Below are 230,686 nucleotides of genomic sequence, written 5' to 3'. Positions count from 1 at the left end.
CTCGCGCTCCTCTACCTGACCCTGCATGACCGATACCGTGCATGGAAGGGCTTCGACTGGGATGTGCTGAACCGGCTCCATGAACGAGGCCTCATCGAAGACCCAGTCAACAAGACGAAGTCCGTGATCTTTACGGAAGAAGGACTGCGCGAGTCCGAGCGACTTTTTAATCAGCACTTTGTCATTCCGGAAAGAACAGAGAATTGATTCAACGAACTTCTAACTCAGGACACTAGTCGAGCTTCAGTGCCGCGCGCACTTCCACCTTCGCATCGGCAAAGTCGCGCTGAAAATCCGGATTGGCCATCAGCGCCGCCGCGACGAGCGTTCCGTCGATGCGACCCGCTTCGACATCGCCCGGATAGTGGACGCCGTCGACGACGCGGTTCATGCCGAATTCGCGCCCACGCGCGAATAGCGCATCGCGCTTCTCGGGGACCATCTGCGCGAGCAGGATCGCGCACAGATAGCCGAAGGTCGCATGACCGCTCGGGTACGAGTGGTAGTCGTCGCCGGGCCGCTTCGGCACGGTATGAATGCGCGGTGTCCACAAACTTACAAACCTGAGCGCATCGCGTAGCGTCAGTGCGGATCGCGCTGTTGTGGGGCATCCGTAATAGCAACTTTAGATTCGTAAGATACCGATCACTTCGCATTAACGGACGGTTGATAGCATCCCGCCTCGTTCGACTACCAGTTCATCGCCCCACTCGCGAAAGGATGCTGCACCATGCAACGGGTTAGTTTTCCCCTTAGAAAGAAGCCGCTGACGCAATTCGTTCTTGCCACACTGTGCGCGGCCGGCGCGCAGATCTCGCATGCCCAGACCTCGGGCGATCTCGGCTCCGTGCAAAGCACGGCCGTCTCGTCATCGAACAGCGGCACGGCCACCAGCACCAACGTGCAGTCGGCACCGGCACAGGCGCCGTCGCAAGGCTCGCTCACCGCAACCCAACCGCAGTCGGTGATCAGCCGGCACTACATCGAAAACAGTACCGCTCCGACCGCGAACTACAGCGAGATCGTGCAGATCGCGCCGAGCGTGTCGAATGTTTCTCCGAACGGCTCCGGCCTGATGGAATCGCAGAGCCTGTCCATTCGCGGCTTTCAGGACGGTCAGTACAACGTGACATTCGACGGCATCCCGTTTGGCGATACCAACGACTTCACCCATCATTCGACGTCGTTTTTCTCGAACCGGGTGCTCGGCAATATCGTCGTCGACCGCGGTCCCGGCGACGCTTCGCAGATCGGCTTCGCCACCTTCGGCGGAACGATCAGCCTGCAGTCGAGGGATCCGTCGGCATCGCCGGCATTCTCGGTGCTCGGCTCGTACGGCAGCTTCGACACATGGCAGGCCGGCGCCGAGTTCAATACCGGCTATCTGCAGCAATGGGGCGATGCGCGCGCAATGGTCGGCTATGCGCAGAGCAGCAGCGACGGTTATCTGACCAACGCGGACCAGCGCCGTCAGAACGTCTACTTCAAGCTCGACAAGCCGATCGGCGACAACACGCTGCTCACGCTGTTCGCGACTTACAACAACATCCACCAGAACGTGCCGCTCGGCGCGACGGCCGCGCAGATCCAGCAGTTCGGTCCCAACTTCGGTCTTGGCGCCGACCCGACGAGTCAGGCCTATGCCGGCTACAACTTCGACAAGATCAACACGGACTTCGAATACATCGGCGTGAAAACGAAGGTCGCCGAGTGGGTGATCGACAACAAGCTCTATACGTACGGTTACTACCACAACGGCTTCAACGGCCTCGACCCGAACGGTGAAACGCCAAACGGCACGATCTTCGGCCCGAACAACGTGCCGGGCCAGGAAATGAACAACAACTACCGCGCGTTTGGCGACGTCCTCGCGCTCGAGCGGCAGCTCGGTCCCGGCAAGCTGCAGACCGGCATGTGGATCGCGCACCAGTCCAACTTCCGCGACAACTTCAATGTCGATTCGTCGCTGAACTTCGCGTTCATCTCGCAGAACTTCACGATGAACGACACGATGCTGACGTTTCAGCCGTATCTGCAATACGCCTGGCAACTGCAGAACGGTTTGACGATTACGCCGGGACTCAAGTACGTGTCGTTCAACCGCAGCATCGATACGCCGATGAACCAGAAGACCGGTGAGCCGCTCGATTTCAGCCACACGTGGGACAAGGTGCTGCCGTCGTTGACGCTGCACCAGCAGATCACCCCGCAATGGAGCGCGTATGCGCAGTACGCGCAGGGCTTTCTCGCGCCGAACCTGAATGTGTTCTATGTCAACGATCCGACCGTCTCGGGACAACCCGATCCGGAACAGACCGACAACTACCAGATCGGCACGACGTACAAAACGGGGCGTCTGACCGTCGCCGCCGATCTGTACTACATCAACTTCCGCAACGCGGTGACGAGCCGCACGGTCGGCAACAACGTGATCTTCTCGAATGCGGGTGGTGCGACCTACAAGGGCGTCGAAACCGAAGCGACCTTGTCGGTCGGCGACGGCTTCAGCCTGTACGGCAATCTGACCTTCAATTCGGCCAAACAGAAGAGCACCAATACGTGGATGCCCAACGCGCCGCAATCGACGGCCGCCGCCGGCGTGCTCTACGAACGCGGGCCGCTCAACGGTTCGTTGCTGATGAAGTTCGTCGGCCATCAGTATGGCGATACCGGCAACACCCAGCCGATCGGCGGCTATGCGATCACCAACTTCGCCAGCTCGTACACGTTTGCCCGACTCGCACCGTGGACGCATGACACGCGCCTCGGCTTGCAGATCGACAACCTTTTCAACCGCACCAGCATCAATGCGCTGGCCGGCTACACCGCCGCGGACAACACACCGCTTTACTGGACCATCCCGGGCCGCGTGTTCGTCGCGACGCTGTCCACCGATTTCTGAACGGAGCTTCTTTCATGACTGTCGATAACCTGCTGCACCTCGCGAACAATTCCGGTGGCGTGTTGTATGTGATTGCCGCCATGCTGTTCGTTGCCCTGACGATCATCATCGAGCGCTCGTGGTTCCTGCAACGCGCATCGAGCGGCAGCCGCGCGGTGCTCGACCAGGTCGACCGCCTCGAACAACTGAACGCCGCCTCGCTGACGGCATGCGCCGAACCGTTTCAGGCGCTGCCGATGGCGAGCCTGCTGAAGGTCGCCGGCCGGCTTGCCGGTCAGACGTCGCGCGATGAGCTCGATGCGTGTCTCGACGAAGCGATCATGCGCGAAGCACCGAACATCGACCGCTTCCTGTGGGTGCTCGACACGATCGTCACGCTCGCGCCGTTGCTCGGTCTGTTCGGCACGATCGTCGGTATGTTCAACGCGTTCCAGGTGCTGTCGAATCCGGGCAACGCACCGACCCAGGTCACGGGCGGCGTGGCCGGGGCACTGATCGCGACGGCGTCGGGTCTGTTCGTCGCGATGATCGGCCTCGTGTTCTTCAACGGTCTGCACAACCGCGTAAGAGGCGTCGTCCATCAGCTCGAAACCCTGAAGGCGGCGCTCGTGAACCGGCTTGCGGCCAGAACGCATGAGTCGGTCAAGCCGATGCATGAAGTGCCGCGCCCGGTGGTCGGCAAATTCGCTTCGCAGGGAGTCTGACGATGAAGTATTTCGAGGCGCGAAAGGCGCGCATCGAGATCATCCCGATGATCGACATCATGTTCTTTCTACTGGTGTTCTTCATCATGATCACGCTGCACATGATCCCGAACGCGGGGCTGCGCTCGCAGCTGCCGTCGAGCGCCACGGCGCAAGCGCTGCCGCCGCCGCAGGTCACGGTAACGCTCGCGACCGACGGCAGTCTGTCGGTCGACGGCCGCACGCTGAGCCTTGCGCAATTGACCACCCTGCTCGCCGCCCGCACGGACGTCGCGCATACGGTCGTGACGATTGCCGGCTCGAAGCGGGCGCAGATCCAGCACCTCGTCTCGGTGATGGACGCGTGCCGCGCCGCGGGCGTATCGCAAATCGCGCTCGCCGCGCAGCCTGTGGCGAACTGATATGGCAACCGTACCCGCCTGCGGGATCGTGCAGCAACGAACGCGCCTATTGCCGGCCGCCGCCATCGCGCTCGTCGCGCAAGCGCTGGTGCTCGGCGCGACGATTGCGCTGCTCACGCATACGACCCGGGTGTCTTCCGTATCGTATGAAGCGCCGCCAACGCTGCTGACGCTGGCGGCACCGGCTCCCGCGCCGCAACCGCCGCAGCCGCCTGCGAAGCCCGTGCCGCCTCCCGCGCGGCCGGTCGTACCCGTGCGCCATGCTGCGCACACGCCCGCGAAGCCCGTGACGGCCGCGGTGCCGAAGCGCGTGCCGACTCCGGTGCCGGTGCAGCCCGCGGCGACACCGACCGAGCCGCCATCCGCGCCCGCGCCGCAACCGCCAGCCGAGCCCGCGCGGCAACCGCCCGCACCCGCTGCGGTGCCGGTTGCAGCCGCGCCTACGCCAAGCTTCGAGGGTGCGCTGCGCGCGGCGATTCAGGCCGCGCTGCGCTATCCCGAGTCGGCCCGCATGGCTGGCATGACGGGCCGCACACGCGTCGCGTTCCGGTATCGCGACGGCGTCGTGTCCGACCTCAGCGTCGTGGTGTCGAGCGGTATCGGACTGCTGGACCGCGCAGCGCTCGCAGCCGTGCGCGACGCCGCTTATCCGAAACCCGAGTCCGCATTCGTGGGCAAAACGCTCTCGGAGCAATTGTGGGTCGACTTCAAACTCGACGACCACGAATGATGATCCGCTAACGCCCAACCGCACGAGAGACGTCATCCGCCCACCGGAATGGCGTCCCTCTTCCCAATCCATCCGCAGTACTAATATGAATCTACTCAACGCGAAACTGAAAAATATCCTGTCCGCCCTGATCGCCGGCGGCGTCGCTTCCCTGCTCGCGCTGTCGAACGTCCATGCGGCGACGGGCGCCAACGCCGATCAATTCGAAATCGCGAAACGCTATGGCCTCGAAGGCGGCGAGCGTTGGGATTACGTGGCGTACGACGCTGTTCGCCAGCACCTCTTCATCAGCCGCGACACGCACGTGCAGGTGATCGATACGCGCACCGGCAAACCGGTCGGCGAGATCGCCAACACCGCCGGCGTGCACGGCTTCGCGTTCGTGGAGGACCTCAAGCTCGGCTTCGTCACCAACGGCCGCGCCAATACGGTGAGCGTCGTCGATCTCGACACACTCAAGGTCGTCGACAGCATCAAGGCCGCGGGCTCCGACCCGGACGGCATCCTCTACGTGCCGGCCTTGCGGCGCATCTTCGTGAGCAATGGCCACGACGGCAGCGTCAGCGCAATCGACGTCGCGACGCGCAAGGTGGTCGCCACGATGAGCGTGGGCGGCAAGCCGGAGGCGCTCGCGGCGGACAGCCACGGGCACGTGTTCGTCAATGTGGAAGATCGCGCCGAGATCGTCGAGATGGACGGTCGGTCCGCGACGGTGCTGGCGCATTGGCCACTCGCGCGGTGCGAGTCGCCGACCGGACTCGCGATCGATCCGGCGAGCGAGCGCCTGTTTTCGGTTTGCGCCAATCACCGCATGATGATCGTCGATGCGACGTCGGGCCGTCGCGTGGCCGAGGTGCTGATAGGGGGTCACCCCGACGCGGCGGCTTTCGATCCGGCCTTGAAGCTCGCGTTCAGTTCGAACGGCGCGGACGGCACGCTGACGATCGTGCATGAAGACGATGCGGACCATTACACGGTCGCGCAGAACATGCCAACGCTGGAAGGCGCGAAAACGATGGCGCTCGATGAACAGCAGCACCGGATCTATCTGGTGTCGTCGAAGTTCGGCGCGGCCGACCCGGCCACGGCTGCCAATTCTCATCCGCGCGCGACGGTCATCCCCGGTACGTTCGAAGTGCTCGAGGCGCAGCTCAAGGCACGCTGACGCGCGGCATCGACGCACGGCCGCCCGTTGATCGCGGCGGCGCGTCAAACATCGGTTCGCCTAGATGAGGCCGTGCGCGACGCCGCTCGGCGTCGCCCAGCGCTCGCTGTCGTTCGACACGCCGAAATCCACGGCCCGTAGTGAAACGGTGGCCGAGCAGGCCGTCGCACGCTTTGCGCTGGCGCGCGCGAGGATGCGTTGCTCGTGCACATAGAAGAATTCGAGTTGGCGCGCGTCGGACGCTTTTCGTTGGAGCTCGAACACATCCTCGAGCACGCGCCGCGACACATGAAAACGCTGAAGTCCGCGGCCAAGCCGGATCTGAAAGACAACACCGTCGCTGTTGTGCGGCACCGCTGCCCAGATAAGCGGAATGCTACTCATGGAGCCCCCGTAACTGGATCTTCATGTCAGGAACATTGACGATTTCATCGTCGCACGGATAAACGCACGGCGCGACTTGTCAAAATTAAACAAGGTTGATTTGGCGTTTTCACCACAGTGGCAGGTGTTGCGACGCAACGCCCCAGCGAATCCTTACTCGACAGCAGTCCGTCGCTTGCGCCGCGCGGTCGTTCGTCGGGTACGATGCAATGCGGCCCGATTTAATTTGCCACGCTTCTCGCTGATTTTTCGGTAGCCGGCATGCAGAAGAATCATTCGCTTTTGCGTCGGGAATCCACACGCAAGGAATATGCGTTGGCTCGTTTGCGTCTTGCCACGAGCCGCCTTATGCGCGCTGAGTCGGAAGCCGAAAAGACACTCGCCACCTGCTGGATGAAGGCGTGGGCAAGCGTCATCGGCGATGCGCAGTTCCCTAAGCTTCCTTACCGACCGGCCACTCCCAAAGCGAGGCGGCGCTCCTCGCCAAGGCTCCGCGATTGACATCTGCCGTCGCTCGAACTGAATGGCGACGCGGCGACATCGTCGCGCACTCCAACCCCATTCATTGACCGTATGGTTCGCCACCTCACAGACCGTCTACGCCCTCTGCTCGCATGATCGCTTCACGACGCCTTCGAGCGTTCGCGACAAACAGAGCAATAAAGAAGAGACGACAAAACGGCGAGCGCGTCCCGCAACGATCGGGCTGCCCCGCCGCTCGGGGGATACCCATGAAAGCTGGAAAGGTAATCTGGGTAGTGGCTTTGCCGTGTCTGATCGAAACGTCGCATGCGCAGGAGGTCTATCTGCAAGGCGGCACGCTGGGCATCGGGGTTGGCGCGGCGTGGAGCGTCACGTCGTGGTTCGGCGTGCACGCGGACTTCAACGCGATCAATTTGTCGCACAACTTCGAGGTTGGGGGCAATCGCTACGAAGACGGCATACGGCTGCGTCAGGGCGGTCTCTACGGCGATTTCTTTCCGTGGGCCGGCACCGGCTTTCGCGCGACAGCGGGCCTGCGTCTGACCGACAACGAAGTCAGCGGCAACTCGGTTCCGACCAACGGCATGTACGTATTCGAGGGCAAAGCCTCGCCGGCCTTTCCCGGCGAATACGCGACGGCGACCGCCCGATACCCGACCGCGATGCCCTACCTTGGCATCGGCTATGGCTTGCGCCCGAGAGCCAAAGGCTGGGGGCTCGTGGTGGATCTCGGTGTCGCCTACGGCATTCCGAAGACCTCGTACACACTGTCGCCGGCATTGTCGCAGGCCGCGGGACCGCAGATGAGTCAGCAGATCATCAACACCGGATTGCAGCAACTGCGCGATAAGGTCTCGCCTTATCGATGGTATCCGACGTTGCAGGTCGGCATTGCTTATCGCTTCTGAGGCGCAGCGCACGGAATCCGTCCCAGTACTATAAATTTGCAAAGGACTTTTCACATTCCGATTGCATAAAAAAACAAACGAAAGAAAGCGCGATACGACCTTCGCTTTTTCTGGTTATTTATCGAGATGAAAAGATATGCAATGATCGCCGCCGAATCAGCGGAGCATGTCTGAACCTTGCGCCAGCATACGTTCCGGCAACCCCACGGCCCATTGCTTTTTCATTGAACCGATAATGACCACCTTTCTGTTCGATCTGCTGTCGAACCTCGCCTTGTTCGCCATCGTATCGATGGCCTGTCGACTGTATAACCGGTTCGGGTCGGGTGCCGCGCTGAGCGGCCCTGCGATTTTCATCGTGATCGCGCTGGCCGCGTGCGTGCTCGACGGCTTGTTGACGTTTGTCGTGTTCGCCGACGCGCAGAACCGCTATGGACAATTCGCCCTGCCGACGTCGTTTCTTCAGCGTGCTGGCGCGTATGCGCTCGCGATCGTGATCGCGTTCTCGTGGCACCGGATGTCGAGGCGCCGGCGCCCCGTGAAAAGCGCCCCGGACGACGCGGTTGTCATCCAGACGTCACCGTACTCCGAATCGCGGCTGCGCATGTGAGCCCGGCACGCCCCGACCGGCTTTTCACGTACGCCCCGCCATGTTTCATCTCTGTATTGCCGCCGCGAGCAGGGCAGGAACGGTCCTTGCGCATGCGGGCGCCGTCGGCTATAACTCCCGAAGACCGCGCGTTGTGGGTCATGGCACCACCGTCGTTCAATCCGTTGATGGCAACCTATAACGAGGAAACATCTTGGATATCGAAACCGTACGTGCATTCGTCATGACCCGTGGCATCGACATCGGCACCAAGGTCATCGGCGCAATCGTGCTGTGGCTCGTCGGCCGCTGGATCATCGGGCTGATCTCCAACCTGTCGCGCAAGCTGCTCGCACGCAACGGCCGGGTCGACCCGACACTCGCCCACTACCTCGCGTCGATTCTCGCCGGGTTGCTGAACCTGCTGCTCGTCCTCGCGATCCTGGAAATCTTCGGTGTGCAGACGACGTCGTTCGCCGCGTTGCTCGCCGGCCTCGGCCTCGCGATCGGTACTGCGTGGGGCGGCCTGCTCGCGCATTTCGCGGCCGGCGTGTTCATGCAGGTGCTGCGGCCGTTCAAGGTCGGCGATTTCGTCATGGCCGCGGGCGTCACCGGCACCGTCACGGAGTTGGGCCTGTTCGGCACCACGATCGTGACGCCGGACAACGTGACGACCATCATCGGCAACAACAAGATCTTCTCCGACACGATCTCGAACTACAGCGTGCTGCCGTTCCGGCGCGTCGAGCTGACCGCGAAGATCGCCAATGGCGTCGATCCGACCGATGCGATCGCGCGTTTGAAAGCCGCCGTCGCGAAGATTCCGAACGTGGCCGAAAACCCCGCGCCGGATATCGAGGTCTTGAGCTTCACGCCAGAAGGACCGCTGCTGTGTGTGCGCCCTTACTCGTCCAACCAGAACTACTGGCAGGTCTACTTCGACACCAATCGCGCGATCGTTCAGACCTTCAAGGAAGCCGGCTATCCGACGCCGGAAACGCCACTCGCACCGCGCGCGATCACGCGCGATTGATCTGATCGAACCTCCGCGGGCACCCGACACGGGTCGTTGGCATGGCGGCATGAAAAAAGGCGTCGCGAGATTCGCGACGCCTTTCGTGTTTTTCAAGGCCCGAAATACAGCAAACAACTCGTCATCAACGCGTACTCGCGTTCGCGCCATTCTTGCGCAGCATCTTCCACAGCGCGCCGAGCACGATCGGTACGATCGCCGCGCCGATACCGACCAGCACGATCACGTTCAGATACTGACGGATGAACGGGATGTTGCCGAAGAAATAGCCGAGCAGTGTCAGCAGCAGCACCCACAACAGCGCGCCGACGACGTTGAACATCTGGAAGCGGCTCCACGTCATCGACGACGCGCCCGCGACGAACGGCGCAAACGTCCGCACGACAGGGATGAAACGCGCGAGCACGATCGTCTTGCCGCCGTGTTTCTCATAGAAGTTGTGAGTCTTCTGCAGCGCGGCGCGATCGAGAAAGCGCTCGAGCACCGGAATGTGCGTATTGAACACGCGCGGTCCGATCGCGCGGCCGATCAGATAGTTGGTCGTATTGCCCGAGACCGCCGCCACCAGCAGCAACAGGATCAGCAGTCCGAGATGCATCTGCCCGGTCGCGCAGAACGCGCCGCCGATGAACAGCAGCGAATCGCCCGGCAGAAACGGCAGCACCACGAGCCCCGTTTCAGCGAACACGATCGCGAACAGCACCGCGTAGACCCAGGCACCGTACACCTGAATGAAGTCTCCGAGAAACTTGTCGATGTGCAGGACAAGATTGGCGAAATGTAGCAGCGTATCCAAGGAACGTCCTTTTAAACCAGTGTATGCGTAGAGGGAAAACGGCCACCGCGCGACCCTGCAACAGGCGCAGCGAGCGGCGGGCCGACCGCTGCGAATTGACCGCGACATGATACCGAAAGTGCCTCGGGTCGAATGAAAATCTGCTGGTTGGGCGTCTGCGCGGGCGGCGTGCGCCAAGTCGCTATAATTTCGCCATGTCCGAATTCTCCGAAACGCCTGCGGGCACCGCGGCCGCGGCCGCACCTTCCGACGCCTCCCGCGCGGCGCCCGTGCCGCGTCCGTTGCGCGCCATCCAGCCGCTCCCCGATCAATTGATCAGCCAGATCGCCGCCGGCGAAGTGGTCGAGCGGCCGGCGTCGGTAGTCAAGGAGCTGCTCGAGAATGCGCTCGACGCGGGCGCGCAGACGCTGCGCATCCTGCTCGACGAAGGCGGCGTCAAACGCATCTCGATCACCGACGACGGCTGCGGCATCCCCGAGAACGAACTCGTGCTCGCCCTGACGCGCCATGCGACCAGCAAGATCCGCTCGCTTGCCGAGCTCGAAGCGGTCGCGACGCTCGGGTTCCGCGGCGAAGCGCTGGCGTCGATCGCGTCGGTCGCGCAGATGAGCATCACGAGCCGCACCGCAGATGTGCCGCACGCGGTGCGCATCGACGCGGAAACCGGCGTGCTGAGTCCCGCCGCTGGCACCCAGGGCACGACGATCGAAGTCCGCGAGCTGTACTTCAACACCCCGGCACGCCGCAAATTCCTGAAAAGCGAACAGACCGAACTCGGCCACTGTCTTGAACAGATCCGCCGCGCCGCGCTCGCGCGGCCGGACGTCGCGATCTCGGTGCTGCACAACGGCAAGGCCATCGAGCATTGGAACGCGAGCGAGCCGCCCGCGCGGGTTGCGAAGATTCTCGGCGAGACGTTCGCGACCGCCCATCTGCCGCTCGGCGAATCCGCCGGTCCGCTTGCGATCTACGGCTGCGCCGGTCTGCCGACCGCGAGCCGCGGTCGCGCCGATCAACAGTATTTCTTCGTCAACGGCCGCTTCGTGCGTGACAAGCTGCTCACGCACGCGGTGCGCGCCGCGTATGAAGACGTGCTGCACGGTGAGCGTTATCCGTCGTACGTGCTGTTCCTCGATTTGCCGCCCGAAGGCGTCGACGTGAACGTACATCCGTCGAAAATCGAGGTGCGTTTCCGCGATTCGCGCTCGATCCACCAGTTCGTGTTCCATGCGGTGCAGCGCGCGCTCGCGCGGCACGCGGGCGCGTCGCCTGAAACGACGGCGGGCGGGCATGCGGCGCACCTGGAACCGTCGGCCGGTGGACCGGCTTCATCTGGTTCGACGCCGCCGGGTGTCACAAGCGGCGTAGCCGACGGCATCGGCGCGGGCGCCGGTCTTTCGAGCGGCGCGGGCTTCGGCGCGGGAAGCCGCGGCGGCCTTGGCGGCGGCAGCAGCTTCGGCGCCCCGGGCGCCTCGCAGCCTGGCAATACGTGGATGCGCCAGGCACGCATGACGCAAGGCACGCTGCCGGTCGCGCAACCGCTCGCCGGTTACGACGCGCTGTTCGGCCGCAAGGATCCGCTTGCCGGCCGGGTCGAAGGCGCGTCGCTGTTCGAAGCGCGCGACTCCGCAACCGACGCGACGTCGCCATACGACGCAGCGCCGTTCGCGCCGCGCCCGGCTGCCCGCGCATTCGACGCCACCGACGACCAGCCGCTCGGCTTCGCGCTCGGCCAGGTCCACGGCATCTACGTGCTCGCGCAGAACCGCCATGGGCTCGTAATCGTCGACATGCATGCGGCACACGAGCGCATCCTGTACGAGCAGTTCAAGAGCGCGCTCGCCGACCGCGCGATCGCCGTGCAGCCGCTGCTGATCCCGCAGACGATGCAGGCCGATCCGGTCGAAATCGGCACGGTCGAGGAAGAGCGCGATACGCTCGATGCGCTCGGCTTCGACCTCGCGGTGCTGTCGCCGACCACGCTCGCGATCCGCGCGGTCCCCGCGTTGCTGAAGGACGCCGACCTGCAAGCGCTTGCGCGCGCGGTGCTGTCCGACCTGCATGCATTCGGCGGCTCGCGCGTGCTGACCGAGCGTCAGCACGAACTGCTCGGCACGCTCGCGTGCCATCACGCGGTGCGCGCGAACCGGCGTCTGACGCTCGACGAAATGAACGCGCTGTTGCGCCAGATGGAAGCGACCGAGCGCGCCGATCAGTGCAACCACGGGCGTCCGACCTGGTATCAGCTGACGCTGGCCGATCTCGATCGGCTGTTCATGCGCGGGCAGTAACGGCGCTGCGTTTCGATCACACCGTTGCGCCGCGCGCCCGCTTGCCCATGACGTCACACCCTACCCCCATCCCGTGCCTGCTCGGCCCGACCGCGTCCGGCAAGACCGCCGCCGCGCTCGCGCTCGCCGCGCGGCGGCCGGTCGAAATCATCAGCGTCGACTCGGCGCTCGTCTATCGCGAGATGGACATCGGCACCGCGAAGCCGACCGCGGAAGAACGCGCGGTCGCGCCGCATCATCTGATCGATATCGTCGATCCGGCCGACTCGTACTCGGCCGCGCAGTTTCGCGCCGATACGCTGCGGCTCGTCGGAGAAATTCATGCGCGCGGGCGGCTGCCGCTGCTGGTCGGCGGCACGATGCTGTACTACAAGGCGCTCACGCAGGGGCTCAACGACCTGCCCGCCGCCGACGCCGAAGTACGCGCGAGACTCGACGCCGACGCCGCCCGCGACGGCTGGCCGGCGCTTCACGCGCGGCTCGCCGCGCTCGATCCGGTCACGGCCGCGCGTCTCGCGCCGAACGATTCGCAGCGCATCCAGCGCGCGCTGGAAGTGTTCATGCTGACCGGCCAGCCGATGTCGACGCTGCTCGCCGCGCCCGCGCGCACCGACGACGCCGCATCGGCACGCTTCGTGCTTGTCGCGCTGGAGCCGTCCGAGCGTGGCGAGCTGCACGCGCGCATCGAGCAGCGCTTCGATTCGATGCTCGCGCACGGTTTCGTCGATGAAGTGGTGAAGCTGCGCGCGCGCGGCGACCTGCTGCCGGAGATGCCGTCGATGCGCTGCGTCGGGTATCGGCAGGTGTGGGAATACCTCGATGGCGCGGTCGACTATCGGACCATGCGCGACAAGGGCGTCTTCGCGACGCGGCAACTCTGCAAGCGGCAGCTCACGTGGCTGCGCAGCATGCCGGAAAGACAGGTGGTGGATTGCTGCGATCCGCACGCGACGGCGCGGGTGGTGGAGTTGATCGAAACGCTGGTTTGAGGCGCCGATCAGCGTGGGGGAATCGGAGGGACGTAAAGCGGGAATTTGAAGCGGGAAATGTGAAGCAAAGGATTCGAAGCCCGCGTGGCGCACCATTGCGGCACGCCACGCGAGCCCGCGTCAATCTTTAGACCACGACCGTCTGCACTTCACCCGCTGAGCTTTCACGGACCGTGCCGATCTTCCAGACCTGCTCGCCCGCCGCGGACAGCAGACCGATCGCCGCTTCGGCATCCGCGGCCGACACGATCACCGCCATACCGATACCGCAGTTGAACACGCGGTGCATTTCCGCATCGGCGACGCCGCCGTGCTTCTGCAGCCACGAGAACAGCGGCGGCAGCGGCCACGCGCGATGGTCGAGCTCGGCCGTCAGGCCTTCGCGCAGCACGCGCGGAATGTTCTCGACGAGGCCGCCGCCCGTGATGTGCGCCATACCCTTGACCTCGATCTGCTGCATCAGCGCGAGCAGCGGCTTCACGTAGATGCGCGTCGGCGCCATCAGCGCGTCGGCGAGCGTGCGGCCGTCGAAGTCCGCGTTCAGATCGGGATTGGCACGCTCGATGATCTTGCGCACGAGCGAAAAGCCGTTCGAATGGATGCCGCTCGACGCGAGCCCGAGCACCACGTCGCCCGACGCGATCTTGCTGCCGTCGATGATCTTGCTCTTTTCCACCGCGCCGACCGCGAAACCAGCCAGGTCGTATTCGCCGTCCGGGTACATGCCCGGCATTTCCGCGGTTTCGCCGCCGATCAACGCGCAACCCGACAGCTCGCAGCCGTGCGCAATGCCCTTCACGACGGTCGCCGCCGTGCCGACGTCGAGCTTGCCGCAGGCGAAATAGTCGAGGAAGAACAGCGGCTCGGCGCCCTGCACGAGGATGTCGTTGACGCTCATCGCGACCAGATCCTGGCCGACCGTGTCGTGCTTGTTCAGCTGGAACGCCAGACGCAGCTTGGTGCCGACGCCGTCGGTGCCGGACACGAGCACCGGCTCCTTGTACTTCTTCGGCACTTCGAACAACGCGCCGAATCCACCGATGCCGCCCAGCACGCCGTCGCGCAGGGTTTTCTTGGCAAAGGGCTTGATGGCGTCGACGAGGGCGTCACCCGCATCGATGTCCACGCCGGCGTCGCGATACGACAAACCTTGGGCCGAATCGGTTGAATGCTCGGCGGATTTCGGTTGATTCATGGGGAAAAGCTCGAAGGTCGGTAAAATGCGATTTTACCCGATGCTGGCCGCCTGGCTGGAATTCACGCGTTCCGACGATATCCTGGAAACGACATTGCAACACGACACCCCGATTCCGGCGCCGCCGACCCGCGCAATTGCGCCAGCCGTGCTTCGCGACGCGCGGCCTCACGACCCGGCGAGCACGCTTCACGACAACTGAGCGCCTGGCAACCTTCCAGGCCCCGAGGTCCGGGCCACTCGCGGCCTGAGCCTCATTTTCGGCATTAACCTACTGTGCTTCGTCAACTGACGCTCGATCTCGGCACCCCGCCGCCATCGACATTCGACAATTTCTTCGCCGGCGCGAACGCCGAGCTGGTCACGCGCCTGCGTGAGCTCGACGACGCGCTCGCCTCCGGACCGGTCGCCGATCGCACCTTCTACATCTGGGGCGAAGCCGGCAGCGGCCGCACGCACCTGCTGCAGGCGCTCGTGCACGAAGCGCCGCCGGGGCATGCGCGCTTCGCCGGGCCGCAAAGCAGCCTCGCCGCCTTCGGCTTCGATCCGCGCGTCGCGCTCTATGCGATCGACGACTGCGACGCGCTGTCGGCCGCGCAGCAGATCGCCGTGTTCAACCTGTTCAACGAAGTGCGCGCGCATCCGACCAGCGCGCTCGTCGCCGCGGGCAACGCGGCGCCGATCGGCATGACGGTGCGCGAAGATTTGCGCACGCGCCTCGGCTGGGGACTGGTGTTTCACCTTGCGCCGTTGCCCGACGACGCGAAGGCCGCGGTGTTGAAACGCGCGGCGCGCGAGCGCGGCATCATGCTCGCCGACGACGTGCCGGCCTACCTGCTCACGCACTTTCGCCGCGACATGCCGAGCCTGATGGCGCTGCTCGACGCGCTCGACCGCTTCTCGCTCGAACAGAAACGCGCGGTCACGCTGCCGCTGTTGCGCACGATGCTCGCGTCGCCCGACCCCGCCGCCGCACCGGGTTCACACGCCGCTCTTCCCGCTTCAAGTAAAATAGGCGCCCATGGCTAACCTTGCACTCTTCGATCTCGACCACACGCTCATTCCCACCGACAGCGACCACGAATGGGGCCGCTTCATGGTGAAAAAAGGCATGGTCGACGCCGAAAATTTCGCCCGTGAAAACGATCGCTTTTACGCCGACTACAAGGCCGGCAAGCTCGACATTCACGCTTATCTGATCGCCATGCTGACGCCGCTCGCGAAGTACACGCGCGCGCAGCTCGCTGACTTTCACGCGCAGTACATGCACGAGGTCATCTCGCCGGCCATCCAGCCGGCGGCGCTCGAACTCGTGAAACAGCATCGTGAAGCGGGCGACCTGTGCTGCGTCGTCACCGCGACCAACGAGTTCATCACGCGGCCGATCGCGCAGGCGTTCGGCGTCGACACGCTGATCGCGTGCGAGGCGGAGACCGTCGGCGGGGAGCCGCACGGCGCCTACACCGGTCGCCCCACCGGCACGCCGAGCTACAAGGAAGGCAAGATCGTGCGCACCGAAATGTGGCTCGCGTCGCTCGGCAAGAGCTGGAGCGACTTCGAGCACAGCTATTTCTATAGCGATTCGCACAACGACATCCCGCTGCTCGAAAAAGTCACCGATCCCATCGCGACCAATCCGGACGACACGTTGCGCGCCCATGCGCAAGCCAAAGGCTGGCGCATCCTCGAACTCTTCCAACCCTCGTGATCAAGAAACTCATCCGCAAGCTATTCGGCCAGGACACGGCGACCGCTGACGACACGCTCTCCGCCGCCGCCAGCGTCGACGGCAATGCCAATGGCAAGCCGCCGGCGCGCGGCAAGTCCGTATCCGGCACGACCGCTTCCGGCACGGCCGCGCGGCCGCGCCGCAAGTCCGCAAGTGCCGCTGCTGCCGCGCAAGCGCCGCGCGAGCCGGACGTACCCGTCATCATTCCGCACGACGTGCACGGCATCGACCCCACGCTGATCTCGCGCAATGCGATCCGCGTGACCGAGGGCCTGCAACAGGCGGGCTTCCGTGCGTTCATCGTCGGCGGCGCGGTGCGCGATCTGCTGCTCGGCGTGAAGCCGAAAGACTTCGACGTCGCGACCGACGCGACCCCCGAACAGGTGCAGAAGCTGTTCCGCCGCGCGCGCATCATCGGCCGGCGCTTCCAGATCGTGCACGTGCAGTTCGGCCAGGAAATCATCGAAACCTCGACGTTCCGCGCGCTGGTCGATCCGCCCGCGGCCGACGCGCCGCCGCCGAAGCGTCTGAAGCGCGACGAGCTCGACCGCCGCACCCACGCGGTCGATGCGAGCGGCCGCGTGCTGCGCGACAACGTGTGGGGCGAACAGCACGAGGACGCCACGCGCCGCGACTTCACGATCAACGCGATGTACTACGATCCGGCCACACAAACGGTGCTGGACTACCACAACGGCATGGCCGACATGCGCGCGCGCCTGTTGCGCATGATCGGCGACCCGGTCACGCGCTATCGCGAGGATCCGGTGCGCATGCTGCGCGTCGTGCGCTTCGCCGCCAAGCTCGACTTCGACATCGACGACGCCACGCGCGCGCCGATCGAGAAGATGGCCGATCTGATCAACAACGTGCCCGCCGCGCGTCTGTTCGACGAAATGCTGAAGCTGATGCTGTCGGGTCACTCGCTCGCATGCCTGAAGTGGCTGCGCCAGGAAGGCCTGCATCACGGGCTGTTGCCGCTGCTCGACGTCGTGCTCGAGCAACCGACCGGCGAAAAATTCATTTCTCTGGCACTCTCTAACACAGATGCACGCGTGCTCGCCGGCAAGCCGGTGTCGCCGGGCTTCCTGTTCGCGACGCTGTTGTGGCACGACGTTCAGCAGCGCTGGCAGAAGTTCGAGGCCGAAGGCGAGTATCCGGTGCCCGCGCTGCATCGCGCGATGGACGAAGTGCTCGACATGCAGACCGAAAAGCTCGCGATCCACAAGCGCTTCTCGGCCGACATGCGCGAGATCTGGGGCCTGCAGCTGCGCCTCGAAAAACGCTCGGGGCGCAGCGCGCTGAAGCTGCTCGAACACCAAAGATTTAGAGCGGGGTATGATTTCCTCCTGTTGCGCTGCGCATCGGGCGAACTCGACGAGTCGGTCGGTGCATGGTGGACGGAGTTCATCGAAGGAGACGTCGCCGCGCGCGAGACATTGCTCACGCAAGGCGGGAAGGACCGGAGCCCAAGAAAACGACGGCGGCGCGGTGGCGCCAGAAGCCGCAAATCAGGTGACGGAGTGGAGGGCGGCTCGTCCGCCGAACGCACGGACAACGACGCGGGCCTCGAAGGCTCGCACGAAGACTGACGCGGCGTTCGCGGAAAAGCCGTCAAAACGATAGTTGCAGGAAGATATGCCATGACGGTTGCTTATCTTGGCCTCGGCGCGAATCTCGGGGACGCGCGCCAGACCCTGAAAGACGCGGTGGTGTGCCTCGCACAACAGCACACCATCACCGTGCTCGCCAAATCGAGCCTGTATCGCACTGCCCCGATCGACGCGGGCGGCGACGACTTTTTCAACTGCGTCGTGAAGCTGGAAACGACGCTCCCCGTGCGGCATCTGCTCGCGCTGTGCCACAAGATCGAGCATCAGTTCGGCCGTGAGCGGCCGTTCCGCAATGCGCCGCGCACGCTCGATCTCGACATCCTGCTGTATGGCGATCAATCGATCGACGAAGCCGATCTGATCGTGCCGCACCCACGCCTCGTCGAGCGCGCGTTTGCGCTGGTGCCGCTCGTCGAGATCGACGCGGCGATCGTCATTCCGCTGCATGGCCGGGCCGCCGCGCTGCTCGACAGCGTGAGCGATCAGCGCATCGAGAAAGTAAATTCGCCCTGCCAGTGCCCGATGCTCAATGCGCTGACCGGCAATTCCGCCGAAAAAGGCCGTTGCGAATGAGTTCGCCGCCGCTCACGGTCACCGCGCCGCAACTGCGCCCGCCGTTCGGCTATATCGCGATCGAAGGGCCGATCGGCGTCGGCAAAACCTCACTCGCGCGGCGCCTCGCGCAACGCTGGTCGATGCACGAACTGTTCGAACGCTCGCAAGACAATCCGTTTCTTGAACGCTTCTATCGCGACACCACGCGCTATGCGCTACCGGTGCAGTTGCACTTCGCGCTGCAACGCGCGCAGCAGGCGCAGGAAGTCAGCGCCGCGCAGGCGAGCGGCACGCCGCTGATCGCCGACTTCATCACGCAGCGAAACGACATCTTCGCGCGTCTGACCTTGCAGGAAGACGAGTGGCAGTTGTACCGCGCGCTTGCCGTGCGGCTCGACGTCAGCGCGCCGGAGCCGGACTTCGTCGTTTATCTGCAGGCGAGCCCAGAGGTGCTGTTCGCGCGCATCCAGAAGCGCGCGGTGCCGATGGAGCTGCAGATTTCCGATGCCTATCTGCGCGCGCTGTGCGACGCGTACAACGAATTCTTCTACCACTACGACCGCACGCCCGTGCTGACGGTCAACGCCGAACACCTGAATCCGCTCGACTCCGACGCGGACCTTGCGCTGCTCGCCGAACGCATCGAGACGATGCGCGGCCGCAAGGAATTCTTTGTCAAAGCCACGTCGCTGTAAGCGGCGCGGCTAGTTCATTTTTTTCACTGGATTGACCATGACTTATTTGCAGGAAGCGAGCCGGAGCGCGATCACCGTGCCGAAACTGCAGGCAATGCGCGACGCTGGCGAAAAGATCGCCATGCTCACCTGCTACGACGCGAGCTTCGCCGCGCTGCTCGATCGCGCGGGCGTCGACGTGCTGCTGATCGGCGACTCGCTCGGCAACGTCCTGCAAGGCCAGGCGACCACGCTGCCGGTGTCGCTTGCCGACATCGCGTATCACACGGCGAGCGTCGCGCGCGCGCGGCCGTCGGCGCTGATCGTCGCGGACCTGCCGTTCGGCACCTACGGCACGCGCGAAGACGCATTCAGGAGCTCGGTCGAACTGATGCGCGCGGGCGCGCAGATGGTCAAGCTCGAAGGCGGCGAATGGCTCGCCGACACGGTGCGGTTTCTGGTCGAGCGCTCGATTCCGGTGTGCGCGCATGTGGGTCTCACGCCACAGTCGGTGCATGCGTTCGGCGGCTTCAAGGTGCAGGCCAAGACCGAAGCGGGCGCGAGCCAGCTGCTGCGCGATTCGCTCGCCGTGCAGGAAGCCGGCGCGCAATTGATCGTGATGGAAGCGATCCCGTCGCAACTCGCGGGCGAGGTCACGCAGCAGCTGCGCATTCCGACGATTGGTATCGGCGCGGGCCTCGGCTGCTCGGGTCAGGTGCTGGTGCTGCACGACATGCTCGGGATTTTTCCTGGCAAGCGACCGCGCTTCGTGAAGGATTTCATGCAGGGACAGCCGAATATTCAGGCGGCCGTCGAGGCGTATGTGCGGGCGGTAAAGGACGGCACGTTTCCCGGTGCCGAGCATACGTTCTGATGCTTCATTGCCGCGCGAGCGCGCGGCATTCCCGTATTTTTCAGTGCTCTAACCAACAAGCCGTGCCGGCACCGCGCCGCGCAACGCGTTGCACACGAGCAGCGCTTCGGCGTTCAGCACATCCGCCCGCGTCAGCACTTTTTCACCTGCCCGCAAGCCCGACGCGTCGTCGAGCAACACGCTTCGCATTACACCCGGCAGCACGCCTGACGCGAGCGGCGGCGTCCACCATTGTCCCGCGAGCTTCACGAACACGTTCGACCTGCCGCCTTCGGTCAGTTCGCCCCGTTCGTTGAAAAACAGCGTATCGAAGGCGCCCTTCGCTTCGGCTTCGCGCCAGCCGCGGTCGTAGTCTGCCCGGCGCGTAGTCTTGTGGCGCAGCAGCGGATCGGCGGCGTGGGTCGGCGCGAACTGCGCTTCGGGGCCGAGCAGAACACCAACGATCGCATCCGCCAACGGCGCAAGTATCGCGGCCGAGATCTGGGTCACCCCGCTCTTGCTCAAAGCAAGCCGCATTCGATGCGGCATCTGCGCCGGGAGCGTGGCGCACCGCGCTGAAATCTCCCCACGAATGCGCGCTTCGTCGAACCCGAAGCCAAGCGTCGCGGCGCTCGACGACAAGCGCCGCAGATGCCGCTCGACGTGCCGTACGCCGTCTTCCCGCGTCGCGAACATCGTTTCGAACAGTTCGAAACCCGGCTCGGCGCCCATCAGAAAACGTGCTTTCAATCGACACTCCTCGTGCTCGTCGGCGGCCACGCTATCGAGCACGATGCCCGCGCCGATGCCCATGCTGCCGCGCAGACCGTTCGTGCCACCGTCTGACGCCGATGACGCAGTCAACGTCAACGTGCGAATCGCGACCGACATGCAAAAGTCGCCGCAATCGTGATCATCGCCCGGCGCATCGAGCCAGCCGATCGCGCCGGTATAGAGCCCGCGCGGCGTGCTTTCCAGTTCGTCGATCAACTGCATCGTGCGATGCTTCGGCGCACCGGTAATCGAGCCGCAGGGAAACAGCGCGCGCAGGATCGTCGCGAACGAGGTGCCGTCGAGCAACGTCGCCTCGACAGTCGACGTCATCTGCCACACCGACGCATACGGCTCGACCGAAAACAACGCCGGCACGCTGACCGAGCCGATCCGCGCGACTCGCGACAGATCGTTGCGCAACAGATCGACGATCATGACGTTCTCGGCGCGGTTCTTCGGATCGGTCGCGAGGAACTCGGCGTTACCCCGGTCGACGGCAGGATCTTGCGAGCGCGGCGCCGTGCCCTTCATCGGCCGCGCGCGCAACGTCGGGCCGTGCTTTTCGACGAACAGTTCGGGCGAACACGACAGCACCCACGCATCGTCCGGCAACGCGATCAGCGCGCCGAACGACACGGGCTGGCGCGCGCGCAACCGCCGATAGAACGCGAGCGGCGAGCCGAACACGTCGAAGCCGAGGCGGTACGTGTAGTTGACCTGATAGGAATCGCCCGCGCGCAGGGCGGCGTGAATCGCGTCGATCGCCGCGTCGAACTCGGCGCGATCGACGCTCTCGCGCACGTTCGCGGTGCCCGCGACCGACGGCTCGAAAGCGCCGTTGTCCCGCGCCGTCAGCCACGCGTCGACCTCGTCGCGCGAAAGCTTCGCACAACGTTCGAACAATAAAAAACGCAGCGTGGCATTGCCACGCTGCGTTTCAGAAGACCGGCGCGCATCGAAACCCATCAGCGCGCGGCCAAATTCATAATCGGCGAGCACAACGGCGTGCAAACCGCTCCGGGTATCCGCCGCGACGCTGTCGCACACGGCTTCGAGCTGCGCCGCCTCCGTGCAGACCCGCTCGCGCACGAAACCCGTGTACAAGCGGCTCGACGGAAGCGCCGCCGTTGCACCGCAATCGTCGAGCAGCGCGAACGCCGCGCCGCGACTGTCCACCGTCATACTGACCGCCGAATCAAATCAATCGAAAAAGCTCTTTACGCGATCGAACCAGCTCTTGCTTTGCGGACTATGCCGCGAACCGCCTTCCACGAGCGCCTTTTCGAACTGCTTGAGCAGATCGCGCTGCGCTTCGGTGAGCTTGACCGGCGTTTCAACCTGCACGTGTACGTACAGATCGCCGGCGATGCTCGAACGCAGCCCCTTGATGCCCTTGCCGCGCAAACGGAACGTCTTGCCGGACTGCGTGCCTTCCGGCACCGTGAAGCTGGCGCGACCGGCGAGCGTCGGCACCTCGATATCGCCGCCGAGCGCCGCGGTAGTGAACGGGATCGGCATCTGGCAATGCAGATCGTCGCCGTCACGCTCGAACACCGAGTGCTGCTTGATATGAATCTCGACATACAGATCGCCCGACGGACCGCCGTTGATGCCCGGCTCGCCGTTGCCGGCCGAGCGGATGCGCATGCCGTCGTCGATACCGGCCGGGATCTTCACTTCGAGCGTCTTGGTTTCCTTCACCTTACCCGCGCCGTGGCAGTGATTGCACGGCTCGGGGATGTAGGTGCCGGTGCCGTGGCACTTCGGGCAAGTCTGCTGGATGCTGAAGAAGCCCTGCGACATGCGCACCGAACCCGAGCCGCTACAGGTCGGGCAGGTTTCCGGCTTGGTGCCCGGCTTCGCGCCCGAGCCATGGCAGACTTCGCACGAAACCCAGCTCGGCACGCGAATCTGCGTGTCGTAGCCGTGCGCGGCCTGCTCGAGCGTGATTTCCATGCTGTAGCGCAGATCGGCGCCGCGATACACCTGCGGGCCCGCGCGGCCGCCTCCGCGTGCGCCGCCGCCGGCCGCCTGGCCGAAGATGTCGCCGAAGATGTCGCCGAATGCATCGGCAAAGCCGCCGAAACCTTGCGCGCCGGCCCCACCCATGTTCGGATCGACGCCCGCGTGACCGTACTGATCGTACGCGGCGCGCTTTTGCGAATCCGACAGCATTTCATAGGCTTCCTTCACTTCCTTGAAATGCTCTTCCGCATCCTTGTGACCCGGATTGCGGTCGGGGTGGTGCTTCATCGCGAGCTTGCGATAAGCCTTCTTGATTTCGTCGTCGCTCGCGTTCTTTGCGACGCCCAGAACCTCGTAGTAATCCCGTTTCGCCATATCGGTTCAACGCCGCCGCGCAAAGCGACGCGGTAGCTCCTTGTGAATGCTGTGGAGTCTCGCGACTCGTCCGGCCGCTGTCTGCGCCGCGCCAGGGCACGGTTCAAAACAACGCCCTCCATAAAACGAACGTGCCCGGAGAGCCCCAAAAAGGCTCGCCAGGCGCGAAAACCGCTCTTGCACTTTGGGCGCCCCGGGGGCGCCGTTCTCGTGCAGCCGGGCCGCGCACATTGCTGTGCACGGCTTTACGGTCGGATGCCGACCTGGCTTTAGTCTTTCTTCACTTCCTTGAAGTCAGCGTCGACCACATCGTCGGCCTGCTGGCTCGCACCCGCCGATGCACCGGCACCGCCGCCCGCCGCGCCCGCCGCCGCTTCGGCACCTTGCGCAGCCTGCATGTCGGCGTACATCTTCTCGCCCATCTTCTGCGAGGCCGTGGCCACCGCTTCGATCTTCGCTTCGATCGCGGCTTTGTCGCTCGAGTTGCTCTTCAGCGTGTCTTCGAGGTCCTTCAACGCGGCTTCGACCTTGTCCTTCTCGCCAGCTTCGAGCTTGTCGCCGTACTCGGTCAGCGCCTTCTTCGTGCTGTGGACGAGGGCGTCACCCTGGTTGCGGGCATCGGCCAGTTCACGCAGCTTGTGATCTTCTTCCGCGTTCGCTTCGGCGTCCTTCACCATCTTCTCGATTTCAGCTTCGGACAGACCCGAGTTCGCCTTGATCGTGATGCGGTTCTCCTTGCCGGTCGCCTTGTCCTTCGCGCCGACGTGCAGAATGCCGTTCGCGTCGATGTCGAAGCTCACTTCGATCTGCGGCACGCCGCGCGGTGCTGGCGGAATGCCTTCGAGGTTGAACTCGCCGAGCAGCTTGTTGCCCGCTGCCATTTCGCGTTCGCCCTGGAACACCTTGATCGTCACGGCGCCTTGATTGTCATCAGCCGTCGAGTAGACCTGCGCGTGCTTGGTCGGGATCGTCGTGTTCTTGTTGATCATCTTCGTCATCACGCCGCCGAGCGTTTCGATGCCGAGCGACAACGGGGTCACGTCGAGCAGCAGCACGTCCTTGCGGTCGCCCGACAGAACCTGGCCCTGAATCGCGGCACCAACGGCCACGGCTTCGTCCGGGTTCACGTCACGGCGCGGGTCCTTGCCGAAGAACTCCTTCACCTTTTCCTGCACCTTCGGCATACGGGTCATACCGCCGACCAGGATCACGTCGTCGACTTCGCCGACCTTCACGCCCGCGTCCTTGATCGCGACGCGGCACGGCTCGATGGTGCGTTCGATCAGGTCTTCGACCAGCGCTTCCAGCTTGGCGCGCGTGATCTTCAGGTTCAGGTGCTTCGGACCCGATGCGTCCGCCGTGATGTACGGCAGGTTGATTTCGGTCTGCTGGCTCGACGACAGCTCGATCTTGGCCTTTTCAGCCGATTCCTTCAGGCGCTGCAGCGCGAGCACGTCTTTCGACAGATCGACGCCCTGCTCCTTCTTGAACTCGCCGATGATGTAGTCGATGATGCGCTGGTCGAAGTCTTCGCCGCCGAGGAACGTATCGCCGTTCGTGGATAGCACTTCGAACTGCATTTCACCGTCGACGTCCGCGATTTCGATGATCGACACGTCGAACGTACCGCCGCCCAGGTCGTACACCGCGATCTTGCGATCGCCCTTTTCAGCTTTGTCCAGACCGAACGCGAGAGCCGCGGCGGTCGGTTCGTTGATGATCCGCTTGACTTCCAGACCGGCGATGCGGCCGGCGTCCTTGGTTGCCTGACGCTGGCTGTCGTTGAAGTACGCCGGCACCGTGATCACGGCTTCCGTGACGGTCTCGCCAAGGTAGTCCTCAGCGGTCTTCTTCATCTTGCGCAGGACTTCGGCGGAGATTTGCGGCGGCGCGAGCTTCTGGTCGCGCACTTCGACCCACGCGTCACCGTTGTCGGCCTTGATGATCTTGTAGGGCATCAGGCCGATGTCCTTCTGCACTTCCTTCTCTTCGAAGCGGCGGCCGATCAGGCGCTTGACCGCGAACAGCGTGTTCTTCGGGTTCGTGACCGACTGACGCTTGGCCGGCGCGCCGACCAGGATCTCGCTGTCATCCATGTAAGCGATGATCGACGGCGTGGTGCGCGCGCCTTCCGAGTTCTCGATGACCTTGACCGAGTTGCCTTCCATGATCGCCACGCACGAGTTGGTCGTGCCGAGGTCGATACCGATGATTTTGCCCATTTTTACAAATCTCCTGACTTTGATCGCTGCGGAAAGCGCCCGGTTGACCCATTTGGCGGCGGGACGATCCGCTCTCAATTCATACCTGCACTCAAAATAAGTGCGGCCACATCGTTTTCAAGACCTCTTTTGCGATGCGGTCTTTAATTTTTTTCAATCACAGGGCGAGGCGCCTGAATCTTCGCTGCGAGCCCGCTCCGTCAGTCTGCGCGGCGCTCCCGGCGTGGTTCGCCGGAAGTGCCTGAATCGATGGGATCTTTGCGGCACGTAGCGAGGCGAAGCGACGCAGCAGACGCCACCGGCGCAAACGCCCGGAGCGATTGTCGACGTGATTACTTCGGCGCCGCGACGGTCACGAGCGCGGGACGCAGTACGCGATCCGCGATCACAAAGCCCTTTTGCAGCACCGCGACGACGGTGTTCGGCTCCTGGTCGGCCGGCACCATCGAAATGGCCTGATGGCGATGCGGATCGAACTTTTCGCCGACCGGATTGATCGCCATGACGCGCCCCTTCTCGAGCGCGCCGCTCAACTGCCGCAGCGTGAGTTCGACGCCTTCGCGGACCTTCTGCAAGTCGTCGGACGAATGGGCGACGGCCGCCTCGAGACTGTCGACCACCGGCAGCAGATGCTCGGCGAAGCTCTCGATCGCAAACTTGTGCGCCTTGGCGACGTCTTCCTGAGCGCGACGGCGCACGTTTTCGGTTTCGGCCTTCGCGCGCAGGAAGCTTTCCTGCAACTCGGCGATCTTCGCCTGAGCGTCGGCCAGCGCCTGCTCGGCGGCACCCTGGGCCGGTTCCGCGGGGGCGCCGGTGTCCGGCTGTTGAGCAGCGGCCCCAGCCGCCTCGGCGGCCTGGCGCGCGGCTTCGTCGGCGGGCGTGGGATTCTGGCTCGTCGGGTTCTCTTGCGTGTTTTCCATGTCGCTGAAAGTCGTTAAAAAGTAAAAGCCAAAGGCGGTGCAAGCCGTTCCGACACAGTACGATTCATGCTTTGCAAAATCGCGACACGCGTCTTCGCGCCGATCCGCCAGACCGGACCCCAGATGGGGCCTGAAAAAGCCGTTTCAAGCGGGTCGAGGGTTTTTTCGCACCACCGACGTGCAGGCGAAATGCGCCGTAACAAGCCTCACCGTGGCGCAATCAGATAGAGATTGAGTGCAGCCCGCAACTGACCTATTCTCCAGTCATGGAGCAGCAACGCCACGTTAACCCTAATCTGACGTAAGCGTTACCGACACCTGACAGTCGTTCCGATAGCCTGTTTCAGCCCATCAAGGGGAGTACCGTGAAACTGACCTTTGCAATCGGCGTGGTCGCACTGGTACTGATCGCGGGCACCACGACCATCTGCATGTCCGGTGCGGTCAACGACCACACCACCGAGTACGGCGGCGCACACGCCACCGTGGAGCAGTTTCTCAATCCCCACCTGAAAATCTGTCGATAGTGCGCCGGTCGCGTTTGGTCGGTCGGCCGTGCAGCGCGGCGGCCGGCTCGTGGTAGACCTTGCGCCGTTCCTGCTCGACCTGCCGCTTCGCCTTGCTCTGCGCGGTTTCCACATAAAGCGTCTGCGCGACGCTCGCCGGACCGCGTACGTCGCATACGCCCAGCACCTCCACCTGCCACACGTAGCGCTCGATCTCGATTTCGACCAGATCGCCGACACGCACGTCCTTCGCCGGCTTCACGGCGACGCCGCCGATACGCACCCGCCCCTTGTCGACCGCCTCCGCGGCCAGCGAACGCGTCTTGAAGAAGCGCGCGGCCCACAGCCATTTGTCGATGCGCAGTTTCGCGCCCGGTTCGGTTGAGATGCGGTAGTTCATCTGCGTATTCAAGCTCCTGTCGTGTGCGGCACCGGCACCGCCTGCACGGGCCAGCCCTGCAGATGCTGCGCGACGATTTCGCCAAGCGCGGCAACCCACGGCTGCGACGCGTTCAGACAGGCGATCCGGTGAAACTCCTTGCCACCCGCCTGCAGAAATTCGCCGCGCCCTTCCATGCCGATTTCCTCGATCGTTTCGAGGCAGTCGGCGGTGAAACCCGGGCAAAACACGTCAGCACGCCGCACGCCTGCCGCGCCGAGCTCCTTCAACGTCGGCGCCGTGTAGGGCTGCAGCCATTCGGCATTGCCGAAGCGCGACTGGAACGTGATGCGGCATTCGACCGACGTCAAATCGAGCGCCTGCATCAGCAGCGCGCCGGTCTGCTGGCATTGCTCGTGGTACGGGTCGCCGAGGTCGAGCGTGCGCTTGGGCACGCCGTGGAAACTGAGCACGAGCTTGTCGCCCGCCGCGAAATCGGGGCGGCCGTGCAGATGCCAGTAGTGGTGCACCTGTGCGGCGAGCGCCGCGATGTACGCCGGATGATCGGCGTACTGGCGCACGGTGCGGACTTCCGGCTGGTTGCGCATGCGCTTGAGCGCGGAAAAGGCTTCGTCGAACGCGGTCGCGGTGGTCGACGCCGAATACTGCGGATACATCGGCATCAGCAACACGCGCTCGGCGCCCGCGAGCTTCAGCTGGTTCAGCATTGCCGGAATGCCCGGCGTGCCGTAGCGCATCGCGTAGTCGACCAGCACCGTGTAGTCGTTCAGTTGCAGCAGATGGCGCAGGCCCTCGACCTGCTTTTCGGTGTGGACGCGTAGCGGTGAGCCCTCGGGCATCCACACCGCCGCATACTTCTTCGCAGAGCTGCGGCCGCGCAACGGCAGAATCAGCAGACGCAGAATGAGCTGCCACAGCAGCGCCGGAATTTCGACCACGCGAGGATCGGACAGGAACTGCGCGAGGTAGCGGCGCACCGCGCGCGGCGTCGGCGCGTCGGGCGTGCCGAGATTGATCAGCAACACGGCGACGCGATGCGACGTGGCGTTCTGTGAAGGCCGCTCGAGGTCGAAGCGCATAGGTAGCAGAAATCACCGCATTTTGCGGCGAGTCGATTCAATGGAGATTCATTATAGCGGCGCGAGTTCTGCCCGGCGCCGCCAGAGACCCCTGGCCATTCGGACGATTGGCAGACACCGCGCGTTCGCGCATCATGATCGCCACGGACTGCGATGACGCCAGTTCCGCGGAGCCCGAGGACTACTGCTGGCTGAGCGTCATGGACAACAGCCGCGCGGTTATGTCCACGATCGGAATCACGCGGTTGTAGGCCATGCGGGTCGGTCCGATCACACCGAGCGTGCCGACGATCTTGCCGTTCACCTCGTACGGCGCGGTGACGACGCTCATTTCCTCGATCGGTACCAGATTCGATTCGCCGCCAATGAATATTTGCACGCCCGCCGCGTGACTCGACACGTCGAGCAACTGAAGGAGGCTGGTCTTCTGGTCGAACACATCGAACAGCTTGCGCAGGCGCGCCATGTCCGACGAAAGATCGGCGACTTCGAGCAGATTGCGCTCGCCCGAGATCAACACGGTCTCGCCGGTGTCGGATTCGTCGGTGCTGGCGGTGACGGCCGCGTGCATCAGCGAGGTCATGTCGCCACGCAGCTCGTCGATTTCCTCGCGCAGGCGACGGCGCACCTCGTCGAACGAGAGGCCCGCGAAGTGCGCGTTGATGTAATTGGAGGCTTCCACCAGTTGCGAAGGCGAAAAGTCGCGCTGGGTGGCGAGGATGCGGTTTTGCACGTCGCCTTCGGGCGTCACGATGATCAGCAGAATGCGCTGGTCGGACAGGCGCATGAATTCGATCTGCTTGAACACGTGGCTGCGACGCGGCGTGAGCACGACGCCGGCGAACTGCGACAGATTTGACAGCACGCTCGCCGCCGCGGCGACGATCTTCTGCGGCTCGCCCACCTGCAGCGTGGTCTTGACGGTGCGCGTCACCGCCTCCTCGTCGGCGGCGGATTCGACGGTCAGCATCGTGTCGACGAACAGGCGGTAGCCGCGTGGCGTCGGAATGCGCCCTGCCGACGTATGCGGACTGATCACGAGCCCCAGATCCTCGAGGTCCGACATCACGTTGCGGATCGTGGCCGGACTCAGTTCGAGGCCCGAATAACGTGACAGCGTGCGCGAGCCGACCGGCTGACCTTCGGCGATGTAGCGCTCAATCAGCGTTTTGAGGAGGGTTTGTGCGCGAGGATCTAGCATGGCGAAAAATTTTAGCTCATTGGCATCGCAGCCGAGAGCGCCCGCGGCGCCCGCTCCCGGCGAATGCACCGCCGTCGGCGGGCTCGCATGTCATCGGGTCTTCACCATTCTAACGATAATCGCGACATACGCAGACGCCCTGCGTGCGCCGCCCCACAACCGGGTTGGTCTGCGGTTCTTTTCAGGCCCTACCTATGGTGTAATGCCGGCATGCAAGTGACCAGCCAGTTCAAGACCGTCGCGCTCGTCGGGCGCAGCAATACGCCAGGCATCGGCGAGCCGCTGACCGCGCTCGCCGCCTGCATCGCGAAGCTCGGCCTGGAAGTCGTGTTCGAAGCAGACACCGCCGCCGAAATCGGCGTGACCGACTATCCGGCGCTGCGTCTCGCCGAGATCGGCGCGCGCGCCGACGTCGCCGTGGTGCTCGGCGGCGACGGCACGATGCTCGGCATCGGCCGCCAGCTCGCGCCGTATCGCACGCCCTTGATCGGCATCAACCACGGGCGGCTCGGCTTCATCACGGACATTCCGATCTCCGACATGCGCGAGATCGTGCCGCAGATGCTGTCCGGCAATTTCGAGCGCGAGGAGCGCGTGCTGCTCGAAGCGCGCATCGTGCGCGACGGCACGCCGATCTACCACGCGCTCGCGTTCAACGACGTGGTGGTCAACCGCAGCGGCTTCTCGGGCATGGCGGAGTTGCGCGTGTCGGTCGACGGCCGCTTCATGTACAACCAGCGCTCGGACGGCCTGATCGTCGCGACGCCGACCGGCTCGACCGCGTACGCGCTGTCCTCGCAGGGGCCGATCCTGCATCCGCAACTACAGGGCATCGTGCTCGTGCCGATCGCGCCGCACGCGCTGTCGAACCGGCCGATCGTGCTGCCGGACGAATCGAAGGTCAGCATCCAGATCGTTTCCGGGCGCGAGGTGAACGTCAATTTCGACATGCAGTCGTTCACGTCGCTGGAGCTCGGCGACACGATCGAGGTGCGCCGTTCGCGCCACACGGTGCCGATGCTGCATCCGGTCGGCTACAGCTACTATGCGACGCTACGCAAGAAGCTGCACTGGCACGAGTACCCGTCGCACGAAGAAGACCCGAGGCCGTAAGCGGCACTTTGATTTCGCACGCCGCCGCGGCCGCCACCCGAATCCCAAGCTCACCCGACGACCTCCATGCTTCGCCACCTCTCGATACGCGACTTCGTCATCGTCGCCGCGCTCGACCTCGAATTCGACAGCGGCTTTACCGTTTTCTCGGGCGAAACCGGCGCCGGCAAATCGATCCTGATCGACGCGCTCGCGCTGGCACTAGGCGCGCGCGCCGAGGCGAGCGTCGTGCGCACCGGCGAGAGCCGCGCCGACATCACCGCGGAGTTCGAGACGCACGCACAGGTCGATCAATGGCTCGACACGCAGGCGCTCGGCGCGGCCGACGACGGCCAGCACGGCGGCACCGTGATGCTGCGGCGGGTGGTCGACGCGAACGGCCGCTCGCGCGCGTTCATCAACGGTACGGCGGCCACGCTCGCGCAGCTGCGCGAGGTCGGCGAGATGCTCGTCGATATTCACGGCCAGCACGCGCACCAGTTGCTGATGCGCCCGGACGCGCAGCGCGAGCTGTTCGACACGCACGCGGGCCTGTCCGACCTGGCCGCCGCCGTCACGCGCGCGTGGCGCACGTGGCGCGACAAGGCGCAGGCCGTCGAGCAAGCGCAAACGCGCGATCGCGAGCTGCAACTCGAACGCGAGCGACTCGCGTGGCAACTCACCGAACTCGACAAGCTCGCGCCACAGCCGGGCGAATGGGAAGAAGTCAACACCGAGCATCGGCGGCTGTCGCATTCCGCGAATCTGATCGACGGCGTGCAGGGAGCGCTCGGCGCGCTGTCCGAATCGGACGACGCGATGATCACGCATCTCGGCTCGATCGTGTCGAAGGTGCGCGACCTCGCGGAGATCGACCCCGCGCTGAACGACGTGCTCGCCGCGCTCGAACCGGCCGAAATCCAGTTGCAGGAAGCCGCGTATTCGCTGAGCCACTACGCGCAGAAGCTCGAGCTCGATCCGGAGCGGCTCGCGCAGGTCGAAAAGCGCCTCGACGCGCTGCACTCGGCTGCGCGCAAGTTCCGCCTGCGGCCTGAGACGCTGCCGGAAGAACACGCCGAGCGGCGCAAGCAATTGGCCGCGCTCGACGCCGCCGCCGACCTCGACGGCCTGCGCGCCGCCGAAGCGCAAGCGAAGGAAGTGTTCGTCGCCGAGGCGAAAAAGCTGTCGAAGGCACGCGCGAAAGCAGGCAAGGCGCTCGGCGAGGCGGTCACGACCGGCATGCAGGAACTGTCGATGAAAGGCGGCAGCTTCGAGGTCGCGCTGGTGCCGCTGCCCGAAGGCGGCGCGCACGGGCTCGAGCAGATCGAGTTCCGCGTCGCCGGTCATGCCGGCGTGCCGCTGCGGCCGCTTGCGAAGGTTGCGTCAGGCGGCGAACTCGCGCGTATCAGTCTCGCGCTCGCAGTGATCGCGAGCGCGGCCAGCCCGACACCGACCCTGATCTTCGACGAAGTGGATACGGGCATCGGCGGCGGCGTGGCCGAAGTGGTCGGACGGCTATTGCATCAGCTCGGCGAGGCGCGCCAGGTGCTGTGCGTGACCCATCTGCCGCAGGTCGCCGCGCGCGGCGATCATCATTTCCAGGTCGCAAAGACGAGCAACGGCACCGGCGGCACGCTCAGCAGCGTGAGCTCGCTCGACAAGGCGAGCCGCATCGAGGAAGTCGCGCGAATGCTCGGCGGCCTCGAAATCACGGCGACCACGCGCAAGCACGCGAAGGAAATGCTGGCCGCCTGAAATTGCGCCGCGCATAGGCGGCCGCACACGGCTGAGTCGGCTTGGCCGGGACGTCACACCGATCCCGGCGGCGCATGATGCGCTACGCGAAGTGCGTGAGCGCCCTTACCCAAACACCCTCTTCCACAACGCCAGCACCGCCTCGCGCTCGGCCGCGACCAGCGCCGGATCGACCCGCGCCTTCTCCATCCCATCGAGCCGCAGCGTGTGCTGCAGCTTGCGATAGCGCCGATAGGCGGCGCCGACCGTCTCCGCTTCCGCTTCGCTCATCAGCCCGAAACGCGACACCTCACGCAGCAGCGCGATATTGCCGGTATTGCGGATCAGCTCGGGATCGCGCGCCGCATGCAGCAGCACCCAGTACTGCACGGTGAACTCGATATCGACCATGCCGCCGCGGTCGTGCTTCAGGTCGAACAGCGCCGGCGTATGGTTCGGGTGTCCCGCCTCGACACGCGCGCGCATCTCGACGATCTCTTTCGCGAGCGGCGCCGCTTCGCGCGGCGTCGTCAGCACCTGTTCGCGGATCGCCTCGAACTTCGCGCCGATCTCCGGATCGCCCGCGCAGTAGCGCGCACGCGTCAGCGCCTGGTGCTCCCACACCCACGCGGTATTCGCCGCGTCGCCCTCGCGCAGCTGGTAGCGACGGAACGCATCGAGGTCGGTGATGAGCAGGCCCGACTCGCCGTTGGGTCGCAGCCGCAGGTCGATGTCGAACAATGTGCCGGCGCCGGTCGCGGTGGTCAGCCATGTGATCAGACGCCGTGTGTAGGTTGCGTAGACGTCGGCGGCGGCATCGCCGGGATCGTCGTACAGGAAGATCAGGTCGAGGTCCGACGCGTAGCCGAGCTCCTTGCCACCGAGCTTGCCGTAGGCGATCACCGCGAAGCGCGGCACGTCGCGATGACGTTTGGCCAACTGCTTCCACACGGCTTCGATCGTCACGTCGAGCACTGCGTCGGCGAGCTCGGACAGCCGGTCGCTGACGTGCTCGACGGACAGCTTGCCGGCAAGATCGATCAGCAGAATGCGGAACACCTCGGCCTGATGCGCGTGACGCAGCAGATCCATCTGCTGCTCGACGCCATCGGCGGCGGCGAGCCGCAAACGCAACGTACGCTTGAATTCAGCCCAGTCGAACGGACTGTTGATCGCCTCGACGTCGAGCAGCTCGTCGAGCAGCTGCGGATGGCGGATCAGATAGCCGGCCGCCCAGCGCGAGCCGCCCAGCACCGACAGCACCTGGTGCAGCGCCTGCGGATACTCGGTCAGAAGCGCCAGATACGCGCCGCGCCGGCTCACCGCTTCGAGCAGATCGAACAGGCGCGCGACCGTATCGCCGCGCCGCCCGGCCGGCTCCAGCGTGCGCGCGGCTTCGAGCGCGCGCTGCGCGACGATGTCGAACCGCTGCCGGCTGCGCTCGTTCAGGCCCGTGTAGCGCGACGAGCGCCACACCGCCTGCAGCCGGGCGAGCAGCTCACCGGGCTCGGCCACCCCCAGTTCGACGAGGCGCGCGCGCAGTGCGTCGTCGGCGCTATCGTCGGCGAGCGCGCTGCTCCACACCCACGCGGCCGCGCCGTCCTCGGGCGCGCCGCAACCGTCGCGGCCGCCCACCTTGTCGGCGAAAATCTGGTCGAACTGCTGTTCGACGAACTCGCGATGCGCGTCGAGCTTCGTCATCAATTGCGGGTAGTCGTCGCAGCCCATCACGCGCGCGAGCGCCATGCGCTCTTCGGCATCGACGGGCATCGCGTGGGTCTGCGCGTCGTTGCGATATTGCAAACGATGCTCGAGCTCCCGCAGAAAGCGATACGCCTGCGACAGCTTCACGCACACCGACGGATCCATCAACCCATTCGTGGCCGCGTGGCGCAGCACGGCGAGCGTCGGCCGCACGCGAAAGCCGGCGTCCTGGCCGCCGCGGATCAGCTGGAACACCTGCGCGCTGAATTCGATTTCACGGATGCCGCCACGGCCGAGCTTGATGTCGTCGGCCTTGTCGGGGCGCATCGACGCGCGGCGCTGCGCCTCCTGGCGGATCTGCAGATGCAGCGCGCGAATCGCGCTGATCACGCCGAAATCCAGATAGCGTCGATAGACGAACGGCGTGACGATCGCCCCGAGCTGCTTCTGCAGCCGCTGCGCCGAGGCGCTCGCGCCCTCGGACACGAGCCGGCCCTTGATCCACGCGTAGCGCTCCCACTCGCGGCCCTGCACATAGAAATACTCTTCGAGCATGCCGAGGCTGCATACGAGCGGCCCCGAATCGCCGTTCGGCCGCAGACGCATATCGACGCGAAACACGTAGCCGTCGGCGGTGACTTCGGCGAGCGCGCCGATCAGCCGCTTGCCGAGCCGCGTGAAGAACTCCTGGGTCGCGAGCGGCGAGCGCTGGCCGCCGGCGGTCTCGCCGTCGTCCTCATAGACGAAGATCAGGTCGATATCCGACGACACGTTCAGCTCGCGCCCGCCGAGCTTGCCCATACCGACCACGCCAAGCGTGAGCCGTTCGCCCTGCTGGTCGCGCGGCTCGCCATACAGCGCTTCGAGCTCGGCGCTCAGCACCGTCAGCGCGCGCTGGATCGTCGTTTCCGCGAGATCGGTCATCGCGCCGGTGACTTCGGCGATATCGGCCTCGCCGGCCAGGTCGCGCTCCATCACCGCGCAGAATACTTCGGTGCGCAGCTGGCGCAGCGCGCGCTTCAGCGCATCTTCGTCGACCGGCGCTCCGGCTGGGCCCGCCGCCTCGGCGCACAGTTCGTCGAGACGCGCGTCGATGCGCTCGCGCGTCAGCGGTTCGTCGGCCAGCGCGCCGACATGCGCGACCAGTTGCGGGCGGGCCGCGGCGGCGCGCGCGGCATAGTGCGAATAGCTGGAACTCAGGAGGGTGGCGTCAGTCATCAAAAATCTGGCTCGCTCGTTGCTTGATCGAATTTGTCCGGCGGTATTCTGACGGTGTCCGGGTGTCGTTCCGGGGTCGTTGTCGTGTCGTTCCGACGTGCCATCGGCATGCGGCGACAAGCGTGCCGGACTCCGTGCCGGACGGCCTCGCCAATCGCCGTCACGGGCCGTCGGACAGGGTTTGCAGGAGGTCCGCCGACGCTTTCCCATGTGATACATTTCGTCGTTAACACGCAAAACTACCATACGCCCAGCCGCCGCAGCATGTCCGAGCGAAACGAATCCGCCGACCCGCAAGCCCCACCGCAGGTCCGGCATGTGAGCGGAAGCGACCACATCGTGCTGCGTCGGACGTTGCGCGTGCTCGCCGCGCTCGCGCTCGTCCTCTATTTCATCGCGGGCGGACTGTTTCTGGGTTTGCGCTACGTGGTGCTGCCGCGCGCCGACATGTTCCGGCCGCGCATCGAAGCCGCGGTCTCCGACAAGCTGCGCACCCAATTCACGATCGGCCGGCTCGCGCCGCACTGGAGCGGCTTCCAGCCAGGGCTCGATGTCACGAATCTCGTCATCCGCGATCACGACGGCCAACCCGCGCTGACGATTCCGCACGCCACCGCGTCGTTGTCCTGGCGCTCGCTGTGGGAGTTTCATCTGGCGCTGTCGAGCCTGATCGTCGATCAGCCGGACGTGCTGGTGTCGCGCAGCGAGGACGGCGTGCTGTCGGTCGCGGGCGTGCCGGTGCCGACGCGCCACAGCGGCAACGACGCGCTGTCCACCTGGTTGTTGCGTCAGCAGGCGATCGTCGTGCGCGGCGGCGTGCTGCGCTGGCGCGACGCGACGCGCAACGAACCCGAACTGGCGCTGCGTGACATCCGCATCGCGATCCTCAATGACGGCCGCGACCACCGCATGGCGCTGCAGGCACCACCCGACGGCCAGGTGCTGAAAGGCCCGCTCGACTTCCGCACGCACTTCCGCCACGCGCCGCTCTCGGCGCTCGGCAAGCCGATCAACTGGAGCGGGCAGGTGTACATGTCGACGGGTCCGGTCGATCTGCCGACGCTCGCGCGCTACATCCAGTTCCCGATCGAGACGTTCGCCGGCCGCATCGACAATGCAATCTGGATCGACTTCAGCGAAGGCCGCATGACCCAGGCGACCGGCCAGTTGAGCGGTTACGACGTCGCGATGCGCGTGCGCCCGACCCAGCCAAGGCTGCTCGTGCCGATCACCCACTTTCTGTGGCGCGTCGAGGCAAACGAAGGCGAGTACCGGCTGCAGCTGTCGGACCTGCGTGCCGAGCTCGGCCAGCCGCCGCTCGAAGACGGCACGCCGCTCGCGCGCATCCTGCGCTTCCGGACCCTCGACAGCCGCTATCGGATGGCCTCGCAGCAGCATGGGCAGCTTTTGAGCGTCAGCGGCGATCGCGTCGATCTCGGCATCCTCGCCGAATTCAGCCGCGCGCTGCCGCTGCCGCGGCACTTTCTCAATGAACTCGTGCGCATCAATCCGCGCGGGCGCGTCGCGAACTACGTGATCGAGCTCGAGCGCGGCAAGCCGGAATCCGGAGAAGTGGGCAGCGACCATCGGCCGACGGGTGCTGAACCGATCGAGCGTTATCGCTTCAAGGGCGATTTGCAGGGCATCAGCTTTGCCGCCCAGGAGCCGGGGCCGGGCCTGACGCCGCGCGGCCACCCGCGCGCCGGCGTTCCCGGCATCGAAAACCTGTGGGGCAACGTCGACGCCGATGAAAAAGGCGGCCACGCGAACTTCGATACGACCAACGTGGCGATCACGCTGCCGGGCGTGTTCGACGATCCGCGTCTCACGCTTGCGCGTCTGCACGGCCGCGCCGACTGGACGATGGGCACGAAGGCACCGGGCGACACGCGTCCCGCGTTCGCGCTCAAGCTCAACGATTTCAGCGTATCGAACCCTGACGTCGAGGCGAGCGCGACTGCGAGCTACAGCAATCCCGGCCACGGCCGCGGCTCGCTCGACCTGAAAGCCGACTTCCAGCGCGCGCAGGTGACGCACATCGCCCGCTATCTGCCGACCGCGGTCAGCGAAAAGCTGCGCATTTACCTCGGCCACGGCTTGCAGGCTGGCGTGTCGCGTGGCGGCACGATCGAAGTGCATGGCGACCTGACCAAGTTCCCTTACGCGCGCGACCCCGACGCCGGCATCTTCCACATCGTCGCGCCGTTCACCGGCGGCAAGTTCGATCCGACGCCGTTCCCGCCGCGCAACATGCGCAACGGCACACCAAACGTTTGGCCGCCGCTCGACGGCATCGACGGCGTGTTCGAGCTCAAGCAGAACGTGCTGCGCTTCGACATCGACCGCGGCCGTTACAAGCGCGTCGCGCTGACCGGCGTGAACGGCCGCATCGACGACCTCGGCACCAAAGGTTCGAACCTAACCATCCAGGGCAACGGCCGCGGCCCGCTCGCCGATATGCTCGACTACGTGAACGGCAGCTCACTCGGCATCATGGCGCGGCACCAGACCGAAAAGATTCGCGCGCAAGGGCCCGCGTCGCTCGCGTTGAAGCTGACGATCCCGCGTACGCCGAAGCCGCATATCGGCGTGGAAGGCGCGCTCGGCTTCCAGAACAATCGCCTGAGCGTGAGCAATGCGCCGTCGCTGTCGCAGCTGAACGGCCGGGTGCGCTTCACCGAACGCACGGCCGAGGTCGAGCGGCTCTCCGGCCAGTTCCTCGGCGGTGACGTGCATGCGAACGGCGGCTTGCGGCAAGACGGCACGTACGCGCTCGCGCTCAACGGCCACATCGCCGTCGATGCCGCGCGCGAACTGCATCTGCATGGCCCGGCCGCACAGGTGCTCACGCATATGAGCGGCAGCGCGCCTTATGCATTGCGCGTCACCGGCGCGAAGGGCCGCCTGCCGGAGGTCAGCGCCAACTCTGATCTGAGCGGCCTCGGGCTCGATTTTCCAGCGCCGTTCAAAAAGACTGCCGGCACGCCGATGCCGCTGCACTTCTCGGTCAATCCCTCGACGCTGCCGGGCGAAGCCGGCCTCGAACGCGCCGACCTGACGTTGGGACCGGTCGCCGCCGCGTATCTGCTGCGCTATCGGCCGAACGCGCAGCCGCGTACGTCACCGACCGTCGTGCGCGGCGCGATCGGCGTGAACCGGCCGGTCGACCTGCCGTCCGAGGGCGTGGTCGCCGCGGCGGACATCAAGGAGCTCGATGCCGACGCCTGGCGCGCGCTCGCCGCGCAGCTGCGCGCGGGCGTGAGCGCGGGCGGGGCGAATGGCGTGAACGGCGCTGCGAACGGCGGCAATACCGCCAGCAGCGCGGCCACACCCGCGGCCGCGCCTACGGCCGTGCCGAATCCCATGCTCACGCAGTTCCTGCCGAACCGCTTCGCGCTGCACATCGACATGCTTACGCTGCTCAAGCGTCACTGGGACAACGTGATCGTCGGCGCGTCGCACGCGGACCGCACGTGGCAGGCGAACATCGCGTCGAATCAGGTGTCAGGCCACGTGTCGTGGCTGCCGGGAGCGACCCGCGAATCGCCGGGCGAACTGCAGGCGCGCTTCGCGCGCGTCGTGATTCCGTCGGTCGCGGACAAGGACCTGCTCGGTCCGGCGATGTCGGCGCCCGCGCTGAACATGCCGTCGATCGATCTGGTCGTCGACGAGCTGATCGTGCACGATCGCAACGTCGGCCGGCTCGAGGTCGACGCGCACAACTTCGAAGAAAACGGCGTGCCGGTCTGGCAGCTCGACAAGCTCGACGTGACGAACCCCACCGCGACGCTGACCGCGACCGCGAACTGGCGTACCTCGACCGAACTGCCCACCTCGGCCGACGAAGCCATGCCGCGCCGCACCGTGTTCGATTTCAAGCTCGACATCAAGGATGCCGGCGCAATGCTCGAGCGCTTCGGTCTGCCGAGGACGCTCCGGGGCGGCACCGGCTCGATTCAGGGCAAGGCCGTGTGGCAGGGCGGCCCGACCACGATCGACTATTCGACGCTGAACGGCAACCTCGCGCTGGATCTACACCACGGTCAGATCCTGAAGGTCGATCCGGGCGTCGCGACGCTGCTCGGCGTGCTGAGCCTGCAAAGCCTCGCGCGCATCGCCACACTCAATTTCCGCGATGTGATCGGCGAGGGCCTGCCGTTCTCGAGCGTGACGGGTACCGCGCAGATTCATGACGGCATCGCCCGCACCGACAACTTCAGGATGGTGACCGCGCCGGCCCGCGCCGAGATGGTGGGCTCGGTCGACATCGCGCAGAAGAGCCAGGACCTGCACCTGCACGTAGTGCCGACCGTCAGCGCCGGCTCCGCGGTGATCGCCGCGACGGTCATCAATCCGCTGATCGGCCTCGGCGCGCTGATCGCCGATATCGCGTTCACGCATGGGGTGTCGCACGTATTCGCGCGCGACTACGCGATCACCGGCTCGTGGTCGAAACCGCACGTCGAGCGGGTGACGGGCGAACGGGGTAAGATTGACGCTCCGGCTTCGACCGTGCAAGCGCACTGAGCTCCGGTTTCCCTGGCGCCGCCGTCTCGAACCACGCGGCCGCTCGTGCCGCTCTATCGACTCAATGCGCCAACGGGGCCGAGCCAGCCCAGAACCATGCATGCGGCGCCCGCGCTTCACCCCGCCGCCCGCCGGGAGTCTTTCGACACGCTCATGAGCGAAACACACGTCACTTCATCCGCATCCGCCGCAACCTCCAGCGGCCTTGTAGCCAGCCCCTTCCGGGTCGCCGCGCTGCAGATGGTCAGCTCGCCGGATCGCGATCGCAATCTCGCCGACGCAGAGCGCCTGATCGCCGAAGCCGCCGCCGACGGCGCGCAACTCGTGCTGCTCCCCGAGTATTTCTGTTTCATGGGCTTCAAGGACACCGACAAGCTCGCCGTGCGCGAGCCACATCAGGACGGCCCGATCCAACGCTTTCTCGCCGACGCCGCGCGCCGCCACCAGATCTGGGTGATCGGCGGCACCCTGCCGCTGAACGCACCGGAGCCGTCGCGCGTACTGAACACGACGCTGGTGTTCGACCCGAACGGCAACGAGGCCGCGCGCTACGACAAGATCCACCTGTTCAACTTCGAAAAGGGCGAAGAATCGTTCGACGAAGCGCGCACGATTCGACCCGGCACCTCGGTGCAAAGCTTCGAGGCGCCATTCGGCCGGGTCGGCCTGTCGGTCTGCTACGATCTGCGCTTTCCCGAGCTGTACCGGCGCATGGGCGACTGCGCGCTGATCGTGGTGCCGTCGGCGTTTACCTACACGACCGGCCGCGCGCATTGGGAGCTGCTGCTGCGCACTCGCGCGATCGAAAACCAGTGCTACGTGCTCGCCGCGGCGCAAGGCGGCAAACATGAAAACGGCCGCCGCACCTGGGGCCACAGCATGCTGATCGACCCGTGGGGCGAGATCGTCGCGGTGCGCGACGAGGGCGCCGGCGTGGTCGCGGGCAACCTCGAACGCGCGCGCATCGACGAAGTGCGGCAAAGCCTGCCGGCATGGCGTCATCGCGTGCTGACCTGAAACCGACATTGAAACTGCGGCGCCTGCCACGCATATAGCGACGCAGGCGCTCCCCGACCCCTTCGTATCGAGCAGAACATACTTCGCATGAACATCATCGAACCCGGTATCCGTAATCTCGCCGCCGCCAAGGACATCCTCCTCACGCCCTATGGTCTCGACGAATCGCTGCTCACGCGCACGCTCGCCGAAATCTTCACGCACCGCGTCGACTACGCGGATCTGTACTTCCAGACCACCCGCAGCGAAGCGTGGAGTCTCGAGGAAGGCATCGTGAAGTCGGGCAGCTTCAGCATCGATCAGGGCGTCGGCGTGCGCGCCGTGTCGGGCGAGCGCACCGCGTTCGCCTACTCGGACGACCTGTCGCCCGAAGCGATCCGCCAGGCGGCCATCGCCACGCGCGCGATCGCCAAGGCAGGCGGCGGCAAGCAGAAGATCCAGGTGGCGTCGTCGCTGACCGGCATCGCCGGGCGCGATCTGTACCTGCCGTCCGACCCGCTGCATTCGCTCGACGCCACCGCCAAGGTCAAACTGCTCGAGCGCATCGAGCAGATGGCGCGCGGCCGCGACCCGCGCATCCAGCAGGTGATGGCGGGCCTCGCCGGCGAATACGACGTGGTGCTGGTCGCGCGCAGCGACGGCGGCTTCGCGGCCGACATCCGGCCGCTCGTGCGTGTCTCGGTGACGGTGATCGCCGAGCAGAACGGCCGCCGCGAAATCGGCAGCGGCGGCGGCGGCGGGCGTTTCGACTACGGCTATTTCACCGATGAAGTGCTGTCGCGCTATGTCGACGATGCGGTGCACGCCGCTCTCGTCAATCTCGACGCGCGTCCGGCGCCGGCCGGCGCGATGACCGTCGTGCTCGGGCCGGGCTGGCCCGGCGTGCTGCTGCACGAGGCGATCGGCCACGGGCTCGAGGGCGACTTCAACCGCAAAGGGTCGTCGGCATTCGCGGGACGCATCGGCGAGCAGGTCGCCGCGAAGGGCGTCACCGTGGTCGACGACGGCACGCTGCCGAATCGTCGCGGCTCGCTCAATATCGACGACGAAGGTAATCCGACCCAGTGCACGACGCTGATCGAGGACGGCATCCTGAAGGGCTACATCCAGGACACGCTGAACGCGCGTCTGATGAAGATGCCGGTCACCGGCAACGCACGGCGCGAATCATACGCGGCGCTGCCGATGCCGCGCATGACCAACACGTACATGCTGAACGGCGACAAGGACCCGCAAGAAATCCTCGCGTCCGTGAAGAACGGCCTGTATGCGGTGAACTTCGGCGGCGGTCAGGTCGACATCACGAACGGCAAATTCGTATTCTCGGCCTCCGAGGCGTACATGATCGAGAACGGCAAGATCACGTATCCGGTCAAGGGCGCGACGCTGATCGGCAGCGGACCGGAATCGCTGAAGTACGTCACGATGATCGGCAACGACATGAAGCTCGATTCGGGCGTGGGCGTGTGCGGCAAGGAAGGCCAGAGCGTGCCGGTGGGCGTCGGTCAACCGACGCTGCGCATCGAGCGGATGACAGTCGGCGGCACGGCCTGATTTCGTCACGGATGCACGCTTCGCGCACGCAAGGCGCGAAGCGTGCGGGTTTTCCGCATTTTTCGACGCCCCAGCTTGTCACGCCGAGCCTGTACCGGGTTATAAACTCACTCACCCTTCTTGACCAGCGACGCATTCACTTCGCCATGTCCGCCAAGTTTTATTTTTACTTTTTTTGGTATCTCAGACCGCTGGCGGATCGAGAGGGGTGTTAGTGCACGCAGGACACCGAGAATTCCCGAAAAACCGCCAGCTAGCCTGGCGGTTTTTTTTCGTCTCACGCTTTTCGATACCTGACTGACATTTTGTCGTTGACCATTTTTTGATCGTCGTCCGCTCTGGCCTCGCTGTTTGATCACTGACTGATCGCCCCCGTTGCCCGCGCGAACACGCTACGAACCGATTCAGGAGAACAACATGCCCCCGCACAATACCGATGATGTCCGCATTCGCGAATTGAAGGAACTCACGCCGCCCGCTCACCTGATCCGCGAATTTGCCTGCGACGAGACGGTTTCCAACGTGATCTACGACTCGCGCACCGCGATGCATCGCATTCTGCACGGCATGGACGATCGTCTGATCGTCGTGATCGGCCCGTGCTCGATTCACGATCCGAAGGCCGCGATCGAATACGCGGGGCGTCTGATCGCGCAGCGCAAGCGCTTTGCCGGCGAACTCGAAGTCGTGATGCGCGTGTACTTCGAAAAGCCGCGTACGACGGTGGGCTGGAAGGGTCTCATCAACGACCCGCATATGGACAACAGCTTCAAGATCAACGAAGGTCTGCGCACCGCGCGCGAGCTGCTTCTGCGCATCAACGAACTCGGCCTGCCGGCCGGCACCGAGTACCTCGACATGATCAGCCCGCAGTACATCGCGGATCTGATCTCCTGGGGTGCCATCGGCGCGCGCACGACCGAATCGCAGGTGCACCGGGAGCTGGCTTCGGGACTGTCGTGCCCGGTCGGCTTCAAGAACGGCACGGACGGCAACGTGAAGATCGCCGTCGACGCGATCAAGGCCGCCTCGCAGCCGCACCATTTCCTGTCGGTCACGAAGGGCGGCCACTCGGCGATCGTATCGACCGCGGGCAACGAGGACTGCCACGTGATTCTGCGCGGCGGCAAAACGCCGAACTACGACGCCGACAACGTCAACGCGGCCTGCGCGGACATCGGCAAGGCGGGTCTCGCCGCGCGTCTGATGATCGATGCGAGCCACGCGAACAGTTCGAAGAAGCACGAAAACCAGATTCCGGTGTGCGCGGACATCGGCCGTCAGATCGCCGCGGGTGACGAGCGGATCGTCGGCGTGATGGTGGAGTCGCACCTCGTCGCGGGTCGCCAGGATCTGCAGGAAGGCTGCGAGCTCACGTACGGCCAGAGCATTACCGATGCGTGTATCGGCTGGGACGAAAGCGTCGCGGTGCTCGAAGGCCTTGCCGAAGCGGTCAGGCAGCGCCGCGTCGCGCGCGGCAGCGGCAACTGAACACCTGCCCCGCCGCCACTGCGGGGGCTTGTCGGCAGTCCGTAGAAGAAACCCGGTTCAATATCGAACCGGGTTTTTTTATTGGCCATTCGGACGAATGGTACTCAGCCTGCTGCCTCGATATCGTCATAGCTCGTTGCCTGGTCGATTACACGCTTGACCAGGCCGGAGAATGCGTATAAGATTTTATACATGAGGTGGCGACGGAGCAGGAAAAAGAAATTCGCTGGTTAGGCTCCAGCTACCGTGATTTGCTCGCTTTTCCCAACGAAGCGCGTCGTCTCGCAGGGTTTCAGCTTCACAAGATTCAGTCAGGACTCGACCCTGACGACTGGAAACCGTTCGAGTCTATCGGCGCGGGAACGCGCGAAATTCGCATCAGAGACGAGGACGGCATTTTTCGCGTGATGTACGTCACCAAATACGCCGAAGCGCTGTACGTGCTGCATTGCTTTCAGAAGAAAACGCAGAGGCTCGGACCGCACGACAGAAGAATTGCCGAAACGCGCTACCGCGCCATCACCTATTACAGGACCACCCAGCCATGACGATCGACACCAACATTCGTCACGTAACGCGAGCCGGCGCGAACGTGTTCCTCGAACTCGGTTTTTCCGCCGATGAAGCGAAGCGCCTTCACGCGGCGTCGCAAAAGCAGATCAACGACACGCGGCTGCTCAAGGAACAGCTGATGACCGAGCTGTCCACGTGGATCGAACAGCATCATCTGAAGCAGGCCGAGGCGGCCGAAATCCTGATGGTGTCGCGCCCGCGCGTGTCCGACGTCGTCAACAAGAAAACCACCAAGTTCACGATCGACACGCTCGTGGAAATGCTGAGCCGCATCGGCAAGCCGGTCACGCTCGCCGTCGGTTGAGCCTCGGCTCGTGCGACGCACCGTGCGTGTCCATGCGCACATGTGCGTCGCCATTCAAGGCGCGCCGCGATCGTGCTGCCACAGCACGTCGGTGCCACCGTCCGCGCGATTGAGCACGCGCGCCAGCACGAACAGCAGATCGGACAGCCGGTTCACGTACTGACGTGGCGCCGCGTTCAGCGCCTCGTGTTCGCCAAGCGCGACGATCGTCCGCTCCGCGCGGCGGCAAACGGTACGGCACACATGCGCGAGCGCGGCCGCGCGCGAACCGCCCGGCAGAATGAATTCCTTCAGCGGCGGCAGCGTGGCGTTGTAGTCGGCGAGCCAGCCGTCGAGCTGCGCGAGATGCTGTTCGGTAATCATCGTGTGACCGGGAATGCACAGCTCGCCGCCCAGATCGAACAGGTCGTGCTGGATTGCGACCAGCGCCGCGCGTACGTTCTCGGGCAGGTTCTCGCACAACAGCACGCCGAGATTCGAATTGAGTTCGTCGACGTCGCCAATCGCGGCGATTCGCGCGCTGTCCTTGCGCACGCGGCGGCCGTCGCCGAGACCGGTGGTGCCGTCGTCGCCGGTGCGAGTGGCGATCTTGCTGAGGCGATTGCCCATGACGTCTCCCATGTATTAGTGACGATGCTGCCAGCTGGTTTGTCCATATTGCACGCATCGCGAAATCGCCGCCATTATATGAGCGGAAGCCGACCCAGCGCTGCCTGGCGGGCGAACGGCGTAAAATGAAACACTTGCTGCAAACAGACCGTTATTTAAAGAAACTTTCATGGGACCGGAGCAAGCGTTGAAGCGCCAACTCCGATCGAGCTAAAGCATGGGACCGGAGTAAGCGCTGTAGCGCTAACTCCGGTCGACACAGGAGACATGCGTGAACCATCCCGTGCCGCCGGCGCCGCTACGCCGGCCGTTTCCCGCCGAATTGCTGAACCGGCTCAAAGCCGCTTTCGGCGATCGGGTTTCCGTTGCCGAAGCCGTGCGTGCGCACCACGGCCGCGACGAATCACCGTTCGATCCGCAACTGCCTGACGCCGTCGTGTTCGCGCGTACAAGCGAAGACGTGCAAACCGCCGTCAAGCTGTGCGGCCAGTACGACGTGCCGATCATTCCGTACGGCAATGGCTCGTCGCTCGAAGGACATCTGCTTGCCGTGCAAGGCGGCGTGTCGATCGATCTGTCGGAAATGAACCGGGTGTTGTCGATCAACGCCGAAGACCTGACCGTCACCGTCGAGCCCGGCATCTCGCGCAAGCAACTGAACGAAGCGCTGCGCGACACCGGCCTGTTCTTCCCGATCGACCCCGGCGCGGACGCGAGCATCGGCGGGATGTCGGCAACCCGCGCGTCGGGTACCAACGCCGTGCGCTACGGCACGATGCGCGAGAACGTGCTCGGCCTGACGGTCGTGCTCGCCGATGGCCGCGTGATCAAGACCGGCTCGCGCGCGCGCAAATCGTCGGCGGGGTACGACCTCACGCGCCTGTTCGTCGGCTCGGAAGGCACGCTCGGCGTGATTACCGAAATCACGCTGCGCCTCTATCCGCAGCCGGAGGCGGTGTCGGCCGCGGTGTGCACGTTCCCGTCGATGGGCGATGCGGTGCGCGCGGTCATCGAGACGATCCAGATCGGCGTGCCGATCGCGCGTGTCGAGTTCGTCGATTCACTTGCGATCCGCTCGATCAATCGCCATTCGAATCTGACACTGCGCGAAGCGCCCACATTGTTCTTCGAATTTCACGGCACCGAGGCCGGCGTCAAGGAACAGGCCGGACTCGTGCAGGAAATCGCCGCACAGAATGCCGGTGAAGGCTTCGAATGGGCGACGCGCCCCGAAGACCGCAGCCGTCTGTGGAACGCGCGTCACAACGCCTATTTCGCGATGCTGCAACTGAAGCCCGGCTCGCGCGCGGTCACCACCGACGTCTGCGTGCCGATCTCGCGTCTCGCGGAGTGTGTGGTCGAAACGGAGCAGGATCTGTTGGCGTCGCCGCTGCCATGCCCGATCGTCGGCCATGTCGGCGACGGAAACTTCCACGTCGCGATCCTGATCGATCCGGACAAGCCCGAAGAGCTCGAGGAAGCCGAGCGCCTGAACCATCGCATCGTGCAGCGCGCGCTGCGGATGGACGGCACCTGCACCGGCGAGCATGGCATCGGCCTGCACAAGATGGGCTTTCTGCTCGAGGAGCACGGCGACGTCGCGGTCGACACGATGCGCTCCATCAAGCACGCGCTAGACCCTCGCAATCTGATGAACCCGGGCAAGATTTTCGCCTGGGCGGCGGCCTGATCGACACTGCGCATGCCGGCCGCGGCAAACCGCTGACACGCCCGGCGGCGACCGCGCCAAGCTGAACACGCAAGTGATGCGAAGCAGGCAGCACGAAACAGGCAGCACGAAACGGCCGGCTCGAACCAGCAAGCCGGACCGGCGCAAGCCACGAGGAGACAACTCACATGAATGCACCCGCTGAACTGTCGGCCGAAGTCCTCGCGCAGCGTCAGCGCGAAGTCGTGCAGGCGCTGATGGCCGTGTTGCCGACCCACTGTCTGCTGTATCGCGAAGAAGACACCGTCGCGTACGAATGCGACGGACTCGCCGCGTACCGGCGTCTGCCGCTTGCGGTCGTGTTGCCGGAAACCGAATCGCAGGTGCAGCGCATCGTGCAGATCTGCCATCGCCTCGAGGTGCCCATCGTGCCGCGCGGCGCGGGCACCGGGCTGTCCGGCGGCGCGATGCCGATTCGGCACGGCGTGGTGGTATCGCTCGCGCGCTTTCGCAAGATCGTCGAAGTCGACTCGTACGCGCGCATCGCGACCGTGCAGCCGGGCGTGCGCAATCTGGCGATCTCCGAAGCCGCGGCGCCGTATGGTCTTTACTATGCGCCGGATCCGTCGTCGCAGATTGCCTGCACGATCGGTGGCAACGTGTCAGAGAATTCGGGCGGCGTGCATTGTCTGAAGTACGGCCTCACCGTGCACAACGTGCTGCGCGTGCGCGCGGTCACGATGGAAGGCGAGATCGTCGAATTCGGCTCGCTCGCGCCCGACGCGCCGGGGCTCGATCTGCTCGCGGTGCTGATTGGCAGCGAGGGCATGTTCGCGATCGTCACCGAGGTCACCGTCAAGCTGATCCCGAAGCCGCAAACGGCGCAGGTCATCATGGCCAGCTTCGACGACGTCGTCAAAGGCGGCGACGCCGTTGCGGGCATCATCGCGGCGGGCATCATTCCGGCCGGCCTCGAGATGATGGACAAGCCCGCCACGCGCGCGGTCGAGGAGTTCGTCAACGCCGGCTACGACCTCGACGCGGCGGCGATCCTGCTGTGCGAATCGGACGGCACGCCCGAGGAAGTCGCGGCCGAGATCGTGCGCATGACCGCGGTGCTGCGCGAGCACGGCGCGACCCGTATCCAGATTTCACGCACGGAAGCCGAGCGCCTGCGCTTCTGGTCCGGGCGCAAGAACGCGTTTCCGGCCGCCGGCCGCATTTCGCCGGACTACTACTGCATGGACGGTACCGTGCCGCGCCGCAGTATCGGGCCGCTGCTCGCGCGCATCGAGGAGATGGAGAAGACCTACCAGTTGCGCTGCATCAACGTATTCCATGCCGGCGACGGCAACATGCACCCGCTGATCCTGTTCAACGGCAACGACCAGGACGAGTGGCATCGCGCCGAGTTGTTCGGTTGCGACATCCTCGAAGCTTGCGTCGAGCTGGGCGGCACGGTGACGGGCGAGCATGGCGTCGGCATCGAGAAGATCAATTCGATGTGCGTGCAGTTCTCGCCCGAAGAGCGCGACACGTTCCACGCGGTCAAGCGAGCATTCGACGCGCCCGGCCTGTTGAACCCCGACAAGGGCATCCCGACGCGGGCGCGCTGTGCCGAATACGGCAAGATGCACGTGCGCGGCGGCCTGCTGCCTCATCCCGAGCTGCCGCGCTTCTAGCGGCTGGCGTTTGCAGCGCGCATCCACCGTTCGCCGCGCCCGCGCTGATGCTGGCGCGGCCTGCGCGGCGCTTTGCGCCCTCCCCTCCAGACCGATGTCGCGCCCCGTCATGCGGGTGCGCTCCGGCTTGCCAGCGAGCCGCCGCCCGGTACAATCAAACGAAACACAACGAGCAGGACACCATGGAAGAGGACGACATCGTCGCCGTATGGTCCGAACGCGTGCGTTCGGCCAGCGCCGAGGGACGCGCGCTGCGCATCCGCGGCGGCGGCACCAAAGACTGGTATGGCCAGACGCTGGAAGGTGAGATCCTCGACACGCGCGCTTATCGCGGCATCATCGCGTACGATCCGGCCGAGCTCGTGATCACCGCGCGCGCGGGAACACCGCTGCTGGAAATCGAAGCCGCGCTCGCCGAGCACAACCAGATGCTGCCGTTCGAGCCGCCGCACTTCGGGCCGCAGGCCACCTTCGGCGGCTGCATCGCCGCTGGCATTTCGGGGCCGCGCAGGCCGGCCGTCGGCGCCGCGCGCGACTTCGTGCTCGGCGCCGTCGTGATGAACGGCCAGGGACAGGTGCTGCACTTCGGCGGCCAGGTCGTCAAGAACGTCGCGGGTTACGACGTGTCGCGGCTGCTCGCGGGCTCGCTCGGCACGCTCGGGCTGATCCTCGAGCTGTCGGTCAAAGTGCTGCCGCGGCCACAGGTCGAAGCCACGCTGAAGTTCGACATGAACGGCACCGACGCGGTACGCAAGCTCAACGAATGGGGCGGCCGGCCCCTGCCGATCACCGCGAGCGCATGGCGCAACGGCACGCTCGCGGTGCGCCTGGGCGGCGCGGAAGCCGCGGTCAAGGCAGCGCGCACCGGGCTCGGCGGCGAAGTCGTCGATGCGGTCGAAGCTGAACGCTTCTGGGCCGGCCTGCGCGAACAGACCGATTCGTTTTTCGCGGGCATTCCACCGAAGGCCGCGCTGTGGCGTCTCGCGCTACCGTCGATCACCGAGCCGCTGCAGCTGCCCGGCGCGCAACTGATGGAATGGGGCGGCGGCCAGCGCTGGTGGATCACCGACACCGACGCGCAAACCGTGCGCATCAGCGCGAAACAGGCCGGCGGCCACGCGACCATCTTCCGCAGCGGCCACGGCTACGACCGCGGCGCCGGCGTATTCACACCGCTGCCCGCGCCGCTGATGAAAATCCATCGCGGCCTCAAACATGCATTCGACCCGGCCCGCATCTTCAACCGCGGCCGTCTCTACTCCGACTTCTGAGCGACGCGATGCAAACCAACCTCGCGGACTTCATTCGTAATACGCCCGATGGCAACGAAGCGGACGCCATCCTGCGCAAATGCGTGCATTGCGGTTTTTGCACCGCCACCTGCCCAACCTACCAACTGCTTGGCGACGAGCTCGACGGCCCGCGCGGGCGCATCTATCTGATCAAGCAGATGGTCGAAGGCGCGCCGGTCACGCGCAGCACGCAGGTTCACCTCGACCGCTGCCTGACCTGCCGCAATTGCGAATCGACCTGCCCGTCGGGCGTGCAATATGGGCGGCTCGTCGAAATCGGCCGCAAGCTCACCGAAGAGAAAGTCACGCGTCCGCTCAATCAGCGGCTGATGCGGCGCCTGCTCGCGAGCGTGCTGCCGAACAGCGCGATCTTCACGCCGGCGATGCGGCTGGGTCAGCACGTGCGCGGCCTGCTGCCGAAGAAGCTGCGCGACAAGGTGCCCGCGCGCCAGCACCCGCTCGAATGGCCGAGCGCAAAACACGAACGCAAGGTGCTGATGCTGGCGGGCTGCGTGCAACCGTCGATGATGCCGAACGTCAACATCGCGACCGCGCGCGTGTTCGATGCGCTCGGCATCGAAACGCTGATCGCGCCCGACGCCGGCTGCTGCGGCGCGATCCGCCTGCACCTCGGCTACCACGACGAAGCGCTCGACGACCTGCGCGCGAACATCGACGCATGGTGGCCCTACGTCGAACAGGGCGTTGAAGCGATCGTGATGAACGCGTCGGGCTGCGGCGCGACGGTCAAGGAATACGCGCACCTGCTGCGCCTCGATCCGAACTATGCCGAGAAGGCGCGCCGCATCGTCGAATTGACGCGCGACGTCTCCGAGATCCTGCCCGAGTTCGAAGAACGGCTCGTCGCCATCACGCGCCGCCGCTCGGTACACACGGTCGCGTTTCATCCACCCTGCACGCTGCAGCATGGCCAGCAGATCCGCGGCAAGGTCGAGCAACTGCTCAGCGCGCTCGGCGTCGAAGTGCGCCTGCCCGCCGACAGCCATCTGTGCTGCGGCTCGGCCGGCACCTACTCGCTGCTGCAGCCGCGCATGTCGTACGCGCTGCGCGACCAGAAGCTCGAGCGTTTGCAGGCGCAGGAGCCGCAGGTGATCGTGTCGGCGAACGTCGGTTGCATCGCGCATCTGCAAAGCGGCACGTCGACGCCGGTCGCGCACTGGATCGAATTGGTCGAGCACATGCTGTCCGTATAATCGGGGCATCGTCTTCGCTGAACACCGGTTCGTTCCATGTCCGATCTGCCTCACAATCTCGCCGACGTGCACGAGCGCATCGCCAGGGCCGCGCAAGCGGCCCACCGCGACACGCAGTCCGTGACGCTGCTCGCGGTCTCCAAAACGTTCCCCGCCGATGCCGTGCGCGCCGCTCATGCGGCCGGTCAGCGCGCATTCGGCGAGAACTACGTGCAGGAAGCGCTCGACAAGATCCAGACACTTGCCGATCTGCGCGCGTCGCTCGAATGGCATTTCATCGGGCCGCTGCAATCGAACAAAACGCGGCCCGTCGCCGAGCATTTCGACTGGGTACATTCGGTCGATCGGCTGAAGATCGCGCAGCGGCTGTCGGAGCAGCGCCCGGACAACCTGCCGCCGCTCAACGTGTGCCTGCAGGTCAACGTCAGCGGTGAGGCGTCGAAGACTGGCGTCGCCATCGCCGAGGCGGCGGCTATCGCGCAGCAGATCGCCGCGCTGCCGAAGCTGAAGCTGCGCGGACTGATGTCGATTCCCGAACCGGGCGGCGATCTCGCAGAACAACGCGCGCCGCATCGCCAATTGCGCGAGCTGTTCGAGCGCTTGCGTAACGACGGGCTCGCGCTCGATACGCTGTCGATGGGCATGTCGGCCGATCTCGAAGCAGCCGTGCTCGAAGGCGCGACGATCGTGCGCGTCGGCACCGCGATCTTCGGCGCACGCGATTACTCGCGCTGAGCATTTCCACGGGCCTTGCGCGAACCTGGCTGCGCGAAGCCCTCACCGCATCTCATCTGAACCTACCCGGACCATCATGAAAATTGCGTTTATCGGCGGCGGCAACATGGCCGCGGCGTTGATCGGCGGCCTCATCAAGCGGGGCGTCGCGCCCGCGGACCTGTACGCGGTCGATCCGAACGAAGACGCGCGCCAGCGCAACGAGCAGCAATTCGGCATCCGCACCGGCGCGGCCGCCGACGTCTCGCTCGCCGACTACGACGCGGTCGTGCTCGCGGTGAAGCCGCAGATCCTGAAGAGCGTCGCCGGGACGCTGGCGCCGCATCTGCGCGCGTCGCAACTCGTCGTCAGCATCGTCGCGGGCATTCGCATCGGCGACATGTCGCGCTGGCTCGCTGGCCACAACCGCGTCGTGCGCGTGATGCCGAACACGCCGGCGCTGATCGGCAGGGGCGTCACGGGTCTCGTCGCCAGCGGCAGCGTCGACGAAGCGGGCCGCGCGCTCGCGTCACAGGTGCTCGGCGCGGTCGGCGAAACCGTCTGGTTCGACGACGAAGCGAAGATCGACGCGGTCACCGCGATCTCGGGCAGCGGGCCGGCCTACGTGTTCTATTTCATCGAAGCGCTGCAGGAAGCCGCGCGCCAGCTCGGTATGGACGAAGCGCAGGGCCGCGCGCTGGCGATCGCGACCTTCACGGGCGCCGCGCAACTCGCGGCCAATTCCGACGAGCCGCCGAGCGTGCTGCGCGAGCGCGTGACATCCAAAGGCGGCACGACCGCGGCAGCACTCGCCTCGTTCGAAGCGAGCGGCATCAAGGACGCGATCGTGCGCGGCGCACTTGCCGCCGACGCGCGGGCGCGCGAGATGGGCGACGAATTCGGCAAGCAGTAACGCGAACCGGCGTCGAAAAGAAACAGCGGAAACAGACACGCCGTAGCGCGACTGTCCTTCTTCTCATCAGGGCAGGCGCCTACGGCGTGCAGAAACAGCAGCGGTCTGAAGCCAGAAAAGCGCTGACGCGAATTAAAACGAAGCCACCACGTAATGCGCGGCGATCCCCGCGAACAACGCGCCGCCGAGCCAGTTGTTGTGACGGAACGCGGCAAAGCACGGCATGCGCTCGCGATGGCGGATCAGCGTGTAGTGATAGATCGCGCAACCCACCGCGACCGCCCAGCCGAGCCAGTACAGCGGACCAAACCCGAGCGTCACGCCGATGCCGACGTAAATCCCGAGCGTCACCGCATAGCACAGCATGACCGCGGCCACGTCGAAACGGCCGAACGTCAGCGCCGACGTCCGGATGCCGATCTTGATGTCGTCGTCGCGATCGACCATCGCGTATTCGGTGTCGTACGCAACGGCCCAGAAGATATTCGCGACCAGCATCGCCCACGCGAGCAGCGGCACGTGATCCTGCACAGCGGCGAACGCCATCGGAATACCGAAGCCGAACGCGATGCCCAGATACGCCTGCGGAATCGCGAAGAAGCGCTTCACGAACGGATACGTGCCCGCGACGAACAGCGCGACCACCGACAACTCTTTGGTCAATGCATTGAGCGGCTGAATCAGTAGAAACGCGACCAGCGACAGCACGGTTGCCAACACGACCGCTTCCCACGCATTGATCTTGCCGGACGTGATCGGCCGGTTTTCGGTGCGCTTCACGTGACGGTCGAAATCGCGGTCCGCGTAGTCGTTGATCGCGCAGCCGGCCGAGCGCATCAGCACCGTGCCGAGCGTGAAGATCACCAGCAATTGCCACGACGGATGACCGCCGGACGCGATCCACAGTGCGTTGAGCGTCGGCCACAGCAGCAGCAGGCTGCCGATCGGCTTGTCCATGCGCACGAGGCGCAGATACAGGGGAAGTCGGGCGAACATGGGACGAATTCGGTGAAGTGCGAACACGGTGCGCCTATTTTACGGGAAGCGCACGGCGGCCCAGGATTCGCGCGACCGCGTATCGAAGTGCCACGCGCTCGAATCTGTGCGTCGTGCGGCAGCGGCGCAAAAAACAAAGCCTCCCGTGCAGGGAGGCTTGTGCGTTTTTAGCACGGCGCGCGCGATGCCGGCGCCGGCATCGGACTCGACTCGACCGGCTCAGCTGCGCCAAATCAGGCGAGCAGCGAGCGCAGCATCCATGCGGTCTTTTCGTGTGTCTGCATGCGTTGCGTGAGCAGGTCGGCGGTCGGCTCGTCGTTGGCGGCTTCCGTCGACGGGAAAATCGCGCGCGCGGTGCGCACCACGGCTTCCTGACCTTCGACCAGCTGACGGATCATGTCTTCCGCGGCCGGCACGCCGTCCGCTTCGGGGATCGACGACAGCTTCGCGAAATCCTTGTAGCTGCCCGGCGCATGCACGCCCAATGCACGGATGCGTTCGGCGATCGAGTCGACCGCGAGCGCGAGTTCGTTGTACTGCGTTTCGAACATCAGGTGCAGCGTATTGAACATCGGACCCGTGACGTTCCAGTGGAAGTTGTGGGTCTTCAGGTACAGCGTGTAGGTGTCGGCGAGCAGACGCGACAGCCCTTCGGCGATCTTCTTGCGATCCTTGTCGCTGATCCCGATGTTGACGTGCTGTACTGCTGCGGCCGCTTCTTTCTTGGCCATGATGACTCCTTTGAAGAGTGATACGAACCGGTCGGCAGATGACGGTCAGCGAAAACACGAATAAAACGTTCGACAGTGTAGCGTGAATGCCGCAAGGTTTGCGCAACGCGTGCCCGAGAGCCTTGCTGCGCAGCCATTCTGGCGGTACTGCGCTCAGCCGCCCAGCGCGTGTTGCAACGCCTGCGCGGCGATTACCGCAAAGCCGCTCGCGACGATCGCAAAGCCCAGCGCCTTGCGAAACATCAACGCCTGCCATTGCGCCTGCATGCTCGGCGCGGCGGCCCGACCGCCAATGCTCGCCATCATCATCCTTATCATGATCGTACTCCGGGTTCGTCTCGTGACGGACCGCAGCAATGCGCCGCGCCGTCGATGACTTTGCCAATGCTTTGCCACTGCTTTACCATCCGCCGCGTATATGACGCCTAGCGGTTCCCGCCTTCCCGCAACGCGGCGAGCGCTGCGATCACACCTTCCGCGTAAGCCGGATCGGCGCGGCGGAAATGCTCGATTTGACGCGCGACGATCTCCTGCGGCACGCCGTCGATATGTCGCGCGATATTGCCGAACAGACGCTCACGTTGCGCGTCGTCGAACAGCGCGAACAGCATGCGCGGCTGCGTGTAGTAGTCGTCGTCCTCGCGATGCTCGTAACGCGCGACCGCGCCCGCCGCGAGCGGCGGCTCGGACGCGTTCGCGTCCTGCACGAAGTCGCCGAAGCGATTCGGCTCGTAATTCACGTTGCCGCCGCGATTGCCGTCGGTGCGCAGCGCGCCATCACGATGAAACGAATGCGGGTTCGGCACGCGAGGCGCATTCACCGGAATCTGGTGATGATTGATGCCGAGCCGGTAACGCTGCGTATCGCCGTACGAGAACAGCCGCCCCTGCAACAGACGGTCCGGCGAAAATCCGATGCCCGGCACCACGTTCGCCGGCGTGAACGCCGCCTGCTCGACGTCCGCGAAATAGTTCGCCGCGTTGCGATTCAGTTCGAGCGTGCCGACGTCGATCAACGGATAGTCCTTCTGCGACCACACCTTCGTGATGTCGAACGGATTGAAGCGGTAGTTCGCCGCATCCGCTTCCGGCATCACCTGAATTGCGAAGCGCCACTTCGGAAAGTTGCCCGCGTCGATGCTGTTCACCAGATCGCGCTGCGCGCTTTCGCGGTCATTGGCGATTACCTGCGCGGCATCGGCGTCGGTGAAGTTCTCGATGCCTTGCAGCGACTTGAAATGGAACTTGACCCAAAAACGCTCGTTGCTCGCGTTGATGAACGAGTACGTGTGCGAGCCGAAGCCGTGCATCTGCCGGTAGTTCTTCGGAATGCCGCGATCGCTCATCAGAATCGTCACCTGATGCAGCGACTCCGGATGACTCGACCAGAAATCCCACGCGGCGACGTTGCTGCGCAGATTCGTGTACGGATCACGCTTCTGCGTATGAATGAAGTCCGGAAACTTGAGCGGATCGCGAATGAAGAACACTGGCGTGTTGTTGCCGACCACGTCCCAGTTGCCTTCCTCGGTGTAGAACTTGATCGAGAAGCCGCGCACGTCGCGCTCGGCGTCGGCCGCGCCACGCTCGCCGGCCACCGTCGAAAAGCGCATGAAAAGCGGCGTTTCCTGGCCGACCTGCGCAAATACCTTCGCCTTCGTGTAGCGCGAAATGTCGTGCGTCACCGTCAGCGTGCCAAACGCGCCCGAACCCTTCGCGTGAACGCGCCTCTCGGGAATCACTTCGCGATCGAAGTGCGCGAGCTTTTCGAGCAGCCAGACGTCCTGCAGCACCACGGGGCCACGCGGGCCGGCGGTCATCGAGTTCTGGTTATCGGCGACGGGCGCGCCGGCGGCATTGGTGAGCTTACGTTCGGACATGGGCACTCCTGCGTGGTTTCTATCGAATCGGGGGAAAAGCATGCGGCATCCGTGCGCGACGGACGCCGTCACGGGTAGGCACGTCAGGCGGCCAGCACCCGATCGGCCAGCAACGACACGGCGACCGTACGGATACTCGGCGCGGCGGCCGTCGTGGCCGGTTGCGCGGGAAAAGGGTGGATGGGCTGTGAAGGCGCTTGCATGGTGTTTTCCTCCTGGCTTGTCTCGCGCCCCGACTCGGAGTCCGGGCGCTGAGCCTTATCGAATAAAGGGATCGGGCGATCCGTGGAGGAAACTATAGCAACATCTATCGAATAGTCGTATTTGATTAATTTAATCTATTCGATAGGGCTTGCGCCCTTTTTGCGGCAGGCCGCACCGGTGTCCGGCGCGGCTGCGGATGATGGCGAGTCAGTTGACGGCGGCGGGCAGATCGAGCTTTTTGACGCCCGGCAGGTCGCACGCGGCGATTGCGTCGCAGATCGCGTCGATCGCGGGCATGCGCGTGAAGCTCTTGCGCCATGCCAGTACGACGCGGCGATCGGGCACCGGCTCGTCGAACGCGACATAGCTGAGCAGGCCCGCGTCGATACCGCCCGCATGTGGCTTGACCTCGTGCACCGACATGCGCGGCAGCACGGTAATGCCGACGCCGCTTGCGACCATATGACGAATCGTTTCGAGCGACGAGCCCTCGAAGGTCTTCTGGATGCCGTCGGCGTTCTGCGAAAAGCGCATCAGCTCGGGACACACGCCGAGCACGTGATCGCGGAAGCAGTGCCCGCTGCCGAGCAGCAGCATGGTTTCCTGCTTCAGGTCGTCGGGGTCGATCTTCGGGCGGCTTTCCCATGCGTGGCCGGACGGCAGCGCGACGACGAACGGCTCGTCGTACAGCGGACGCAGCATCAGCCCGGTTTCGGGAAACGGCAGCGCCATGATCGCCACGTCGATTTCGCCCTGCTTGAGCAGCTCGATCAGCTTCAGCGTGTAGTTTTCCTGCAGCATCAGCGGCATTTGCGGCACGCGCCGGATCATCTGCTTGACGAGCGTCGGCAGCAGGTACGGCCCGATCGTATAGATCACGCCGAGGCGCAGCGGACCCAGCAGCGGGTCCTTGCCCTGCTTGGCGATTTCCTTGATCGCGAGCGTCTGCTCGAGCACGCGTTGCGCCTGCGTAACGATCTGTTCGCCGATCGGCGTCACGCTGACCTCGCTGGTTCCGCGCTCGAAAATCTGCACGTTCAGCTCGTCTTCGAGCTTCTTGATGGCGACGGACAGCGTGGGCTGGCTGACGAAACACGCTTCGGCGGCACGGCCGAAGTGCCGCTCGCGGGCCACCGCCACGATGTATTTCAATTCGGTGAGCGTCATTCGGGGATCAATCAGTCTGATGGATTCGATAGGTTCTAGTTATACACCTATAGGGTCGGTTCGCCAACTTTTTAGCCGTAGTGCTTGCGGCGGGGACGGCGCTCAGGCCTTCAGATACTGCTCGCGCGCGCCGAGCCAGCGCGCCAGATGCTGAATGACCACGTCCGGATATTGGTCGAGCAGCGTCGCGGCGGCTTCGCGCGCCGGCTCGATGAGGTGCTGATCGTTCTGCAGGTCGGCGAAACGCAGCATCGCGGCGCCTGACTGCCGCGCGCCGAGGAACTCGCCTGGCCCGCGGATTTCGAGGTCGCGGCGGGCGATCTCGAAGCCGTCGGTGGTTTCGCGCATCGTTTGCAAGCGCGCGCGGGCGGTCATCGACAGCGGTCCGGTGTAGAGCAGCACGCAGACCGACGCGGCGCTGCCGCGCCCCACGCGTCCGCGCAACTGATGCAGCTGCGCGAGACCGAAGCGCTCCGCATGCTCGATCACCATCAACGATGCGTTCGGCACGTCGACGCCGACTTCGATCACCGTGGTCGCGACCAGCAGCTGGATCTCGTTGCGCGAGAACGCGTCCATCACCGTGGCCTTTTCGGCGGCCGCGAGGCGCCCGTGCACCAGCCCGACCTTCAGCTCGGGCAGCGCGGCCACCAGCGTCTCGTAGGTCTCGACCGCGGTTTGCAACTGCAGGGTCTCGCTTTCCTCGATCAGCGGACACACCCAGTACACCTGGCGCCCCGTCAACGCCGCCTCGCGCACGCGGCCGATCACCTCTTCGCGGCGCGCGTCGGACACGAGCTTCGTGAGGATCGGGGTGCGGCCGGGCGGCAGTTCGTCGATCGTGGAGACGTCGAGGTCCGCGTAGTAGGTCATGGCGAGCGTGCGCGGAATCGGCGTCGCGGACATCATGAGTTGATGCGGCTGGAAGTCGGCCGCGCCGTCGGCGGCGCCCTGCGCCTTCGCGCGCAACGCGAGCCGTTGCGCGACGCCGAAGCGATGCTGCTCGTCGACGATCACGAGTCCGAGGCGCGCGAACTCGACCGCGTCCTGAATGATCGCGTGCGTGCCGATCACGAGCTGCGCGGTGCCGAGCGCGGCCGCTTCGATCGCGGCGCGCTTCTCCTTCGTCTTCAGACTGCCCGCGAGCCACGCGACATTCACGCCGAGCGGCTCGAGCCAGCCGCGCAATTTGCGCGCGTGCTGCTCGGTGAGAATTTCGGTCGGCGCCATCAGCGCGGCCTGGTAGCCGGCGTCGATCGCCTGCGCGGCGGCGAGCGCCGCGACGATCGTCTTGCCGCTGCCGACGTCGCCCTGCAACAGCCGCTGCATCGGATGCGGCTGCGTCAGATCGAGCGCGATCTCGCCGCCGACGCGCTGCTGCGCGGCCGTCAGCGAAAACGGCAGCGCCTTCAGCAGCCGCGCGACCAGCGCCGATTCGTCGCCGAGCTTGCGGCGCGGCATGGCCGGCGCGGCGCGCGTGCGCCGCTCGTCGTGCGCGCGCTTCAGCGACATCTGCTGCGCGAGCAGCTCCTCGAACTTGATGCGCACCCAGGCCGGATGCGTGCCGTCGATCAGCGCCGTTTCGTCCGACTGCGGGCCCGGATGATGCAGCGTGCGCACCGCGTCCATCAGCGCCGGCACGCCGAGCGGTTCGAGAAACGCGCGCGCGACCGGCGCGGGCAGCAACTCCGGCAGCGACGTGCGCGCGAGCGCGTTGTCGATCGCCTTGCGCAGATACGCCTGCGATACGCCCGCGGTGCTCGGATAGACCGGCGTCAGCGCCTGCGGCAGCGGCGTGTCTTCATCGACGACGCGCACGGTCGGATGCACCATCTCCATGCCGAAGAAGCCGCCCCGGACGTCGCCGCGCACGCGCAGGCGCGCGCCGGGCGCCATCTGCTTGACCTGCGAGCCGTAGAAATTCAGAAAGCGCAGCACGAGTTCGTCGCCGTCGGCGTCGCGCAGCTTCACGAGCAGCTGCCGGCGCGGGCGATAGGCGATCTCATTGTCGAACACCACGCCTTCGGTTTGCGCGATGCCGCCGGGCAGCAAGTGACCGATCGGCGTCAGCGTGGTTTCGTCTTCGTAGCGCATCGGCAGATGCAGCACGAGGTCGATGTCGCGTGTGAGGCCGAGTTTGGCGAGCTTGTCGGCGGTTTTGACCGGGGCTTTGGCGGCGGCTTTTGCCGCGCCTTTGGTTTTGGCGGCGGGTTTGTCGTCGCTCGCGTGGTCGGCGGCGAATTGATCCGGCGGGTCGCCCGCGTGGCCGCCGGGCTTGTCGCCGTCGCGCCCGAGATCGTGGCCAGCGGCCATCATGCCGCCTTGTGCGCCCGCTTGCGCCGCATCCCGCTCCCCCGCCTCCGCCCGCGCACCGCGGCGCCGCGGTTCGGCGCCCGCTTCGAGGGTGGCAACGGACGATCGGCGGTCGGACAAAGGCATAGGCTGCTTCGCAAGTACAATATCGGGTGCTGTCGAAAAGAAGTCGTGCCGCCCTTCGCGCGTCCAGCGTAGGCAGGATGCGGCACAAAGCGCGCGGGCCGCTTCGGCGTCCCGCCATCATAGCCGCCCGGCTCCGGCTTCGGCTCAATTCAGTCCCAAGTCAGTCCCAACCCGCTTCCAGTCGTTCGCATGTTTACGCTTTCCGATTTCGATTTCGATCTGCCGCCCGAGCTGATCGCGCAAGTCGCGCTGCCCGAGCGCAGCGCAAGCCGTCTGCTCGACGTGGACGCCGCAGGCGCCGCCGACGGCGCCGCGCGCCTGATCGACCGCCGCTTCACCGAACTGCCCGAGTGCCTCGCGCCGGGCGATCTGCTCGTCTTCAACGATACCAAAGTGCTGAAGGCGCGCTTCTTCGGCCAGAAGTCGAGCGGCGGCAAGATCGAAGTGCTGGTCGAGCGCCTGACTGGCGAGCGCAGCGCGCTCGCGCAGATCCGGGCGAGCAAGAGCCCGCAGGCGGGCACGACGATCCGTCTCGCGGATGCGTTCGACGTCACCGTCGGCGAGCGCGTCGATCAGTTCTACACGCTGCATTTCCCCGACGACTGCCTGACGATGATCGAGCAGTACGGCCGTCTGCCGCTGCCGCCGTACATCGAGCACGACCCCGACGCGACCGACGAAACCCGCTATCAGACCGTATTCGCGCAGAACCCGGGCGCGGTCGCCGCGCCGACCGCCGGCCTGCACTTCGACGACACGCTGCTCGCCCGCCTCGACGCCCTCGGCATCGACCGCGCGACGCTGACGCTGCACGTCGGCGCGGGCACGTTTCAGCCGGTGCGCGTCGAAAACATCGCCGAGCACAAGATGCACAGCGAGTGGTATCACCTGCCGCAAGCGCTCGCGGACAAGATCGCCGCGACCAAAGCGCGCGGCAACCGCGTGATCGCGGTCGGCACGACGTCGCTGCGCGCGCTCGAAGCCGCCGCGCGCGACGCCGAAGCCGCCGGCCATCCGCTCGGCGCGGCGAGCGCGGAAACCGACATCTTCATCACGCCGGGCTACCGGTTCCGCGTGGTCGACCGGCTGGTCACGAACTTCCATTTGCCGAAATCTACGCTGTTGATGCTGGTGTCGGCGTTCGCGGGCGTCGAGACGATTCGCGCCGCGTACCGTCATGCGATCGACGAGCGCTATCGTTTTTTCAGCTACGGTGACGCGATGCTGCTCACGCGGCGCGATGCATGAGCCGGTTCGAGCACTGCTTCAGCGTATTGGCAGTCTTCCTAGCCGCCGCGATCCCTCGTGGCGGTTTTCATTGATTGCGCCGGACTGTTTTCCGGTCGCCCAGGAGTGATCCCCATGACCCTTGGTCATCCCTCGCAACAGCCTGCCCACGAGCGCCCGGAGAATGGCCTCAAATTCGAACTGCTCGGCACCGACGGCCTTGCGCGCCGCGGCCGCGTCACGCTCAATCACGGCGTGGTGGAGACACCGATCTTCATGCCGGTCGGCACCTACGGCACCGTGAAGGCGGTCCAGCCGCGCGAGCTCGACGAAATGCACGCGCAGATCATCCTCGGCAATACGTTTCACCTGTGGCTGCGACCCGGCCTCGAAACCATCGAGGCGCACGGCGGCCTGCACGGCTTCATGGGCTGGAAGAAGCCGATCCTGACCGACTCGGGCGGCTTCCAGGTGTTCTCGCTCGGCGATCTGCGCAAGATCACCGAGGACGGCGTCACGTTCGCGTCGCCGATCAACGGCGACCGGCTGTTCCTGTCGCCGGAAGTGTCGATGCAGATCCAGAAGGTGCTGAACTCGGACATCGTGATGCAGTTCGACGAATGCACGCCGTACGCCACCAACAACATCCCGACCTCGCACAAGGAAGCCGCCGAATCGATGCGCATGTCGATGCGCTGGGCGCAACGCTCGATCGACGAATTCGAGCGCCTCGGCAATCCGAATGCGCTGTTCGGCATCGTGCAGGGCGGCATGTTCGAGGATCTGCGCGACGAGTCGCTCGCCGGCCTCGCGCAGAAGAACTTCCACGGCCTCGCGATCGGCGGTCTGTCGGTCGGCGAGCCGAAGGAAGACATGATGCGGATCCTGAACCACATCGGCCCCAAGCTGCCGGCCGACAAGCCGCACTACCTGATGGGCGTCGGCACGCCGGAAGACCTGGTGGCCGGCGTCGCGGCCGGCGTCGACATGTTCGACTGCGTGATGCCCACGCGCAACGCGCGCAACGGCTGGCTCTTCACGCGTTTCGGCGACATCAAGATCCGCAACGCGACGCACAGGAACTCGCTGCGCCCGCTCGACGAGCAATGCGGCTGCTACACCTGCCGCAACTTCACGCGCGGCTATCTGCACCACCTGCATCGCGTCGGCGAAATTCTCGGCGCGCAGCTGAACACGATCCACAACCTGCATTACTACCTGGAACTGATGCAGGAAATGCGCGATGCGATCGAGGCGAAACTGTTCGAGACATTCCGCAAGCGTTTCCACGAAGACCGCGCGCGCGGCGTCGAACCGTCGTCCTGACGGCCCGCCGCATGGATTGCGCATGCCGCACGCGGACAACTTACAATTTACTTTCGCCGGCCGCTGAATTTGCCCCGAATCGGACCTTTAAACGGTTGATCGCAAAGCCGATTCGCCGCGCCGGCGCGCGTGTGGCCGGTGGTAGAATAATCGGCTGATTTTTTTGATCGTTTGACTGATAACGGAGAGACCAACGTGTCGTTCATTTCCAATGCCTTCGCGCAAGGCGCAGCAGCAGGTGGTATCGAATCGAACCTGATGAGCTTCCTGCCGCTGATCCTGATGTTCGGCGTACTGTACTTCATCATGATTCGCCCGCAAATGAAGCGTCAGAAGGAACATCGCAACATGCTCGCAGCGATGGCCAGGGGCGATGAAGTCGTGACGAACGGCGGCATCGTCGGCAAGGTGACGAAGGTGGGCGAAGCCTACGTCGGCATCGAAATCTCGGAAGGCACGGAAGTCACCGTGCAAAAGGCGTCGGTCACGACAATTCTCCCGAAGGGCACGATCAAGTCGCTGTAAGGCCTGCACTCCCCGCGTCCGGTGCGGCCTCGCCGGCGGTTCAGGCAGTTCGCTGAACGGCCCGCGCTCATCGCCGGACGCATCGCATCCAAGCCAACCTTCCCGTTGGACCACTCATGAATCGCTACCCCCTCTGGAAATACGCCGTGATGCTGGTGGCTCTGGTCATCGGCCTCGTGTACACGCTGCCCAATCTGTACGGCGAAGCGCCGGCGGTGCAGGTGTCGAGCGGCAAGGCCACGGTCAGACTCGACGCCGCCACGCTAGCGTCGATCGAAGCCGCGCTCGCGGCCAATCTCATCAAGCCGACCGCAATCACGTTCGACAACTCGCAGAACAACGCGAACATCCGCGTGCGCCTGACGAACACGGACACGCAGTTGCGCGTGAAAGACCTGCTGCAGAAGTCGCTCAATAGCGACCCGAACGATCCGCAGTACGTCGTCGCACTGAACCTGCAAAGCGCGTCGCCGACCTGGATGACCGCGCTGCGCGCGCTGCCGATGTACCTCGGTCTCGACCTGCGCGGCGGTGTGCACTTCCTGCTGCAGGTCGACATGGCCGGCGCGCTGAACAAGAAGCTCGACTCGGACGCCTCGGACGTGCGCACGCTGCTGCGCGACAACAACGTGCGCGACGGCGGCGTGAATCGCGTGAACCAGTCGGTGGTGGTGAATCTGGCCGACCAGGCCACGGCGGACGCGGCACTCAAGCTGCTCGGCCGCAGCGTCAGCGAACTGCAGTGGGCGTCGCAGCCGAACACCGGCCCGGACGGCGGCGTGCAGCTCGTCGGCACCTTTACGCCGGCCGTGCAGCGCGAGGTGCAGGACGCCGCGCTCAAGCAGAACATCACGACGCTGCATAACCGCGTGAACGAACTCGGCGTGGCCGAGCCGGTGATCCAGCAACAGGGCACGGACCGCATCGTCGTCGAGCTGCCGGGCGTGCAGGACACCGCGAAGGCGAAGGACATCATCGGCCGTACGGCGACGCTCGAAGCGCGCCTCGCCGATCCGGTCAACACGCACCCGAACCCGAACGACCCGGTGCCGCCGGGCGATGAACTCTTCACGCAAGGCAACCAGACGCCGGTGCTGCTGCGCAAGCAGGTGATCTTCACCGGCGACCGCATCATCGACGCGTCGGCGGGCTTCGACGAGCATCAGCGTCCGTCGGTCAATATCCGTCTCGACTCGGCCGGCGGCCGCGCGGTGCGCGCGGTATCGCGCGACAACATCGGCAAGCCAATGGCGATGGTGCTGTTCGAGCACGGCAAGGGCGAAGTGCTGACCGTCGCGACGATTCAGTCGGAACTGGGCGACCGCTTCCAGATCACCGGCCAGCCGACCCCGCAAGCGGCCGCCGACCTCGCGCTGCTGCTGCGCGCCGGTTCGCTCGCCGCGCCGATGGAAATCATCGAGGAACGCACGATCGGCCCGAGCCTCGGCGCCGACAATATCAAGAAGGGCTTCCACTCGGTCGTGTGGGGCTTCGCGGCCATCGCCGTATTCATGAGCGCGTACTACATGCTGTTCGGCGTGATCTCGATGGTCGGCCTGTCCGTGAACCTGCTGCTGCTGGTCGCGGTGCTGTCGATGCTGCAGGCCACGCTCACGCTGCCGGGTATCGCCGCTATCGCGCTCGCGCTCGGTATGGCGATCGACGCGAACGTGCTGATCAACGAGCGCGTGCGCGAGGAACTGCGCCACGGCGCGCCGCCGCAACTGGCCATCCAGAACGGCTACGCGCATGCATGGGCGACGATTCTCGACTCGAACGTGACCACGCTGATCGCCGGCCTCGCGCTGCTCGCGTTCGGCTCCGGTCCGGTGCGCGGCTTCGCGATCGTCCACTGTATCGGCATTCTGACGTCGATGTTCTCGGCGGTGTTCTTCTCGCGCGGCCTGGTCAACTTCTGGTACGGCGGCAAGAAGAAGCTGAAGTCGCTGTCGATCGGCCAGGTGTGGCGTCCGCAAACGGCAGCGGCAGGCTCGGCCGCGTATGCCGGCAACACCCTCGGCGGCAGCGACGCCGCGACCGACACCGCGCAGGCCATCGCCACGGCGAAGGCGAGCGCGAAGGCAAGCTCGAAGGCACCGGCCGCGGCCGGCGCGAAGGGTCGCGCGAAGCCGACCGTGCGCCGCCGCAATGCGCCGGGCACGCCGACGTCGAATGACTCGACGCGGCAAAAACCGGGTTCATCCCGCTGAGTCCCGGAGAACAAGACCATGGAATTTTTCCGTTTCCGTAAAGACATTCCGTTCATGCAGCGCGCGTTGATCTTCAACGCGATCTCGCTGATCACCTTCCTCGCCGCCGTGTTCTTCCTCGTGCATCGCGGGCTGCATCTGTCGGTGGAATTCACCGGCGGTACCGTGATCGAGGTGCAGTATCCGGGCGCGGTGCCGCTCGACCCGGTGCGTAACACGCTCGGCAAGCTCGGCTATGCCGACGCGCAGGTGCAGAACTTCGGCACCTCGCGCGACGTACTGATCCGTCTGCCGCTGAAGACGGGCTACACGTCCGCGCAGCAGAGCGACCAGGTGATGGGCGCGCTGAAGGCCGACACGCCGGAAGTGCAGTTGCAGCGCGTCGAGTTCGTCGGTCCACAGGTCGGCAAGGAGCTCGCCACCGACGGTCTGCTCGCGCTCGCCTGCGTGGTGGCCGGCATCGTGATCTACCTGTCGTTCCGCTTCGAATGGAAGTACGCGATCGCCGGCGTGATCGCCAACCTGCACGACGTCGTCATCATTCTCGGCTTCTTCGCGTTCTTCCAGTGGGAGTTCTCGCTGTCGGTGCTGGCCGCGGTGCTCGCGGTGCTCGGCTATTCGGTCAACGAGTCGGTCGTTATCTTCGACCGGATTCGCGAAACCTTCCGCCGCGAACGCAAGATGACCGTGATCGAAGTGATCAACCACGCAATCACCAGCACGATGTCGCGAACCGTCATCACGCACGGCTGTACGCAGATGATGGTGCTGTCGATGTTCCTGTTCGGCGGCCCGACGCTGCACTACTTCGCGCTCGCGCTGACGGTCGGTATTCTGTTCGGTATCTACTCGTCGGTGTTCGTCGCCGCGGCTCTTGCCATGTGGTTCGGCGTCAAGCGCGAAGACCTGATCAAGGACAAGAAGGAACGCGTCGATCCGGACGATCCGAACGCGGGCGCCCAGGTTTGATGCGCGCGTAACCGCTGAGGATGCGCACAATAAAAAAGGCCGGTTCTGTCGAACCGGCCTTTTGCGTTTACGTACGCCGTCGTTACCGCCTCGTTCCTAGCGGAACCCCAGCTTGCGCCGTGCGCCGATCAGCGCCGCGATGCTCAGCAGCGCGGCAAACATCACGTAGTAGCTCGGCGCTGCCTTCGAACCGGTCGCGCTGATCAGCCACGCGATGATGAACGGCCCGAAGCCGCCGAAGATCGTCACCGCGATGTTATACGCGAGCGACATGCCGGTCGTGCGCGTCTGCACCGGGAATATCTCCGACAGCAGTCCCGGCGTCGCGCCGAAGTAGCCGCTGACGAGAAAACCGAACACGATCTGCCACACGATCAGCGTGCCGAAGCTCGGATGCGCGATCAGGAACGCGAACGCCGGATAGACGAGCACGAACAGCAGCACGGCCGCGCCCAGCATGATGCGCGTGCGTCCATGCAGGTCCGACCAATGCCCGGCCACCGGCGAGAACACCATCTGGATCAAACCCGTCACCGCGATCGCCGAGAACGCGACCGACGGCGCGAGCCCCAGTTGCCGCACGCCATAGGTCGGCATGAACAGCATCAGATACGCGGACACGGTCCCGAGGATCACCACGCCCATCGCGATCACGAGCCGCAGCTTCTGCGTCGCGAACGTATCGCGCAGCGGCGTCTGCGTCGTTTCGGCGGCGAGGAATTCGGGCGTCTCGTCGAGCCTGGTGCGGATGTAGAACGCAACGGGCCCGATCAGCAGACCGAAGAAGAACGGCACGCGCCAGCCCCACGATGCCATCTGTTGCGGCGACAGCTGGCCGGTCAGCAACGCGCCGAAACCGGCCGCGAGCAGCGTCGTCAGCCCCTGGCTCGCCATCTGCCAGCTCGCGTAGAAGCCGCGCCGGCCCGGCACGTGCTCGGCGAGAAACGCAGTCGCGCTGCCGAATTCGCCGCCGGCCGAGAAGCCTTGCATCAGCCGCGCGAGCACGAGGATCAGCGGCGCGGCGAGACCGATGCTCTGGTAGGTCGGCAAAATCGCGATGATCAGCGTGCCGCTCATCATCAGCAGGATGGAAAGCGTGAGCGCCCCCTTGCGCCCGGCGCGGTCCGAGTACGCGCCGATCACGATCGCGCCGAGCGGCCGCATGAAGAATGACACGCCGAACGTGCCGAGCGTGAGCAGCAGCGATACGGTCTCGTTGCCGGCCGGAAAAAACAGCTTCGAGATGGTCACGGCGAAAAAGCCGTACACCACGAGGTCGAACCATTCGAGCGCGTTGCCGATCGAGGCGGCCACCACCGCGCGCCACGAATTCTGCCGGCTTCCCGCGACGCTTGCTGCTGTCGTTGCATTCATCCAGATCTCCTGTACTGCGCGAAATATTTATCGACACGAACGCATAACGTCCGCCCAGGCCATCCCGGCAACGCGCAGCACCGGCATGACTGCTTGCGCTCTATTTAACTGAAAAAATAAAAGCGATGCGAGCGACAAATGGCCGAGGCGCGCCACCATGGCCGAGGCGTTCGCAACGGGCGACAAAAAACCGCTTCGTCGGTGAACGACCGAAGCGGTTTTCGTATTGCGGCGCAGCGCGGATCGAATCGCAACAGCGGCCCGCGCGCGGCGCCGGCCGCGAAGCTGCCGGCGCGCCTACTGCTGCTTGATACCTTCCGACTGGATATGCAGGCGCGTCTGCATGCTGAAGCCGTACTTCGCGCCGAACTCCATGCCGTAATCGGCGCGATTGAATTCGGTGCTCGCCTCGACGCCGCAGACTTCGCGCTTGAGGACCGGGTGCTGCATGCACTTGAACGAATCGATCTTCAGATTCACCGGCTTCGTGATGCCGCGAATCGTCAGCGTGCCGATCACCTCGACGGGCTTGTCGCCGTCGAACTTGATCTCGGTGCCCTTGTAGGTCACGGTCGGATACTTCTCGACGTCGAAGAACTCGGCGGCCCTCAGGTGATCGTCGAGCTTCGGGTTGCCGGTCTGCACCGAAGCGGGATCGACGGTGACGTCGACGGTGCCGGTTTTGGCCGCGCGATCGAGCGTCACCGTTCCCGTGGTCTTCGTGAATTTGCCGCGCCAGATCGACAGACCGCCAAAGTGGTCGGCCTCGAAGCTCGGAAACGTATGCATCGGATCAAGCAGATAGGTATCGGCGGCGAAGGCGCCGAGCGACAGCGACGAAGCCAGCGCGCCAACAGCGATCAACATGGACGTTTTCAATTCGTGCTCCTGTTTTGCGTTGAAAATCGCGGTGCAACCTGCGGTGGGAAAGCGGCCGCGCCCCACGTGGCGCGGCGGACCTCGCGAGCACCGTGCGCGTCACTTGCGCGCGGCGACGATATGAAACTTGATCACGACCTCGTCGGCGACGACCGATGTGTCCTTCCATTCGCCGGTGCCGATGTCGAACTGCGAGCGCTTGATCGGCAGCGCGCCGTCGAAGGTCTGCATCGCGCCCTGCTGGCCGACCGTGACCGGCACCACGACCGTCTCCGACTTGCCCTTGATAGTCAGCTTACCGGTCACCTTGAACTGGCTGCCGCCGGCCGGCGCGATCGCGCTCGACACGAACGTCGCGCTCGGAAAGGTCTTCGCGTCGAACCATTCCTTGCCGCGCACCTGCTCGTTGTAGCTCTCGTCGCCGAGATCGTAGCTGGCGACGTCGATGTTGAGCTGCGCGCTGCCGGCCGTCGGTTTGGCCGGATCGAAGCTGACCTGCGCCGTGAACTTGTTGAACTTGCCTTCGACCGGCACGTTCATCTGCTTCGAGGTAGCCGTCACCGAACTCTTCGCGACGTCGACCTGCGCGAGCGCCGCGCCTGCGGCGCTCAGCGACGCCGCTGCGAACGCGGCCAGCATGTAGCGATAAAACGAACCCTTCATGGTTGTCCTTATTTGAGGAAGGGGAGCATGCGCGACAGCAGGCCGTCGCGATCGAGCCATTGATGCTTGAGCGCCGCCGCGGTGTGTAGCGCGACCAGCACGAGCAACGTGTAATTCAACGCAATGTGCAGGTTCTTCAGCACTTCCTTCAGGTGCGGATCGGGCGCGATGATTCGCGGCAGCGGAATCAGCCCGAGGTAGACGACCGGCACGTTCGCCGCCGAGCTATACAGATAGCCGGACACGGGAATCACGATCATCAGCACGTACAGCAACAGATGTGTGAGATGCGCGGCGCCACGCTGCCAGGTGGGCATGCGGCGCGGCATCGGCGGCGAGGCGTGGGTCGCGCGCCACAGGATGCGCACGATCGCGAGCGCGAACACGGTCACGCCGATCCATTTGTGCCACGAGAAATAGCGCAGCTTGGTGGGCGTGAAGCCCGGGATGTCGGTCATCACCCAGCCGAGCGCAAAGCCGCAGACGATCAGCAGTGCGATCAGCCAGTGAAACGCGATGGCGGTCCGCGTGTACGACTCCCGGGTACCGAACGATGGATTGAGTGTCATGACAGATCAACGCAGACAGTTAGAAGTTAACGGCGCGCCGCGGCCAGCTATTCCGCGCACGCCGCCGCATCGGCGCGGCGTGCGCGGCCGATGCGGCGGACATCATCGCCACAAAAGGCCGCCGGGCATGCCACGGGCGCCATGCTACCCCAAGCGCGAAAAGCTGGCTGGAGCGCGTCGGCGGAACGGGCCCGAATTTTGCGCTGCAATGGCCCCAGGCGCCGCGTCACCGCCCTTGCGTTGACCGATTCGGGGACCGAAAGCCCCGAAGCGACGCCATCTCAGGCCCGGACCAGCGCGCGGCGGGGACGGCGCCACGCCCCGCGCCGCGCGCGGCTCGCCTCGGTCGCGAGGCCGCGTTTGGTACTATTGCTGCTCACCGCCGCCCGACCCCTCGTAACGAGCAGGCCTTACACCCCGCCACTACGTCGTTAGCCCATCTGCCGCATGGAACATGACAACCTGATCGCGTGCCATGAATGCGATACGCTGTTCCGCAAGCCACGGCTTGTCGGGCGCGTCGCCGCGCGTTGTCCGCGCTGCGGCGCGACGCTCTATCGCGGCGTCTCGCGCAAGCTCGACGCGATCTGCGCACTGACGCTCGCCGCGCTGATCACGTTCGTGATCGCGCAGGGCTTTCCGATCGTCGAACTCGAAACCAACGGCATCACATCACAGACTACGCTGTTCGGCGCGCTCGTCGCGCTGTGGGGCGAGAACATGCAGATCGTCGCCGTGATGGTGTTCTGCTCGACGATCCTCTTTCCGTTCACCGAACTCGTCGCGCTGCTGTACGTGCTGGTGCCGCTACGCGCCGGCTACGTGCCCGCGCACTTCAATCGCGTGCTGCGCGCGATCCAGTTCGTGCGACCGTGGGGCATGATCGAAGTGTTCATGCTCGGCGTGCTGATCACGATCGTGAAGATGGTGAGCCTCGCGCGCGTGATTCCCGAGGCGGCGCTGTTCGCGTTCGGCGCGCTGACGCTGATGTTCGCGGTCGTCGTCACATTCGATCCGCGCGTGCTGTGGGATGTCGCCGACGAGATCGACGCGAGCGGCGATCGGCCGTTGCCGCGCACGTCGGCCGACAGCGCGGCGGTCGCGGTCGGCTCGCTCGCCGGTCCGCCGGCGCCGTCCGCGCGCGTCGCGGGCTCGACCAGCGGCAGCGCTGGTGGCACAACCCACAGCACGGCGGACGGCACCCCGCCCGGCTTGCCGCCCACGCCGCGCGAAGGATGAGCCCGCGATGAAATACGTCACCGCGAAACGCGCGGGCCTGCTGTCCTGCCATTCGTGCGGGCGCGTCGAACCGCGCATCCGCTCGGTCACGCCGCAGCACTGCGGCCGCTGCGGCGCGCATCTGCACTCGCGCAACCCCGACAGCCTGATGCGCACATGGGCACTGCTGATCGCCGCGGCGCTGCTGTATATCCCGGCGAACCTGCTGCCGGTGATGCACACGTCGTCGCTGCTCGGCTCCGAGGACGACACCATCATGAGCGGCGTCGTCTATTTCTGGACTTCCGGCGACTGGCCGCTCGCGATGATCGTGTTCATCGCCAGCATCCTGGTGCCGATGCTGAAGCTCTCGGTGCTCGTGCTGCTCACCGTCACCGCGCAGCGCCGCTCGCGCTGGCGTCCGCAACAGCGCACGACGCTGTACCGGATGGTCGAGCGGATCGGCCGCTGGTCGATGCTCGACGTGTTCGTCGTCACGCTCACTGTGGCGCTCGTGCGTTTCAAATCGTTGGCCGAGATCACGGCCGGGCCGGGCGCGATCGCGTTCGGCTCGGTCGTGATCCTGACGATGCTGGCCTCCATGCAATTCGATCCACGCCTCATCTGGGACCCCGTGGAAAGCCGTACCCCAACACCTCAGGATCTCGACCATGACTAGCCCGCAAGGACCGACGCCCGCCTCCGATGATGCGCCGCGCAACGATTCGAACGGACCCAGACTGCCGCCCCAACTGCCCGACCCCGAGATCGAGCCACGCAGCCGCTGGCTGCCGTCGCTCGTCTGGGTGATTCCGCTGATCGCCGCGCTGATCGGCATCGCGCTCGTGATCAGGTCGGTGACCGAGCGCGGGCCCGTGATCACGATCAGCTTCGTCAGCGCGGAAGGGCTCGAGCCGGGCAAGACCAAGGTCAAGTACAAGGACGTCGACGTGGGCGCGGTGAAGACGATCACGCTGTCGCCGGATCTGTCGCACGTGCTCGTGCAGGTGCAGCTCACCAAGGAAGGCGGAAAGTTCGCGGTCAAGGACTCGCGCTTCTGGGTGGTGCGTCCGCGCGTCGGCGCGAGCGGCGTATCGGGTCTGACCACGCTGCTGTCGGGCTCGTACATCGGCGCCGACGCGGGCCGCTCGACCGAAAGCGAGAGCAACTTCGTCGGCCTCGAAACGCCGCCGCCCATCACCGGCGACCAGAAAGGCCACCAGTACACGCTGCACGGCGATTCGCTCGGCTCGATCGACATCGGCTCGCCGATCTTCTACCGGCGCGTGCAGGTCGGTCAGGTGGTCGGCTTCTCGCTCGACAGGGACGGCACCGGCGTGACGATGCGGGTGTTCGTGTCGGCGCCGTTCGACCAGTACGTCGGCACCAACACGCGCTGGTGGCATGCGAGCGGCGTCGATCTGCGGCTCGATTCGAGCGGCTTCAAGCTGAATACGCAGTCGCTTGCGACGGTGATCGTCGGCGGTCTGTCTTTCCAGTCGCCGCCCGGCCAGAACATGGGCCCGCAGGCGCCGAACAACCAGACCTTCCGCCTCGGCTCGGACGAAGCGGACGCGATGCGCGAACCGGACGGCGTGCCCTTGCGCGTCGTGATGAACTTCAACCAGTCGCTGCGCGGGCTGTCGATCGGCGCGCCGGTCGATTTCCGCGGCATCGTGCTCGGTCAGGTGACCAATATCGGCATCGACTACGATCCGAAGACGCAGAGCTTCACGATGCCGGTCACGATGAACGTGTACCCGGACCGCCTCGGCAAGCGCTTCCGCGAGAGCTCGCCGCAGCCGGGCACGCTCGCCGGCGAGAACCTGATGCAGGAACTCGTCAGGCACGGCCTGCGCGGCCAGTTGCGCACCGGGAACCTGATCACGAGCCAGCTGTACGTGGCGCTCGATATCTTCCCGAAAGCGCCGCCGGCCAAGGTCGACGTGACGACCGATCCGCTCGAGCTGCCGACCATTCCGAACACGCTCGACGAATTGCAGTTGCAGGTCGCCGACATCGCGAAGAAGCTCGACAAGGTGCCGTTCGACCAGATCGGCGCGAATCTGAACACCGCGCTGAAGAACGCCGACCAGCTGTTCTCGCGTCTCGACAACGAAGTCGTGCCGCAGGCGCGCGACACGCTGACGGCCGCGAAGCAGACCTTCAGTTCGGCCCAGGCAACCTTGCAGCAGGATTCGCCGATGCAGTCCGACGTTCATCAGGCGTTGCAGGAACTGACGCGCACGTTGCAGTCGCTGAACGCGCTGTCGGACTACCTCGAGCGTCATCCCGAATCGCTGTTGCGCGGTAAATCAGGAGATAAACCATGATGTTTGCCCGGCTCCCCCGTCCGCCGCGCGCGCTCGTGCGCGGTGCCGTACGCGGCGTCGCGTACGGCACCGCACTGGCTGCGGCTCTCGCCATCGCGGCGTGCTCGTCGCCGTCGAGCCGTTTCTATACGCTGGGTGGCGCGGATAGCGCAAGCACCGCCGCGAATGCCACCGCGCCGGCCGTCGCGCGCACGAGCGCCGCGCCTGCCTGGCTGATCGAAGTCGCGCCGGTCAACGTGCCGCCGCAGGTGGCGAGAAATCAGCTGGTCGTGCAGACCGGGCCGACTCAGGTGCAGTTGCTCGAACAGGAGCGTTGGGCGTCGCTGCCCGGCGATGAAATCCGCCGCGCGCTGTCGACGAATCTGACGCAGCAGCTCGGCACCATCGATACGTTCGGCACCGCGCACCCCGACGACGCGGCCGTCTACCGGATCGCCATGAACGTGCAGCGCTTCGAGTCGTGGCCCGGCTCGCATGCGTTGATCGATGCGGTGTGGAGCGTGCGGGCCGTGCGCAGCAATGCGGTGATGACCTGTCGCAGCGTGGTCAGCGAGACGGTTGGCGGCGGGTACGACGCGCTCGTCGATGGACATCGGCGCGCGCTGGCCGAAGTGTCGACGCAGATCGCGGCGGGGGTGCGGGCGATGGCCGCGACGGCCGTCGCTACTACGGCCACGACGGGCAAGACGTCGTCTTCGGCCCGATCGGCTGCCGCGGCAGTCGTGCCGCCCTGTCCTTCCGCGGAAACGGCCGCGGGAGCCGGCGCCTGACAGGCCCGGCTGGCGCGAGCCCGGTGCGCACGCGCGTGTCTATCCGGGCCGCGCCGACTTCAACGCACAGCTTCAGCAGACGCGCTTCCACAATGCCTAGCAGTCCATTCGACGCCACGCGCCTCTGCAGGACAAACCCATGTTCGACTCCATCAGACGGTTGATAAAAAAATGGCGCGCGTCGCGCGACGGCGGCCATCAACTTTATGCGCTGCTCGCGATCGCGGATAAGACCGCGCCTTATGCGGAGCGCAGCGAGTGGCTGATCGAACTCGCGCACTGGATTCGCCGCGGCCGCATCGTGCGACCCGGTGCAACTGACGCCGACGACACCGTCGCCCGCCAGTCCAACCACGCCCACACGCGCATCCGCTACCTGCTGCACGTGCTCGATCGCAACCCCGCGTGGAAGGCGAACGTCGCCGGCATCCTGCGCGCGCTGCTGCGCGAAAGCGATGGCCTCTCGCTGCTGTGCGACGCCGGCATGCCGGTGCATTCGGGCTTCTTCGGCGCGGTGTTCGAACGCCTCGAGGCGTCGCTGATTCCGCCCGCGCCGAACCGCCGCGACCTCACCGCGATCGTCACGCTGATGTTCGGCTCCGAGCGCGACGCCGAATGGATCGACACGCTGCCCACCGATCTGCTGGTGCGTATCCACGCGCTATTCGACTACGCGCCCGACGACGAAGAAGACGGACGCGACAGCACGCCCTTCTCGCTCGACCTGCTGGCCGCGCTGCACAACCTGACCTGCCAGATCAGCTCGACCGGACTGTCGCAAACGGTGCGCAGCCGGCTGGGCGGTGTGGCGCCACCTGGCGATCGCATCGACGACCGCGTCGACCGCGTAATCGACGCACGAACCACCGACGTCAACGGCGTGCGCGTCGCAATGGAAAGCCAACCGTTCTACCGCCTCACCCGCGCGATGCTCGCGGTCGAAGCCGCTCACGACGCGTACGCGGCGGGCGGCCCGCAGGAGCCGCTGCTACGCGAGGTCAACTATCTGCGGCTGCTGCTCGACGAATGCCGCGGCGCAACCGACAACGTGTTCGCGCATCTGTACCGCAACGGCGTGAGTGTCGACATCGTGTTCCAGGTCGAGCGGATGCGCATGCGCATCGAGCGCGCCGAGCATCTGCTCGATGCCTGGATGGCGCAGGACGATCTGCACGCGGCCGCGCGCCTGACCGCCGAACTCGTGCGCGCCAATCACGCGAGCCAGAGCGTCGCGCATCTCGCGCGCAGCAATTCATCGCTGCTCGCGCGCAAGATCGTCGAGTACAGCGCGGACACCGGCGAACACTACATCGCGCGCGATCGCGCCGAGTATCTGAAGATGATGCGCATGGCGGCCGGCGGCGGACTCGTGACCGTCGTCACCGTGTGCGTGAAGTTCGCGATCACCGGCGCCCATCTGCACGCGATGCTCGAAGGCGTGCTCGCCGGTATCAACTACGCGGCGAGCTTTCTGCTGATGCACTTCCTGCACTTCTCGCTCGCGACCAAACAGCCCGCGATGACCGCGCCGACGCTCGCGCGCGAACTCGACGGCGTCGGCACGCCGGCCGGCGTCGACAGTTTCGTGAGTTCGGTGACCGCGCTGATGCGCACGCAGGCCGCGGCGGTGCTCGGCAACGTGCTGCTGGTGTTTCCCGTCAGTCTGTGCGTGGATCTGCTGTACCACGCGCTGTTCAACACCGACCTCATTTCGGCCGACAAGGCGATCGCGACGCTGCAGTCGTTCTCGCTGATCGGGCCGACGCCGTTCTATGCGGCGTTGACGGGCGTGCTGCTGTGGTCGTCCAGCCTGCTCGCGGGCTGGGCGGACAACTGGTTCATCCTGCATCGCGTCGCCGACGCGCTCGCCTACAACCGGCGCCTGCGCATGACGCTCGGCGTGGCCGGCGCCGACCGTCTCGCGCGCTTGTGCCGCGCGAACGTCGCGGGCGTGGTCGGCAATATCACGCTCGGCCTGATGCTCGGGCTCGTGCCGGCGATCCTCACCGCCTTCGCGTTCAAGTTCGACGTGCGTCACGTGACGCTGTCTGCCGGCTCGATCGGCGTGGCGCTCGGCGCGCTCGGCGAAAGCGCGCTGAAGCTGCCGGCTCTGTGGTGGGCGGTGGCGGGCGTCGGCAGCATGGCGATTCTCAATGTCGCGGTGAGTTTTGCGCTGGCGTTCTACATGGCGGTGAAATCGCGCGATTTGCGGCGCAATGCGGTGCGCTCGCTGCGCGGGGCGATCTGGCAGCGGGTCAGGCGGCATCCGCTGGAACTCGTGTGGCCGGCCCAAGCGGGACGCGAGGCGAGATGACGCAACGACAGACGGCGGGCCGGCGCGCCGATCGCGCCGGCCCGCCGATCTCGACCGCGTACAATAGCGCCTTATCCAACGCCTTGCGGCAACCTCAATGTCCTTCGATTTCTTCCTTCCTTGCCCGCGCGGGCTCGAAGCTCCGCTCGCGGCCGAACTCGCCGAAATTGCCGCCAAACATCTGAACGGCACCGCCTTCACGGCCGGCGCCCAGGTACCGGGCGGCGTGCATTTTCGCGGCGGCTGGGCCGCCGGCATGGCCGCCAATCTGCACTCGCGTCTCGCGAGCCGCGTGCTGCTGAAAATCGCGGAGCGGCCCTACCGCGGCGAGCAGGACATCTACGCGCTCGCGCTCGAGCAGCGCTGGGAGCAGTGGTTCTCCGCGCACGAGACGCTGCGCGTCGACGTCACCGCGATCAAGTCGCCGCTGCGCAGTCTCGAGTTCACGACGCTGCGCGTGAAGGACGCGATCTGCGATCGTCTGCGCGAAAAAAGCGGCGCGCGGCCGAGCGTCGACACCGCGATGCCCGACGTGCGCGTGTTCGCGTTCCTGAGCGCGACCGACTGCACGCTGTACCTCGACACTTCCGGCGATCCGCTATTCAAGCGCGGCTGGCGTCTCGACAAGGGCGCGGCGCCGCTGCGCGAAAACCTCGCGGCTGGCATTTTGCGTCTGACTGGCTGGCAGGCCGGCACGCCGCTCTACGATCCGATGTGTGGCAGCGGCACGTTCCTCGCGGAAGCGGCGCAGGTCGCGTTGAACATCGCGCCGGGCGTCGAGCGGCGCTTCGGCTTCGAGAAGCTCAAACAGTTCGACGCGCGGAGCTGGCAAGCGCTGAAGGGCGCCGCGCTCGAGGCGAAAAATGCGGCGCGCGGCTCGCGCGGCGCGGATCTGGAGATTTTCGGCAGCGACATCTCCGGGGACATGCTCGAAAAAGCGCGCGCGAACTTCGAGCGCGCCGGCTTGCCGCCCATTTCGCTCAAGCAGCTCGATGCGCGCGACATGACGCCGCCTGGCTCGGCGCCGGGCATCCTCGTCGCGAATCCGCCGTATGGCGAGCGGATCGAAGTGCGCGGCCGCAATGCGCGCGGCGAGCTTCGCGAAGGCCGCGGCAATCGCGACGACGACGGCTTCCGCCGCATTCAGGAAGAAGCGCCGGACAGCGAGTTTTTCCAGTTGCTCGGCAATGCGTTGAAGCAGCGCTTTGCCGGATGGCATGCGTTCATCCTGACGTCGGATCGCAAGCTTCCGGGGCAACTGCGGCTGCGCGAATCGACGAAGACGCCGCTGTTCAACGGTGCGCTCGAATGCCGGCTGTTCCGCTTCGATCTGATCGCGGGCAGCGTGCGGCAGCGTCCGCAGGGCGATCCGCCGGCGGCTTGAGGCTGTTTCTAGCGGGGCGGCGCGCTGTCGTCGCCCTGTCGTCATCGCGTCGCTCGAAAAGCAGGCCACGCGCATGAGCGATGTGGTCGGCGTGTTTCAGTTGCTGGTGGGGTGAAGCGGTCGCGTCTTCGCACCCTACTGCCACCACGCTGTCAGCAGCACCCCCGCACACTCCTTCTCACGCCATCCGGCGCTTGAACGGCCTACTGCCAACCGAAGGAGAGTGTCATGTCCGCATTGCCCAAACTCGTTGCCTGGTTCGAAATCCCGTCGGTCGATTTCGATCGCGCGGTGCGCTTTTACGAAGCCGCGCTCGACGCCCCGTTGAATCGACAGGAGATCGGCGGCCAGCCGATCGCCGTGTTCAGCTACGAGGAGCCCGCAACTGGCGGCGCGATCGTCCACAATCCGTCGATGACACCCGGCGTCGACGGCGTCACCGTCTACCTGAACGCGCTGCCCACCGTCGACGCGGCGCTTGCGCGCATCGAACGGGCGGGCGGCAAGACCGACGGCCCGGTGATCAAGCTGCCACAGGACATCGGCTATATCGCGTTCTTCACCGATACCGAAGGCAATCGCGTCGGCCTGCATTCGCGCACCAACGGCTAAGCGCGCACCGGAAGCCGCCGCGCCCCGACCGAAGGCCGCCATGCGGCGCTATCATCGCGGGACCGTCCCCTTCCTCCTCTACCCGACGCCCACGATGACGCGCCGCGCCGACCGCCTGTTCCAGATCGCCGAGCTGCTGCGCGGCCGGCGCCTGACCACCGCGCAGCAACTGGCCGACTGGCTGAACATCTCGCCGCGCACGGTCTATCGCGACGTGCGCGATCTGCAATTGTCGGGGGTGCCGATCGAAGGCGAAGCGGGCATCGGTTATCGGCTGTCGCGCTCGGCAAGTCTGCCGCCGCTGACCTTCACCGCCGACGAACTCGCCGCGCTCGCCGCCGGCGCGCGCATGCTCGAATCATGGGGTGGCGCGGGCTTCGCGAGCGGCGCGCGGGGCGCGCTGGCCAAAATCGCATCGGCGATGCCCGCCGACAGGCGCGCGACGCTCGAACGGCTCGCGATCTTCGCGCCGTCGTTTCACATCAAGGGGGATTTTTCGACGCAGCTCGACACGCTGCATCGCGCGATCGATGCGCGGCAGGTGGTGCGCTTCGCGTACACCGACGCCAACGGCGCGGACACCGAGCGCCGCGTCTGGCCGCTCGCGCTCGCGTACTGGGGCGCGCGCTGGACGCTCGGCGCATGGTGCGAGCTGCGTGCTGATTTCCGCAATTTTGGACTGGAGAAAATGCGCGATCTCGAAGTGCTCGAGACGTATCCGGATCAGGAAGGCAGGCGGCTCGCGGATCTGCTGCGGCACGTAAACGCGAGGCCGAAAATATGAAAAGGATCGCGGCGCGACGCACCGCGATCTCAGGGTCTGTTTACCGCTAACGAGCTACTCGACCGACTTAACCATATCCTCGATCACCTTCTTCGCGTCGCCGAACACCATCATCGTCTTGTCCATGTAGATGCGTTGATGGTCATTGGGTCAAGCTCCTTATGAAAGCCCGCCGCATAAGGCTTACGGCCGGGGTGCCTGGCGATCCAGGCGGTTATCGCAGGTGAAACGCATGCCGGTAAGTCCAGTTACCGGCATTGACCCGACGCGAAATTTTTCGCGTCCGCGAAAAATCACGCGGCCTGCCAAGGGTTCACAAGGCAGACGCCCGTTGCTACGAAATCAGCGACATTTCGCGTCACCACGGTCATACCATGAACGATCGCCGTAGCGGCGATAAGCGCATCACGCTCCGAGCGCCGATCCGGTACATGCAAGCGCGCGCAGCGTAAGGCAACGCCCGTATCGACAGGCAGCACGCGATCCGCAAATTCAGTTAAGACGTGCTCCTCGAGCCATGCGCGCAGCAACGCGCCTTGGCTCGGGTCGCTGCGCTCCTTCAGCAAAACGCCCGTTGCCAGCTCCATGATCGTGATTGCAGAAACAAAGAGCGCCGAAGCATCGACGCTCTTTGCCCAGGCGACGAGGTTGGCATCCGCCCTGCGCCCCTTACGGAGTTCGGAAACGACATTCGTATCGATAACAAACATCAGAGTTCAGCCGGCCGGATAGATATATCCACGCGCGGCGGATCGAATTCAATGTCAGCAACCTCGGGCATGGCCAAGGCGTCCACGATGTTGCGACGCTGTCCGGCGAGAAGCCAGTATTCCTCGATGCTCAGCAAAACATGGGCGGGCCTGCCGCGATCGGTGATGAATACAGGGCCGTCCTTGGTCGCCTTTTTCGCCCGGGTCACGTCCTGATTGAGTTCCCTGCTGGATAAGGTCGTAATCGTCATATTCCCTCCCGCCACCTAACGTAGTAACGTTACTACATGTCAGGAATGTCGGCAAGTCACTACGTTGTGAGTTCCGAAAGAGAAATTTTCGCGTCCGCGAAAAATCCGCCGACGGGCGGCTCACTTATGCTCGCTCTCCTTATCGAGAGCGAGCAACGCAAGGTGGCCCTCCAGCTCGCGTCGCAAGAGCTGGAGCGTATCCAATTTCTTCACTTGCTCAGTGAAAAGCGTGTAAAGCGTCGTTCACCGCTAGCGATCTAGTCGACCGCCTTCACCATATCCTCGATCACCTTCTTCGCGTCGCCGAACACCATCATCGTCTTGTCCATGTAGAACAGGTCGTTGTCGAGCCCGGCGTAGCCCGCCGCCATCGAGCGCTTGTTGACGATCACGGTGCGCGCCTTGTACGCCTCGATGATCGGCATGCCCGCGATCGGCGACTTCGGATCGTTCTTCGCGGCCGGATTCACCACGTCGTTCGCGCCGAGCACGAGCACCACGTCGACCTGGCCGAACTCGCCGTTGATGTCCTCCATCTCGTACACCATGTCGTACGGCACTTCGGCCTCGGCGAGCAGCACGTTCATGTGACCCGGCATGCGGCCGGCCACCGGGTGAATGGCGTACTTCACCTCGATGCCCTTCTCGACCAGCTTGTCGGTCAACTCCTTCAACGCATGCTGCGCGCGCGCGACGGCCAGCCCGTAGCCCGGCACGATCACGACCGTTTCCGCGTTGCCCATCATGAACGACGCGTCATCGGCCGAACCCGATTTCACCGGACGCTGCTCCGCCGCGCCGCCCGCGGCCGCGCCCGGCTCGTTGCCGAAGCCACCGAGGATCACGTTGAAGAACGAGCGGTTCATCGCGCGGCACATGATGTACGACAGGATCGCACCCGACGACCCCACCAGCGAGCCGGCGATGATCAGCATCGGATTGTTCAGCGAAAAGCCGATGCCCGCCGCCGCCCAGCCCGAGTACGAGTTCAGCATCGACACGACCACCGGCATGTCCGCGCCGCCGATCGGAATGATGATCAGCACGCCGAGCACGAACGCGATGATCGTCATGATGATGAACGGCAGCCACGACTGCGTGAGGAAGAAGAGGACGCCGAAGCCGAGCATCGCGAGCGCGAGCATCAGGTTGATCAGATGCTGGCCGCCGTAGACGACCGGCGCACCCTGAAACAACCGGAACTTGTACTTGCCCGACAGCTTGCCGAACGCGATCACCGAGCCGCTAAAAGTAATCGCGCCGACGAACGTGCCGATGAACAGTTCGATGCGGTTGCCGTACGGCAGGAAGCCCTCGATCGGCACGTTGGGATCGACGAGGCCGAACGCGGCCGGCTCCGACACCACCCCATACGCGATGCACACGGCCGCGAGACCGATCAGCGAGTGCATCGCCGCGACCAGTTCAGGCATCTTGGTCATCTCGACGCGCGCGGCGACGAACGCGCCGATCGCGCCCCCGATCACGAGCCCGAACAGCAGCAGGCCGAGACCGAGACCGAGATTGGAGCCAAGTACTTCGGCCTGCCGCGAGATCAGCGCGATGGTCGTCAGAATCGCGATCGCCATGCCGACCATGCCGAAGGTATTGCCGACGCGCGCGGTCTTCGGATTCGACAGCCCCTTGAGCGCCTGGATGAAGCAGACCGACGCGACCAGATACAGCAGCGTGACGACGTTCAGGCTCATTTACGTACCCTCCTTGCCGCCAGCCGGTAGTTTCCTGGGTTCTTTCTTCTTGAACATCTCGAGCATTCGCCGCGTGACGAGGAATCCGCCGAACACGTTGACGGCCGCGAGCGCGACCGCGATCGTGCCGAAGAACTTCCCGGCGCTGCCGACGGTGAGACCCGCCGCGAGCATCGCGCCGACGATCACGATCGCCGAGATCGCATTGGTCACCGCCATCAGCGGTGTATGCAGCGCGGGCGTGACGTTCCAGACCACGTGATAGCCGACGTAGATCGCCAGCACGAAGATGATCAGGTTGATCACCGTGTGATTGATGACTTCCATCTTCGGCTTCCCCCTATGCGTTGCGCGTGACCTGGCCGTCGCGAGCCAGCAGCGTGGCCGCGACGATGTCGTCCGCGAGATCGATGTTCAGCGTGCCTTCCTTGGCGATAATCAGCTTCAGGAAGTCGAGCACGTTGCGCGCGTACAGCGACGACGCGTCGGCGGGCACCATCGCGGCGAGATTCGTATAGCCGACGATCTGCACGCCATAGCGCACCACCACCTGGTCCGCCTCGGTCAGCGGACAATTGCCGCCGCGCCGGCCGTCGACTTCGGGGCCGCGGCCGGCCGCGAGGTCGACGAGCACGGAGCCTGGTTTCATCGCCTGCACAGTGTCGACCGACAGCAGCGTCGGCGCCGGGCGGCCCGGAATCAGCGCGGTCGAGATGACGATGTCGGCCTGCTTTGCGCGCTCGTGCACCAGCGCCGACTGGCGCGCGAGCCACGACGGCGGCATCGGCCGCGCATAGCCGCCGACACCCTGCGCGGCGTCGCGTTCTTCGTCGGTTTCATAGGGCACGTCGAGAAACTTCGCGCCGAGCGACTCGATCTGCTCCTTGACGGCCGGGCGCACGTCGGACGCTTCCAGCACGGCGCCGAGGCGCTTCGCGGTGGCGATCGCCTGCAGGCCAGCCACGCCCGCGCCGAGAATCAGCACGCGCGCGGCCTTCACGGTGCCGGCCGCGGTCATCAGCATCGGCATGAAGCGCGGATAGAGCGTCGCCGCGAGCAGCACCGCCTTGTAGCCGGCGATGTTCGCCTGCGACGACAGCACGTCGAGGCTTTGCGCGCGCGTGGTGCGAGGCGCGGCTTCGAGCGCGAACGCGGTGACGCCGGCCGCGGCGAGCTTGCCCGCGTTGTCGGCGTTGAACGGATCGAGCATGCCGACCAGCGTCGCGCCGCGCTTGAGCAGCGGCAGTTCGGAATCGGTGGGGGATTGGACTTTGAGGACGAGATCTGCGCCGAATGCAGTGGCGGCATCGACGATTTCCGCGCCCACGGCCGTATAGGCGTCATCGGGAAAGCTCGCGCCGGCGCCGGCGCCGCTCTGGAGCGTGACCCGGTGGCCTTGCGCCACGTACTTCTTGACCGTCTCGGGCGTCGCGGCAACGCGGGTTTCATGCGCGCGCGTCTCGGCTGGCACTCCGATGTGCATCGTTGTTTCTCCTCGACTTCCTGTTTGACGACAGATCCGCCGACGAGGCTCGCCGGCTTGCACATGCAACGGCTAACGCAGGCCCCACTTTAACCGGAAACCGCCACATCACAAATATCGGGGTCGATGCGAATGCGCGACAGACCGCCAAACTGTTACGAATCGGTCGCGATGCCACCTCGAACACGCTGCGAACCGGCTGCCAGCGGTCACCAGGCAGCCGGCGCGCATAACCGGTAAAATGCGCAGCCATGAAACCGGAAACCTGGCGGCCGCACGTGACCGTCGCGGCGATCGTCGAGCGTGACGGGCGGTTCCTGCTAGTCGAGGAACACACTGCCGCCGGCCTGCGCCTGAACCAGCCCGCCGGCCACCTCGAGGCGGGCGAAACGCTGCTGGAAGCGGTGGTCCGCGAAACGTTCGAGGAAACCGCGCATCCGTTCGCGCCCGAGGCGCTCGTCGGCATGTACATGACCCACTTCGAGCGGCCGGACCGCGCGGGCACCACATACCTGCGCTTCACCTATTGCGGCGCGGGCGGCGAACCGGACCCGGCGAGTTCGCTCGATCCCGACATCGTCCGCACGCTGTGGATGAGCGCCGATGAGTTGCGCGCGTGCCCCGAGCGGCATCGCACGCCGCTCGTGATGCAGTGCATCGACGATTACCTGGCCGGCCGGCGTTTCCCGCTCGACTTCGTCCATACGCATTCGGTTGCGCCGAAGCAATGAGGCCGTCACGAGCGGCCCCATAGATCAATGCAGTCATGCAGCACCCAGTGAGTACCTTATGAGCAAGCGCAAAGTCGTAGTAGGCATGTCGGGCGGCGTCGATTCGTCGGTCACCGCGTGGCTGCTAAAGGAACAGGGCTACGACGTGGTCGGCCTGTTCATGAAGAACTGGGAAGACGACGACGACAGCGAATACTGCTCGACGCGCCAGGACTGGATCGACGTGGTGTCGGTGGCGGACCTGATCGGCATCGACGTCGAGGCGGTCAACTTCGCGGCCGAGTACAAGGACCGCGTGTTCGCCGAATTCCTGCGCGAATATTCGGCCGGCCGCACGCCGAACCCGGACGTGCTGTGCAACGCCGAGATCAAGTTCAAGGCCTTCCTCGATCACGCGATGTCGCTCGGCGCGGAAACGATCGCGACCGGCCACTACGCGCGCGTGCGCGAGAACGATGGCCGCTTCGAGCTGCTGAAGGCGCTCGACCATACCAAGGACCAGTCGTACTTCCTGCATCGGCTGAACCAGGCGCAGCTGTCGAAAACACTGTTCCCGCTCGGCGAAATTCCCAAGACGAAGGTCCGCGAGATCGCCGCGCAGATCGGCCTGCCGAACGCGAAGAAGAAGGATTCGACCGGCATCTGCTTCATCGGCGAGCGGCCTTTCCGCGACTTCCTGAACCGCTATCTGCCGACCAGGCCGGGCCCGATGAAGACCACCGACGGCAAGATCGTCGGCGAGCACATCGGCCTCGCGTTCTACACGTTCGGCCAGCGCAAGGGCATCGGTCTCGGCGGCAGCAAGGACGGCAGCGGCGAGCCCTGGTTCGCCGCCGGCAAGGATATTCCGACGAATACGCTGTACGTCGCGCAGGGACACGACCATCCGTGGCTGCTGTGCCATACGCTGTCGGCGGGCAACACGAGCTGGGTCGCGGGCGAGCCGCCGGCCGACGGCTTCGCGTGCGGCGCGAAGACGCGCTACCGGCAGGCCGACGCGGCGTGCACGTTCAACGCCCCGGCGGGAGGCGGTTCGGGCGAAGGCCTCTTCGAACTGAGCTTCGACGCCGCGCAATGGGCCGTCACGCCGGGCCAATCGGCGGTGCTGTATGACGGCGACGTGTGCCTCGGCGGCGGCATCATCGAACGCGCGGTGACCGGGCAACCGGCCGAGCTGCCGCAGGATCAGGCGCCGAAGCAAACCCGCGCGCAGCGTCGCAAGCAGGCGCACAAGCCAAAGCAGCCGCAAGGCCAGGCGCAGGACGAGCCGCAAAACCCGAGGCAAAAAGCGGCTCTGCTCGGCGCGCGTTGAGCGATGCATAACGGCGGGCGCGGCGGGTCGTACCATTCCGACAGGTTCGCGCCGTTCACCATGTTTCGCCCGCCTGGCGCATTCACACACACTTCACCTTCGCGTGCGACGCTTGGCTTCCATTCGCAGGCCTTATCTTCGGGCTTCGCCGGTCCGCGTCGCACCGTGACCCGCAACCGCCGGTTTTCCTTCGCGACCGATACCGCCCGCGCTCCCGTGCGGACGATGCCGCCGCAATGATCTTCACTGCACTGGAGTCCCCATGTTTTCTCGACGCTATCTGGCCATGTGGTGCGCAATCGCCCTCACCGCGGTATGTGCCGCGCTCGCCGCGACGCATCACCTGTCATGGTTCTGGATCCTCGTGCCGGCCGCGCTCGTCGCGCTCGGCGTGTTCGACCTGAGCCAACAGCGCCATGCGATCCTGCGCAATTACCCGCTGTGGGGCCACCTGCGTTTCATTTTCGAATCCATCCGCCCGGAGATCCGTCAGTATTTCGTCGAAGACGATACCGACGAGAAGCCGTTCTCGCGCGCGCAACGCAGCATCGTCTATCAGCGCTCGAAGAACGATGTCGACAGCCGCCCATACGGCACGCGGATCGACGTGAAGGCGGTCGCGCACGAATGGATCAGCCACTCGCTCGCGCCGACCACGCTCGACGGTCACGACTTTCGCATCGTCGTCGGCCCCGATCGCGGGCAGCCGTATTCGATGTCGATCTTCAACGTGTCGGCGATGAGCTTCGGCTCGCTATCGGCCAATGCGATCATGGCGCTGAACCTCGGCGCGAAGAAAGGCAACTTCGCGCACGACACCGGCGAAGGTTCGATGTCGAAATATCATCGCGAACATGGCGGCGACATCATCTGGGAAATCGCGTCCGGCTATTTTGGATGCCGTAACGACGACGGCACCTTCAACGCCGGGAAGTTCGCGAAGCAGGCCGCCGAACCGCAGGTGAAGATGATCGAGGTGAAGCTGTCGCAAGGCGCGAAGCCCGGTCACGGCGGCGTGCTGCCGGGCGCGAAGATCACGCCCGAAATCGCCGAGACGCGCGGCGTGCCGATGGGCCGCGACTGCATCTCGCCGGCGACGCACTCCGAGTTCTCGACGCCGCGCGAGCTGCTCGAATTCGTCGAGCGGCTGCGCACGCTGTCGGGCGGCAAGCCGACCGGCTTCAAGCTGTGCATCGGGCATCCGTGGGAATTCTTCGGTATCGCGAAGGCGATGCTGGAAACGGGCATTCTGCCGGACTTCATCGTCGTGGACGGCGCGGAAGGCGGCACCGGCGCGGCACCGCTCGAATTCACCGATCACGTCGGCGTGCCGTTGCAGGAGGGGCTGCTGCTCGTGCACAACACGCTGGTCGGCATCGGTCTGCGGCAACGCATCCGCATCGGCGCGAGCGGCAAGATGATCACCGCGTTCGATATCGCGAAGACGCTCGCGATCGGCGCGGACTGGGTCAACGCGGCGCGCGGCTTCATGTTCGCGGTCGGCTGCATCCAGGCGCAGACCTGCCATACCGGCCGCTGCCCGACCGGCGTCGCAACCCAGGATCCGGTGCGCCAGCGCGCGCTGGTGGTGCCGGACAAGGCCGATCGCGTGTTCAACTTCCACCACAACACGCTGCACGCGTTGCAGGAAATCATCCAGGCCGCCGGGCTCCGGCATCCGGCTGAGTTGCGCGCGCATCACATCGTGCGGCGCGTGTCCTCGCATGAGGTGCGGCTGATGTCGGATCTGCTCAAATATCTCGAACCGAACGACCTGCTCAACGGCAACTATCGCTATACCCTGTTCGAGACGTACTGGCCGATCGCGCAAAGCGATTCGTTCTCGCCGAAGGCGGAGCTGGCGGCGAGCTGAACGTGCGCGCGGCCCTTGCCGCGTCGCCTGTCGCCCAAAAACCGCATCGCGGCCCGTCCGACCCCGCAAAACGGGCCGCCCCCCTTCCTTTCCGTTAAAATCTCGGGTTTAGCACTTCGCTCCACGACCCCCTCGCGCGCTTCGGCGCGCGCGGCATGGCCCCATGCCCGAAAGGCACTTCATGCTCACGTTCCAGCAAATCATCCTGACCTTGCAGTCCTACTGGGACAAGCAGGGCTGCGCGTTGCTCCAGCCGATCGACATGGAAGTCGGCGCGGGCACGTCCCACGTCCATACGTTCCTGCGCGCGATCGGCCCCGAGCCGTGGCGCGCCGCCTACGTGCAGCCGTCGCGCCGCCCGAAAGATGGCCGCTACGGCGAGAACCCGAACCGTCTGCAGCACTACTACCAGTATCAGGTGGTGCTCAAGCCCGCGCCGGAAAACATTCTCGACCTGTACCTCGGCTCGCTCGAAGCGCTCGGCTTCGACCTGAAGCAGAACGACGTGCGTTTCGTCGAGGACGACTGGGAAAACCCGACGCTCGGCGCATGGGGGCTGGGCTGGGAAGTGTGGCTGAACGGCATGGAAGTGACGCAGTTCACGTACTTCCAGCAGGTCGGCGGTCTCGACTGCAAGCCGGTGCTCGGCGAAATCACCTACGGTCTCGAGCGCCTCGCGATGTATCTGCAGAAGGTCGAGAACGTCTACGACCTCGTCTGGACCGAGTGGGAAGAACAAGGCCCGAACGGCCCCGAACTGCGCCGCCTGACCTACGGCGACGTGTATCACCAGAACGAGGTCGAGCAGTCCACCTACAACTTCGAGCACGCGAACGTCGATCTGCTGTTCACTTTCTTCAACAGCTACGAAGCGGAAGCGAAGCGCATGATCGATGCACAGATCGCGCTGCCCGCCTATGAGCTCGTGCTGAAGGCCGGCCACACGTTCAACCTGCTCGACGCGCGCGGCGCAATTTCGGTCACGGAACGCGCGGCGTACATCGGCCGGATTCGCGCGCTGTCGCGTCTGGTCGCGCAGGCCTACTACGACTCGCGCGAAAAGCTCGGCTTCCCGATGCTCGGCAATCCGGTGCACGGCGTGCCCGGCCTCACCACCGACGAGCAGGAAGCCGCGATGCCCGCGTGGGCGCCGCCGCTGAAAGTCGAACGCAAGATCGACCAGGACTGACGAGAACTTCAACCAATGACTCAATCTCAACACGCTACCCTGCTCGTCGAGCTGCTGACCGAAGAACTGCCGCCGAAGGCGCTCGCCCGTCTCGGCGACGCCTTCGCCGAAGGTATTGCGCAGCGCCTCGCGGCGCGCGACCTGATCGAAGGCGAGCCGTCGTTCGAACGCTTTGCCACGCCGCGTCGTCTCGCGGTGACGATTCACAGCGTGCGCGCGCTCGCGCCGGAAAAACACGTGCGCGAAAAAGTGCTGCCGGTTTCCGTCGCGCTCGATAAAGATGGCCAGCCCACCGCGCCGCTCGCGAAGAAACTCGCCGCGCTCGGCTTCCCCGATTTCACGGTGAACGACCTCGAACGCGCCCAGGACGGTAAAGCCGAAGCGTTCTTCCTGCGCTACGCGGCGCCGGGCGCGACGCTCGCCGACGGCCTGCAAGGCGCGCTCGACGAAACGCTCGCGAAGCTGCCGATTCCGAATCCGATGACGTATCAGCGCCCCGACGGTTCGAGCGTGAAGTTCGTGCGCCCGGTGCATCGTCTGACCGCGCTGCACGGCGAGGAAATCGTGCCGGTCAGCGTGCTCGGCATCGACGCCGACGACACCACGCTCGGCCACCGCTTCCTGTCCGAAGGCTTCGTGCAGATCCAGCATGCGCAGTCGTATGCCGAAACGCTCGAACACAGAGGCCGCGTGATCGCGAGCTTCGCGAAGCGCAAGGCAGCGATCCGCTCGCAACTGCTCGCGCAAGCCGGTGACGACAAGGTCGTGATGCCCGAAGCGCTGCTCGACGAAGTGACGTCGCTGGTCGAATGGCCGGTTGTCTATGAGTGCCGCTTCGAGGACGAATTCCTGCAAGTGCCGCAGGAATGCCTGATCCTGACGATGCAGACGAACCAGAAGTACTTCGCGCTGACCGATGCGAACGGCAAGCTGCGCTCGCGCTTCCTGATCGTGTCGAACATCGAGACGGCGACGCCGGTCGAGATCGTCGAAGGCAATGAGCGCGTGGTGCGTCCGCGTCTCGCCGATGCGAAGTTCTTCTTCACGCAAGACAAGAAGAAGCCGCTCGCGGATCGCGTGCCACTGCTCGCGAACGTCGTTTATCACAACAAGCTCGGCTCGGCGCTGCAACGCGTGGAGCGGCTCGAAGGGCTGGCCGGCGCGATCGCCGCACTGACCGGCGCCAACGTCGCGCTCGCGACGCGCGCCGCGCGCCTCGCGAAAGCCGACCTGATCACCGACATGGTCGGCGAATTCCCCGAGCTGCAAGGCACGATGGGCACGTACTACGCGCGCCACGACGGCGAGCCGGAAGAAGTCGCGCTCGCATGCTCGGAACACTACCAGCCGCGCTTCTCGGGCGACGCCTTGCCCACCACTGCGACCGGCACCGTCGTCGCGCTCGCCGACAAGCTCGAAACGCTGGTCGGCATCTGGGGCATCGGCCTGCAGCCCACCGGCGAGAAAGACCCGTTCGCGCTGCGCCGTCATGCGCTCGGCGTGTTGCGCATTCTGGTCGAGAAACAGTTGAACGTCGACTTCGTCGAGCTGCTGCGCATCGCTTATGCGCAATTCGCCGGCGTGCCGAACGTCGCCGATTCGACCGACGCGATCTACGAGTTCAGCATGGACCGCCTGCGCGGCCTGCTGCGCGAACGCGGCTACGCGGCCGGCGAAATCGACGCGGTGCTCGCGCTGAACCCGACGCGGCTCGACGACCTCGTCGCGCGCCTCGACGCGGTGCGCGAGTTCGCGTCGCTCGCCGAAGCGGCGTCGCTCGCGGCGGCCAACAAGCGTATCTCGAACATCCTGAAGAAGTCGGAAGGCGTGACGAACGGCAGCGTGCAGCCCGGCTTGCTCACCGAGGCAGCGGAGAAGGCGCTCAACGCGCAGCTCGAACAGGTCACGCCGCGCGTGCAATCGCAACTGGCCGTGCGCGACTACACCGGCGCGCTGACGGCGCTGGCCGCGCTGCGCGAACCGGTGGACACGTTCTTCAACGACGTGATGGTCAACGCCGAAGACCCCGCGTTGCGCGCGAACCGTCTGGCTCTGCTCGGCGCGCTGCATCAGCAGATGAACTGCGTCGCCGATATTTCCCGACTCGCCGCCTGAGCACCGCGCCATGCCGATCAAGAAAGTGGTGATCCTCGACCGCGACGGTGTGATCAACGTCGACTCCGACGCATTCATCAAGTCGCCGGACGAATGGGTCGCGCTGCCCGGCTCGCTGGAAGCGATCGCACGCCTGAACCACGCCGGCTATCGCGTCGCAGTCGCGACGAACCAGTCGGGCATCGGCCGCGGTCTGTTCGACATGGATGCGTTGAACGCGATGCATCTGAAGATGCACCGGATGGCGGCAGCGGTCGGCGCGCGCATCGAAGCGGTGTTCTTCTGCCCACACACGGCGGAAGATCACTGCGAATGCCGCAAGCCGAAGCCCGGCATGCTGAAGATGATCACCGAGCGATTCGAGGTCGATCCGGCGCATACGCCGACGGTCGGCGATTCTCTGCGCGATCTGCAGGCGGGCGCTGCGCTCGGTCACCCGGTGCATCTGGTGCTGACCGGCAAGGGCCGCAAGACCCTCGCCGCCGGCGGCTTGCCCGAAGGCACGATCGTGCACGACGACCTGCGCGCGTTCGCGCTCGACTTTCTCGCCGACGCTCAGGAATAAACGCGCGCACCGCGCTCCCACCCCCCCACCGACCACGCCGATGCGCTTTATCCGTTCCCTGCTGCTGCTGATTTATTTCGTTGTGTTCACGGTACCGTACGCGACCGCGTGCTTCATCGCGTTTCCGTTCCTGCGCGCGGAAAACCGCTACTGGATGGCGGCCGGCTGGTGTCGTCTGACGCTGTGGACGGTGCGCTACCTGAACGGCATCCGCTACCGCATCGAAGGTTTCGAGAATCTGCCCAACGGCCCGGCCGTGCTGCTGTCGAAGCATCAGTCGGCGTGGGAAACGCTCGCGTTTCCGGCGATCATGCCGCGCCCGCTGTGCTACGTGTTCAAGCGCGAGCTCTTGTATGTGCCGTTCTTCGGCTGGGCGCTCGGCATGCTGAAGATGGTTCACATCAACCGCAAGGAAGGCAAATACGCGTTCGTATCGGTCACGAACCAGGGCAAGGCCCGCATGGCCGAAGGCGCATGGGTCATCATGTTTCCGGAAGGCACGCGTACGCCGACCGGCAAGCAGGGCAAGTACAAGACCGGCGGCGCGCGCTTCGCGATCGCGAGCGGTGCCCCCGTCGTGCCGATCGCGCACAACGCGGGCCGCGTGTGGCCGCGCAACTCGTTTCTTAAATATCCGGGTATAGTCACGGTGTCGATTGGCAAGCCGATCGACACGACGGGGCTCACGCCCGACGAAGTGAACACGCGCGTCGAGCAGTGGATCGAAGCAGAGATGCGCCGCATCGATCCGACTGCCTACAGCGCGGCGGCTAACGATTCCGCCGCCGCGCCCATCTGACGCGCCACGCCCTCGAACTCCGAAGGCGTATTGCGCGAAGCGAAGCCGATGCAGAAGTCTCCTACGCCGCAGCCCGCCGCGGCGCTCGAAAACCGGCAGCTCGATCTCCCGCTCTTCGCCGAGCCGGGGTCGACGTCGTCGTCTCCTTCACCTTCCGCGCCGGGTTCATTGGGCTCAGCACCGGCCCGGCCGCCCGTCGCGCCGCTCGCGCCGGACGGCAGCAAGCTGCGCAGTCTCGCCATCGGTTCACGCACGCTGCATTACGCGCTCAAGCGTTCCGCGCGCCGCTCGATCGGCTTTGCGATCGACAGCACCGGCCTCACGATCACCGCGCCGCGCTGGGTCACGCTCGCCGATATCGAAACCGCGATCACCGAAAAACAGCGTTGGATTTTTACGAAGCTGATCGAATGGCAAACGCGCGTCGAGCAGCGTGCATTGCCGAAGATCGACTGGCAAGACGGCGCCGAAGTGCCCTACCTCGGTCAGCCGGTGCGCGTGACGCTCGGCGCGCCGCAAGGCATACTCGCGTTCAGCGCCGAGCACGGCGCGCTGCAATTGCCGCTGCCGTTGCAAGCCGACCCGCAGCAGATCAAGGATCGCGTGCAGGGCTGGCTGCAAGGAGAAGCGAAGCGGCTGTTCGGCGAGCGTCTGGCGATCTACGCGCAGAAGCTGGGCGTCAACTATCGCGCGTATGCCTTGTCTTCGGCGGCGACGCGCTGGGGCAGTTGTTCGAGCGACGGCAAAATCCGCCTGAACTGGCGGCTCATCCACTTTCCGCTGTCGATCATCGACTACGTCGTCGCGCACGAGCTGTCGCATCTGCGCGAGATGAATCACAGTCCGCGCTTCTGGCAGACGGTCGAATCGATTTTTCCGGAGTTCCGCGAGGCGCGGCAGACACTGAAGTCGCATCCGCCGGAGCTGTTGCCGACGCTTTGAGGCCGGGCGCTATCTATGCGAGAGCGCTTTCGCGGACTGCAACAGATCGTCGAGCATCACGCCGCGCCTGTCCGGGCTCGTGTCGCGGCCGGTCATGAAACACAGCGCCGCAATCGGCAGTCCCGCACGGTCGCGAATCGGCGCTGCCATACAAAGCCTGAACGCATTCGAGAGTCCTTCGGTGCAGCAGTAGCCTCGTTCTTTTGCGGCCTGCACGTCGTTCAGGAATTCGCCGAATTCGATATTCACCCCGTTGTCGAGGATGAAATCTTCGGCCGGAATGAGCGCGCGAATCTCGTCGGCATTCAGGTGACCTAGCAGCAGACGTCCCGTGGCGGTCCACGGAATCGGCACTCTCACGCCGATGTCCGAACTGATGTTGAATGGCCGGGCACTGTTCTCGGATAACACGACCGTGTACTTGTTGCCTTCCAGCATGCACAGCTGCGTGGTCTCGTCGTACTTCCGTACCAATGCCAGAATGGATTGATGCGCGCGGCTAATCAGATCGTTGTGCGTTGCATAGTCGGACCCGTAGTAGTGCATCTCGCGCCCGAAGAACACGCTCCCATCCGCGGCCGTCTCGAGCCAGCCCACTTCCGCGAGAATCGCGACCAGCTCGTAAATGCTCGAACGCGGCGCGCCGGTCGCCTCGATTAATTCGCGCATGGTCAGCGGGCGTTGGGCGACGTGCAATTGCCGGAACATCGCGATGACGCGATCCACGCCTCTCGCCCGAGACGATTCGGTTACAGCCATGCGTTCACTCCGTAAAGCGTTCATCCGACCGGTTGTCTTTCAAGCGACGTGAGTTTATCGCGCGGCAGACCCGCGAAAGCGACTTACAGGCCGTGACAAATCAATGGTCGAGAACTCTGTGCAGAAATTGCCGCGTGCGTTCGTTCGCGGGATTGACGAAGATCTGTTCCGGATCGCCCTGCTCGGCGATGACGCCCTTGTCCATGAAGACCACGCGGTCGCCGGTCTTGCGGGCAAAGCCCATTTCATGCGTGACGACGACCATCGTCATGCCGTCGCGCGCGAGCCCACGCATCACCTCGGTGACCTCGCCGACCAGCTCCGGATCCAGCGCGGACGTCGCCTCGTCGAAGAACATGATGCCGGGCTCGACCGCGAGCGCTCGCGCAATTGCCACGCGTTGCTGCTGACCGCCCGACAACTGGCTTGGATAGTGTGCCGCGCGGTCCGCGAGCCCGACACGGTCGAGTGTGTCCATGGCGCGCTTGCGCGCGTCGTCCGGACTCATGCGGCGTGCCTTGATAAGCGCGAGCGTGACGTTGCCGAGCGCGGTCTTGTGAGGAAACAGATTGAACTGCTGGAAGACCATGCCGACATGGCCACGAATCTCTCGCGCTCGGCGCGGATCATGCATGGGCACATCGTTGACCCAGACCTCGCCGGAATCGGTGGTCTCCAATCCCGCCATGATTCGCAAGACCGTGCTCTTACCCGAGCCGGACGCGCCAATGAGCACCAGCACCTCGCCCGGGCGAACCTCGAGATTGATTTCGTTCAACACCCGAGTCGAACCGAATGCTTTGCTGACGCCTGTCAGTGAAATGATGGGTCTGGTTTGGCTTTGGTTACTCACGACAATCTCCTGCGGTCATGGTGGCGCACCCATTGCGAGAGCGGGAAGCACACGGCGAAGTAAATGAGGGCGACGAGTCCGTAGATTTCCACGGGCTTTCCGACCCGGTCGACGATGGCCTGGCCACCATGCATCAACTCGGACATTCCGATCATGCTGACGATCGACGTGTCCTTGATGAGCGACAGATACTGACCGACGAGAGGCGGCAACACGATCTTTCCCGTCTGAGGCAGCACGACGAACGAGAACGACTTGAGCCCGCGTGAGGCCGAGGATCTGAGATACCTCCCATTGACCTTTGGGTACCGCCTCGATCCCTGAGCGGAAGATTTCGGCGATGTAAGCGCCCTGATAGACGCTCAAGCCGATGACGCCGGCTGCGAAGACGTCGATCGCGTAACCGAAGTACGACACGCCGAAATAGATGAACATCAGCGTGATGAGTACCGGCGTGCCGCGAAACAGCTCCGTATAGAGTCTGGCAAGGCGGGCTGTGCCCCACGGTCCGAACGACCGCAAGACGGCGGCGAACAGGCCGATCAGCGTGCTGCCCACGATGGACGCAATGGAAAGCAACAGCGTCGTCACCAGACCCTGCAGCAGGATGGAGAAACTGGTTTTCAGCAATTCGACTGACATGATCCAACTCCAATCCGGGAATCAGGCCCGTTTCGTCCGGCGCATAAAGCCGGTCCCGAAACCGGTGCGCGCCGGCATGACGAGGGGAGGATGAAACATCCGCGCTCCGAGCTGGCCCGCAAGCCAGGAAAGTACGTTACTGAGCACGAGATACGCGACGAGCGTCACGCTGAACGTCTGAAGATAGAGAAGCGTCCGCGAGTTGATCACGGTCGCAGTGCCGGTCAACTCCGGCAACGCAATGGCGGACAGCAGCGACGTACCGAGCAGCAACTGGATCAGGTAGTTGACGATGGCCGGATAGACCGCGCGCGTCGCCTGCGGTAGCACGACCTCGACGAAGATCTGCGCGCGTTCGAGACCGAGAATGCCGGCGGCCTCGAGTTGGCCGCGCGGCACCGACTGTATGCCGGCGCGGAACACTTCCGATAGATAAGCACCGACGTTGACGCCGAGCGCAATGACGCCCGCCCAGTATGCGTCGAGCGAAATACCCGCCGACGGCAGACCGAAGAAAACGATGAAAATCTGCAGGAGAACAGGCGTGTTGCGGATGATTTCAACGTAGCCGCGAGCAATCAACCGAAATGGCGCGAGCGCAGAAACGCTGGCAAGCGCGGTCAACAAGCCGAGGACTAGCGCCAGTACGAATGCCAGCACGGTCACTTGCAAAGTCAGCCAGCTCGCGCTCAAAAACTCGGGCACGTAGCCCCACAGAGTGAGCCACTCGTAACTCATCTCACCCTCCGCATCGTTCGGGTTTCAATAGATATCGGCATCTCCCGCTCCTCAAAACTGCGGATTGAGCGGGTAGCGCGGATCGGTGCCGAACCACTTGTTGTAGAGCTGCGCGTTGAGCTTCGACGCATTGACGTTGAAGAGGAACAGATTCAGGTAGTTGAGCCATTCCTGATCGCCGGCCTTGACACCGAACGCGTTGTATTCGAGCGGGACCAGCGCTTCGTTCGTGACGGCAAGTTCAGGATCGAGCTTGGCCTGATACGCGAGAAAGTTGTTGTCCTCGATCATCGCGTCGGCCTGCCCCTGCTTGACAGCAAGAATCGCGGCCTGCGAGCTGTCGTATTCCTGGATCTTGATCGGGATATTCAGCGAGCGCACTTCGTCGCCATTGGTCGAGCCCTTGACCGTCGCAATCGTGCGACCGCCCATGTCCTTGATCGACTGAACGCCACTATTTTTTCTGACCAGCAGTGCTTCGCTGGCAACCACGTAGGGGGTCGTGAATTCGATTACCTTCGCGCGCTCCAGATTACGCGTGAAGTTGCAGAACACGACATCCACTTTGCTGGTCTGCAGATTCGGAATCCGGTTCGCGCTCGTCGTATTCACGACCTCGAGCTTCACGCCCATCTGCTTCGCGAGTTCCTTCGCGAGGTCCACGTCATAGCCGTCTGGTTGGCCGTCCTTGTTATAGAACCCGAACGGCGCGAACGTCAGGCAGTCGCCGACGCGCAGCGTGCCTCGCTGCAGCACGGCCTGAAGCGTCGAGGGGGATGCCGCTGCGCTCTGCCCTGGCGTGGCAACCTTGGTGCAGCCGGTGATGGCGAGCAATCCAGCAACAGCGAACAGAAAGGCGGCTTGGGCGCCTCGTTTGGCAAGCTTCATGGCAGGGTCCTAAGCGGAGAAGAGTGGTCCGGAGCGGACGAATCGGCTTCAGCGCCTGTCTGCACGCTCAACAAATCGCCCGGTCACGCATCGATTGTCCGATATATCAGACTGCTATCTGACGAACCGGATTGATGCTGAGTGTTGGACACTAATATCAAACCGGCAACCGCACACAAACCCTTATTGCCCATACTTTTTTGTTCAAATAGATCCGATCGAATTCCACGATGCGCATCGAGTCCGCAGTGCGCCGGGCGGGCGGCGCGGCTTCGGGCTCAAGCTATACGGCAATCATTTACAATTGCCGCAGGTCGACGCATTTATCCACAAACTATCAAAGGAGTCCTCATGCGAATCTTGCATACCATGCTTCGAGTCGGTGATCTGGACGCATCGATCCGGTTCTACACCGAAGTTCTAGGAATGCGCCTGCTTCGAAAGAACGACTACCCGGACGGGAAGTTCACCCTCGCATTCGTCGGTTACGAGGACGAATCCGAAGGCGCGGCGATCGAACTGACGTACAACTGGGACACGAGCAAGTACGACCTCGGAACCGGCTACGGTCACATCGCCCTCGAAGTCGACGACGCCTATGCGGCATGCGAAGAAGTGAAGAAACGCGGCGGTGTCGTTACACGCGAAGCTGGGCCCATGAAACACGGCACGACTGTCATCGCCTTCGTCGCCGATCCGGACGGGTACAAGATCGAGCTGATACAGAAGAAGGGGCGAGTCGACTGAACGTCCGGTGGCGAGCACGAGTCGCGCTGTCAGCCAGAACGATGAAAACACAGCCCGGCTTCACGTTGCACCCGGCGAATTGACGCCGGGCGAATTCGCCCGGCAATCTTGCCTCGTGCCGACGCCATCAAAAAACGCCGACTACTGACGCTCGGCGTTTTCGCCGCGCACCGGACCGACCGGCTCGCCGTGCACTCCCCACCTCTTCACCACACCGCCATGAGCACGACCACCGCCTTGCCGACCCCGCGCGCCGCACCCCGGATAGCTTCGCGATCCTGTTGATGATCGGCCTGTGCGCAATCTGGGGGCTGCAGCAAGTCGCGATCAAGACCACCAATGCGGCGGTGCCGCCGATCTTTCAGGCGGGGCTGCGCTCGACGATCGCGGCGCTGCTCGTGTGGGCATGGGCACGCTCGCGCGGCACGCCGCTCTTTCGCGATGACGGCACGCTCGGCGCGGGCCTGCTCGCGGGCGTGCTGTTCGCGGCCGAGTTCGTCTGCATCTTTCTCGGCCTGACGCTGACGAGCGCCTCGCGCATGGCGGTCTTTCTGTACACGGCGCCGTGTTTCACGGCACTCGGCCTGCACTGGTTCGTCGATGGCGAACGCATGCGGCGCATCCAGTGGCTCGGCATTGTCGTCGCGTTCGCGGGGATGGCGCTCGCGTTCGCGGACGGCTTCCTGCACACAGACGCGGGCACGGCTGCAAGCGCGGTCCACGGCTCGACGCTCGCGGGCGCGGCCGGCGATGCGCTCGGCGTGCTCGGCGGCATCGCGTGGGCCGCGACCACGGTGATCGTGCGCGGCTCGCGGCTCGCGCGGACGAGCGCGAGCAAGACGCTGTTCTATCAGCTGACTGTGTCGGCGGTGGTGCTGCTCGCGCTGGCGCTGGGGCTCGGCGAGGTGCGCGTGGAAAGCGTGACGCCGCTCGCGCTCGCGAGCCTCGCGTATCAAGCCGTGATCGTCGCGTTCGTCAGCTATCTGTTGTGGTTCTGGCTGTTGACGCGTTACATCGCGTCGAGGCTGTCGGTGTTTTCGTTTCTGACGCCGCTGTTCGGCGTCACCTTCGGCGTGCTGCTGCTCGGCGAGTCGTTCAGCGCGCGCTTTCTGATCGCCGCGCTGCTGGTGCTGACCGGCATCGCGCTCGTCAACGCGCCGGCGAAACGGTAAGCGGGCTCGACGGCGGCGCCCTGCCGCCGTCGAGCGTCGAGTCTATTCCGGCGCAGCGGCCGAGCGCGCCGCCACCGCCTGCGCCACACTCACGTATTCGGCGACCGGCACGTCCTCCGCGCGGCGTTGCAGATCGAAGCCGAGCGCGTCGAAATCGACGGTGTCGCGCAGCGCGGCAAGCGTGTTGCGCAACATCTTGCGACGCTGCGAAAACGCCGCCGTCACCACCCCGCCGAGCACGCTTTCGTCGACCACCGGCAGTTCGTGCCGCTCGTACGGAATCATCCGCACGATCGCCGAATCGACCTTCGGCGGCGGCTGGAACGACTCGGGCGGCACATCGAGTTGCTTGTCGATCACGTAGCGGTACTGCAGCATCACCGACAGGCGACTGAACGCCTTCGTGCCCGGCTCCGCCACCATCCGCTCGACCACCTCGTTCTGCAGCATGAAGTGCTGATCGATCACGCGCTCCGCGAACGTCGCCAGATGAAACAGCAGCGGGCTCGAAATGTTGTACGGCAGATTGCCGACGATGCGCAGCGACGCCTTGTCGCCCGGTGCCGCGAGCGAGCCGAAGTCGAATTCGAGCGCGTCGCCCGCGTGCAGTTCGAGCAGGTTGCCGAACTTCGTCTTCAGACGGCCGATCAGATCGCGGTCGAGTTCGACCGCGTGCAGCGGCGTCTCGGGCGTCGCGAGCCGCTCGATCAGCGGCTCGGTCAGGGCGCCGAGGCCCGGCCCGATCTCGACCATGCGCTCGCCGCGCTGCGGCCGGATCACGTCGACGATCGAATCGATCACGCCCATGTCGACCAGGAAGTTCTGACCGAAACGCTTGCGCGCGAGATGGCCCTGGTGCCGGCCTTGCTGTCTGCTGGTGGACATCGGAGAAACGCTAGAAAGAAAACTGCTTGAGAATGAAAGACGTCACGGTGGAAACACGACGCCACGCGGCGCGTCACGAGCACCGCGACCGCCCACGCTACCCGCGCCTCAGCCCGCGCGACGATGCTGCGCCATCGACACCGCCGTGTCGACGGCGGCCATCAGGCTACCCGCGTCGGCGCGGCCGGTGCCGGCCAGATCGAGCGCTGTGCCGTGATCGACCGACGTGCGGATGATCGGCAGGCCGAGCGTCACGTTGATCCCTTCGCCGAACGTCGCGAATTTCAGCACCGGCAGGCCCTGGTCGTGGAACATCGCGAGCACGCAGTCGGCTTCGTCGAGATAACGCGGCTGGAACAGCGTGTCGGCCGGATACGGACCGCGCGCGTCGACGCCCTCGCCGTTCACCTGCCGCAACGCCGGCGTGATCACGTCGATTTCCTCGCGGCCCAGATAGCCGTTTTCGCCCGCGTGCGGATTGAGCCCCGTCACGAGGATACGCGGCGCGGGCAAGCCGAAGTGGTGACGCAGGTCGTGATGGATGATGCGCAGCGTTGCAACGAGGCTTTCGATCGTCAAAGCCGCCGACACGTCCTTCAACGGCAGATGCGTGGTCGCAAGCGCGACGCGCAGCGGCCGCTTGCCGGTGCCCGCGAGCATCATCACGACGCGCGGCGTATGGGTGCGCTCGGCCAGATATTCGGTGTGGCCGGTAAACGGCACACCGGCGTCGTTGATCGTGCTTTTTTGCAGCGGCGCGGTGACGATCGCGTCGAACCTGCCGGCCACCGCGCCGTCGATCGCCGCATCGAGCAGATCGAGCACATAGCGGCCGTTCGCGGCGTCGAGCTTGCCTGCCTGCGCTGGTGCGCCAAGCGAGTGATGTTCGAGCCGCACGCGCGGGCCTGGCGCGAGCAGCGCCGCCCAATCGACGCCGACCGCGCGCGCGCGCTCAGCGAGCAATTGCGCGTCACCGAGCACGGTGAACTGCGCCTGAGGCCAGTGCGCCGCCGCGCCGGCCAGCGCCTGCGCGGTCAGCTCGGGACCGACGCCGGCGGGTTCGCCGGTCGTGATCGCGATCTGCAGCGGGCGGTGGGTGGGCTGGGCAGCGCTCGTCATCGCATTGGCTCTGTTATTGCACGTTCGCCGTGGCCGGCTTCACTTCGACGTACGCGGTATCGCGCAGCTCGCGCAGCCAGTCGGCATACGCCTGTTCCGCCTTGCGCTGGCCGATGGCCTGACGCGCGAGATCCATCTGCTGCGCAATCGAGCCTTGCGCATCGCGGCGGCCGAGCACCTGAATCAGGTGGTAGCCGTATTCGCTGCGCACCGGTTCGCTGATCTGACCGTCCTGCAGCGAGTTCATTGCGCGCTCGAACTCGGGCACCGTCTCGCCCGGGCTGACCCAGCCGAGGTCACCGCCTTGCGACGCCGAGCCGTCCTGCGAGTAGGTGCGCGCGAACTTCGCGAAGTCGCCGCCGGCGGCGATCTGGTTGCGGATGTCGAGCAGTTTCTGGCGTGCCTGCGGTTCGGACTGACCGTCGCCGACGCGCAGCAGAATATGGCGCACGTGCGTCTGCACGAGCTTCGGCGCGTCCGCGCTGGTGCCCTGGCCGGCACGGCGCTCGACCAGACGCACGATCTCGAAGCCGTCGTTGGTGCGGATCAGATCCGGATCGATCTCACCCGGACGCAGTGCCGACGCGGCCTTCACGAACTCGGGCGGCAGCTTCGACGGCGCGAGGAAGCCGAGATCGCCGCCGTTCTTCGACGCGTCCGGCGCCTGCGAATTGGCTTTCGCAAGCTTTTCGAAATCCGCGCCGCCCTTCGCTTCGGCGAGCAGAGCCGCGGCCTTCTTCTGCGCCGCCTCGATGTCGGTCTCGGACGCGTTCAGCGGCGCCTTCACGAAAATGTGCTGGACGTGCAGGTCGTTCGTCTGGCCGGCGCCCGGGCCGCGCTGGCTGGCGATATAGTTCGCGACCTCGGCGTCCGTCACCGTGATCTTGCTGTCCACTTCCTTCTCGCGCAGACGCGACAGCGTCAGCTCCGTGCGCGCGTCGCTCGTGAAAGTGGTCCAGGGCACGCCTTGCGCCTCGATGCGCGCGCGGTACATGGCGAGCGACATGTTGTTCGCCTGCGCGAGACGCTCGAGCGTGCGCTGCACGGCCGCGTCGTCGATGGTGATGCCGTCTTCCTTAGCCTTCTGCAGCTGGATGCGCTCGAGCACCATCTGCGTGAGCACCTGCTGGCGCAACTGGTCCGTCGGCGGCACCGGAGCGTTCTGCTGGTTCAGCCGGTGCGCGATCAGACCGACCCGCTCGTCGAGCTCGCGCTGCGTGATGACACCGTTGTTGACCACTGCGGCGATGGTGTCCACCGTCTGGCCGCTATTGCCGGCCAATGCCTGCGCCTGTACCGACGCGACTGGAAGGAAGGACGCCGCGGCGACGAGACCCGCCGCGAGTATTGCCAAGCGAAGCTGTTTCATGATTGCCACAGATACTCCAATGATGTCGGGCGCTTCGCCCGTCTTTTCGCAAGCCGTGAATGACCGGGCGACCGTCATTCGTAGTTGGTGAACCGCGACTCCGGCGGTGGCGGTGGCGGCAACGGCATGTAGCCGGCCACACTGCTGCGGAACGCGGTCATCAGCCCGTTGTCGACGCTCGACAAGCCCTTGAACGTCAACTGCGCCAGAAACCGTGTGCTCGACTGATTCTGTCCCGACGAGTTCAGGCCGTTCGCGTAGCGCTGGATGCCGGCGCCGAGCGTCCAGCAGTCCGCGTCGTATTGCAGGCCGACCAGGCCGTCGACGATACGGTGGCCACCCAGGTCGTAGTTGAACCGGCCGACACCGTACATCCGGTGCGTCAGCGGCCATTGGCCCGAAATCAACACCTGATTGATCGGCTGGTTGTCGAGCGTGGTGTTGGCGCGCGTGTAGCGGTACGCGACGTTGATGACCTTGCCGCTCGCCGGACTGAACCCGAAGCCGACACTCGTCTTCGTGAGCTGGTTATTGTCCGCATTATATTGGAACGCCGTTTCCGAAGCGAAACCGGCGCCCAGCTTGATCGACGCGCCCGCGATCAGGTCCGAGTGCGTGGCCTGGGTACTGGTCTGGGTCGGCGTCAGCGTAACGCGCTGATCCCGGAAGTAATACTGCTGCGCGATCACGAAGCGCGCGCGCTCGTCGCCGGTGGACGGGTTGATGAAGCGCGTGGTGAGACCGGCGGTCAGGCGGTTCGCGTCGGCGATCCGGTCGTTACCGACGAACGTATTCGGCGTGAAGATTTCCGCGAGACCGAAGTCGGATTCGGCGGTATCGAACAGCGGCGCGTTGTTCTGGTTGCGGTACGGCGTGTACACGTAGTACAGGCGCGGCTCCAGCGTCTGGATATAGTCCGCGCCGAAAATGCGCACCGAGCGCTCGAACGTCAGTCCCGTGTCGAACGTGAAGGTCGGAATCGACTCGGTGAAATTCTTCTGCGCCCCCGGCACGTTCGCCAGATCGGTGCCGATGTTGTTCAGGTTGTACGACGCAAAGTGCCACTGCACCTTCGGCGTGACGAAGTAGCCCGGCCCCACCACCGAATACGACAGGTACGGGTTGAACAGCACCCGCTGGCCTTCGCTCAGATCCGCGGTGGTGATGCGGAAGTTCGAGTAGTCGGCTTCAGCGCCGAAATCGAAGCCGCCGATGTTGTACTTCGCGTACTTGACGTTCAACTGCGGCTGGCGGCCGTACGGCGCGACCGACGGCTCCAGCGTCTGCCAGTGCTGCTCGCGCGCGAGCACGGACCACGGTCCGTTGTTGTAGGTCAACCCGGCTTCCTGCTGATACAGGAGCTGGGTGCCGTTCATGAACTGGTTGACCGACGACGACAGGTCTTCCGGATAGGTGTTGTCCGAAACCTTGTTGTAATAGATGTAGCCGCCGAAGCCGTTACCGAAATTCTGGTTGTGCTGGATGTACAGCGCGTAGCGGTTGGTCTTCGTCAGGCGATCGTCGGGCAGAAATTCACCGGTGATCGACCCGGAATACGTCGGCGACAGATAGCGGAACGTGCTCTGCAACTGCACACCGCGCTTCGAGATCAGACGCGGCGTGACCGTCAGATCGCGATTCGGCGCGATGTTGAAGTAATACGGCACCGACAGCTCGAAACCGTTCGTCGAGCTCAGCGAGAACGTGGGCGGCAACAGGCCGCTGCGCCGATCGCCCGACAGCGGGAACGACAGCCACGGCGACGCGAACACCGGCACGCCCTGGAAGAACAGCACGCTGTTGTAGGCGACGCCTTCGTCGGCGCCGGTGTCGAAATCGAATTCGCTGCCCTTGATGTACCAGGCCGGATTGTCCGTGCACGCGCATGCCGTGTAGGTGCCCTGCGTGAACACGGAGCGCTCGGCGTCGAGCAGGTCGACGCGCTGCGCGCTACCCGAGCCGCCCGTCAGCGTGAAGTGGTACTTCGGCGCGGTCATGAAGCCTTCGGTCGAATCGACGCGCAGATGCGCTTCGGGTCCGATGAAGGTATTGCCGGTATTGATCACGTGGACATTGCCGTACGCATCGGCCATGTCCGTGTCCTGATCGTAGTGCAGGGCGTCGGCCTTGATCACGGACGTGTTGTGCCGCACTTCCGCCGAGCCCTTGGCGGCCAGATCCTGGTCGATCGTGCCGCTCGCGTGGTCGCCGAGCACGAAGGTGGCCGGCCGCTGGCCCGTTTGCAACGGATGATCCTCGAGCTGCGGCGCAAGCTGCATGCCCCACGGCGGGTAGACCGCCTGCGGTTGCGCAGCTTCCCCCACCAGTTGGGCGTGCGCAAGCGCGGGCATCAGGCCCGGAACGGCGATCAGCGCCGCGACGAGCCGCCTTTTGCGCGGCACTACTGCACAGGAAGGAGTGGTATCGGAAAGCTGTCTGGGCGGCATGTATCGTTTGGCGAGTCGACCCGTGCGCAAGCCTTCGTCGTCACGATCCACCGCCTGCACACCGCGACCGTTAGAGTCGGCTGCACGTCTGGATTCCCAATTTGCCGAGTGATAAGGCGGGCGGTGAAACGGAGCACGCGAAAGCTGGCGTGTGAGTCGCGTCAAAAAAGTCGTGGGGTATTATATGGCAAGACGTTGTCCCCAAGAATTTGCCGCCGCTTTTCATGACGCTGCCTTCCACCCAAGATTTCACCGACACCCGTCTCTCCCTGCTCAAGGCCTGGCTGCAAGGCCACGCGGCGCGCCATGCGCTCGAGCCCGACACCCTCGTTCCGGCCTCGTCCGACGCCAGTTTCCGCCGTTATTTCCGGCTCGCCGGTAAGGCGGCGCAAGGCAACGGCGCGGCCACGCTGATCGCCGTCGACGCGCCGCCGCCCGAAAAATGCCGCGAATTCGCACAGATCGCGCAATTGCTCGCCGCCGCCGGCGTGCACGTGCCGCGCGTGCTCGAGGTCGACTTCGACGCGGGCTTCATGCTCGTCACCGATCTCGGCACCGCGTCGTATCTGGGCGCGCTGACCGACGCGCAGGCCGCGGGCGACACGCGCGCGGCTCGCGCGCTGATGCGCGACGCGCTCGACGCCCTGATCCGCTGGCAGCTCAGCTCGCGCGAAGACGTGCTGCCGCCGTTCGACGAAGCGTTCCTGCACCGCGAGATGGAACTGATGCCCGAGTGGTTCATCGGCCGGCACCTTGGCCGCGAGGTCGATGCCGCTACGCGCGCGCTGCTCGATCGCACGTTCGCGCTGCTGATCGCGAGCGCGCGCGCGCAGCCGCAAAGCTTCATGCTGCGCGATTTCATGCCGCGCAATCTGATGATCGCCGAGCCGAACCCAGGCGTGCTCGACTTCCAGGACGCGGTGTACGGGCCGATCACGTACGACGTCGTGTCGCTGCTGCGCGACGCGTTCCTCAGCTGGGACGAGGAGTTCGAGCTCGACTGCTTCGCGTACTACTGGGAGCGCGCCAAAAAAGCCGGCCTGCCGGTCGATGCCGATTTCGGCGAGTTCTACCGCCAGCTCGAATGGATGGGGCTGCAGCGGCACATCAAGGTGCTCGGCCTGTTCTGCCGCATCAACTACCGCGACGGCAAGGCGCATTACATGAACGACCTGCCGCGCTTCATCGGCTATGCACGCAAGGTGGCGGAGCGTTACGCGCCGCTGCGCGGGTTCGCGAAACTGCTCGACGACCTCGACGGCCGCGCGCAGGAAATCGGCTACACCTTCTGACCGATGACGATGTCCGTAAAGAAAGCGATGATTTTCGCCGCGGGCCGCGGCGAGCGCATGCGTCCGTTGACCGACGCGTGCCCGAAGCCCCTGCTCGAAGTGGGCGGCAAGCCGCTGATCGTATGGCAGATCGAACGGCTCGCGCGGGCCGGCATCCGTAGCATCGTGATCAATCATGCGTGGCTCGGCGCGCAGCTCGAAGCCGCGCTCGGCGACGGTTCGCGCTGGCAGGTCGAGCTGCGTTATTCGCCCGAGCACGAGGCGCTGGAGACCGCGGGCGGCATCGCGCAGGCGCTGCCGCTACTGACCGACGAGGGCGCGGATCAGTTGTTCGTCGCGGTGGCCGGAGACGTGTACAGCGATTACGACTACGCCGCGCTGCACGCGCACGCCGGCCGGCTGAAGGCGCTGCCCGAGCCCGGCATGCATCTGGTGATGGTGCCGAACCCGGCGTTTCACCCGAACGGCGACTTTGGTCTCGTCGACGGCGTGCTGTCGCTCGACGCGCAGCCGCGCCTCACGTTCGGCAGTTTCGGTCTGTACGACACGCGCATGTTCAGCGATCTGCCGCGCGGCACGCGGCGCGCGCTGAGCCCGTATTACCGCGCGACCATCGCGCGTGGGCTCGCGAGCGGCGAGCTGTACGAAGGCTCGTGGGAGAACATCGGCACCCAGGCGCAGCTGGAAGCGCTCGATCGGCTGCTGCGCGCGCGCTGAGCTTTACTTCGCCGGGCTCTCACCTGCCCCGACTGCTTCCGCTCTTTCCACCGCATCCGTGGTGTGCGCGGCGCGCTGCTGCAGCGCCCACATCTGCGCGAACAAACCGTTCGCGCGCAACAGCTCCGCGTGCGTGCCGCGCTCGACGATGCGCCCTTTGTCCATCACGATGATCTGCTGCGCGTGCACGACCGTCGACAGCCGGTGCGCGATGATCAGCGTCGTGCGTTCGCGCGCGATCAGGTCGAGCTCATGCTGGATCGCGCGCTCGGAGCGTGAATCGAGCGCGGACGTCGCTTCGTCGAACAACAGGATCGGCGGATTCTTGAGTATGGTCCGCGCGATCGCGACGCGCTGCTTTTCGCCGCCGGACAGCTTGAGCCCGCGCTCGCCGACCGGCGTGTCGTAGCCCTTCGGCAGACTCTCGATGAACTCGTGGATATGCGCGGCGCGCGCCGCCGCGATCACTTCGTCGCGCGTCGCCGACGGCCGACCGTACGCGATGTTGTAGTAGATCGAGTCGTTGAACAGCACCGTGTCCTGCGGCACGATGCCGATCGACGCGCGCAGCGAATCCTGCGTGACGTCGCGAATATCCTGCCCGTCGATGCGGATCGCGCCGCCCGTCGCGCGGTCGAGATCGTAGAAGCGGAACAGCAGCCGCGCGAGCGTCGACTTGCCCGAGCCGCTGTGGCCGACCACCGCCGTCGTCGTGCCGGCCGCGATCGTGAAGCTCACGCCGTGCAGAATCTGCCGCGAAGGCTCGTACGCGAAGCTCACGTCGTCGAAGCGCACCTGCGCGCCGCTCACTTGCAAAGCCACCGCATTGGGCGCGTCGGGTACTTCCCGCGGTGCGCCGAGCAGCGAGAACATGCGGTCCATGTCGGTCAGGCTCTGCTTCAGCTCGCGATAGACCACGCCGAGAAAATTCAACGGAATATACAGCTGCAGCATGAACGTGTTGATCAGCACCAGGTCGCCGAGCGTCAGACGCCCGGCCATCACGCCCTGGGTCGCGCGCCACAGGATGAACACGAGCCCCGTACCGATGATCGCCTGCTGCCCGAAGTTCAGCGCCGACAGCGAACGCTGCGACTTGATCGCCGCCGCGCGATAGCGCTTCAGGTTCTCGTCGTAGCGGCTCGCTTCCCACTCCTCGTTGCCGAAGTACTTGACGGTCTCGTAGTTGAGCAGCGAGTCGATCGCGCGCGAATTCGCCTTCGAATCGAGCTCGTTCATGGTGCGGCGAAAGTGCGTGCGCCACTCGGTGACCTTCACCGTGAACGCGATGTACACCGCGAGCGCGACGAACGTGACGATCGCGTAATAGGCCTCGTATTTGACGACGAAAAAGCCGAGCACGAGACCGACTTCGACGAGGGTCGGCAGGATGCTGTACAGCGAATAGGAAATCAGCTGCGTGATGCCGCGCGTGCCGCGCTCGATATCGCGCGACATGCCGCCCGTCTGCCGCTCCAGATGAAAGCGCAGCGACAGTCCGTGCAGATGGCGGAATACTTTCAGCGCGAGTTGGCGCACCGCGCTTTCCGTGACTTTCGAAAACAGGATTTCGCGCAGCTCGGTGAAAAACGAAGTGGACAGCCGCGCCACCGCATACGCGACCACCAGCAAGCCGACGCCGCCGAGCAGCACGATGCCGGGCGCGTCCTGCGCGCGGCCGAGCGCGGTCAGATGCCGGACCGACGCGAGACTGTCGACGATGCGCTTCATCACGATCGGCACGCCGAGGTTCGCGACCTTCGCGCCGATCAGGCAGCTGAGCGCGAAGCCGACTCGCCATTTGTAGGTGGCAAGGTATGGCAGCAGCGACAGGATCGTTTGCCAGTCGTTGCGGGGTGCGGTGGAAATCGGCGAGGGTTCGGACGAAGGAGCGCGGCGCATAAATCGTGGGGAGAGTGTGGAGCTGCCGGAGTTCGCAGCGGCGCGCGGCTCGCGCGCTTCGCTGGGTGCTTTCCCGTACAATTCCTGATCTTTCTATTGTCGCAGAAGCCGACTGGCGGCGCTTTGCATGGCCTACTGTCGAACTGGCCCAGCCATTGCGTCAATGCGCGTCAATACACTCGAACACGTTTCCCAAGGATGTCCCGATGACCGATCTTCTTCAACTTCCGTCCAAGCCGTGCGCGCTGCGCGTCATGCCGCAGCCATCGGACGCGAACATTCATGGCGACGTGTTCGGCGGCTGGATCATGGCGCAGGTCGACATCGCCGGCTCGATTCCGGCAAGCCGTCGCGCGAATGGGCGGGTCGCGACGATCGCGGTTAATTCTTTCCTGTTCAAGCAACCGGTGTTCGTCGGCGATCTGCTGAGCTTTTACGCGGATATCGTGAAGACCGGCAATACGTCGGTGACCGTGTCGGTCGAGGTCTACGCGCAGCGGTTGAGGCTCTCGCAGGAAGTCGTCAAGGTCACGGAAGCGATCCTCACCTACGTCGCCACCGACAGCGACCGCCGTCCGCGCGCGCTGCCCGCGCTGGACTGAGCCGGCGAGGATGCTTAAGCTAGCGATTCCACGCGTCACGCGCCGCGCCACCCGCTAGCCGTTCCAGCCGATCAGCGCACGAGGCCCGGGACGCCCCATAGTCGCTCTTCTCATGGAAACGAGATGAAACTGATCGGTATGCTCGACTCGCCCTACGTGCGGCGCGTCGCCATCTGCATGAAGCTGCTCGCGCTCGACTTCGAACACGAGTCGATTTCGGTTTTCCGCACCTACGACCAGTTCGCGAAGATCAACCCGGTCGTCAAGGCGCCGACGCTCGTCGCCGACAACGGCGCGATCCTGATGGACTCGACGGTGATCCTGCAGTATCTGGCAACGCTCGCCGGCCCCACCCCGCTGTTCCCGACGCAAGCCGACGCGGCGTTGCGCGCCGCGCGTCTGACGGGTCTCGCGCTCGCCGCGTGCGAAAAGAGCGTGCAGATCGTCTACGAGCGCAATCTGCGGCCTCAGGAGAAGCAGCATGAACCGTGGGTCGAGCGCGTGCGCGCGCAACTGCTCGCCGCCTATGCCGAACTCGAACGCGAGTTGGGCGAAGGGCCGCTACCCGACACGCAGCAGCAGTTCAGCGCGGCGGAGGTGGCCGTCGCCGTAGCCTGGCAGTTCACGCACATGATGCTGCCGGAGGCGGTCAGCAAGGCCGATCATCCGCGGCTCGAGAAGTTTTCCGCGTTCGCGGAAAGCCTGCCGGTATTCAAGGACACGCCGGCTCAGTGACCAGCGTTGGACGCGGCACGCGGCGACACCCGTCGCCGCGTCACGCTCCCCTCACGCCGGCTCCAGCTCCGGCACCAGCCCGCCGTGCAGCAGTTCGGCAATCGCTTCCGTCGATAACGGCTTCGCGAAATAGAAGCCCTGCATTTCGTCGCACGCGCGTTCCTTCAGGAAGTCGAGTTGCGCCGACGTTTCCACGCCCTCGGCGATCACCTGCAACTTCAGCGAATGGGCGAGCGCGATGATCGCCGACGTGATCGTCTCATCGTCGCCCGATACGCCGATATCCGACACGAACGAGCGGTCGATCTTCAAGCGGTCCACCGGGAAGCGCTTCAGATAGCTGAGGCTCGAATAGCCGGTGCCGAAGTCGTCGATCGCGAGACCGATGCCGAGCGCGTGCAGTTCGTTGAGCATCGACACCGCTTCTTCCGCGTTGCGCATGATCGTGCTTTCGGTCAGCTCGAGTTCGAGGTACTTCGGTTCGAGTCCGGTCTCGTCGAGCACCTGCATCACGAGCTTCGCGATGTCACGCTGCTGGAACACCCGCGCCGACAGATTCACCGACACGCGCGCCGGCGGCAAGCCCTGATCCTGCCACGCCTTGTTCTGCCGACACGCCTCGCGCAGCACCCACTCCGACAGCGGCCCGATCAGCCCGCTTTCCTCGGCGAGCGGAATGAACGACGACGGCGGCACGAGCCCGACCTCGGGATCGTGCCAGCGCACCAGCGCCTCGATGCCGACGATCTGTCCGCTGCCGATATCGACCTGCGGCTGATAGTGCAGCAGGAACTCGTTGTCGCGCAGCGCGCGGCGCAGGCGTCGTTCGAGATTCAGGCGCGCGCCCGCGCTCGCGTTCATCTCCGGCTGATAGAACTGGAACGTGTTGCGCCCCATGTCCTTCGCCCGATACATCGCGACGTCGGCCTTCTTCATCAGCGTTTCGGCATCCTCGCCGTCCTGCGGGAACAGGCTCGCGCCCATGCTGCAGCCGACGTACAGCTCGGTGCCGTCGAGCCACACCGGCTCGGCGATCGACGCGCGCACGCGCTCCATCCACGTGATCAGCGATTGCTCGTCGACGGTGTCGGTCATCACGATCACGAACTCGTCGCCGCCGTGACGCGCAACCGTGTCGCTGGTGCGCGAGCAGCGCGCGAGCCGTTCGGCGACTACGCCGAGCAGCCGGTCGCCGACGCTATGGCCGAGGCTGTCGTTGACGTTCTTGAAGCCGTCGAGATCGAGGAACACGACCGCGACGCCCGAATGATGCCGCTGCGCGACGACGAGCGCATGTTCGAGCCGGTCGCGCAGCAGGTTGCGGTTCGGCAGCCGCGTAAGGCCGTCGTAGTTGGCCTGGTATTCGAGCTGCTCCTGATAGCGGATCAGCTCGGTCACGTCGTTGATGACGCCGATATGATGGGTGATCACGCCTTCCGCGTTCGGCACCGGCGCAATGAACAGCTGATTCCAGAACAGCGCGCCGTCCTTGCGATAGTTGCGCACCACCGCGCTGACCTCGCGATTCGCCGCGAGCGCCTCGCGGATCAACGCGACGCCTTCCTGGTCACGGTCGTCGCGTTGCAGCACGCGGCAGTCGTGGCCGATCACCTCGGCGGGATCGTAGCCGGTGATGCGCATGAACGCCGGATTCACGTATTCGATCAGATTGCCCGACGGCGACGGCGCGGTGATCAGGATCGCGTTGACGCTCGCGTCGAGCGCCCGGCTTTGCAGACGCAGCGCGAGATCGGCGCGCTTGCGCTCGGTGATGTCGGTGTACGAGCCGAGCACGCCGATCACCTGACCGCCGCCGTCGGTGAACGGCAGCTTGCTCGTGACCGTCGTGCGGTGCAAGCCGTCGATCACGAAGTCGACCTCGAAGTTCATCTTGGGCACGCCGGTGCTCACGACTTCGCGATCGTGCTCGGTCAACAGGTCGGCGAACGCGCGCCACGCCAGGTCGGCGTCGCTCTTGCCGACCACCTGCTCGGGATACGCGAGCCCCGCATCGCGCGCGAATGCCATGTTGCAGCCGAGATAGCGCGAGTTCAGGTCCTTCCAGAAGATGCGCTGCGGAATGTTGTCGATCACCGCTTCGAGCATCTGATTCGAGCGCTGCGCTTCGGCTTCGGCGTTGATCTGGTCGGTCACGTCGTCCGCCAGCACGAACAAGGCGTCGCGGCCCATGAAGTTCAGTGCGTGATAGGACACGTTGACGCTGAGGATCGAGCCGTCCTTGCGCCGATGCCGCCAGATGCCCGCCATCGTGTGGCTCTGGCGGAGGTCGGCGCTACGCTGCAGATGCGTCTCCAGGCGGCCGATTTCCGAGTTCGGGCGGATCGCGCGGATCGTCATGCCGAGAAACTCGTCTTCCGTGTAGCCGTATTGCTGGATCGCGGCCTTGTTGACGGCGAGAAAGCACAGCGTGTCGCGATCGAAGATGTACATCGGCACGGTGTGATCGTCGAACAGGCTGCGAAAACGCTCGTCGTTGCGCACCAGCGCGCGGGCGCTGCGCAGTTTTTCGCGCGCGCTGTTCTCGCGCACGCCGAACGTGAGGAACAGCAGCACGCTGCCGGTGAGCATCGTCACGAGCAGCACGAACATCGCGCGCTCGCTGTCGCTCGCCGATGCCGCGAGCGAGATCTGCAACGAGCGGTTTTCCTCGCTGCGCAACGTGGCGAGCGCGGCTTCGACACGCTCTAGCGCGGGAGCAAGATGCGAGTTCGACGGCGCAGGGTCGAGGGATGCCTCGAATGGCGCGTCGAGGGGGGCCGCCCCTGGTGCTTCGGTCGATGCCGCGTGCGCCACGCCCGACGCCGCGCTTGCCGCTCCGGGCAGGTCACTCGCATGGTTGCGCAGCGTGTCCTCGAGATCGTGCTGCAACGCGTGCCGCGCCGCGCTCAGGCTGGCGAGCGCCCCCGACATGTACGACTCGCTCGCGAGCTCGTCGCGCAGTGATTGCTCGCGGCTCGCGAGTGTGTTCGTCATCGAAGCGGCCGCGTCGGGCGGCACCGGCTTGCCCGATTCTTTCAGGCGGTGCAGAGCGGCGAGCGCGTTATCGAGCGCGGCGTGATACGCATCGAGGTTCTGGCGCACGCTGGTCGAGCGCGCGAGGCGCGCATCGGCGTCGCGCTGCCCGCGAATCTGCGTGTACGCGACGAACGCGTTTGCACCGACCGCGACGACAACGACCACAATATTGATCAGCAGTCGCTTCGATAGAAAAGGATTCATGGATTCCGAACGTCAATCGTTCCGAGGGCGGGAGAGCGCGCTCGCTGCCGGTGCGTCGGGCCGCATCGATGCAAGTCTTTTACGCGCCATCCTTTGGATAACGGCCGCGATCGGAAGCGGGTTGAGGGTCGGCGTGAAAAAAATCTGATGATTTGGGGGAAGGCTGCGAGTTGGTGGGGGCGCCTGGCTGGGAGCGGCTGGCCGGCCGCACCTAGCCGGCCGCACCTAGCCGGCGGCTCCAAATTCCTTCATCGCCGGGACGAAATCGTGGCTCGCCTCGGGCTTGCGCGACAGCTTCGCGAGCACATAGCGCTTGAAAGGATCGAGCTCGGCCCAGCGCGCGACGCTCGGCGCGGCGAGACCGGCCAGCCCCGCCTGATGCGCGACACCGTCGGGCACGCTGTCGGTTTGACGCCAGGCCGGCGACTCCTCCGGCGTAAACCACTCCGGTTCGACGTTCGCGTGCGTGCGCAGCATCTCGAACAGCGCGTGATCGAAATTCGGTTCGATCTGCGTGTCGTCTTCGACCGGGAAACGCGCGAGCAGCTTACGATCTTCGAGCGGCAGTTGCTGCCACTGCGCGAGCGTGATGCGCAGCCCGAAACGGTCGAGATTGAAGCGCACCGACATCGGGATATAAGTGAAATTCTCCGAAGACGCGACCTCGAAGTCGAACAGAAGCGGTGCTTCGTTGAGTCCCATGTCAGTGCTCCTTGTCGGTGGCGGACAGCGTGCGGGCGTCGCTTGAGGTATTTTAGAACCTTATTCGCGTGACGGCGCCCCGCGCGGCGGCCGCCGCGAAGCACACGGCGAGCCCGGCGCACCCTTTGACGCGCGGCATGGTACAGGAGTGAAGCAGCTTGAACGGACAGCAAAACGGGCGCCAAACCGGGCGGGCGAACGGCCAGCCCCACGCCCTCGACAGCGACGAACAACCCGGCGCGGTGCAACTCGAAGTGCGCCGCCATCGCGGCGCGGCGGTTGAAACCGCCACCGATCACGTCGGCCAGGAGTGGCCGGTCGCGCTCGTGTTCAACGGCATCTCGCACGCGGTGATGATGTGCACGCCGCGCGATCTCGAAGCGTTCGCGGTCGGCTTCGCGATTTCGGAGGGGATCGTCGAGCGCGGCAGCGACATTCAGGACATCGAGGTCGAATTGCACGGGCACGGCGAGCTGCCGCATGCCGAGGTGCAATTGCAGGTCGTGCAGCAGGCGTTCGCCGGTTTGAAGGAAAAGCGCCGCGCGCTCGCCGGGCGCACCGGCTGCGGCGTGTGCGGCATCGAAAGCATCGATCTGCTGGATCTGAAACCGCAGCGTGTACCCGACACTGGCTTCTTGCAGCGGCTCGCGCCCGATGCGATCGCACGCGCCGCGCGCGCGCTGCCCGAGCACCAGGCGCTCACCCGTTTGACGGGCGGCCTCCACGCGGCCGCGTGGTGTGATGCGCAAGGCGCGATCCACTCTGCGTTCGAGGACGTCGGCCGCCACAACGCGCTCGACAAGCTGATCGGCCAGCTCGTGCTCGACCGCGCCGATACGCGCGACGGTTTCGTGTTTCTGTCGAGCCGCGCGAGCTACGAGCTGGTGCGCAAGGCCGCGCGCGTCGACGTGCCGATGGTCGCGACGATCTCGGCGCCGTCGTCGCTCGCGATTGCGATCGCGCGTGAGGCGGGCGTGCGGCTCGTGAGCTTCTGCCGCGAAGGCAGCTACGTCGATTACGACACATGGCAGCAGCAAGCTTGAGCGATTGAAGCGGCGCAGCGACGATTCACGGCTAACCCACTCGAAGCCCGCCTGCGTCGCACACCCCTCAGTCGAACCGCCGGAAATCCGGCTTGCGCTTCTCGAAGAACGCCTTGAACGCCTCGCGCGCTTCGGGCGCAAGCAGCATCTTGCCGAAATGCACGGCTTCCTCGGTCATCTGCGTCTGCAGTTCCTGCTGGCTCGCGCGCTTCATCAGGCTCTTCGTCACGCGCAACGACGACGCCGGCAGCGCCGCCAGCTTCGCGGCCTGCGCCGCCGCGAACGCGTCGACTTCGCCCGCCGGCAGCACGCGATTCACGAAGCCCATGCGGTGCGCTTCGGCCGCGTCGAACGCCTCGCCGAGCAGCAGTTTTTCCGCCGCCGCCTGGTAACCGGCCACGCGCTGCAGCAACAGGCTCGACGCTGCTTCCGGGCACAGCCCGAGCTGCGTGAACGGCAGCGAAAAGCTCGCGGTGTCGGCCGCGTAGACCAGATCGCAATGCAGCAGCAGCGTCGTGCCGACGCCGACCGCCGGCCCCGCGACCGCCGCCACCACCGGTTTTTCCGCCGAACCTAGCGCGCGCAGGAACTGGAACACCGGCGGGGTTTCGCCAACCGGCGGCGACTTCATGAAGTCCTCGAGATCGTTGCCCGCGCTGAATATGCCCGCGCTGCCGCGAATCAGGATCGCGCGCACCGACGCGTCGCCCTGCGCGTCTACGAGCGCGTCGGCCATCGTCTGATACATCGCGGCCGTGAACGCGTTTTTCCTGCCGGGCCGGTTGAAGCTGATGGTCAGCACCGCGTCGGCGCGCTCGACCAGAATATCCGTCGTCATCCCGTTCATCTCCTTGTGCTCCTGCTGAATGTAGAAACGGTTCGCAAGCCGCGCGGCCTGCGAACCGTTGCGCGGTCCCTGGTGGATCACAGAAGGATCCCCGGTTCGATCAGCGGCTCACAGACGCTCGATGATGCCCGCCGCGCCCATGCCGGTACCGACGCACATCGTCACCATGCCGTACTTGTAGTTGCGGCGGCGCAGGCCGTGCACCACGGTCGCCGCACGAATCGCGCCGGTCGCGCCGAGCGGATGGCCCAGTGCGATCGCGCCGCCGAGCGGGTTGATCTTCGACGTATCGAGGCCGAGGTCCTGGATCACCGCGAGCGACTGCGCGGCAAACGCCTCGTTCAGCTCGATCCAGTCGAGGTCGTCCTGTTTCAGGCCCGCGGCTTTCAGCGCGGCCGGAATCGCTTCCTTCGGGCCGATGCCCATGATTTCCGGCGGCACGCCGCGCACCGCGAAGCTGACGAAGCGCGCGAGCGGCGTCAGGGTGAACTGCTTGAGGATTTTTTCCGACACGACGATCAACGCACCCGCGCCGTCCGACGTCTGCGAGCTGTTGCCGGCCGTGACCGAGCCTTTGTTCGCGAACACCGCGCGCAGCTTCGCGAGGCCCTCCATCGACGTGTCCGCGCGCGGACCTTCGTCGAGCGACACCTCGCGCGTTTTCACGTTGATCTCGCCGGTCGCGAGATCGGGCACGCGATCGACGATCGTGTACGCGGCGATTTCGTCGTTGAATTCGCCGGCTTGCTGCGCGGCCATCGCGCGGCGGTGCGATTCGACCGAGAACGCGTCCTGCGCTTCGCGGCTGATCTTCCAGCGCTCGGCGACTTTCTCCGCGGTCAGGCCCATGCCGTACGCGATGCCGACGTCTTCGTTGCGATCGAAGATATGCGGCGACAGCGACGGCTTATTGCCCATCATCGGCACCATGCTCATCGATTCGCAGCCGCCCGCGATCATCGCATCCGCCTCGCCGACGCGGATGCGGTCCGCGGCCATCGCGAGCGCGGTCAGACCCGACGCGCAGAAGCGGTTCACCGTGACGCCGCCGACCGTGTTCGGCAGACCTGCCAGCAGCGCGCCGATCCGTGCGACGTTCAGGCCCTGCTCCGCTTCCGGAATCGCGCAACCGACGATCGCGTCTTCGATCACGCCGGTGTCGAGGCCGGGCACCTGAGCAACGGCCGACCTGATCGCGTGAACCAGCAGCTCATCCGGACGTGTGTTCCTGAACATGCCGCGCGGCGCCTTGCCGATCGGCGTACGGCTCGCGGCGACGATGTATGCGTCTTGCAATTGCTTTGCCATTTGGGAATCTCCTTTGTCGACCAGAGTTGGCCAAAGCTCTTACTCTGGTCCCATGCACGTTGTGCGGTCGCCGCTTAGTTGCGCACCGGCTTGCCGGTCTGCAGCATGCCCATGATCCGTTCCTGCGTCTTCTGCGTGCCGAGCAGCTCGACGAACGCGCGACGCTCGAGTTGCAGCAGCCATTCTTCGTCGACGAGGCTGCCCGCTTCGACGTCGCCGCCGCACACCGCTTCCGCGATGCGGCTCGCGATCAGGAAATCATGCTCGCTGATGAAGCGGCCGTCGCGCATGTTGACGAGCGACGCCTTGATCGTCGAGATCGCCGAGCGGCCCGCGACCGGCACCTGGGTCGCGCGCAGCGGCGCACGGTAGCCCGCCGCGGCGAGCGCGCGCGCTTCCTTCTTCGCGACGTCGAGCAGTTCGAACACATTGAAGACGATCGTGTCGGAAGGCTTCAGGTAGCCCATCGCGCGGGCGTCGAGCGCGGAAGCCGACACCTTCGCCATCGCCGCGTTCTCGAACGACTTCTGCAGGAATTTCAGCAGATCGCTCGTCGCGCCGACCTGGCTTGCCGCTTCGGCCGCGCGCAGCGCCGCTTCCTTCAGGCCGCCGCCCGCCGGCACGAGACCCACGCCGACTTCGACGAGACCCAGATAGCTCTCGATGTGCGCGACGCGCTTCGCGCTGTGCAGAGCGAGCTCGCAGCCGCCGCCGAGCGCGATGCCCGAGATCGCCGAGATCACCGGCACGTTCGCGTACTTGACGCGCAGCATGCCCTGCTGGAAATTCCTCACGAACGGCTCGATGCCCTTCGCGCCGCCCATCATGAACGCGGGCATCGCTTCTTCGAGGTTCGCGCCCGCCGAGAACGGACCGCCCGGCGTGCCGAGCTTCAGCGATGTGGGCTGCCACACGACGAGGCCCTTGTAGTCCTTCTCGGCCAGTTCGATCGCCTGCGTGAGCCCTTCGATCACCGCCGGTCCGATCGTGTTCATCTTGCTCTTGAACGACACGATCAGCACGTCGTCCTCGCCCGCGCGATCGTCGGCCCATGCGCGCACCGCATCGGTCTCGAACAGCGTCTTGCCGTAGGTCTTCGGATCGGCGCCGGTTTCGCCGACGAGCGGCGCGCGGAACACCTGCTTGCCGTACACGTCGAGCGACGAGCGCGGCACGAAGGTCTGCGTGGCCGGCGACCACGAGCCTTCGGCCGTGTGCACGCCGCCCTTCTCGTCAACCGCGCCTTCGAGCACCCACGACGGCAGCGGCACGTTGGCGAGCGCCTTGCCCGCCGCGATGTCTTCCTGCACCCATTCGGCGACCTGCTTCCAGCCGGCCGTCTGCCAGCCTTCGAACGGACCTTCGTTCCAGCCGAAGCCCCAGCGGATCGCGAGATCGACGTCGCGCGCATTGTCGGCGATCGATTCCAGATGCACGGCGATGTAGTGATAGACGTCGCGGAAGATCGACCACAGGAACTGCGCCTGCGGGTGCTGCGTTTCGCGCAGCAGCTTCAGACGCTCGGCAGCCGGACGCTTCAGAATGCGGCCGACGAGTTCGTCTGCCTTCCCGCCGCCGTCGATATATGCACCCGTGTTCGGATCGAGCACCTTGATCGCCTTGCCTTCCTTCCTGTAGAAGCCGGCGCCGGTCTTCTGGCCGAGCGCGCCCTTCTGCACCAGTTCGGCGAGCACGGCCGGCGTTTCGTAGACCGGCAGAAACGGATCGTCCGGCAGCGTGTCCTGCATCGTCTTGATCACGTGCGCCATCGTGTCGAGACCGACCACGTCGGCGGTGCGGAACGTCGCCGACTTCGCGCGGCCGAGGCGCGCGCCGGTCAGGTCGTCCACTTCATCGAAACGCAGGCCGAACTTCGCGGCTTCGGCAATGACCGCAAGGATCGAGAACACGCCGACGCGGTTCGCAATGAAGTTCGGCGTATCTTTCGCGCGCACGACGCCCTTGCCGACCACGCTGGTCAGGAAGGTCTCGAGCTGATCGAGAATTTCCGGACGCGTCGTCGCGGTCGGGATCAGTTCGACCAGATGCATGTAGCGCGGCGGATTGAAGAAGTGCACGCCGCAAAAGCGCGCCTTCAGCTCGTCCGCGAAACCTTCTGACAGTGCGGTGATCGACAGCCCCGACGTGTTGGTCGCGAAAATCGCGTTCGGGCCGATGTGCGGCGCGACCTTTTTGTACAGGTCGTGCTTCCAGTCCATACGTTCGGCGATCGCTTCGATCACGACGTCGCACTCGGCGAGCTTGTCGATGTCGTCGTCGTAGTTCGCGGGCTGGATGTATTGCGCGTCGTCCTTCACGCCGAACGGCGCCGGCGACAGCTTCTTCAGATTTTCGATCGCCTTCAGCGCGATCCCGTTCTTCGGGCCTTCCCTGGCTGGCAGGTCGAACAGCAGCACGGGCACCTTGGCGTTGATCAGGTGCGCGGCGATCTGCGCGCCCATCACGCCGGCGCCGAGCACGGCTACCTTGCGAATGATCAGATTGCTCACGTCGTTTCTCCGGAGAGTTGTGCGATGGCGCGAAGCGTCAGCCATGCTTCGCGCGATGTGTGTGGCCTCGCTCGATGTGCGAGCGTCAGAACAACGCTTCTTCGACGTCCATCATCGGCTTCGAACCGGCGCGCGCCTGGCGGATCGTCATCGCCGTTTCGGGCAGCAGCTTCGCGAAGTAGAAGCGCGCGGTCGCGAGCTTCGCCTTGTAGAACGGATCGCCCGACGCCTGTTTGTCGAGCGCGATACGAGCCATGCGCGCCCAGAAGTACGAGAACACCAGATGGCCGACCGTGCGCAGATACGGCACGGCCGCGGCGCCGACTTCGTCCGGGTTCTGCATCGCCTTCATGCCGATTTCCATCGTCAGTTTCTGCACCTTTTCGCCGATCTCGGCGAGCGGGTTCACGAACTCCTGCATCTCCGGCTTGATGCCTTCGGCTTCGACGAATTCGGCGACGAGCTTGCCGAACTTCTTCATCTTCGCGCCCATGTCGCCGAGCACCTTGCGGCCGAGCAGGTCGAGCGACTGGATGCCGTTGGTGCCTTCGTAGATCATGTTGATGCGCGCGTCGCGCACGTACTGCTCCATGCCCCATTCGGCGATGAAGCCGTGGCCGCCGTAGATCTGCATCGCGTGATTGGTGCCTTCGAACGCGTTGTCCGACAGGAACGCCTTCAGGATCGGCGTGAGCAGCGCGACGAGGTCGGCGGCTTCCTTGCGCTCGGCTTCGTCGGCGTGCGACAGCTCCTTGTCGATCTGCAGCGCCGACCAGTACGAGAACGCGCGGCCGGCTTCGGCGTAGGCCTTCTGCGTGAGCAGCATGCGGCGCACGTCCGGATGCACGATGATCGGATCGGCGGCCTTTTCCGGCGCCTTCGGGCCGGTCAGCGAACGCATCTGCAGCCGCTCTTTCGCGTACGTGAGCGAGTTCTGATATGCGACTTCCGTGAGACCGAGGCTCTGCATGCCGACGCCGAGACGCGCGGCGTTCATCATCACGAACATCGCGTTCAGACCTTTGTTCGGCTCGCCGACCATCCAGCCCTTCGCGTTGTCGAGATTGATCACACAGGTCGCGTTGCCGTGGATGCCCATCTTGTGCTCGATCGAACCGCACTTCACGCCGTTGCGCTCACCGGGCTCACCCGCTTCGTTCGGCACGAACTTCGGCACGATGAACAGCGAAATCCCCTTGGTGCCCTTCGGCGCATCCGGCAGACGCGCGAGCACGAGGTGAACGATGTTCTCCGCCATGTCATGCTCGCCGCTCGAAATAAAAATCTTCGTGCCGCTGATCGAGTACGAGCCGTCGCCGTTCGGCTCGGCCTTCGAGCGCAGAATGCCGAGGTCGGTGCCGCAATGCGGCTCGGTCAGACACATCGTGCCGGTCCAGACGCCTGCGACGAGCTTCGGCAGATAGCGCTGCTGCAGTTCCGGCGTGCCGTGCGCGTGCAGGCATTCGTACGCGCCGTGCGACAGGCCCGGATACATCGTCCACGCCTGATTCGCCGAGTTCAGCATTTCATAGAGCGCGTTGTTGACGAACGCGGGCAGTCCCTGGCCGCCGAATTCCGGGTCGCAACCGAGCGCCGGCCAGCCGGCTTCGACGTATTGCCGATAGGCTTCCTTGAAGCCCTTCGGCGTGGTCACGACGCCGTCGCCGGCATACGTGCAGCCTTCCTGGTCGCCGCTGTGGTTGAGCGGGAACAGCACTTCGGAGCAGAACTTGCCGGCTTCCTCGAGCACCGCGTTGATCGTGTTGGCGTCGAGTTCGGCGTGCTTCGGCATTTGCCGAAGTTCAGCCTCGACGTTGAGCAGTTCGTGCAACACGAATTGCATGTCGCGCAGCGGCGCGGCGTACTGTCCCATGACTCTCTCTCCCTGGTTTGACAAAAAGCCAGGCCGTTGGCCGGGCCCGTGGTCGGACCTTCTGCGCCGCGCGTTTCCGGTAGATTCCGGCGACGCCGCTAACGGCTTTCGCTTTGATACGAATTAATCAGTTTTTCCAGCGCGGCCCACGTGAGACGCACCGCATCCGGCAGATGCAGAAAGCGCGCGTCGTGATGCAGGCCGAGCGTGACGCTATACAGTTCGAACAGCATCAGCTGCGGGTCGGTATCGGCGCGCAGATGCCCTTCTTCCATCGCTTGCGAGATCGCACGCGTGAGTGCCGCACGCCACGTCGTCACGCTCGACACCAACTGCTCGCGCACCTGGCTGTCCGCGCGGTCGTCGTATTCGACGGCGCCGCTGATGTAGATGCAGCCGGTCGTGACTTCCTGAATGCGTTTCTCGATCCAGCGGGAAATCATCGCGCGCAAGCGCGGCAGACCACGCGGCTCGCGCAGGCTCGGGAAAAACACCTCTTCTTCGAAACGGCGGTGGTATTCGCGCACGACCTCGATCTGCAGATCCTCGCGCGACCCGAAATGCGCGAACACACCGCTCTTGCTCATCTGCATGCGCTCGGCCAGCAGACCAATCGTCAGACCTTCCAGTCCGTCTCGGCCTGCCAGATCGAGTGCTGCGTCGAGAATCGCGGCTCGGGTTTGTTCGCCTTTTCGCATAGCTGTTTTACCGTTCTAATGTGACCGAATTGAAAATCGAACGGCCGTACTATTATTGAGTGCTTGCCGTCCGCGAAACAAGGACTTTATTAGAAACCGGTTTCTAACCGGCTTCTAATTTTGCGGCTTTCGACCATCAGATCAATCAGATTTTTAGAGGCGTTTGCCTTGACTCGATGGTTGCCGATCGGCGCGCGCGTGTTCTCGCGCGTGTTCTATTTCTTTGCCCCGGCTCGCTGGCGCCGATTGATGGCCGACATGATGCGGCAAGCGCGGGCTCTCGTGCGAGCGGTATTAGTCGTAGCCGCCGACCGTCAGCAGCTTCATCGCGACGCGGTAGCTCGTGTACGCGATCCAGCTCAACGCGCGCACGCGCGCCGGTCGCGATTCGTAGTGCGCTTCATCGATTGGGCGCGCGTCCGTGAACGCGTCGAGAATCGCGTCGCGCAGTTTGGGGATCGACGGATCGTTCACGAGCACGACGTTCGCTTCATTGTTCAGCATCAGGCTGAGCGCATCGAGATTCGACGAACCGACCGTGCCCCAGTTCGAATCGACCACCGCGACCTTGCCGTGTAGCAGCGTCTTCTCGTATTCGGCGATCTGCACGCCTGCGCGCAACAGCGCGTGGTACAGGAACGGCACGGCGTAATCGAGCGCCTTGAACTCCTTGCGCCCGATGATCAGCTTCACGACCACGCCGCGCCGCGCCGCGAACACCAGCGCGCGACGCAGCTTGCGTCCCGGCATGAAGTACGGATTCGCGAGCAGGATTTCATGGCGCGCCTGGCCGATCGCGGCCAGATAAGCTTTTTCGATCGCGCGGCGGTTGATCAGGTTATCGCGCGCGACGAATGCGACGCACGGCTCGCCGCCGGCCCACAGTGCCTCGTTGCGGCGTCGCCGGCGTCTGCGCAGACTGCCAAGCGAGTTGGCGTCCTGCGACGACAGGTCGGGCTTCATCGAATCGAGCGGCCGATGGCCGACGCGAATCCGCCGCCACTGCACGTCGATCGCATCGCGCACGTCGGCGACCACCGGCCCGCGCAGCTCGACCGCGAAGTCCCAGCGCCGGTACGGCAGCTTCTCGCCGTTGTTCTCGTAATCGTCGACGATATTGATGCCGCCGCAATACGCGATCTGATCGTCGATCACCGCGAGCTTGCGGTGCGTGCGCGAAAAGCCGAAGCGGCCGAACAGATGCGGGTTGTAGATGCGATGCTCGATGCCGCCGGCCGGCCATTGCTCGAACATCTTCAGGCGCGCGGTGCCGACGCCATCGGTGATCACGCGCACTCTGACGCCGCGCGCGGCAGCGCGAAGCAGCGCCTCGCTGACCGCGTGGCCGGCTTCGTCGTCGCAGAAGATATAGGTTTCGAGCGCGACGTTGTGCTCGGCCGCGTCGATGCGCTCGATCAGCGCGTCGAAGAAATCGTCGCCGGAGCGCAGCAGCTCGACCTCGTTGTTACTGGTGAAGCGGTAGCGCTGCCAGTAACGACGGCCGAGCAACGTGTGCCGCAGACGCGCCAAACGGCCCGAGCCGCCTGCGCTCACTGGCCACGCTCCCCGGCCAGCGGGCCGGATTGCGGGTCGACCGGGCGTGCGGCGAGCCGGCGCGGCAACTGCAGGATCGCATCGGCATTCGACGACGAAAAGCAGCGCGATGCGGCCTCTTCATATGGCAGCCACATATACGCGGTGTGTTCGCGCGGCGCGAGCGTCACGTCGATGCACTCGGGGACCTGCAGGCTGAACCAGTGCTCGGTGTTGTAGAGCACGCCCGCTTCGTAGCGGTAACGAAATTCCGGGTAGATCTCGTAGTCGATCGAGTAGTGCCAGTCGAACAACCCGCTGCGCGGCACCAGTGCGCCGCCGATCATGATGCCGGTTTCCTCGCCGACTTCGCGCACCGCCGTGTCGGCGAGCGGTTCGTCGAGCCGGTCTTTCGAACCCGTCACCGACTGCCAGAACGCCGCATGATCGGCGCGCTCGAGCAGCAGCACGTCGAGCGCAGGCGTATGAATGATGACGAGGACGGACTGCGGAATTTTCGGCGGTTTCGGCATGGCTCAAACTGGGCGCGACGATACGCGCGATACATGTCGGATGACGGTCGAAAGGGTCTGGAAAGCGGTGGCTTCACTGTAACGCAAAAATTGAAAAAGGCGCTGAGGTGGAGATCACCTCAGCGCCTTTTCGTTTCGCTCGTGTGGTTTTTTTGCGGCCGCCGGCCCGCTGGCCGGCACACGCAAGACCGCTTGCCGGCCGCGTGCAGCGGCCGCGGTTTTATGCCTTCGGTTCCGGCGTACGCAGACGGATGTGCAGCTCGCGCAGCTGACGCTCGTCGACTTCGCTCGGCGCCTGCGTGAGCAGATCCTGCGCGCGTTGCGTCTTCGGGAACGCGATCACGTCGCGGATCGAGTCGGCGCCGGCCATCATCGTGACGATGCGGTCCAGACCGAACGCGATACCGCCGTGCGGCGGCGCGCCGTATTGCAGCGCGTCGAGCAGGAAGCCGAACTTCGCCTGCGCTTCTTCCGCGTTGATCTTCAGCGCGCGGAACACCTTGCTCTGCACTTCCTCACGGTAGATACGCACCGAGCCGCCGCCGATTTCCCAGCCGTTCAGCACCATGTCGTAGGCCTTCGCGAGGCAGCGCGCGGGGTCCGTTTCGAGGTACTCGAGGTGCTCGTCCTTCGGGCTCGTGAACGGGTGATGCGCGGCGACGTAGCGGTTGTCTTCCTCGTCGTATTCGAACATCGGAAAGTCGACGACCCACAGCGGCTTCCAGCCGGACTCGACGAGGCCGTTGGCCTTGCCGAATTCCGAATGACCGATCTTCAGACGCAGCGCGCCGAGGCTGTCGTTGACGACCTTCGCGCGATCCGACGCGAAGAAGATGATGTCGCCGTCTTGTGCGCCGGTGCGCTCGATGATCGCCTTCAGCGCTTCGTCGTGCAGGTTCTTCACGATCGGGCTTTGCAGGCCGTCACGGCCCTTCGCCGTTTCATTGACCTTGATCCATGCGAGGCCTTTCGCCCCGTAGATGCGCACGAATTCCGTATAGCTGTCGATGTCGCCGCGCGACAGCTCGCCGCCCTTCGGCACGCGCAGCGCCGCGACACGGCCGTCCTTCGTGTTGGCCGGGGTGCTGAACACCTTGAAGTCGACGTCGCGCATCGCATCGGTCAACTCGGTGAACTCGAGCTTCACGCGCAGGTCCGGCTTGTCCGAACCGAAGCGGCGCATCGCTTCCGCGTATTCCATGACCGGGAATTTCTGGTCGAGCTCGACGCCGATCGTCGTCCTGAACACGTGACGGATCATCGCCTCGAACAGATCGCGGATTTCCTGTTCCGACAGGAACGAGGTCTCGCAGTCGATCTGCGTGAATTCCGGCTGACGGTCGGCGCGCAGGTCTTCGTCGCGGAAGCACTTGGTGATCTGGTAGTAACGGTCGAAGTTCGCGACCATCAGCAGCTGCTTGAACAGCTGCGGCGACTGCGGCAGCGCGAAGAACTGGCCCGGGTTCGTGCGCGACGGCACGAGGTAGTCGCGCGCGCCTTCCGGCGTGCTCTTCGTGAGCATCGGCGTTTCGATGTCGATGAAGCCCTGCTCGTCGAGGTATTTGCGCACTTCGATCGCGACGCGGTAGCGCAGACGCAGGTTGTGCTGCATCTGCGGACGGCGCAGGTCGAGCACACGATGGGTGAGGCGCGTGGTTTCCGACAGGTTGTCATCGTCGAGCTGGAACGGCGGCGTGACCGACGCGTTCAGCACGATCAGCTCGTGGCACAGCACTTCGATCTTGCCGCTCTTCAGCGAGGCATTGGTCGTGCCTTCCGGACGGCCGCGCACGATGCCCTTGACCTGCACGCAGAACTCGTTGCGCACGCCTTCGGCGACCTTGAACATGTCAGCGCGATCCGGATCGCAGACGACCTGAACGAGCCCTTCGCGATCGCGCAAGTCGATGAAGATGACGCCGCCATGGTCGCGGCGGCGGCTTACCCAGCCGCACAGCGAGACGGATTGGCCCAGCAGTTCTTCGGTCACCAGACCGCAGTATTCAGATCTCATCGACATGATGTTTGTCTTTCGTTTTGCATTGGTTGAACGACGCGCCGCAGACGATCCTGCATGAAGCGTTGCGCGCCGGCATTAGAGCGGGGGCTCGACGGTGGCGCGGCGCACCGGCGCCGGCGGTGGCGCAGACGGCGCCACGACGCCCATCGAGACAATGTACTTGAGCGCGGCGTCGACCGTCATGTCGAGCTCGATCACTTCGCTTTTCGGCACCATCAGGAAGAAGCCGGACGTCGGGTTCGGCGTGGTCGGCACGTATACGCTGACGTAATCTTCCTTCAGATGGTTGGCCACGTCGCCGCCCGGGATGCCGGTCAGAAACGCAATCGTATAGGACCCGCGGCGCGGATACTCGATCAGCAGCGCCTTGCGGAATGCATTGCCACTGCTCGACAGCAGCGTGTCGGACACCTGCTTCACGCTGGTGTAGAGCGGGCCGACCACCGGAATGTGCGCGACCAGCAGTTCCCACCACTTCACGAGCTTCTGCCCAATGAAGTTCTGCGTCAACAGCCCGACGACGAAGATGAACGCGAGCGTGAGCACCGCGCCGAGGCCCGGCAAGCGATAGCCGATCGTGCGTTCCGGCTGCCACGAGGTAGGCAGCAGCAACAGCGTCTGGTCCATCGTGCCGATGATCAGGCCGAGCACCCACAGTGTGATGGCCAGAGGCACCAGCACCAGCAGGCCGGTCAGAAACACCGATTTGAGCGTGAATTTCTTCGTCGTCATGTGTACCGCCAGAAAGCTGCGCGGGCCGAAGCCCATGCGCGGTAGATACGCCGCCCGCGCGGGGCGGCAGTCCCACTAGGCGCTGCTGGAACCGCTCGGGCTCGTGGCGGCGGGCGCCGCGGGCACGGCAGCCGATGCAGCCGGGGCAGCGGCTGCGGCCGGCTCGGACTTCGCTTCCGACGCGGCCGGCGCGCTCGTGCCGCTGCGGAAATCGGTCACGTACCAGCCGGAGCCCTTCAACTGGAAGCCGGCGGCGGTGAGTTGTTTGCTAAAGGTGTCTTTTCCGCACTCGGGACACTGCGTCAACTGGGGGTCGCTCATCTTCTGGAGCACGTCCTTCCCGAAACCGCATGACCCGCAACGATAAGCGTAGATCGGCATGATCCTCTCTTACTCCAAATGCCTACTGAAATCTTGTAAACGCTTGCAAAGCCTTGAATTATAGCCGCAAACGATGTCCGTTCCCCGGATTTCGGGAAGCGGACGCACGACGCGCCCGCCACCGCGCCAGATGGGGACGACCCCCGGACCTCTCAAGAGCGGCGCGCGTGGCGTTAGCCGCGACGCCGCCAGGTGAGCCAGCGCTCGCGTCCGGCGAATACGGCGATCGAGTCGTCGACCGCTTCGTCTTCGACCAGCTCGAAGTGTGGCGTGAGCAGCGCATCGAGCTCGCCGCGTTCGACGCCGAACGGCGGCCCTTTCGGCGTCGCGCCGATGAAAAAGATGCCCGCCAGCAACCCGCCGGCCGGCAGCAGTTCGGCCATGCGCTGCGCGTAGTCGGCGCGGCGCGCCGGCGGCAGCGCGCAGAAGAATGCGCGCTCATAGATCCATGCCGGTGCGAACGGTGGCGCATAGGTGAAGAAATCCGCCTGTTCGACCAGCGATGCATGCGCGCCGAGCTGCTCGCGTGCCGCCGCCACGGCGGCACGCGAGAAGTCGATCGCGCGTACCGGGTTGCCCTTGCGCGCGAGCCATACCGCTTCGTGCGCGCTGCCGCAGCCTGGAATCAGCACGGCCACGTCGCGGTGCCGTTCGGCGAACGCGCGAAACGCGGACGGCACGCCCGCCTGATCCCACGGCGTGAAATGGCGCTCGAAGCGTTCGTCCCAGAACTCGGGCGAGTCGGGATCGCGGGTTGCGAAATCGGGCGCGGCGGGTTGGGTCGGATCGCTCATCGGAATCTAACCTCCATAAGCCAGTACCAGGAACGCACGCGCCAGCATCGCGCCGACGCCGACCGCCACGCCGAACAGCAGCAGGCCTTGCAGCAGACGGTTGGTGCGCTTTTGCTCGAGCAGGATCTGGCGGATCACGTCGTCGTTCGCGCCGCCCACCGGATGATGGCGCTCGGCCAGCATGTTATGGACGAGGCGCGGCAACTGCGGCAGCGTCTTGCTCCACTGCGGCGCCTCGATCTTCAGACGCTCGTACCAGCCGCGCAAGCCGATCTGCTCGTTCATCCAGCGCTCGAGATAGGGCTTCGCGGTCTTCCACAGATCCAGTTCGGGATCGAGCGAACGGCCTAAGCCTTCCACGTTCAGCATCGTCTTTTGCAGCAACACGAGCTGCGGCTGGATCTCGACGTTGAAGCGCCGCGACGTCGAGAACAGACGCATCAGCACCTGGCCGAGAGAAATGTCCTTCAGCGCGCGATCGAAATACGGTTCGCAGACCGCGCGGATCGCGCTTTCGAGCTCCTCGACGCGCGTGCTCGGCGGCACCCAGCCCGACTCCAGATGCAGCGTCGCGACGCGATGGTAGTCGCGCTTGAAGAACGCGAGGAAGTTCTGCGCGAGGTAGTTTTTGTCGAAGTCCGACAGCGCGCCGATGATGCCGAAGTCGAGCGCGATATAGCGGCCGAAGTGCGCGGGATCGAGGCTCACCTGGATGTTGCCGGGGTGCATGTCGGCGTGGAAAAAGCCGTCGCGGAACACCTGCGTGAAGAAAATTTCGACGCCCTCGCGCGCGAGCTTCGGGATGTCGACACCCGCCGCGCGCAACGTATCGACCTGGCTGATCGGCACGCCGACCATGCGCTCCATCACGAGCACCGTGGGCGTGCAGAACTCCCAGTACATCTCGGGCACGAGCAGCAGGTCGAGCCCCAGGAAGTTGCGCCGCAACTGGCTGCCGTTGGCGGCCTCGCGCATCAGGTCGAGTTCGTCGTGCAGGTATTTGTCGAATTCGGCGACCACCTCGCGCGGCTTCAGGCGCTTGCCGTCGGCCCACAGACGCTCGGCCCACACGGCGATGTCGCGCAACAGCGCGAGGTCGGAATCGATCACCGGCAGCATCTTGGGGCGCAGCACCTTCACCGCGACCGCCTTGCCCGCATGCTGGCCGGCCTTCACCTTCGCGAAGTGGACCTGGGCGATCGACGCGCTCGCGACCGGGACCCGCTCGAAATCGTCGAACAGCACGTCGACCGGCGCGCCGAGCGACTTCTCGACGAGCGCGATCGCGACCGCCGAATCGAACGGCGGCACCTGGTCTTGCAGCTTGGCAAGTTCGTTGGCGATATCGACCGGCAGCAGATCGCGACGGGTCGACAGCACCTGGCCGAACTTGACGAAGATCGGCCCGAGGCTTTCGAGCGCGAGCCGCAGACGCACCCCCGGCGGCGCATCGAACTTGCGACCAAGCGTCGTGATGCGCAGCAGCAGACGCACGCGCCGGTCGTTGATGCGGCTCAACATCATTTCGTCGAGGCCGAAGCGGATGACCGTGAAAAATATCTTGAGAAAACGCAGAAAACGCATGGCTGGGCCCGGTGACTAGCGCGTGCCGCGCGACGTGGCGGCGCCGCCCGGCGTTTGCGCGCCGCGGGCTTCGACCTTCTGTTCGATGCGCTCGATGCGCTTTTCGACGCGCGCGAGCGAATCGCGCGCGCGCGCCACCTCGACGTTGAAGTCAGCGAGCGCGGTGCGCCGCACCAGCTGCGGATTTTCGTCGAGCAGGTACTCGGCGGCGGTGTCGAGCAGATTGCGACCGGTGCGCTGCACATGCTCGCCGACTGAGCGGACTAGCGACGTGATGCGCCACGCGGGTCCATCACCGATCAGCTTCGCGAGATCTTCCTCCGGCTCCCAGCGCAGATGCTCGGCGAGCTTCGCGATCACGGTCGCGAACTCGGCGTCGCCCTCGATCTTCACGTGCTTCATCACCGCCGCCTGGCCACCTTGCAGGAAGGCCGGCAGTGCGTCGGACGGCACCGAGATCGTCACGTCGAACTGATGCGCATCGGCTTCGTCGAGCGTAGCGAGATAGCCATCAGGCTGCACGAGCAGCGCGAGCACAACCGGCGGACATGACAGGCGAGCGGTCTTGCCCGCGTACGGGGCGAGGCGCTCGCGGGCCCACGATTCGCGGGCGAGCAGATGATTGACAGCAGCAGCGAAGGGCTTGGCGGCGAGGGTCATCGAAGGTGGCAAGAAAAAACCCGCGCGAGCGAGGTGCTTGCGCGGGCTCCCATTGTAACGTCCGTTCGCTTCGCGGCCTGCTATGCCGAACGGCCTAAGCCATGCGCGAGGTGAGGCATCGCTATGCCCTGGCCGGCTCTTTTCGAGGCAAACGCGACTCGATGCGTCGGCATGTCAGTGTTGCTCGACCTGCTGGATGCCGGCAAGCAGCCAGCCTTCGCCAGTGCGGTTCGCCTTCGTCAGATTCCAGACTTCGACGAACGGCTCGGCCGCCGCGCCAGGCTCCTCGCGGATCAAACCGGAGAAGCGCACGCTCGCGAAGGATTCGTTCGCGCGCTCCTCGACGCCGAGCAGCTCGGCGTTCAACTGCACGACGTCGGTCTGGTTCGGCTGTGTGCTGCGCGACGCGAGATCGACGCGCACTTCGGCGAACATTTCCGGCGTCGTGAATTCGCGGATGTCCTCGACGTTGCCGACGTCCCACGCGGCCTGCAGGCGCACGAAGTACACCTTCGCGTTGCGCAGAAACGCTTCCGAATCGAAGCCGGCCGGCACCGACGGCGTCGCGCCGAGCGATGGCGTGGTCAACGGGTTGCCCTGCGGTTCGAGATACGAGCCGGTGGGCGGCGCCGTGTAACGCGGCTCCTGAATATAGTCGGTGCCTTTCGTGTTCAGCGACGGCGCCGTGCCCGCGTAGGCAGGCTGCGCCGCATCGCGCTTACGGCCGGTGAAGCGGCGGATGAGCCAGATCACCACAATCGCGATCAACGCGATCACGATCACGTTCGCGAACATGCCGGCGAACGCCTCGCCGAGCCCGAAATGCGACAGCAATGCGGCGATGCCGAGACCGGCCGCGAGACCGGCGATGGGCCCGAGCCAGCGATTGCGGTTCGGCGCGGCGGGCGGCGTGGGCTTAGTCGCAGCCGCCGCCTGCGCGCTCTGCTGCGTGGCCTGACTGTTCTGCGCCGGCTGGGACGGCGGCGGCGTCTGGCGCTGCTGCTGCAGACTGTTCGATTGACGGCCGAAGCTGCGGCCTCCGCCCATGCGGCGCGCTTCGGCTTCGAGAGAGGCAAGCGTGCCGGCCATCAGCAGACCGACCATCGCGATCAGTCCGATTCTTCTCGCCAGCGCCCCCTTAACCTTACGAGTAGATAACAAATTCGAATCGGACATTTCGCACTTTCCTTTAAAAATCGATGGGTTAGGGACTCTAGTATTTGGTCCCCACATGCAAAGCTACCACGCCAGCTGACAAATTGTAATATTTGATGCCGTCGAGACCAGCTTGTTCCATCATAGTTTTCAAAGTTTCCTGGTCCGGATGCATGCGGATCGATTCCGCCAGGTACTGGTAGCTTTCCGCGTCCTTGGCGAAGCGCTCGCCGAGCCACGGCAACACCTTGAACGAATACAGATCGTAGACCTTCTTCAGCGGATCCCATACCTTCGAGAACTCGAGCACGAGCAGCCGCCCGGCCGGTTTCAGCACACGACGCATCTCGGCAAGCGCGATGTCCTTATGTGTCATGTTGCGCAAGCCGAACGCGACCGTCACGACGTCGAAGTAGTTGTCCGGAAACGGGATTTTCTCGGCATCGCACAGCAGCGCCGGCGTGATGATGCCCTTGTCGAGCAGCCGGTCGCGGCCCACGCGCAGCATCGATTCATTGATGTCGGTATGCCAGACCTCGCCCGTTTCGCCCGCCTGTTTCGCGAATGCTTTCGACAGGTCGCCCGTGCCGCCCGCAATGTCGAGCACCTTGTAGCCCGGCCGCACGTTCGCCTGGGCGATCGTGAACACCTTCCACGCCCGGTGCAATCCGCCCGACATCAGGTCGTTCATCAGGTCGTAGTTGGCGGCCACCGAGTGGAACACCCCCGCCACCTTCTGCGCCTTGTCCTGTTCGTCGACCGATTGAAAGCCGAAGTGGGTTTTGCTCATCGCGCTCGTCCTTTCGCGTGTTCTTGAATGTTGCGCCGCTCGAGCGGCGTTCGGGGGCGAATCGTATCAGTGACAGTGCCCGTGCGCAGCCGCGGCGGGCACCATCGGCGTGTCGCGGTCGATGCCGGCCGCTGCCAGTTTGGCGAGATACGCGCGCCAGAGTTCATCCTGACGCACGGCCATGTCGTACAGCAGGTCCCACGAGTAGATACCGGTGGCGTGTCCATCGGAGAAGGTCGGTTGCAGCGCGTAGTTGCCGACGCCTTCGATCATCGTGATCGTCACGTCGCGCTTGCCGGTCTGCAGGGTTTCCTGACCGGGCCCGTGGCCCATCACTTCCGCCGACGGCGAATACACGCGCAGCAGTTCGAACGGTAGCCGATACGCTTCGCCGTTCGCGTACTGCAGTTCGAGCACGCGCGACTTCGAATGCAAGATCACGCCTGTCGGCACCGGCGTCTCGGGAGTCAATCCGCTCATGTTGGCCTCATCAGATAACGGCGGGTGATAACGTCGGATCGGCCGCCTCGCACGCCGACGGCAGTCCGGCGATGCGCGGCGACGGGTTCAGCGACGCTCAGCCCAGCGCCTGTTCAATTTCCTGCCGCACGGCTTCGCGCAGCAGCGTGGCGTGCGCGCGGCGCGACGACAACATCGCTTCGGACACCGTGCGCTGGCGCGGCGCCCAGATCGGCAGGGGGAAATGCGCGTCGTTCGAGAAACGCGGAATCACGTGCCAGTGCACGTGCGGCACCTGGTTGCCGAGGCTCGCGAGATTGACCTTCGCGGGCTGCATCACGCGCCGCTGCGCACGCTCGACCGCGTACACGGCCTTCATCACGTGATCGCGCTCGTCGGCAGAAAGATCCGAAAACTCGGCGACGTGAGCGTTCCAGATGACCCGGCAAAAACCCGGGTAGTCTTGTTCGTCGGCGAGGACGACTCGCAGCGCGTCGTCCTGCCACAGCACATGGCCGCCGTCTTCACGGCAAAAAACGCAGTCCATCGTCGTCCTCGGCAAAAATCATTGGTCGTGCCATTAAACCAGCACGCGCTCGATTCCGCCATTGTTCGCCCGTTGAACGTAGTCCGCCATCCAGTTTTCGCCGAGCACGTGACGTGCCATCTCGACCACGATGTAGTCCGCCTCGGTACCCGCGTCTTCGTTGTAGCGCGACAGCCCTTGCAGGCACGACGGGCAACTCGTGAGGATCTTGACGTCGGTCGAACCCGCGTTTCCGTGATTGGGCTGCGGACCGTCGCCGGCCTTCAGCACCGAACCGTTCGGCGCGCCCGCGGCGCCGGCCGATGCATTGGCCGGATTGATCGCGTTCGCGCCCGCTTCGGCGACGAGAGGGATGCCGCGCAGCTTCGCCGCGCCCTTGCGGATTTCTTCTTCCTTGCGGAAGCGCACCTGGGTCGAGATGTCGGGACGCGTGACCGCGAGCGTGCCCGATTCGCCGCAGCAGCGGTCGTTCTTCTCGATCTTGTAGCCGTCCTGCTCCGAACCCATCAGCTGATTGACGAGCTTGACCGGGTCCATCGTCTTGATCGGCGAATGGCACGGGTCGTGGTACATGTAGCGCACGCCGTTCACGCCATCGAGCTTGATGCCTTTTTCCAGCAGATACTCGTGGATGTCGATGATCCGGCAGCCCGGGAAGATCTTTTCGAATTCGTAACCGGCGAGCTGGTCGTAGCAGGTGCCGCACGACACCACCACCGTCTTGATGTCGAGGTAGTTCAGCGTATTGGCGACGCGGTGGAACAGCACGCGGTTGTCGGTGACGATCTGCTCGGCTTTGTCGTACTGGCCCGAACCGCGCTGCGGATAGCCACAGCACAGGTAGCCCGGCGGCAGCACGGTCTGCACGCCCGCCTCCCACAGCATTGCCTGGGTCGCGAGACCAACCTGCGAGAACAGCCGCTCGGAGCCGCAGCCCGGGAAGTAGAACACCGCTTCGGTGTCGGCGGTGGTCGTCTTCGGATTGCGGATGATCGGGACGATCTTGTTGTCCTCGATATCGAGCAAGGCGCGCGCGGTCTTCTTCGGCAGGTTGCCCGGCATCTTCTTGTTCATGAAGTGGATCACCTGCTGCGTGATCACCGGCTTGCCGACCGTGGCGGGCGGATGCGCGGTCTGCTTCTTCGCGAACTTCTTCAGCACTTCATTGCCGAGGCGCTGCGCCTTGTAGCCGATGCCCATCATCGCGGTGCGCGCGAGGTTGATGGTCTGCGGGTTGGTCGCGTTCAGGAAAAACATGCCCGCGGCGTTGCCCGGGTTGAACTTCTTCTTGCCCATCTTGCGCAACAGGTTGCGCATGTTCATCGTCACGTCGCCGAAGTCGATCTTCACCGGGCACGGCGTCACGCACTTGTGGCAGACAGTGCAGTGATCGGCGACGTCGTTGAACTCGTCCCAGTGCTTGATCGACACGCCGCGGCGCGTCTGCTCTTCGTACAGGAATGCCTCGACCAGCAAGGACGTGGCGAGAATCTTGTTGCGCGGGCTGTACAGCAGGTTCGCGCGCGGCACGTGGGTCGCGCAGACGGGCTTGCACTTGCCGCAGCGCAGGCAGTCCTTGATCGACTCGGAAATCGCGCCGATATCGGACTGCTGCATGATCAGCGATTCGTAGCCCATCAGGCCGAAGCTCGGCGTGTACGCGTTGCGCAGGTCCGCGCCTTCGAGCAGCTTGCCCGCGTTGAAGCGGCCATGCGGATCGACGCGCTGCTTGTACTTGCGGAATTCGCCGATCTCGTCGTCGGTCAGGAATTCGAGCTTCGTGATGCCGATGCCGTGCTCGCCGGAGATCACACCGTCGAGCGAACGCGCGAGCTTCATGATGCGCGCGACCGCCGTGTGCGCGTCCTGCAGCATCTCGTAGTTATCGGAGTTGACCGGCAGGTTCGTGTGGACGTTGCCGTCGCCCGCGTGCATGTGCAGCGCGACGAACACGCGCCCGCGCAGCACCTGCTTGTGGATCGCCTGGGCTTCGTCGAGGATCGGCTTGAACTCGCCGCCGTTGAAAATCTGCCGCAATTCGGCGCGGATTTCCTGCTTCCACGACACGCGAATCGTGCGGTCCTGCGCGAGGTGGAATACGGTTGCGTCGGGTTGCGCGTCGACGCGGTCGGCGAACTTTTCGGCGAGCGACTCGTAGCCGAGGCCGACCAGGTAGTGCTGCGCCTCGCGCAGCGACAGGTCGAGCTTGCCGCGCACGAATTCCCAGCGCGTGCGCACACGCGCGAGTAGATCGAGCGCCTGCTGCACGCGGTCTTCGAGCAGCTCGGCGCTGGGGATTTCGTTCGCGTCGTCGCTCTTGCCGAGCGGCAGCTTGCCGCCCTTGAAGAACGCTTCGAGCGCGTCGACCAGTTGCAGCTTGTTCTTCAGCGACAGCTCGATGTTGATGCGCTCGATGCCGTCCGTGTATTCGCCCATGCGGTCGAGCGGAATCACGACGTCTTCGTTGATCTTGAACGCGTTGGTGTGCTTTGCGATCGCGGCCGTACGGCTGCGGTCGAGCCAGAAGCGCTTGCGGGCCTCGGCGCTGACGGCGACGAAGCCTTCGCCGCTCTTGCCGTTGGCCATGCGCACGACTTCCGAGGTGGCCTGCGCGACCGCGTCCGCGTCGTTACCGACGATATCGCCGATCAGCACCATCTTCGGAAACGCGTTGCGTTTGCTCTTGGTCGCATAGCCGACCGCGCGCAGATAGCGCTCGTCAAGATGCTCGAGACCCGCGAGAATCGCGCCGCCCTGGCGCGACGTCTCGAACAGGTAGTCCTTGATTTCGACGATGCTCGGAATCGCCTCGCGCGCCTGGCCGAAGAACTCGAGACAGACGGTGCGCGTATGCGCAGGCATCTTGTGCAGCACCCAGCGCGCGGACGTGATGAGGCCGTCGCAGCCTTCCTTCTGCACGCCCGGCAGACCGGCGAGGAATTTGTCGGTGACGTCCTTGCCGAGGCCTTCCTTGCGGAACACGCGGCCCTTGATGTCCAGCGCTTCGGTGCGCAGCAGCTTCTCGCCCGGCGCGTAGTCGCCGTCGAACCATTTGAGCTCGAAACGCGCGACTTCGATGTCGTGGATCTTGCCCATGTTGTGCTCGAGACGCGTGACTTCGAGCCAGTTCCCTTCCGGGTCGACCATGCGCCACCACGCGAGGTTGTCGAGCGCCGTGCCCCACAGCACCGCCTTCTTGCCGCCCGCGTTCATCGCGACGTTGCCGCCGACGCAGGACGCGTCGAGCGAGGTCGGGTCGACCGCGAACACGAAGCCGGCCTGCTCGGCCGCTTCGGTCACGCGGCGCGTGACGACGCCCGCGCCCGAGAAAATCGTCGCGACCTTGCGATCGACGCCCGGCAGCTGGGTCATTTCGACCGGGCCGAGCTGTTCGAGCTTTTCGGTGTTGATGACGGCCGAGAACGGCGTGAGCGGCACCGCGCCGCCCGTGTAGCCGGTGCCGCCGCCGCGCGGAATCACCGTCAGTCCGAGTTCGAAGCAGGCCTTGATCATGCCGGCGATTTCGGCCTCGGAGTCCGGCGTCAGCACGACGAACGGGTATTCGACGCGCCAGTCGGTCGCGTCGGTCACGTGCGAGACGCGCGACAGGCCGTCGAACTTGATGTTGTCTTTCTGCGTGACCTTGCCGAGCACGCGCGTAGAACGGCGGCGCAGGTCGTAGGTCTGCTGGAATTCGCTGGCGAACTCGTCGATCGCGCGGCGCGCGGCCTGCACCAGCTTTTCGACGCGTGCGGCGCGCTCGACGCCGGCTTCGTCGCCGTGTTCGCGCAGATCGGCGCGGCGGCGCTTTTCGATTTCGGCGAGACGGTGATTGAGCGCCTCGATCAACAGCGCGCGGCGCTTCGGATTGTCGAGCAGGTCGTCCTGCAGATACGGATTGCGGCGCACGACCCAGATATCGCCGAGCACTTCGTACAGCATGCGCGCCGAGCGGCCGGTGCGGCGTTCGGCGCGCAGTTCGGCGAGCGCGTCCCAGGCGTCGTTGCCGAGCAGGCGGATGACGATTTCGCGGTCGGAGAACGACGTGTAGTTGTAGGGAATTTCGCGCAGACGCGCTTCGGGATCGGCGGCCACCGCGCCGGCGGCGCCGTGCGGATCGAAAACTTGAGGTGCGTTCATGGTTGGACGACTCGGTAGGTCAGCCTGGCGCACTCGTCACGAGGCGTCGGCGGACAATGCGCGTGGGGCGCAATGCTTGAAATCTTCTAGGGCTTCAAGGGGAGCGAGCACGACCGGCGGCCAACTCACGGCGGTCGCTTCGCGGCACTCAGAGACAGCTACACGATCGCGCGTGGCGGACATGCCGTTCCGCCGCGGGGCAGGATTCGCGCGGGACGGGCATTAAATGGGCGATCCGAGGCTGCCAGTGCATCTTCCGATCCTTATTCCAAAACGAAATTCTACCGCATCATTCCGCCACGCGTTGACGGCGGGAATCGGGCGGCGGCGGGGGTTCGGAGGTTTTGGCGATGAATCCGGCGGCGTTTTCGCATACCGTCCATTGACCGGCCGGACGGTTGGGTGAGCTTCGATCGCGCGATTCCGATACGGCCCGGTTCAGTGCACGGCACCCGTCCGCGGAGCACGCGGAACGGCCAGAGCGGGCACCGTTGGCGCTATCATTGACGTTTTCCCGTCTTACACAGCGCACCGCGCCACCCGCATGGCTTCCCACGACTACCTGAAAAAGACCCTGACCGCGCGCGTCTACGACGTGGCGCGCGAGACCGAACTCGAACGCGCGCCGAACCTGTCGGCGCGGCTGCGCAACCCGGTCTATCTGAAGCGCGAGGACAACCAGCCGGTGTTCTCGTTCAAGCTGCGCGGCGCATACAACAAGATGGCGCATATTCCGGCCGAGGCGCTCAGTCGCGGCGTGATCACCGCGTCGGCGGGCAATCATGCGCAGGGCGTGGCGTTATCGGCGGCACGCATGGGCGTGAAGGCGATCATCGTCGTGCCGGTGACGACGCCGCAACTCAAGGTCGACGCGATCCGCACGCATGGCGGGCCGACCGTCGAGATCGTGCAGTTCGGTGAGTCGTATAGCGACGCCTACGGTCACGCGGTCAAGCTGCAGGAAGAGCGCGGCCTGACCTTCGTGCATCCGTTCGACGATCCGTACGTGATCGCCGGCCAGGGCACCGTCGCGATGGAAATCCTCAGCCAGCACCAGGGGCCGATTCACGCGATCTTCGTGCCGATCGGCGGCGGCGGTCTCGCGGCCGGTGTCGCCGCATACGTGAAATCGGTACGCCCCGAGATCAAGGTGATCGGCGTGCAGACCGACGATTCGTGCGCGATGGCCGCGTCGTTGCAGGCGGGCGAGCGTGTGACGCTGAACGAAGTGGGCCTGTTCTCCGACGGCACCGCGGTGAAGCTCGTCGGCGAAGAAACCTTCCGTCTGTGCCGCGAATATCTCGACGAAGTGCTGCTCGTGAACACCGATGCGCTGTGCGCCGCGATCAAGGACGTGTTCCAGGACACGCGCAGCGTGCTCGAACCGGCGGGCTCGCTCGCGGTGGCCGGCGCCAAGCAGTATGCCGAACGGGAAGGCATCGAGAACCAGACGCTGATCGCGATCACGTCGGGCGCGAACATGAACTTCGACCGCATGCGCTTCGTCGCCGAACGCGCGGAAGTGGGCGAAGCGCGCGAAGCGGTCTTCGCGGTGACGATCCCCGAAGAGCGCGGCAGCTTCAGGCGCTTCTGCGAGCTGCTCGGCACGCGCAGCGTCACCGAGTTCAACTACCGGATCGCCGACGCGAACTCGGCGCATATTTTCGTCGGCGTGCAGATCCGCAATCGCAGCGAATCGGCGCAGATCGCCGGCGCCTTCGAAGCGCACGGTTTTGCCACCGTCGACCTGACCTTCGACGAACTGTCGAAGCAGCACATCCGCTACATGGTCGGCGGCCGCTCGCCGCTCGCGCGCGACGAACGACTGTTTCGCTTCGAGTTTCCGGAACGTCCGGGCGCGCTGATGAAATTCCTGTCGTCGATGGCGCCGAACTGGAACATCAGCCTGTTCCACTACCGCAACCAGGGCGCGGACTACAGCTCGATTCTGGTCGGCATTCAGGTGCCCGGGAGCGACCACGCGGCGTTCGAGCGCTTCATCGAAACGCTCGGCTATCCATGCTGGGAAGAGACGAAGAATCCGGTCTATCGTCTCTTCCTCGCCTGATCTCTTCGAACCGGAACGCAACGATGGCGCTTTCGCTCGTCGACAAACTGGTGGTCGCAATCTCGTCGCGCGCACTGTTCGACTTCGAGGAAGAGAACCGTGTCTACGAGGCCGGCGATTTGAAGGCTTACGAAGCGTTGCAGCGCGAGCGTCTGAACGTGCCCGCGAAACCGGGCGTGGCGTTTCCGCTGATCCGCAAGCTGCTTGCGCTGAACGCCGGCGGTCATCGCGTCGAAGTGGTGATCCTGTCGCGTAGCGATCCGATCAGCGGTCTGCGCGCGTTTCATTCCTGCCGCGAACACGGGCTCGCGATCGAGCGCGGCGTGTTCACGCGCGGCCGCGCGCCGTTCGGTTATCTGAAGCCGCTGAACGCTTCGCTGTTTTTGTCGGCGAATCAGCACGACGTGCGCGATGCGCTCGCCGCTGGCTTCCCAGCCGCACGCGTGTTGCCGGAATCGGCGAAAATGGCGAGCAAATACCCGGACGAAATCCGCATTGCGTTCGACGGCGACGCGGTCTTGTTTTCCGACGAAGCGGAACGCATCTTCCAGCAAGACGGCCTGCGCGCGTTCGTCGGTCACGAGATCGACAACAAGCATCTGCCGCTCGCGGACGGTCCGCTCAAGCCGCTGCTCGAAGCACTCCACCGGCTGCAAAAACTCGCGGACGCGGCCGCGCCGATGCGCATTCGCACGGCGCTGGTGACGGCGCGCTCGGCTCCCGCGCATGAGCGCGCGATCCGCACCCTGATGGCATGGAACATCGAAATCGACGAAGCGATGTTCCTCGGCGGCCTCGACAAAAGCGCATTTCTGCGCGAGTTCGAGCCCGACTTTTTCTTCGACGACCAGATCGGCCACTGCGAATCGGCCCGCGTCGTAACGGCGACCGGGCATGTGCTGAGTGGCATCGTGAACGCATCATGACACCCGAACAATCCCCGCTCGGCAAGTCCTCGACTTACACCGAACAATACGATCCGACGCTGCTATTTCCGATTGCGCGCAGCCATGCGCGCGAGGCGATCGGCATTACCGCGCGACTGCCGTTTTTCGGCACCGACATCTGGAACGCCTACGAGCTGTCGTGGCTGAACGCGCGCGGCAAGCCGCAGATCGCCGTCGCGACGTTCTTCGTGCCGGCCGACTCGCCGAACATCGTCGAGTCGAAATCGTTCAAGCTGTATCTCGGCTCGTTCGCGCAGACCGCGTTCGACTCGGCCGAGAGCGTGCGCGACACGATCAGGCGCGACGTGTCCGCGTCGTGCGGCGCGACCGTGTCGGTACATCTGAGCACACCGCACGAATTCGGCAAGCTGAAAATGGAAGAATTCGCCGGTCTGTCGCTCGACCGGCTCGAACTCGAGGCGAGCGTCTATCAGCCGGACGCGTCACTTTTGAGCGCGGCGCACGACGAAGCGCCGGTCGAGGAAACGCTGTTCTCGAACCTGCTGAAGTCGAACTGCCCGGTGACCGGTCAACCGGACTGGGGCAGCGTGCAGATCCACTACGCCGGCCCGCAGATCGATCACGCGGGCCTGTTGCGATACATCATCTCGTACCGCAATCACACCGGGTTTCATGAGCAATGCGTCGAGCGAATCTTCGTCGACATCATGAAGATGTGCAAACCGCTGAAGCTCGCCGTGTATGCGCGCTACACGCGTCGCGGCGGGCTCGACATCAACCCGTTCCGCACCAACTACAACCTGCCGATGCCGGACAACATGCGGCTCGCGCGGCAGTAACTCCAACACAAAAAAACAGCGGTAAACGCGACGAGGGCGCCGCAGGCCATCACGACCTGCGGCGCCCTCGTCACATGAAAGCCATCAAAGCGATCAGGCCGCCGGCTTCTTATACGCGACGCAATCCACCTCGACCTTGCAGTCGATCACCATCGACGACACCACGCACGCGCGCGCCGGCGGATTCTCGCCAAAATACTCGCGAAACACCTTGTTGAACGACGCGAAGTCGCGCGGATCGTCGAGCCACACGCCGCAACGCACGACGTGCTCGGCGCCATAGCCCGCTTCCTTCAGGATTGCGAACACGTTCTGGATCGCCTTGTGCGATTGCTCGACGATGCCGCCGTTGATCACTTCGCCGTTTTCCATCGGCGTCTGGCCCGACACGAACAGCCAGCCGTCCGCCTCGACCGCGCGCGCGAACGGCATCACCTGACCGCCCGTTCCCTTTCCGCCTTCCACGCCATATCGCTTCATCGTCACACTCCTTAAAAAGTCGGGCACGCGCGGCGCCCTCGCCGCGCGTGCCGCCATCAATCGATAAAAAATCAGAACGCGCCCTGCGCATCGCCCTTCGACGGCGCGCCGCGCGTGACGAACCGGCCAGCCCGCTCGCCCGTCACCGCGCCATCGCGATACGACAGCACGCCGTTGACCCACACCGCATCGATGCCGGCAGCGGGCTGCTGGGGCTTGTCGAACGTCGCCACGTCATGCACTTTCGCCGGATCGAACAGCACGAGGTCGGCGTGATAGCCGATATGCACTTCGCCGCGTTGCGCGAGTCCGAAGCGGCGCGCGGACAGGCTCGTCATCTTGCGCACCGCTTCCTCGAGCGGCAGCAAAGCGGCATCGCGCGCATAGTGACCGAGCACGCGCGGAAACGCGCCCCACAGCCGCGGATGCGGCAGCGGATCGTTCGGCAGGCCGTCGGAACCGACCATCGTCGCCGGATGCGACAGGATGCGCCGCACGTCGTCTTCGGACATGTTGTGATAGACCGCGCCGGCCGGCTGCAGGCGCTTGCCCGCCTCCTGCTGCGAGACGCCCCATTCGGCCGCGACTTCCTTGATCAGCTTGCCCGCCATTTCCGGATGCGGTTCGGACCACGTGATCGTGATGTCGATGTCGCCTGTCACCTGCTTCAGATCGAGCGTCGACGAGCTGCGGTTGTACGGATAGCAGTCGCAACCGACCGGCTGCCCGCCGCGCGCGCCTTCGAGCGACTTCAGCACCTCGACGCTGCGCCCCCAGTTTGACGGCCCCGCGCACTTCAGATGCGAGATCACGACCGGCACACGCGCATGACGACCGACGCGGTAGGCCTCGTCCATCGCGTCGAGAATCGCGTCGAACTCGGTGCGCATATGGGTCGTGTACAGCGCGCCCGCGGCCGCGAGCGGCTCGGCGAGCGCCATCACTTCCTCGGTCGGCGCGGCGAACGCCGAACCGTATGCGAGCCCCGAGCTGAGACCGAGCGCGCCGTGCGCGAGCGCTTCCTCGAGCTGCGCGCACATGCGCTCGATTTCCTCGGCAGTCGCCGCGCGATCGAGCCGGTCCATCTGGTTGTTGCGCAACGCCGTGTGGCCGATCAGCGCGCCGACGTTCACCGCCGGCCGCGCGGCGTTGACCGCGTTCACATAGTCGGCGAAGGTCGGGTACTGGAACGCGTCGCGCTCGCCGAGCAGGTTCATCGGATCGGGCGGATCGCCCTTCAGCGATACCGGCGACGCGCTGATCCCGCAATTGCCGACGATCACCGTCGTCACGCCCTGGGTGATCTTCGGCAGCATCTGCGGCGAGCGGATCACATGCGTGTCGTCGTGCGTGTGTACGTCGATAAAGCCCGGCGCGAGCGCGCGCCCCTCGGCCTCGATCACCTCTTCGGCGAGCCAGTTCGACAGATTGCCGATCGCGACGATGCGCCCGTCGCGGATCGCCACGTCGCGCTCGACGGGCGGCGCGCCCGTGCCGTCGTACAGTTGCGCGCCGACGATCAGCGTGTCGGCGGCTTCGGGATGCGAATGCATGGATCAGTCTCCTAACGGTTGTCGATCGCCGCCGCCGCGGTGCGCGTCGAGCGCGTGCTTCATGCGGCGCAGCAATTCGCGGCTTTCGTCGCCTTGACTGACGGCAAGTTCGGTGACGAGCACATCGAGCGCCATCATCATCGCGTAACGGGACGACGACGGCTTGTAAATGAAATCGGTTTCGAACGCGACGATCGGGATCAGCCAGTTGGCGAGCTTCGCCAGCGGCGACGCGGGCGCCGTCAGCGCGACCACCGTCGCACCGTAGCTGCGCGCGATCTTGCAGTTCTCGACCATCTCGGGCACGCGCCCCGTGGTGGACAGCGCGATCACGACGCACTCGCGCGACACCGTGCTCGCCACCATGCGCTGCAACAGCCCGTCCTGATAGGTCGCGACCGGGCGGCCGAGGCGCACGAGCCTGAAACGCATTTCGTCAGCGAGCGCGGTCGAGCCGCCGCCCATGCCGAACACGTAGATCATGCGCGCATCGCGCAGCGCGGCCGCCGCTTCGGCGAGCGGCGCCTGGCGCAGCAGTTGATGATTGTGCGCGAGCGCCGTTTGCAACTCGTCGAAGACGCGCGTGGCGATCGGCTCGGGTGCGTCGCTTGCGGTGTCGCGCTCGAGAAACCGCTGACCGACCGCCGCCGCCTGCGCGAGCCGCAGCTTGAGTTCGCGCACGTCGCGGCAGCCGACCGCCTTCGCGAAGCGCGTGACGGTCGCGATGCTGACCTCGGCCTGCTGTGCCAGCGCGCCGATGCTCGCGCGCGACGCGCCGGTCAGATCGTCGAGGATCAGCGCGGCGACCTTGCGTTCGGCCGAGCGCAACTGCGGCGCGCACTCGGCAATGCGCGCGACGATGTCGAAAGCGAGCGGTTCGGCGCTACGGTTCATGGCAGGCGATGGGGTTCGCGGCACGGCTTTCGCGGCCCTTTCCGGCGGCCTTCGAAACCCATGGTACTAAATAACATTCGTTCAGACATCGTACTTTCGATAACATGGTAAAGTCAAATCTGACTCAATTTACCCGGACGATGGAGCACGGAGACATGAAAGTTACAAACTATCAGGGCGCGACGATTGATCCTTATAGCAAGGGCTTGGGCATGGTTCCGGGCACGAGCGTCCAGCTGAAGGACGCCGCGCGCCTCGAGTGGAACCTGCTCGCCGAGGACGTCAGCCTGCCGGCTGCCGTACTGTACGAGGATCGCGTCGAGCACAACCTGAAGTGGATGCAGGCGTTCGTTGCCGAATACGGCGTCAAGCTCGCGCCTCACGGTAAGACCACGATGGCGCCACAACTGTTTCGCCGTCAGCTCGAAGCCGGTGCGTGGGGCATCACGCTCGCCACTGCTCATCAGGTGCGCGCGGCGTACCACGGCGGCGTCTCGCGCATCCTGATGGCGAATCAGCTGGTCGGCCGTCACAACATGATGATGATCGCCGAATTGCTCAGCGATCCGGATTTCGAATTCTTCTGCCTCGTCGATTCGGCTGAAGGCGTCGAGCAACTCGGCGAATTCTTCACCTCGGTGAAGAAGCCGCTGCAGGTGCTGCTCGAACTCGGCGTGCCGGGTGGACGCACCGGCGTGCGCGACGAAGCGCAGCGCAACGCGGTGCTCGACGCGATCGCGCGCTATCCGGACGTGCTGAAGCTCGCGGGGGTCGAACTGTACGAAGGCGTGCTGAAGGAAGAACCCGAAGTGCGCGCGTTCCTGCAAGGCGCGGTTGCGGTCACTCGCGAACTTGTCGAGCAGGGGCGTTTCGCGCGCTCGCCGGCGGTGCTATCGGGCGCGGGATCGGCGTGGTACGACGTGGTCGCCGAAGAGTTCGCGCAGGCGACGCAATCCGGCAAGGTCGAGGTCGTGCTGCGTCCCGGCTGCTACCTGACGCATGACGTCGGCATCTATCGCAAGGCGCAGACCGACATCTTCAAGCGCAATCCGGTCGCGAAGAAAATGGGCGAAGGGTTGCTGCCGGCGCTGCAATTGTGGGCGTACGTGCAGTCCATTCCCGAGCCGGATCGCGCGATCATCGGCCTCGGCAAACGCGACTCCGCGTTCGACGCAGGCATGCCGGAGCCGGCGCGCCACTATCGCCCGGGCCGGCAAGCGCCGCGCGACATCGCCGCGAGCGAGGGCTGGGAAATCTTCGGCCTGATGGATCAGCACGCGTATCTGCGGATTCCCGCCGGCGCCGATCTGAAAGTGGGCGACATGATCGCGTTCGACATCTCGCATCCGTGCCTGACGTTCGACAAGTGGAAGCAGGTGCTGGTCGTCGATCCGCAGTATCGCGTGAAGGAAGTGATCGAGACGTTCTTCTGATCGGACCACGCCGCGCTGACTCAAGCGCGATCTGTTCCGCTAAAGAAAAAGGCTGTGCGCCCCTGGGCTCACAGCCTTTTTTATCGCCACGCGCGGACTAAAAATCACATGCGCTGCGCCGCCTCGTCGCCGGCGCTCTCCTGCGGCGCGGCGGCCACGGTCGCGGCGCTGGCGTTGGCCGTCACCTCGCCGATGCGCGTCTCCAACATTTTCAGCGCGCTCGACAACGCCGCGAGCGCCTCATCCGGCAACCCGGCCATCGTGTCGTGCAAGAACGCGTTGCGACGCGGCAGGCTCGCTTCGGTCGCGGCGTGGCCCGCTTCGGTCAGGCGCACGTTGGTCACGCGGTTATCGCGCGTATCCATGCTGCGCGCGATCCAGCCCAACCCTTCGAGCGCCTTCAGCTGTCGCGTGAGCGCGCCAGGATCGACGCGCAACCGCTCGACGAGCCGCTTCTGCGACGACTCGCCGGCCTGCTCGCGCAGCGCGAGCAGAATGCGCCAGCGTGGCAACGGATGCCCCACCTGGGCCTCGAATGCCGACATGAACGCCCGATACGTGCGACCAAATTGCTGCATGACGGCGACGCGGTCCTGTTCTTCCATAATCTGCCTGTCCAACACCAAGTTCAAAAATCAGTCTGCGTGAATCACCGGCTCGAGCTTGCGCTGCAGCTTGATCGGCGGCACGCGGCGGGTTTGCCACACCGACACGACGGCGATCACCGCGGCCATCGCGAGACCCAGATGAATCGCCCCGACCAGCGCCTCGCGCGCACTTTCGAGCAACATCGCGCCGTTGTGGCCAGCGTGGGTCAACTGGTCGACGAGCGTGGTCTGCGCATTGCGGTTGATCAGGATCTGCGGATCGCCGAGATCGGCGAACCAGTGCGACGCGCCCGCGCCTTCGAGCGCATTGCGCACACCGCTCTTGTACATGTGGGTCACGAGCGTGCCGGTCAGCGCCGTGCCGATCATGCCACCGATCATCCGCAGCGACTGCAGCAGCGCGGTCGCGATGCCGAGGTGTTCGCGGCCCGCGGTCTGCTGCGCGAAGATCGTCAGGTTCGGCATCACGAAGCCGAGCCCGAGGCCGCCGACGACCATGAACGACATCAGCACCCATTGCTGCATCGAACGGGTCGCGACGACGATGCCAAGGCATGACAGCGCGACCATCGCAAAGCCGATGTACAGCATCAGGTTCGGATTCTTCACCCGCGACACGACGCGCCCGTTCGCGATACTGCCGATCGTGATGAACACGACGAGCGGCGTGATCACGAGGCCCGCCTCTTTCGGCGACATGCCGAAGCCGCCCTGGAACAGCAGCGGTGCGTAGAACAGCAGCGAGAACATCGTGAAGCCGCCGAGCACGGCCAGCGTGAACAGCGCGGCCAGACTGCGGTTGCGGAACATGTCGACGGGCAGGATCGCGGTCGGGCAGCGCTTTTCCCATTTCCACAGCGTGACGGCCGACGCGACGGCGAGCCCGAGCAGCGCGAACGCGCTCAGCGTGATGCCGTGCTTCGGCAGCAATTCGACGAACAGCTGCAGTGAGCCGAGCGCGATCGCGATCAGCAGCGCGCCGGGCCAGTCGAGCCGCATTTTGCCGGTATGTTCGACGTGCCGCAGATGCGGCAGGAAACGCCAGACGAAAAACAGCGACAGCAGCCCGACCGGCAAATTCACATAGAACACCGAGCGCCAGCCGTAGTACTGCGTGAGGAAACCGCCGAGCGACGGGCCGACCGCATTGGCGATGCCGAACGCCGAGCTCATCAGCACCTGCCAGCGCAGCCGCACGACGGAATCGGGGAACAGATCGGGAATGCATGCGAACGCGGTGCCGACGAGCATGCCGCCGCCAATGCCCTGCAACCCGCGCGCGAGCACGAGAAACAGCATGCTGTTGGCCGCGCCGCACAGCACCGAGGCGCCGGTAAACACGACGATCGACGCAATCACGAACGGCTTGCGCCCGTAATAATCGCCAAGCCGCCCGAAAATCGGCACGGTGATCACCGAGGTCAGCAGATACGACGTTGCGACCCATGCGTACAACTCGAAGCCTCGGAGTTCGGACACGATGGTGGGCAGCGCGGTGCCGACCACGGTCTGGTCGAGCGCGACCAGCATCGTGACGAACGAGATGCCGAGCATGGCCAGCAGGGATTCGCGGAACGGTAAGACTTGCCCACTCGAATGGTGAGCGGCGGTATGGACAGCCATTTTTGATGGAGCAAAAGTTGACGTGTCAAAAGATTGGGGATCATACCACGATGCGACGCTCCAACCGGGACCGGAACGCGTCTTGCAACGCGGTAGACTGACCTTGAAGTATCCAGGACACGACATGCCAGGGAGGCCCATGCAGCCGAGTTCGCTCGCAGCACCATCCTTATCGGAGCAGGATCTCGCCGCGCTGCGGCGCGCGAAACACCAGCTCGAAAGCCCCGCGCTCACGATGAAGCTCGCGAGCGTCGTCGGCGCGCCGATCGAGAAGCTGCTATCGCGCATCCCGGCGTTCGCCAACCAAAAAGTGTCCGATGCGACGCAGGCCGCGTTGCGCAAATGTCTGTCGATCGCGCTACGCACGCTCGGCCGGCGCGACGACGCCAAGCTTCTCGCGCTCGACAAGCCGAACAACCTGCTGCACAAGTTCGCGGTCGCGACCACCGGCGCGGCCGGCGGCGCGTTTGGATTGATCGCGCTGCCAGTCGAGCTGCCGGTCACGACTACGCTGATGTTCCGCTCGATCTGCGACATCGCGCGCAGCGAGGGCGAGGACCTGACCTCGGTCGACACGCAGCTGCAATGCCTGACCGTGCTCGGCATGGGCGGTACATCGAGCGAGGACGACGACGCCGACCTCGGCTACTTCTTCATGCGCGGCGCGCTAGCGCAGGCGGTGTCGAAGGCGTCGTCCGAGGTGGCCAGCAAGGGCTTCACGACCCACGGCTCGGCGGCGCTGCTCCGGCTGCTCAACGCAATCGCCGCGCGCTTTTCGGTGCAGGTCAGCGAACAGATCGCTGCCAAATCGATTCCCGCGATCGGCGCGGTGCTCGGCGCGATGGTCAACACCGTATTTATCGATCACTTTCAGCAGGTCGCGCACGGGCACTTCACCGTGCGGCGGCTCGAGCGGCAATACGGCCAGCAAACGATCGAAGCCGTCTATCGGACGCTCGACGTCACGCTCGACGCCTGAGCCCTGTTCGCGGCGCGGCTCGTCGCGCGTCGCACGAACGCGGCCGCGCGATCGAGCGCGCGGTTCGCCTCCGGCATGAACGGCGCGAACATCGGCCACACGTGCGGCAGGTTTTTCCACACCTCGCATTCGCAATCGACTCCTGCCGCGTGCGCGTTGTCGGCGACGCGGCGCGCGTCGTCGAGCAGCACCTCGGTGCTGCCCGCCTGCAAGAACAGCGGCGGCAGACCGCGCAGGTCCGCGTAGACCGGCGACGCGTACGGATGCGTGGCCGGCGCGTCGCCGAGATAGACCTTGGCCGCGCGCTCGATCGAGGCGCCACAGAACATCGGATCGACGCTGTCGTTGGTGCGCAGGCTCGCGCCGGTCGTCGCCAGATCGGTCCACGGCGAGAACAGCAGGCCGCCAGCGGGCATCGGTGCGCCGGCGTCGCGCAGCGCGACCAGCGTGGCGAGCGCGAGGCCGCCGCCGGCCGAGTCGCCGGCGACCACGATCGAGCTCGGTGCGATGCCCATCGCGAGCAGCTGTCGATAGGCGGCGGTGGCGTCCTCAAGCGCGGCCGGAAAGCGATGCTCGGGCGCGAGGCGGTAGTCGAGGGAGAAGAGCCGCGCGTCTGCGCGGGTAGCGAGAGCGAACGTTAGCGACCGATGCGTGCGCGGCGAGCAGAAGTAGTAGCCTCCGCCGTGGCAATACAGCACCGTCGGCTCCGCGCCGCCGGCCGTGCCGCCGTCCACGCGTTCCAGCCATTCGCCGACGAGCGGCGCCTCGCCCGCGCCATACGTTTCGCGAAGATGCCAGCCGCGCGGCACGCGTGGCGACCACACCCGCTTCGAGGTCAGCGCGCGCGCACGCTCGACGTTGATAGACGGTTTGAGGGTTTCGGGCCGGAACTGCTTGCGCAAATACCAGCAAGCGAGCGCGCTTTGCCAGCTCATCGGGACATGCTCCTTCGTTGAAGTCCCGTCATGGTACGGGCGGTCGCGGGGGCGCCGTTGGTTGGCGGGTTCTAACGGTGTGAAGCTGCTTTTGGCCGCGGCACGCGCGCTCGGCCCACGCGACGCCCACGCCTAGTTCGCCGGCAACACCTGCCCGCGAATTTCGCCCGTCGGATTCTGCGCGGTATGAACATTGAAGTACCACTGCCCCGCCATCAGATCCGTGACCTGCTGCTCGGTCAGCTTCGCCGTGCCTTTGATCGGACTCGCGAGGCCATTCTTCTCGATCGGCACCTGGACCTTCGCGTTCTGGCCAACCGGCGCGGGACCGTGGAAATGCGCGGCGGTAACCGGACTGCTCAAGCCTTCGTAAGTAACAGTCCACTGCAGCGATTGGGTGGACGTGTCGAAGGTCGCATTCAGCATGCCGTGCCCGTGACTCACGCGCGGCGGCACTTCGCTCGACGGCTGGAGATTCGCCTTCAGCGCAACCGTATCCGCGAACGCAGCGCCCGACGCAAGCGCCCACACCACCACGGCCAGATTCAATTTTCGAAGTGAAATCATGGTCTTCTCCGGACATTGACGCGCCGCCGCGGCACCCGTGTCGGCCGTGCAGAGCTTCCACATACTAGTGCAAATCATTTGGAGCCGGTGAGGTTGGGATGGTGGCTTGCGCGGGCCGCTTTGATTCGAACCGGACTGTGATTAAAACCGAAGGCCTGATGGGCAAGGTGCGCAATGCGCACAGGCGTTCGTCACGATATGCCTAAAATACCGGCAAAAACGTAGTGCGAAATCGTTTTAATCGATTTAATCGAAAAGTTAATTGCGCGATTTGTAATGAATAAATGACGCTGTTCCTGGTATGCTTCGATTTGCGAGAAGTGACTCCTTCATCGAAGGATGTCTCCAAATCTTTAACGCGGCTTCGGCCGCGTTTTTTTTCGTCCCGATTTTAGTCGCGGCCGTTTGAATCGGCCTCGTATTCGCGCGAGGTCACCGCCCGCCGCCCGCTAGGCGAGCAATGCGGCCTGCTGTTCGATGCCATCGAGCATCGCCTCGCATTGGCGGATTAGCGCATGCCCCTCGTTACGCAACTGCTCGGGCGACTTCGCGACAATGTCGCGACGATAGGCTTCGAGCGCGTGTACGAGTGGCTGATACTGCAGCACGCTGGCCGCCCCCATCACCCGATGCAGCCACTCGGGCACCCGCTCCGTGTCCGCGCGTTCGAGTAACGTCGCAAGCACGTTGAAGTCTTCGCGCATCGACGAGATGAATGAACCGAGCAACGCCTTGACCGTCGACTCGCTTCCCCATAAGTGCGTCATGTGTGCTAGTTCGATGGGCACGTACGGTTCGACACCGACGCGCTGCGTGATCTGCCGCTCGCCGGCCGGCGCAGACGATTCGCGACCGCATGTTTCTGCCGGCGCGGGGTGCCGAACGGTGTCGGTACCAAACCAGCGGCTCAGGTAGTCGCGCAACGTGGCGAGCCGAGTCGGCTTGATCAGACTGTCGTCCATGCCGGCTTCGCGGCACAGCCTCAGGTCGTCAGGCGCGGTGTTGGCCGTGATGCCGAGTATCGGCAGACGCTGCGCGCCGCCGCGCAGTGCCTCCGCTTCGCGGATACGGCGAGTCAGTTCGTAACCGGACAGGTTCGGCATGTGACAGTCCGTGATCAGGCAGCCATAGCTCGTGCGCTCGAGCGCGAGAAGCGCTTCGGCGCCGTCGTTCGCGACGTCGCACGCGAACCCCAGCAGGGCGAGTTGATGGCGGATCAACTCCTGATTGACTGGGTGATCTTCCGCGACAAGAGTCAGTCGCCCGCTCGCGATCGCGCGTTCACGATCAGGCGGCGGCGCGACGCCATCGGTCGAGAACGGCACGCCTGGCGCTCGCGGTACCATCGGGGACATCGACGACAGGCCCGTCATCGCGGCCGCGCATGCGGCGCCGAGGCCGCGCCACGAAAACGGATTGATGCTCACGCGCACCTTGTCGTCGAGGATGCGGTAACCCGTCGGCATCGGCTTTTCGGTCAGCGTGACGACACGCGCATTTGCGCCGATCTGTACGGGCAACGTGACGTCCTCGCCGACGAACAGCAGATCCGCGCGGCTCAGCAGGTCGCTTTTGCCCTGCGTCGCCGCAGCGGCCGAGAGGCTGCGCAGTTCGAGCCCGAGCGCCTCGCCGAAGTGTGCGAGAGCGCGGCCGATGCGCGGATCTCGCGTGATCACGACGGCGCGTTTGCCGCGTAGACCGTTGATCGAATAACGCTGCTCGACAATCGGCATCGTCAGCCGCACGGTCATCCTCGTGCCGTGGCCCGGTTCGCTGCGCAGCGCGAGCGTGCCGTTCATCAGGTCGATCAGCTTGCGGCAGATCGTCAGCCCAAGGCCCGTGCCGCCGAAGCGCCGCGTCGTGGACGACTCAGCCTGCACGAACGGCTCGAACAGGCCCGCCTGCACATCCGGCGCGATGCCGATGCCGGTGTCCTCAACGGTCAGCTCCAACGTCTGCGAGTCCGCGCGATCCTGGACGACCGCCACGCTAACACCCACCTCGCCCTTCGGCGTGAACTTGATCGCATTGCCAAGCAGATTGAACAGAATCTGGCGCAGACGCACGCTGTCGCCGCGGAGCGTCGCGGCGGCGTCGGTCGCGATGTCGACGCGCACTTTCAGCCCTTTTTCGTGGGCGCGCCCCGCGAGCAGGCCGACCGCGTTATCGACGAGTTCGCGCAGATCGATCGGCTCGGCTTCGAGCGTGAGCCGCCCCGCCTCGATCTTCGAATAATCGAGCAGATCATCGAGAATCTGCAGCAGCGCGCCCGCCGACTCATGGATCATGCCGAGCATTTCGCTCTGATCGGTACTGAGCGGCGTGCGCTCGAGCACTTCGACGAGACCGAGCACACCGTTCATCGGGGTGCGGATTTCGTGGCTCATCATCGCGAAGAAGTCGTCCTTCGCGCGCGAGGCCGCCTCGGCCACATCGCGTGCCCGCGCGAGTTCCTCCGAACGCGCGCGCTCGACGCTCGCGTCAACCCAATAGCCGCTCCAAACGACGCTGCCATCGGCTTCTCGCCGCGGCACCAGCTCGGCCCGCACCCACTTTAGTTGACCGGCGTTTTCGAGGCGGAACTCCATATGCACTGGGGAGGCGCAGCTCGCGGAACGCTCGAGCTCGGCGAGAACGCGCGGCCGATCCAGTTCCGACACTCGTTGGAAATCGACCCGTGCCCCCCCATGCCAATCACCCTCGCCGAGCAGATGCCGCGTGTCGCCGCCGATGTACGGGAAGGAATACGCGCCGGACGGCGAGCGCCGCAACTGGAACACGACGGCGGGCAACGAGCGCGTGACGTCGAACAGGCGCCGTTCGGTTTCGCTCGCGCGCATTTCAGCGCGCCGGATGTCGGTGATGTCGACCATCGTGCCAAGCACGTACGCCGGACGCCCATCGCTGGCCTCGCAGACGCTCGTCCAGAAAATCCCATGCCGCGTCTCGCCAGCGCCGTCCTCGAACTGGAGTTCGACTTTCGCGATGCCGCCGCCGCGCAGGATCTCGCCCGTGATGTCGTCGAGCACGCGGCTGTTTGCGTCGCCCCATGTGCCGACCTCGGTCGTCGTGCGCCCGAGCACGTCCTTCCGCTCCAGCCCGCACGCTTTCTCATAGGCCTCGTTGATCGCGATGTACCGTCCGTCCAGGCCTTTCGCGATGAGCGGATACGGCACCGTCTTCATCATCGTTTCCTGGAAGTTCAATTGCAGTGCGAGTTCGCGCTCGGTCTGCTTGCGTAGCCGGACTTCGCGTTGCAGCAGCACGTACGCGCGCAACGTGACCAGCAGCACGACGCCTATGCCGATCAGCACCGGCAGCAGCCGCACCGCAGTCACGCTCCATACGGCGTTGTCCGGCGCGGCGGGACTCACCCACTTGCGCCGGATGCGCTGCTTTTCGGCTGCCGGCATCGCCTGCAACGCGCGATCGATCAGCTTGACGAGCGGGCTCAGATCCTCGCGCACAGCAAAATACAACGAGTCGGATTCGCCGAGCGAGTCGAGCACCCTGAGCGCGCCGACGTAGTGCTGCCGCAGTTGCACGTTGATCGCGGCCGCGTTGCCGACCAGCACGTCGGCCTCGCCGCTCGCGACCATGCGCAGCGCCTCGCCCAGGCTCGCCGCGACGACGATGTGATCGACCGGCACCGCTTCCAACGCGAGCGGCACCGAGCCGGCCACGTGCGGCGACATCACGACGCGGCACGACGTGATGTCGTCGAACGAGCACGGGGGCGGCGCGCCACTGCGCCCGACGATCACCAGCGGATCGCTTTCGTACACCCGGCTATGGTCGGCGCCTACCAGAAGCGCGGCGCGACTCGATGTGGAGGACAGCATCGCGAGGTCGCCACGCTGGAACGCCTCGACGGCGGCGGCCCAGTCGGCCATGCGCGCGCGGTTGAACACGACACCGAGCGTGCTGCTCAGGTACGCGAGGTAATCGGCGGTCAGACCGACGGGGCGGCCTGCGGAATCAACATAGCTGAACGGCGCCCAGTCGTTGTCGAAGCCGACCTGCAACGGCGGCAGCGAACGCAGCCAGTTCTTCTCTTCCGGCGTCAACATGAAGCGTGGTGCATGCGGCGCGGGCGCCGCGTTGAAGTTGCCGGACAGCCAGCGCGCGCGTATCGCGGCGGCCTCGGCGGGATTCATCGACACGAGCGCGCGGTTCAGCTGATCGCGCAAAGCAGGCTGGCGAGGCGATACGGCAAAGCGCAGGTCGAGCGCTTTGCCGCCTTGCTCGAACGCTACGCGCAGCTTGCGATACGCGTCGGTCGCCAGTTCGTATTGCACGACCGGCGTGAAGCCGAAGTAGACGTCTGCATCGCCATGCAGTAGCGCGTTCAGCGCTTCGTGCGTGCTCGCGAACGAGACGATACTCGCGCGAGGAAAACCTGCGCGCAACAAACGCTCACGCGCAAAACCGCGCTCGATCGCGATACGCGCGCCAGCGAGGTCGGCGGGGTTCACATGCCGGGCGTCGTCGCGACGCACGACGGCCGAGGCGAACGAGTGGAAGTAAGGAGCCGTAAAGCTGAGGCAGCGCTCGCGCTCCGGCGTGCGCGCTATGCTCGTCAGCAGGTCGACCTCGCCGGCGCAAGCCGCGGCGACCAGCCTGGCCATGTCGGGAAAGCTCTTCGTCTCGATGACGACGTTCGGCCCCACGAGCGCGCGCAACAGGTCGCCGCTGACGCCGGCGAGCCGGCCGCCCAGCGGAATGTCGAACGGCGCCCAGCCTCCTTCGAGAATGCCGACCGTCAATCTGGCAGGAAATGCAATGGATGACGACGCGGAAGAACCCGCTCCCACTGCGGAAATTACGGGTGGCTGTGACGCAGCGCCGGCAGGTCCGGCCATGCAGACCGCATCCGTAACCGCCAGCAGAAAAAACGCGAGCCAATGCGTCATTGAGTGGCGCGGCGAGCGCGGCCAAAGACACCGCAACAAACGCCGCAGCCCCAATGTCAGCACCGCATCGACCGGAAGTGGTGAGTACCGCCCCTCGCTCACGAAACGTCACCCTGCCCATCCACCAACGACACCGAAGACGAATCGGCTCCGCCGTCCAGAAACGAAAACAGCACGCCAGCCGCGATTGCTCCGGCCAACGGCGCGGCCCAGAACAGCCACAACTGATCCAGCGCCCAGTTGCCGACGAACAGCGCCTGCGCGGTCGAGCGTGCGGGATTGACCGCTCCATTGGTGATCGGAATGGACACCAGGTAGACGAGCATCAGACATGCGCCGGTGATGAATGACGCAATCGTTGCCACCTCTTTTCGAACGACGACCAGCAGGCACGCTCCGACAAACACGAACGACAGCACGCATTCCACGACGAGCGCCGCATGCAATGGATAGTCGGCGGGCGAATGAGCGCCGAAGCCGTTCGCCGCGAATTCACTCGCGGAGAGTTCGAAACCTGGCCGGCCGCTGGCGAGGTAGGCGAGAAGCGCCGCGGCGACTATTGCGCCCCAGATTTGCGCAGCGATATAGGGCAAGACATCACGCACGGGAAAGCGCTGCGCGATCGTCAGGCCGATGGTGACGGCAGGATTGAAATGCGCGCCGGAAATCTTGCCGAAGGCATAGCTGCCGGTAGCAAGCGCAAGACCGAACGCCAACGACATTTGCAACGCGCCAGTGCCCTGCAGCACGCCTGTGGTGTCCAGCACCGTACTGCCGCAGCCGACGAACACGAGCCAAGCCGTACCCACACCCTCGCTGCACAATCGCTTGCCTAGCGCAAACATCTCTATCCCGTCCATCAAGTATGAGGCACAGACGCCAAACGATCGCGCGAAGAGGTCTGCACCGGATTCCCCTGATCCATTGGTAATCGGATCACGAACCAGCCGCTTGGCAGTTGCGGCGCAAGGCGCGCAATGACAGGCGGCCAAGATTATTGGGTGCCCCCCACGCCACGGCAATCAGATAAGTCTGATAAGGGCTACCTCAAATCCATCGAGAAAAGAATTTGTGACCGTTGCTGCGCCTCATATCAGCCCAATCTGAGTGGCGTAGTTGATCAGGTCGGCTTCTGTTTCCAGTCCGAGCTTGCGCATCGCGCTGCGTTTTTGCGTGCTGATGGTTTTGTCGCTACGTCGCAGACGTGTGGCGATCTCGTGCACCGCGAGGCCTCGCACATAGAGTTGAAACACCTCCCACTCGCGTGCGCTCATCACACCGCCGCGCCGGGGCGGCGCAGGCTCCGCGGTCGCAAGTGCGGCCCGAACCTGTTCCGATAGATGGGTGCCCCCGGCGGCAACGGCTTCGATTGCGTCGATCAATGCGTCCACGGCGTCGCGCTTGTCGACGATTCCAGTCACGCCGATATTGCGCAAGCCGGCCAACACATGCGCGCGCCCAATCATGGTCAGCACGACCACGTGGGGATGCGGCGTGCGCCGTAGCAGCCGGCGCAATAGCGGCACCGCGCTGGTGTCTCCGTCGAGTCCCGGCATGCCGATGTCCGACACGACGACGTCGCATGCGCAGGCATCGAGCAGCTTCGCGAGACCACGGGTGTCGGCAGCTTCGCCGACAATTTCGATATTTGGCTTGTCGCGCAGCAGAGATCGGACGCCCGCGCGAATGGAGTCGTGATCGTCCGCCACGACGACGTGAATCTTGTTTGGCATTCTTTTCCGTGACTTTTTTATGGTGTCGATCGGGCATACCGCACGAAATGTGTCCCCCGGTTATGCCGATATATTCGCTGCGCGCCTGCGCAGAATGTTGCCGCTCGCTTAACGGCTTTGACCAAGCCCTTCTGGCACTACGCCATACTCGACTGCGAAGCGAAACAGTTCGGCGTCGCTATTCAGCGACAGCTTGCGCATGGCCATGCACTTCTGCGCGCTGATCGTCTTCACACTACGTCCCAGCCGCGTGGCGATTTCCGTGACGCCGAGTCCTGACGCGTATTGCGTAAAAACCTCGAACTCTCGGCGAGACAGGGTGGCGCGCACGAAGTCGAGACGTTTCGTCAGCGTGACATCGGCCAGCATGGCGCGCACCGCCGGACCGACAAAACATTCGCGCGCCAGCGCCATGACCACCGCCACATGGATCAGATCGATACGATCACGTTTGCTCAGCAGCCCATCCACGCCGAGCGACATCACTTTGCGCAGCGTCGCCGCCTCCGTTTCCATTGTCAGAATGACGAGCGCCACGTTGGGATAGCGCGCCTTCAACTGCCTGACGACGTCGAACCGGTTGTCGTTGTGCCCTCCTGGCATGTAAAGGTCCATCAGCACGATATCGCAAGGACTGCGATCGACTTCGATGAACAGTTCGGCGACATCCGCCGCACGGCCAACCACCTTCAGGTCCGGATAGTTGCCAATCAGATTTTCTATAGCCAGCAGAACCAGCGGATGATCATCCGCAATGATCGTTCGAACAGGCGAGCCTGATGCAGCCATGAGGTTCATCGTCTGGCGCTCCTCGATACTTTCATTTCTCGACCTTGTTATGTGTGACCGGCGCTCACGCAATGGTCGAGCATTTCTATTGCGACAAACATCAGAGCGCTCTGAAATGGTACGAACAACCGTATGCCTGATGCTTAGTCTTCCGATTCGAGGAGGACCGTGCCGCAGGCGCGCACACAGGAAAAAAGCGCGGGGTCGTCGTTGACGCCAAGCCGCGCCATCGCTTCGCGCTTGTGCCGGCTCACCGTGCGGCGATGGCAGCCGAGCGCCGCCGCGATCTGCACGATGGACTCGCCGCTCACGAGCCTGCGCAGGATGTCGGTCTGCCGCTTCGACAGCAGCAGGGCCGACACGAACCGACCGTTGTCCGGCTGCAAACGGGCGAGCGTTTCGACTACCGAGCGGCCCAGGTAGCGCGCGCCGCGCGCACTGTCGCAGACCGCTTGCGGCAGTTCCTCGAGCGAATCGGCTTTGCCGATCACACTGACCGCGGCATCGGCGACGACGACACGCAACATCGCGGCATTCGTCTGCCCGGTCACGACGACGACGCGCAATGACGGCCACTCGCCACGAATGCGCCGGATCAGGCCGAGTCCGTCGCCAATCTCGCCGGCGGGCTCCGGCATGGAAAGATCGACGACGAGCACGTCGCACGGTGTGTGTTGCAGCAATGCGATCAACGCAGTGGGCATCTGCGCCTGACCGACGACGGACAGACCTTCGTGCGCCTCCAGTGTCGATTTCAGGCCAAGCAGGACGAACGGGTGATCGTCCGCCAGAATGATTCGAAGATTTGTCACGATTAGTCTCGCTCGTTATAAGAATGGTCGAAATGCGCGCGGCAGTGGCTGTGCAGGCGGCAGGCGTCGATCTGCGTCGCGGCACTCAAGCGACGTGCCGGAAAAGCCATCTGATCACCCTCGCAAATTCACGACAATCGGAGCGTTCCTAATCCAGATCAATAATCGGGATAATTTATAGTTCGACCAGGCAATATGCGCACCGTGATTCGAATCGAATCAAAATCAATTCGGCAACGCAAAGCGCGCGCTGTTCGCCCCATGTCTCACGCCGCATCGCAAGCACGCGTCGCGCGCATCGCACGCGTCGACGCGGCGCGCGGAAACACCGGCAATGCGAGCAATGCGCAAGCGCTCGCCACCGTCCACACCAGCGGCCATGCTCCGATAGACAGCAGCGCCGGAATCGCAAGCGGCGTCACGAACAGCGTGAGGAACACGCAGGTGTTGCCCATCGCGAGCGCGGTGCCCGCGCGGCGAGTACCGGCGAGCGTCGCGAGTTCGGTGAACGCGACGCCGTGCCACGCCGACGCGCTAACTCCGCCGAGTACGATCATCAGCGCGAACGGCGCGACCGCCCCGGCGCGACGCAGCCCGATGAGCCCGGTCGCGAGCGCGAGCAGCACGAACAGCACGGCGGTCAACAGACTGCATGCCCGCATATACGCGCGGCGGTTGCCGCGCCGGTCGGTCCACGCGCCGCTCCAGACCCGCGCGATCGCGGCACCAGTCTGCACCGCGGCCATCGTCGCGCTGATCGCGAACACGCCGGCACGCCCGAAGTCGTGCAGGAACACCGTGCCGAATGTGATCACGGCAATCTGAGGCATGCACAGCGCGCCCGCGCCGAGCGCGACGCGCCAGATCGCGATGTCGCGCAATGGGGAGATCATCGGCGGCGGTGCGCTGACGTTCGAGGAGTCCAACCTCCGACCGTTGGCCGCCGCAGCACGGGCCGTCGCAGCCGCGCGCACTCCTTTGGGCGCCGGCGTATCGTCCGCGTGTGCGGGCTCGTGCAGCCAGCGCCACGCGAACCATGCGGTGATCGCGCACGCCAACGCCAGCACCGCATAGGCGCTCGCAAAACCAAAGTGCGAGGCGAGCACCGGCAGGACCACTGCGCCGAGTCCACCGCCCGCCGGCACCGCGGTTTGGCGGATGCTCATCGCGAGGCCGCGCTCGCCTTCGCGAAACCACGCCATCACCGCCCGGCCGCTCGATCCGTTGACGCTGCCGCCCAGCAGTCCGACCAACAGCAGCCCGAGCGCGAGCGGGACGATGCCAGGCACATGCGCGCCGCCCGGCGACACGAACAGCGCGAGACCGGCTAGCGCGACCGCGGTCGACAGCAAGCCGAGCAGCAGTACCCTGCGATCGCCCCAGCGGTCGGTTAGCAGCCCCCACGGCAACTCGCTGACCGCAATGCCCAGGCCGAGCATGCCGAGCACGAGGCCGAGCCCGTGGTTGCCCAGGTGGTAGTCCGAGCGCAGGAACACCGCTGTCGTCGGAATCCCCGAAAATGCCGCCGAAAAGCTCGCATTCGCGGCAAAACCAACGCCCAGCACCTTCCAGCGATGCCGCGCGCCGCGCTCGCCGGTGCCGCCCGACGCTGTCAACGATCCGTTTTCCATCACACCCTCCGTGTCTCATTCGAGGGTATGCTACGGCTGGGCATTCCATCGGCAAAGCCGGAAATTTAGATCGCCACCATCGGAAAAACCGAATCATGAGCCAGCGTGGTTTCGACCTTGCGCAGTTGCGGACCTTCGTCGCCGTCGCCGAATCGGGCGGGGTGTCGGCAGGCGCGGAGCGCGTGTTCCTGTCGCAGTCGTCGGTAAGCGAGCAGTTGAAGAAGCTCGAGGAGCGCGCCGGCCAGCCCCTCCTCGTGCGCAGCCGGCAGGGTGTGAGTCCGACGTCCGCGGGCGAGCGCCTGCTCGAGCATGCGCGCCGCATCATCGCGATGAGCGAAGCGGCCTTCGACGACCTGCAAGGCCGCTCGCTCGACGGCGAACTGCGCATCGCGATCACCGATTACTACCGGCCGCACGACATCGCGCGCATCCTCAAGACGTTTTCGGAACAGCATCCGCGGCTGAAGCTGCACGTGACGGTGCTGCCGAGCGCGGTGATCGACAGCGGCGCGGACGATCACGCGTCGTTCGACATCGGTTTGTCGGCGCGGCTCGTCACAGGCCAGTTGCGTGCACGCGGCGCGGGTGCCGGTGCCGCGAGCATCGTCGTGCGGCGCGAAAGGTTGCTATGGGCCAGTTGCGCCGATGCCGCCAGCCGCCCCATCGCGCCGTATCAACTGGTGCTGCTGCCGTCGACGTGTCAGTTGCAGCGCTTCGTCGTCAAGCTGCTCGACCAACACAAGGTACCGTACGTGGTGTCGCATTCGGCGTCGGGCGTCGCGGGCCTGCAGCTCGCATTGAAGGCGGGGCTCGGGATTTCCTGTCTGAACGAGTCGTCGCTCGGCGGCGGCGTGGTGGCGTGTGGCGCGAACTTCGGCTTGCCACCGCTGCCCGCCATCGAGTTTCATCTGCTGCCGCGGCGTCCGGGCGAAAGCGAGTTGGTCAGCAATGCACGTGATGCGCTCGTGCGGCTCTTCGCATGACGCGCGACGATCGCGACGCAGCACTGCTCGATGTGCCACGGCGTACTCGGCACCGTGCAGGTCACCGCGCCGGCGCTCGCCGGGCAGTACGCCGACGTGACCTACAAGGAATTGCGCGACTTCCAGAGCGGCCAGCGGCAAAGCGCGGTCATGCAGGCAATCATCGCGGGACGCAGCGACCAGGATCTGCACGATCTGGCGGTGTACTACGCGTCGCTCCCGCTCCCCGCGGCGGCCGAGAAGACCCGAGCCGGCGAAGGACCCGATGCGACCGCAACCAGGCTCGTGATGCAGGGCGACCCGCAACGCAATATCGCAGCGTGCGCCGCGTGTCATGGCCAACTCGATCGCAAGGGCGCGGCGCCGTGGCTCGGCGGACAGTCGGCGGCCTATCTGGCCGCGCAGTTGCAGGCGTTCGCTTCGGGCGCGCGGCGCAACGACATCAACGAGCAGATGCGCAATGTCGCGCGGCAGATGACGCCCGAGGAAATCGATGCCGTGGCGAGGTATTACGCGGCCATGCAGTAGTGGGACGGTGAGAGGTCGCGGGTTGACGCAGCGCAACGGCTCGCGTTACGCCGCGACAAACTCGCTGTCCAGTCTTCGCTCGCCGGCAACACCGGCCAGCTTCGCGCCGGGCGCCGGAGCACGGCTGCGCGATTCGCTGCCGGTCCGGAACACCGCCACCGCCGTCGACAGGCGCCGCGCCTGATCTTCCAGCGAACTCGCCGCCGCGGCCGCCTGCTCGACGAGCGCCGCGTTCTGCTGCGTGACCTCGTCCATCTGACCGACCGCGCGATTGACCTGATCGATGCCGGTGCTCTGTTCGAGCGCCGCCGCCGCGATCTCGTTCATGATGGAACTGACGCGCGCGATCGCGCCGACGATGTCGTTCATCGTCGTGCCCGAGCGCTCGACGAGCTGCGAGCCCTGCTCCACGCGGGTGGTCGACGCGTCGATCAAGCCCTTGATCTCCTTGGCCGCCGCCGCGCTGCGCTGCGCGAGCGAGCGCACTTCGCTCGCGACGACCGCGAAGCCGCGTCCCTGCTCGCCCGCTCGCGCCGCCTCGACCGCGGCGTTCAGCGCGAGGATGTTGGTCTGGAACGCGATCCCCTCGATCACACCAACGATATCGGCAATCCGCCGCGAATCGTCGACGATGCCGTGCATCGTGCCGACCACCTGCTCGGTCAGCTCGCCGCCCTGCGCGGCCAGCGTCGAGGCGCCCTGCGCGAGCGAGCTCGCCTCTTTCGCGTTGTCGGCCGTCTGCTTGACCGTCGTGGTCAGCTCTTCGATGCTCGCGGCCGTTTCCTCGAGCGCCGCCGCCTGCTCCTCGGTGCGTTGCGACAGATCGGCGTTGCCGGCCGCGATCTCGCTGACGCCGGTATCGATCGAATCGGTACCTTGACGAACCGCGTTGACCGTCGCGATCAGCGACTCCTGCATCTTGCGCAGCGCGGCCGCGAGACGGCCCATCTCGTTGTCGCTGAGCACCTCGATGCGGCCGCTCAGGTCGCCGTTGGCGATGCGCTGGAACTGCGCGATCGTCGCATCGACCGGCGTGACGATCGCGCGCACGAGCACGAAGCGGGCGAGCAAGCCGCCGACCAGCGACAGCGCAATGCCGATCGCCACCGCCGTGCTGATCGCGTAGAACAGGTCCTGCGCATCCTTGTAGCGCTGTGCGCCGTGATCGAGCTGCAACTGCTCGAGCGCGAGCATGGCCTTCTCGTACGCGCTGTACAGCGACGGCAGTTTATGCGCCTGCAATTGCTGGAAGGCGTTGGTGTCGCTCGACTTCAGCGCGGCGAGCGTCGGGTCGACGCCGTCGTGCAGGAACGCGTCGCGATTCTGCTGCATGTCGGCGATCAGACGCAGCTCATCGGCATCCGTGCCCGCATGGCTCAAATAGTGGGCAAGCCGCTCGTCAGAGGCTTTGCGGTACTGATCGAAGCGCTTGAGCACGGCGTTCGCGCCGTCCTGATCGTTCAGCGCGACGAGCGACGCGTACGTCGCGAGCGCGAGCCGCAGGCGCAGCAGTTGGCCGGCGCTGCCTTCGAGGTCGGCGACGGCGGGCGTGTCGACCGTGTACATCTGTTGCAGCGACGCGTTCGACGAGCGCAGCGACAACAATCCCGCGGCCGCGCCGAGCAGCAGCACGATGCCGAAGAACACGATCATCAGGGTAAGGCTGGTGCGAATCGACAGCTTTTTCAACATCGGACTGGTCTCCTTGGGCTGCCCGGCCGATGATTCCGTATCGTTGACGATAGCTGCATGGCCACGCAGGCTGCGCCCACGCCGTTCGGCCCGGTCCGCAACTTATCTGAAAATTAAGCAAACAGCACATTCGGGACAACGGCGTATCGGCCGAAAACTTTATGGTTGATCGCTCGCCCGGCTTGCGTTACATCAATAGAGTCTCGAAGCCCGTTTGCTGAAGCCCTTCTGTCGAAGCCTCTTCCTGCCCGGAGCGCGCCCATGTCGGAAATCGGTTCGGCCGTACTCGTGTTCGCGCTGCTGCTGATCGCCACCGGCCTCGGCGTCGGGGTGCGGCCGCTGCTGCCGGAAGAGCACAAGGCACACGAGACCGTACAGCTCGTGCAGCTCGTGATCGGCATGCTGGTGACGTTCGCCGCGCTGGTGCTGGGTTTGATGACGGCATCGGCGAAAGCAAGCTTCGACACCGCGTCGAACGATATGCGCAGCTATGCGGCCGAACTGATCGAATTCGACTCGACGCTGCGCGAGCTCGGCAGCGCGGCCGACGAATCGCGGCGCCTGTTGCGCCAGTACACGGCGGCGGCGATCGCTTCGACATGGCCGCGCGAGCCCGCGCCGAGCGGCGACTATCCGCGCGATCTCGGACCGCCGGGCAATCCGCAGCAACTCGAAAACGTGCATCTGGGCGACATGCTGACCACGGTGGGGCGGCAATTGCGACAGTTGCGCACGCAGGATGCGTTGCAGCAACGTGCACTCGATGACGCGTTGACGCAGTACCGGCGCGTCATCGATGCGCGCTGGAAAATCATCGAGGAAGCGCACAGCTCGATTTCGCGGCCGTTCTTCAAGACGCTGACGTTCTGGCTAGGCGTGATCTTTCTGAGCTTCGGGTTGATCGCGCCGCGTAATGCGTTGGCGCTGGTGACGATATCGCTGGGAGCGGTGTCGATTGCTTCGGCGGTTTATGTGATCGTCGATCTCGACACGCCGTTCACCGGGCCGATCGTGATTTCGAGTCTGCCGTTGCGGGATACGTTGGAGCATTTGAGTCGGTGAGTTTCTGACGGAATGCCCCGTCCGCGCGCGTGACGTAAAAAATGCCGGCAAACAGAAGGCAGAAAGGCCCGCTTTCCTGGCAGAAAGCGGGCCTCTGTTTTTGTGTCGATCAGCGGGACGCTGGTCGGCTCGGCATCGAGCCGCAACGATCAGAACGGAATATCGTCGTCCATCTCGTCGAATCCGCCGCCAGCCGGCGCGCTCGGACGGCTCGCACCGCCACCGCCGCTACCGCCACGCGAACCGCCGCCCGACGACATCGCGCGACCACCGCCGCCGCCGCTGCGCTCCGACGGCTCGCCACGGCTATAACCGCCTTCATCGCCGCCACCCATCGACGCGCCGCCGCGGCCGCCGAGCATCTGCATCTGCTCCGCGACGATCTCGGTCGAATAGCGATCGGTGCCGTCCTGCGCCTGCCACTTGCGCGTGCGGATGCGCCCTTCGAGGTACACCGACGAGCCCTTCTTCAGATATTCCGCCACGATTTCCGCGAGGCGGCCGAAGAACGCGACGCGGTGCCACTCGGTGGCTTCCTTCATCTCGCCCGACGCCTTGTCCTTGTAGCGGTCCGTCGTCGCAAGGCGGATGTTCGCCACTGCGTCGCCGCTCGGAAGATAGCGGACTTCCGGATCGGCGCCGAGGTTGCCGACCAGAATGACCTTGTTCACGGATGCCATGAATTTCTCCTGTTGATTCCTGTTGCAGGCGGCGCGGCACTACGCGGTTCGCGTCTCACGGCCGGCAGGCCCGAGACCAGAAGAGCGCCTCTGCCCGCCGCCGGGTGAGTTCTGGATGATTCGGGAGGTGCCCCGAGTACGCTGTGTTATGCCTTGCGCGGCGGCTGTTTCATCTTTGCGGCGATTATAAGCCAGCAAAATACCAGCCCGGAGCAGGCGAAGAAAACCGCGCTCTGGCCGTTCACCTTCAGCAGCCAGCCGCCGACCATTCCGCCCAGCGCAAGACCGATCGACTGCGTGGTGTTGTACACGCCGGCCGCGGCTCCCTTGCGGGTACCGGGCGCGAGCTTCGACACCAGCGAAGGCTGCGAGGCCTCGAGAATATTGAAGCCGAGAAAGTACACGAACAGGATCGCCGCCACACTCAGAATCGTATGCGGAGCAACGCCCAATAACAACTGGCCGATCAGGATAAGAGCGATCGCCGACAGCAGCACGATCTTCATCTTGCCGCGCTTCTCGGCGGCGATGATCGCCGGCACCATCATCACGAACGACAGCCCCATCACCGGCAGATACACCTTCCAGTGTGAAGCGACCGGCAGCCCGCCCGCTTCGAGAATGCGCGGCACGACGAGGAACAGCGCGGTTTGCGTGGCGTGCAGCACGAGCACGCCGAAATTCAAACGCAGCAACTCGACGTTGTGCAGCACTTCGGCGAACGGCGCGCGCACATGCACCGGCTTCGGCGCATCGGGCACGACCCATATCACGACGCCGATAGCGAGAATCGAGAACACGCCGACCAGCGTGAAGAGCCCGCTCATGCCGAGCCAGTGGAACACGATCGGCGCGCCGACGATCGCGACCGCGAACGACACGCCGATGCTGCCGCCGACCATCGCCATCGCCTTCGTGCGATGTTCCTCCGAGGTCAGATCGGCGATGAACGCGATCACCGCCGACGACACCGCACCCATCCCCTGAATCACCCGGCCGACGATGATCCACGTCATGTCGTGCGCGGCCGCCGCGACGAAGCTGCCGATCGCGAAGATCAGCAGGCCCGTCGCGATCACCGGCTTGCGGCCGACCTTGTCGGAGATCCAGCCATAGAAGATGTAGAGCATCGACTGCGTGACGCCGTACGCGCCGAGCGCGATGCCGACGAGCAGCACGTTTTCGCCGCCGGGAATGGTCTTCGCGTAGATCGAGAACACCGGCATGATCATGAAGAGACCCAGCATGCGCAGCGCGAAGATGGCGGCAAGCGACACGGTCGCGCGCAATTCGGGCGCGCTCATGCGTGTGGAGATGGCGGACGGATTGGACATCGAAGCGTTGTTTGAATGAACCGGGCGGCGAGCCCGTGGGGACAGCCTTGGCCGCCGGCACAGTGGAGCAGAACGAACAGGCAGGCGGCTAGCCCCGGCATATCGGCGGGTCCGCGCCGACGAGACGCGCAAAGCCCGTGCCCCATCGCCCCCGCTCGTCCCTCGCGGCATCTTGTACTCACGGAAAACGGCCCCAGTTTCGCCTTTTTCCCGCTGTCAGCACACCGTAACGGCGGTCTGGAAAAGTCGTTATAGTAGCAGGTTTGGCCTCTTTCCCTTTCCGCAGTTCATGGAATAAATCCGTGGAACAAATCCGTATTCGTGGGGCTCGCACCCACAACCTGAAGAACGTCAATCTCGACCTACCGCGTCACAAGCTCGTCGTTATCACGGGGCTTTCGGGCTCCGGCAAATCGTCGCTGGCGTTCGATACGCTGTATGCGGAAGGACAGCGGCGCTACGTCGAAAGTCTGTCCGCCTATGCGCGGCAGTTCCTGCAACTGATGGAAAAGCCGGACGTCGACCTGATCGAAGGCTTGTCGCCGGCTATCTCGATCGAACAGAAGGCGACTTCGCACAATCCGCGCTCGACGGTCGGCACCGTCACCGAAATCCACGACTATCTGCGTCTGCTGTTCGCGCGCGTCGGCACGCCCTACTGCCCCGATCACGAGATTCCGCTCGAAGCGCAAAGCGTGTCGCAGATGGTCGACGCGGCGCTCGCGCTGCCCGAGGAAACGCGCGTGATGATCCTCGCGCCCGTCGTCAGCGATCGCAAGGGCGAGCACACGGATCTGTTCGAGGACATGCAGGCGCAAGGCTTCGTGCGCTTTCGCGTGCGCTCGGGCGGCGGCACCGCCAACGAAGGCACCGCGAAAATCTATGAAGTCGACTCTCTGCCGAAGCTGAAGAAAAACGACAAGCACACGATCGACGTCGTGATCGATCGTCTGCGCGTGCGCCCCGACGTGAAGCAGCGCCTTGCCGAATCGTTCGAAACGGCGCTGCGTCTCGCCGACGGCCGCGCGATCGCGCTCGAAATGGATACGGACAAGGAGCACCTGTTCAGCTCGAAGTTCGCCTGCCCGATCTGCTCCTATTCGCTGCAGGAACTCGAGCCGCGCCTGTTCTCGTTCAACAACCCGATGGGCGCGTGCCCCGAATGCGACGGCCTCGGCCAGATTACGTTCTTCGATCCGAAGCGGGTGGTCGCGCATCCGTCGCTGTCGCTCGCGGCGGGCGCGGTGAAGGGCTGGGACCGGCGCAACCAGTTCTACTTCCAGATGCTGCAGAGCCTCTCAGCGTTCTACGACTTCGACATCGACACCGCGCTCGAGGACCTGCCGGAGAAAGTCCGCAAGATCCTGCTGTACGGTTCGGGCAAGCAGGAAATTCCGTTCTCGTACATCAACGAGCGCGGCCGCACGTCGGTGCGCGAGCACGTGTTCGAAGGGATCATCCCGAATCTGGAGCGGCGCTACCGCGAAACCGATTCGTCCGCGGTGCGCGAAGAACTCGCCAAATACCAGAATAGCCAGCCATGCCCGGCGTGCGCGGGCACGCGGCTGCGTCGCGAGGCGCGCTTCGTGCGCATCGGCGCGGACAGCGACGCGCGCGGCATCTTCGAGATCAGCGGCTGGCCGTTGCGCGACGCGCTCGGCTACTTCCAGACCCTGCGTCTCGAAGGCTCGAAGCGCGAGATCGCCGACAAGGTCGTCAAGGAAATCGTCGCGCGTCTGATGTTCCTGAACAACGTCGGGCTCGATTACCTGTCGCTCGAACGCAGCGCCGAAACGCTGTCGGGCGGCGAAGCGCAGCGCATTCGCCTCGCTTCCCAGATCGGCTCGGGGCTGACCGGCGTGATGTACGTGCTCGACGAACCGTCGATCGGCCTGCATCAGCGCGACAACGACCGGCTGATCTCGACGCTCAAGCATCTGCGCGATCTCGGCAACTCGGTGATCGTCGTCGAGCACGACGAGGACATGATCCGCATGGCCGACTACGTGGTCGACATGGGCCCGGGCGCCGGCGAGCACGGCGGCATGGTGATCGCCGAGGGCACGCCGAAAGAGGTGCAGAAGAACGCGGCGTCGCTGACGGGCCAATACATGTCCGGCGCGCGCACGATCGAATACCCCGACGAGCGCAAGGATCCCGACGAGCGGCGCCTGCGCATCGTCGAGGCGTACGGCAACAATCTGCACAACGTCACGCTCGATCTGCCGGTGGGTCTTTTGACCTGCGTGACCGGCGTGTCCGGCTCGGGCAAGTCGACGCTGATCAACGACACGCTGTATCACGCGGTCGCGCATCATCTGTACGGCTCGGCCACGGAGCCGGCGCCGTACGAGTCGATCGAGGGCCTCGAGCACTTCGACAAGGTGATCAACGTCGACCAGTCGCCGATCGGCCGCACGCCGCGCTCGAATCCGGCCACCTACACGGGCCTTTTCACGCCGATTCGCGAGCTGTTCGCGGGCGTGCCGGCCGCCAAGGAGCGCGGCTACGATCCGGGCCGCTTCTCGTTCAACGTGAAGGGCGGGCGCTGCGAATCGTGCCAGGGCGACGGCGTGCTGAAGGTCGAAATGCACTTCCTGCCCGACGTGTACGTGCCGTGCGACGTGTGCCACGGCAAGCGCTACAACCGCGAAACGCTCGATATCCAGTACAAAGGCAGCAACATCAGCGAAGTGCTCGACATGACGGTCGAACACGCGTACGAGTTCTTCAAGGCCGTACCGGTCGTCGCGCGCAAGCTGAAAACCCTGCTGGACGTGGGTCTCGGCTATATTCGCCTGGGTCAGTCGGCCACCACGCTGTCGGGCGGCGAGGCGCAGCGTGTGAAACTGTCGCTGGAACTGAGCAAGCGTGATACCGGTCGCACGCTATACATCCTTGACGAACCGACTACCGGCCTGCACTTTCACGATATCGCGCAGTTGCTGGAAGTCATACACCGGTTGCGTGACCAGGGTAATACCGTCGTGATCATCGAACATAATCTCGATGTAATCAAAACTGCGGACTGGGTCATCGATCTCGGCCCCGAAGGCGGCGCCGGCGGCGGGCAGATCATCGCCCAGGGCACGCCCGAGCAGGTCTCGAAGTCGAAGGCCAGTTTTACCGGCAAATATCTGGCGCCGCTGCTCAAGCGCGCCGCCACCACAAAGTAACGCTGCACTACCGAGGTTGGAGACGGGATAAGCCATGACCAAGCGTAATCAGGCGCGCGAAGAAGATCGGGTGCAGGACCTGCGCCCGCGCCCGGTCAGGCTGACCAGCGACATGAGTCTGCCGAAGCTGTCGGCGGTCGAGATCGGCAGCTACGTGGTGATGCTGTTCGGCATGTGGGCGGTGATCGAACTGAAGCTGCTCGGCGCGCTGCTCGCCGGGCTGCTGGTGTTTCAGCTCGTGCATACGATCGCGCCGCGCATCGAGCGTCACATGTCGAGCAAGCGGGCGCGCTGGCTCGCGGTGGTGATTCTGTCGACGCTGATCGTCGGCGCGCTGACGGGACTCACGCTCGGCATCATCTCGCATTTCGAGAACGACGTGCCGAGCGTGCAGGCTCTGCTCGATCAGGCCATGCAACTGATCGACCAGGCGCGCGGCAGGATTCCCCAATTCGTCGCGAACTATCTGCCGGTCGACACCGAGCAGATGAAGACGAAGGCCGCCGAACTGATGCACACGCACGCGAACATGCTGCAGCAAAGCGGCACGACCGTGGCGCGCGCGTTCACGCACGTGCTGCTCGGCATGATCATCGGCGCGATCATCGCGGTCGGCGCGCAGAAGCATATCCAGCGGCTGCCGCTGTCCACCGCGTTCGTCACGCGCGTCACGCGTTTTGCCGACGCGTTTCGCCGCATCGTATTCGCGCAGGTGAAGATCTCCGCGCTGAACACGGTGTTCACCGCGATCTTCCTGCTCGTGATCCTGCCGGTTTTCCACGACCAGCTGCCGCTGTCGAAGACGCTCGTGCTCGTCACGTTTATCGTGGGTCTGCTGCCGGTGATCGGCAATCTGATCTCGAACACGATCATCGTCGCGGTCGCGCTGTCGGTGAGTTTTCCGGCGGCGATCATGTCACTTGTGTTCCTGATCCTGATTCACAAGCTCGAGTACTTCCTGAACGCGCGCATCGTCGGCGGGCAGATCGAGGCGCGCGCATGGGAGCTGCTGATCGCGATGCTGGTGATGGAAGCGGCGTTCGGTATCGCCGGGGTCATCGCGGCGCCGATTTTTTATGCGTACATCAAGCGGGAGCTCATTTATTTGCGGTTGGTGTGAGTTGGGCTGGGTCGAGTAGCAAAAGTCAGCACTCACTAGCGCTCTGCAGCACACGCGGCAGTCCATGCAGCCGACGAAAGCGCAAGCGGCACTTCGGTGCCGCTTTTTTTTGCTTCCCGTGACCCTGCATCGTCGCCTCTTGCTGACAGAAAACTTGCAGCCGACCGCGTCAACCCCTAAGATGCGAACAATTCCTATTTACACCCAGTCCGCATCGTGACGTTTCGCCTGATCTCCCACCCGCGTCTCCGTCTGGGTCCCTGTTGCGCGTTGCCGGCTCGCGCATGAGACGCCAGCTTGTCCGCCTGCACCGCTGGTTCGGCGTCGCGACCGCACTGTTTCTGTTGGTCGCGGGCCTTACGGGCGCGATCATCGCGTGGGACCACGAGTTCGATGCCGCGCTGAACCCGTCGTTTTACCAGGCTCGCACGGTCGGGCCGACGCTGTCCGGCCTCGAACTGGCGAATCGCGTCGAAGCCGCCGATCCGCGTCTTCGGGTGACCTATCTGCCGCTCGCGGTCGAACCGGGCCACACGCTGCAGATGATGGTGCTGCCGCGCACCGATCCGGCGACGAAGCAGCCCTATCCGCTCGATTTCAATCAGATCGCCGTCGATCCCGTCACCGGCGAGATCCAGTGACGCCGCGAGTGGGGCGCCGTGTCGCTCGCGCGACTCAACCTGATTCCGTTCATCTACAAGCTGCACTACACGCTGCAGTTGCCGTTTACCGGCGGTGTCGACCTTGGCACCTGGCTGATGGGGATCGTCGGCATCGTGTGGCTCTTTGACTGCGTGATTGCGCTGTGCCTGTCGTTTCCGAGCCTGAAGGCCTGGCGCAAGTCGTTCACGTTCCGCCTGAAACGCGGCGGCTATGCGTTGACGTTCGATCTGCACCGCTCCGGCGGCGTATGGATCTGGGGTCTGCTGGCGATCGTCGCGCTGACGTCGATTTCGATGAATCTGTCGTCCCAGGTGGTGCGGCCGATCGTGTCACGACTGTCGACGCTGACACCCGATCCGTTCAGCAACCCCGAAATCCTGCGCGCGCCGCAACCCGGCGATCAGGTGCTGAGCCGCGAGCGCATCGTCGAACTCGCCGGGCAGGCCGGCAAGGAAATGCATGTCGCCGCGCCGCCGGGCGGGCTCTACTACGCCGAATTCATGCACGCGTATGGCGTCGGCTTCTACACGTCCGGCAACGACCACGGCGACACCGGCCTCGGCAACCCGTGGATGTATTGGGACGCCGCCACCGGCAAGCGGCTCGCCGCGCGGATTCCCGGCAGAGGCACGGCCGGCGACATCTTCCTGCAGGTGCAGTTTCCGCTGCACTCGGGGCGCATCCTCGGTCTCGGGGGGCGGATTCTGATCAGCGCGGTGGGGGTGGCGGTGGCCGTGCTGAGCGTCACGGGCCTGCTGATCTGGCTGAAGAAGCTGAACGCGCGCCGTCGTTCCGCGCAAAACGCGAATCTCGCGAGAAGCACGGGCGGCGCGGCAGCGCGTTCGTAACGCGAGCAGGTAAAGGGACGCGCCGGCCTCGACCGGCGCAGTCTTACTGGCGCGGCTCCTAGCGGAACACCACCGTCTTGCTGCCGTTCAGCACGACGCGATGCTCCACGTGCCACTTCACCGCGCGCGCGAGCGTCACACACTCGACGTCGCGGCCGATCGCCGTCAGTTGTTCCGGCGTCATGCTGTGGTCCACGCGCTCGACTTCCTGCTCGATGATCGGACCTTCGTCGAGATCGGTCGTCACATAGTGGGCGGTTGCCCCGATCAGCTTCACGCCGCGGTCGAACGCCTGGTAGTACGGCTTCGCGCCCTTGAAGCTCGGCAGGAACGAGTGGTGGATGTTGATCGCGCGGCCGGCGAGCGCCTCGCACAGGTTCGGCGACAGGATCTGCATGTAGCGCGCGAGCACCACGAGGTCGGCCTGATGCTCGTTGATCACTTCGAGCACGCGCGCTTCCTGCGCGGTTTTCGCTTCGGGCGTGCCGCCGAGCAGCGGGAAATGATGGAACGGGATGTCGTAGCTCGCGGCGAGCTGGTAGAACTCCTTGTGGTTCGAGATGATCGCCGGGATGTCGATGTTCAACTGACCGGTGCGGTAGCGGAACAGCAGATCGTTCAGGCAGTGGCCGATCTTCGACACCATGATCACGACGCGCGGCTTCACGTTCGCGTCGTGCAATTCCCAGCTCATGCCGAACTGCTCGGCGAGTGTCACGAACGACGCGCGCAGCGCGTCAAGCCCCGGATCGCCGCCCACCTGCTGAAAATGCACGCGCATGAAGAACTCGCCGGTGCGGCTGTCGCCGAACTGCGCGGAGTCGAGAATATTGCTGCCCCGCTCGAACAGAAAGCCCGACACGGCGTGAACGATGCCGGGCCGGTCGGCGCACGACAGTTTGAGGATAAAGCTGTGATCGGTCGACATGACCTCGGTGACTCCCTTCTTCAATGCGTGGTTTGTTTCAGTGGGTACTGGCTGCACGGGTTGAGCTCGACTGATGAGCCTGAGCTAGGCGAGCGCCGGCGGCGCGAACAGCGCGTCGATGCCCTCGCACGCGTCCTCGTCGATCCAGCGGCGGCGCAGCAGGCAATCGAGCGTCGCGAGGCTGGCATCGACGGTCAGCGCGCCTTCCTCGATCCAGCGCGCGACTTCGTCGATGCGCGCGAGCCGGTGTTCGCCCACTTCGCCGTCCTGGTTGCGCGGCGCGAAGTCGGCGGGCAGCGCGAGGTCGTAGATGAAAATCTGCTCGGCCTGCGTGCCTTCCGGCAGCGATTGCAGCACGTGCGCGGTGCGGCCCGCGACCGCGCTCGCCGCGATCTGCGCCGGAATGCCCGCCTCTTCCCAGCACTCCTTGACGATCGTCTCGGCGATGCCGAAGCCCCAGCCGATCCCGCCTGCGACGACGTTGTCGAGCATGCCGGGGTCGGTCGCCTTGGTATCGCTGCGGCGCGCGATCCACAATTGCGGTGCGCCACGCGGCGCCCCGCCAAAGGGCGCTCCGCCAAAGGGCGCCCCGCCATCCGCATATTCTACGACGCCGTTCAGATGCACCGCGTAGGTCATCGTGCCGAAGAAGCGCGACGCCGCGCGCTCGATATACGCGAGCGGCGGCGCGTCGAACGCATTGCGGATCGCGTACGTCTCGTTGCGCCAGCCGGGGATGCGGCCATCGGCGGCGAGCGCGCCGATCACGGAAGCGAGCGCCGCGCTGCGCAGATCGACGGTATCGAACGTGGCGCAGAGCGTCACGCCGTCGTTCGCCATCTCGAACACGTCGGGCCAGCGCGCGAGCAGCGGCACGTCGCGCTCGCGAATCCACCCGACCGGTTCGGCGCCGATCAGAAACGGCCGATGCGCGTTCGCGTCGAAGCGGCGCGCGGCGGTGATGCAGGGCAAAGTCATCGGAAAACTCCAAACTGTCCGCCGTCGTGGCGAACCGGGGCAAAGCAGAAGCGGGAGGATGGCGTGACGACTGTCAGTCGCGCAAGGCGACGCGAATCCCGACCGCGATGAACGTCGCGCCGGCCACGCGATCGAGCCACAGGCCCACGCGCGGCCGCCGTCTGAGCCAGCCGCCGATGATCCCCGCGCACACGCCGAATAGCGAAAACACCACGACGGTCTGCAGCATGAACAGCGCGCCGAGCTCCAGCATCTGCACGGTGACGCTCTGCGCGCCGTCCGGCTGCACGAACTGCGGCAGAAACACGACGAAGAACAGCGTGACCTTCGGATTCATCAGATTGCCGAGCACGCTCTGGCGAAACACCGTCGAAAGCGGCTGCGGCGCACGCTCGTGCGCGGTCGCGAGGCCCTGGCTGCGCAGCGCCTTGATGCCGATCCACACCAGATACGCGGCGCCGGCGAGCTTGATCGCTTCGAACGCGAGCGGCGACGAGCGCAGCAGCGCGGCGACGCCGAGCGCCGCGAGTGTCGTATGAAACGTGATGCCGGCGGCAAAGCCGAGCGCGGCGACCAGGCCGGCCGCGCGGCCCTGCGAGATGCCGCGCGCGAGCACCTGCAGATTGTCCGGGCCGGGCGCCACGGTGATCGCGATCGAGGTGGCAAGAAACAGCAGGAAGTTGGGCATCGTGGTGGTCTTCTGGTTGGGCGACTGGTGAACCATGATGGGTGAGCCATATCGTTGAGCCCGGTTGGTTTTGCTCGGCCAACGGGGCTTGTGCGGCTCATGCGACTTTAGCCGCTGGTACGGCGGGAAACGCTACCGCGCGTCACGGCACGCGCCGTGACTACCTCCCCGGTTCAATGACCGTTGAAACTCGTCACGGTATAGAGCGCAAGACCGCCGTCGCCCAGCAGCTTCGAGCCGCCCAGCTCCGGCAGATCGACGATCGCCGCGCCTTCCACGACGACCGCGCCGAGCCGCTCGAGCAGCAGTTTGCCGGCCATCATCGTGCCGCCGGTCGCGATCAGATCGTCGATGATCACGACGCGGTCGCCCGGCTCGCACGCATCCTCGTGAATCTCGACGGTCGCGGTACCGTATTCCAGTTCATACGATTGCGAGATCCGCTTGTACGGCAGTTTGCCCGCCTTGCGAATCGGGATGAAGCCAACGCTCAACTCATGGGCGACGATCGGCCCGATGATGAAGCCGCGCGCATCGAGCCCGGCAATGTAGTCGAGCTTCGCGTCGATATAGCGCTGCACGAACAGGTCGATCAGCACACGCAGCGACTTCGGCTCGCGCAGCAGCGGCGTGATGTCGCGGAACTGCACGCCCGGCTGCGGCCAGTCGGGCACCGTGCGAATGTGACTTCTGATGTAGTCGGCCGCATCGAGCGGCGCGCTCGCGAGCGCCTTGGACATGATGTCTCCGGATGGACCTCGACAGGTCCGGTGAAAGGCTTGAATCAGGGTCGCCCGCCAGAACGGGCCAGGCTCACGGGTTCAGGCCGCAGCGGCGCGGCGATGCTTCGACAGCCGCTCCTCGGCTTGCGCCAGTTGTTCGGGCAGACCGCGCAGCACCACGATGTCGCTCGCGCGCAGTTTCGTCGACGGGTCCGGTTCGACGCCGCGGATGCCGTGCCGGCGGATCGCGGTCACTTCGACACCGAGTTCGTACAGGCCCACCTCGGCGAGCGTACGGCCCACCGCGTCGGCGCTCTCGTCGACCGGCACCGATTGTAGCCGCACCTGCTCGTGGCCGTCGTCGTCGTCGATGTCGTCGGCGCCGTGGAAATAGCCGCGCAGCAGCGAATAACGTTCGTCGCGCATCTCCTCGACGCGCCGCACCACGCGCCGCATCGGCACACCCATCACGACGAGCGTATGCGACGCGAGCATCAGGCTGCCCTCGACGATCTCCGGAATCACCTCCGTCGCGCCGGCGGCGAGCAGTTTCTCCAGATCGGCATCGTCGACGGTGCGCACGATGACCGGCAGCGTCGGCTCCATCTCGTGAATGTTGTGCAGCACGCGCAGTGCCGACGGCGTGTTCGCGTAGGTGATCGCGATCGCGGCCGCGCGATGCAGGCCGGCGGCCAGCAGCGACTCGCGCCGCCCCGCGTCGCCGAACACGACCGATTCGCCGGCTGCCGCGGCCGCCGCGACACGGTCGGGATCGAGATCGAGCGCGACATACGAGAGCCCTTCATGCTCGAGCATGCGTGCGAGGTTCTGCCCGGCGCGGCCGTAGCCGCAGATGATTACGTGGCCGCTCTGCTTCAGGCTTTGCGTGGCGATGCGCGTCATCTGCAACGACTGCATCATCCATTCGGTCGACGACAGCCGCAGCACGACACGGTCCGCGTTCTGGATCATGAACGGCGCGGCGAGCATCGACAGCAGCATCGCGGCGAGAATCGCCTGCAACAGCGTCGCGTCGACGAGATGTCGGTCGAGGATCAGGTTCAGCAGCACGAAGCCGAACTCGCCCGCCTGCGCGAGACCGATACCGGTACGCATCGCGACGCCCGGCGTCGCGCCGAAGAGCCGCGCAAGGCCGGTGATCATGACCAATTTCAGCAGCACCGGGCCGAGGAAAAAGGCCAGCACGACGAGCGGATGCTCCCAGATCACGCGCGGATTGAGCAGCATGCCGGTGGTCACGAAGAAGAGCCCGAGCAGCACGTCGCGAAACGGCTTGATGTCCTCTTCGACCTGATGCCGATACGGCGTCTCGGCGATCAGCATGCCGGCGATGAACGCGCCGAGCGCGAGCGACAGCCCGAATTTGTCGGTGATGAACGCGGCGCCGAGCGTCACCAGCAGCAGATTGAGGACGAACAGCTCCTGCGAGCGGCGCCGCGCGACCACGTTGAACCAGCGCGTCATGAAGCGCTGCCCGACGATCAGCAGCAGCGCGAGGGCCACGACGATCTTGATCGCCGCGACGCCGAGCGCGCTGACCAGATTCTCCGAGCGGCCGCCGAGCGCCGAAATGATGATCAACAGCGGCACCACCGCGAGATCCTGAAACAGCAGCACGCCGAAGATATTGCGGCCGTGCTCGGTTTCGATTTCGAGCCGCTCCGCGAGCATCTTGCTGACGATCGCCGTCGACGACATCGCCAGCGCGCCGCCCAGCGCGACGCTCGCCTGCCACGTGATATGCACCCAACGCTCGAGCACGAAGCCGAGCGACACGGCCACCGCGACCGTGCCGATCACCTGCAGCAAGCCGAGTCCGAACACGAGCCGGCGCATCGTGCGCAGCTTGGCGAGCGAAAACTCGAGCCCGATCGAGAACATCAGGAACACGACGCCGAATTCCGCGAGATTCTGCGCCCCCGCCGAATCGGGAATCAGCCCGAACGCATGCGGCCCGACGACGATGCCGACCGTCAGGTAGCCGAGCATCGGCGGCAGATTCAGGAAGCGAAAGATCACCACGCCCGCCACCGATGCCAGCAGCAGAAACAGCGTCATTTCGAGCGGGGAAATCATCGGCAAAAACGCATGGGTGAAGCGTCCTCGTTCGTCAGCGGAACCGCGCACGAGAACGCCGTGCGAGATGATTGATTGGGCCGGCAAAAAAGCTGCAAAAAGGCGGCAAAGCAGCTGAAAAAGGGATTGTCGACAGGCCGATGCAGACAGCGGCTCGGCACAGCAGGCCCGGCGCGGCGAACAGGCGCCTTTGCTATACTCCGCGAATGATAGCGAAAATCAATGGCGACAGGGCACTCACGCTTGCTCGCGACGTACTCGACATCGAAGCGGACGCCGTGCGCGCGCTTCGCGACCAGCTCGACGGCAGTTTCGTCGGCGCGGTCGATTTCATCCTGGGTTGCCGTGGACGCGTGGTCGTCTCCGGCATCGGTAAATCCGGCCACGTGGCCCGCAAACTCGCGGCCACGCTGGCAAGCACCGGCACACCCGCGTTCTTCGTGCATCCGGCGGAAGCAAGCCACGGCGACCTCGGCATGGTCACCGCCGACGACGTATTTCTCGCGCTGTCCAATTCGGGCGAAACCGAGGAGCTGATGGCGATCCTGCCGCTCATCAAGCGGATCGGCGCGAAGCTGATCGCGATGACGGGCCGTCCTGGCTCAAGCCTCGCGCAACTCGCGGATGTGCATCTGAATTCCGGCGTCGCGAAGGAAGCCTGTCCGATGAATCTCGCGCCCACCGCCAGCACCACCGCCGCGCTCGCGCTCGGCGATGCGCTCGCGGTCGCGGTGCTCGACGCGCGCGGCTTCGGCCGCGACGACTTCGCGCGCTCGCATCCGGGCGGCGCGCTCGGCCGACGCCTGCTCACCTACGTGCGCGACGTCATGCGCACCGGCGACCAGTTGCCGCAGGTCACCCCCGAGGCAACCGTCAGCGATGCCCTCTTCCAGCTGACCGCGAAGCGCATGGGCATGACCTCGGTCGTCGACCGCGAGGGCCGTGTGACGGGCATCTTCACCGACGGCGACCTGCGCCGCGTGCTCGAACGCGACGGCGATTTCCGCCACCTGCCGATCGCCTCGGTGATGACCGCGGGCCCGCGCACGATCGGGCCGGATCATCTCGCGGTCGAAGCCGTGGAACTGATGGAGCGCTATCGTATCAATCAGATGCTGGTCGTCGACGAAACGGGCAAGCTGATCGGCGCGCTCAACATGCACGACCTGTTTTCGAAGAAGGTGATCTGATGGCCGTTGCTCCCCCTACCGCTACCGAACGCGCAAGCCGCGTGAAGCTGATGATTTTCGACGTCGACGGCGTACTGACCGACGGCGGCCTGCTGTTCACGGCGGAAGGCGACACGATGAAAGGCTTCAACTCGATGGACGGCCACGGCATGATGCTGCTGCGCCAGGCCGGCATCGAAACGGCGCTCATCACCGGGCGCAAGTCCGGCATCGTGGCCGCGCGGGCGAAAGAAATGAACATCGCGCATGTCTACCAGGGCGTGCAGGACAAGCCACAGGCGTTCGCCGACCTGCTGCGGCAAACCGGCCTCACCGCCGAGGACTGTGGCTACATGGGCGACGACTGGGTCGATCTCGCGGTGATGCTGCGCGTCGGCTTCGCGGCCGCGCCGGCCAATTCGCATCCCGAAGTGATCGCGCGCGCCCACTGGGTCAGCGAGGCGCGCGGCGGTTACGGCGCGGCGCGCGAAGTGTGCGACACGCTGCTGCGTGCCCAGCACAAATATGAAGCACTGCTCGCGGCGGCGTGCAGCGGCGAGCAACGGGGCCTCGTGGGATGAACCAGTTTCGCCTGACTTCGCTGATCCCGCTCATCGCGATGGCGGCGCTCGCCGGCATCACGTGGTGGCTGCTGCAAGCCACGTTGCCGCGCAAGACCGACGACGAGGTGCGCCCGAAGGAACACACGCCGGACTACTTCGCCGACAACTTTTCGGTGTCCGAGCTCGACCAGTCAGGCGCGACGCAGTACCGGCTGACCGCGCAGTCGCTGGTCCATTACGAGGACGACGAAATGAGCGACCTCGTCAAGCCGGCGATGCGTGCGTTCCAGCCCGGCAAGCCGATCGTCACCGCGACCGGCGACACGGGCACGGTCAACGCGGATGCGTCGATCGTCAATCTGTACCAGAACGCGCGCATCCTGCGCGCGCCCGGCGGCGGCGATCCGCAGATGCAGGCCGATTCCGAGCATTTCAGGGTCCTCGTCAACGACGATGTGATCGAGACTGAAAAGCCAGTTAAACTTCAGCGCGGCATGTCCGTGATGACTGCCAGCGGCATGAAATACAACAATGTCACCCGGTTTATGCAACTGTTCGGCAATGTAAGAGGCGCAATCGCCGCGTCCGATTCCGGCCACTAAGCCAACGCATACCGGGTAATCCATTCCAGGCGTGACTGCATGAACGAATCGCACCCCCGTTTTGATACCGGCCGTTCGCGCGCGCTGTCCGCGTGCCGCGCCGCACTTGCTGCGCTCGTCGTCGCGCTGCCGCTCGTCGGCTTCGCGCCGCTTGCGCACGCGGACCGCGCCGACAAAGACAAGCCGCTGAACATCGAAGCGGACAACATGACTTACGACGACCTGCGGCAGGTCAGCATCTTCACCGGCCACGTGGTGGCCACCAAAGGGACGATCCTGATCAAGGCCGATCGCGTCGAAGTGTCGCAAGACCCGCAGGGCTACCAATTCGCGACCGGCACCTCGAGCGGCGGCAATCTGTCGTATTTCCGCCAGAAGCGCGAAGGGCTCGACGAATACATCGAGGGTACGGCGATCCGTATCGACTACGACGGCAAGCAGGATCTGACCACGCTGACCACCAACGCGACGGTGCGCCGCCTGCAGAGCATGACGACGCTGCTCGACCAGGTGCACGGTAGCGTGATCACCTACGACGGCCAGAACGACTTCTACACCGCGAAGTCAGGCAAGGACGTCGCAGGTCCGGGCAACCCGACCGGCCGCGTGCGCGCGATGCTGTCGCCGCGCAACGCCGGCGCCGCGCCGCTGACCGGCGCGTCGGCCACGCTCACGCCGTCCAACTCGATCCAGGGAGCGCCGAACCAGTGAGCACCATGAGCAGCACCATCGCGCCCCTCCCCCATCGGAAGCCGGCCGGCACCAGCAGTTCGCTGGTCGTGCGCAATCTGAAGAAGCGCTATGGCTCGCGCACGGTCGTCAAGGACGTGTCGCTCGACGTGAAGAGCGGCGAAGTGGTCGGCCTGCTCGGCCCGAACGGCGCCGGCAAGACCACGTCGTTCTACATGATCGTCGGCCTCGTGCCGCTCGATGCCGGCGAAATCGATCTGGACGGCAAGTCGATCAGCCTGCTGCCCATTCACAAACGCGCATCGCTCGGCCTGTCATATCTGCCGCAGGAAGCGTCGGTGTTCCGTAAGTTGAGCGTCGAGCAGAATATTCGCGCGGTGCTGGAATTGCAGCACGACGAAAACGGCAAGCGCCTCGGCAAAGACGTGATCACGTCACGCACCGAAGCGCTGCTCGACGAGCTTCAGATCGCGCATCTGCGTGAAAATCCGGCGCTGTCGCTGTCGGGCGGCGAGCGTCGTCGGGTTGAAATTGCGCGCGCGCTGGCAACCAATCCGAGCTTCATTCTGCTCGACGAACCGTTCGCCGGCGTCGACCCGATCGCGGTGCTGGAAATCCAGAAAATCGTCAAGTTCTTGAAGCAGCGCAATATCGGCGTCCTGATCACCGACCACAACGTGCGCGAAACGCTAGGTATCTGCGATCACGCGTACATCATCAGCGACGGCAGCGTGCTGGCCGCCGGCGCGCCTAGCGACATCATCGAAAACGAAAGCGTGCGGCGCGTCTATCTGGGCGAGCACTTCCGCATGTAAGCACGTACGGCGTCCCCGGCCACGCAAGCGCGCGCGGCCGGCCCGCGGCGCCATTTTTTGCGGCACCCGCACATTCGTTGTCTGGCGGCGCAGGGTGGCGCCGCGCGGCGCGCCAAATCGGGCGTACCCAAAAATTGCGAGTGCCGCAAGGTATCGCGGTCGTGGCAAACTCTCTACAATGAATCTCAACTTGCCATGAAAGCCAGCCTCCAACTCCGCCTATCGCAGCATCTTGCGCTCACGCCGCAACTGCAACAGTCCATCCGGCTGCTTCAGTTGTCGACGCTCGAACTGCAGCAGGAAGTCGCCATGGCGATCTCGCAGAATCCTCTCCTCGAAAACGAAGACGAGTGGATCGCGAGCCCGTTGCGGGTGGCATCCGACGGTTCCGTGATCGCCCAGACACCGGGCTCCTCGACGCCGGCCGATCCGATGGCCGGCAACGGTTCGGCATCGTCCGAGGGCAACGGCGAGCGAGCCGAAAGCGGCGAGCCGCAGGGTGTCGACGAATACAATGGCCTTTCGGGCGACGGCGGCGGCGATACTTCGCAGTGGAACCTGGACGACTACGGCCGCTCCGGCAACGCGTCGGACGACGACGACCTGCCCCCGCTGCAAATCCACGAATCGAGCACGTCGCTGCGCGACCACCTGATGACGCAACTGCGCGTCACCCAGGCGAGCCAGCGCGACCGCGCGCTCATCACGTTCCTGATCGAATCGCTGGACGACGACGGCTATCTCGCCGCCACGCTCGAAGAAGTGCTGGCTGACCTGCCCGAAGAACTCGAAGTCGACGTCGACGAACTGAACGCCGCGCTTGCGCTGCTGCATAGCTTCGACCCATCGGGTGTCGGCGCGCGCTCCGCGTCCGAATGTCTGAAGCTGCAGTTGCTGCGGCTCGAGCCATCGCCCACGCGCACGCTTGCGCTAGACATTGTCAGCCATTACCTGGAACTGCTCGCCGCGCGCGATTTCACGCGGCTACGCAAGCACCTTAAGGCCAGCGACGACGATCTGCGCGACGCGCATGTGCTGATCCGCTCGCTCGAACCATTTCCGGGCGCGGCCTACGGCAAGGCCGAAGCGGACTACGTGGTGCCCGACATCATGGTGCGCAAAACGGCACAGGGCTGGCTGGCGGAGCTGAATCCCGAGGTAGTGCCGAAGCTGCGGATTAACCATCTATACGCGAATATTCTGCGCAATAACCGCGGCGATCCGGGCAGTGGTTCGTTGCGCCAGCAACTGCAGGAAGCACGCTGGCTGATCAAAAATATCCAGCAGCGTTTCGAGACGATCCTGCGGGTTGCGCAGGCAATTGTCGAGCGTCAAAAGAGCTTTTTTGTGCACGGCGAAATTGCCATGCGCCCCTTGGTTTTGCGGGAAATAGCTGATACGCTGGGCCTACACGAGTCGACTGTCTCGCGTGTGACAACCGGCAAATACATGCTGACCCCATTCGGGACGCTGGAATTCAAGTACTTTTTCGGCTCACACGTTTCGACGGACACCGGCGGCGCGGCCTCCTCCACGGCCATTCGCGCGCTGATCAAACAACTGATAGGAGCGGAAAACCCGAAATCGCCACTTTCAGACAGTCGCATAGCCGAACTGCTGGCGGAACAGGGCTTCGTGGTCGCACGGCGTACCGTTGCGAAATACCGTGAGGCGCTCAAAATCCCGGCAGTCAACCTGCGCAAGTCTCTGTAGCCCGCCGCGTTTTGCAGCGGGCATTTACCGGCCGCTCCGCACCTGGCGGACAGGCCGGCCGCTGCGACCTGCCAGATGTCCGTCACCGGGGGGCGACACAGGCAAGCCGTCAGATCGACCGGACCTTTGTCATTGTGCGGACCAAGCGGCCATTAGCTTGGAGAAGCACTATGAATCTCAAGATCAGTGGACACCACCTCGAAGTAACGCCTGCGTTGCGCGAATACGTGATCACCAAACTGGACAGGGTGCTAAGACATTTCGATCAGGTCATCGACGGCAGTGTGGTCCTCTCGGTCGACAACCATAAGGAAAAGGACAAGCGTCAAAAGGTGGAAATCAACCTCCATCTGAAGGGTAAGGATATCTTCGTCGAGAGTTGTGACAGCGATTTGTACGCTGCAATCGATTTGATGATCGACAAGCTCGACAGGCAGGTGATACGCCACAAGGATCGTCTGCAAGGCCATCAGCACGAAGCGATCAAGTATCAGCCGGCGCCGCAACTGGACGTGCCGCCGCAATAGGAGAAATTAGAGGAAATTCCTCAATTCCCTTGAACTCGTCGAGCCGCCCGCGACCGGGCGGTTTTTCGTTTCAGCGCCCCGGTTCCCGCTCACCGCCGGTGCGTCTCGCCGAGGCCGACCCGAACCATTCCCGCAGAGGTTTGCGCAGCGCGACACGTGCCGCGGCGCAAGCGCTGAAAAACCTGATATGCATAGATGGCGCGCCGCACCATCGGCCGTCACCCTGTTCTATAATGTTCCAGTTACCATCGGGGTCAAGCCAGCTCTGATGAAGTACGGCCGATCGAAATCTAACGCTTTCGCGATCGACTCTGAGCGTCCGTCTTCGCCAGCATCGAACGAATGGAACGTCACTCAACCGCCCCGGTGGGGAGAACTCAGGCCACGTTTTCGCCTGTCAAAATGAATCGTTTAGCCAAATTTCTTCCCCTCGAGAACGTCGTCATCGGACTATCGGTCACCAGCAAGAAACGCGTGTTCGAGCAAGCGGGCCTGATCTTCGAGAACCAGAACGGCATCGCCCGCAGTACCGTCACAGACAATCTTTTTGCGCGAGAACGACTCGGCTCGACCGGGCTCGGCGAAGGCGTCGCGATCCCGCATGGGCGGATCAAGGGCCTCAAGCAGCCGCTCGCCGCATTCGTCAGACTCGCCGAACCGATCCCCTTTGAAGCGCCGGACGGCCAGCCGGTCTCGCTGCTGATCTTCCTGCTCGTCCCCGAACAGGCCACTCAACAGCACCTCGAAATTCTCTCCGAGATCGCGCAATTGCTGTCCGATCGCGACGCCCGCGAGCGGCTGCACACTGAAGAAGAACGCGAATCGTTGCATCGCCTGCTTACTCAGTGGCAACCTTGATGCAACGGCGGCGGTAGTTCATACGCGCCCGCACACGCAGCAAAGACCGGCAAGCGGCTCACACTGGAGTCACTGACTCATGGATACGTCCAGCATCAACGCCCAAAGCATTTTCGACGACAACGCCGCCATGCTGAAGCTCAGCTGGCTCACGGGGCATGAAGGCTGGGAGCGCGGCTTTTCTTCGGAATCGGTCGCCAATGCCACGTCGAGCGCCGACCTCGTCGGCCACCTGAACCTGATCCACCCCAACCGGATCCAGGTGCTCGGCGACGCTGAAATCGACTACTACAAACGTCAGACCGACGAAGACCGCTCGCGCCACATGGCCGAGTTGATCGCGCTGGAGCCGCCGTTTCTCGTCGTCGCGGGCGGAGTCGCGGCGCCGCCGGAGCTGGTGCTGCGCTGCACGCGCTCGTCGACGCCGCTGTTCACGACGCCGACCTCGGCGGCCGCGGTGATCGATAGTCTGCGTCTTTACATGTCGCGCATTCTCGCGCCGCGCGCGACGCTGCACGGCGTGTTTCTCGACATCCTCGGCATGGGCGTGTTGCTGACCGGCGACTCGGGCCTCGGCAAGAGCGAGCTCGGCCTCGAACTGATCAGCCGAGGCCACGGTCTCGTCGCCGACGACGCTGTCGATTTCGTGCGCCTCGGCCCGGACTTCGTCGAAGGACGCTGTCCGCCGCTGCTGCAGAACCTGCTCGAAGTTCGCGGCCTCGGTCTGCTCGACATCAAGACGATCTTCGGCGAAACGGCGGTGCGCCGCAAAATGAAACTGAAGCTGATCGTGCAACTGGTGCGCCGCCCCGACGGCGAATTCCAGCGGCTGCCGCTGGAAAGCCAGACCGTCGACGTGCTCGGCCTACCGATCAGCAAGGTGACGATTCAAGTGGCCGCCGGCCGCAACCTCGCGGTGCTGGTCGAAGCGGCCGTGCGCAACACGATTCTGCAACTGCGCGGTATCGACACGCTGCGCGATTTCATGGATCGGCAACGTCTCGCCATGCAGGATCCCGATAGCCAGTTTCCCGGCAAGCTGATCTGAAGCCCGCCACAGCGCCATGAAGCGCCCGCAGAAGGCAGGCCGCGGGCACGCGCATGGAGGCCAGATGCTATGATGAAATCTACGCTTTCGACGACTCCATGCGCATAATCCTGATCACCGGTATCTCCGGCTCCGGCAAATCCGTTGCCCTGAACGCGCTCGAAGACGCGGGTTATTACTGCGTCGATAATCTGCCGCCGCGTTTCCTGCAGCAACTCGCCACCTACCTCGCCGCGGACGGCCAGGATCGTCTCGCGGTCGCGATCGACGCGCGCTCCGGTTCGTCGCTCGACGAAATGCCCGCGATGATCCGCGACCTCAAGCGCTCGCACGACGTGCGCGTGCTGTTCCTGAGCGCGAGCACGCAGTCGCTGATTCAACGCTTTTCCGAAACGCGTCGCCGCCATCCGCTGTCCGGCTCGCCCGCGCACGACGCGGACGTTGGCCTGCTCACGTCGCTCGCCGAAGCGATCGAACGCGAGCGCGAACTGGTCGCGGGACTTGCCGAATTCGGCCATCAGATCGACACGAGCAATCTGCGCGCGAACGTGCTGCGCGCATGGGTCAAGCGCTTCATCGAACAGGAGGACGCGGGGCTCGTGCTGATGTTCGAGTCGTTCGGCTTCAAGCGCGGCGTACCGCTCGACGCGGATTTCGTATTCGACGTACGCACGCTGCCGAACCCATACTACGATCATGAATTGAGGCCGCTCACCGGCCTCGACAAACCGGTCATGGATTTTCTCGATGCGCAGCCGGTCGTCCACGAGATGATCGACGACATCGAGAAGTATCTGTCCAAGTGGCTGCCGCATTTCCGCGACGACAATCGCAGCTACCTGACCGTCGCAATCGGTTGCACGGGCGGCCAGCACCGCTCGGTATTCATCGCGGAGACGCTTGCCGCGCGTCTCGCAACATCGGCGAATGTGATTGTGCGGCACCGCGATGCGCCGGTCGACGTCGGCGAATCATCGAAGCTGGTGGCTTAACCGGCCGCATCGCGCGGCCTTAACCCGAAGCGTTGCGCCATGTCCTCTACGCCTACTGTGTACGCCGATTTGCCGCTGTTTCCGCTGCATACGGTGCTATTTCCCGATGGCTTGCTGCCGCTCAAAATCTTCGAAGCGCGCTACCTCGACATGGCGCGCGACTGTCTGCGCGAAAAAACACCGTTCGGCGTTTGCATGCTGAAAAGCGGCGCGGAAGTCGCGCGCGAGGAAGAACCTTCGGTACCCGAAACGATCGGCTGTCTCGCCGAAATCGACGAGTGCGACGTCGATGCATTCGGCATGCTGCTGATTCGCGCGCGCGGCACGACGCGCTTTCGTCTGTTATCGCATCGCGTCGAAGCGAGCGGTCTGCTGGTCGGCATGGCCGAGCCGCTCGCCGATGATCTCCCGCTCGAGGGCAATGAGCTATTGGCCAAATTCGGCGCGTGCGCGGAAGTGCTCGAGCGGATCATCGCAACGATCCGCGAACGCGATCCGGACAGCCTACCGTTCGCCGAGCCGTTCCGGCTCGACGATCCGTCGTGGGTGTCGAACCGTCTCGCCGAGGTGCTGCCAATCGCGTTGCGCGCACGGCAAAAGCTGATGGAATTAACCGATGCCGGCGCGCGCATCGACGTCGTGCATCACTACATGCAACAGCATCAGTTGCTGTGAAATCCTGAAGTCGTGAAGGCTGCCGCGCCGGACCCAAGTCGCCCGCACAGCACCTCCGATCCATTCCGCTAGAGCAACGAACCATGCAGACTGGCGAGCAGCTTGCGCACCGGCGCCGGCACGCCGAATGAATCCAGATCGCTGAGCGCAACCCATGCGGTGTCCGCATCGTTGAGCGCGGCCAGGGCGCCGACACCGCGATCGAACTCCGCAAGCCGCGGTTCGATATCGAGCTTGAAATGCGTGAATACGTGTGAGAACGACGCGAGCGGGGACACTTCGCCGTCGCCGCCGAACGCGCGCGCCCGCTCGGCCAGCGATGCTTCGTCGGCAGCTTCGGGCAGACTCCACAGACCACCCCAGATGCCCGACGGCGGACGCCGCTCGAGCATCACCGCATTGCCGTCGCGCAGCACCAGCATCCACGTACGGCGTGTCGGCACCGCTTTCTTCGGGCGCGCGGTCGGCAATTCACGTTGACGTCCGGTGACGTTGGCAACGCAGTCCGGCGCGAACGGACAGCGTGTGCAATCGGGTTTGCCGCGCACGCACAATGTCGCGCCGAGATCCATCAAGCCCTGCGTGTACCCGCTGACCTCCGCGTTCGACGCATTCGACGGCAGCAGTGATTCCGCGAGCGTCCACATTGCGTTCTCGACTTTCTTCTCGCCCGGAAAGCCTTCGACGCCGAATACGCGCGCGAGCACGCGCTTCACGTTGCCGTCGAGAATCGTCGCGCGCGCGCCGAACGCGAACGACGCGATCGCCGCGGCCGTCGAGCGGCCAATGCCGGGCAACTCGGCGAGCTCATCGACCGACGCGGGAAACGCGCCGCCATGCTGCTCGACGACGACCTGCGCGCAGCGATGCAGATTGCGCGCGCGCGTGTAGTAGCCGAGGCCGGCCCACAGCGCCATCACGTCATCGGACGGCGCGGCGGCGAGCGCGGCGACATCCGGGAAACGCGCGAGAAATTTCGCGTAGTACGGAATCACCGTCGACACCTGGGTCTGCTGCAGCATGATCTCGGACAGCCAGATGCGATACGGATCGCGCGTGTTCTGCCACGGCAGATCGTGGCGGCCGTGCTGGCGCTGCCACGCGATCAGCCGCGCGGAAAACTCGGGCATCGGCGCAAACGCGGGCGTGGTGTCGGACGCGCTGGAGCGCGCGCCGGTCGTTGGGGTCAGGCGGGAAGGCATCGAGAATCTAGCGCTGGCAAGTGGGACAGAAGTACGTGGAGCGTTGCCCCTGCACGATCTGTTTGATTGGCGTTCCACACACGCGGCATGGCAGGCCCGCGCGATCATAGACGAAGTAGTCGAGCTGAAAATAGCCGCTTTCGCCGTCGCTGCCGACGAAATCGCGCAGCGTGCTGCCGCCCTTGTCGATCGCGGCGGCGAGCGTCACGCGCACGGCATCGGCCAGCAGTTCATAACGCACGAGCGACACGCGGCCCGCCGCGGTGGTCGGCCGGATGCCCGCGCGAAACAGACTCTCCGACGCGTAGATATTGCCCACGCCGACCACGATGTCCCCCGCCAGCAGCGCCTGCTTCACCGACACCTTGCGCCCGCGCGTCAACCGATGCATCAGCGCGCCCGAAAAAGCCGGCGAGAAAGGCTCGACGCCAAGGCTCGCGAGCAGCGGATGTTCGAGGATGTCGCCTGCTTCGCGCGGATGCCATAGCACCGCGCCGAAGCGGCGGGGATCACGATAGCGCAGGATAAAGTCGTCGAAGATCCAGTCGACATGATCGTGCTTCGCCGCGGCAGGCGGATGCGGCACATGACGCAGAACGCGCAACGTGCCCGTCATGCCGAGGTGGACGATGAACCACCCAGCGTCGATTTCGAACAGCAAATACTTGCCACGTCGCTCGACTTTGCGCACCACGTGGCCGCGCAAGGTTTTCGCAAGGTCGGCCGGAATTGGCCAGCGCAGCGCGGCCGTCCGCACGTCGACGCGCTCAACCTTGCGCCCGGACACATACGGTTCGATCCCCCGTCGGGTAACCTCGACTTCTGGCAACTCTGGCATGGCTGATTGGTCTGCTACTTGCGTGAGTGGTTGTGCGCGTATTGTAGCGAGCGCGTTACAATCGACTGAAACATTGAACGGATTTCCATGAACGTGTCCTTCGTGAAGCTGCTATCAAAGCGCCGCGCGCGCGTGTCCAAGGTGCCGCTCGCCGTGTCCGCTCGCCGGATGCTCGGTGCGGCCGCGCTCGGATTGTGGGCGCTGGCCGCCGTGCCCGCGCATGCGCAGGACCCGTCGCCGGATTCCGACGACACGTCGGTCACGATGCCGGACCCGCTGGGTCCGGCATCACCTGAAGACGAAAAGTCGCTGCCCGGCGTACCGCTGTCGAGCCAGATCGTCTTCCAGGTGCTGGCCGCCGAGATCGCGCTGCAGCGCGACCAGCCGGCACCGGCCTATCAGACCTACCTCGCGCTCGCGCGCGACACTCACGACCCGCGCATGGCGCAACGCGCCACCGAAATAGCGCTGGCGGCGCAGAGCCCGTCGGACGCGCTCGCCGCCGCGCAACTGTGGCAACAGTACGCGCCGAGTTCGGAACGCGCCGCCCAGCTCGACGCGTCGCTGCTCGTGCTGTCTGGCAAGCCCGACGATGCGTCGCCGATCCTGTCGCAAGAACTGGCGAAGGTACCCGAGGAAAATCGCGGCAGCGCGATCCTCGCGCTGCAACTGCTGTTGTCGCGCGGCCCGAACCGCGTCGGTGGCCTGCACGTGTTGCAGGACCTGCTGAAGAACGACATGAACCGGCCGGAGGCGCAATTGGCCCTCGCGCGTCAGCAGCTGCTGGCCGACGACGCGCCGGGCGCGCACAAGTCGCTCGAGCAGGCGCTCACGATCAAGCCCGACTATCTGCCGGCGGCGTTGATGCTGTCGCAAATGGGTCCGGAGGAGCGCAAGGAAGGCATCGCGTCGCTCGAAAAGTACGTGCAGCAGAATCCGAAATCGCATGACGCACGGCTCGCGCTGGCGCAGATGTATCTTGCCAGTGACCGTCTCGACGACGCGCAGAAGCAGTTCGAGCTCATGCGCAAGGCAAACCCCAACGACTTGACACCGTTGATGGCGCTCGCGCTGATCAAGATCCAGCAGAAGAATCTCCCCGAAGCGCAGACGTATCTGGTGCAGTACGCGCAGCAGGCCGAGAAGATGCCGGGTGCCGATGCGGGCCAGGCCTACATCTACCTCGCGCAGCTAGCGCTCGAACAGAAGAATGAGGCGGCCGCGAGCGACTGGCTGAACAAGATCTCGCCAGCGAGTCAACAATACCTGGCCGCGCAGATTACCGGCGCGCAACTGCTCGCGAAACAGGGCAAGACCGAGGAGGCGCGCCAGTTGCTCTCCAACTTGCAGACCTCCGATCCGCGTGATGTGGCGCTGATCGCGCGCACCGATGCGGCGATCCTGTTCGACGCGAAGCGCTACCCGGAGGCCGAAGCGCGTCTGCAGCAAGCCACGGCGAACTTTCCCGACGACCCCGACCTCACCTACGACTACGCGATGGCCGCCGAGAAAACCGGCCATTACGACATCATGGAAGCGCAGCTGCGCAAGCTGATCCAGACGCAACCGGACAATCCGCAGGCGTATAACGCGCTCGGCTATTCGCTCGCAGATCGCAACCAGCGCCTGCCAGAGGCGGACAAGCTGGTCGAGAAGGCCTCGGCGCTCGCACCGAACGATGCGTTCATCATGGACAGCGTCGGCTGGGTCAAGTACCGGATGGGTGACACGGCCGATGCGATCAAGCTGCTGCGCAAGGCATACAGCCTCCAGCCGAACGCGGAAATCGGCGCGCACCTCGGCGAAGTGCTGTGGAAGGCCGGCGAGCAGGAACAGGCGCGCGCCGCGTTTCGCGAGGCTCGCAAGCTCGAACCCGACAACGAGACTCTCGTCAAAACGTTGCAACGTCTTCAGGTAAACAATCTTTGATGCGTCTTTCCCGTTTGATTTCTTTTTCCAAGGCGCCTCGCGGCAGCGCGGTTGGTTTCGCGGCGGCGGCGGTTGTCGCGCTGGCCGGCTGCGCGTCGGTGAAGCCGCAGGGGCCGTCCACGTCGAACGCCGCCACCGAAGTCACCGCGCAGACGAGCCGCTCGTATCAGGGCCGCTTCGCGATCCAATACAACGATCAGAACGGCCAGCAGCGCAACGCTTACGGCAATTTCTCGTGGCAGGAAACGGGCGACACCGTCACGCTGCAGTTGCGCAATCCGCTTGGCCAGACGCTGGCCATCGTGACTTCGTCGCCGGCTTCGGCCACGCTCGAATTGCCGAACCGCCAGCCGCTCACCGCCGATAACGTGTCGACGCTGATGCAGAACGCGCTCGGCTTCACGCTGCCGGTCGAAGGGTTGCGCTACTGGCTGCAACCGTCGCCGGCGCCGACTTCGCGCGCGAAGACCGAGAAGGATCCGGAGCAACCGTCGCGCCTGAAGCAGATCACCCAGGACGGCTGGACGATCGACTATGTGGCCTATGCCGATGCACCAGCCACCGGCGTGAAGCGCCTCAATCTGAGCCGCTCGGAGCCGCCACTCGACATCAAGCTCGTGCTGGATCAGTGAGTCGTTCTTGCTTGGCCTTTTGTCCCAGCATCCGCTCACGTAACCTTGCTACCCGTTTGGCGCCCCCGTGGCGCATGTAGCCTTCACTCATGATCGAAACAACCAATTCGCTGCGCGACTGTCTCGCGCCAGCGAAACTCAATCTCTTCCTGCACATCACTGGCCGTCGGCCGGATGGTTATCACACGCTGCAGACGGTCTTCCAGTTGCTTGACTGGGGCGACACGCTGCACTTCACGCGACGCGACGACGGTCTCATCACGCGCCGCACCGAAATCGCCGACGTGCCACCCGAGCATGACCTGACCGTACGCGCCGCGACGTTGCTGAAGGTACATACGGGCTCCCGCGAAGGCGTCGATATCGAAATCGACAAGCGCCTGCCGATGGGCGCGGGCCTCGGCGGCGGCAGTTCCGATGCGGCGACGACGCTGCTCGCGCTCAATCGCCTGTGGAAGCTCGATCTGCCACGTCAGGAGTTGCAGGATCTTGCGTTGAAACTCGGTGCGGACGTGCCTTTCTTCGTATTTGGAAAAAATGCGTTTGCAGAGGGTGTCGGAGAATCATTGGACGTTGTACAATTGCCGCCGCGTCACTTCCTGGTAGTGACGCCGAGGGTGCAGGTTCCGACTGCAGCGATTTTTTCCGAAAAAGCGTTGACAAGAGATACAAAGCCCCTCAAAATTACGGACTTTCCTGCAGAACACAGCTGCAACACTGAATGGCCAGAAAGCTTCGGCCGGAATGACATGCAGCAAGTTGTCGTAGGAAAGTACGCGGAAGTAGCGCAAGTGTTGCGGTGGTTTGAAAGCATCGCGCCAGCGCGGATGTCCGGATCGGGTGCCAGCGTTTTTGCAGCGTTCCGTAGCAAAGCTGAAGCAGAAGCGGCGCAAGCCAAACTGCCCGGCGAGTGGAACAGTGCAGTAGCAGCGGGCTTGGATCAGCATCCACTCTTTGCTTTCGCGTCATAAATTTTGCATCGTCGAACGAAACTCCACGTTCGGCGGAGCTCAAAGTTAGTGTAGGGGAGTCGCCAAGCTGGTTAAGGCACCGGATTTTGATTCCGGCATGCAAAGGTTCGAATCCTTTCTCCCCTGCCAAAAATTCTCGTAGTTCGCTGTAGTTCGCATTTCTCCCGCCCCCAGCCTGAAGTAGGTGCACGATGAGCAGCCATGACGGCCTGATGGTTTTTACTGGCAACGCAAATCCCGCGCTTGCACAGGAAGTCGTCAAAAACCTCGGTATTCCCCTCGGCAAAGCAATGGTTAGCCGTTTCTCGGACGGTGAAATCCAAGTCGAGATTCAGGAAAACGTGCGCGGCAAGGATGTCTTCGTCCTGCAATCCACGTGCGCACCGACTAACGACAATCTGATGGAACTGATGATCATGGTCGATGCGCTCAAGCGCGCATCCGCAGGCCGGATCACCGCAGCCATCCCCTACTTCGGTTATGCCCGTCAGGATCGTCGCCCGCGTTCGGCGCGCGTCGCCATCTCGGCTAAGGTCGTGGCGAACATGCTGGAAATCGCCGGCGTCGAGCGGATCATCACGATGGATCTGCACGCCGACCAGATTCAAGGCTTCTTCGACATCCCGGTCGACAACATCTATGCAACGCCCGTGCTGCTCGGGGATCTGCGCAAGCAGAACTACGACAACCTGATGGTAGTTTCGCCGGACGTCGGCGGTGTGGTCCGCGCCCGTGCATTGGCGAAGCAACTCAATTGCGATCTCGCGATCATCGACAAGCGTCGCCCGAAGGCGAACGTCGCTGAAGTGATGAACATCATCGGTGAAGTCGAAGGCCGCACCTGCGTGATCATGGACGACATGGTCGACACGGCTGGCACGCTGTGCAAGGCCGCGCAGGTTCTGAAGGAACGCGGCGCGAAGCAGGTATTCGCGTACGCCACCCACCCGGTTCTGTCGGGCGGCGCGGGTGAGCGTATCGCCGCTTCCGCACTCGACGAACTCGTTGTCACGGACACGATTCCGCTCGGCGAAGAAGCCCGTTCGTGCGCGAAGATCCGTTCGCTGACGAGCGCCGGTTTGCTCGCCGAAACGTTCTCGCGCATCCGCCGCGGCGATTCGGTGATGTCGCTGTTCGCTGAGAGTTAAGCATTTGCGAAGACACCGGGTACCGCTTCATGCGACACGCGGCGTTTTTGCACAATCGGCATGAACGAACGAAGGTTCTTGCCGCTATCCTGGGCCTCAGCCATTACGGCTTCGAGGCCCTGTTTTTACTGCCTGGTCGCGGGCAGTGCATTGGAGATTCAACATGAAAGTAGTCGCTTTCGAGCGTTCCCTGCAAGGTACGGGTGCGAGCCGCCGCCTGCGTAACTCGGGCAAGACCCCGGGTATCGTTTATGGCGCCGGTGCTGACACGCAACTGATCGAACTCGATCACAACGCCCTGTGGCACGCGCTGAAGAAAGAAAGTTTTCCACTCGTCGATCCTCGATCTGGAAGTGGCAGACAAGTCGCAACAGGTTCTGCTGCGCGACGTGCAATACCACCCGTTCCGTCAGCTCGTGCTGCACGTGGACTTCCAGCGCGTCGACGCGACGAAGAAGCTGCACACCAAGGTGCCGCTGCACTTCTTGAACCAGGAAACCAACCCGGCAGTGAAGCTGTCGAGCGCGGTGATTTCGCACATCCTCAACGAAATCGAAATCGAGTGCTTGCCATCGGCACTGCCGGAGTTCATCGAAGTCGACCTCGCGAAGATCGAAGCAGGTCAATCGGTTCACGCGAAGGACATCCCGTTGCCGGCAGGTGTGGCGCTCGTGGCCCACGTCGACGCGGAAAACCCGGTGGTCGCTGCTGCAACGATCCCGGCTGGCGCAATCGCTGAAGACGCTGCTGCTGCTGAAGGTGGCGAAACGCCGGCTGCTTAAGAGCCTTCCGGTTCGAAGCAAGCAATCCTCTCGATCCGTTTCCTATGAAACGGTCGATGTGACCCGCCGAGGTTCGCCCTGGCGGGTTTTTTTTCGGCTTTTCTAGTCCGGTACGTTTCACTTCCTGACTTGGTGGACTCACGCAATCATGATCAAGCTGATCGTCGGGCTCGGCAATCCGGGCGCCGAATACACCGCGACGCGTCACAACGCCGGCTGCTGGCTGGTCGATCAACTCGCGCGCGAGGCCGGCACCGCGCTGCGCGACGAGCGGCGCTTTCACGGCTTTTACGCGAAAGCGCGGTTGCATGGCGAGGAAGTGCATCTGCTCGAGCCGCAAACCTACATGAACCGCTCTGGTCAATCGGTCGTCGCGCTCGCGCAATTCTTCAAGATTCTTCCCGACGAGATCCTCGTCGCGCACGACGAGCTCGACATGCCACCCGGCAGCGTCAAGCTGAAGCTCGGCGGCGGCAGCGGCGGGCATAATGGGCTGAAGGACATCAGCGCGCATCTGTCGTCGCAGCAATACTGGCGGCTGCGGATCGGCATCGGCCATCCGCGCGATCTGATTCCCGAAAGCGCGCGCGCCGGCGCGAAGCCGGACGTCGCGAACTATGTGCTGAAGCCGCCGCGGCGAGAAGAGCAGGAGGTCATCGACGCGTCGATCGAACGCGCGCTCGCGGTGATGCCGCAGATCATCAAGGGCGAGCTCGAACGCGCAATGATGCAACTGCATCGCAACAACAGCTGACGCGCGCCACACTCATCGACACCCGCAATCGGCCCCGCAAGGAGAATCGCTTGAGCCGCTACTGGAGCGACATCGTTCACCGTCTGACGCCGTACGTGCCGGGCGAGCAGCCCGCGCTCGCGCATCCGGTGAAGCTGAATACCAACGAGAATCCGTATCCGCCGTCGCCGCGCGTGCTAGACGCGATCCGCCGCGAGCTCGGCGACACGGCCGACGCACTGCGCCGCTATCCCGATCCGAGCGCACGCAAGCTGCGCGAATCGGTCGCCGCGTATCACGGCATCCGCCGCCGAGCAGGTGTTCGCGGGCAACGGCTCGGACGAGGTACTCGCGCTAACGTTCCAGGCCTTGCTCAAGCACGACAAGCCGCTGCTGTTTCCCGACATCACTTACAGCTTCTATCCGACCTACGCGAAGCTGTTCGAGGTCGACTACCGGACCATCCCCCTCGACGACGGCTTCGCGATCAACGTCGACGACTACACGGTGCCCAACAGCGGCATCCTGTTTCCGAATCCGAACGCGCCGACCGGCCGGCCGCTGCCGCTCGCGGATATCGAACGCCTCGTCGCGAGCCATCCTGATTCGGTCGTGGTGATTGACGAAGCGTATGTCGACTTCGGCGCCGAGTCGGCGATTGCGCTGATCGCGCGCTATCCGAATCTGCTCGTCGTGCAGACCGTGTCGAAGTCGCGTTCGCTCGCCGGCATGCGCGTCGGCTTTGCGTTCGGCGATCCTGCGTTGATCGATGCGCTCAATCGCGTGAAGGACAGCTTCAATTCGTACCCGCTCGACCGCCTCGCGCAAGTCGCGGCCACCGCCGCCTACGAAGACGACGCGTGGTTTCGCGAATGCTGCGCGAAGGTGATCGCGAGCCGCGAACGGCTTGCGGCGGAATTGACCGCGCTCGGCTTCGAGGTGGTGCCATCGGCGGCGAATCTGCTGTTCGCGCGGCATGGGGGGTACGACGCGGCGACGCTCGCGTCGCGGCTGCGGCAAAAGGAAATCTTCGTGCGGCATTTCAACGCGCCGCGCATCGACCAGCATTTGCGGATCTCGGTCGGCACCGACGCCGAATGCGACATACTGCTCGACGCTTTGCGCGGCATTTTCAGCGCTTACGTCGGATAACGGAAACGCCGCCCCCAAAAGAAAACGGCGAAGGCCCGCAGGCCTTCGCCGTTTTCTTTTGCGCGTCTCCCGCGAACGTCAGGTGCCCTTGGCGGCCTGCAACGCGTGATATTTCGCCATCAAACCTTCGGGCGTTTCCAAGTGGTTCGGGTCACGCGGAATGCACTCGACCGGACACACCTGAATGCATTGCGGCTCGTCGAAATGACCGACGCACTCGGTGCACTTCTTCGGGTCGATCACATAGATTTCCGGGCCCATCGAAATCGCGTCGTTCGGGCACTCGGGCTCGCAGACGTCGCAATTGATGCACTCGTCGGTAATGATCAGGGCCATGCCGCCACCAACTTTGCTAGAGAAAACAATACATTATAGCTTTTTCGCCCCCGCACGGCCGTGCAATCCCACGCCAGGATCATGGACGGCTGCGCTTCTCGGCCAGGTAGCCTTCGTCGCAAACTGGTTGGCGTATGCGCTGTTCAACGCCAACTGGATGCTGAACATGCCATTCGACACGCGGGAATTGCCGGGCTGTTTCGGCAACAAGGCCAGCAGTGCCTTCATCACATACAGAATGATTAGCGCGCCGGCCAGATCACCCACAAACATCGTGAAGAAGCTTTCGAACCAGTTCTTCGTCGTACCGGCCAGCGCGAACCACAGGTGGTGAAACAGCGTATTTGCTCCCGAATAGGCGACAGCCAGAACAAGCAGCCGCTTCGGCGTCAGGTTCGTCAGCGATGCGCGCAGATCGAAATACTCGAGCGCAAACCTGTAGACCAGATACGGTGCCAGTGACCCAAGCAAAGCGCCTGCTATTGCACGCACCGGGTCATGCGGAAACCAGTACAGAAAGTCTGTAATCAGTCCGGCAAGCAGCAGGCCGAGTGCACCATCGAACCCAACCAGCAACGTGCTGAGAAGCCGAACACCAGACGGCAGGAAAATCCAGTTGACGCCTCGCACGAAAGACGTGTGCGTAAACACCTCCTGATTGATCCACAGCGACGCCAGGAACGCGATCAGGGTCCCAGCGATCGACCAAAAATGCAAACGTAAGCTAGACATTGCGGTGAGCCATCCTCGGTTGCTTTTGCCGAATGCATCATAGCGTGCCCGTATGGCGTTCCGCGAGCACAAGCAGCAGGCTTTCGGTCACAGATATCGTGACGCTCACGGAAAAAATTTCTCGAGGCCCTCAAGTTCTGCGCGACGCGACCGAAAACCCATGTATAGCTTTATGCCCGGCTCGACAAGCATGCAGAGCCGCGTCCATATTGATATGCTTTTTATAGCGATGCATCTGAGAGAACAGGCTGGAACGGAACGCGCTATCCGGACGAACCGGTGGCTATCGGCACGCCGACCAGTAGGCCGCCCGCCTGCTGCATGGCTCGCGTGCTATCCCGTCTTTCAAGATGCGTTGCTCGGCTGCGAAACAAGGTTGGGGGCGCTTCCTGACTTCGTCAGGCGCGCTGCTTTGGAAAGGCTGGGTGGCTCCAATTATTCGTGTGTGCCCACTTCAGTACTTGATGAAGTCCGCGCCTCTTACCTGGAACTTCGCAGCACATGCGTCGCAGAAGAAGTACGTCGATACCTGTCTGATACCGAGGACAGTCTGCTGGCGTCACACGAATCGTCGGACGCCCTTGAAACCCTGGCGGCGGGAATGCCGCGGATGCTGGTTCCGCCTGTCGCTCGCCCTCCGTGTCTGCTGAGTTCTGGCAACGGAATGTTTCTCGGGGGCTGGGCGCGGTTTGTTGCGTACTGGTGTCGGAAAGACCCAACGATTCCGCTACTCGCGGTAGATTGGCCGATCCTCTACGAGCACGTAGCGCCCTACAGCCTTCGCCACTTGATCGACGATCCTGGTTTTGCATCGACCGGTTGAATCCGCCTTCGGAAAGCAGCCAATCGTCCTCCAGCGACGGCTAGAGTTGATCACCCGCACGAACCTTAGCAACGCGCGACTTTATCGTTATAGTTTTTGTAACGGCCAAACCTGAGAGAAATGGTTCGCGTGGAACTCGATGTGCGTGAAGACTTCCTGGTCGATCCAGAGCGACAGCGCGAACGCGATGGCCGTGCCCGCGACCGGGAGCACACCCAAACGTAAGCTGGACATGGAGATAAAATAGAGAAGCCCGGTTGTCGCAGGGCATCAAGGTTCGCTTTCCGCGCTCGGGTGAGCGGCGTTTTCGTTGGAGCGATGGTCATGAGCCGCCCTGCTGATATCTATCTTCGATTTCTTCAATTGACCGAAGCACTGCGAGGTCTTCCCGCACTTCCCGCGCTCGATCCGCTCGAAGAAAAGATCCTGGAGTTCGTTGCTCGCATGAGGCAAAAGAACGAACGCCTGTCGGTTCGAGACATGATGGCCCAAAGTGCGCTGGGGTCGCCGGCTACCTTGCATGCCCGTATCACGTCAATGCGCGAAAAGGGCTGGCTCCTGCTCAACGACACCGAAGACGCTCGCCGCAAACAGGTCGAGCTGACGCCCGCGGCCCTCCGGCACTTCGACAAACTTGCCGAGGCGTTCACGAAAGCTGCGAAGGGAAGCTGACATTGTTCTGCTTCGGTTAAGCCGGCACTATCCGGTTAGGAAAAACTCCTCATTCCTCTTGCAATGCCCGTCTAGTTGCTCCGCTCCAGCAATTCCACGTATGCGGCACCTGTCACCCTGTTGAAATCCATCGTACCGTACTGGTGCGCTTCGTCAGTTCATACTCGGCGAATTGGACAAAGGTATATCGATTGCCCACGCCCGTGACGTTTTCCGGATAGGGTTCCGTAGGAACCTGACAAGCCGGCGTGACTATTGATGAACGCCCCGTTTGCGATGAAGAGACAATTCTTGTTCTTCGCATCATCATTGACATCGCAGCTTGCGCGAACCATCGAATACACCGATGCCCGTGCATAACGACAGGATTGACGTTCGCCGCCAATACGGCTCGCCAACATTACTTGGAACAGCCGACCGATGCACCTGGCGCCGATCACCGAGGCCTGGCCGGTCTTGATCCGTCAAAACCGGCATTCGCGCGACTCAGGCTCAGGTCCCCTGAGCGCCGTCCTGCGGATCCAGCGAAGCGACCTTCTCCTTCAGCCATTTTTCGACGGACGGGAACACGAACTTGCTGACGTCGCCGCCCAATTGCGCGATCTCGCGCACGATCGTGCCCGAGATGAACTGATACTGATCGGACGGCGTCATGAACATCGTCTCGACGTCGGGTAGCAGATAACGGTTCATGCCCGCCATCTGGAACTCGTACTCGAAGTCCGACACCGCGCGCAGCCCCCTGACGATCACCCGCGCGTTGTTGGTCCGCACGAAGTCCTTCAGCAGTCCCTTGAAGCTCATCACCTGGACGTTCGGATAGTGGCCAAGCACCTCATGCGCAATCGCGAGGCGCTCCTGGAGAGTGAAAAACGGCTTCTTGGCACGGCTGTCGGCCACACCCACCACCAGCGTGTCGAAAATGCTCGACGCGCGCCGAACGAGGTCTTCGTGACCGCGCGTCAGCGGGTCGAACGTGCCCGGGTACACGGCGACTACCATGAGACTTCTCCTCTCTTCAGACAAAAGGGCACGTCCGGGCGACGCATTTCGCACCGGCGCGGATGACGATAAACCGCCCGGCCCTTTTTTGGAACGCGCATTATTCCTTATTTTCGCGCTGCAGCAAATGAAAGTGCACAGCGCCCGCTTTGCCCTGCCGAACGAGTTCCCAGCCTGACAGCGGCTCGTGAGCGGCCGGTTCGAGCGCTTCGCCGGCCTCGACATAAAGATAGCCGTCGGCGCGCACGAGCGGCACGGCCACCGCGAGCGCCTTGCCGAGGTCGGCATCGAACGGCGGATCGAGGAACACTACGTCGAATGAGCCTGGCGCGAGACTCGCCGCAAGACGCAGGCCGTCCGCCTCGGCGATTTCGATCATGCGTGCATCGAGCCGCTGCTGGTTTGCGCGCAACTGGCCGGCAGCGCGCGCATGACGCTCCACCATCAGCACGCGAGCGGCGCCGCGCGACGCGGCCTCGAAGCCGAGCGCCCCACTACCAGCAAACAGATCGAGGCAGTGCTGGCCGTCCAGACGCTGGCCGAGCCAGTTGAACAGCGTTTCGCGGACGCGGTCGGGCGTCGGGCGCAAGCCGTCCAGATCGAGCACGGGCAGCGGCGTGCGTTTCCAGTCGCCGCCGATGATGCGAATGGCATGCGGTTTGCCACTTTTGGACGAAGCGCCAGCGGCGCGTGAAGGTGCTAAACGAGGCATGCAGTATCGTGCAGTTTCAGCTAGGTGATGAACACGCCCGCGGCGTCGATGCGCGCGGGCCGGAGCGCTCACGTTACCACAGGGGTGGCGCGCGTCCAGCCTGGCCGAGCGGCCAATACGACGCGCCGCAGCACGCCTGATAAAATGTGCGGCTGCCAGCGCCCCGCCTTTTCGCATCCCGGCGCTGCCCACCGCTTCGCCGGTCCCGTGCCGGCTGCGCGCATCGGCGCGCTCTCCCATACGTCAGATCATGTTCAGCTTTTTCAAACGATTCAAGGGCTCGAAAGAGTCCGATACCGCCGCAGACGAATCGCTGGCGGCGCAAGACGGCGCGGCACCCGAGGCCGAGGCCGAGGCCGCGCCCGTTGCGCCCGCCGAACCGATCGAGCCTACCGCGCCCCCCGTTTCTGTGGCCACGACGATCATCGAGCCGCAGCCCGAGCCGCCAGACGCTATGCTCGATACCGTTGAAATCGTCCCACCGCCCGTGCAGGACGCCGGCGCGAAGCGCTCGTGGCTCACGCGCCTGAAGAGCGGCCTCGCGAAAACCAGTTCGAACCTGACCGGCATTTTCGTCGGCACGAAGATCGACGAGGACTTGTACGAGGACCTCGAAACCGCGCTGCTGATGTCGGACGCCGGCGTCGAGGCGACCGAATTCCTGCTCGAAGCGCTGCGTGAGAAAGTGCGCAGCGAACGCCTGACGGCCCCCCAGCAGGTCAAAACCGCCTTGCGCACACTGCTCGTCGAATTGCTCAAGCCGCTCGAAAAATCGCTGATGCTCGGCCGCGCGCAGCCGCTCGTGATGATGATCGCCGGCGTCAACGGCGCGGGCAAAACCACGAGCATCGGCAAGCTCGCGAAGCATCTGCAGAGCTTTGACCAATCGGTGCTGCTCGCCGCCGGCGACACGTTCCGCGCCGCCGCGCGCGAGCAACTCGCCGTGTGGGGCCAGCGCAACAACGTGACCGTGGTCGCGCAGGAAAGCGGCGACCCGGCCGCGGTGATCTTCGACGCGGTCGGCGCCGCGCGCGCGCGCAAGATCGACGTGATGATGGCCGACACGGCCGGCCGCCTGCCCACGCAACTGCATCTGATGGAAGAACTGCGCAAGGTGAAGCGCGTGATTGGCAAGGCGCAGGACGGCGCGCCGCACGAAGTGCTGCTCGTGATCGACGCGAACACCGGCCAGAACGCGCTCACACAGGTCAAGGCGTTCGACGACGCGCTCGGGCTCACCGGCCTGATCGTCACCAAGCTCGACGGCACCGCGAAGGGCGGCATCCTCGCGGCGATCGCGCGGCAGCGGCCGATTCCGGTGTATTTCATCGGCGTCGGCGAAAAGGTCGAGGACCTGCAGCCGTTCAGCGCGGAGGAGTTCTCGGACGCGCTACTGGGCGGCTGATCGCGTGATCGTTGCGGCGCTCGGCGCTCGCGGCGAACCAAAGGAAAAGGGCACTCCGCGGAGCGCCCTTTTTTTCGTTTCAAGCTGCCCTCGACGTGTCAGCGATCCCGGGCTCACTCCGCGTCCGGCTGCACGCCCGGCGCCGCGCGCGCGAACGCGTCGAGTTGCATCGCATGATCGTAGATGCGCTGGATCGTCGGAAACTTTGCGGTGTCGACCTTGAAGCGCTGCGCGTTGAATACCTGCGGAATCAGGCACGCGTCGGCGAGTGTCGGTGCGTCGCCGAAACACAGTTTGCCGGTGCGCGCGTCGCCGGCAAGATGCGTCTCCAGCGTCGCGAAGCCCGCGTCGATCCAGTGCCGGTACCACGCGTCCTTCGCGTCGTCGTCGACTCGCAACGTGTGCTTCAGATAGCGCAGCACGCGCAGATTGTTCAGGGGATGAATCTCGCACGCGACCTGCAGCGCCACCGAGCGCACATACGCGCGATCGAGCGGTGCCTTCGGTAGCAGCGGCGGCTCGGGATGCGTCTCCTCGAGATACTCGATGATCGCGAGCGACTGCGGCAGCAAATGACTGCCGTCGGCGAGCGTCGGCACGATGCAGTCGGGGTTGATCTTGCGATACGCGGGCTTCAGCTGCTCGCCGCCTTCGCGCACGAGGTGCACGGGTACGTAGTCGTACGACAGGTTCTTCACGTTCAGCGCGATGCGCACGCGATACGACGCCGAGCTACGGAAATAGCTGTAGAGCTTCATGTTGTCTGCCTCCTCCACCTGCACGCAAGCCGTCTCAGACGACGCGCACGCTGAACTCGCCGAGCCCGTCCACGCCGCCCTTCATCAGGTCACCCTTGACGACCGCGCCGACGCCTTCCGGCGTGCCGGTGAAAATCAGGTCGCCAGGCCGCAGTTCGAACAGCGTCGACAGATACGCGATCGTCTCGGCCACCGACCAGATCAGCTGCGACACATCCGCGCGCTGCTTGTCCTCGCCATTCACCGACAGCCAGATCTCTCCTTTGCCGATGTGACCGACCGCCGAAGCCGGATGGATCGGGCCGAGCGGCGCCGAGTGATCGAAGCCCTTGGCGGTATCCCACGGACGACCCATTTTCTTCGCTTCGCCTTGCAGGTCGCGGCGCGTCATGTCGAGACCGAGCGCGTAGCCGTAGACGTGGTCGAGCGCGCGGTCGACGGGGATGTCTTTGCCGCCCTCGCCGATCGCCGCGACCATTTCCATTTCGAAATGGACGTTCCTGGTCTGCGACGGATACGGGAATTCGCCGGTCGTGCCCGGCGCGACGTACACGATCGCATCGGCCGGCTTCGTGAAGAAGAACGGCGGCTCGCGGTCCGGGTCGTGGCCCATTTCACGCGCGTGCGCCTCGTAGTTGCGCCCCACGCAGTAGATGCGGCGCACCGCGAACTGCTCGCCCGACCCCACGACCGGCACCGCGACCTGCGGTGCGGGTGCAAATACGTAACTCATCCCGTTCTCCGTTTTCCGATGTGCGCCGCCGAGGCGGCGAGAAACATCGAGTGTAACCCGCGGCACGGCGCGGAGGCTTGTCAGGCGGCCCGTCGCGCGCCACTGCGTGCCCGCTTCGTTGCTGTTCGCCCGCTCGCCATAGATGCGATACTCACACCGAACTGTTCCCCGAATGGCGTAGCGAACCGCCAGGCGCGGCACGCCACCCGCCTCTTGCGCACGATGACCGACTCCACCGATACCACTTCTCCCTTCCCCTGGGCCCGATTCATCAAGGAAATCGGCCGCGGCCCGAATGGCGCCCGCGCGCTGACCGCCGACGACACGCGCTCGCTCTACACCGCGATGCTCGACGGCCGCGTCGACGATCTCGAACTCGGCGCGGTGCTGCTCGCGTATCGCGTGAAAGGCGAAACCGCCGACGAACTCGCCGCGATGCTGGCCGCCGTGCATGCGTCGTTCGAGCCGGTGCGGCTGCCGCACGGCGCGTTTCGGCCGGTGTCGATTCCGTCGTACAACGGCGCGCGCAAGCAGCCGAACCTCGTGCCGCTGCTCGCGCTGCTGCTCGCCCGCGAAGGCGTGCCGGTGCTGGTACACGGCGTCACCGAGGATCTGGGTCGGGTGACGAGCGCGGAAATCTTCACACATCTGCGCATCGCCCATGCGCAGTCGCACGCGCAGATCGAAGCTGGACTTGCGGAGCGCCGCGTCGCGTTCGCCTCGATCGACGTCCTGGCGCCCAAGCTCGCGCGCCTGCTCGCGCTGCGCCGGCGCATGGGCGTGCGCAATTCGACGCATACGCTCGTGAAGCTGCTGCAGCCGTTCGCGCCCGCGGGATTGCGGCTCGTGAACTACACGCATCCGCCGTATCGCGACAGTCTCACTCAGCTGTTCGTCACGCATCCCGATGCGGCCGTCGGCGGTGCGCTGCTCGCGCGCGGCACCGAAGGCGAGGCGGTCGCCGATACGCGCCGCCAGGTGCAGGTCGACTGGCTGCATGACGGCATCTGCGAGACGCGGCTGCCGCACGAGCGCTCGTCGCCCGATGCGCCCGAAGTCGAGCTGCCCGAAGCGCGCGACGCGGCGACCACGGCCGCCTGGATCGACGCCGTGCTGCGCGGCGAAGCGCCGGTGCCTGGCGCGCTCGAGCGGCAGGTCGAGCTGATCGTCGATATCGCGAAGACGGCGGCCTGACGGCCGCGGGTTGACAGGCCAACGCACGCCGTCATACATTTGGCCTCATGCGTTCCCTTCCGAACACCCTCCGAATTATCTCCGGCCGCCTGGCGCGGCCCCTATCGCTACGCCTGGCGTAAGTCTCGCGTAGCGCCGCGCGCTGGCAGCTCCGGTTGCCGTCGGCGGTCCTCCCCGTAGTTCCCGCAGTTTCGCTTCACCCCCGTCGTAGTTCTCCACAACCTGTCGTCGTTTGCATTCGTCCGTTTACCGCGCGGACGATGCGAGAGGATCACATGTACGTTGCATGGGCAGCATCCGCAGCGTGCATGCGTGAACAGTCGGCCAACCGCTCGACGTCCCCACCCTCCGCCGACGACACCACGAATGAGGCACCTCTCCATGTTGCGCAATCCCGCTGAAAAGTACCGCCCTTTTCCCGTCGTCCGGCTGACCGGCCGCAAATGGCCGAGTCGCACGGTCGACGCCGCACCCGTCTGGATGAGCACGGACCTGCGCGACGGCAATCAGGCGCTGATCGAACCGATGAACGCTGCGCAGAAACTCGAATACTTCGAGATGCTGGTCGCGATCGGTTTCAAGGAAATCGAAGTGGGCTTTCCGTCGGCGTCGCAGACCGATTTCGACTTCGTGCGCAAGCTGATCGACGAGCGACGCATTCCCGACGACGTCACGATCGAAGTCTTCGTGCCGTCGCGCGCGGAGCTGATCGCACGCACGTTCGACGCGCTCGAAGGCGCGCCGCGCGCGATCGTGCATCTGTACAACGCGATCTGCCCGTCGTTCCGGCGCATCGTGTTCCAGCAGTCGAAGGATGAGATCAAGGCGCTCGCCGTCGAAGGCACGGGCCTCATCAAGGAACACGCGCAGGCGCGGCCAGGCACGCGCTGGACCTTCCAGTACTCGCCCGAGACCTTCAACACGACCGAGCTGCCATTCGCGCGCGAGGTGTGCGACGCGCTCGCGCAAACGTGGCGGCCTACGCGCGATCACAAGATGATCGTCAACCTGCCGGCAAGCGTCGAAGCGGCCACGCCGAACGTGTTCGCCGACCAGATCGAATGGATGCATCGCAACCTCGGTTACCGCGACAGCATCGTGCTGTCGGTGCATCCGCACAACGATCGCGGCACCGCCGTGGCCGCGGCGCAGCTCGCGCTGCTGGCGGGCGCGGATCGCATCGAAGGCTGTCTGTTCGGCAATGGCGAGCGCACCGGCAACGTCGATCTCGTCACAGTCGCGATGAATCTCGACGCGATGGGTATCGACAGCGGTCTGGATTTCTCGGATCTCGCGACGATCCGGCGCGTGGCGGAACGCTGCACGCGGCTTCCGGTGGCGGCGCGGCATCCGTATGCGGGAGAGGTAGCGATGCGCGGCACGCGCGAGGCGCGCGACGCGGATGCCGATGTAGACGAGCACGGCGCAAACAGCCGCGACAAAGCTGGCGAATGCGCGACCGCGTGAATTCGCGTTGGGCCTCGAGCCTGCTGCAGCGGAGTGCACACCCGCATTCCGCTGCCGCTGGAGACGCGCTCACGAGGCGCGCCCGCCCGATGAGAATCTCACTCGAGCGCGCAACGGGTCGCCTGCCACGCGATCAGTCGCCACTGCCCGTCTTCGTGCGTGTGAATCGCGGTATAGGCAATCGGAAACAGGAGCGCGCCGTTATTCGCCTCCATCTCGATCAGCGCGCGGCCCGTGACGACGTAGGTCTCGCGCCCGGCCGGCAAGACATCCTGCGACTGCACCTCGATTTGCCGATAACGACGGCGCCCCGCGGTGATCCCGTCGATGAACTGCCGCTTCGTCTCGCGCTTGCCATTCGTATGGACGTAGCTCACGTTGTCCGCGAGCAGCGTGTCGAGCGACTGCCCATCGCCATCGACCATCGCGCGAAAACGCTCTCGCTCGAGCCCGCGAATCGCTTCGATCATCTTTGCCGCCATTGCAGAGCCCCTCGAACACCGCGAGCCGCAGGCGGCCACGGTCAGAAGTGATATTGCAAATATAGCTGGCTGAAATTTATACCAGGATTCGGCTCTTTGATACCGCCATTGGAGACATGCTGGAAGCGGTAGCCGGCGACATACTGCTCACGAGCGCCGAACTGCAACCCGACGCCCGCCATCTCGGCGAACTGGAACGAGGTGCCCAATGTGAAGTCGGAAGAAATGCGCGGGCTGGTCAGCAGCCGGACGCCGGCACCCACCTCGATGAATGGCCGCACCGAACCCGACGACCTGATGAAGCGGATTACCGGCGTCACGCCGATCTCGCCGATGTTGTCGTGAACGTTTCCTTCATTGGTGTGCCACCACGCGACGTGCGCCCCGCCGAGCAGCGCGAAATGCCAGTCGCCGATCTGCCACCATGTCAGGCTTGGATCCCAGACCACGCCGAGATCGAGCGTCCTGACGTGATGGTCGCCGACGCCGGCGGCCACGTGCACGCCGAACTGCTCAGCTTGGGACGCGCCCGCCGCACCCAACAGCAGAACGAGCAGAACGGCAAACGTGCTTTTTAGAGTAAGCCCACGCACCACAAGATTCTGCCTGTTCATCCGCCCCCCATACTGCCGAGTATTAACCGAGCGCCCCCTTTACTCCAAGTACGAATTCAGGAGCAAGTATTTCCCAGATAATGCCAATGACCAGCAATTATTCTCTTTAAAACGGGACGATGTCAGTCAAACATGAGCGTGCAACTGCTCCGGGCGGTACTTTGTACAGGTCCAACGCACAAGACAAATAGAGCGTATGATGGCTATTAGAAATCGAAACTCAATAGGATTTTCTGGAACTCAGATGCCCCTGCGACCTCTAAGTATTAGCACTCGGCAGATCTGAGTGCTAACATCCATCGCTGGAGTCGTTTACTGAGTACGCTATTGTCTGATTCCAAAGGAGCTTCACACGTGAGCCATGCAATGACCCTTCCGAGTACTTTGAGCCCGTCGTCGGCTAAGGCCGCTCCGGCAGGTGCACTGGCGCTCTCGCATTCCTCGCTGCTGTCTGGTCACCTGGGCAACATCGACGCCTACATCCAGGCGGTCAACCGGATTCCGATGCTGACGCCGGCGGAGGAACGCCAGTTCGCCACCGAATTGCGCGAACACGACAATCTGGAGGCTGCGCGCCGCCTGGTGCTGTCGCACCTGAGACTCGTCGTGTCCATCGCGCGTAACTACCTCGGTTACGGGTTGCCGCACGCCGATCTGATCCAGGAAGGCAACATCGGCCTGATGAAAGCGGTCAAGCGCTTCGATCCCGAGCAAAACGTGCGCCTCGTGTCGTACGCGATGCACTGGATCAAGGCCGAGATCCACGAGTACATCCTGCGCAACTGGCGCATGGTGAAGGTCGCCACCACCAAGGCGCAGCGTAAGCTGTTCTTCAACCTGCGCAGCCACAAGCAGGGGCTTGGCGCGTTCACGCCGGACGAGATCGAAGGTCTCGCGAAGGAGCTGAACGTGAAGCGCGAAGAGGTCGCGGAGATGGAGACGCGTCTGTCGGGCGGCGATATCGCGCTCGAAGGTCAGGTCGAAGACGGCGAGGAGTCGTACGCGCCAATCGCCTATTTGGCCGACTCGCATAGTGAGCCGACTGCCGTGCTGGCTTCGCGTCAGCGCGACCGGCTGCAAAGCGACGGCATCGCAAGCGCGCTCGACGCGCTCGATCCGCGCAGCCGCCGCATCATCGAAGCGCGCTGGCTGAAGGTGGCCGACGATGGCTCGGGCGGCTCCACGTTGCACGAGTTGGCCGACGAGTTCGGTGTGTCGGCCGAACGTATCCGCCAGATCGAAGCCAGCGCGATGAAGAAGATGCGCGGCGCGCTGACCGAATACGCGTAAAGCGTCGAAGCCATGCGCGCGTCAATTGTGTCCCGCCCATGACATAGGTAAAAACGACACGCGTTAATCGATCGCGCCATTTAGCGACCATCGCGCTCAAGTCCCGCCCTCGCAAGACGGCGGGGCTTTTTCATTCTTTTCGCCCTTTCTTGCGTCCCCGCGGCCGCGCATTCGCGTCGGCCTATCCGCAAGCCGGCCTGTCGAGGCCGGTAAGCGTTTCTTGACGTATCGCAAGTCCGGTAGCAATACTGCACAGACGCGGCAAGTTTCGCGACGTGTTGCCGCATGGCTAAACCTGAGCGCGCGAGGTTCACCTCCTACAATCGGCATGCATTCGCCAGACTGCCTGACGGCCAGGGCGGTCTGGATCCAGCCGGACTCACCGGCGTGAAGTCGTCTTCGACCGATCATGACCATAGCCCTGAATCGCAGCAGCACTGTCCGGTCGCGCTTGCGCGGCCGGTTCACCAGGTGGGTGCGCGGTCCAACGCTGGCGCGCGATATCGCCATCATCCTCGCCATCAAGTTCGTGCTACTGATGGCGCTCAAGTACACATTCTTCAATCATCCACAGGCGCAGCACATGATGCTGCCGCCTGAGCAGGTCGCGCAGGCGCTGCTGTCGGTGCCCGCCCCGCATCCGTCTCGAGGTGATCAACATGCCCGTTAGCGAAGTCGTAGAACTGTCGCGGTTCCAGTTCGCCATCACGGCGCTTTATCACTTTCTGTTCGTGCCGCTCACGCTCGGTCTCGCCTGGCTGCTCGTCATCATGGAATCGGTCTACGTGATGACCGGCAAGCAGATCTACAAGGACATGACGCAGTTCTGGGGCAAGCTGTTTGGCATCAACTTTGCAATGGGCGTCGCGACCGGCCTCACGCTCGAGTTTCAGTTCGGCACCAACTGGGCTTATTACTCGCATTACGTCGGCGACATTTTCGGCGTCCCGCTCGCCGTCGAAGGGCTGATGGCGTTCTTCCTCGAATCGACGTTCGTCGGTCTGTTCTTTTTCGGCTGGAACAGATTGTCAAAAATCCAGCATCTGATCGTCACGTTCTGTGTCGCGCTCGGTTCGAACCTGTCGGCGCTGTGGATTCTGATTGCCAACGGCTGGATGAACAATCCGGTCGGCGCGAAGTTCAACTATCAGACGATGCGCATGGAGCTCGACAGCATCGGCTCGGTGATCTTCAACCCGGTTGCACAGGTCAAGTTCGTGCACACGGTATCAGCGGGATACGTGACCGCGGCGATGTTCGTACTCGGCGTGTCGTCGTGGTATCTGTTGAAGCGCCGCGACACCGAGTTCGCGCTGCGCTCGTTCGCGATCGCCGCCGGCTTCGGCCTCGCGTCGGCGCTGTGCGTGATCGTGCTGGGCGACGAATCCGGCTATCGCACCGGTGAAGTCCAGCAGATCAAGCTCGCCGCGATCGAATCCGAATGGGAGACCGCGCCCGCGCCGGCACCGTTCACGATATTTGGCATCCCCAATCAGAAAGAGCAACGCACCGACTATGCGATCCGTGTGCCGTACGCGCTCGGCATTATCGCGACCCGCTCGCTCGACGAACCCGTGGTCGGCCTGCGCGACCTGATCGCCCAAAACGAAGGTCGCATCAAGGACGGCATGCTCGCCTATTCGGCGTTGCAGCGGTTAAAGGGCGGCGACTCCAGCGACGAGGCGCATGCGGAGTTCGACAAGTACAAGGACGATCTCGGCTACGCCCTGCTGCTCAAGCGGTTCACGCCGAACGTCATCGACGCGACGCCAGACCAGATCGCCGCGGCGGCAAGAAGCACGGTTCCGCCGGTGTTGCCGCTGTTCTTCTCGTTCCGCACGATGGTCGGCCTTGGCCTGCTGTTCCTCGCGACCTTCGTGCTCGCCTTCTGGTTCTGCGCGCAGCGCACGTTGCTGCTCGAAAAGCGCCGCTGGTTTCTGCGCTGGGCGGTCATCGCGATTCCGCTGCCGTGGCTCGCCGCCGAGCTCGGCTGGATCGTCGCGGAAATGGGCCGCCAGCCGTGGAGCATCGCGGGCATTCTGCCGACCAACCTGGCCGCGTCGACGCTGACGCCGCGCGATCTGTATCTGAGCATCGGCGGCTTCGTGCTGTTCTACACGGGGCTGTTCGTCATCGAGATCATGCTGATGTTCAAGTACGCGCGGCTCGGCCCTTCGTCGCTGCATACGGGCCGCTATCACCACGAGATCGGACAGCCGGTGACGCAGCCACTGTCGAACACGGCCGCATGACGCACCGCTGCACCGCCCCGGAGGAGAAACCCATATGGACTACGCAGTTCTCAGACTGATCTGGTGGGTGTTGATAGGTGTACTGCTGATCGTCTTCGCGCTCACCGACGGCTTCGACATGGGCGCAGCGATCCTGCTGCCGTTCATCGCCAACACCGACTCCGAGCGACGCATCGTCGTGAACACGGTCGGCGCGACGTGGGAAGGCAACCAGGTCTGGTTCGTGACCGCGGCCGCGGCGATGTTCGCCGCGTGGCCGCTCGCCTACGCGGCATCCTTCTCAGGCTTCTACTTCGCGATGCTGCTCGTGCTGTTCGCGCTGTTCTTCCGCCCGGTCGGCTTCGACTATCGCGGCAAGCGCGAGGATCCGCGCTGGCGCAACGCGTGGGACTGGGGCCTCTTTATCGGCGGCTTCGTGCCGGCGCTGGTGTTCGGTGTCGCGTTCGGCAATCTGCTGCAAGGCGTGCCGTTCTCGTTCGATACCGATCTGCGCGTCACCTATCACGGCAGCTTCTTCGGCCTGCTCAATCCGTTCGCGCTGCTGACGGGACTCGTCAGCGTGTCGATGCTGGCCGCGCACGGCGCCGCGTTCGTCAAGTGGAAGACCGATGGGGTGGTTCACGAGCGCGCGTCGAAGGCGCTGCGGCTCGCGGCGCTGTGCACGGTGGTGCTGTTTCTCGTCGCGCGGCGCGCTCGTCGCGACGATGATCGGCGGCTATCAGATCGTCGACGCGCCGCCGCTCGACGCCGTCTCCAATCCGTTGATGAAGACCGTGATCGGCGCGCCGGGTTTGTGGCTGAACAACTACGCGCTCTACCCGTGGATGGCGATTGCGCCGCTCGCGGGTCTCCTCGGCGGGGTGCTCGCGGTGCTGCTCGCGCGTTCGCGCTTCGAGGCGACGGCGTTTCTGTCGACGTCGTTGATGATCGTCGGCTTGATCTTGACCGCGGGCTTCTCGATGTTCCCGTTCATCATGCCATCGTCACTCGACGGCCGCAGCAGCCTGACCATGTGGGATTCCACGTCGAGCCGCCTGACGCTCGAGATCATGCTGTTCGCCGTCATCGTGTTCCTGCCGATCATCCTGCTCTATACGGGCTGGGTGTATCGCGTGATGCGCGGCAAGGTGACCGCCGCGGCGATCAAGGAAAACCACCATTCGATGTATTGACCGGCACGACGCTTCAAAAGAAAACAGGAGTTGGCGATGTGGTATTTCAGCTGGATTCCCGGCGTTGGCGTCGCGCTGGCGTTCGGTGTCGTCAATGTGATGTGGCTCGAATCGCGCGAGGTGGCGCGCTCGGCAAAGCGGGGGACTCGCTAGGCGCCACGCTCTGGTCGTAAACGCGAAAGCGGCACCTTGGGACCAGGTGCCGCTTTTTTATTGGCGTGCTGCGATCGCCGTGCAACTCAACAGCGCTCGACAGCCATCAACCGATCACGCCGGCACCGGCGCCGCGCCCGCGCCGCCGCCTTGCGACGACAGGCGCTCGGCCAGCTTCTGCGCATAGCGCTGCGCGGCCTCGCCGACGACGATATGGAACGTGTCGGTCGACACCCACGCGGTATCGAGCGTCGCGAGGCGCTGACGATCGACCGCCGACGGATCGCGCACGACTACCCGCAGACGCGTCGCCGCGACCGCATCGAGCGACACCACGTTGCCCGCGCCGCCGAGCACGGCGAGCCAGCGCAGCGGATCGGGATCGAGCGGACCGCCTTGCGCGTCATCGGCGTGCCCAGCGTTTCGCGCGACCGGCGCGGCAGCGGTAGCCGCCGCGGCAGCAGCCGGCGCCGATACAGCAGCACCCGCCGCCTTCACCGCGTCGCCCTGACCCTGCGCGATCGCCGTACGCATCTCATCGGCGATGATGTCCGCCTCCGGTCCGATGATCACCTGCACGTTGTTCGTGCCGCGCTTGAGCACACCGCGCGCACCGATCGACTTCAGTTCGCTTTCCGAGACCTTCCCCGTATCGACCACAGACAGACGCAGACGCGTCGTGCACGCATCCACGACCGACAGATTCGCCGCGCCACCGAGCGCCGCGATATAGCGCTGTGCACGCGGCACGGCCGCACCAGCCGCCGGCGCGACGAAACCGCCCGCCGCGAACGACTCGACCTGCTCGTCGGCAGCGGCGGGCTCACGGCCCGGCGTCGCCATGTTGAACTTACGGATGAAGAAGCGGAACAGACCGTAGTACACGACCGAGTACACGATGCCGAGCGGAATCGCCCACCAGCCCTTCGTCGACAGACCGAAGTTCAGCACGTAGTCGATGAAGCCCGCCGAGAACGTGAAGCCGAGGTGAATCCCGAGTGCCGAGCAGATCGCGAGCGACAGACCCGTCAGAAGCGCGTGGATCGCATACAGCACCGGCGCGAGGAACATGAAGCTGAACTCGATCGGCTCGGTCACACCGGTCAGGAACGACGTGAGCGCCATCGAGAACAGCAGGCCGAACACCATCGCGCGACGCTCTTTCGGCGCCTCGTGATACATCGCGAGACATGCGGCCGGCAGGCCGAACATCATCACCGGGAAGAAGCCGGTCATGAAGGTGCCCGCGGTCGGATCGCCAGCGAAGAAGCGGTGCAGGTCGCCCGTGACGGGCGCACCGCCCGCCGGCGTGAAGGTGCCGAATACGAACCACGTCAGCGAGTTGAGGATGTGATGCAGGCCCGTGACGAGCAGCAGCCGGTTCAGCACGCCGAACACGAAGGCGCCGAGCGCGCCGGCCGTCGTGAGCCAGTGGCCGGCCACGTCGATCGCGTTCTGCACCGGCTCCCACACATGTCCGAATACGATGCCTAGCACCACGCAGACCACCCCTGTCACGATCGGCACGAAGCGTTTTCCACCGAAGAACGCCAGGTAGTCGGGCAGCTTGATGTCCTTGTAGCGGTTGTACAGCAGCCCCGCGACGATGCCCGCGATGATCCCCGACAGCACGCCCATGTTGAGCTTGTCGTTGATGTCCTTCATCACCGCGATCTGCACCAGATAGCCGATCGCGCCAGCCAGACCCGCGACGCCGTTGTTGTCTTTCGCGAAGCCGACCGCCACGCCGATCGCGAACAGGAGCGGCAGGTTGTCGAAGATCGCGCCGCCCGCATCGGCGATCATCTTGATGTTGAACACGTCGGGCTGGCCGAGCCGCAGCAACAGGCCGGCCACCGGTAGCACCGCGATCGGCAGCATCAGCGCGCGTCCCAGGCGCTGAATCTTCAGAAACGGATTTCCATCCATCGGTATCTCCAATTTTGTCTCGTAGGGGTAGGTCTTGGTTGAGTGGTGCAGCTGTACGGAGAATCGCGCCGCGCGTGAAGGCAGACGTGCTGCCGGGCGCACGGCGTGCGGGTTCTCAAATTCGTTAGTGTTTCAATCGAGGGGCCACGTGGCGCGGCTTGCGGCTCTGACCGCCTGCGCCGAGTCGAGCGCTAGCGCATCGCGGGCGCGCTGGCGACACAGCTGATAGTCGAGCGTGCGCACGCGTGCCTTGATGCCTGGCACGGAGACCGGATCGACCGACAGCTCGGTCACACCGAGGCCCACCAGCAGCGGCATCGCGAGCGGGTCGCCGGCGAGCGCGCCGCACACGCCGACCCATTTGCCGTGCTTCGCGGCACCTTCGACGGTCGCCGCGATCAGGCGCAGCACCGCCGGATGCAGGCCGTCCGCCTGCGCCGCCAGATCGGGCTGGCAGCGGTCCATCGCGAGCGTGTATTGGGTCAGGTCGTTGGTGCCGATCGACAGGAAATCGGCGTGCTGCGCGAGCTGATCGGCGAGCAATGCAGCCGACGGCACTTCGATCATCACGCCAACTTCGACCGGCTCCGATCTACCCGCTTCGCGTGCAAGTTCGTCGATACGCTTGCGGATGCGGATCAGTTCGCCCGCATCGGTGACCATCGGCAGCAGGATGCGCACGGCGCCGACCGGACGCACCGCGAGCAGGCCACGCAACTGGTCGTCGAGCAGATCGGGGCGCACCTGCGCGAGGCGCACGCCGCGCAGGCCGAGCGCGGGGTTCGGCTCGGGCGGCAGCGTCAGATAATCGACTTCCTTGTCCGCGCCGACGTCGAGCGTGCGGATGATCGCGGTGCGGCCGCGCAACGCATCGACGATCGCCTGATAGCCGTGGCGATGCTCGTCCGCGCTCGGCGCGGCCGGGCGGTGGATGAACAGCAGCTCGGTGCGCAGCAGGCCGACCGCGTCCGCGCCGTTGTCGACCGCGGCGTTCGCGTCGTCGAGTGTGGCGATGTTGGCGGCCACTTCGATCGCGCGGCCGTCGGAGGTCGCCGCTGCCTGCTGCGACGTGCGGCGATCCGCTTCGCGCACGTCGGCGAGGCGGGCGCGTTCGCGTCGCGCGCGTTCGACGTCGAGTTCGGTCGGCGCGAATTCGAGCCGGCCGGTGCTCGCGTTCACCACCACCTGAGTGCCCTCGGGTATCGCATGCAACGCGTCGCCGAGCGCGACCAGCGCCGGAATGCCCGCCTGACGCGCGAGAATCGCCGCGTGCGAGGTCGCGCCGCCGCGTGCCATCACGAGCGCGGTCACGCGCGTGCGATCGAGCGACGACAGATCCGACGGCGTAAATTCGTCGGCCGCGAGCACCGCCTCGTCCGGCAGGGTGCGAGCCGCGCTGCTCGTGTAGCCGAGCGCGCGCTGCACGCGCTTTTCGATGTCGCGCAGATCGGCGGCCCGCTCGGCGAGCAGTGCGTCCTCCACATTACTCAGGATGCCTACTTGCGCGCGGATCGCTTCGCGCCACGCAAAACCGGCGCTCTTGCCGAGGCTGATCAGATCGCGCGCGGCGTCGAGCAGTGTCGGATCTTCGAGCAGCACGCGATGCACCGCGAAAATCCCCGCCTCGCCGACCGAGCCGCGTTGCGACGCATCGCGCACGATCGTGTCGAGATCGGCGTCGACGGTCGCGATCGCCTTGTCGAGCAGACGGCTTTCCGCCGCCGACGTGCCGCTCGCCTGCTCCGGCGGCTCGAGATCCGCGTCGTCCCAGCGCACCAGCTTGCCGAGCGCGATGCCCGGCGCGGCGCACACGCCCGCGAGCGTGTTCGGCGCGAGCGGCTCGCCCGCGGCGGGCGCCGCAACGACTGCCGCCGGTGCGGCCGCTGGCCGCGCCGCTTTCTGTTCGCGTTTCGGTTCGACCTCGCCGTGCGCTTCGCGCGTCAGTTCGTCAGCGATTGCATCGACCGCCGCCTGCGCGTGCGGACCGACGCCGAGCAACTCGACGCTTGCGCCTTCGCCGGCACCGAGTCCAAGCAGACCCACCACGCTTTCGATCGGCGCCTTGCGCCCGTCGTAGCGCACCTCGACCCGTGCGTCGAAGCGGCGCGCCGCTTCGCGCGCCCGCGCCGCGGGCCGCGCATGCAGGCCGCCCGCGTGCGTCAGCGTGATCTGCCGGCGCGCTTCGTCCATCACGTGCGCGGCGCTCGCCTCGCGCACCGCGTCGTGGCTGACGCCCTCGCGCGCGCGCAGCACCAGCAGCGTCGTTTCGCCGGCCTTGACATGCCCGTTCGGCGCCCGCTCGATCACCTCGAACGCATCCGAATTCGCAATCGCGATCACCGAGACGAGGCTCGGCGCATTCAGCGCGATCTGGTCCAGATCGAACTCGATCAGCACGTCACCGGCGCGCACCTGCGCGCCCTGCTCGACCATCGGCGCAAAACCCTTGCCGTTCAGTCCGACGGTGTCGATACCGATATGCAGCAGAATCTGCGCGCCCTCGGCGCTCTCGAGCGTTACCGCGTGGCCGGTGCGCGCGAGATGCGTGACGACGCCGTCGCATGGCGCGACGAGCCGACCCTCGAGCGGATCGACGCCGATGCCGTCGCCGAACATGCCGCCCGAAAACACCGGGTCCGGCACCTTCGCGAGCGGCACGACCGGGCCGGTCAGCGGTGCAAGCAAAACAATGTGATTCTCGGAATGGCTCATCAGGTTGGACTTCTCGACACGTCGCATCGTCATTCTCGTCAGTGAGTTTCGGTGACTTTGTTGAGATGGCGAGGCGCGTCGGGATTGCGCCCGCGCGCGGCGGCAAGATCCGCGGCCATCACGTAAAAGGACAGGATGGCGGCGATCGGATCGAGCGCCGCGTGTGCGGTGGCGACGAGCGGCAGCGAGGCTTGCGCGACGTCATCGGGCGCCGCGAGCAGCACGCGCGCGCCGCGCGCGCTCATGTCGTGCGCGAGTTGCAGCAGACCCGCCTGCTCCGGGCCACGCGGCGCGAACACGAGCAGCGGATAGTCGCGGTCGATCAGTTCCATCGGACCATGACGCACTTCCGCGCTCGAAAACGCTTCGGCCTGGATGCCGGAAGTTTCCTTCAGCTTCAGCGCGGCTTCCTGCGCGATCGCGAGGCCAAGACCGCGGCCAATCACGATCATCCGTTCGATACCGCGCAACTCGTTCACGGCCATCGACCAGTCGAGCCGGCCCGCGCGTTCCAGCGCGTCGGGCAGCGTATTCAGTCCATCGAGCAACGCGGCGTCGTTCTGCCAATGCGCAACCAGCTGCGCGGAGATCGACAGCATGGCGATATAGCTCTTGGTCGCCGCGACGCTCAGCTCGGGACCGGCTACGAGCGGCAGATGCCATTCGCACGCGTCGGCGAGCGGCGAGCTCGGTGCGTTCACGGCGGCGACCGTCAATGCGCCGGCCGCGCGCAACGCGTTCATCGTGCCGACGAGGTCGGGGCTCTTGCCCGATTGCGAAAACGCGAGCGCAAGCTGGTCGCGCACCTGCAGCGGCGCCTGCTGCAGCGTCGCGACCGACATCGGCAGCGACGCGACCGGCACGCCGAGGCGGCTCATCGTCAGGGATGCAAAGTAGCTGGCGGCATGGTCCGAGCTGCCGCGCGCGACGGTCAGCGCGACATGGCGCGGCTGTTGCGCGAGCTTCGCGGCGAGCGCCGCGACGCGCGAGGTGTCCTTGAGCTGCTCGGCTACTGTTGCGGCGGACGCGAGCGCTTCCTTAAGCATATTCGACAATCGCTTCTCCTTCGACGTAGGTCGCGCTCAGCGCCAGCTCGCGGTCGAATACGACCACGTCGGCCCACGCACCGCGCGCGATGCGGCCGCGGTCCTCGATGCCGAGATAGTCGGCGGCGTAGCGTGACAAACGGTGGGATACATCGGCGATCGGCAGGCCGATCGAGACGAGATTGCGCAGCGCCTGATCCATCGTCAGCGTGCTGCCCGCGAGCGTGCCGTCGGCCAGACGTACGCCGCCGAGGCACTTGGTTACGTGCTGGCTGCCGAGGCGGTATTCGCCGTCGGGCATGCCGGTGGCCGACGTGCTGTCCGTCACCACATAGAGGCGCGGAATCGCGCGCAGCGCGGTGCGGATCGCCCCCGGATGCACGTGCAGCAGGTCGGGAATGATTTCGGCGTATTCGGCGTGCGCAAGCGCAGCGCCGACGAGGCCAGGGTTGCGGTGATGCAGCGGCGACATCGCGTTGAACAGATGCGTGAAGCCGCACGCGCCGTGCTTGAGCGCGGCGACCGCGTCGTCGTAGGTGCCGAGCGAATGGCCGAGCTGCACGCGTACGCCGCGCGCCGCCATCTCGGAGATGATCTCCATGTGGCCGGCGATCTCGGGCGCCAGCGTGACGACGCGGATCGGCGCGATCGACAGATACCTGAGCACCTCGTCCATCACCGCCGATACCGCCGCGTCGGGCTGCGCGCCGAGCTTGCCGGGGTTGATGTACGGCCCTTCCAGATGCACGCCGAGCACGCGCGCGCAGCCCGGCGTGCGCACCCGCGTGACGTTGCCGAGCCCGGCGACGACGTTCATCAGCTCGTCGCGCGGCGCGGTCATGGTCGTTGCGAGCAGGCTCGTGGTGCCGTAGCGCGCATGCGTGCGGGTGATCGTTTCGATCGCGTCGCCAGCTTCCATCACGTCGGCGCCGCCGCCGCCATGCACGTGCAGATCGATGAAGCCGGGCAGGATGTACGGTGCGTCGTTCGTCGACGGATCGACGCGCTCGCCGGACAGCGTCGTGATGCGGCCGTTTTCGTATTCGAGCGTGCCGTGGATCCACCCTTCGGTGGTGAGTATGTTTCCGGTCAGCATGAGTCTCTCTGGTGCGTGATACGTATGCGGCAAATGGCGTCCGCCGGACTTGCGGCCTGCGAGGGCCGCGCAGCTCAGGTGCGCAATTCAGCGACGAAGTCGTAGTAGTCGTCGCGGCAATAGGTGTCGGTCAGCTCGATTGCGCGTTGATCCGCGCAGTAGCCGATCCGGGTGATGACCAGCAGCGCGGTGCGCGGTTCGATGTCCATCAGCGCGGCGATTTCGCTCGACGCGTTGACTGCGCGGAAGTGCTGCAACGCGCGCACGACCGCCGCGCCGCGCTGCTCGAGATAGCTGTACAGCGAGTCGCCGATCACGAGCGGATCAGGCACGATCGCGACCGGCAGCGCCGAATGTTCGACCGCCATCACGATGCCGTCCGCGCGCCGCAGCCGCCGCAGGCTCGTGACGGTCGCGCCGGGTGACAAGCCGAGGCGCAGCAGCTCGTCGCGATTGGCGGCGCGCACGTCGCGTTCGAGCCAGACCGAATCGGGCCGGAAACCGCGCTGCTGCATCTTCTTCGTGAAGCCGGTGAGACGCGACAGCGGATCTTCGACGCGCGGCGTGATGAAGCTGCCCGCGCCGCGCGAGCGCCGGATCAGCCCCTGCTCGACCAGCAGTTCGATCGCCTTGCGCGCGGTGACGCGCGACACGCCGATCGCGTCGGACAGCGTACGCTCGGAAGGCAGCGCCTCGCCGGCCGACCAGACGCCGCAATGGATCGCCGTCGCCAGGTTGCGCGCGAGCTGCAGGTAGAGCGGCGTGACGTTGCGCACGTCAGGCATCAATGCGGACCAGCGAGTTTCCATGAGGCTCCAAGGACGCCGCGAGCAGTACAGCCCGGAAAATTGAGAGCCCATTATATAACCAACATAATACCAGTCAACGGACTGGTTCCATGCCCGTCCGGATCACCGGAAAGCCTTGCTGAGTGCGGATCACAGCGGGATTCAACGGCTCCGTCGGAGGGATTTGCAGACCAGGGACTTTCCCGCATCGCACGCATTTGACGATACCAGCGAGTCGTTATCGGCTCCTGGTGGTATCAACAGCCCAAATAATCAATACCTATTTAATACCAGTTGGTGTCTCGCCGCGGTGAAGTGGCTTTGTAAATAAGGGTCGTGCCGATATAGTGCGCTGTACCGACCATAAAAAGTCCCGGGGAGCCGCCCTTGACAGATTCCGAGGCGCTGCGGCGCGCTCAGGCCGTCCGCCATTTCAATCGCTTCTATACCCAATGCATCGGTGCCCTGCACGAGCATCTGGCTCGAAGCGAGTTCTCGCTGACGGAAGTGCGCGTGCTGCACGAGCTATCGCGCGCCCGCGCGCAGACCGCGTCGGTGCTCGGGCGCGCGCTCGGGCTCGATAGCGGCTATCTGAGCCGCCTGCTGACCAGTTTCGAGCGACGCGAGCTGATCACGCGCCGTCCATCCGACACCGACGCACGCCAGTCGCTGATCGCGCTCACCGAGCACGGCCACGCGATCTACGCGCCGCTCGACGCCGCCGCCATCCATGAAGCACTCGGCCTGCTCGACAGACTCAGCGCGCTATCGCAGGAGCAGTTGATCGCCGCGATGAAGCTGATCGAGCGCCTGCTCGGCGACAAGCCGAAGCACGAGCTCGTGGTGCTGCGTCAGCCGCGCGCCGGCGAATGTGGCTGGCTCGTGCATCGTCAGGCGCAGTGGTTCGCCGCGCAGTACGGCTGGGATCACACGTTCGAGGGCTTGCTCGCGCGCGTCGTCGCCGAGTACGCGCAGCGCAACGATCCGCTGCGCGAGAAGTGCTGGATCGCCGAACAGGAGGGTCTGGTGGTCGGCTCGGTTTGCCTCGTCGGGGTCTCGACGACGGTCGCGGGCGTGCGCCTGCTGTGGGTCGAACCGGACGTGCGGAAGCTCGGCATCGGCACGCAGTTGCTCAGCGAATGCGTGCGCTTCGCGCGGCGCGCGGGCTACACGAAGCTCACGCTGACCACCGCGAGCGCATTGGCGGAGCCACGGCGGCTTTGTCAGCGCGCTGGGTTCGAGTTGGCCGGCAGCGCGGCGCAGCGCCGCTTCGGCCAGGATCTGATAATCGAAAGATGGGAGCTGGAGCTATAAAAAAAGCACGCGCCTGTACGGCGCGTGCCTTTCCTGATGCCATGCGGCTGCGCTTGCGATCGCGCTGAACGCGTCGCTTAGAACGACGGCACCGTCGAACCCTTGAACTGCGTCTTGATGAACTGGCGCACGTCTTCCGACTGATACGCCGCGACCAGCTTCTTCACCCATGGCTGATCCTTGTCCTTCGCGCGCACGGCGATCAGGTTCGCGTACGGGCTGTGGATGTCTTCGAGCGCGATCGCGTCCTTGGTTGGCTGCAGGCCGGCGGCCAGCGCGAAGTTCGTATTGATGACGGCTGCGTCGACGTCGGCGAGCGAACGCGGCAGTTGCGCGGCGTCGAGCTCGACGAACCTGATCTTCTTCGGATTGTCGACGACATCGAGCGGCGTCGCGTTGTTGCCGCCCGTGGCCGCGCCGTCCTTCAGCTTGATCAGCCCTTGCGCCTGCAGCAACAGCAGCGCGCGATTTTCGTTCGACGGATCGTTCGGCACCGCGACCTTCGCGCCCTGCGGCAGGTCCTTCAACGACTTCAGCTTCTTCGAGTACGCGCCGAGCGGCGAGATGTACGTGAGGCCCGCGTTGACGAGCTTGTAGCCGCGCTGCTTGATCTGGCTATCGAGGTACGGCTGGTGCTGGAAGCTGTTGGCGTCGAGGTCGCCCGCGTCGAGCGCGGCGTTCGGCTGGATGTAGTCGTTGAACTCGACGACCTTCACGTTCAGGCCTTCGCGCTTCGCGACCTTGGTGACGACTTCCCAGATCTGCGCGTCCGGGCCGCCGATCGTGCCGACCTTGATGACCTTGTCGTCGGCGTGCGCGCCGAAGCTGGTCAGGATCGCCGCACCGGCGACGACTGCGGTGAGGGCTTTGAGGATATTTCTGCGCTGCATGTGATTCTCGCTGTTGCGGTTCGACGTTTGAGTCGATGGCTCCGATCGATGTCGGAGTCGGATGAAATGGGCGGCGCTCCGGTTCGTGCTGGCGCGCCGTCGGCCAAGCCCAAAATTGTTTCATATGGGCGGCAAGTTGGGAAATACCCTTACCGCATATGGTTATGCGGAGCGCAAGCGCAATGGCTAGCGCAACGCAAAACCCGCGGCTGACCGATAATCCAGAGCCGTAGCCGCGCACGGCCCACTCACCCGCCCCTGAGAACGACCATGTACGTGATCAACCTGATCTACACCGCCCCGCTCGATCGTATCGACGACGCGCTCGACGCGCATCGCGCGTTTCTCGCGGAGCAGTTCGACGCGGGCATCTTCGTCGCGGCCGGGCCGAAAGTGCCGCGCGACGGCGGCATCATCCTCGCGGTTCGTATCGAGCGCGACAGGCTGGATCGCATTCTCGCGAGCGATCCGTTCGCCCTGCAACAGCTCGCGCGCTACGAGGTGACGGAGTTCAAGACGACGCGTCTCGCGCCGGGGCTGAATTTGCCGATTCCGGTCTGAGCGCGAGTTGCGAAGAGGGGAGGGATGCGGGGAGGCGTGAGCGGCGCCGCTTTAAAAAGCCGCCTGCGATGCGCGTCAATCGAGCAGCAGCTTGATGTCATGCACCCATGGTGTCGCGCCTTGGCCATCGCGCGCGAACAGACGCAGCTTGCCGTCCGTGTCGAACACATAGCTCGCGGCCGTGTGGTCCATCGTGTAGCTGTCGGGTGTCTTGCCCGGGACCTTCGCGTAGTACACGCGGAAGTCTTTCGCGACCTTCGCGAGCTGCTCTTCGCTGGCGGGACGCAAGCCCACGAAGCTCGGATTGAACGCCGGCACGTATTGCGCGAGCAACTGCGGCGTATCGCGCTCGGGGTCGACCGTGACGAACAGCACCTGCACGCGCTTCGCGTCCTCCGGACCGAGTTGCTGTAACGCCTGTGACAGCTCGGCCATCGTCGTCGGGCAGACGTCCGGGCAATGCGTATAGCCGAAGAACAGCACGACGACCTTGCCTTTGTAGTCGGCAAGCGTGCGGATCTTGCCGGACGTGTCGGGCAACGAGAAATCGCTGGCGAATTGCGTATTGCCGGTGATGTCGAGATTCGTAAAAGCCGGCGGCTGCTTGCCGCAACCCGTCATCAGCAGTGTGCCGCCCAGCGTCGCGCCGAGCACGCAAGCCATCACAGCGGCGCGCGCAATGCGCGCAAAGCGATTGTTGAGCATGGTGTTACGCGCCTATCACGACGCGCGCGTAGTGGTCGATCAGCAGCGCGGCGAACAGCAGCGACAGATAGACGATCGAATAACGGAAGGTTTTGCGCGCGAGCTCGTCCGAATACTCCCGGTAGATCTTCCACGCATAAGCGAGAAACACGGCGCCGAGCAGCACCGCCGACGCGAGATACACGACGCCGCTCATGCCGGAGACGAACGGCATCAGCGTGACCGCGAACAGGATGATCGTGTAGAGAAGGATATGCAGGCGCGTGTACTTTTCGCCGTGCGTGTTCGGCAGCATCGGCAGGCCGGCGTTTTCGTAGTCCTTGCGGCGATACAGCGCGAGCGCCCAGAAATGCGGCGGGGTCCACACGAAGATGATCAGCACGAGGATCCACGCGTCGGCGGGCACGTGGCCCGTTACCGCGGCCCAGCCGAGCGCGGGCGGCATCGCGCCCGACGCGCCGCCGATCACGATATTCTGCGGCGTGGCTGGCTTCAGCAGCAGCGTATAGATAACCGCATAACCGACGAACGTGGCGAGCGTGAGCCACATGGTCAGCGCATTGGCGAACGTGTACAGCGTCCACATGCCGAGGCCGCCGAGCACGGCCGAGAACAGCAGGATCTGCGGGGTGGTGATTTCGCCGCGCGCGGACGGACGCCACGACGTGCGGCGCATTTTGGCGTCGATCTGCTGCTCGACGAGGCAGTTGATCGCGAACGCGGCGCCGGCCAGCAGCCAGATGCCGACGGTGCCGCCGATCAGTACGGTCCATGGCACCATGCCCGGCGTGGACAGGAACATGCCGATGACCGCGCAGAACACCGCAAGCTGCGTAACACGCGGCTTGGTCAGTGCGAGATATTGGGAGACCCGGCTGCCGGGCGTTTGGGAGAGTGTTGTGCTGTCCATGTGAGTCACGCTGGCGCGGCTTCGCGCGCAGGGAGCGCGGCGCGGCCGGGACGGCTATAAGCGACCCGAAAGTTTAACATAACGAGCAGCAGGAGCAGGATCGCGGCCCCGCCGTTATGGGCGACCGCAATCGGTAACGGCCATTGCAGCACGATGTTCGACAAGCCGGTGACGAACTGGATCAGCACCACCAGCAGCACGCCGTTGGCGGGTCGCCGCAGTGACTCGAAGCGGCGCATCTTCAACGCGAACCACACCAGATAGGCGATCACAGCGAACGCGAACGTGCGATGCGTCCAGTGAATCGCGACCAGCGCATCCTGCGTGATCATGTCTCCGTCGCCGGTCATGCCGAGCGCGCGCCACAGGTGGAAGCCGTGCGCGAAGTCCATCGGCGGAATCCATTGGCCGTTGCAGGTCGGGAAGTCGGTGCACGCGAGCACCGCGTAGTTCGTGCTGACCCAGCCACCGAGCGCGATTTGCAGTACCAGTAGCGCGAGACCCGCGAGCGCGGCCACGCGCCAGCGCGCGGCCTCGGGCTCGTAGGCCGGCAGCGGCGTCAAGCGCGCCGCGAGCCAGCCGAGCGTGCCGAGCAGCGCCAGGCCGAGCAGCAGATGCGTGGTCACGATGATCGGCTGCAGCCTCATGGTCACGGTCCACGCGCCGAACACGCCCTGCACGACGATCAGCAGCAGCAGCGAAGTCGGCCACCACGGCGACACATGCAGCGGACGACGCTTGATACGCGCCGTCCAGGCAATGATCGTCTGCGCGATGATCAGCACGCCGATCGCCATCGCGAAGTAGCGATGGATCATTTCGATCCACGCCTTCGTCATGCTGACGGGGCCGCTCGGCATCGCCTGATAGGCCGCGGAGATCGCCGCGTGCGCGATGAACGGCGACGACGTGCCGTAGCAGCCGGGCCAATCCGGGCAGCCGAGGCCCGAATCGGTGAGGCGCGTGAAGCCGCCGAACATCACGAGATCGAGCGTCAGGAAGGTGGTGAGCCAGACCAGCTTGCGGAATTTGTTGTCGTCGGCCTTGACCCACACGTAGGACAACGGCAGCAACGCGATACACAAGCCGATCAGGCCCAGTTGCAATACGAACATCTCATTTACCCAGGTTGCGGCGTCAGCCGATGGTCGACCATTTGAGCAGCTTGGTCAGGTCGCCTTTGATCTTGCTCGGGTTCGCGTCTTTCGGAAAACGCATCATCAGATTGCCGTTCGGATCGACCAGGTAGATGTGGTCGGTGATCCGCGTGCCGGTGTCGGCGGGCAGCCACGCGGCGACCTGCGCCGGATCGGCGATCAGCATGTCGGTGTTGGGGTAGGCGGTTTGTATCACGTCCGCGACCTTGTCTGCATCGGTGCGCAGCCACACTTCCATGACGCGCTCGCGTTCCGGGCCCTGAGCTGCGCGGATTTGTCGCATGAAGTAGAGCTTCGTCACGCAGGCTTGGTCGCACGCGCTGTTGTCCACCGAGATCATGAGCCAGCGGCCATGCAGCGAGGCGAGCTTCAGCGGCTTGCCGTCCGCGCCGGTGACCATGAGCGAGTCCGGGATCGGCCGTTGCGGCTCGATCAGCGCGCCGTAGTTCGTGCTGCCGCCGGTCGGCTTCACGACGAAGTACATGAAGTACGAGATCGCGATCGGCGCCGCGCAGATCACCGCGAGCAGCAGCAGCACCCAGCGGCCGCGCCGCCACGAGCCCGGGCCGTTCGGTTGGCCGGGCATCGCTTTGGCCGCGGCGGGTTTGCCGCTGGATTTGCCAGCTTCCGGCGAACGGGGAGTTTGAGTCGACACTACAGAACCTCTTTCAATGTTTGGACGGCGGCGAGCCGTGCCTTGCGTTCCTCACGCGCCCGGCGCGTGCTCTTTTTTGCCCGCGCGGCGCGCCGCATACAGACCGAAGGCGAGCGCGGCGGCGGCCATGCCCCACCACTGCAGCATGTAGCCGTAGTTGCGCTCGACGCCGGTGGTCGGTGCGGGCCAGTCGCGCACCAGGCCGTCGGGGGCATCGCCGGTCTGCTGGATCACGAACGATTGCAGCGGCAGCCCGGTCTCCGCGGCGTACGAGCCGACATCGAGATTCTGCCGGATCAGGCGATGCGCGGCCGATCCACCCTCGCCGAGCTCGAACGCGCGCGACGCGTCGGCACGCGCAATCCCTTCGATCTCGACCTCGCCCGGCGGCGTCGTGTACGGCGCGATGGTCTCGCGATTGCTCAGGTTGCGCGGCAGCCAGCCGCGATTGACGAGCACGTAGCCGCCGTCGGCGAGTTTAAAAGGCATCACGACGTAAAAGCCCGGCTGATCGTTATGCGGACGATTATCGAGGTACACGACCTTGTCCGTGACGAAACTGCCGCGCGCTTTCACGCGATGAAACTCGACGTCCTTCAGCGCGAGCGGCGCCGCGCTGACCGGCAACGCGGGCGCGTTCTCGAACTGCGTGATGCGCGCCTCGAGCGCTTCCTTCTGATGCGCGCGATCGCGCTGCCAGAAACCGAGCCGCATCGTCACGACGACGACCAGCAGGATCAGCAGCGCGGGAATCAGGCGAAACTTCATTGCGGGCGCTCCGGCATCGCGCTCAGGGCCGCCGGGAACCTGCGGCAGACGCCCGCTCGCGGTGCGATAATGAATGTCTTGCCACTGCGCTTTCCGGTTTCAGTTGGTTTCATGCACATTATCGTTCCCATCGCCTTTGCTCTCATCATCGCCAGCATGGTGTCGGCGCTGTATTTCATGATGCACGACAAAGGCAAGACCAAGCGGATGGTCTGGTCACTCGCCACGCGGGTGGGCCTGTCGATCTCGCTGTTCCTGTTCATCCTGTTCGCACACTGGATGGGCTGGATTCAGTCGACCGGGATTCCGTACGGGCGCTGACGCTCGCGGATAGGTCGCCGCCGCATCCCCATCAGCGGCAAATTTTCCTCGCCGCCAAACAAAACGCCGCCCTGAAAGTCGAGGGCGGCGCTGCATTCAGCCTTGCATACTGCTCGTGCGCGCCGCCTGAACGGCGTTGCGCGCACGGATCTGGCCGCATTACAGCCAGTACACGACGACGTACAGCCCGAGCCACACGACGTCGACGAAGTGCCAGTACCAGGCCGCGCCTTCGAACGCGAAGTGATGTTCCGGCGTGAAGTGGCCGCGAATCAGGCGCACCAGCACAACGGAGAGCATCGTGCCGCCGAGGAACACGTGAAAGCCGTGGAAGCCGGTCAGCAGGAAGAACGTCGAACCGTAGATGCCCGAAGCCAGCGTCAGGTTCAGCTCGTTGTACGCGTGGAAGTATTCGAAGCCCTGCAGGAACAGGAAGCTCACGCCCAGCACGATTGTCGCCGCGAGCCACGCAATCGCCTTCTTGCGATGGTTGTCGCGCAGCGCGTGGGTGCGACACCGTCAGCGTCGCACCCGACGACAGCAGCAGCGCCGTGTTGATGGTCGGCACCGGCCACGGCTGCATCGACTTGTAGGTGCCCACGAGTTCGGCCGGGCCGTTGTTCGGCCACACCGCCGTGAAATCCGGCCAGATCAGTTTGTAGTCGAGGCTGCCGAGTTGATGCAGCGCGATTTCGCGGGCATAGAACAGCGCGCCGAAGAATGCGCCGAAGAACATCACTTCGGAGAATATGAACCAGCTCATGCTCCAGCGGTACGACCGGTCGACGTTCTTGCCGTACATGCCGCCTTCCGACTCGGCGATCGCGTCGCCGAACCAATGCCACAGCGTAAAGAGCAGCCACAGCAGACCGATGAGCACGCCAAGCGGCGCCCAGGTATGGTCGTTGATCCAGGCCGCAAGCGATCCGAGCATGACCAGCAACCCCGTAGCGGCGCTGATCGGATGCCGCGACGGATGCGGTACGAAATAGTACGGGCTCTCGTTTTGTGACCGCTCATTCTTGATTCTCCACTTCAGTCCAGTTGTTCCGGAATCTCCGGCTGTATCTTCGGCGGCGCGTCGATACCGCACCGCTTCTCTCTAATTCGTGGGCTCTTCTCTGCTGTGCTGTGCCCTGCTACTGCCTCAACCGACCACGAGGTGCACGACCAGAATCAGCACCCCGATCAGAACCGCCGCGCCGATCAGCGCCGCCACGATCACATGCAGCGGGTTCAGTTGCGTCGCGTCCGCCTCGAGATCGCGGCGCTTGCGCACGCCGAAAAACGACCAGAACACCGCGCGCATCGATTGACCGAAACTGCTCTTGCGCGGACTGCCGCCGTTATCGTTCATCTCGCTTCGTTTTCCTTCGTTCGTCCGCGGCTCGCGCCGTCAAATCTGCTTCAGGCCGGCTTCGCGGGAGTGGCTGCCGCGCTGGTCACTGCATCGTTCACTGCATTCGCCTTCGGCGCCGCATCATCCGCGCTAGCCGCCGCCGGCGTGTTCAACTCGAAAAACGTGTACGACAGCGTGATCGTCTTCACGTCCTTCGGCAACTTCGGGTCGACGACGAACACCACCGGCATCCGCTTCGTCTCGTTCGCGTTCAACGTCTGCTGCGTGAAGCAGAAACACTCGATCTTCCTGAAGTACTCGGTCGCCTGCTTCGGCGCGTAGCTCGGAATGGCCTGCGCACGGATCGTGCGCGACTGCTTGTTGCTGACGTCGTACATGACCGTCGTTATTTCGCCCGGATGCACGTCGAGACTGCGCTGCTCCGGCTTGAAACCCAACAGGCCCCGCGCGTTCGCATCGAATTCGATCGAAATCGTGCGGCTCATGTCGACCTGCGTATTCTTCGCCTCGCGCGCTGAAACGTCGCGCTGCACGAGGTTGTTCACGCCGGTGATCTCGCAGATCGCGCGATACATCGGCACCAGCGCGAAACCGAAACCGAACATCATCAACGCGACGACGAACAGCTTGATCAGCATCGAACGGTTGAAAGAGCGGTCGGCCTCGGCCGGCGGTTGCGTCGACATCTGAATCCTCAACAAACCTGCATACGGACTGCGAATGCGGCGTTAGCTGAACCAGCACTGCTTCAGAATCGCGCTCGCGAAAAACACCGCGGCGATCGCGAACATCACCAACCCTATCCGCCTGTTGCCCGCGCGAATCTGCTCCGGCGTACGTCTTTCCTGTGGATTGCGCGTCATGCTCGACTTTCCGAGTACGGTTCTTGACTGGCGAGGCCGCCGCGCGAAGCGCCGGAGTCCGGTGGCGGCATGTCGCGCCGCCGGAACCCGGCACCTCGCCGGGATAGGCTTACTCGACGGTCGGCGGATGCTCGAACGTGTGGAACGGAGCCGGGCTCGGCACGGTCCACTCGAGGCCCGTTGCGCCGTCCCATGGCTTGTCGCCCGCCTCGACGAGCTCACCACCGCCACGGTAGGCCGGCAGCGCCACCGCGAACAGGAAGTACACCTGTGACAGACCAAAGCCGAACGCGCCGATCGAGATCACCTGGTTCCAGTCGGTGAACTGCGCCGGGTAGTCGGCATAACGACGCGGCATGCCAGCGAGACCGACGAAGTGCATCGGCAGGAACGCGAGGTTGAAGAAGAACATCGACGCCCAGAAGTGGATCTTGCCGCGCGTTTCGTTGTACATCCAGCCGGTCCACTTCGGCGACCAGTAGTACCAGCCGGCGAACAGCGCGAACAGCGACCCCGCCACCAGCACGTAGTGGAAGTGCGCGACCACGAAATAAGTGCCGTGATACTGGATGTCGAGCGGCGCCATGGCGAGCATCAGACCCGAGAGGCCACCGAACGTGAACACGATCAGGAAGCCGACCGCGAACAGCATCGGCGTTTCGAAGGACAGCGAACCGCGCCACATCGTCGCGACCCAGTTGAACACCTTCACGCCGGTCGGCACCGCGATCAGCATCGTCGCGTACATGAAGAACAGCTGCCCCGTGACCGGCATGCCGGTCACGAACATGTGGTGCGCCCAGACCATGAACGACAGGATCGCGATCGATGCCGTTGCGTACACCATCGAGCTATAGCCGAACAGCGGCTTGCGCGAGAACGCCGGGATCACCTGCGAGACGATCCCGAACGCCGGCAAGATCATGATGTACACCTCGGGGTGCCCGAAGAACCAGAAGATGTGCTGGTACATGACCGGGTCGCCGCCGCCTGCCGCATTGAAGAACGACGTGCCGAAGTGACGGTCGAACAGCACCATCGTGATCGCGCCCGCCAGAACTGGCATCACGGCGATCAGCAGGTACGCGGTGATCAGCCA

200 protein-coding genes, 1 tRNA gene and 8 pseudogenes (2 of these 209 running past the window's edge) are annotated in these 230,686 nt (G+C 64.7%); 104 read left to right on the top strand and 105 right to left on the bottom strand.

The annotated features are described in order from the left end of the window. On the top strand, positions 1–207 hold the 3' portion of the coding sequence (locus tag OKW40_RS19370) for a DUF6429 family protein (protein ID WP_090812276.1). Its footprint begins 36 nt before the window's first position; the window shows 207 of its 243 coding nt (coding positions 37–243); its start codon lies off the left edge, out of view; its stop codon occupies positions 205–207. 25 nt (positions 208–232) lie between these two features. Here the strand turns inward: OKW40_RS19370 and OKW40_RS19365 are convergent, their stop codons facing one another. Beyond that, positions 233–529 carry a phosphatase PAP2 family protein gene (locus OKW40_RS19365; protein ID WP_429491031.1) on the bottom strand — a complete coding sequence of 99 codons (297 nt, stop codon included), beginning with the start codon at positions 527–529 and terminating at the stop codon, positions 233–235. 201 nt (positions 530–730) lie between these two features. Between OKW40_RS19365 and OKW40_RS19360 the strand changes: the two genes are divergently transcribed. The 5 genes from OKW40_RS19360 to OKW40_RS19340 all read left to right on the top strand — a co-directional run bounded on the left by OKW40_RS19360 (position 731) and on the right by OKW40_RS19340 (position 5,902). Further along, positions 731–2,902, top strand: coding sequence for a TonB-dependent receptor (locus OKW40_RS19360; protein ID WP_429491030.1), 2,172 nt, complete (start codon positions 731–733; stop codon positions 2,900–2,902). A 14-nt stretch (positions 2,903–2,916) separates the two neighbouring features. Then, on the top strand, positions 2,917–3,606 hold the full coding sequence (locus OKW40_RS19355; protein ID WP_429491028.1) for a MotA/TolQ/ExbB proton channel family protein: 690 nt from the start codon (positions 2,917–2,919) through the stop codon (positions 3,604–3,606). 2 nt (positions 3,607–3,608) lie between these two features. Beyond that, complete coding sequence (locus OKW40_RS19350) at positions 3,609–4,007, top strand: ExbD/TolR family protein (RefSeq protein WP_429491027.1); 399 nt, start codon at positions 3,609–3,611, stop codon at positions 4,005–4,007. A 1-nt stretch (position 4,008) separates the two neighbouring features. After that, positions 4,009–4,737 (top strand): TonB family protein, encoded by a 729-nt coding sequence (locus tag OKW40_RS19345; RefSeq protein WP_429491025.1) that lies wholly within the window; start codon positions 4,009–4,011, stop codon positions 4,735–4,737. 85 nt (positions 4,738–4,822) lie between these two features. Next, positions 4,823–5,902 (top strand): hypothetical protein, encoded by a 1,080-nt coding sequence (locus OKW40_RS19340; RefSeq protein ID WP_429491024.1) that lies wholly within the window; start codon positions 4,823–4,825, stop codon positions 5,900–5,902. A 60-nt stretch (positions 5,903–5,962) separates the two neighbouring features. Here the strand turns inward: OKW40_RS19340 and OKW40_RS19335 are convergent, their stop codons facing one another. Beyond that, complete coding sequence (locus OKW40_RS19335) at positions 5,963–6,286, bottom strand: hypothetical protein (protein ID WP_429491022.1); 324 nt, start codon at positions 6,284–6,286, stop codon at positions 5,963–5,965. A gap of 731 nt (positions 6,287–7,017) precedes the next feature. Between OKW40_RS19335 and OKW40_RS19330 the strand changes: the two genes are divergently transcribed. The 3 genes from OKW40_RS19330 (at position 7,018) to OKW40_RS19320 (ending at position 9,299) form a co-directional block, all read left to right on the top strand. After that, on the top strand, positions 7,018–7,677 hold the full coding sequence (locus tag OKW40_RS19330) for a hypothetical protein (RefSeq protein ID WP_429356630.1): 660 nt from the start codon (positions 7,018–7,020) through the stop codon (positions 7,675–7,677). A gap of 235 nt (positions 7,678–7,912) precedes the next feature. Then, positions 7,913–8,287 (top strand): hypothetical protein, encoded by a 375-nt coding sequence (locus OKW40_RS19325; protein WP_429407361.1) that lies wholly within the window; start codon positions 7,913–7,915, stop codon positions 8,285–8,287. A 193-nt stretch (positions 8,288–8,480) separates the two neighbouring features. Continuing rightward, the gene (locus tag OKW40_RS19320) at positions 8,481–9,299 is read left to right on the top strand and encodes a mechanosensitive ion channel family protein (protein WP_429491020.1); all 819 of its coding nucleotides are present in this window, start codon (positions 8,481–8,483) and stop codon (positions 9,297–9,299) included. A gap of 124 nt (positions 9,300–9,423) precedes the next feature. Here the strand turns inward: OKW40_RS19320 and OKW40_RS19315 are convergent, their stop codons facing one another. After that, the gene (locus OKW40_RS19315) at positions 9,424–10,095 is read right to left on the bottom strand and encodes a VTT domain-containing protein (protein WP_176078921.1); all 672 of its coding nucleotides are present in this window, start codon (positions 10,093–10,095) and stop codon (positions 9,424–9,426) included. A gap of 194 nt (positions 10,096–10,289) precedes the next feature. Between OKW40_RS19315 and mutL the strand changes: the two genes are divergently transcribed. Both mutL and miaA read left to right on the top strand, forming a co-directional pair. Next, complete coding sequence (mutL, locus tag OKW40_RS19310) at positions 10,290–12,386, top strand: DNA mismatch repair endonuclease MutL (protein ID WP_429491018.1); 2,097 nt, start codon at positions 10,290–10,292, stop codon at positions 12,384–12,386. A 47-nt stretch (positions 12,387–12,433) separates the two neighbouring features. Beyond that, positions 12,434–13,375 (top strand): tRNA (adenosine(37)-N6)-dimethylallyltransferase MiaA, encoded by a 942-nt coding sequence (miaA, locus tag OKW40_RS19305; protein WP_429491016.1) that lies wholly within the window; start codon positions 12,434–12,436, stop codon positions 13,373–13,375. A gap of 127 nt (positions 13,376–13,502) precedes the next feature. Here miaA and purM read toward each other — a convergent pair whose 3' ends face one another. After that, the gene (purM, locus tag OKW40_RS19300) at positions 13,503–14,570 is read right to left on the bottom strand and encodes a phosphoribosylformylglycinamidine cyclo-ligase (RefSeq protein WP_429491014.1); all 1,068 of its coding nucleotides are present in this window, start codon (positions 14,568–14,570) and stop codon (positions 13,503–13,505) included. Between purM and OKW40_RS19295 the strand changes: the two genes are divergently transcribed. From OKW40_RS19295 to panB, 7 genes are all read left to right on the top strand, one after another. After that, positions 14,569–14,772: a hypothetical protein gene (locus tag OKW40_RS19295; RefSeq protein WP_184062286.1), complete on the top strand. Its 204-nt coding sequence runs from the start codon at positions 14,569–14,571 to the stop codon at positions 14,770–14,772. The genes purM and OKW40_RS19295 overlap by 2 nt on opposite strands. A 74-nt stretch (positions 14,773–14,846) precedes the next feature. Further along, positions 14,847–15,599 (top strand): DnaA regulatory inactivator Hda, encoded by a 753-nt coding sequence (gene hda, locus OKW40_RS19290; RefSeq protein WP_090803130.1) that lies wholly within the window; start codon positions 14,847–14,849, stop codon positions 15,597–15,599. Beyond that, positions 15,592–16,278, top strand: a complete 687-nt coding sequence (locus OKW40_RS19285) for an HAD family hydrolase (protein ID WP_429491012.1) — start codon at positions 15,592–15,594, stop codon at positions 16,276–16,278. The genes hda and OKW40_RS19285 overlap by 8 nt, the downstream gene beginning before the upstream one ends. Beyond that, positions 16,275–17,891 carry a polynucleotide adenylyltransferase PcnB gene (gene pcnB / locus OKW40_RS19280; RefSeq protein WP_429491011.1) on the top strand — a complete coding sequence of 539 codons (1,617 nt, stop codon included), beginning with the start codon at positions 16,275–16,277 and terminating at the stop codon, positions 17,889–17,891. Before OKW40_RS19285 ends, pcnB begins: the two co-directional genes overlap by 4 nt. Before the next feature lie 51 nt (positions 17,892–17,942). Further along, positions 17,943–18,485, top strand: coding sequence for a 2-amino-4-hydroxy-6-hydroxymethyldihydropteridine diphosphokinase (gene folK / locus OKW40_RS19275; RefSeq protein ID WP_184062288.1), 543 nt, complete (start codon positions 17,943–17,945; stop codon positions 18,483–18,485). Continuing rightward, a complete protein-coding gene (locus tag OKW40_RS19270; RefSeq protein WP_090803123.1) occupies positions 18,482–19,162 on the top strand; it encodes a deoxynucleoside kinase in 681 nt (226 codons plus the stop codon). Before folK ends, OKW40_RS19270 begins: the two co-directional genes overlap by 4 nt. Before the next feature lie 37 nt (positions 19,163–19,199). After that, positions 19,200–20,015 carry a 3-methyl-2-oxobutanoate hydroxymethyltransferase gene (gene panB, locus OKW40_RS19265; protein ID WP_184034424.1) on the top strand — a complete coding sequence of 272 codons (816 nt, stop codon included), beginning with the start codon at positions 19,200–19,202 and terminating at the stop codon, positions 20,013–20,015. Between the two features lie 48 nt (positions 20,016–20,063). On the opposite strand, the gene pabB is transcribed toward panB, so the two are convergent. The 4 genes from pabB to grpE all read right to left on the bottom strand — a co-directional run bounded on the left by pabB (position 20,064) and on the right by grpE (position 26,250). Then, positions 20,064–21,950: an aminodeoxychorismate synthase component I gene (gene pabB, locus OKW40_RS19260; protein ID WP_429491008.1), complete on the bottom strand. Its 1,887-nt coding sequence runs from the start codon at positions 21,948–21,950 to the stop codon at positions 20,064–20,066. An 18-nt stretch (positions 21,951–21,968) separates the two neighbouring features. Then, complete coding sequence (gene dnaJ / locus OKW40_RS19255; protein ID WP_018419484.1) at positions 21,969–23,108, bottom strand: molecular chaperone DnaJ; 1,140 nt, start codon at positions 23,106–23,108, stop codon at positions 21,969–21,971. 269 nt (positions 23,109–23,377) lie between these two features. Continuing rightward, positions 23,378–25,330: a molecular chaperone DnaK gene (gene dnaK, locus OKW40_RS19250; RefSeq protein WP_429356622.1), complete on the bottom strand. Its 1,953-nt coding sequence runs from the start codon at positions 25,328–25,330 to the stop codon at positions 23,378–23,380. Between the two features lie 332 nt (positions 25,331–25,662). Next, a complete protein-coding gene (grpE, locus tag OKW40_RS19245) occupies positions 25,663–26,250 on the bottom strand; it encodes a nucleotide exchange factor GrpE (protein WP_429491006.1) in 588 nt (195 codons plus the stop codon). Positions 26,251–26,615: 365 nt separating this feature from the next. On the opposite strand from grpE, the gene OKW40_RS19240 reads away from it, so the two are divergent. Continuing rightward, positions 26,616–26,777, top strand: a complete 162-nt coding sequence (locus OKW40_RS19240) for a hypothetical protein (RefSeq protein ID WP_167368620.1) — start codon at positions 26,616–26,618, stop codon at positions 26,775–26,777. On the opposite strand, the gene OKW40_RS19235 is transcribed toward OKW40_RS19240, so the two are convergent. From OKW40_RS19235 to hrcA, 3 genes are all read right to left on the bottom strand, one after another. Beyond that, the gene (locus tag OKW40_RS19235; RefSeq protein WP_018419480.1) at positions 26,749–27,156 is read right to left on the bottom strand and encodes an RNA-binding S4 domain-containing protein; all 408 of its coding nucleotides are present in this window, start codon (positions 27,154–27,156) and stop codon (positions 26,749–26,751) included. The two genes, OKW40_RS19240 and OKW40_RS19235, sit on opposite strands and share 29 nt — an antisense overlap. Positions 27,157–27,164: 8 nt before the next feature. Next, on the bottom strand, positions 27,165–28,235 hold the full coding sequence (hemH, locus tag OKW40_RS19230; RefSeq protein WP_187611114.1) for a ferrochelatase: 1,071 nt from the start codon (positions 28,233–28,235) through the stop codon (positions 27,165–27,167). Positions 28,236–28,416: 181 nt separating this feature from the next. Then, on the bottom strand, positions 28,417–29,436 hold the full coding sequence (gene hrcA, locus OKW40_RS19225) for a heat-inducible transcriptional repressor HrcA (protein WP_090803113.1): 1,020 nt from the start codon (positions 29,434–29,436) through the stop codon (positions 28,417–28,419). A 210-nt stretch (positions 29,437–29,646) separates the two neighbouring features. On the opposite strand from hrcA, the gene OKW40_RS19220 reads away from it, so the two are divergent. After that, a complete protein-coding gene (locus OKW40_RS19220) occupies positions 29,647–30,549 on the top strand; it encodes an NAD kinase (protein WP_184055543.1) in 903 nt (300 codons plus the stop codon). Between the two features lie 66 nt (positions 30,550–30,615). Then, positions 30,616–32,283, top strand: coding sequence for a DNA repair protein RecN (recN, locus tag OKW40_RS19215; protein WP_429491004.1), 1,668 nt, complete (start codon positions 30,616–30,618; stop codon positions 32,281–32,283). Between the two features lie 105 nt (positions 32,284–32,388). Here the strand turns inward: recN and glnE are convergent, their stop codons facing one another. After that, complete coding sequence (glnE, locus tag OKW40_RS19210) at positions 32,389–35,184, bottom strand: bifunctional [glutamate--ammonia ligase]-adenylyl-L-tyrosine phosphorylase/[glutamate--ammonia-ligase] adenylyltransferase (protein ID WP_429491002.1); 2,796 nt, start codon at positions 35,182–35,184, stop codon at positions 32,389–32,391. 264 nt (positions 35,185–35,448) lie between these two features. On the opposite strand from glnE, the gene OKW40_RS19205 reads away from it, so the two are divergent. The 6 genes from OKW40_RS19205 (at position 35,449) to OKW40_RS19180 (ending at position 44,650) form a co-directional block, all read left to right on the top strand. After that, a complete protein-coding gene (locus tag OKW40_RS19205; RefSeq protein WP_429491000.1) occupies positions 35,449–39,711 on the top strand; it encodes a YhdP family protein in 4,263 nt (1,420 codons plus the stop codon). Positions 39,712–39,864: 153 nt separating this feature from the next. After that, complete coding sequence (locus tag OKW40_RS19200; protein WP_184062298.1) at positions 39,865–40,728, top strand: carbon-nitrogen hydrolase family protein; 864 nt, start codon at positions 39,865–39,867, stop codon at positions 40,726–40,728. Between the two features lie 87 nt (positions 40,729–40,815). Further along, complete coding sequence (gene tldD, locus OKW40_RS19195; RefSeq protein ID WP_090803105.1) at positions 40,816–42,282, top strand: metalloprotease TldD; 1,467 nt, start codon at positions 40,816–40,818, stop codon at positions 42,280–42,282. 417 nt (positions 42,283–42,699) lie between these two features. After that, a complete protein-coding gene (aroG, locus tag OKW40_RS19190; RefSeq protein ID WP_429490998.1) occupies positions 42,700–43,773 on the top strand; it encodes a 3-deoxy-7-phosphoheptulonate synthase AroG in 1,074 nt (357 codons plus the stop codon). Between the two features lie 197 nt (positions 43,774–43,970). Beyond that, the gene (locus OKW40_RS19185) at positions 43,971–44,321 is read left to right on the top strand and encodes a type II toxin-antitoxin system RelE/ParE family toxin (RefSeq protein ID WP_429490996.1); all 351 of its coding nucleotides are present in this window, start codon (positions 43,971–43,973) and stop codon (positions 44,319–44,321) included. Further along, positions 44,318–44,650, top strand: a complete 333-nt coding sequence (locus tag OKW40_RS19180; protein WP_090803102.1) for a helix-turn-helix domain-containing protein — start codon at positions 44,318–44,320, stop codon at positions 44,648–44,650. The genes OKW40_RS19185 and OKW40_RS19180 overlap by 4 nt, the downstream gene beginning before the upstream one ends. Positions 44,651–44,704: 54 nt before the next feature. Here OKW40_RS19180 and OKW40_RS19175 read toward each other — a convergent pair whose 3' ends face one another. Beyond that, positions 44,705–45,259 carry a cob(I)yrinic acid a,c-diamide adenosyltransferase gene (locus tag OKW40_RS19175; RefSeq protein WP_184062300.1) on the bottom strand — a complete coding sequence of 185 codons (555 nt, stop codon included), beginning with the start codon at positions 45,257–45,259 and terminating at the stop codon, positions 44,705–44,707. A 271-nt stretch (positions 45,260–45,530) separates the two neighbouring features. Here OKW40_RS19175 and OKW40_RS19170 point away from each other — a divergent pair, with 271 nt between their 5' ends. The 6 genes from OKW40_RS19170 to proC all read left to right on the top strand — a co-directional run bounded on the left by OKW40_RS19170 (position 45,531) and on the right by proC (position 52,743). Then, on the top strand, positions 45,531–46,949 hold the full coding sequence (locus OKW40_RS19170; protein ID WP_184062302.1) for an FAD-linked oxidase C-terminal domain-containing protein: 1,419 nt from the start codon (positions 45,531–45,533) through the stop codon (positions 46,947–46,949). Positions 46,950–47,116: 167 nt separating this feature from the next. Continuing rightward, positions 47,117–48,610: an FAD-linked oxidase C-terminal domain-containing protein gene (locus OKW40_RS19165; RefSeq protein WP_090803097.1), complete on the top strand. Its 1,494-nt coding sequence runs from the start codon at positions 47,117–47,119 to the stop codon at positions 48,608–48,610. Positions 48,611–48,792: 182 nt separating this feature from the next. Then, a complete protein-coding gene (gene glcE / locus OKW40_RS19160) occupies positions 48,793–49,881 on the top strand; it encodes a glycolate oxidase subunit GlcE (RefSeq protein WP_090803095.1) in 1,089 nt (362 codons plus the stop codon). A gap of 8 nt (positions 49,882–49,889) precedes the next feature. Beyond that, the gene (gene glcF, locus OKW40_RS19155) at positions 49,890–51,116 is read left to right on the top strand and encodes a glycolate oxidase subunit GlcF (protein ID WP_184062304.1); all 1,227 of its coding nucleotides are present in this window, start codon (positions 49,890–49,892) and stop codon (positions 51,114–51,116) included. 36 nt (positions 51,117–51,152) lie between these two features. Continuing rightward, positions 51,153–51,851, top strand: a complete 699-nt coding sequence (locus OKW40_RS19150) for a YggS family pyridoxal phosphate-dependent enzyme (RefSeq protein WP_429490993.1) — start codon at positions 51,153–51,155, stop codon at positions 51,849–51,851. Positions 51,852–51,927: 76 nt separating this feature from the next. Next, positions 51,928–52,743, top strand: a complete 816-nt coding sequence (gene proC, locus OKW40_RS19145) for a pyrroline-5-carboxylate reductase (RefSeq protein WP_429490991.1) — start codon at positions 51,928–51,930, stop codon at positions 52,741–52,743. Positions 52,744–52,875: 132 nt separating this feature from the next. Here proC and ubiA read toward each other — a convergent pair whose 3' ends face one another. From ubiA to recG, 6 genes are all read right to left on the bottom strand, one after another. Beyond that, positions 52,876–53,739, bottom strand: a complete 864-nt coding sequence (gene ubiA, locus OKW40_RS19140; protein ID WP_429407393.1) for a 4-hydroxybenzoate octaprenyltransferase — start codon at positions 53,737–53,739, stop codon at positions 52,876–52,878. A gap of 233 nt (positions 53,740–53,972) precedes the next feature. After that, complete coding sequence (locus tag OKW40_RS19135) at positions 53,973–54,470, bottom strand: Dps family protein (protein WP_184034504.1); 498 nt, start codon at positions 54,468–54,470, stop codon at positions 53,973–53,975. Positions 54,471–54,623: 153 nt separating this feature from the next. Continuing rightward, positions 54,624–54,788: a hypothetical protein gene (locus tag OKW40_RS19130; protein WP_184034506.1), complete on the bottom strand. Its 165-nt coding sequence runs from the start codon at positions 54,786–54,788 to the stop codon at positions 54,624–54,626. Between the two features lie 107 nt (positions 54,789–54,895). Continuing rightward, a complete protein-coding gene (locus OKW40_RS19125) occupies positions 54,896–56,350 on the bottom strand; it encodes a catalase (protein WP_429490989.1) in 1,455 nt (484 codons plus the stop codon). A 411-nt stretch (positions 56,351–56,761) separates the two neighbouring features. Beyond that, positions 56,762–57,721, bottom strand: coding sequence for a LysR substrate-binding domain-containing protein (locus tag OKW40_RS19120; protein WP_184055574.1), 960 nt, complete (start codon positions 57,719–57,721; stop codon positions 56,762–56,764). 102 nt (positions 57,722–57,823) lie between these two features. Then, entirely contained in the window at positions 57,824–60,160 is a 2,337-nt protein-coding gene (gene recG / locus OKW40_RS19115; protein ID WP_429490988.1) for an ATP-dependent DNA helicase RecG, read from the bottom strand. Positions 60,161–60,349: 189 nt separating this feature from the next. On the opposite strand from recG, the gene queA reads away from it, so the two are divergent. From queA to secF, 5 genes are all read left to right on the top strand, one after another. Continuing rightward, a complete protein-coding gene (gene queA / locus OKW40_RS19110; protein WP_429362359.1) occupies positions 60,350–61,408 on the top strand; it encodes a tRNA preQ1(34) S-adenosylmethionine ribosyltransferase-isomerase QueA in 1,059 nt (352 codons plus the stop codon). A 114-nt stretch (positions 61,409–61,522) separates the two neighbouring features. Next, a complete protein-coding gene (gene tgt / locus OKW40_RS19105) occupies positions 61,523–62,713 on the top strand; it encodes a tRNA guanosine(34) transglycosylase Tgt (protein ID WP_429490986.1) in 1,191 nt (396 codons plus the stop codon). A 195-nt stretch (positions 62,714–62,908) separates the two neighbouring features. Next, positions 62,909–63,238: a preprotein translocase subunit YajC gene (gene yajC / locus OKW40_RS19100; RefSeq protein ID WP_184034524.1), complete on the top strand. Its 330-nt coding sequence runs from the start codon at positions 62,909–62,911 to the stop codon at positions 63,236–63,238. Between the two features lie 116 nt (positions 63,239–63,354). Further along, entirely contained in the window at positions 63,355–65,448 is a 2,094-nt protein-coding gene (secD, locus tag OKW40_RS19095) for a protein translocase subunit SecD (RefSeq protein WP_429490984.1), read from the top strand. A gap of 18 nt (positions 65,449–65,466) precedes the next feature. Further along, positions 65,467–66,417: a protein translocase subunit SecF gene (gene secF / locus OKW40_RS19090; protein ID WP_090803074.1), complete on the top strand. Its 951-nt coding sequence runs from the start codon at positions 65,467–65,469 to the stop codon at positions 66,415–66,417. Positions 66,418–66,513: 96 nt separating this feature from the next. Here the strand turns inward: secF and OKW40_RS19085 are convergent, their stop codons facing one another. The 4 genes from OKW40_RS19085 to OKW40_RS19070 all read right to left on the bottom strand — a co-directional run bounded on the left by OKW40_RS19085 (position 66,514) and on the right by OKW40_RS19070 (position 69,902). Continuing rightward, positions 66,514–67,791 (bottom strand): MFS transporter, encoded by a 1,278-nt coding sequence (locus OKW40_RS19085; RefSeq protein WP_184055126.1) that lies wholly within the window; start codon positions 67,789–67,791, stop codon positions 66,514–66,516. Between the two features lie 297 nt (positions 67,792–68,088). Then, complete coding sequence (locus OKW40_RS19080) at positions 68,089–68,658, bottom strand: YceI family protein (RefSeq protein ID WP_184034536.1); 570 nt, start codon at positions 68,656–68,658, stop codon at positions 68,089–68,091. Between the two features lie 111 nt (positions 68,659–68,769). Next, positions 68,770–69,333 carry a YceI family protein gene (locus OKW40_RS19075; protein ID WP_187618936.1) on the bottom strand — a complete coding sequence of 188 codons (564 nt, stop codon included), beginning with the start codon at positions 69,331–69,333 and terminating at the stop codon, positions 68,770–68,772. Between the two features lie 8 nt (positions 69,334–69,341). Further along, positions 69,342–69,902: a cytochrome b gene (locus OKW40_RS19070; RefSeq protein ID WP_184034542.1), complete on the bottom strand. Its 561-nt coding sequence runs from the start codon at positions 69,900–69,902 to the stop codon at positions 69,342–69,344. Positions 69,903–70,349: 447 nt separating this feature from the next. On the opposite strand from OKW40_RS19070, the gene OKW40_RS19065 reads away from it, so the two are divergent. The 8 genes from OKW40_RS19065 (at position 70,350) to OKW40_RS19030 (ending at position 79,317) form a co-directional block, all read left to right on the top strand. Beyond that, positions 70,350–71,141, top strand: a complete 792-nt coding sequence (locus OKW40_RS19065; protein WP_429490982.1) for a paraquat-inducible protein A — start codon at positions 70,350–70,352, stop codon at positions 71,139–71,141. A 7-nt stretch (positions 71,142–71,148) separates the two neighbouring features. Further along, entirely contained in the window at positions 71,149–71,799 is a 651-nt protein-coding gene (locus OKW40_RS19060) for a paraquat-inducible protein A (protein ID WP_184062331.1), read from the top strand. Beyond that, the gene (locus tag OKW40_RS19055) at positions 71,792–73,453 is read left to right on the top strand and encodes an intermembrane transport protein PqiB (protein WP_184062333.1); all 1,662 of its coding nucleotides are present in this window, start codon (positions 71,792–71,794) and stop codon (positions 73,451–73,453) included. Before OKW40_RS19060 ends, OKW40_RS19055 begins: the two co-directional genes overlap by 8 nt. Beyond that, the gene (locus OKW40_RS19050; protein WP_429407410.1) at positions 73,450–74,223 is read left to right on the top strand and encodes a PqiC family protein; all 774 of its coding nucleotides are present in this window, start codon (positions 73,450–73,452) and stop codon (positions 74,221–74,223) included. The genes OKW40_RS19055 and OKW40_RS19050 overlap by 4 nt, the downstream gene beginning before the upstream one ends. A gap of 139 nt (positions 74,224–74,362) precedes the next feature. Further along, positions 74,363–76,537, top strand: coding sequence for a site-specific recombinase (locus OKW40_RS19045; protein WP_429490980.1), 2,175 nt, complete (start codon positions 74,363–74,365; stop codon positions 76,535–76,537). Between the two features lie 97 nt (positions 76,538–76,634). Continuing rightward, on the top strand, positions 76,635–77,921 hold the full coding sequence (locus OKW40_RS19040) for a THUMP domain-containing class I SAM-dependent RNA methyltransferase (protein ID WP_429490978.1): 1,287 nt from the start codon (positions 76,635–76,637) through the stop codon (positions 77,919–77,921). 228 nt (positions 77,922–78,149) lie between these two features. Further along, on the top strand, positions 78,150–78,533 hold the full coding sequence (locus OKW40_RS19035; protein ID WP_429356603.1) for a VOC family protein: 384 nt from the start codon (positions 78,150–78,152) through the stop codon (positions 78,531–78,533). A 40-nt stretch (positions 78,534–78,573) separates the two neighbouring features. Further along, positions 78,574–79,317 (top strand): helix-turn-helix transcriptional regulator, encoded by a 744-nt coding sequence (locus tag OKW40_RS19030; protein WP_429490975.1) that lies wholly within the window; start codon positions 78,574–78,576, stop codon positions 79,315–79,317. Positions 79,318–79,610: 293 nt separating this feature from the next. Here the strand turns inward: OKW40_RS19030 and OKW40_RS19025 are convergent, their stop codons facing one another. The 5 genes from OKW40_RS19025 to OKW40_RS19005 form a co-directional block, all read right to left on the bottom strand. After that, positions 79,611–80,030, bottom strand: coding sequence for a type II toxin-antitoxin system VapC family toxin (locus OKW40_RS19025; protein ID WP_429357160.1), 420 nt, complete (start codon positions 80,028–80,030; stop codon positions 79,611–79,613). After that, positions 80,027–80,278, bottom strand: a complete 252-nt coding sequence (locus OKW40_RS19020) for a type II toxin-antitoxin system prevent-host-death family antitoxin (RefSeq protein WP_184067206.1) — start codon at positions 80,276–80,278, stop codon at positions 80,027–80,029. The genes OKW40_RS19025 and OKW40_RS19020 overlap by 4 nt, the downstream gene beginning before the upstream one ends. A gap of 257 nt (positions 80,279–80,535) precedes the next feature. After that, positions 80,536–81,987: an NAD(P)(+) transhydrogenase (Re/Si-specific) subunit beta gene (locus OKW40_RS19015; RefSeq protein WP_429356601.1), complete on the bottom strand. Its 1,452-nt coding sequence runs from the start codon at positions 81,985–81,987 to the stop codon at positions 80,536–80,538. Next, positions 81,988–82,314, bottom strand: a complete 327-nt coding sequence (locus OKW40_RS19010; protein WP_018419437.1) for an NAD(P) transhydrogenase subunit alpha — start codon at positions 82,312–82,314, stop codon at positions 81,988–81,990. It abuts the gene before it with no gap. 13 nt (positions 82,315–82,327) lie between these two features. Beyond that, a complete protein-coding gene (locus OKW40_RS19005) occupies positions 82,328–83,470 on the bottom strand; it encodes a Re/Si-specific NAD(P)(+) transhydrogenase subunit alpha (protein WP_184062348.1) in 1,143 nt (380 codons plus the stop codon). A gap of 251 nt (positions 83,471–83,721) precedes the next feature. Between OKW40_RS19005 and OKW40_RS19000 the strand changes: the two genes are divergently transcribed. From OKW40_RS19000 to OKW40_RS18965, 8 genes are all read left to right on the top strand, one after another. After that, on the top strand, positions 83,722–84,201 hold the full coding sequence (locus OKW40_RS19000) for an NUDIX hydrolase (protein ID WP_429490972.1): 480 nt from the start codon (positions 83,722–83,724) through the stop codon (positions 84,199–84,201). A 58-nt stretch (positions 84,202–84,259) separates the two neighbouring features. Next, the gene (mnmA, locus tag OKW40_RS18995) at positions 84,260–85,513 is read left to right on the top strand and encodes a tRNA 2-thiouridine(34) synthase MnmA (RefSeq protein ID WP_429490970.1); all 1,254 of its coding nucleotides are present in this window, start codon (positions 84,260–84,262) and stop codon (positions 85,511–85,513) included. 262 nt (positions 85,514–85,775) lie between these two features. Then, positions 85,776–87,386: an FMN-binding glutamate synthase family protein gene (locus OKW40_RS18990; protein ID WP_429407425.1), complete on the top strand. Its 1,611-nt coding sequence runs from the start codon at positions 85,776–85,778 to the stop codon at positions 87,384–87,386. A 181-nt stretch (positions 87,387–87,567) separates the two neighbouring features. Next, on the top strand, positions 87,568–88,575 hold the full coding sequence (glyQ, locus tag OKW40_RS18985) for a glycine--tRNA ligase subunit alpha (protein WP_008921090.1): 1,008 nt from the start codon (positions 87,568–87,570) through the stop codon (positions 88,573–88,575). 15 nt (positions 88,576–88,590) lie between these two features. Next, on the top strand, positions 88,591–90,690 hold the full coding sequence (gene glyS, locus OKW40_RS18980) for a glycine--tRNA ligase subunit beta (protein WP_429490968.1): 2,100 nt from the start codon (positions 88,591–88,593) through the stop codon (positions 90,688–90,690). A gap of 10 nt (positions 90,691–90,700) precedes the next feature. Beyond that, entirely contained in the window at positions 90,701–91,255 is a 555-nt protein-coding gene (gene gmhB, locus OKW40_RS18975) for a D-glycero-beta-D-manno-heptose 1,7-bisphosphate 7-phosphatase (RefSeq protein ID WP_090803046.1), read from the top strand. A gap of 40 nt (positions 91,256–91,295) precedes the next feature. Next, positions 91,296–92,054 (top strand): lysophospholipid acyltransferase family protein, encoded by a 759-nt coding sequence (locus OKW40_RS18970; RefSeq protein WP_090803045.1) that lies wholly within the window; start codon positions 91,296–91,298, stop codon positions 92,052–92,054. Between the two features lie 48 nt (positions 92,055–92,102). Then, entirely contained in the window at positions 92,103–92,996 is an 894-nt protein-coding gene (locus OKW40_RS18965; protein WP_429490966.1) for a M48 family metallopeptidase, read from the top strand. A 9-nt stretch (positions 92,997–93,005) separates the two neighbouring features. Here OKW40_RS18965 and OKW40_RS18960 read toward each other — a convergent pair whose 3' ends face one another. The 5 genes and pseudogenes from OKW40_RS18960 to OKW40_RS18940 all read right to left on the bottom strand — a co-directional run bounded on the left by OKW40_RS18960 (position 93,006) and on the right by OKW40_RS18940 (position 96,876). Further along, the gene (locus OKW40_RS18960; RefSeq protein WP_184062361.1) at positions 93,006–93,755 is read right to left on the bottom strand and encodes an IclR family transcriptional regulator; all 750 of its coding nucleotides are present in this window, start codon (positions 93,753–93,755) and stop codon (positions 93,006–93,008) included. Between the two features lie 100 nt (positions 93,756–93,855). Continuing rightward, complete coding sequence (locus OKW40_RS18955) at positions 93,856–94,608, bottom strand: amino acid ABC transporter ATP-binding protein (protein WP_429490964.1); 753 nt, start codon at positions 94,606–94,608, stop codon at positions 93,856–93,858. Next, positions 94,605–95,250 (bottom strand): annotated as a pseudogene (locus OKW40_RS18950) (amino acid ABC transporter permease). The gene OKW40_RS18955 and the pseudogene OKW40_RS18950 overlap by 4 nt, the downstream one beginning before the upstream one ends. A 21-nt stretch (positions 95,251–95,271) precedes the next feature. After that, positions 95,272–95,988 carry an amino acid ABC transporter permease gene (locus OKW40_RS18945; RefSeq protein ID WP_429490963.1) on the bottom strand — a complete coding sequence of 239 codons (717 nt, stop codon included), beginning with the start codon at positions 95,986–95,988 and terminating at the stop codon, positions 95,272–95,274. A 51-nt stretch (positions 95,989–96,039) separates the two neighbouring features. Then, the gene (locus tag OKW40_RS18940) at positions 96,040–96,876 is read right to left on the bottom strand and encodes a transporter substrate-binding domain-containing protein (RefSeq protein ID WP_184034601.1); all 837 of its coding nucleotides are present in this window, start codon (positions 96,874–96,876) and stop codon (positions 96,040–96,042) included. Between the two features lie 351 nt (positions 96,877–97,227). Between OKW40_RS18940 and gloA the strand changes: the two genes are divergently transcribed. Further along, complete coding sequence (gene gloA / locus OKW40_RS18935) at positions 97,228–97,623, top strand: lactoylglutathione lyase (protein ID WP_018419422.1); 396 nt, start codon at positions 97,228–97,230, stop codon at positions 97,621–97,623. 284 nt (positions 97,624–97,907) lie between these two features. After that, complete coding sequence (locus tag OKW40_RS18930; RefSeq protein WP_429490961.1) at positions 97,908–98,795, top strand: DMT family transporter; 888 nt, start codon at positions 97,908–97,910, stop codon at positions 98,793–98,795. A gap of 42 nt (positions 98,796–98,837) precedes the next feature. Here OKW40_RS18930 and rsmA read toward each other — a convergent pair whose 3' ends face one another. The 4 genes from rsmA to OKW40_RS18910 form a co-directional block, all read right to left on the bottom strand. Then, positions 98,838–99,680 carry a 16S rRNA (adenine(1518)-N(6)/adenine(1519)-N(6))-dimethyltransferase RsmA gene (rsmA, locus tag OKW40_RS18925; RefSeq protein WP_184034614.1) on the bottom strand — a complete coding sequence of 281 codons (843 nt, stop codon included), beginning with the start codon at positions 99,678–99,680 and terminating at the stop codon, positions 98,838–98,840. 108 nt (positions 99,681–99,788) lie between these two features. After that, positions 99,789–100,799: a 4-hydroxythreonine-4-phosphate dehydrogenase PdxA gene (pdxA, locus tag OKW40_RS18920; RefSeq protein WP_429490959.1), complete on the bottom strand. Its 1,011-nt coding sequence runs from the start codon at positions 100,797–100,799 to the stop codon at positions 99,789–99,791. Between the two features lie 13 nt (positions 100,800–100,812). After that, positions 100,813–102,177 carry a peptidylprolyl isomerase gene (locus tag OKW40_RS18915; protein WP_429490957.1) on the bottom strand — a complete coding sequence of 455 codons (1,365 nt, stop codon included), beginning with the start codon at positions 102,175–102,177 and terminating at the stop codon, positions 100,813–100,815. A 65-nt stretch (positions 102,178–102,242) separates the two neighbouring features. Beyond that, on the bottom strand, positions 102,243–104,615 hold the full coding sequence (locus tag OKW40_RS18910) for an LPS-assembly protein LptD (protein WP_184062376.1): 2,373 nt from the start codon (positions 104,613–104,615) through the stop codon (positions 102,243–102,245). A gap of 224 nt (positions 104,616–104,839) precedes the next feature. Between OKW40_RS18910 and OKW40_RS18905 the strand changes: the two genes are divergently transcribed. Continuing rightward, positions 104,840–105,907 (top strand): aminoglycoside phosphotransferase family protein, encoded by a 1,068-nt coding sequence (locus OKW40_RS18905; RefSeq protein WP_184062378.1) that lies wholly within the window; start codon positions 104,840–104,842, stop codon positions 105,905–105,907. Positions 105,908–105,910: 3 nt separating this feature from the next. Next, entirely contained in the window at positions 105,911–106,624 is a 714-nt protein-coding gene (murU, locus tag OKW40_RS18900; protein ID WP_429490955.1) for an N-acetylmuramate alpha-1-phosphate uridylyltransferase MurU, read from the top strand. Between the two features lie 3 nt (positions 106,625–106,627). On the opposite strand, the gene OKW40_RS18895 is transcribed toward murU, so the two are convergent. Further along, the gene (locus OKW40_RS18895) at positions 106,628–108,526 is read right to left on the bottom strand and encodes an ABCB family ABC transporter ATP-binding protein/permease (protein WP_429335740.1); all 1,899 of its coding nucleotides are present in this window, start codon (positions 108,524–108,526) and stop codon (positions 106,628–106,630) included. Between the two features lie 206 nt (positions 108,527–108,732). On the opposite strand from OKW40_RS18895, the gene OKW40_RS18890 reads away from it, so the two are divergent. Together OKW40_RS18890 and OKW40_RS18885 are read left to right on the top strand one after the other, a co-directional pair. Beyond that, positions 108,733–109,128, top strand: a complete 396-nt coding sequence (locus OKW40_RS18890; protein ID WP_090803024.1) for an acyl-CoA thioesterase — start codon at positions 108,733–108,735, stop codon at positions 109,126–109,128. 123 nt (positions 109,129–109,251) lie between these two features. After that, positions 109,252–109,863 carry a glutathione S-transferase family protein gene (locus OKW40_RS18885; protein ID WP_184062383.1) on the top strand — a complete coding sequence of 204 codons (612 nt, stop codon included), beginning with the start codon at positions 109,252–109,254 and terminating at the stop codon, positions 109,861–109,863. Between the two features lie 51 nt (positions 109,864–109,914). Here OKW40_RS18885 and OKW40_RS18880 read toward each other — a convergent pair whose 3' ends face one another. Then, positions 109,915–113,103: a sensor domain-containing protein gene (locus OKW40_RS18880; RefSeq protein WP_429490953.1), complete on the bottom strand. Its 3,189-nt coding sequence runs from the start codon at positions 113,101–113,103 to the stop codon at positions 109,915–109,917. Between OKW40_RS18880 and OKW40_RS18875 the strand changes: the two genes are divergently transcribed. Then, positions 113,102–113,251, top strand: a complete 150-nt coding sequence (locus OKW40_RS18875) for a hypothetical protein (protein ID WP_184062387.1) — start codon at positions 113,102–113,104, stop codon at positions 113,249–113,251. The genes OKW40_RS18880 and OKW40_RS18875 overlap by 2 nt on opposite strands. Positions 113,252–113,328: 77 nt before the next feature. Here OKW40_RS18875 and OKW40_RS18870 read toward each other — a convergent pair whose 3' ends face one another. Next, positions 113,329–113,805 carry a nitrate reductase associated protein gene (locus tag OKW40_RS18870; protein ID WP_184062390.1) on the bottom strand — a complete coding sequence of 159 codons (477 nt, stop codon included), beginning with the start codon at positions 113,803–113,805 and terminating at the stop codon, positions 113,329–113,331. A 158-nt stretch (positions 113,806–113,963) separates the two neighbouring features. Here OKW40_RS18870 and fdhD point away from each other — a divergent pair, with 158 nt between their 5' ends. Continuing rightward, the gene (gene fdhD / locus OKW40_RS18865; protein ID WP_429490951.1) at positions 113,964–114,848 is read left to right on the top strand and encodes a formate dehydrogenase accessory sulfurtransferase FdhD; all 885 of its coding nucleotides are present in this window, start codon (positions 113,964–113,966) and stop codon (positions 114,846–114,848) included. 67 nt (positions 114,849–114,915) lie between these two features. Here the strand turns inward: fdhD and OKW40_RS18860 are convergent, their stop codons facing one another. From OKW40_RS18860 to OKW40_RS18775, 18 genes are all read right to left on the bottom strand, one after another. Then, positions 114,916–115,686 (bottom strand): enoyl-CoA hydratase, encoded by a 771-nt coding sequence (locus OKW40_RS18860; RefSeq protein ID WP_429491999.1) that lies wholly within the window; start codon positions 115,684–115,686, stop codon positions 114,916–114,918. Positions 115,687–115,803: 117 nt separating this feature from the next. After that, positions 115,804–117,003, bottom strand: coding sequence for an acetyl-CoA C-acyltransferase (locus OKW40_RS18855; protein WP_429490949.1), 1,200 nt, complete (start codon positions 117,001–117,003; stop codon positions 115,804–115,806). Between the two features lie 74 nt (positions 117,004–117,077). Beyond that, positions 117,078–119,513 carry a 3-hydroxyacyl-CoA dehydrogenase/enoyl-CoA hydratase family protein gene (locus tag OKW40_RS18850; RefSeq protein WP_429490947.1) on the bottom strand — a complete coding sequence of 812 codons (2,436 nt, stop codon included), beginning with the start codon at positions 119,511–119,513 and terminating at the stop codon, positions 117,078–117,080. An 85-nt stretch (positions 119,514–119,598) separates the two neighbouring features. Further along, positions 119,599–121,386: an acyl-CoA dehydrogenase C-terminal domain-containing protein gene (locus OKW40_RS18845; protein WP_184062398.1), complete on the bottom strand. Its 1,788-nt coding sequence runs from the start codon at positions 121,384–121,386 to the stop codon at positions 119,599–119,601. Between the two features lie 98 nt (positions 121,387–121,484). Next, positions 121,485–122,084 (bottom strand): TetR/AcrR family transcriptional regulator, encoded by a 600-nt coding sequence (locus tag OKW40_RS18840; RefSeq protein WP_090803011.1) that lies wholly within the window; start codon positions 122,082–122,084, stop codon positions 121,485–121,487. 294 nt (positions 122,085–122,378) lie between these two features. After that, positions 122,379–123,638 (bottom strand): cardiolipin synthase ClsB, encoded by a 1,260-nt coding sequence (clsB, locus tag OKW40_RS18835; RefSeq protein WP_184062400.1) that lies wholly within the window; start codon positions 123,636–123,638, stop codon positions 122,379–122,381. Beyond that, entirely contained in the window at positions 123,635–124,150 is a 516-nt protein-coding gene (gene nudB / locus OKW40_RS18830) for a dihydroneopterin triphosphate diphosphatase (protein WP_090803007.1), read from the bottom strand. Before nudB ends, clsB begins: the two co-directional genes overlap by 4 nt. Before the next feature lie 220 nt (positions 124,151–124,370). Continuing rightward, positions 124,371–126,170, bottom strand: a complete 1,800-nt coding sequence (aspS, locus tag OKW40_RS18825) for an aspartate--tRNA ligase (RefSeq protein WP_429356583.1) — start codon at positions 126,168–126,170, stop codon at positions 124,371–124,373. 75 nt (positions 126,171–126,245) lie between these two features. After that, positions 126,246–126,902, bottom strand: a complete 657-nt coding sequence (locus OKW40_RS18820; protein ID WP_026225597.1) for a DUF502 domain-containing protein — start codon at positions 126,900–126,902, stop codon at positions 126,246–126,248. A gap of 75 nt (positions 126,903–126,977) precedes the next feature. Further along, on the bottom strand, positions 126,978–127,283 hold the full coding sequence (locus OKW40_RS18815) for an FmdB family zinc ribbon protein (protein ID WP_184062406.1): 306 nt from the start codon (positions 127,281–127,283) through the stop codon (positions 126,978–126,980). A 173-nt stretch (positions 127,284–127,456) separates the two neighbouring features. Continuing rightward, positions 127,457–128,077, bottom strand: coding sequence for a thiopurine S-methyltransferase (locus OKW40_RS18810; protein WP_429490945.1), 621 nt, complete (start codon positions 128,075–128,077; stop codon positions 127,457–127,459). 6 nt (positions 128,078–128,083) lie between these two features. After that, the gene (gene ubiB / locus OKW40_RS18805) at positions 128,084–129,661 is read right to left on the bottom strand and encodes a ubiquinone biosynthesis regulatory protein kinase UbiB (protein WP_187611162.1); all 1,578 of its coding nucleotides are present in this window, start codon (positions 129,659–129,661) and stop codon (positions 128,084–128,086) included. Between the two features lie 15 nt (positions 129,662–129,676). Next, positions 129,677–130,321, bottom strand: a complete 645-nt coding sequence (locus OKW40_RS18800; RefSeq protein WP_429490944.1) for a ubiquinone biosynthesis accessory factor UbiJ — start codon at positions 130,319–130,321, stop codon at positions 129,677–129,679. 174 nt (positions 130,322–130,495) lie between these two features. After that, positions 130,496–131,497, bottom strand: coding sequence for a TIM44-like domain-containing protein (locus OKW40_RS18795; protein ID WP_429490943.1), 1,002 nt, complete (start codon positions 131,495–131,497; stop codon positions 130,496–130,498). 37 nt (positions 131,498–131,534) lie between these two features. Then, positions 131,535–132,266 (bottom strand): bifunctional demethylmenaquinone methyltransferase/2-methoxy-6-polyprenyl-1,4-benzoquinol methylase UbiE, encoded by a 732-nt coding sequence (ubiE, locus tag OKW40_RS18790; protein ID WP_429490941.1) that lies wholly within the window; start codon positions 132,264–132,266, stop codon positions 131,535–131,537. A 66-nt stretch (positions 132,267–132,332) separates the two neighbouring features. Further along, positions 132,333–132,746, bottom strand: coding sequence for a gamma-butyrobetaine hydroxylase-like domain-containing protein (locus tag OKW40_RS18785; RefSeq protein ID WP_018419393.1), 414 nt, complete (start codon positions 132,744–132,746; stop codon positions 132,333–132,335). Between the two features lie 97 nt (positions 132,747–132,843). After that, positions 132,844–133,272, bottom strand: coding sequence for an HIT family protein (locus OKW40_RS18780; protein WP_184062416.1), 429 nt, complete (start codon positions 133,270–133,272; stop codon positions 132,844–132,846). 33 nt (positions 133,273–133,305) lie between these two features. Further along, positions 133,306–137,412 carry a DUF3683 domain-containing protein gene (locus OKW40_RS18775; RefSeq protein ID WP_429490939.1) on the bottom strand — a complete coding sequence of 1,369 codons (4,107 nt, stop codon included), beginning with the start codon at positions 137,410–137,412 and terminating at the stop codon, positions 133,306–133,308. 544 nt (positions 137,413–137,956) lie between these two features. Here OKW40_RS18775 and ilvA point away from each other — a divergent pair. Genes ilvA through queF form a run of 3 tightly spaced genes read left to right on the top strand, consistent with a single transcriptional unit; the run spans position 137,957 to position 141,227 of the window. Beyond that, positions 137,957–139,480 (top strand): threonine ammonia-lyase, biosynthetic, encoded by a 1,524-nt coding sequence (ilvA, locus tag OKW40_RS18770; protein WP_429490937.1) that lies wholly within the window; start codon positions 137,957–137,959, stop codon positions 139,478–139,480. A 23-nt stretch (positions 139,481–139,503) separates the two neighbouring features. Next, on the top strand, positions 139,504–140,406 hold the full coding sequence (locus OKW40_RS18765; RefSeq protein WP_184062437.1) for a 5'-nucleotidase: 903 nt from the start codon (positions 139,504–139,506) through the stop codon (positions 140,404–140,406). Next, positions 140,403–141,227, top strand: coding sequence for an NADPH-dependent 7-cyano-7-deazaguanine reductase QueF (gene queF, locus OKW40_RS18760; RefSeq protein WP_429490936.1), 825 nt, complete (start codon positions 140,403–140,405; stop codon positions 141,225–141,227). The genes OKW40_RS18765 and queF overlap by 4 nt, the downstream gene beginning before the upstream one ends. Positions 141,228–141,320: 93 nt before the next feature. Here queF and OKW40_RS18755 read toward each other — a convergent pair whose 3' ends face one another. The 3 genes from OKW40_RS18755 to OKW40_RS18745 form a co-directional block, all read right to left on the bottom strand. Beyond that, on the bottom strand, positions 141,321–141,707 hold the full coding sequence (locus tag OKW40_RS18755) for a RidA family protein (RefSeq protein WP_008923846.1): 387 nt from the start codon (positions 141,705–141,707) through the stop codon (positions 141,321–141,323). A 71-nt stretch (positions 141,708–141,778) separates the two neighbouring features. Continuing rightward, the gene (locus tag OKW40_RS18750; protein ID WP_184053838.1) at positions 141,779–143,260 is read right to left on the bottom strand and encodes an N-acyl-D-amino-acid deacylase family protein; all 1,482 of its coding nucleotides are present in this window, start codon (positions 143,258–143,260) and stop codon (positions 141,779–141,781) included. A gap of 3 nt (positions 143,261–143,263) precedes the next feature. Continuing rightward, a complete protein-coding gene (locus OKW40_RS18745) occupies positions 143,264–144,154 on the bottom strand; it encodes a MurR/RpiR family transcriptional regulator (RefSeq protein ID WP_429490934.1) in 891 nt (296 codons plus the stop codon). A gap of 155 nt (positions 144,155–144,309) precedes the next feature. Between OKW40_RS18745 and OKW40_RS18740 the strand changes: the two genes are divergently transcribed. After that, positions 144,310–145,587, top strand: coding sequence for an amino acid deaminase (locus tag OKW40_RS18740; protein ID WP_429407466.1), 1,278 nt, complete (start codon positions 144,310–144,312; stop codon positions 145,585–145,587). A 104-nt stretch (positions 145,588–145,691) separates the two neighbouring features. Here the strand turns inward: OKW40_RS18740 and OKW40_RS18735 are convergent, their stop codons facing one another. After that, complete coding sequence (locus OKW40_RS18735; protein WP_429408479.1) at positions 145,692–146,192, bottom strand: MarR family winged helix-turn-helix transcriptional regulator; 501 nt, start codon at positions 146,190–146,192, stop codon at positions 145,692–145,694. 30 nt (positions 146,193–146,222) lie between these two features. Next, positions 146,223–147,818 carry an MDR family MFS transporter gene (locus tag OKW40_RS18730; protein WP_429490932.1) on the bottom strand — a complete coding sequence of 532 codons (1,596 nt, stop codon included), beginning with the start codon at positions 147,816–147,818 and terminating at the stop codon, positions 146,223–146,225. Positions 147,819–147,957: 139 nt separating this feature from the next. Between OKW40_RS18730 and OKW40_RS18725 the strand changes: the two genes are divergently transcribed. Then, the gene (locus OKW40_RS18725) at positions 147,958–148,797 is read left to right on the top strand and encodes an EcsC family protein (RefSeq protein ID WP_429356574.1); all 840 of its coding nucleotides are present in this window, start codon (positions 147,958–147,960) and stop codon (positions 148,795–148,797) included. Here the strand turns inward: OKW40_RS18725 and OKW40_RS18720 are convergent. From OKW40_RS18720 to OKW40_RS18685, 8 genes are all read right to left on the bottom strand, one after another. Continuing rightward, positions 148,764–149,732, bottom strand: a complete 969-nt coding sequence (locus OKW40_RS18720) for an alpha/beta hydrolase (protein WP_184062451.1) — start codon at positions 149,730–149,732, stop codon at positions 148,764–148,766. The genes OKW40_RS18725 and OKW40_RS18720 overlap by 34 nt on opposite strands. A gap of 132 nt (positions 149,733–149,864) precedes the next feature. Continuing rightward, on the bottom strand, positions 149,865–150,299 hold the full coding sequence (locus tag OKW40_RS18715) for a CHRD domain-containing protein (protein WP_184062452.1): 435 nt from the start codon (positions 150,297–150,299) through the stop codon (positions 149,865–149,867). A 449-nt stretch (positions 150,300–150,748) separates the two neighbouring features. Next, the gene (locus OKW40_RS18710) at positions 150,749–155,212 is read right to left on the bottom strand and encodes an ATP-binding protein (RefSeq protein ID WP_429490929.1); all 4,464 of its coding nucleotides are present in this window, start codon (positions 155,210–155,212) and stop codon (positions 150,749–150,751) included. 98 nt (positions 155,213–155,310) lie between these two features. Continuing rightward, on the bottom strand, positions 155,311–156,057 hold the full coding sequence (gene aqpZ, locus OKW40_RS18705; RefSeq protein ID WP_429490927.1) for an aquaporin Z: 747 nt from the start codon (positions 156,055–156,057) through the stop codon (positions 155,311–155,313). A 243-nt stretch (positions 156,058–156,300) separates the two neighbouring features. Continuing rightward, on the bottom strand, positions 156,301–156,945 hold the full coding sequence (locus OKW40_RS18700; protein ID WP_184053864.1) for a response regulator transcription factor: 645 nt from the start codon (positions 156,943–156,945) through the stop codon (positions 156,301–156,303). A gap of 108 nt (positions 156,946–157,053) precedes the next feature. Further along, positions 157,054–157,743 carry a response regulator transcription factor gene (locus tag OKW40_RS18695; protein ID WP_090802973.1) on the bottom strand — a complete coding sequence of 230 codons (690 nt, stop codon included), beginning with the start codon at positions 157,741–157,743 and terminating at the stop codon, positions 157,054–157,056. Positions 157,744–157,877: 134 nt separating this feature from the next. After that, positions 157,878–158,546 carry a response regulator transcription factor gene (locus OKW40_RS18690; protein ID WP_184053870.1) on the bottom strand — a complete coding sequence of 223 codons (669 nt, stop codon included), beginning with the start codon at positions 158,544–158,546 and terminating at the stop codon, positions 157,878–157,880. Between the two features lie 266 nt (positions 158,547–158,812). Then, positions 158,813–160,177, bottom strand: coding sequence for an MFS transporter (locus OKW40_RS18685; protein ID WP_429490925.1), 1,365 nt, complete (start codon positions 160,175–160,177; stop codon positions 158,813–158,815). Positions 160,178–160,272: 95 nt separating this feature from the next. On the opposite strand from OKW40_RS18685, the gene OKW40_RS18680 reads away from it, so the two are divergent. Together OKW40_RS18680 and OKW40_RS18675 are read left to right on the top strand one after the other, a co-directional pair. Beyond that, positions 160,273–161,160, top strand: coding sequence for a LysR family transcriptional regulator (locus OKW40_RS18680; protein WP_429490923.1), 888 nt, complete (start codon positions 160,273–160,275; stop codon positions 161,158–161,160). A 3-nt stretch (positions 161,161–161,163) separates the two neighbouring features. Further along, positions 161,164–161,688: pseudogene (locus tag OKW40_RS18675) on the top strand (c-type cytochrome); the annotation flags it as partial. Between the two features lie 45 nt (positions 161,689–161,733). On the opposite strand, the gene OKW40_RS18670 reads toward OKW40_RS18675, so the two are convergent. Further along, positions 161,734–163,380 carry a methyl-accepting chemotaxis protein gene (locus OKW40_RS18670; RefSeq protein ID WP_429490921.1) on the bottom strand — a complete coding sequence of 549 codons (1,647 nt, stop codon included), beginning with the start codon at positions 163,378–163,380 and terminating at the stop codon, positions 161,734–161,736. A 261-nt stretch (positions 163,381–163,641) separates the two neighbouring features. Between OKW40_RS18670 and OKW40_RS18665 the strand changes: the two genes are divergently transcribed. Continuing rightward, positions 163,642–164,442, top strand: coding sequence for a hypothetical protein (locus OKW40_RS18665; RefSeq protein WP_184062463.1), 801 nt, complete (start codon positions 163,642–163,644; stop codon positions 164,440–164,442). A 149-nt stretch (positions 164,443–164,591) separates the two neighbouring features. Here the strand turns inward: OKW40_RS18665 and OKW40_RS18660 are convergent, their stop codons facing one another. Together OKW40_RS18660 and OKW40_RS18655 are read right to left on the bottom strand one after the other, a co-directional pair. Next, complete coding sequence (locus tag OKW40_RS18660) at positions 164,592–165,122, bottom strand: single-stranded DNA-binding protein (RefSeq protein WP_090802962.1); 531 nt, start codon at positions 165,120–165,122, stop codon at positions 164,592–164,594. A gap of 146 nt (positions 165,123–165,268) precedes the next feature. Then, positions 165,269–166,456, bottom strand: coding sequence for an MFS transporter (locus OKW40_RS18655; RefSeq protein ID WP_184027022.1), 1,188 nt, complete (start codon positions 166,454–166,456; stop codon positions 165,269–165,271). A 302-nt stretch (positions 166,457–166,758) separates the two neighbouring features. Between OKW40_RS18655 and uvrA the strand changes: the two genes are divergently transcribed. The 3 genes and pseudogenes from uvrA (at position 166,759) to OKW40_RS18640 (ending at position 172,263) form a co-directional block, all read left to right on the top strand. Further along, positions 166,759–169,632 (top strand): excinuclease ABC subunit UvrA, encoded by a 2,874-nt coding sequence (gene uvrA, locus OKW40_RS18650; protein WP_429490919.1) that lies wholly within the window; start codon positions 166,759–166,761, stop codon positions 169,630–169,632. Between the two features lie 34 nt (positions 169,633–169,666). Beyond that, positions 169,667–170,752, top strand: coding sequence for an AI-2E family transporter (locus tag OKW40_RS18645; RefSeq protein WP_184062467.1), 1,086 nt, complete (start codon positions 169,667–169,669; stop codon positions 170,750–170,752). 284 nt (positions 170,753–171,036) lie between these two features. Further along, positions 171,037–172,263: pseudogene (locus tag OKW40_RS18640) on the top strand (PepSY-associated TM helix domain-containing protein). Positions 172,264–172,321: 58 nt separating this feature from the next. Here OKW40_RS18640 and purU read toward each other — a convergent pair. From purU to OKW40_RS18615, 5 genes are all read right to left on the bottom strand, one after another. Beyond that, positions 172,322–173,191 carry a formyltetrahydrofolate deformylase gene (gene purU / locus OKW40_RS18635; protein WP_184067058.1) on the bottom strand — a complete coding sequence of 290 codons (870 nt, stop codon included), beginning with the start codon at positions 173,189–173,191 and terminating at the stop codon, positions 172,322–172,324. 84 nt (positions 173,192–173,275) lie between these two features. Continuing rightward, positions 173,276–174,169, bottom strand: coding sequence for an NUDIX hydrolase (locus tag OKW40_RS18630; protein ID WP_429407485.1), 894 nt, complete (start codon positions 174,167–174,169; stop codon positions 173,276–173,278). Positions 174,170–174,242: 73 nt separating this feature from the next. Then, complete coding sequence (locus tag OKW40_RS18625; protein ID WP_429491997.1) at positions 174,243–174,857, bottom strand: LysE family translocator; 615 nt, start codon at positions 174,855–174,857, stop codon at positions 174,243–174,245. Between the two features lie 173 nt (positions 174,858–175,030). Then, complete coding sequence (locus OKW40_RS18620) at positions 175,031–175,597, bottom strand: adenine phosphoribosyltransferase (protein WP_429407487.1); 567 nt, start codon at positions 175,595–175,597, stop codon at positions 175,031–175,033. An 81-nt stretch (positions 175,598–175,678) separates the two neighbouring features. Beyond that, the gene (locus OKW40_RS18615) at positions 175,679–177,676 is read right to left on the bottom strand and encodes a cation:proton antiporter (RefSeq protein WP_090802948.1); all 1,998 of its coding nucleotides are present in this window, start codon (positions 177,674–177,676) and stop codon (positions 175,679–175,681) included. A 206-nt stretch (positions 177,677–177,882) separates the two neighbouring features. Between OKW40_RS18615 and kdsD the strand changes: the two genes are divergently transcribed. From kdsD to OKW40_RS18560, 11 genes are all read left to right on the top strand, one after another. After that, complete coding sequence (gene kdsD, locus OKW40_RS18610; RefSeq protein WP_184062475.1) at positions 177,883–178,866, top strand: arabinose 5-phosphate isomerase KdsD; 984 nt, start codon at positions 177,883–177,885, stop codon at positions 178,864–178,866. Further along, complete coding sequence (locus OKW40_RS18605) at positions 178,866–179,426, top strand: KdsC family phosphatase (protein WP_429490917.1); 561 nt, start codon at positions 178,866–178,868, stop codon at positions 179,424–179,426. The genes kdsD and OKW40_RS18605 overlap by 1 nt, the downstream gene beginning before the upstream one ends. After that, the gene (lptC, locus tag OKW40_RS18600) at positions 179,423–180,010 is read left to right on the top strand and encodes an LPS export ABC transporter periplasmic protein LptC (RefSeq protein WP_018419357.1); all 588 of its coding nucleotides are present in this window, start codon (positions 179,423–179,425) and stop codon (positions 180,008–180,010) included. The genes OKW40_RS18605 and lptC overlap by 4 nt, the downstream gene beginning before the upstream one ends. Before the next feature lie 39 nt (positions 180,011–180,049). Beyond that, positions 180,050–180,721: a lipopolysaccharide transport periplasmic protein LptA gene (lptA, locus tag OKW40_RS18595; RefSeq protein WP_184062477.1), complete on the top strand. Its 672-nt coding sequence runs from the start codon at positions 180,050–180,052 to the stop codon at positions 180,719–180,721. Positions 180,722–180,738: 17 nt separating this feature from the next. Continuing rightward, complete coding sequence (lptB, locus tag OKW40_RS18590) at positions 180,739–181,515, top strand: LPS export ABC transporter ATP-binding protein (protein ID WP_090805577.1); 777 nt, start codon at positions 180,739–180,741, stop codon at positions 181,513–181,515. A 195-nt stretch (positions 181,516–181,710) separates the two neighbouring features. Then, positions 181,711–183,228: an RNA polymerase factor sigma-54 gene (locus tag OKW40_RS18585; RefSeq protein WP_184062763.1), complete on the top strand. Its 1,518-nt coding sequence runs from the start codon at positions 181,711–181,713 to the stop codon at positions 183,226–183,228. Positions 183,229–183,398: 170 nt separating this feature from the next. Beyond that, the gene (hpf, locus tag OKW40_RS18580) at positions 183,399–183,755 is read left to right on the top strand and encodes a ribosome hibernation-promoting factor, HPF/YfiA family (protein ID WP_027199628.1); all 357 of its coding nucleotides are present in this window, start codon (positions 183,399–183,401) and stop codon (positions 183,753–183,755) included. 342 nt (positions 183,756–184,097) lie between these two features. Continuing rightward, the gene (locus OKW40_RS18575; protein WP_184026940.1) at positions 184,098–184,613 is read left to right on the top strand and encodes a PTS sugar transporter subunit IIA; all 516 of its coding nucleotides are present in this window, start codon (positions 184,098–184,100) and stop codon (positions 184,611–184,613) included. A 79-nt stretch (positions 184,614–184,692) separates the two neighbouring features. Then, on the top strand, positions 184,693–185,661 hold the full coding sequence (gene hprK, locus OKW40_RS18570; protein ID WP_008921706.1) for an HPr(Ser) kinase/phosphatase: 969 nt from the start codon (positions 184,693–184,695) through the stop codon (positions 185,659–185,661). Positions 185,662–185,759: 98 nt separating this feature from the next. Then, positions 185,760–186,653: an RNase adapter RapZ gene (gene rapZ / locus OKW40_RS18565; RefSeq protein WP_041734268.1), complete on the top strand. Its 894-nt coding sequence runs from the start codon at positions 185,760–185,762 to the stop codon at positions 186,651–186,653. A gap of 39 nt (positions 186,654–186,692) precedes the next feature. Further along, positions 186,693–187,328 (top strand): LON peptidase substrate-binding domain-containing protein, encoded by a 636-nt coding sequence (locus OKW40_RS18560; protein WP_090802941.1) that lies wholly within the window; start codon positions 186,693–186,695, stop codon positions 187,326–187,328. 68 nt (positions 187,329–187,396) lie between these two features. Here the strand turns inward: OKW40_RS18560 and mutY are convergent, their stop codons facing one another. Together mutY and mutM are read right to left on the bottom strand one after the other, a co-directional pair. Then, entirely contained in the window at positions 187,397–188,530 is a 1,134-nt protein-coding gene (gene mutY, locus OKW40_RS18555) for an A/G-specific adenine glycosylase (protein WP_429490915.1), read from the bottom strand. A 7-nt stretch (positions 188,531–188,537) separates the two neighbouring features. Then, the gene (gene mutM / locus OKW40_RS18550) at positions 188,538–189,368 is read right to left on the bottom strand and encodes a bifunctional DNA-formamidopyrimidine glycosylase/DNA-(apurinic or apyrimidinic site) lyase (RefSeq protein ID WP_184026933.1); all 831 of its coding nucleotides are present in this window, start codon (positions 189,366–189,368) and stop codon (positions 188,538–188,540) included. Between the two features lie 87 nt (positions 189,369–189,455). Between mutM and OKW40_RS18545 the strand changes: the two genes are divergently transcribed. The 8 genes and pseudogenes from OKW40_RS18545 to hisC all read left to right on the top strand — a co-directional run bounded on the left by OKW40_RS18545 (position 189,456) and on the right by hisC (position 196,715). Beyond that, positions 189,456–191,297, top strand: a complete 1,842-nt coding sequence (locus OKW40_RS18545) for a tetratricopeptide repeat protein (RefSeq protein ID WP_429490913.1) — start codon at positions 189,456–189,458, stop codon at positions 191,295–191,297. Continuing rightward, the gene (gene lolB / locus OKW40_RS18540; RefSeq protein ID WP_429490911.1) at positions 191,297–191,929 is read left to right on the top strand and encodes a lipoprotein insertase outer membrane protein LolB; all 633 of its coding nucleotides are present in this window, start codon (positions 191,297–191,299) and stop codon (positions 191,927–191,929) included. The genes OKW40_RS18545 and lolB overlap by 1 nt, the downstream gene beginning before the upstream one ends. A gap of 89 nt (positions 191,930–192,018) precedes the next feature. After that, positions 192,019–192,900, top strand: a complete 882-nt coding sequence (gene ispE / locus OKW40_RS18535) for a 4-(cytidine 5'-diphospho)-2-C-methyl-D-erythritol kinase (protein WP_429356563.1) — start codon at positions 192,019–192,021, stop codon at positions 192,898–192,900. A 52-nt stretch (positions 192,901–192,952) separates the two neighbouring features. Beyond that, positions 192,953–193,029 (top strand) — tRNA-Gln (locus OKW40_RS18530). A 62-nt stretch (positions 193,030–193,091) separates the two neighbouring features. Continuing rightward, a complete protein-coding gene (locus OKW40_RS18525; RefSeq protein WP_008921698.1) occupies positions 193,092–194,048 on the top strand; it encodes a ribose-phosphate pyrophosphokinase in 957 nt (318 codons plus the stop codon). A 163-nt stretch (positions 194,049–194,211) separates the two neighbouring features. After that, positions 194,212–194,830 (top strand): annotated as a pseudogene (locus tag OKW40_RS18520) (50S ribosomal protein L25/general stress protein Ctc). Positions 194,831–194,978: 148 nt separating this feature from the next. Next, on the top strand, positions 194,979–195,584 hold the full coding sequence (gene pth, locus OKW40_RS18515) for an aminoacyl-tRNA hydrolase (RefSeq protein ID WP_090802935.1): 606 nt from the start codon (positions 194,979–194,981) through the stop codon (positions 195,582–195,584). 50 nt (positions 195,585–195,634) lie between these two features. Beyond that, positions 195,635–196,715: pseudogene (hisC, locus tag OKW40_RS18510) on the top strand (histidinol-phosphate transaminase). A 78-nt stretch (positions 196,716–196,793) separates the two neighbouring features. Here hisC and OKW40_RS18505 read toward each other — a convergent pair. Further along, positions 196,794–197,051: a YfhL family 4Fe-4S dicluster ferredoxin gene (locus OKW40_RS18505; RefSeq protein WP_429490908.1), complete on the bottom strand. Its 258-nt coding sequence runs from the start codon at positions 197,049–197,051 to the stop codon at positions 196,794–196,796. Positions 197,052–197,084: 33 nt separating this feature from the next. Next, on the bottom strand, positions 197,085–197,783 hold the full coding sequence (locus OKW40_RS18500) for a hypothetical protein (protein WP_260336439.1): 699 nt from the start codon (positions 197,781–197,783) through the stop codon (positions 197,085–197,087). Between the two features lie 1,147 nt (positions 197,784–198,930). Here OKW40_RS18500 and OKW40_RS18495 point away from each other — a divergent pair. Continuing rightward, complete coding sequence (locus OKW40_RS18495) at positions 198,931–199,278, top strand: winged helix-turn-helix domain-containing protein (RefSeq protein WP_184062495.1); 348 nt, start codon at positions 198,931–198,933, stop codon at positions 199,276–199,278. Positions 199,279–199,770: 492 nt separating this feature from the next. Here OKW40_RS18495 and coaD read toward each other — a convergent pair whose 3' ends face one another. Together coaD and rsmD are read right to left on the bottom strand one after the other, a co-directional pair. Next, the gene (gene coaD / locus OKW40_RS18490; protein ID WP_062125937.1) at positions 199,771–200,280 is read right to left on the bottom strand and encodes a pantetheine-phosphate adenylyltransferase; all 510 of its coding nucleotides are present in this window, start codon (positions 200,278–200,280) and stop codon (positions 199,771–199,773) included. Between the two features lie 100 nt (positions 200,281–200,380). After that, on the bottom strand, positions 200,381–200,992 hold the full coding sequence (rsmD, locus tag OKW40_RS18485; RefSeq protein ID WP_429490906.1) for a 16S rRNA (guanine(966)-N(2))-methyltransferase RsmD: 612 nt from the start codon (positions 200,990–200,992) through the stop codon (positions 200,381–200,383). Between the two features lie 250 nt (positions 200,993–201,242). Here rsmD and ftsY point away from each other — a divergent pair, with 250 nt between their 5' ends. Then, the gene (gene ftsY, locus OKW40_RS18480; protein WP_429490904.1) at positions 201,243–202,397 is read left to right on the top strand and encodes a signal recognition particle-docking protein FtsY; all 1,155 of its coding nucleotides are present in this window, start codon (positions 201,243–201,245) and stop codon (positions 202,395–202,397) included. Between the two features lie 113 nt (positions 202,398–202,510). Here the strand turns inward: ftsY and maiA are convergent, their stop codons facing one another. Both maiA and OKW40_RS18470 read right to left on the bottom strand, forming a co-directional pair. Continuing rightward, a complete protein-coding gene (maiA, locus tag OKW40_RS18475) occupies positions 202,511–203,155 on the bottom strand; it encodes a maleylacetoacetate isomerase (RefSeq protein WP_184062501.1) in 645 nt (214 codons plus the stop codon). Positions 203,156–203,189: 34 nt separating this feature from the next. Then, entirely contained in the window at positions 203,190–203,888 is a 699-nt protein-coding gene (locus OKW40_RS18470; protein ID WP_429356558.1) for a fumarylacetoacetate hydrolase family protein, read from the bottom strand. 222 nt (positions 203,889–204,110) lie between these two features. Between OKW40_RS18470 and ybiB the strand changes: the two genes are divergently transcribed. Beyond that, positions 204,111–205,082, top strand: coding sequence for a DNA-binding protein YbiB (ybiB, locus tag OKW40_RS18465; protein ID WP_429490902.1), 972 nt, complete (start codon positions 204,111–204,113; stop codon positions 205,080–205,082). 381 nt (positions 205,083–205,463) lie between these two features. Next, positions 205,464–206,450, top strand: a pseudogene (locus tag OKW40_RS18460) (2-isopropylmalate synthase); the annotation flags it as partial. Positions 206,451–206,647: 197 nt separating this feature from the next. Here the strand turns inward: OKW40_RS18460 and OKW40_RS18455 are convergent. Next, a complete protein-coding gene (locus tag OKW40_RS18455; protein ID WP_008921685.1) occupies positions 206,648–207,031 on the bottom strand; it encodes a nuclear transport factor 2 family protein in 384 nt (127 codons plus the stop codon). A 41-nt stretch (positions 207,032–207,072) separates the two neighbouring features. Beyond that, positions 207,073–207,645, bottom strand: coding sequence for an acyloxyacyl hydrolase (locus OKW40_RS18450; protein WP_429356556.1), 573 nt, complete (start codon positions 207,643–207,645; stop codon positions 207,073–207,075). A 354-nt stretch (positions 207,646–207,999) separates the two neighbouring features. Between OKW40_RS18450 and rpoH the strand changes: the two genes are divergently transcribed. From rpoH to cydX, 5 genes and pseudogenes are all read left to right on the top strand, one after another. Further along, entirely contained in the window at positions 208,000–208,935 is a 936-nt protein-coding gene (gene rpoH / locus OKW40_RS18445) for an RNA polymerase sigma factor RpoH (protein WP_184026837.1), read from the top strand. 409 nt (positions 208,936–209,344) lie between these two features. After that, complete coding sequence (gene cydP, locus OKW40_RS18440; protein WP_018419327.1) at positions 209,345–209,605, top strand: cytochrome oxidase putative small subunit CydP; 261 nt, start codon at positions 209,345–209,347, stop codon at positions 209,603–209,605. Then, complete coding sequence (locus tag OKW40_RS18435) at positions 209,595–211,187, top strand: cytochrome ubiquinol oxidase subunit I (protein ID WP_429356555.1); 1,593 nt, start codon at positions 209,595–209,597, stop codon at positions 211,185–211,187. The genes cydP and OKW40_RS18435 overlap by 11 nt, the downstream gene beginning before the upstream one ends. Before the next feature lie 34 nt (positions 211,188–211,221). Then, a pseudogene (gene cydB / locus OKW40_RS18430) lies at positions 211,222–212,359 on the top strand (cytochrome d ubiquinol oxidase subunit II). 36 nt (positions 212,360–212,395) lie between these two features. Beyond that, positions 212,396–212,512 (top strand): cytochrome bd-I oxidase subunit CydX, encoded by a 117-nt coding sequence (gene cydX, locus OKW40_RS18425; RefSeq protein WP_429356553.1) that lies wholly within the window; start codon positions 212,396–212,398, stop codon positions 212,510–212,512. A gap of 114 nt (positions 212,513–212,626) precedes the next feature. Here the strand turns inward: cydX and nagE are convergent, their stop codons facing one another. The 5 genes from nagE to OKW40_RS18400 all read right to left on the bottom strand — a co-directional run bounded on the left by nagE (position 212,627) and on the right by OKW40_RS18400 (position 220,104). Continuing rightward, a complete protein-coding gene (gene nagE, locus OKW40_RS18420) occupies positions 212,627–214,441 on the bottom strand; it encodes an N-acetylglucosamine-specific PTS transporter subunit IIBC (protein WP_429407565.1) in 1,815 nt (604 codons plus the stop codon). Between the two features lie 132 nt (positions 214,442–214,573). Beyond that, positions 214,574–217,180 (bottom strand): phosphoenolpyruvate--protein phosphotransferase, encoded by a 2,607-nt coding sequence (gene ptsP, locus OKW40_RS18415; protein WP_429490900.1) that lies wholly within the window; start codon positions 217,178–217,180, stop codon positions 214,574–214,576. A gap of 11 nt (positions 217,181–217,191) precedes the next feature. Beyond that, positions 217,192–218,208: an SIS domain-containing protein gene (locus OKW40_RS18410; RefSeq protein ID WP_429490898.1), complete on the bottom strand. Its 1,017-nt coding sequence runs from the start codon at positions 218,206–218,208 to the stop codon at positions 217,192–217,194. Next, positions 218,192–219,295 (bottom strand): N-acetylglucosamine-6-phosphate deacetylase, encoded by a 1,104-nt coding sequence (gene nagA, locus OKW40_RS18405; RefSeq protein ID WP_429335698.1) that lies wholly within the window; start codon positions 219,293–219,295, stop codon positions 218,192–218,194. The genes OKW40_RS18410 and nagA overlap by 17 nt, the downstream gene beginning before the upstream one ends. Before the next feature lie 74 nt (positions 219,296–219,369). Continuing rightward, positions 219,370–220,104, bottom strand: coding sequence for a GntR family transcriptional regulator (locus OKW40_RS18400; protein ID WP_429490896.1), 735 nt, complete (start codon positions 220,102–220,104; stop codon positions 219,370–219,372). 366 nt (positions 220,105–220,470) lie between these two features. On the opposite strand from OKW40_RS18400, the gene OKW40_RS18395 reads away from it, so the two are divergent. Further along, the gene (locus tag OKW40_RS18395; protein WP_429490894.1) at positions 220,471–221,397 is read left to right on the top strand and encodes a bifunctional helix-turn-helix transcriptional regulator/GNAT family N-acetyltransferase; all 927 of its coding nucleotides are present in this window, start codon (positions 220,471–220,473) and stop codon (positions 221,395–221,397) included. Between the two features lie 77 nt (positions 221,398–221,474). Here the strand turns inward: OKW40_RS18395 and OKW40_RS18390 are convergent, their stop codons facing one another. Further along, positions 221,475–222,287 (bottom strand): MetQ/NlpA family ABC transporter substrate-binding protein, encoded by an 813-nt coding sequence (locus OKW40_RS18390; RefSeq protein ID WP_429356550.1) that lies wholly within the window; start codon positions 222,285–222,287, stop codon positions 221,475–221,477. A gap of 270 nt (positions 222,288–222,557) precedes the next feature. Between OKW40_RS18390 and OKW40_RS18385 the strand changes: the two genes are divergently transcribed. Next, positions 222,558–222,848: a YciI family protein gene (locus OKW40_RS18385; protein ID WP_018419317.1), complete on the top strand. Its 291-nt coding sequence runs from the start codon at positions 222,558–222,560 to the stop codon at positions 222,846–222,848. A 75-nt stretch (positions 222,849–222,923) separates the two neighbouring features. Here the strand turns inward: OKW40_RS18385 and OKW40_RS18380 are convergent, their stop codons facing one another. From OKW40_RS18380 to OKW40_RS18360, 5 genes are read right to left on the bottom strand one after another with little or no spacing between them, the layout of a single operon-like run. After that, the gene (locus OKW40_RS18380; protein WP_429490892.1) at positions 222,924–223,553 is read right to left on the bottom strand and encodes an SCO family protein; all 630 of its coding nucleotides are present in this window, start codon (positions 223,551–223,553) and stop codon (positions 222,924–222,926) included. Between the two features lie 4 nt (positions 223,554–223,557). Continuing rightward, entirely contained in the window at positions 223,558–224,463 is a 906-nt protein-coding gene (gene cyoE / locus OKW40_RS18375) for a heme o synthase (protein WP_429490891.1), read from the bottom strand. 5 nt (positions 224,464–224,468) lie between these two features. Continuing rightward, positions 224,469–225,578: a COX15/CtaA family protein gene (locus tag OKW40_RS18370; RefSeq protein WP_184062530.1), complete on the bottom strand. Its 1,110-nt coding sequence runs from the start codon at positions 225,576–225,578 to the stop codon at positions 224,469–224,471. Positions 225,579–225,600: 22 nt separating this feature from the next. After that, positions 225,601–226,275 (bottom strand): SCO family protein, encoded by a 675-nt coding sequence (locus tag OKW40_RS18365; RefSeq protein WP_184066991.1) that lies wholly within the window; start codon positions 226,273–226,275, stop codon positions 225,601–225,603. A gap of 51 nt (positions 226,276–226,326) precedes the next feature. Continuing rightward, on the bottom strand, positions 226,327–227,043 hold the full coding sequence (locus tag OKW40_RS18360) for an SURF1 family protein (RefSeq protein WP_429356548.1): 717 nt from the start codon (positions 227,041–227,043) through the stop codon (positions 226,327–226,329). 111 nt (positions 227,044–227,154) lie between these two features. Here OKW40_RS18360 and OKW40_RS18355 point away from each other — a divergent pair, with 111 nt between their 5' ends. Further along, the gene (locus OKW40_RS18355) at positions 227,155–227,364 is read left to right on the top strand and encodes a twin transmembrane helix small protein (protein WP_008921867.1); all 210 of its coding nucleotides are present in this window, start codon (positions 227,155–227,157) and stop codon (positions 227,362–227,364) included. Positions 227,365–227,523: 159 nt separating this feature from the next. Here OKW40_RS18355 and OKW40_RS18350 read toward each other — a convergent pair. From OKW40_RS18350 to ctaD, 5 genes and pseudogenes are all read right to left on the bottom strand, one after another. Continuing rightward, positions 227,524–228,391 (bottom strand): annotated as a pseudogene (locus OKW40_RS18350) (cytochrome c oxidase subunit 3). Between the two features lie 120 nt (positions 228,392–228,511). After that, complete coding sequence (locus OKW40_RS18345) at positions 228,512–228,721, bottom strand: DUF2970 domain-containing protein (RefSeq protein ID WP_184062536.1); 210 nt, start codon at positions 228,719–228,721, stop codon at positions 228,512–228,514. A gap of 50 nt (positions 228,722–228,771) precedes the next feature. Beyond that, complete coding sequence (locus OKW40_RS18340) at positions 228,772–229,410, bottom strand: cytochrome c oxidase assembly protein (protein WP_429490888.1); 639 nt, start codon at positions 229,408–229,410, stop codon at positions 228,772–228,774. 42 nt (positions 229,411–229,452) lie between these two features. After that, on the bottom strand, positions 229,453–229,587 hold the full coding sequence (locus tag OKW40_RS18335; RefSeq protein WP_018419308.1) for a cytochrome oxidase small assembly protein: 135 nt from the start codon (positions 229,585–229,587) through the stop codon (positions 229,453–229,455). Between the two features lie 109 nt (positions 229,588–229,696). After that, a protein-coding gene (gene ctaD, locus OKW40_RS18330; protein ID WP_184062540.1) for a cytochrome c oxidase subunit I crosses the window boundary here: on the bottom strand, positions 229,697–230,686 show its 3' portion. Its footprint extends 624 nt past the window's final position; only the last 990 of its 1,614 coding nucleotides appear in the window; the start codon falls outside the window, past its right edge; its stop codon occupies positions 229,697–229,699.

The sequence above is a fragment of the Paraburkholderia sp. RAU6.4a genome (assembly GCF_050435625.1).
In the GTDB taxonomy this organism is placed as follows: Bacteria; Pseudomonadota; Gammaproteobacteria; order Burkholderiales; family Burkholderiaceae; genus Paraburkholderia; species Paraburkholderia tuberum.
The sequence above is the reverse complement of the archived record's forward strand: the minus strand, read 5'-3'. Positions and strand labels throughout refer to the sequence as shown.

What these genes read in the sequence shown, in the direction of transcription:
- OKW40_RS19360 (WP_429491030.1), top strand. Translation starts at nt 731, where the DNA reads ATGCAACGGGTTAGTTTTCCCCTTAGAAAGAAGCCGCTGACGCAATTC.
- OKW40_RS19355 (WP_429491028.1), top strand. Translation starts at nt 2,917, where the DNA reads ATGACTGTCGATAACCTGCTGCACCTCGCGAACAATTCCGGTGGCGTG.
- OKW40_RS19350 (WP_429491027.1), top strand. Translation starts at nt 3,609, where the DNA reads ATGAAGTATTTCGAGGCGCGAAAGGCGCGCATCGAGATCATCCCGATG.
- OKW40_RS19345 (WP_429491025.1), top strand. Translation starts at nt 4,009, where the DNA reads ATGGCAACCGTACCCGCCTGCGGGATCGTGCAGCAACGAACGCGCCTA.
- OKW40_RS19340 (WP_429491024.1), top strand. Translation starts at nt 4,823, where the DNA reads ATGAATCTACTCAACGCGAAACTGAAAAATATCCTGTCCGCCCTGATC.
- OKW40_RS19335 (WP_429491022.1), bottom strand. Translation starts at nt 6,286, where the DNA reads ATGAGTAGCATTCCGCTTATCTGGGCAGCGGTGCCGCACAACAGCGAC.
- OKW40_RS19330 (WP_429356630.1), top strand. Translation starts at nt 7,018, where the DNA reads ATGAAAGCTGGAAAGGTAATCTGGGTAGTGGCTTTGCCGTGTCTGATC.
- OKW40_RS19325 (WP_429407361.1), top strand. Translation starts at nt 7,913, where the DNA reads ATGACCACCTTTCTGTTCGATCTGCTGTCGAACCTCGCCTTGTTCGCC.
- mutL (WP_429491018.1), top strand. Translation starts at nt 10,290, where the DNA reads ATGTCCGAATTCTCCGAAACGCCTGCGGGCACCGCGGCCGCGGCCGCA.
- miaA (WP_429491016.1), top strand. Translation starts at nt 12,434, where the DNA reads ATGACGTCACACCCTACCCCCATCCCGTGCCTGCTCGGCCCGACCGCG.
- OKW40_RS19295 (WP_184062286.1), top strand. Translation starts at nt 14,569, where the DNA reads ATGGGGAAAAGCTCGAAGGTCGGTAAAATGCGATTTTACCCGATGCTG.
- purM (WP_429491014.1), bottom strand. Translation starts at nt 14,570, where the DNA reads ATGAATCAACCGAAATCCGCCGAGCATTCAACCGATTCGGCCCAAGGT.
- OKW40_RS19285 (WP_429491012.1), top strand. Translation starts at nt 15,592, where the DNA reads ATGGCTAACCTTGCACTCTTCGATCTCGACCACACGCTCATTCCCACC.
- folK (WP_184062288.1), top strand. Translation starts at nt 17,943, where the DNA reads ATGACGGTTGCTTATCTTGGCCTCGGCGCGAATCTCGGGGACGCGCGC.
- OKW40_RS19270 (WP_090803123.1), top strand. Translation starts at nt 18,482, where the DNA reads ATGAGTTCGCCGCCGCTCACGGTCACCGCGCCGCAACTGCGCCCGCCG.
- panB (WP_184034424.1), top strand. Translation starts at nt 19,200, where the DNA reads ATGACTTATTTGCAGGAAGCGAGCCGGAGCGCGATCACCGTGCCGAAA.
- pabB (WP_429491008.1), bottom strand. Translation starts at nt 21,950, where the DNA reads ATGACGGTGGACAGTCGCGGCGCGGCGTTCGCGCTGCTCGACGATTGC.
- dnaJ (WP_018419484.1), bottom strand. Translation starts at nt 23,108, where the DNA reads ATGGCGAAACGGGATTACTACGAGGTTCTGGGCGTCGCAAAGAACGCG.
- dnaK (WP_429356622.1), bottom strand. Translation starts at nt 25,330, where the DNA reads ATGGGCAAAATCATCGGTATCGACCTCGGCACGACCAACTCGTGCGTG.
- grpE (WP_429491006.1), bottom strand. Translation starts at nt 26,250, where the DNA reads ATGGAAAACACGCAAGAGAACCCGACGAGCCAGAATCCCACGCCCGCC.
- OKW40_RS19235 (WP_018419480.1), bottom strand. Translation starts at nt 27,156, where the DNA reads ATGAACTACCGCATCTCAACCGAACCGGGCGCGAAACTGCGCATCGAC.
- hemH (WP_187611114.1), bottom strand. Translation starts at nt 28,235, where the DNA reads ATGCGCTTCGACCTCGAGCGGCCTTCACAGAACGCCACGTCGCATCGC.
- hrcA (WP_090803113.1), bottom strand. Translation starts at nt 29,436, where the DNA reads ATGCTAGATCCTCGCGCACAAACCCTCCTCAAAACGCTGATTGAGCGC.
- OKW40_RS19220 (WP_184055543.1), top strand. Translation starts at nt 29,647, where the DNA reads ATGCAAGTGACCAGCCAGTTCAAGACCGTCGCGCTCGTCGGGCGCAGC.
- recN (WP_429491004.1), top strand. Translation starts at nt 30,616, where the DNA reads ATGCTTCGCCACCTCTCGATACGCGACTTCGTCATCGTCGCCGCGCTC.
- glnE (WP_429491002.1), bottom strand. Translation starts at nt 35,184, where the DNA reads ATGACTGACGCCACCCTCCTGAGTTCCAGCTATTCGCACTATGCCGCG.
- OKW40_RS19205 (WP_429491000.1), top strand. Translation starts at nt 35,449, where the DNA reads ATGTCCGAGCGAAACGAATCCGCCGACCCGCAAGCCCCACCGCAGGTC.
- OKW40_RS19200 (WP_184062298.1), top strand. Translation starts at nt 39,865, where the DNA reads ATGAGCGAAACACACGTCACTTCATCCGCATCCGCCGCAACCTCCAGC.
- tldD (WP_090803105.1), top strand. Translation starts at nt 40,816, where the DNA reads ATGAACATCATCGAACCCGGTATCCGTAATCTCGCCGCCGCCAAGGAC.
- aroG (WP_429490998.1), top strand. Translation starts at nt 42,700, where the DNA reads ATGCCCCCGCACAATACCGATGATGTCCGCATTCGCGAATTGAAGGAA.
- OKW40_RS19180 (WP_090803102.1), top strand. Translation starts at nt 44,318, where the DNA reads ATGACGATCGACACCAACATTCGTCACGTAACGCGAGCCGGCGCGAAC.
- OKW40_RS19175 (WP_184062300.1), bottom strand. Translation starts at nt 45,259, where the DNA reads ATGGGCAATCGCCTCAGCAAGATCGCCACTCGCACCGGCGACGACGGC.
- OKW40_RS19165 (WP_090803097.1), top strand. Translation starts at nt 47,117, where the DNA reads ATGAATGCACCCGCTGAACTGTCGGCCGAAGTCCTCGCGCAGCGTCAG.
- glcE (WP_090803095.1), top strand. Translation starts at nt 48,793, where the DNA reads ATGGAAGAGGACGACATCGTCGCCGTATGGTCCGAACGCGTGCGTTCG.
- glcF (WP_184062304.1), top strand. Translation starts at nt 49,890, where the DNA reads ATGCAAACCAACCTCGCGGACTTCATTCGTAATACGCCCGATGGCAAC.
- OKW40_RS19150 (WP_429490993.1), top strand. Translation starts at nt 51,153, where the DNA reads ATGTCCGATCTGCCTCACAATCTCGCCGACGTGCACGAGCGCATCGCC.
- proC (WP_429490991.1), top strand. Translation starts at nt 51,928, where the DNA reads ATGAAAATTGCGTTTATCGGCGGCGGCAACATGGCCGCGGCGTTGATC.
- ubiA (WP_429407393.1), bottom strand. Translation starts at nt 53,739, where the DNA reads ATGTTCGCCCGACTTCCCCTGTATCTGCGCCTCGTGCGCATGGACAAG.
- OKW40_RS19135 (WP_184034504.1), bottom strand. Translation starts at nt 54,470, where the DNA reads ATGGCCAAGAAAGAAGCGGCCGCAGCAGTACAGCACGTCAACATCGGG.
- OKW40_RS19130 (WP_184034506.1), bottom strand. Translation starts at nt 54,788, where the DNA reads ATGATAAGGATGATGATGGCGAGCATTGGCGGTCGGGCCGCCGCGCCG.
- OKW40_RS19125 (WP_429490989.1), bottom strand. Translation starts at nt 56,350, where the DNA reads ATGTCCGAACGTAAGCTCACCAATGCCGCCGGCGCGCCCGTCGCCGAT.
- OKW40_RS19120 (WP_184055574.1), bottom strand. Translation starts at nt 57,721, where the DNA reads ATGACGCTCACCGAATTGAAATACATCGTGGCGGTGGCCCGCGAGCGG.
- recG (WP_429490988.1), bottom strand. Translation starts at nt 60,160, where the DNA reads ATGCCTTTGTCCGACCGCCGATCGTCCGTTGCCACCCTCGAAGCGGGC.
- queA (WP_429362359.1), top strand. Translation starts at nt 60,350, where the DNA reads ATGTTTACGCTTTCCGATTTCGATTTCGATCTGCCGCCCGAGCTGATC.
- tgt (WP_429490986.1), top strand. Translation starts at nt 61,523, where the DNA reads ATGACCCTTGGTCATCCCTCGCAACAGCCTGCCCACGAGCGCCCGGAG.
- secD (WP_429490984.1), top strand. Translation starts at nt 63,355, where the DNA reads ATGAATCGCTACCCCCTCTGGAAATACGCCGTGATGCTGGTGGCTCTG.
- secF (WP_090803074.1), top strand. Translation starts at nt 65,467, where the DNA reads ATGGAATTTTTCCGTTTCCGTAAAGACATTCCGTTCATGCAGCGCGCG.
- OKW40_RS19085 (WP_184055126.1), bottom strand. Translation starts at nt 67,791, where the DNA reads ATGAATGCAACGACAGCAGCAAGCGTCGCGGGAAGCCGGCAGAATTCG.
- OKW40_RS19080 (WP_184034536.1), bottom strand. Translation starts at nt 68,658, where the DNA reads ATGTTGATCGCTGTTGGCGCGCTGGCTTCGTCGCTGTCGCTCGGCGCC.
- OKW40_RS19075 (WP_187618936.1), bottom strand. Translation starts at nt 69,333, where the DNA reads ATGAAGGGTTCGTTTTATCGCTACATGCTGGCCGCGTTCGCAGCGGCG.
- OKW40_RS19070 (WP_184034542.1), bottom strand. Translation starts at nt 69,902, where the DNA reads ATGACACTCAATCCATCGTTCGGTACCCGGGAGTCGTACACGCGGACC.
- OKW40_RS19065 (WP_429490982.1), top strand. Translation starts at nt 70,350, where the DNA reads ATGGAACATGACAACCTGATCGCGTGCCATGAATGCGATACGCTGTTC.
- OKW40_RS19060 (WP_184062331.1), top strand. Translation starts at nt 71,149, where the DNA reads ATGAAATACGTCACCGCGAAACGCGCGGGCCTGCTGTCCTGCCATTCG.
- OKW40_RS19055 (WP_184062333.1), top strand. Translation starts at nt 71,792, where the DNA reads ATGACTAGCCCGCAAGGACCGACGCCCGCCTCCGATGATGCGCCGCGC.
- OKW40_RS19050 (WP_429407410.1), top strand. Translation starts at nt 73,450, where the DNA reads ATGATGTTTGCCCGGCTCCCCCGTCCGCCGCGCGCGCTCGTGCGCGGT.
- OKW40_RS19045 (WP_429490980.1), top strand. Translation starts at nt 74,363, where the DNA reads ATGTTCGACTCCATCAGACGGTTGATAAAAAAATGGCGCGCGTCGCGC.
- OKW40_RS19040 (WP_429490978.1), top strand. Translation starts at nt 76,635, where the DNA reads ATGTCCTTCGATTTCTTCCTTCCTTGCCCGCGCGGGCTCGAAGCTCCG.
- OKW40_RS19035 (WP_429356603.1), top strand. Translation starts at nt 78,150, where the DNA reads ATGTCCGCATTGCCCAAACTCGTTGCCTGGTTCGAAATCCCGTCGGTC.
- OKW40_RS19030 (WP_429490975.1), top strand. Translation starts at nt 78,574, where the DNA reads ATGCGGCGCTATCATCGCGGGACCGTCCCCTTCCTCCTCTACCCGACG.
- OKW40_RS19020 (WP_184067206.1), bottom strand. Translation starts at nt 80,278, where the DNA reads ATGACGATTACGACCTTATCCAGCAGGGAACTCAATCAGGACGTGACC.
- OKW40_RS19015 (WP_429356601.1), bottom strand. Translation starts at nt 81,987, where the DNA reads ATGAGCCTGAACGTCGTCACGCTGCTGTATCTGGTCGCGTCGGTCTGC.
- OKW40_RS19010 (WP_018419437.1), bottom strand. Translation starts at nt 82,314, where the DNA reads ATGGAAGTCATCAATCACACGGTGATCAACCTGATCATCTTCGTGCTG.
- OKW40_RS19005 (WP_184062348.1), bottom strand. Translation starts at nt 83,470, where the DNA reads ATGCACATCGGAGTGCCAGCCGAGACGCGCGCGCATGAAACCCGCGTT.
- OKW40_RS19000 (WP_429490972.1), top strand. Translation starts at nt 83,722, where the DNA reads ATGAAACCGGAAACCTGGCGGCCGCACGTGACCGTCGCGGCGATCGTC.
- mnmA (WP_429490970.1), top strand. Translation starts at nt 84,260, where the DNA reads ATGAGCAAGCGCAAAGTCGTAGTAGGCATGTCGGGCGGCGTCGATTCG.
- OKW40_RS18990 (WP_429407425.1), top strand. Translation starts at nt 85,776, where the DNA reads ATGTTTTCTCGACGCTATCTGGCCATGTGGTGCGCAATCGCCCTCACC.
- glyQ (WP_008921090.1), top strand. Translation starts at nt 87,568, where the DNA reads ATGCTCACGTTCCAGCAAATCATCCTGACCTTGCAGTCCTACTGGGAC.
- glyS (WP_429490968.1), top strand. Translation starts at nt 88,591, where the DNA reads ATGACTCAATCTCAACACGCTACCCTGCTCGTCGAGCTGCTGACCGAA.
- gmhB (WP_090803046.1), top strand. Translation starts at nt 90,701, where the DNA reads ATGCCGATCAAGAAAGTGGTGATCCTCGACCGCGACGGTGTGATCAAC.
- OKW40_RS18970 (WP_090803045.1), top strand. Translation starts at nt 91,296, where the DNA reads ATGCGCTTTATCCGTTCCCTGCTGCTGCTGATTTATTTCGTTGTGTTC.
- OKW40_RS18965 (WP_429490966.1), top strand. Translation starts at nt 92,103, where the DNA reads ATGCAGAAGTCTCCTACGCCGCAGCCCGCCGCGGCGCTCGAAAACCGG.
- OKW40_RS18960 (WP_184062361.1), bottom strand. Translation starts at nt 93,755, where the DNA reads ATGGCTGTAACCGAATCGTCTCGGGCGAGAGGCGTGGATCGCGTCATC.
- OKW40_RS18945 (WP_429490963.1), bottom strand. Translation starts at nt 95,988, where the DNA reads ATGAGTTACGAGTGGCTCACTCTGTGGGGCTACGTGCCCGAGTTTTTG.
- OKW40_RS18940 (WP_184034601.1), bottom strand. Translation starts at nt 96,876, where the DNA reads ATGAAGCTTGCCAAACGAGGCGCCCAAGCCGCCTTTCTGTTCGCTGTT.
- gloA (WP_018419422.1), top strand. Translation starts at nt 97,228, where the DNA reads ATGCGAATCTTGCATACCATGCTTCGAGTCGGTGATCTGGACGCATCG.
- OKW40_RS18930 (WP_429490961.1), top strand. Translation starts at nt 97,908, where the DNA reads ATGATCGGCCTGTGCGCAATCTGGGGGCTGCAGCAAGTCGCGATCAAG.
- rsmA (WP_184034614.1), bottom strand. Translation starts at nt 99,680, where the DNA reads ATGTCCACCAGCAGACAGCAAGGCCGGCACCAGGGCCATCTCGCGCGC.
- pdxA (WP_429490959.1), bottom strand. Translation starts at nt 100,799, where the DNA reads ATGACGAGCGCTGCCCAGCCCACCCACCGCCCGCTGCAGATCGCGATC.
- OKW40_RS18910 (WP_184062376.1), bottom strand. Translation starts at nt 104,615, where the DNA reads ATGCCGCCCAGACAGCTTTCCGATACCACTCCTTCCTGTGCAGTAGTG.
- OKW40_RS18905 (WP_184062378.1), top strand. Translation starts at nt 104,840, where the DNA reads ATGACGCTGCCTTCCACCCAAGATTTCACCGACACCCGTCTCTCCCTG.
- murU (WP_429490955.1), top strand. Translation starts at nt 105,911, where the DNA reads ATGACGATGTCCGTAAAGAAAGCGATGATTTTCGCCGCGGGCCGCGGC.
- OKW40_RS18895 (WP_429335740.1), bottom strand. Translation starts at nt 108,526, where the DNA reads ATGCGCCGCGCTCCTTCGTCCGAACCCTCGCCGATTTCCACCGCACCC.
- OKW40_RS18890 (WP_090803024.1), top strand. Translation starts at nt 108,733, where the DNA reads ATGACCGATCTTCTTCAACTTCCGTCCAAGCCGTGCGCGCTGCGCGTC.
- OKW40_RS18885 (WP_184062383.1), top strand. Translation starts at nt 109,252, where the DNA reads ATGAAACTGATCGGTATGCTCGACTCGCCCTACGTGCGGCGCGTCGCC.
- OKW40_RS18875 (WP_184062387.1), top strand. Translation starts at nt 113,102, where the DNA reads ATGGATTCCGAACGTCAATCGTTCCGAGGGCGGGAGAGCGCGCTCGCT.
- OKW40_RS18880 (WP_429490953.1), bottom strand. Translation starts at nt 113,103, where the DNA reads ATGAATCCTTTTCTATCGAAGCGACTGCTGATCAATATTGTGGTCGTT.
- OKW40_RS18870 (WP_184062390.1), bottom strand. Translation starts at nt 113,805, where the DNA reads ATGGGACTCAACGAAGCACCGCTTCTGTTCGACTTCGAGGTCGCGTCT.
- OKW40_RS18860 (WP_429491999.1), bottom strand. Translation starts at nt 115,686, where the DNA reads ATGACGACGGATATTCTGGTCGAGCGCGCCGACGCGGTGCTGACCATC.
- OKW40_RS18855 (WP_429490949.1), bottom strand. Translation starts at nt 117,003, where the DNA reads ATGGCAAAGCAATTGCAAGACGCATACATCGTCGCCGCGAGCCGTACG.
- OKW40_RS18845 (WP_184062398.1), bottom strand. Translation starts at nt 121,386, where the DNA reads ATGGGACAGTACGCCGCGCCGCTGCGCGACATGCAATTCGTGTTGCAC.
- OKW40_RS18840 (WP_090803011.1), bottom strand. Translation starts at nt 122,084, where the DNA reads ATGCGAAAAGGCGAACAAACCCGAGCCGCGATTCTCGACGCAGCACTC.
- nudB (WP_090803007.1), bottom strand. Translation starts at nt 124,150, where the DNA reads ATGCCGAAACCGCCGAAAATTCCGCAGTCCGTCCTCGTCATCATTCAT.
- aspS (WP_429356583.1), bottom strand. Translation starts at nt 126,170, where the DNA reads ATGTCGATGAGATCTGAATACTGCGGTCTGGTGACCGAAGAACTGCTG.
- OKW40_RS18820 (WP_026225597.1), bottom strand. Translation starts at nt 126,902, where the DNA reads ATGACGACGAAGAAATTCACGCTCAAATCGGTGTTTCTGACCGGCCTG.
- OKW40_RS18815 (WP_184062406.1), bottom strand. Translation starts at nt 127,283, where the DNA reads ATGCCGATCTACGCTTATCGTTGCGGGTCATGCGGTTTCGGGAAGGAC.
- OKW40_RS18810 (WP_429490945.1), bottom strand. Translation starts at nt 128,077, where the DNA reads ATGAGCGATCCGACCCAACCCGCCGCGCCCGATTTCGCAACCCGCGAT.
- ubiB (WP_187611162.1), bottom strand. Translation starts at nt 129,661, where the DNA reads ATGCGTTTTCTGCGTTTTCTCAAGATATTTTTCACGGTCATCCGCTTC.
- OKW40_RS18800 (WP_429490944.1), bottom strand. Translation starts at nt 130,321, where the DNA reads ATGACCCTCGCCGCCAAGCCCTTCGCTGCTGCTGTCAATCATCTGCTC.
- OKW40_RS18795 (WP_429490943.1), bottom strand. Translation starts at nt 131,497, where the DNA reads ATGTCCGATTCGAATTTGTTATCTACTCGTAAGGTTAAGGGGGCGCTG.
- ubiE (WP_429490941.1), bottom strand. Translation starts at nt 132,266, where the DNA reads ATGAGCAAAACCCACTTCGGCTTTCAATCGGTCGACGAACAGGACAAG.
- OKW40_RS18785 (WP_018419393.1), bottom strand. Translation starts at nt 132,746, where the DNA reads ATGAGCGGATTGACTCCCGAGACGCCGGTGCCGACAGGCGTGATCTTG.
- OKW40_RS18780 (WP_184062416.1), bottom strand. Translation starts at nt 133,272, where the DNA reads ATGGACTGCGTTTTTTGCCGTGAAGACGGCGGCCATGTGCTGTGGCAG.
- OKW40_RS18775 (WP_429490939.1), bottom strand. Translation starts at nt 137,412, where the DNA reads ATGAACGCACCTCAAGTTTTCGATCCGCACGGCGCCGCCGGCGCGGTG.
- ilvA (WP_429490937.1), top strand. Translation starts at nt 137,957, where the DNA reads ATGGCTTCCCACGACTACCTGAAAAAGACCCTGACCGCGCGCGTCTAC.
- OKW40_RS18765 (WP_184062437.1), top strand. Translation starts at nt 139,504, where the DNA reads ATGGCGCTTTCGCTCGTCGACAAACTGGTGGTCGCAATCTCGTCGCGC.
- queF (WP_429490936.1), top strand. Translation starts at nt 140,403, where the DNA reads ATGACACCCGAACAATCCCCGCTCGGCAAGTCCTCGACTTACACCGAA.
- OKW40_RS18755 (WP_008923846.1), bottom strand. Translation starts at nt 141,707, where the DNA reads ATGAAGCGATATGGCGTGGAAGGCGGAAAGGGAACGGGCGGTCAGGTG.
- OKW40_RS18750 (WP_184053838.1), bottom strand. Translation starts at nt 143,260, where the DNA reads ATGCATTCGCATCCCGAAGCCGCCGACACGCTGATCGTCGGCGCGCAA.
- OKW40_RS18745 (WP_429490934.1), bottom strand. Translation starts at nt 144,154, where the DNA reads ATGAACCGTAGCGCCGAACCGCTCGCTTTCGACATCGTCGCGCGCATT.
- OKW40_RS18740 (WP_429407466.1), top strand. Translation starts at nt 144,310, where the DNA reads ATGAAAGTTACAAACTATCAGGGCGCGACGATTGATCCTTATAGCAAG.
- OKW40_RS18735 (WP_429408479.1), bottom strand. Translation starts at nt 146,192, where the DNA reads ATGGAAGAACAGGACCGCGTCGCCGTCATGCAGCAATTTGGTCGCACG.
- OKW40_RS18730 (WP_429490932.1), bottom strand. Translation starts at nt 147,818, where the DNA reads ATGGCTGTCCATACCGCCGCTCACCATTCGAGTGGGCAAGTCTTACCG.
- OKW40_RS18725 (WP_429356574.1), top strand. Translation starts at nt 147,958, where the DNA reads ATGCAGCCGAGTTCGCTCGCAGCACCATCCTTATCGGAGCAGGATCTC.
- OKW40_RS18720 (WP_184062451.1), bottom strand. Translation starts at nt 149,732, where the DNA reads ATGAGCTGGCAAAGCGCGCTCGCTTGCTGGTATTTGCGCAAGCAGTTC.
- OKW40_RS18715 (WP_184062452.1), bottom strand. Translation starts at nt 150,299, where the DNA reads ATGATTTCACTTCGAAAATTGAATCTGGCCGTGGTGGTGTGGGCGCTT.
- OKW40_RS18710 (WP_429490929.1), bottom strand. Translation starts at nt 155,212, where the DNA reads ATGACGCATTGGCTCGCGTTTTTTCTGCTGGCGGTTACGGATGCGGTC.
- aqpZ (WP_429490927.1), bottom strand. Translation starts at nt 156,057, where the DNA reads ATGTTTGCGCTAGGCAAGCGATTGTGCAGCGAGGGTGTGGGTACGGCT.
- OKW40_RS18700 (WP_184053864.1), bottom strand. Translation starts at nt 156,945, where the DNA reads ATGCCAAACAAGATTCACGTCGTCGTGGCGGACGATCACGACTCCATT.
- OKW40_RS18695 (WP_090802973.1), bottom strand. Translation starts at nt 157,743, where the DNA reads ATGAACCTCATGGCTGCATCAGGCTCGCCTGTTCGAACGATCATTGCG.
- OKW40_RS18685 (WP_429490925.1), bottom strand. Translation starts at nt 160,177, where the DNA reads ATGGAAAACGGATCGTTGACAGCGTCGGGCGGCACCGGCGAGCGCGGC.
- OKW40_RS18680 (WP_429490923.1), top strand. Translation starts at nt 160,273, where the DNA reads ATGAGCCAGCGTGGTTTCGACCTTGCGCAGTTGCGGACCTTCGTCGCC.
- OKW40_RS18670 (WP_429490921.1), bottom strand. Translation starts at nt 163,380, where the DNA reads ATGTTGAAAAAGCTGTCGATTCGCACCAGCCTTACCCTGATGATCGTG.
- OKW40_RS18665 (WP_184062463.1), top strand. Translation starts at nt 163,642, where the DNA reads ATGTCGGAAATCGGTTCGGCCGTACTCGTGTTCGCGCTGCTGCTGATC.
- OKW40_RS18660 (WP_090802962.1), bottom strand. Translation starts at nt 165,122, where the DNA reads ATGGCATCCGTGAACAAGGTCATTCTGGTCGGCAACCTCGGCGCCGAT.
- OKW40_RS18655 (WP_184027022.1), bottom strand. Translation starts at nt 166,456, where the DNA reads ATGTCCAATCCGTCCGCCATCTCCACACGCATGAGCGCGCCCGAATTG.
- OKW40_RS18645 (WP_184062467.1), top strand. Translation starts at nt 169,667, where the DNA reads ATGACCAAGCGTAATCAGGCGCGCGAAGAAGATCGGGTGCAGGACCTG.
- purU (WP_184067058.1), bottom strand. Translation starts at nt 173,191, where the DNA reads ATGTCGACCGATCACAGCTTTATCCTCAAACTGTCGTGCGCCGACCGG.
- OKW40_RS18630 (WP_429407485.1), bottom strand. Translation starts at nt 174,169, where the DNA reads ATGACTTTGCCCTGCATCACCGCCGCGCGCCGCTTCGACGCGAACGCG.
- OKW40_RS18625 (WP_429491997.1), bottom strand. Translation starts at nt 174,857, where the DNA reads ATGCCCAACTTCCTGCTGTTTCTTGCCACCTCGATCGCGATCACCGTG.
- OKW40_RS18620 (WP_429407487.1), bottom strand. Translation starts at nt 175,597, where the DNA reads ATGTCCAAGGCGCTCGCGAGCGCGCCGCTCGATGCGGCCGACTACATC.
- OKW40_RS18615 (WP_090802948.1), bottom strand. Translation starts at nt 177,676, where the DNA reads ATGATTTCCCCGCTCGAAATGACGCTGTTTCTGCTGCTGGCATCGGTG.
- kdsD (WP_184062475.1), top strand. Translation starts at nt 177,883, where the DNA reads ATGATAGCGAAAATCAATGGCGACAGGGCACTCACGCTTGCTCGCGAC.
- OKW40_RS18605 (WP_429490917.1), top strand. Translation starts at nt 178,866, where the DNA reads ATGGCCGTTGCTCCCCCTACCGCTACCGAACGCGCAAGCCGCGTGAAG.
- lptC (WP_018419357.1), top strand. Translation starts at nt 179,423, where the DNA reads ATGAACCAGTTTCGCCTGACTTCGCTGATCCCGCTCATCGCGATGGCG.
- lptA (WP_184062477.1), top strand. Translation starts at nt 180,050, where the DNA reads ATGAACGAATCGCACCCCCGTTTTGATACCGGCCGTTCGCGCGCGCTG.
- OKW40_RS18585 (WP_184062763.1), top strand. Translation starts at nt 181,711, where the DNA reads ATGAAAGCCAGCCTCCAACTCCGCCTATCGCAGCATCTTGCGCTCACG.
- hpf (WP_027199628.1), top strand. Translation starts at nt 183,399, where the DNA reads ATGAATCTCAAGATCAGTGGACACCACCTCGAAGTAACGCCTGCGTTG.
- OKW40_RS18575 (WP_184026940.1), top strand. Translation starts at nt 184,098, where the DNA reads ATGGAACGTCACTCAACCGCCCCGGTGGGGAGAACTCAGGCCACGTTT.
- hprK (WP_008921706.1), top strand. Translation starts at nt 184,693, where the DNA reads ATGGATACGTCCAGCATCAACGCCCAAAGCATTTTCGACGACAACGCC.
- rapZ (WP_041734268.1), top strand. Translation starts at nt 185,760, where the DNA reads ATGCGCATAATCCTGATCACCGGTATCTCCGGCTCCGGCAAATCCGTT.
- OKW40_RS18560 (WP_090802941.1), top strand. Translation starts at nt 186,693, where the DNA reads ATGTCCTCTACGCCTACTGTGTACGCCGATTTGCCGCTGTTTCCGCTG.
- mutY (WP_429490915.1), bottom strand. Translation starts at nt 188,530, where the DNA reads ATGCCTTCCCGCCTGACCCCAACGACCGGCGCGCGCTCCAGCGCGTCC.
- mutM (WP_184026933.1), bottom strand. Translation starts at nt 189,368, where the DNA reads ATGCCAGAGTTGCCAGAAGTCGAGGTTACCCGACGGGGGATCGAACCG.
- OKW40_RS18545 (WP_429490913.1), top strand. Translation starts at nt 189,456, where the DNA reads ATGAACGTGTCCTTCGTGAAGCTGCTATCAAAGCGCCGCGCGCGCGTG.
- lolB (WP_429490911.1), top strand. Translation starts at nt 191,297, where the DNA reads ATGCGTCTTTCCCGTTTGATTTCTTTTTCCAAGGCGCCTCGCGGCAGC.
- ispE (WP_429356563.1), top strand. Translation starts at nt 192,019, where the DNA reads ATGATCGAAACAACCAATTCGCTGCGCGACTGTCTCGCGCCAGCGAAA.
- OKW40_RS18525 (WP_008921698.1), top strand. Translation starts at nt 193,092, where the DNA reads ATGAGCAGCCATGACGGCCTGATGGTTTTTACTGGCAACGCAAATCCC.
- pth (WP_090802935.1), top strand. Translation starts at nt 194,979, where the DNA reads ATGATCAAGCTGATCGTCGGGCTCGGCAATCCGGGCGCCGAATACACC.
- OKW40_RS18505 (WP_429490908.1), bottom strand. Translation starts at nt 197,051, where the DNA reads ATGGCCCTGATCATTACCGACGAGTGCATCAATTGCGACGTCTGCGAG.
- OKW40_RS18500 (WP_260336439.1), bottom strand. Translation starts at nt 197,783, where the DNA reads ATGTCTAGCTTACGTTTGCATTTTTGGTCGATCGCTGGGACCCTGATC.
- OKW40_RS18495 (WP_184062495.1), top strand. Translation starts at nt 198,931, where the DNA reads ATGAGCCGCCCTGCTGATATCTATCTTCGATTTCTTCAATTGACCGAA.
- coaD (WP_062125937.1), bottom strand. Translation starts at nt 200,280, where the DNA reads ATGGTAGTCGCCGTGTACCCGGGCACGTTCGACCCGCTGACGCGCGGT.
- rsmD (WP_429490906.1), bottom strand. Translation starts at nt 200,992, where the DNA reads ATGCCTCGTTTAGCACCTTCACGCGCCGCTGGCGCTTCGTCCAAAAGT.
- ftsY (WP_429490904.1), top strand. Translation starts at nt 201,243, where the DNA reads ATGTTCAGCTTTTTCAAACGATTCAAGGGCTCGAAAGAGTCCGATACC.
- maiA (WP_184062501.1), bottom strand. Translation starts at nt 203,155, where the DNA reads ATGAAGCTCTACAGCTATTTCCGTAGCTCGGCGTCGTATCGCGTGCGC.
- OKW40_RS18470 (WP_429356558.1), bottom strand. Translation starts at nt 203,888, where the DNA reads ATGAGTTACGTATTTGCACCCGCACCGCAGGTCGCGGTGCCGGTCGTG.
- ybiB (WP_429490902.1), top strand. Translation starts at nt 204,111, where the DNA reads ATGACCGACTCCACCGATACCACTTCTCCCTTCCCCTGGGCCCGATTC.
- OKW40_RS18455 (WP_008921685.1), bottom strand. Translation starts at nt 207,031, where the DNA reads ATGGCGGCAAAGATGATCGAAGCGATTCGCGGGCTCGAGCGAGAGCGT.
- OKW40_RS18450 (WP_429356556.1), bottom strand. Translation starts at nt 207,645, where the DNA reads ATGAACAGGCAGAATCTTGTGGTGCGTGGGCTTACTCTAAAAAGCACG.
- cydP (WP_018419327.1), top strand. Translation starts at nt 209,345, where the DNA reads ATGACCATAGCCCTGAATCGCAGCAGCACTGTCCGGTCGCGCTTGCGC.
- OKW40_RS18435 (WP_429356555.1), top strand. Translation starts at nt 209,595, where the DNA reads ATGCCCGTTAGCGAAGTCGTAGAACTGTCGCGGTTCCAGTTCGCCATC.
- cydX (WP_429356553.1), top strand. Translation starts at nt 212,396, where the DNA reads ATGTGGTATTTCAGCTGGATTCCCGGCGTTGGCGTCGCGCTGGCGTTC.
- nagE (WP_429407565.1), bottom strand. Translation starts at nt 214,441, where the DNA reads ATGGATGGAAATCCGTTTCTGAAGATTCAGCGCCTGGGACGCGCGCTG.
- ptsP (WP_429490900.1), bottom strand. Translation starts at nt 217,180, where the DNA reads ATGCGACGTGTCGAGAAGTCCAACCTGATGAGCCATTCCGAGAATCAC.
- nagA (WP_429335698.1), bottom strand. Translation starts at nt 219,295, where the DNA reads ATGCTGACCGGAAACATACTCACCACCGAAGGGTGGATCCACGGCACG.
- OKW40_RS18400 (WP_429490896.1), bottom strand. Translation starts at nt 220,104, where the DNA reads ATGGAAACTCGCTGGTCCGCATTGATGCCTGACGTGCGCAACGTCACG.
- OKW40_RS18390 (WP_429356550.1), bottom strand. Translation starts at nt 222,287, where the DNA reads ATGCAGCGCAGAAATATCCTCAAAGCCCTCACCGCAGTCGTCGCCGGT.
- OKW40_RS18385 (WP_018419317.1), top strand. Translation starts at nt 222,558, where the DNA reads ATGTACGTGATCAACCTGATCTACACCGCCCCGCTCGATCGTATCGAC.
- OKW40_RS18380 (WP_429490892.1), bottom strand. Translation starts at nt 223,553, where the DNA reads ATGCTCAACAATCGCTTTGCGCGCATTGCGCGCGCCGCTGTGATGGCT.
- cyoE (WP_429490891.1), bottom strand. Translation starts at nt 224,463, where the DNA reads ATGGACAGCACAACACTCTCCCAAACGCCCGGCAGCCGGGTCTCCCAA.
- OKW40_RS18370 (WP_184062530.1), bottom strand. Translation starts at nt 225,578, where the DNA reads ATGTTCGTATTGCAACTGGGCCTGATCGGCTTGTGTATCGCGTTGCTG.
- OKW40_RS18360 (WP_429356548.1), bottom strand. Translation starts at nt 227,043, where the DNA reads ATGAAGTTTCGCCTGATTCCCGCGCTGCTGATCCTGCTGGTCGTCGTC.
- OKW40_RS18355 (WP_008921867.1), top strand. Translation starts at nt 227,155, where the DNA reads ATGCACATTATCGTTCCCATCGCCTTTGCTCTCATCATCGCCAGCATG.
- OKW40_RS18345 (WP_184062536.1), bottom strand. Translation starts at nt 228,721, where the DNA reads ATGAACGATAACGGCGGCAGTCCGCGCAAGAGCAGTTTCGGTCAATCG.
- OKW40_RS18340 (WP_429490888.1), bottom strand. Translation starts at nt 229,410, where the DNA reads ATGTCGACGCAACCGCCGGCCGAGGCCGACCGCTCTTTCAACCGTTCG.
- OKW40_RS18335 (WP_018419308.1), bottom strand. Translation starts at nt 229,587, where the DNA reads ATGACGCGCAATCCACAGGAAAGACGTACGCCGGAGCAGATTCGCGCG.